Raw genomic sequence first — 230,686 nt, 5'->3', positions numbered from 1 at the left:
CCGGAAAGGCGGCCAGATCCGGTACACCGGGTGCAAAAGGGGCATTCAGATCCAGGGCCTGCGCGATGGCTGGTGGCCTGCTATCGTCCCGTGACGATTGCGTCGGCAGATAGTGATCCGGCAGGTCAACACAGATGTAAAACCCCGAGCCCAACCGGCTTTCGATATAGCCCTCCGCGACCAGTTGCTCATAAGCTGCCGTGACAGTATTACGGCTCAGGGATAACTCTTCAGCCAGTTTGCGTGTTGACGGTAATCTCCCGCCCATTGGCCACAAGTTAGCGACAATCTTGTCGCGGATCGCGTGAAAAAGCCGATCCTGGCGCGTACCTGAACTTCCTGTGATCGACAGATCACCGGTTTCTATGAGTGTTGGAGACAACAAAGCCAAGCCCGGTTCACCTCTTTAAGTCCATTCATTATCAGAGTTTACCCTCTTGGTTCCTTATTACGGCACATCAAAATACATAAATGAAGCCAACACCGATTTCCGCTTCGTAATTATTGCGGGAGATTGGGCTATCGCTCACGTCACTCCCATAGACTTCGTAAAGCGCCTCACCGAAGACCTGCCAGTTCTCGTTCAAGTAATTCCGGTAGTTCACATTAACACCCGTTGATCTGTACCCGCTATCCACATCGGTTTCCGGAAGGCCTGAATTGATGGATTGCTGTGTGTTGACACCAAAGTCCCGGTTGGCGAGCTTACCATCGTGGAAAGTGACAACAGCGCCTAATTCCCAGCCAGTACCGTTAGACTGGCAAGCCAGACAAGTACCTGCACCGAAAATCCCGAGCGTACCAATTTCTCCTGTTAATACACGACCATCTAAAAAGTAACGCCAATTCTCTGCAAGGGCATAGCGCGTTTCCAGCAGCAGTGTCGCCCCAGAACTTGATTCGCCTAACCCATCCAGCCGGCCATCTTCTGAATCCCCTTCTTCACGGCCTTCCTCATAACCTATAGAGGTTTGCACCAACCAGGCATCCTTCACCAAAGTTCGCCAGCCAATGGCCAGACTGGACCAGTAAAAAAGATGGTCGCCGGTTCGCCACTGCACCCCTCCAGCAGGCTCGACCTCAAGCTCAAACTCGTCCGAGCCCTCATAAGCCGACTCATATTCAATGCCTAGCCCCAGCCCAACCCCCCAGCCATCGCCATTTGTAAAATCGTCAAGCGAAGGAAGCGGAACGAGAGATGTCCTCGTCTCTGCCGCATTTACCGAACCATAACATGAAAGAGCGCCAATAAATGTGGCAACGAGAAGGGCTATTTTTTTCATGGTTTCTTGTCCTATAAAGCCGATGGTGTTGATACGACTTACGCTTCACTTTGTTAGGAAGATAGTCCAATTCGCTCCGTACTGCATGCCTCGTCATCGTGACTTGACCCCATTTTGTAGAGTTTCACTCATGGCTGTACTTATGCACAAAAAACTTCGCTGGGGAGTGAGCGATCCTTGGAAGGCTTTTTCTGGGTGAGAAAAGGTCAGTTTTTATCAGAAACCTTGCGATGATTTTTGGCAAAGATCATCAAACGCGGCTATTCAACAGCTCAAGCAGCCCCGGATATTCTGTTGCCAGCTCATGTCTGCGTAATTTGGCCAGCGAGCAATTACCGCGATCAACATGATCAATCAGGCCAACATCTTTCAGGATCTTGAAGTGATGAGAGCGGGTGGCTTTTGAGACGGTCAGGCCAAAGGAAGTGCAATGCCTTTCTGCATCATCGGTGTCTTGAATGAGTTCCAGAATGATGCCAAGACGAATCGGATGTGACAGCGCTTTGAGAATGTCCAGCAGTCCTTCGCGACCGGTTGTATTGCTCTGTTGTTGTGTTGGCATCTTATCTTCCTCGTTAGTTGCATATACGACTATTGACATAGTCTGAATGAAACACTAAGGTTCGAATGTTTTCGAACGTGCTTATTTTTTCGAACGTATCTATTTTGACTAACCATTTTAGTGTGAACGCAATGCAATGTCATGGAAGACGCTCTGCGAGGCACCGCATTTTCCTCGTAAGGAAGGAATCACTATGAAAGAGAATGATCCTAAGCAGAGCCGTTTGCTTTTGGCTGCGGTATTACTTGCTGTTTTTGTTGTACCCAGTTCTATTTCAGGTACGGCGATTGCTTTACCCTGGATTAGCCAGGATGTCCCAGCAGATTTGGCAAGCCTTCAGTGGGTTGTGAATGCATTTAATCTGACCTTTGCCTGTTTCACACTTGTTTGGGGAAGGCTGTCTGACGTGATAGGCCGCAAACGCGCTTTTGTGATTGGGGCAGGCCTGTATGCATTCGCTTCAGCGGGAACGGCGATGTCTTCGGACATTTTATGGCTTGACAGTTTCCGGTCGTTAGCTGGTGTTGGCGGCGCTGCCATTTTTGCCTGTGGCAGCGCATTGCTGATGAATACATTTGAAGGCCATCGCCGAACCCAGGCTTTTGCTTTGTTCGGAACGACGGCGGGGTTGGGGATCACTTTAGGCCCGACAATTTCAGGTATCTTGCTGGTGCTGTCAGGCTGGCAGGCGATCTTCATTCTGCATGCTGTGGTGCTGATTCTTGTCTTGTGTCTTACGATTAAGCTGCCCGATGACAGAGCCACAGACAGGTCTGTCAGCGAGATTGATATTATCGGGAGCGGCTTGTTTATCAGCAGCATGTTTTTGCTGATGCTGACGCTGTCAAAAGGCTATGACTGGGGCTGGCGCAGTCTCCCTAGCCTGATTTGTCTCTCTGGCTCACTGTTGCTGTTCGTTGGGTTTGTCCGGCACATCAGAAGAACGGCGAATCCAGTGCTTAGTTTATCCTTGCTCAGTAACAACCGCTTTATGGGATACATTTTGGTGCCCGTGGTCGCAAGCTTTACCTTTGTTACTTTGCTTACCTATTTCCCCACTTATCTGACGGGCACCTTGCAGATGCCGGCATCGGCGGCAGGCTTGATGATGTTATGTCTGACCCTTCCTGTGTTGTTGTTTCCTCTGATAGCGGGCCGGTTAGCGGCCAAGGGCGTCCCCCCTTCTTTTCTGATGTATTTGAGCCTTGTATGCATGCTAGCCGGTGTCGGCGGGTTACTGCTTGGTATTGAAACGATGCAATCTGTTTGGGTATCTGGTAGCTGCCTGTTTCTGGTGGGGACAGGCATGGGCTTCTCAGCAGGCCTGGTAGACGGAGAAGCGTTAAGTTGTGTCGAGCCGGACGATATTGGCATGGCGGCGGGATTACTCAATACCTTTCGCTTGGGCAGCGAAGCAATTGCCGTGGCATTGTATGGCTCTTTCGTCAGTTCTGTGCTGACGGCGCTGGTTGCTGAGCCGCTGACTGATTTTACCACCGCAGCTCAGAGCGATTGGGTAACGGCCATAGCGTCCGGCAATGCATCCACTCTGATTGCTGAGCTGACAGATGACCAGGCATCAATCCAGATGAGTCTGGTGGCTGAGATGCTTAAGCTTGCTTTTCTGACCACTAATTGCCTGTTGCTTATCATAGCCGGATGCGTGTCGGTCGTGGTGGTGCTGAAACTGCGAAAATGCCATCCAGCCAGGCCCGTACAGGCATAACTGGACCTGTCATTTGGTTAAAACTGGCCCTAAAAATCATACCGGTTTGCCGGTACATTGTCAGAATGATTTGAGACGCAATGGCATCAGGGACAGTTATGTTATCGACAAGCAAGAGAAGTGAAATTAAAAAAGGTGCCCACAAGGCGGTGTTCGAACAGGAGAAACTGTATCAGATCATTGATGAAAGCCTGGTGGCGCATGTGGCGATTCAGGAAGCGCAGGGGCCGGTGGTGATCCCTATGCTGGCGTGGCGGGTGGGTGATTTTGTCTATATTCACGGCGCCAACAACAGCCGTTTGCTGCGTAAACTCAAGCAGGAGGTGCAAACCTGCTTAACCTTTACGCTGTTCGATGGTTGGGTGCTGGCGCGGTCGGCGTTTAATCACAGCGCCCACTACCGCTCGGCTGTGGTGTTCGGCCAGTTTGAGGTCATTGAAGATAACCTTGAAAAAGACCAGCTGCTGAACCATTTTGTCGAGCAGATTGCCCCCGGAAGGACGCAGGACATCCGGCTGAGCAACCCAAAAGAGTTGGCGGCGACGACTGTGCTGCGGATGCCGCTTAACGAAGCTTCGGTCAAAATCAGCAATAAAGATGTGGGCGATGATCCGGCGGATCTGGATGTGCCGGCCTGGGCCGGTTTTATTCCGTACCGCACTGTGATCGGACCGCTCAAGGCGACGGCGGGCTTACACGAGTCGATCCCGACACCGGACTACCGTGCCGCTTACGGGGAGCGCTGGGAAAAATAAGGGAAGCCGCCCTCCCACTGAGAGGGCGGCCTTGATTACTCTTTTGCCTGTTGCTGCTCGTTGTTTTCCTCTTCTTCCATGTTCCACGGCAGGATGCCGGGTGACACGTGCAAGAAGTGCAGATAGTTTTCGAACTGGTCCAGAATGTCGGAAATGATATCCTGCTGTTCATAGCCGTAAACATCATAAGCCCGGCCGCCGCGGCGCAGGAAGACTTCCGCCCGGTAATAATGCTCAGGCTCTTCCGGGTTATGATCGGTTTCCGGAAAGGCAAAATCAGGCATAAGGTAGCCCCGCAGCCTGACTTCGTAGAGAAATTCCAGCTTACCTTCCTGATACACCTCAAACTTGGCTCTGCCTTGCTCTTCATCGTAAACCACTTCGGCCACCCAGCCTTGCTGTTCAAGCTCTTGCTCTACTTTTTCCATGCTTGGGTAGACAGTCTTTTCAATAAAACCTGAGACTTCTTCGCGTCCCGGGAAATCGACAATGTTGGCCAGGCGTTTTTTCCAGTAACCCGGGCCGGTTTTCCCGCCGCTCTGGCGCGATCGGGATTGCACGTGCTGCTCCAGGCTCTGGCTGTGGTGGGTTTCAATCACCAGCGCCCGCCACATGCCAACGGCCGCGATCAGCATGATGATCGCAAAGGGCAGGGCACTGACAATCGATGCCGTTTGCAGGGCACTGAGGCCACCAGCCAGCAGCAGTACCGCTGCGACCAGCCCTTCCATCGACGCCCAGAACACCCGTTGCCAGGCCGGTGTATGGGCGACGCCGCCAGAGGCCAGCGAGTCGATCACCAGCGAGCCGGAGTCCGACGAGGTGACAAAGAAAGTGATGATCAAAAAGACAGTAATAAAGGACACGATCGAGGTGAGCGGTAACCGCTCCAGCACTTTAAACAGCGCAATCGCCTGATCGGCCTGCACTTCATCAATTAGCTGGGTGTAGCCTTCGACCATGATCATATGAAGCGCGGTATCGCCGAATACAGAGAACCACAGGAAAGTGAAGATGGTCGGTACGACCATTACCCCGACCACGAACTGGCGTATAGTCCGGCCGCGGCTGATTTTTGCCACGAACAGCCCGACAAACGGTGCCCAGGCGATGGTCCAGCCGAAGATAAACAGCGTCCAGTTACCAATCCAGTCGCTGGCGGTATAGGCCTGCAAGTTAAAGGTCCGCTCGACAATATTGCTCAGATAGCTGCCGGTGTTTTGCATGAAAGTATTGAGAATAAAGACGGTGGGCCCGACGGCAAACACAAACAACATCAAGGATATCGCCAGCACCATGTTGAGAATCGACAGGCGTTTGACCCCTTTATCCATCCCGGCGACCACAGAAAAAATGGCCAGTGCGGTGATCACTACAATCGCAATGATTTGCACTGTGGTATTCACCGGTATTGATGGCCAGAGATAATTGAGCCCGGCATTAATCTGTGCCACGGACAAACCCAGCGTGGTCGCAATCCCGAACAGGGTGCCGAGAATGGCAAAGACATCGACAGTATGTCCGATTGGACCGTGGATTTTTTCGCCGATGAGCGGGTACAGGGTCGAGCGCATCGATAACGGCAGGCCGTGACGAAAGGCGAAATAGGCCAGTGTCAGTCCGACCAGACCATAAATTGCCCAGATGTGGAATCCCCAGTGAAAAAAGGCAATTTGCATCGCCTGCCGGGCGGCATCAACTGTCATGGCCGGGCCATCAGGCGGCGAGGCATAATGCAGCACAGGTTCGGCGACCCCGAAGAACAGCAGGGCAATCCCGTAACCGGCTGAAAACAGCATGGCAAACCAGGACGGAAAGCTGTATTCCGGCTCGGCGTGATCCGGGCCGAGCTTGATCTCTCCCCATTTGGTCAGGGCAACAGTGACAATAAAAAACAGAAAGATCGCTACCGACAGCATGTAGAACCAGCCAAAACTCTGGGTAACGTAACTGAGGGTCTCTGAGAAGACTTTTCCGGCCAGAGTCGGATTACTGATGGTGCCTATCACCATGAGTAAAATCACCGCCACGGCGGGAATAAAAACCGGTATCAGGATAGTTGAACTGCGCTGCGTTTTTTCTTCTGACGGCTTTTCTGCTGACATAGTTTCGCTCCACCATTCAAACCTTGCTCCCAAGTATGGCATACGCAACGGCATGCTTCAGAGTGAATTGTCTTTTTCATACAAGACATTACCCATAAAGTCCGAGAGTGAGACGCCGGTTGCTGATTTAATCTGAGTGGAAAACATCCGCATTATGAGGGTAGCGCCTGACATTCGGGTGACCTCAAGGTATCGGCACCTGCACGGGCGAGTTTGAGATCATCCGGGTAGGCCTTTTTAGCTTTGGATCTTGAAGAGAGTACCGGATGCAAGAAAATAATATCGCGAATAATGAATTTTTATGGTCGAAGATCAAAAGCTTACTGGGTATGACTATTGCAACTATAGGCTGCTTTTTCTTTTGCCTGCAGGCCTACCAGAACTTTTTAGCCTCTTTTGAATACACGTCAACCAGCACCAGTTATACCTATATTGCGATCTCCATTGGCTCGGGCCTGTTAGCCATTCCCTTTTTTCTGGGGGCAGTGAAATGTTTGCTGGCTTTTCTGGGTAAGCGATAATAAAGGCTTGTGAAGCGCCGCTAAACGCAAATCCCAGCCTGTTCAGATCCTGCCGGACTGGGATTTATTGCACTCTCATCAATGGACTGTCTCCAGTCTGCCACGACAGACGCTTTTTCGTCTAACCCACACATACGCAACACACTTCTCACGCGTCAAGCATAAAAATGCCAGCATGATGTGCATATCATTTGCCCGCTCTGCTGGCAGGCTTCAAGCCAGCATGGCACCGAAATCCCTCCTTTCAGCCTCTTGCTATGGCACAGGTTCAATAATGCGTTCAAAGCATACTTACAACCTATATCTGCCACGAATGGGATATAACACAAGTTTTTAACAAATTTGTTGTCGTTATTTTATGTGTTTATGTCATTCCTTAACTACGCTTTCAATGCTCGTTTCAAATGTTCACATTTTTGTCATAACGCTGAGTATCGGCGCATAAGAACACAACAAAAGATGGAAAAATGATTATGGATAAAAAGCACTTGGCAATAGCAGTGGCAGCTGCATTTTATGGATCTCAGGCAGTCGCGGTTGAGTTATTCAATGAAGGCGACACTACGCTCTCCGTCGGTGGTCATGTTTCTGTGGGTCTCGGCGGCTCTGAAGAGGGCGAAACGGAAGTAAAACAAGTGTCACCGCGTATCAATATCAATGCGACACAGGATATCGGTAACGGCTACACCGCCGATGCAAAAGGCGAGTGGGCACTGAATTATCTTGAAGGTGGCGAAGAGACCTTCACTACGCGTCTGGGCTACATTGGTGTCTCACACAATGCTTATGGCCGCGGCGTGGTGGGCACGCAATGGTCCCCTTACTATGACGGTGCAGGGATCGCCGATTTACCGATCGCGTTTGCGAACGACTTCCTGTACGACGATCAGGGCCCGCTGGGGACAGCCCGTGCCGAGCGCATGATCTCTTATCGCAACAGCCTCAACCTGAATGATGCCGGCGTGGTCTCATTCGGCCTTGGCTGGCAGGGCACGACAACCGGAGAAACCTGGAATGGTGCGGATGCTGAATACGATGATCGTGTCCAGATTGCACTGAACTATTCGATCATGGGCGTTGGTCTGAACTATGCCTATAACACAGGTGATGTTCAGGTGGGGGCCTTTGATGAAACCGCGCGCTCACACATGCTCAGTGCCAATTACGGCACCTACGGTGACGGCCTGTACGTGGCGGTTGTGTATGCGATGAACGATTACATGAACCAGGGCCTGGAAGAGTCAGTGGCGATTGAAGGCCTGCTGGCCTATGCCCTGCCAAGCAGCCTGAACCTGAGCGTGAACTACGAATCTGTCGAAGACGACAAGAACAACAACACCATCTTCAGCCAGATGGCACTGCAGGCAGAATATAACTTCACGCCTACTTTCGTTGGCTTCGGGGGTTACCAGTTTGACCTGGGCAACGATATCAATGTTGCCGAAGATGATATGTGGATTGTCGGTATGCGTTACTACCTGTAATTCATCTCGTCATACCCTCACAACAACGCTGCGGGGCAACCTGCAGCGTTTTTTTTGAATCATTATAACGCTCAGATGTCAGCTAGTCGGTTATTCACTGCGACGCCATACCAAGCCAAAATGTTCGCTGAAAGCCGTCCGGCCTTTTGTCGTCACTGCAACTTATTGGTATCCCGGTATTTTTTATCAGCGTCTACAGAGCCTCTTATGTGTCAGACTTTTCTGAACGAATGGCGTCTTGCTGAGGGGAGATATTGGCTCCTGTGTCTTCCTGCTTCTCCAATTTTATCCAAAAGACAAACAGTTCATACCAGATGGCCAGAATGACCGCACCGAGGAACAGGCCGGTCATGCCGTAATACAGCATACCGCCGATGGCACCGATCAGGATGACAGGCATAGGGACAGCCACCCCGCGGCCCATCAACATAGGTTTGAGCACATTGTCAGACAGCGAACCGATCACAACCCAGACGGTAAACAGTGTTGCGGTGGTGGCATCTTGAGTAAGGTACATATAAATGATCACGGGCAGGACGGCTATCAGAGCGGGCAACTGCGCGATACATAAAATGATCAGAAGCAAGGTCAGCAAGCCTGCCGCCGGAATGCCAAACACAAAAAAGCCGGCACCAATCAGTAGCGCCTGAATGGCCGCCACACCGACAACCCCAATCAGAACGCTTTTAATTGTTGCGGCAATCAGTGATGTCCAATGCGCGGCGTTGGTGCCTGCTGCACGCACAGCCACTGCCTTTAACGAGGCGGTAATCTTTTCTGAGTAGGTCATAAAACCGGCTGCAATCGCCAGCGATAGGATGAATATCAGCATGTCGCCCAAGGCTCCACCCAGCACACCAATGAAAGCGGACAGTGCAGACTTGATTTCCGGCAGAAAGGTTTGAATGGCTTTTTCCAGGTTAGTGGCAAACAAGCTCCACATGTCGAACAGCTTATCGCCGATAACCGGGATATCCGCAATCCTGTTGTCTGGCCCCGGAAGACTCACCTGACCTTGTTGCAGCGTCTCCAGTACCTGGATTGACGCATGGTAGACGGAAACAGAGATCATCACTAACGGCGTCACTAATAGCACAATACCCAGCAAGGCAACGGTCGTCGCCGCTAATCCCCGGCGATTGCCATACCAGCGCTGGATTTTCAACGTCAGTGGCATCAAAGCAACAGCGATAATTGCCCCCCAAATCACAGGGATAATAAATGGCTTGATGATGTCGTACGTGAACATCAGCAGTACCAGCAGCAAGCCGATACGGATCGCTGATTCCACCATATTGCTGATGAAAACTGTGTTTTGGTGCTGTTCCGGTTGTTTATCCATCTTGCTTCCTGATTTTTAGTATGAGTGCTGATAGGGCTGGATACTATGTTGCCTACAGTGGCCGTGATGTTTCATACACACGGCAGTGTCATCAGAATTCGATATCAGCACATATCACATGCAGGTTCAGGCAGATGATAAACGTCAGTACTGTAAACGGTATTAGTTCAGACTAGATCTGATACTTTAATTTGAAAAGAAGAGAGAATTTTAAAAGAAGAAAGCTGGAGACTGCGCGGCATTCTGCGTGTTTAGTTTAGAACGTTAGCCAGGCCAAAATACTCGCTGAGAGCATTCCGTCCTTTTTCTGTCACAGTGACTTCTCTGTATCCCGGTACTTTTTCAATCCAACCGCGCTGCTCAAAACACTGGAAAAGTGCCGCCCCGGCATGGCCGCCAAGGTGACATTTTCGCTCACTCCAGTCTAAACACGCACAGCACTGTTTACGTTTGGTCTTTGTATCGAGCATGACACCTAAATGGCTGAACTGCGCCTTGCCTAAGGGAGTTAACGCATTACCATCGCGGGTAATCCATGCATTTGCAAAAAGGTAATCGTAAATACCGACGGCGATTTCGCCAGCAAGATGGTCATAGCAGGTTCTTGCCCGTTGTAATTCGGCCGGCACCCGTGTTTTTGGCGACTGAACCGTGCCAAATGAAACCCCCATCATATTTTCAAGTAGTGAAGCAATACTGGCACTGTAGAGGCGAAAATAACGGTGGCGACCTTGCGATAAACAAGTGACGAGATTGGCTTTTAGCAACCGGGACAAGTGCGCGCTGGCGGTGGAAGGGGCGATATCAGAGACAGCGCTTAATTCAGTGGCCGTCCAGGCGCGCCCATCCATCAGCGCACAAAGAATTTTCATCCGTGACGCATCAGACATAGCAGCCGCAAGGGCTGCCATGGATAATTCCTGCTGAAATTCTTCGTGTTCCAGCGGTACTTGCGGGTGAGGCTTCACAATCAGGCCATCCAGTGACGGGTTACTTTTTCTGCAACCTTATAGTCATCAGTGATGAGGATCAAACGGTTTGCGTGGTCGCTGTATTGAGTGATGATGTTGATGCCGTTGTCGGCCAATACTCTGGCAATGGCACCCAGTTCTCCCGGTTGCTCTTGCTTGAGTTTTCGAATCAGCGGTTTGTAGATATTGATGACTTCAAAACCCCGTTCGGTAAGTACGGCTCTGGCTTTTTCACCATCTTCGACTAAAAAGTGGGCGTGGCATTGCTGGTTGACGGAAAAGACGCCGCCACCTTCTAAGCCAATATGATTCGCACCGAGTGTTTCGCCTAATCGCGCAAGCTCTCCCGGCAGATTGTTCAAAATGACATGAACGTCATACATAGCGATAGCTTCCTTGTTTAGCTTACTGGGATGATGAATATTCTCTGATCAGGCTGAGTACCTGAATCTGATAAAAAGAGAAAATGGACCCCTTTCCTTCCTGCTGAGCGGATCTGTGCAGCATGTTGTGCTTCCATTGCAAAATGGCCTCCTCGTTTTCCCACCATGACAGCGAGAGAAATTTCTCTGGATTGGAAATGCTTTGAAAGCGCTCCACAGAAATAAACCCTTCTGCATGGCTCAGCAGCGGCTTTAACTGTTCAGCCAGCTCGAAGTAGCGATCTTGTTTTTCAGGGACGGCTGTCGTTTCAAAAAGAACCGCGATCATTGTCTTATCCTTATGAAAGTCAGTGTGTCGGGCTCAATATAGCGAGGTGAAAAAAGGATACTTCGGTGATAGACGAAATGTGGGTTTCATAGAGAGGCGGGCTGGGGGATAGAGCAATTTCCGTAACTCTAATTATGCGTGCAAGTAATTAGAGGAGGTTTACAGTATGTAGTGTAAGCATCAATAACACGAATAATTTGATATGCGTTTAATGGATTATTGTTATGTGCTACTTTTTGATGTCATTTTTTGAGTCAGGGCGATGAGCTTATGAAGTCCGTTTTGTCTATTATTCCATTAGCACTATCAATCGTTGGTTGTAGCCCAGCACAAGAAGCAACTGAATCACAAATAAGTGAATGTAAAAATCTGATTTATAGTCATAACAGATATGAGCCTAAGCGAATGGAGTACGTCAAGATGAAGTCAGACGGTTCAATAATTATTAAATATCATAGAACAACTTCGGACGGCACTTGGACGTTGAGATGTTTAAATGGTACACCTCAAGTATGGGCTAAAGGTGCCCAGACGTGGATAGATATTTGATGTTAATGCGGGTAAAAAGCGATGAGCACCTTAGGGCTTAGGTGAACACCCAACCACAAATCCTAGATCGCTGTGTCGGTCACACCACACTGGCCCTGTAATCACCTCCCAGTCCTTACGCCGCCTGATTTCCTATATGGTTTTGTTTCCGTAACTGTCGCAGTAGTATTCCCGATGGCAGTATGAATACCTTCCCCTGATGTTACAGCTAGTTCTGACGGCTAGTGTACCTGCTGGTTCCCAGCTTATTGCTTACCTTGAGAGATAACAAGCCAATTACCATCCGGGGTAATTGATCATCATTCAACATCCATACTGTTCTGTTTTTCTGGCTGAGTCTCCTGATCTGCGTCTCAGCCCATCTCATTTAAGTGTCTAAATTATATTTATATTAATAAGTTGGACCTAAAGGAACGGATGTTGGTTATATTTTTGTTGGTTGTGGGGCGGGATTTTTTTGGATTCTGTTCTTGCGTTGGATGGTGTGTCGTGGCTTAGATGATCGACAGGCTGATTAGTATGGCTAGTGTTGGCGGATATCGGTCTGCGGTTAGAAATGGGGTTCTGTGGTGACTAGGCGAGGGATTTCGGTGCTACCAATGGACCAGAGCTAACAGGAAGTAAACGCGGAACGGATATAAACAGGCCAAAACGAAAAAAGGCTTATGGATTTCTCCATAAGCCTTCTGGAATCTGGTGGCCCCTCCCAGACTTGAACTGGGGACCAAGCGATTATGAGTCGCCTGCTCTAACCACTGAGCTAAGGGGCCAAATGTGCCACCGATTATATGGGATGGGTGGGGCATTGTCTAGTTGCTAAGGGGCTACTTTTGTTTGTTTCTTAGGCAGTTAAATGCAGGGCAAGCCCTTGAGTGGCAAGGGGTGTGAGCGGGGTCGCATGTGCTGCATGCAAAGAAAAAGCGGGCTGTTGAGCCCGCTTTGTGGTGTGGTGTTTCTGGTGAGTGGCTTACTCGTCCAGGAAGCTGCGCAGCACGTCGGAACGGCTTGGGTGGCGCAGTTTACGCAGGGCTTTGGCTTCGATCTGACGGATACGTTCACGGGTAACGTCAAACTGTTTGCCCACTTCTTCCAGTGTATGGTCCGTATTCATGTCGATACCAAAACGCATACGCAGTACTTTGGCTTCACGCGGCGTCAGGCCAGCCAGTACTTCGTTGGTGGCCGCACGCAGGTTAGTTGCCGTGGCAGAATCCATTGGCAGCTGCAGCGTGGTATCTTCAATGAAATCACCCAGATGTGAATCTTCATCATCACCGATTGGGGTTTCCATCGAGATTGGCTCTTTGGCAATCTTCAGCACTTTACGGATCTTGTCTTCCGGCATTTGCATGCGTTCAGCCAGTTCTTCCGGCAGTGGTTCACGGCCCATCTCCTGAAGCATCTGGCGAGAGATACGGTTCAGTTTGTTGATGGTTTCGATCATGTGCACAGGGATACGAATCGTACGTGCCTGGTCAGCGATTGAACGTGTGATTGCCTGACGGATCCACCAGGTGGCGTAAGTCGAGAACTTGTAACCACGACGGTATTCAAACTTATCCACGGCTTTCATCAGGCCGATGTTACCTTCCTGGATCAAATCCAGGAATTGCAGGCCACGGTTGGTGTATTTCTTGGCGATAGAAATAACCAGACGCAGGTTGGCCTCAACCATTTCTTTCTTGGCGCGGCGTGCTTTGGCTTCACCGATAGACATACGGCGGCTGATGTCTTTGATACGCTCAATCGACAGGCCGGTTTCATCTTCCAGTATGCGCAGCTTCAGCGAGGCACGGCGCAGATCTTCTTCGTAGTTCTTCAGGCGCTCGGCATACGGTTTGCCTGAGTTCAGTGCTTCATCGATCCACGCAGAAGAAGATTCATTACCGCTGAACAGCTGAACGAAGGTCTTCTTCGGCATTTTGCTGTTGTCGACACACATACGCATGATCAGGCGCTCATTGGTACGCACCTTATCCATGGAATCACGCAGTGAGCTGACCAGACGGTCAAACTGTTTCGGGATCAGACGGAACTGTTTGAAAATTTCCGACAGCTCGGCAATAGCGACTTCAGTCTGCGGGTGATGGCGGCCATTGGTTTCGATGGCTTTGGCCATATTTTCGTAAGAGACACGCAGTTCTTTGAACTTCTCGCGTGCTACTTCCGGATCAATGCTGCCGTCGTCTTCTTCGCTTTCTGAATCGTCGTCATCGTCTTCAAGATCTTTGTCTTCATCTTCAAGATCAGTTTCACTTAACTCGGAACCGATGTGCGTGGCTGTCGGAGCGGCTGTCTCTTCTTCGTTAGGATCCACGAAGCCTGAAATGATATCAGTCAGACGCAGCTCTTCTGCTTCAACCTTGTCAAACTGCTCAAGCAGATGCGAGATTGCTGACGGGTACTCAGCAACAGAACACTGAACCTGATTGATACCATCTTCGATGCGTTTAGCGATGTCGATTTCGCCTTCGCGGGTCAACAGCTCAACTGTACCCATTTCGCGCATGTACATACGAACCGGGTCAGTGGTACGGCCGATTTCGCTTTCTACGCTCGATAATGCCTGAGCCGCCGCTTCAATGGCGTCTTCATCGGCGTTATCTTCAGTCATCATGAGTTCATCGGCATCAGGGGCGGTTTCCACCACCTTAATACCCATGTCGTTGATCATCTGAATAATGTCTTCAACCTGATCAGAGTCAACAATGTCTTCTGGCAGGTGGTCATTAACTTCGGCATAGGTCAGATAACCTTGCTCTTTGCCTTTGGCAACAAGCAACTTTAGCTGTGACTGCGGATTTTGCTCCATAGACGATATCCAACTTAGGGTCTGAGTGAGAAAAAAGGATGCAGAAATGCAAACCAGTAATTATAACAAATGTCAGAATTGTTGACTACTTTTTAGACGGGGCGATTTAACAGCAATAGCTGAAGCTCCCGCTTCTCTTCGACTGATAAGCCGACGGTGTTCGATTTAGCCTGCAACTTCTCAATTTGTTGTGTGACGCATTGATCGATAACTTTATCCATCGCGTCAAAAAATACAGTGTGTAAACTGTCTTCATCGCTGCCGAGCGGTATGTCCCAGCTGGCCAGACGGGCCATCAGGGAGGCTTGCTCGGTCTCACGCCAATCTTCAAGCAACTGTCCAGTTGTGATATTGGGATGAAGTCGACATTTATCAACTATTGTCAGTAATAATTTTAAGCCAGCCAGCTCTGTGCCGGCGAAATCCTGGGTGTTTAAGCCCAGTTCATTGGCAAAGCCCGGGTTTTGCAGCAGCAGCGCAATCGCGATACGCATCGGCGTTCGTTTGATCGCGGGCTGAGCCATTCTTACCGGCTTATTGTCTCCGTGTTCGCTGATCAGCTGTTTGAGCTGTTCTTCATCAGGAAGACCGAGTTTTTGTCCTAAAACTTTCCGTAAGTATAGTCTCAGGGTGCCGCCCGGCACTTTGTCAATCAGCGGCACAGCCAGCGTACTGAGCTTGGCTTTGCCTTCCCGGCTGCTGGTATCCACCTGTTGCAGCAGGGTGGTGAACAGGAAATCGGACAGGGTCATCGCCTGAGTGATAGCCTGCTCGAACGCTTCTTTGCCATGCTGGCGCACGAAACTGTCCGGGTCTTCACCATCGGGCAGGAACATGAACTTCAGCTGGCGGCCGTCATTGAGATACGGCAGCGCTTGTTCCATCGCCCGCCAGGCCGCATCGCGACCGGCGCGGTCGCCGTCATAACAGCACACCACGGTACCGGTTTGCCGAAACAGGGTCTGAATGTGCTCCCCTGTGGTCGAGGTACCCAGCGAGGCGACGGCATAGTCGACGCCGTATTGCGCCAGGGCGACGACGTCCATATAACCTTCGACGACCAGAACACGTTCAGGTTCCCGGTAGGTTTGCATCACCTGATACAAACCGTAGAGCTCGCGCCCTTTGTGGAAAATCGGTGTTTCCGGTGAGTTGAGATACTTAGGCGTACCTTCGCCCAGTACCCGGCCACCAAACCCGATCACCCGGCCGCGACGGTCGTGGATCGGAAACATAATCCGGCCACGGAAACGGTCATAGCGGCGGCCTTGTTCGTTTTCGATCAGCATGCCGGCGCTGACTAAATCTTGCTGTGCCTGCTCGTTGCGGCCAAAACGGCTGCGTACCAGATCCCATTGGTCAGGCACATAGCCGATGCCGAACTGTTTGACTATCTCGCCAGACAGTCCGCGCCCTTTCAGGTAGTTAATGGCCACCTGCGCATCGCTCTGACGCAACAGCGACTGATAATATTGGGCGACCTGACCCATCAGGTCATAAAGGCTTTGCTTCTCTTGTCGCTTAATGCTGCTCTGGCCGCTGGTGCCTTGTTCGCGCGGAATTTCAAGCCCCAGCTGTGATGCCAGCTCTTCAACAGCATCCACAAAGTCCAGCCGGTCGAACTCCATCACAAAATCAAGCACGTTGCCTTTCGCACCGCACCCAAAGCAATAGTAGAACTGTTTGTCGGGACTGACAGAAAAAGACGGGGTTTTCTCATTGTGAAAAGGGCAGCAGGCACCGTAGTTCTTGCCTTGCTTTTTGAGTTTCACCCGCGCATCAATTACATCGACTATGTCATGCCGTGAGATGAGGTCATCGATGAATGAACGAGGGATCTTTCCTGCCATACAATGAGTGTTACCTGAAATTAACTGGGAAGAGATACAAACAAGCCGCGCATTCCCGAGAGGATAGCACGGCTTGCTGTAGAGTTGGGGCAGTTTTAGCCGAGTTTGGCTTTGACCAGTTGGCTAACTTTCCCCATATCGGCGCGGCCCTGCAGCTGTGGTTTAAGCACAGCCATCAGTTTACCCATGTCCTGCATTGAGCTGGCACCAGTGCTGGCGATTGCGTCTTCCAGCAGAGCGGCAACTTCGTCGTCGCTCAGCGGCTGAGGCATAAATTCTTCCAGTACGGCAATTTCAGCATGCTCGACATCGGCCAGATCCTGACGGCCTGCGGCTTCATACTGAGCCACAGAGTCACGACGCTGTTTTACCATTTTCGTCAGTACTGCCACGATGTCGTCGTCGGTCAGAGTGATCTTCTCGTCGACTTCACGTTGTTTGATGGCAGCAAGAACAAGACGGATAGCACCCAGGCGAGCTTTATCCTTCGCCTTCATGGCTGCTTTTTGTTCGTTCTTTATACTTTCGATCAGGGCCATTACGCTGTCCTTGTTATCTGTAAATTAGTACAGACGAACGCGACGTGCGTTTTCGCGAGCCAATTTTTTCAGGTGACGCTTAACAGCCGCTGCTTTAGCGCGCTTACGTACAGTTGTTGGCTTTTCGAAGTGCTCACGACGGCGAACTTCAGAAAGGATACCTGCTTTTTCGCAAGAGCGCTTAAAACGACGTAGAGCTACGTCGAACGGTTCGTTTTCACGTACTTTGACTACTGGCATGTAATACTCACCTCAGAGTGATTCGATTAACGCTGATGATCAAAATTATCAGCTGATTAAAAATGGTGCGAAATTCTAATCTGATCCGGGGTCATTTGTAAAGCATTCTGCAAGTCAGAACTGGTGAAATTCTGTCAACAGCGGTAACATGCCCCTCCGACGTTCCGCACCGGCTTCGGCTTTCGGTTTGTAAGTATATAAGTATAGAGGTTGATATGCGTATCCTGGGTATCGAAACGTCCTGTGATGAAACAGGCGTGGCGATTTACGATGATGAGAAAGGCCTGCTGGCTCATGAGTTGTACAGCCAAGTGAAGCTGCACGCCGATTATGGTGGCGTCGTACCTGAACTGGCCTCACGGGACCATGTCAAAAAAACCATCCCGCTGATCAAGCAGGCGCTGGCCGATGCCGGTTTAACTCCGGCTGATCTGGATGGCGTTGCTTATACCGCCGGACCGGGTCTGGTGGGTGCGCTGCTGGTAGGCGCGACCATAGGCCGCAGTCTGGCGTATGCCTGGAACCTGCCTGCGGTGGCGGTGCACCATATGGAAGGTCATCTGCTGGCACCTATGCTGGAAGACAATCCCCCTGAGTTTCCGTTTGTGGCGCTGCTGGTCTCTGGCGGTCATACCATGATGGTGGAAGTCAAAGGTATCGGCGAATACCGGATTCTGGGAGAGTCGATTGACGATGCCGCCGGTGAAGCCTTTGATAAAACAGCCAAACTGATGGGGCTGGATTATCCCGGCGGGCCGCTGTTATCAAAACTGGCCGATAAAGGCACGGCAGGGCGCTTTACCTTTCCGCGTCCGATGACTGACCGTCCGGGGATGGATTTCAGTTTTTCCGGCCTGAAAACGTTTGCCGCCAATACCATTCGTGGCAACGATGATGATGAGCAGACCCGGGCAGACATTGCTTATGCGTTTCAGGAAGCCGTGGTGGACACGCTGGCGATCAAATGCAAGCGTGCGCTGAAAGAAACCGGCTTTAAGCGCCTGGTGATTGCCGGGGGGGTGAGTGCCAACAAGCACCTGCGTGCCGAGCTGGCAGCGCTGATGGAAAAACTGGGCGGCGAAGTCTTTTATCCGCGTACTGAGTTCTGTACTGATAATGGCGCCATGATTGCCTATGCCGGCATGCAGCGCCTGAAAAATCAGGAAATTATGGATTTGAGTGTTAAAGCCCATCCACGCTGGCCGATCGATACGCTCAAGCCATTGCGCTGACCCGGTGTAAGCCAGCCAGGCAAGTAAACTTCGGAAAATACCTAACCGTCAGGGCGAATCAGGGTTTCGACTGGCGGTTAAATTTATGCCAAATCTTATATTCTTTGCCGTCGAGCAAGCGGCGGACATTCTCGTGATGCCGCAAAATGATCAGGCACGACAGCATAGCCACCGGCATGGTGTACTGAGGTTTCACCCACCAGGTAAACATGGGGGCTACCAGCGCAGTGATCATGGATGCCAGCGAAGAATAGCCACACAGCACGGCGACGACCAGCCAGCTTGCAATCAGCATCCCGCTTAAATCCCAGCCAATCGGGGCCAGTGCCCCAAGTGCCGTCGCCACGCCTTTACCGCCACGAAAATGGAAAAACAGCGGATAAATGTGTCCCAGACAGGCGGCAATCCCTATGATCCCCAGCAAAAAGGGATTAATCCCCAGAAAATAGCTGATCCAGACCGGCAGCATGCCTTTGAGGATATCGCATACCAGTACCAGTGCCGCGGCACCCCGGCCGCCGATACGCAGGACATTGGTTGCCCCTGGATTACCCGAACCGCTGTCTCTTGGATCTGGCAGGCGAAACAGACGGCAAATCAGCACTGCACTGGACACAGAGCCCAGCAGGTAAGCAGCGATAATGATCAGCAGCACCAATGGTGTCATAGCATCTCCAGTAAGCCCCTGACGTTGTTGTCATCCGGGGAGCGGGTGTTTATGAGCCTGTACGCCGTGGCCTTTCGGGTAGCCATGAAAGTAGCAAAAATGTGATTATTGAGCGCCCACGTCTGATGACATTATGCATAACAGCTGTGGTATAGTGCATCCACTTTCAGGAGGCTGGCGTGTTTGAAACGCTGGGAGCCTGTTTTCTGTCATCAATATGATGAACTCGTCCCGATAATACGCACTTTTGCTCACATTGGGTATCCGACCTCTACACAAAATTAGCGATGGAACATGGATTCAGTATTTATCGAACATCTTGACGTTATCGCCTCTATCGGGGTGTATGACTGGGAGCAGGAAATTAAGCAGAAACTCGTGCTGGACCTGGAAATGGCCCATGACAATCAGCCCGCGGCGCTGGCCGATGATGTGTCACTGGCGCTTGATTACGCAGCCGTCAGCCAGACAGTGACTGAGTTTGTGGAACAGGGCCGCTTTCTGCTGGTCGAGCGGGTGGCAGAGGAAGTTGCCAGCCTGATCATGACACGTTTCAACGTACCCTGGATCAAAGTGACAGTGACCAAGCCGGGCGCAGTGCCGAATGCGCGCGGTGTCGGTGTGGTGATTCAGCGGGGACGCCGTGACTGAGGTTTACATCAGCATCGGCAGTAATATCAACCGTGAGCACTATGTGCGTGCGGCGGTGGCTGAGCTGAAGCAGTTAGGATCCCAGTGTCGCGTTTCCCGTATTTTTGAAGCGGAACCTGTTGGTTTTGACGGTCCCGTTTTTTTCAATTGTGTGGTGGCATTAGAGACAGACTTGTCGCTGGATGCCCTGCAGCGCAGACTGAAAGCCCTGGAAGTGCAGTATGGCCGCCAGCCGGATGCCGTGAAAAACCAAAACAGGACGCTGGATCTGGATCTGTTGCTGTTTGGTGAGCTGATAAGCCCCGAAGCGCCAGTGCTGCCGCGGGCGGATATCTACAAGTTTGCTTTCGTCTTACTGCCGCTCTATGAATTGAATCCGCACTTGGTAATACCGGGAGATGGACGCACAGTGGCGGAAATCTGGCAGGCATTCGACGATCAGCAGGTTCTGACGCCAGTTGCGCTGAATGTTGACACAGTTTGACAGCAATGCACTGAACTGTCAGGGAAACCTGGGGTCAACCCTTTGGCGATACACTTTCTCGTATTATGTTTTCGAAGAGTTAAAGGTAAACAATGAGTCATTTTGAAGCGTTCATGTTGGCATTGATCCAGGGGCTGACTGAATTTTTGCCGATCTCCAGCTCGGCGCATTTGATCCTGCCGTCGCAGGTATTTGGCTGGGAAGATCAGGGCTTGGCTTTTGATGTTGCCGTGCATGTGGGTACGCTGGCAGCGGTTGTGGTGTATTTTCGCAAAGAAGTGGTGTCTTTGCTGTCGGCCTGGCTGGCGTCTATCTTCAAAGGTCACCGTTGTCGTGAAGCCAGTCTGGCCTGGATGATAGTACTGGCGACTATTCCGGCCTGTGTGTTTGGCTTCTTTATGGCCGATATTGTTGAACTGTACTTACGCTCTGCGTGGGTGATTGCGGTCACCACTATCGTGTTTGGTCTGCTGTTGTGGTGGGTGGATCGCCGTGCGAGCCAAACCCGCGATGAGTATGATGCAAACGCCAAGCGCTCACTGTTTATTGGCCTGGCGCAGGCGGCGGCCATGATTCCCGGTACATCGCGTTCAGGTGCGACGATGACAGCGGCGCTCTACCTGGGTTTTACCCGCGAAGCTGCTGCCCGTTTTTCGTTTCTGATGTCGATCCCAATTATCTTGCTGGCCGGAACGTATCTGGGCACCAAGCTGGTTGAGAGCAGTGCCCCGATTGATTTTGGCGGCTTAGGGATAGGGCTGGCGGTGTCCTTCATCAGTGCTTATGCCTGTATCCATGTGTTCCTGAAGCTGGTGACGCGCGTGGGTATGCTGCCATTTGTGATTTACCGGCTGTTGCTGGGCGTTGGCCTGATCGCGTTACTGCTAAGCCAGCAGTAATTCAGCCAGAACGCAATGAAAGGAAGCCGGATTTTGCTCCGGCTTTTTTTTGCGCTGATATTGTGGGCAGAGATCATGTGCAGGCGGCGCTATTTTTTAGCGGCACAGCACCTGCGCCGCCGCCTCAGCCCGCCGGATAGCCAGTTGTTCCTTGATGGCTGCGCCCTGATAGCCTGCCTCAATAATAGGTTTCACTTCGACGGCCTGTACGGCGGAAAAGACATCCTGAAGGATATCGGCCTGCGGATAGGGGGCGTCTTCAAATCCGGTCCGGCCGCGGATGTCAGCCCGGCAGCAAATGGCTAACTGTTCAACTCGCTCCGGCTTTCGCCAGGCGTCTATCTGATCAAAGAGTCTGATAAAGGTGGCGGGGCGCATCTCTTGTGCGCGATGTACCTTGGTGTGCTGAGCGCAGACCATCAGCGCGGTATCGCGATAATGATTCGGCACTCTCAGGCGCTGGCACAGCTGGCGGATCACATCCATCCCCAGCTGGCAGTGCAGTTTATGGCTGGGCAGCTCTGCTTTGGGCGACAGGGCTTTACCCAGATCATGCACCTGGGCACTGAAGCGGATCACAGGATCGTTACTCAGCAATGCCGCCTGATAGGACACCATCAGGGTGTGGATACCGGTATCGATTTCCGGATGCCACTTCTCGGGCTGCGGAACGCCAAACAGCGCGTCGATCTCCGGCATTACTACTCCCAGTGCGCCGCACTGACGCAGCACGGTCAGAAAGATATCCGGGCGCTCGGTATGCAGGGCGCGCTCCCATTCCTGCCATACCCGTTCGGGCGTCAGGGCTTCCAGTTCACCGTCTGCCACCATCTCCTGCATCAGCGCCAGCGTTTCAGGAGCAACGGTGAAGCCTTGCGGAGCAAAACGGGCCGCGAATCGGGCGACACGCAAGACACGCAGCGGATCTTCAACAAATGCCTGCGAGACATGGCGCAGCTGACGCTTTTCTATGTCCTGCTGGCCCTGATAAGGGTCGACCAAGGTACCGTCCTGCGCCTCGGCAATGGCGTTGATGGTCAGATCCCGCCGCATCAGGTCCTGTTCCAGCGTTACATCCGGGGCGGCATAGCATTCAAAGCCGGTATAGCCTTTGCCCGATTTTCGTTCGGTGCGGGCCAGGGCATATTCTTCTTTGGTTTTGGGGTGCAGAAAGACAGGAAAATCGCTACCTACCTGGCTGAACCCCTGGTCCAGCATGCGCTGAGGCGTGGTGCCGACGACTACCCAGTCTTTGTCTTTAACGGGCAATCCCAGCAGCCGATCCCGTACCGCGCCGCCAACCAGATAAATATCCACTTTTCTCTCCTCGTCTTTTGTCAGTCTTGCCCCCGAAGGGTATACAATCGGTGTCACGAACGCTAATGTATCTCAGTTATTTTACTTCATCCCGGACGAAGACATGTACAAGGCATTTTTTGGCCTGACCGAAGCCCCGTTTTCGATTGTGCCCAGTGCACGATTTCTTTATCTCAGCGACCGCCACCGCGAAGCGCTGAATCATATGCTGGCCGGACTGGCTGATGGTGGTGGTTTTGGCCTGCTTACCGGCGAAGTCGGTACCGGCAAAACCACAGTGCTGCGCGCCTTGTTGTCTAAACTGGGTGAGGAGACCCAAGTTGCTGTGGTACTGAACCCGGCGTTATCGGCGCATGAGTTGCTGGAAAGCATCTGTGATGAGTTAGGGCTGCCGGCGTCACCACAAGACAGTTATAAGATCTTGACTGACAGATTGTATGCCCACCTCAAAGCCAATGATCAGGCCGGGCGTCATACGCTGTTACTGGTCGACGAAGCGCAGCATCTGCTGCCGGACGTGCTCGAACAGCTACGTCTGCTGACCAACCTGGAAAATGATCAGCGCAAACTGCTGAAAGTCGTGCTGGCCGGTCAGCCCGAATTGCAGCAGTTACTGCAGCAGCCGGGCTTGCGTCAGCTGGCTCAGCGCATTACCTCACGCTATCACCTGCTGCCGTTGACTGAAGTGGAAGTGGCGGCTTACGTGCGTTTTCGTCTCGATCAGGTCGGTTGCGCTCATCAGATTTTCTCGCCCCAGGCGCTGAAGACACTGGCCCGGGTATGCGGCGGCATTCCGCGCCAGATCAACCTGGTGTGCGATAAAGCCTTGCAGCTTGCCTGCCGTGACAGCCGGTATCAGATCAACCCTGAGCACATCAAACAGGCCAGTGAGCTGGCTCTGGGATGGGCGGTCCCACAGCCGGCACAGGTCGCGGACCCATCGCGCCACCGTCTGGGCTGGGCAATTGCCGCCATTCTGGCTCCGGCGTTAATCGCGGCGGGCTACTGGGGTGGTGGCTGGGTAGCGGAAAATAAGCTGGGCGCCGTGGTGCAGGAAACGGCCGTAGTTTCTGCGCCTGCCTCGGGGCGACTACCGGAAACGGATGAAGGCCGGGCGCTGGCGGCACTGGAAGAACGCTGGCAAGCTGTGCTGGCCCTGCAGCCGACGGAAAGGCAAGCCATGCAGACCCTTTATCGACTGTGGGGCTATGAGGTGTCGCCCAGTCAGGCGAACTGCCTCAGCAGTACCCGTATCGGCCTGACCTGCCAGCAAAGCAAGGGCGATCTTGCCCAGCTCAGCCTGATCAACCGGCCTGCCATACTGACTCTGAGCCAGGATGATGGCGAGCGCTTTTATGCGGTGCTTTATGCGCTCTGGCCGGGTGAAGCCGAGCTGATGCTGGGCGGAGAGCGGCTCAGAGTGAGCCGGGAATGGTTGCAGGCGCGCTGGCAGCAGGACTATACCCTGATGTGGCGTCCGCCGATGGGGGAAAGCACCAGCATACGTTATGGTCAGCAAGGCGGCCGTGTGGCCTGGCTGGACAGACAGCTTAACCGTTTACTGGGTGAGCCGGGCATGGCCAGCAGAGACTTTGATCAAGCTGTGCTTGAGAAGCTGCGTCGTTTTCAGCAGGCTCAGGGCTTGTATGCCGACGGGATTGCCGGACCCATGACGCTGATGGTGCTGGATACCGCGTTGTCGCTGCCCGGGCCGACACTGCATCAAGAGTACCGCACCGATGGTGATGCCGTTAACGGCAGCCACCCGATGTCATTTCTGCCGTTTCCTAAGTTAACCACAGAGGCCTTGCCTGCACCGGGTTTACCCTTGTACGGCAATGCAGAGCGCAGTGCTTTTGAAGCCGGGCGGTCGCTGTATGACCCAGCTGGTGAGCAGCCCTCGGGCACAACAACCAGTGATACAGCTGCCATGGACACAGTAACAACGGATACCGCAGTCAGTGACAGCCAGATGAACTTCCTGGATTTGGATAAACTGGATTTGTCGGGCCTGTCTCCTGAGCTGGCCAATCGTCTGCATCAGGCGATTGCCGCTACTGATCAGGCCGATACACCGGCCTTGGTTGATCCCAGATCCGTCACTGCGGCCGTGGTGAAAGAAAAGCCGCACGTGGCCGAAGAGGTGATGACGGTTGCTGATCTGCCTCAGAGCGTTCAGGCGCGATTACCGGCAATCAATCTGCAGACCCATATCTACTCATCCAGTGCGAACAGTCGCTGGGTTAAGGTGAATAACCGCGAGGCTTATGAAGGCGACGAAGTTGCCCCAGGTGTGAGGCTGGAGAAGATTGAACCGCGTAAGGTCATTCTGGATTTTGAGCATATCCGCTTTGAGATGGCGGCATTGTCTCAGTGGCCGTCAGGGTAAGGCTCACAAACGACGTCAGTCAGTGGAAAGCCTGACAGACGGAAACAAAAAAGGCAGCTCAGCTGCCTTTTTTGTTTTTGAAATGGCTATTGGCGAATCAGGCCCAGCCATTATTGCGTTTTTTACGACGTGGGATCAGGTGAGGCAGTACCAGACCAAACAACAGTCCTCCACCTGCAACCATGCCGCCGTAGGTAAACCATCTCATCAGCAGATCGTCTGCCTGGGTATCCAGTTTAGCGCGCAGTTCACGGATTTCAGACTGGGACGTCGACAGCTGGTCATTCAGCTTGGTGTTTCGCTCTTCCAGATCGGTGATCTGCTCAGTACGGTTCTCCAGTGAAGACTGAAGCGTCGCATTGCGTTCATCGCTGGACTGCTTGGCGTTGGCCAGTGCTTTTTTTACTTCGGTCAGTTCTTTTTCTAATTTTGGCAGGCGTTCTTTCAGGCCAACCTGATTAGATATGAAATCACTTTTGACCCAGCCCGTGCGGCCGCGGTCGTCAACCACTTTACTGAAACCCGATTCTTTGTTGACTTCCAACAGGGTTACTTTCGTGCCAGCGTCTACGCTGCCCATAATTTTGAATTGCGTACTTGGCCCGCGATGCATGTAAGTAAACAGGTCATCGGAGATGTAACGCACCTGCTGAGCGTGTACCTGAGCTGTCATCAGAACGGTGATAGCGGCAAAAACTAAGCGGATAAGTTGCTTCACTCTGGGATCCTTGAAGGAGCTTGATTAATCGATGGAGCACAGATACTAAGAATTTTGCGGCGATGGCGCAAGAGGAGAGGGAGGCATAGCCTCCCTCTTTTGACCTTGTGCTACTTTTTTGTAAAGTTTACGGAAGACTGACAAAAATCAGCCAAAAGCCGCTTGCATTACATAGAAGAAAATGACTGCTAGCAGGGCGCCTGCTGGCAGGGTAACGATCCAAGATGCCACGATGTTACGAACAACACCCATGTTCAGGGCGGCAATACCGCGGGCAAAGCCTACACCCAGTACTGCACCTACCAGGGTTTGTGTGGTAGAGATAGGCAAACCTGTGCCCGACGCCAGTACCACGGTCGACGCGGTAGCCAGCTGTGCTGCAAAGCCGCGGCTCGGTGTCAGCTCAGTAATCCCTGTGCCCACAGTTGCCATGACTTTGTGACCCATGGTCGCCAGACCCACGACTATACCCAAACCACCCAATGGCAGAATCCACCAGGCAATGGCGGTTTTCTCGGACAGCTGGCCCATGTGCTCAACCGTTGATACCACAGCAGACAGAGGACCAATGGCGTTAGCCACATCGTTGGAGCCGTGTGCAAAGGCCATCGCACAAGCGGTAACGACCATCAGCAGGCTGAATACGCGCTCAACGCCCGCATAGCCGTTATGGCCCACAGTCTGCTCCGCATCGGCATAGTTGCGACGGATGTAGAGATAGCCGAATCCCATCACGATCAGTGACACCGCGATCGAAGCCAGCCAGGCTTCACCGGTCGACAGGTGCAGACCCACGTGTTTCAGGCCTTTTTTGATCGTGACCAGCGCGATGACCATAGTGGTAAGGAACATGTAAACAGGTACAAAACGCTTGGCGTTGATGAGCGGGGTATCGGTATCAAAGATCAGCCTTTGTGCACTGATAAAGATGACATAGGCAAAGATCCCTGAGATCAGCGGCGTGATAATCCAGCTGCCCACTATGCCCTGTACCGAGCCCCAGTCAACCGCTTCCGTACCAACAGATACACAGGCAAAACCTATGATGGCACCGATGATAGAGTGCGTAGTGGAGACCGGCCAGCCCATGTAGGACGCCAGCAATAGCCATGAACCTGCCGCCAGCAATGACGCCATCATGCCGTAAACCAGTATTTCAGGCTGATTGACGTAGTGAGAGGTGTCAATGACCCCTTTACGTATGGTATCTGTGACTTCACCGCCAGCCAGATAGGCGCCGGCAAATTCAAAGATCATGGCGATAATAATCGCCTGTTTGACTGTCAGCGCTTTGGAACCTACTGAGGTACCCATTGCGTTAGCCACATCATTGGCACCAATACCAATAGCCATTAGAAAGCCAAAGAGGGCCGCCACCACGATGATCATGGTGCCATAATTAGCCAGGATTTCCATTGTAAAACCTTGTTGTATTTACCGTGCTCGTTATGAGCGGGATAGCATGATTTCGAGTCGCGAACCGACACGCTGAGCCTGGTCGGCGATACCGCCAATCCATTCGAAGATCTTATACATAAACATCACATCGACGGGATTGAACTGGTCTTCGACCTTACGTAGTTGCTGGCGCAGAATAATCTGCATGCTGTCGGTATCATCTTCGATAACGTCAAGCTGATTGATCATTTCCGCCACCAGAGTCACTTCACGGCCTTTAAAGCCGGTCTCCAGCAGTTCATCCAGTTCATGGATGACACGGCTGGCCTGATTGGCAGCATCAAGGCAGCGTTGAACATAGGCAAGAAAGTCTGGATAAAAGTGCTCAGGAATGTCTAACTGACGTCCGTAGACACGACCTGCAATATCTTTGGCCAGATTTGCGAGTTTGTCCTGCTGAGTGAGGAGATCCAGCATGTCAGTCCGGTCGACTGGCATGAACAGACCACGAGGAAGCTTGAGACGGATTTCACGTTTGAGCACGTCCGCATCTTTTTCAAGCTGCGAAATCTGTTCACGATACTGTCCGGCTTTTTCCCAATCTTTGGCGTGACACGCCTCGAAAAACGGAACAAGCAATTCACAACATTCATTCACACGAGTGACATGGCGTTGCAATGGTTTGATTGGGGATTTAGCAAAGAGCCCCATAATTGTATTTACTGGCATAGCCGATCAACCTAAAGATACCTGTAATAAAGGCGAAATCTTGAGCGATGGATCAGAGCCTGTTGCCTTTGGAGTATCAACCCGAAAAGAGGCGGGTTCTATGCGTTAAAAAGGCAGAAATGGTATGGCGGAAGAGAGCTAGAGAAAGAGGGTAACGTCGCGAGCCAGAATTGTCCCCACAGCCCCATAAGGTTGAGGAGAACAAGCGCTTCTCTGCGTTACTCATCATTTATTTAGCGCACTAAACTCCATGATTCGTGCCTTGATTAGCGCTTTTTCAGCACTGGTTAGAGCAAATAGTCCAAAGGTCAACAGGCCCTATGGCGCGCATGTTAACGTATAACTTAGTACAGGGAAACACATTTTGTACGCCTATTTCTGGAGATTTCTTGCTTGCTACAGGCCGGATTAGCCAATATCCTTGGCTGGCTACCGTTTATAGGGACAATTATGGAAACCGAGATAGAACTGAAGTTTTTCGTCTCAGCGGATTTTTCGGGTCAGTTATTGCGGAAGATTGCTCAAGCCAAAATCTTGCAGCAAAGCAGTAAACGACTGGGTAACATTTACTTTGATACTCCTGAGCAAATTCTTCGTCAGCACGACATCGGCTTGCGGGTTCGCAGCATTGATGATGTTTATATTCAGACCCTTAAGACAGCCGGACGTGTTGTTGCAGGATTGCATCAGCGCCCCGAATACAATGCTGAACTCAACGGCCCGCAACCGGATTTAGCCTTACATCCGAGCGATGCCTGGCCTGAGCACTTTGATATTGCGGCTATTTCCAGCCAGATCTCACCTTTATTCTCTACCGACTTTGAGCGCCAGCAGTGGCTGATTGCCATGCCGGATGGCAGCCAGATCGAATTGGCCTTTGATCAGGGTGAGGTGCGTGCGAATGACTGCTGTGAGCCGATTTGTGAAGTGGAACTGGAGCTGAAATCCGGGCAGACCGAGGCCTTGTTCACCCTGGCTCGCGATCTGTGCGAAGAGGGTGGCATGCGGCTGGGGAACCTGAGCAAAGCGGCACGAGGCTATCGACTTGCTGCCGGGCATCAGGGGGATGACGTGCTGCCTCTGTCTTATGTGCCTCTTGCCGCGGATGTCTCGTCAGAAAATGCGTTAGTGATTGCCATGGAGCATGCGCTGGCGCACTGGCATTATCACGAGCAGATCTATGTTGAGCGTCAGGCATTGCCGGCACTGACAGAGATCAGCCATTCGATTTCCCTGATCCGCCAGACTCTGGTGGTGTATGGCAGCATGATACCTCGGCGGGCCAGCGCGCAGCTTCGTCAGGAACTGACCTGGCTTGAAGGTGAGCTTAACTGGCTGCAGGAAGCGGACGCGATACAACGCTGGCTGGCCGAAAAAGGCCACGCGCTGAAAAAACTCAATGCCCGCAAGTCTCTGGTCAAACAGCTGAAAGAACGTCAGGAAGAACTGCCAGAGCCGGATGACATTCTGCGTCTGCTCAAATCTGCCCGTTACTGTAATTTGCTGCTTAACCTGAGCAGCTGGCTGCTGAGCCGCGGATGGCAACCGTTCCTGGATGAAAAAGCCAGAGAGCGGCTGGCAGCATCGGCGAAGTCGTTTGCCGATTCGGCCTTGTCGAAAGCCTGGGAAGAGCTGGTAGAGGCCTTCAGTGAGAAGCGTGCGCTCAGCCGGGCAGATTATCTCGATCAGCAGGCAAGGCTGCTCCGTAATCTGATGGGAGGCCTGTGTTTTGCCTCTTTATATGAAGATGAGCGACGTGAAGTATTCCGCAGCCCGTGGCTGGATATTCTGCAGGGGATGGAAGACTTGCGCCAGCTTGAGCCGATTCGGGCCCTTCAGCCTGACTACGAAGATGAAGAAGATCGTAAGCAAATCGATAAATGGCTGCACCGTAAGGAAGATTCCCTGCTGCATGCGATGGATCAGAGCCGCCAGATAGGTCTGGCACAGCCACCTTACTGGCCATAATCTTTATCCCGTCAGCCAAAGCAGCTATGTACAGATAACGCCTTCTGATTCAGAAGGCGTTTTTTGTTGTTTCCTCTAAGCCCACCGGCTTGGATGGCGGTTGTGCTAGTTTTCTTTTCCTCTCTTGCCGTGCTGTGAGGAGTCAGCCAGGCGCTGTTCCAGATCATCAATGCGCTTAAGCAACTGCTCCTGATTATCCAGAATCTTTTCCCAGTGCATATGATCATGGTGCTGGGGGGAGGGCTTGTGCTTATTGGGATCTGAAACAAACGAGCTGATCAAACCGGCCACCATACCGAACAGACCAACGCCGCAGGTAATAATGACAGTCGCCAGTATTTTACCCAGAGTGGTCACCGGGTAGTGATCCCCGTAGCCCACGGTGGAGATAGTCACAAAGACCCACCAGATAGCATCATCGGCAGACTGAATATTGGCATTGGGATCGTGACTTTCAATGATAAGGATCAAGGAAGAGCCGACGGTAACCAGTACAGTGAGGATTAAAACAATGGTGGCGATGGTGGCTTCGCGCCGGTAATACAGAATGTGCTGCAAAAGCTGCTGTCCGGTGCGGATCAGACGTAAGACACGAAAGATCTGTACCAGACGCATAAAGCGTAACGGTTCAATAATGGGAATGCTGGCAAGGTAATCGGGCCAGTGTGTTTTAAGGAATGCTTTTTTGTTTTGGCTTCGCAGCAGATCAGCGGTGAGCTGGAGCCAGAATACCATACAGATCAGGGTATCTATGGTGATAAACAGTGAATAGACCCTGTCATCACGCGGAATAAAGAACAGGCTGGTGACCAGAGCCAGTGACACGAATGACAATACGAGTGCCACCAGGCTCATGGGATTCAGCTCATGTTTGACACCATCGATCTTTTTCATCATTCAATTTCAGATATTTAATACAGGCATATATGATACTCGATACCGCTGGCAAGTTGAATTTACTGGTGTTGTTGAGTGAATTGCAAGCCTGTTCTGAGCGCAGACGGCGTTTTTGTCGGTTTGCAGACAACTTATTCAATACTGGCTCCTTGCAGCCAGGCCGATGATTCGAAGCGTTCGAGGACTGAACCGCTTTAGGATCAACAGATCCTAGGACAAAGGAGATAATAATTATGGCTGACATGGCTTTCAAACCCTGGGAAAAAGGGCTGAGTAATATCAGGCTAGTACCCAAACTCATCGTACTCATGGTATTCAGTACCCTCTTACTGGTAGGAAAACAATTGTGGGACGCCAGTATTTTCTACCAGTCAGTCATTGATATTCAGAAAGAGCAAGTCAGAGAGCAGGCGCAAAAACAAGCGGCTATGTTCAGCAGCCTCTTGTCTCAGGGCGAGCAGGGACAAGCCATGGCCCTGTCAGCGGTACAGGCTCAGGCAAGTGCAGACGGTGCGTATTACTATCTGGTCAACACTGAGAATGGGCGGGTACTGGGTCACCCTGGCGCTGAGCAGATCAAGGCATTGAACCGCTCCACCGAAAATGGCCAGCCGCTCGGCTCTGTGCTGTCTCAGTTAAGCAGTGAGCGTGCACTTACTCTGGACGGCGCAAAACGATTTGAATATGCCGTGCCTCTGGCCGGCAGCGGTCACTGGTTAGTGATTGCTTCGCAGTCTGCCGATGATGCGGACAGTTACTACAGTGCTTATATGGTACAGATAGCCTGGCAGACGGCCTTGATGATCCTGGCTTTTATGGTATTGCTGCTAGGGGCTGCCAGCTTGATGCTGCGTCAGACCGGCTATCTGGCCGATGCCATTAAGCGTCTGGCTAACCGCGATCTTTCTCAGCCGATAGTGATGAACTGTCAGGATGAATACGGCGATTTGGCGCGCGAACTGGAACGTACCCGTATCCAGCTCAAAGAAGTCATTCAGAATCAACGCAGCGTCTCGGGTGAACTGCATGAACTGGCGGATGTGATGTCAATGAGCATGCAGGAAACCAAAGAGTCAGCGCAGGAAGAGTTTCATGAGATTGACCAGCTGGCTTCTGCCATGAGTGAAATGACCTCTACTGTGCAAACCGTGGCCGAGCATGCGCGTGAAGCCTCTGGCGCGACGGAAGGGACGGCCAGACAGGCCCACCAGGGGCAGGAATTTGTGGTGAAAACGATCGCCACCATCGATCAGCTGTCCACCGATATCCGCGCCTCCGCTGAAGCCGTGACTCAGGTCGAAAACCGGGTTGAAAAAATTGGCAGCGTGATTGTCACCATTCAGGGCATTTCCGAGCAAACTAACCTGCTGGCACTCAATGCTGCCATCGAAGCGGCGCGGGCCGGTGATGCCGGACGAGGATTTGCCGTGGTGGCCGATGAAGTGCGTAACCTGGCGCAGCGCACCCAGGTGGCCACCGTTGAAATTCAGGACATGATTGGCCAGCTGCAAGACAGTGCCAAGCAGGCTGTCGGCCTGATGGAGCAAAGTGTGGTTGAGGCGGCCGAAGGGGTGGATCTGGTGACCAGCGCAGGCGGCGAACTGGATAAGATTGTCCAGCAGGTTCAGCGCATCAATGATATGAACTTCCAGATTGCGACTGCCTCTGAACAGCAAAGCGCGGTAGCGGAAGAGATGAACCAAAACCTCAATAATGTAAGGGAGTTAGTCGAAGCTTCGGTAGTCGTCGTCACAGAGCTGACAGAAACGGCAGATACCATGAAAGGTCAGTCAGCCGATTTGGAACAGAAAATTCAGGCCTTCCGCATCTGACCGATCCCGGACTGTTCTTCGCCCCATAATTACACTCAGACGCCCACCGACAGGTGGGCGTTGTTGTCGTAATCCGTTATCTTATTGCTTATACCCGAGATATCTGATCAAGCTCGGGTAGCTGACTGCGATGCTGGGCCAACAGCCCTGACTGATTGCCAAGGAATTGATATGACACACGCACTCTTGCAACACGCTGCTGAACGGGCACTGGAAAAGCTGCAGCAGGCGCACCCTGAAACGTTGGCTCTGTGGCCATCGGATTTGAACGACGAACTGAGTGCCGTGCTCGGTCTCAGTGATTTCATACAAACCTCCCTGGTGCAGGATGGCGATTTACTGTCCTGGCTGCCCCAAAACCTGGCTGTCGGGGAGCGCGCCGAGCAATACCGTTCTGAACTCAGGGAGGCCCTGTCAGCAGTGGCCGACGAAACCGTGTTGTTAAGGGAGCTGCGCGCCTTTCGTCGCCGTGAAATGGTGTGGATCGCCTGGCGCGACTTTACCGGCCGTGCCACTCTGAGCCAAAGCCTGTCGCACCTGTCCTGCCTGGCTGAAGCGCTGATCATGGAAGCTTACAACTGGCTCTATGCGCAGTGCTGTCAAGAATACGGCACCCCCACCAATGCTGACGGAGAGCCCCAGCCTATGCTGATCCTGGGTATGGGCAAGCTGGGTGGCGGCGAGCTCAATTTCTCTTCAGATATTGATTTAATTTTCACTTACCCGGAAAACGGCGAAACCCAGGGTGGACGGCGCAGCATGGCCAACGCCCAGTTTTTCACCCGTCTGGGACAAAGACTGATCAAGGCGCTGGATCAACAGACAGTCGATGGCTTTTGCTATCGGGTCGACATGCGCCTGCGCCCGTTTGGCGACAGTGGCCCACTGGTCATGAGTTACGCTGCACTGGAAGATTACTATCAGGAGCAGGGCCGTGAATGGGAACGCTATGCCATGATCAAAGCCAAAGTCATGGGTGATGAAAGCGCCCGCCATTATCAGACTCTGCGTCAGATGCTGCGTCCTTTTGTCTTCCGCCGCTATATTGATTTCAGTGCCATACAGTCACTGCGCCGGATGAAATCCATGATCAGCTCAGAGGTTCGCCGTCGCGGTCTGAGCAACAATATCAAACTCGGCCCGGGCGGGATCCGCGAGGTTGAATTTATTGCGCAATCCTTCCAGTTAATCCGTGGCGGGCGAGAGCCCAGTCTGCGGCACCGTGGCCTGCGGGAAACGCTGGATGCCGTTAACGCCCTGGGATTATTGCCGGTCGCACAGGTGCAGCATCTGGAGCTGGGGTATGCCTTTTTGCGCCGTCTGGAAAACCTGTTACAAGCCATTAATGACAAACAGACGCAGACACTGCCGGATACCGAGCTGGACAGAATACGGCTCGCCACCGCGATGGGGTGTGCGGACTGGAACGGACTGCAGCAGCAGATTCAGCAGCACATGGCAGAAATCCATCAAGTGTTCGATGAGATTATCGGGACAGATGAGGAAGACAGTCAGGACGCCGCGGCGCAGCCTTATCATGAGATGTGGACCATGATTGAGGACGAAGAGCTGGTGACCGCCATTTTGAATGATGTTGCCGCTCCGGATGCTGCCCGCCAGGCCGAAGTGCTGAGCCATATGAAAGCAGAACTGGCCAAGCGCACTATAGGGCCGAGAGGCCGTGAAGTACTGGCCCGTCTGATGCCGGAAGTGCTGGTGCGTATTGTCACCCGCGAAGATGCACCTGTGGTACTGGATCGTGTCTCCCGCCTGGTTGTCCGCATTGCCACCCGGACTACCTATCTGGAATTGCTGAGTGAACATCCCGGCGCGCTGGATCACCTGGTCAGGCTCTGTGCAGCCAGCTCCATGGTGGCAGAGCAGCTGGCTCAGTATCCCATTTTGCTCGATGAGTTACTCGACCCTCAGCACCTTTACAATCCCGTGCCTTTGGATCAGTACCAGCCTGAGCTGCAAGAGTACCTGGCGCGAATCCCGGAAGAGGACATGGAGCAGCAGATGGAAGCCATCCGCCAGTTTAAGCAGGCGCAGTTGCTGCGTATTGCGGCGGCGGACATCGCGGATGTGCTGCCCCTGATGAAAGTCAGCGATCACCTGACGTATCTGGCAGAAGCGATTATCAGTGCCGTGGTCAAGCAGGCCTGGTTACAGATGGTGGCTAAGTACGGTGAGCCGTCACATCTGGCAGAGCGCAACAGTACCGGGTTCGGTGTGATTGGTTACGGCAAGCTGGGCGGACTGGAGCTGGGCTACGGTTCTGATCTGGATCTGGTCTTTCTGCATGACTGCCCGGCAGAAGTGTACACCAATGGCGATAAAGCCATTGATGGCCGGCAGTTCTACCTGCGGCTGACGCAGCGAATCGTCCATTTGTTTTCTACCCGTACTTCATCCGGTGTTTTGTATGAGGTTGATGTCCGCTTGCGTCCGTCCGGCGCGTCTGGGTTGCTGGTCAGCCCGCTGGATGCCTTTGCGGCCTATCAGGCACAGGAAGCCTGGACCTGGGAGCATCAGGCACTGGTGCGGGCACGTATGGTGTATGGCGATCCGGCACTCAGAGCGGGTTTTGATCAGGTTAGAGCCGACATACTGTCCCGCCCGCGTGACGCCGGTGCGCTTCGTCAGGAAGTGATGGACATGCGTGAGAAAATGCGCCAGCACCTCGGCACGAAAAAACCGGGGCAGTTTGGCCTGAAACAAGATCCCGGCGGCATTACTGACATTGAATTTATCACTCAGTATCTGGTGTTACGCCATTGCGCCGACCAGCCAGCATTAACCCGCTGGTCCGACAATATTCGTTTGTTTGAAACCATGGCAGCCAAAGGGGTGCTGGAAGAGGAGCAGGCGATGGCGCTGATTCAGGCATACTGCACGCTGCGTGATGAAATTCACCGTCTGAATTTGCTTGGCCATGATGCCTATGTTGATGACAGCCAGTTTACGGCAGAGCGACATCTGGTGATGCAACTGTGGCAAACCATTTTTCAGCCAGAACCCAACACAGCACCCGAGTGTTAACCCGATGCCAGTGACATGCCCTGTCTGTATGCAGTACAGGCTTTTATGATAATATTCCGCTGTTTTTACCGTTCCGGAGAGAAGAATGAAACTGACGCTGCCTGATTATGACCAAGCCAGTGTGCTGGTTGTGGGTGATGTAATGCTGGATCGCTACTGGACTGGCCCGACGGGACGGATTTCCCCGGAAGCACCGGTACCCGTTGTGAAAGTGGACCAGATTGAAGAGCGTCCCGGCGGTGCGGCCAACGTGGCCATGAATATTGCCGCCCTGGGCGGGCACGCCCGTCTGGTTGGTCTGACAGGCATTGATGACGCTGCACGGGCGCTCAATGAAAAGCTGGCATCGCTCAAAGTACGTTGTGATTTTGTCTCCCTGCCGGATTATCCAACCATCACTAAGCTGCGCGTGATGAGCCGCGGGCAGCAACTGATCCGTCTGGATTTTGAAGAAGGTTTCCACGATGTGGATGCCGATCTGATTCTGCCACGGCTTGAACAGGCGTTGCCGAACGTGAAGGCAATGATACTGTCTGATTATGCCAAAGGGGCGCTGGAACATGTCCGCGCGATGATCGAACTGGGACGCCGTTATGGCGTGGCCGTACTGATCGACCCGAAAGGGACAGATTTCGAGCGTTATCGCGGCGCAACTATGCTGACTCCCAACCTGACTGAATTCGAAGCAGTTGCCGGCAAAGCGAAAACCGATGAAGAGCTGGTGGAGAAAGGGCTGGCGCTGATCGAGAAGTTTGATCTGGATGCCTTGCTGGTCACGCGTAGCGAGCATGGCATGACATTGCTGCAGAAAGGGCAGGAACCACTGCACATGCCCACACAGGCCAAAGAGGTTTACGATGTCACCGGTGCCGGCGATACCGTGATCTCGGTACTGGCGGCCTCTCTGTCAGCCGGTAAATCCCTGTCTGATGCCTGCAAACTGGCTAACGCCGCTGCTGGCGTCGTGGTCGGCAAGCTGGGCACATCAACACTCTCGACGATTGAGCTGACCAATGCAGTGCATGGCAGCCAGGACAGTGGTTTTGGGGTAATGGCCGAAAGCCAGCTCAAACAAGCAGTACTGGCGGCCAAGGCCCGCGGCGAAAAAGTGGTGATGACCAATGGTTGTTTTGACATCTTGCATGCCGGGCACGTCGCTTATCTGAATGAAGCCGCCAAGCTGGGTGATCGTCTGATTGTGGCGGTGAACGCTGACAGTTCAGTACGGGCATTGAAAGGTGCCGGGCGTCCGGTGAACCCTGAGGATCGCCGTATGGCCGTACTTGCAGGACTGGCCGCGGTGGACTGGGTTGTGCCGTTCAAAGAAGATACGCCTCAGCGCCTGATCAGTGAGATCCTGCCTGATCTGCTGGTGAAAGGCGGTGATTATAAACCAGAGCAAATTGCCGGCGGTCAGGAAGTGATTGCCAACGGCGGTGAAGTACGAGTGCTGAACTTTGAAGACGGCTGTTCGACCACAGAAATTATCGAAGCGATTCGCGGCGGTAAAGGCTGACAGGCTGTTCTGCGGCCACTGCTACTGAAGCTAAAGTGACAAAGTGACAAAGTGAGCCTAACCCATAAAAAAAGCGCCTGTCGGCGCTTTTTTTATTTCAGGACATGATGGCGGTGTTATTTTTTTGCCGGAATCAGGCCTGTGTTGACATCCAGAATGTCCTGCTCACTGAGCGAGCCGACAGCCTGCTTGAGCTGCAGCTGGCTGATGATGTAATCGTAGCGGGCAGTGGCCAGCTGACGGTTGGCATCATACAAACGGCGGGTGGCGTCCAGAACGTCGACAATAGTACGGGTACCCACATCAAAGCCGGCTTCGGTGGCTTCCAGGGCTGAACGGGCTGAGATCACCGATTGCTGATAAGCCTTCAGAGCGCCGATAGATGCATTGATGTTGTTATAGAAAGCCCGCACATTCTTGACGACACCGCGGTAGGTTTCTTCCAGTGTTTCACTGGAGGAGACGTAAGCGTATTGGGCCTGTTTCACTTCAGAGGTTACCCGGCCACCCGTGTAAACCGGCAGGTTGAGGTTAATGCCTGCAGAAATGGTGCCTTCATCGCTGCTTTGGCCTTGCTGCATGTCGTTGTAGCTGTAACCGGCATCAAAGCTCAGTGTCGGCAAATGACCGGATTCAGCCAGTGCAATACGGTCGCGCGAGACGTCCTGGGCAATACGGGCACTCAGCAGTGTCAGGTTTTCGTTTTCTGCATTTTCAAGCAAAGTACGAACTGTGTTGTTCGGGCTGCTGGCAGAGAAGCGCTGGGTATCCAGGACAGAAAGGTTTTTATGTGCCTGACCTGTGATTTCACGCAGTTCTTCATAGCTGTTGGTCAGGGCGTTTTCTTTCAGGATTTCATCAGCCAGAACGCTGTCATATTGAGCCTGCGCATCGTGCACGTCAGTTATGGCGGACAGGCCGACTTCAAAACGCTGTTTGGTTTGCTCCAGCTGACGGCCAACGGCTGCTTTTTCGGCACGAACGAACTCTAAATCGTCCATCGCACGTAATACTGAGAAGTAAGCGGTGGATACACGCAAAATCAGGTTTTGCTGAGCAACGGCATAGGTGGCATCGCTTTGACGGGCTTGCTTCTCGCTGATATCAAGGTTGACCCAGCTGGCGCGATTATACAGCGACTGGCTCAGGCTCAGGCCACCGGTAAACCCTTCATCATCATAGTCCAGGCGTGAGGCCTGCAATCCGGCAGTCAGATTGATTTGAGGCAATAGTGTACTGCGGGATGAATTAATCGCTTCGAAAGCGGTATCTTTATCAGCCGCGGCCCGTAGCAGCTGAGGGTCGTTCTGTTTGGCTTGTTCATAGATATCGGCAAGATCGTCAGCCATGGCAAATGGGCTGAGGCTACCCAGTGCTAAGCCTAGATAAAGCGGAAGCAATTTTTTCATGAATGCTTTTTCCTGGTCCTGACAAAATAATGTGCAATGTTCAGTTTACCTGATGATACCTTGCTTGAAACTGATCAATTGTGATTTTTTTGTGCAAATTTAACAAAAGAACATGCTGTTTATTGAAGGAAATTGCAATCTATTTGTACAAATGTCGCAACGCTAGTGGTTGATTTCCATCAGTGAGCAGCAAAAATTCACTTGTAAGAAGTAATATTGTACCAGTTTAACATTAGTCGCCAGATCTCGGGTGTTCATTTTTGGACTGGATTAAATATTACTGCAACATTTATCAAAAAAGTTGAGTTCACCCATTGCGTCATAATAGTGATGAATGAAAAAATGCCGTTTTGGTTTACTGTGACCCCAAGTGAGCCTGAGCGATAATCGTGAAAGTCCCATGACATGGAGATGACTGATGTCTGACTTGTCCAAAAATAATCCGGGAGTGCTCGGCGCGATGGATGTCGACGTAGAGCATGAAGAAGCGCTCTATCAGGGGTTCTTCAGTCTGAAGGCATTCCGTTTCCGTCACCGCTTGTTTGCCGGCGGCTGGAGCCAGACTCTGACCCGGGAACTGCTGGACCGCGGCCATGCGGCGGCCCTGCTGCCGTACGATCCTGTGCGTGATCAGGTGGTGCTGGTGGAGCAGTTCCGCATTGGTGCCCTGGTGGGTGATTGCCAGCCCTGGCAGCTGGAAATTGTGGCTGGGATCATTGAGCCGGGCGAAAACCCGGAACAGGTGGTCAGCCGGGAAGCGGTGGAAGAAGCGGGTATCCAGGTAGATCAGCTTGTCCATATCACCCGCTATCTGTCCAGTTCAGGCGGGTGTTCGGAAACCCTGAGCGTCTATGCCGGTTGTGTCGATAGCCGCCTGGCAGCCGGTATTCACGGGCTTGACGACGAAGGTGAAGATATCAAGGTGCATGTGGTCAGCCGTGAAGAGGCGTATGATTGGGTGGTGTCTGGTAAAATAGAAAATGCGGCCAGCATCATTGCGCTACAATGGTTGCAATTACACTATCACCAACTGCAGGCCGATTGGGTTAAGGACGAGAAGTGAACAGAAGGTACACGGTCGATCTCGCGGGTATCATGCGTTTGTATGAAACCAACTATGCGAAGTTGCTTCCATTACTGCCAAAAAGTGAAGCGGTAGGGGAGGAGTGTGCCTATCAGGTCGGCGGCCATGATTATAAGCTCAGGATATTGGAATCAACCCGCTACACTACGCTGATTCAGCTGCAAATGGAAACCGATGCAGGCTTGCCTGATTATCTGGTGCCTACCTTCAAAGTGCGTCTGTATCATGACGCCAGGGTGGCAGAAGTGTGTTCTATTCAGCAGATTTCACGTTTGAAGCCAAGGTATGATTACCCCAATATGCGGATGCACCAAAAAGATGAAAAACATCAGGTTAATCGCTTTTTGGGAGATTGGCTGGCTTACTGCCTGAAGAACGGTCTCAGTAAGCAATCGGTTTATTAACGATTTCATTCAACAAGGTTTTGACGTTTTGCAGACCTATTCTCTGCCGCAGGATAATTCAGATAGTGTACTTTTGCTGCAACTGACCGACACCCATTTATTTGCGGATGACAAAGGCAGCCTGCTGGGTGTAGCAACAAAAGACAGCTTTCATGCCGTACTCGAAGAAGTGGCGGCTCAGCTACGCCCGTTTCATGCCATTATTGCAACGGGTGATATCTCGCAGGATCACACGCCGGCCTCCTATCAGCGTTTTGCCGATGGGATCGGGCGCTGGGTGCAGCCCTGCTTCTGGCTGCCCGGCAATCACGACTATCAACCCAGCATGAAAAGTGTGTTGCCTTCACCGCAAATCAAGGCCTGTGATCAGGTGCTGGCCGGTGAGCGTTGGCAGGTCATTTTGCTTGACAGTCAGGTGGTAGGCGTACCGCACGGTGAATTAAGCCGGGATCAGCTTCAGATGCTGGATCAGGCGCTGGCTGCCCATCCTGATCGCCATGCGCTGGTGCTACTGCACCATCATCCGCTGGCTGCCGGCAGCCGCTGGCTGGATCAGCATCAGCTGAAAAATCATCAGGCTTTCTGGCAGGTGGTCTCTGAGTATCCTCAGGTGAAAGCCGTATTGTGCGGTCATATTCACCAGGAGCTGGATGTGCTGCATCAGGGGGTTCGGGTGCTGGCCACGCCGTCGACCTGTATTCAGTTCAAACCTGACTCCAACGATTTTGCCCTGGATCAGTCCAATCCCGGATGGCGATGGCTGAGCCTGCAAGCGAACGGCGAGATTGAGACCAAAGTCGAGCGGGTACGCCAACGTAGCTTCACTCCTCAGTTTGACGCTGCAGGTTACTGATGAAATCTTTGCTGCTTTATCTGCACGGTTTCAACAGCTCGCCGCAATCGATGAAAGCCCGCCTCATGGCAGAATACTGCCAGGCGAACCGGCCTGATATCCGGCTTGAGATCCCACAATTACCTTCTTACCCGAGCCAGGCAGCGCAGTCTATTGATACATTAGTGACTGAGTTAAAGCCGACATATCGCATTGGCCTGGTGGGCAGCTCGCTGGGCGGCTATCTGGCTACCTGGCTGAGCCAGCGGCATCGCCTGCCTGCTGTGCTGGTCAACCCGGCGGTGAAACCTTTTGAGTTGCTGGCAGATTATCTGGGTGAGCAGGTCAATCCGTATACGCAAGAGAAGTACGCTTTGTCGCCGGTTCATATGGACGAGCTGAAAGTGCTTGAGATTCCTGAGCTGGATCAGCCGGATTTACTGTGGTTATTGCAACAGGAAGGTGATGAAGTACTGGACTACCGTCAGGCGGTGGAAAAGTATGCAGCCTGTCGTCAGACGGTAGAACCGAACGGCGATCACAGTTTTATTGGATTTAATCGTTATCCCGCCGATATTGTCCGCTTTTTAGGTTTATAACTGTTTCGCAGCCTGCTTTCGGGCACGGCATTGTTTAATGACTCGTATTAGCCTCAGCTTGACATCAAGGCTGAGGTTACTGACTATTGTGGCAACATTTTCTCGTAACTTTCCGAATCTATGACAGACCAAAGCTATAACGCTGGAGCCATTGAGGTTCTGAACGGCCTAGAGCCGGTTCGACGTCGCCCAGGCATGTATACCGACACGGCGCGGCCAAACCACCTGGGTCAGGAAGTCATCGACAACAGTGTCGATGAAGCCCTGGCTGGCCATGCCAGGAAAGTCGAAGTGATCCTGCACGAAGATCAGTCGCTTGAGGTGATTGATGACGGCCGGGGTATGCCTGTGGATATTCACCCGGAAGAAGGGGTATCCGGGGTTGAGCTGATCCTGTGTAAACTTCATGCAGGCGGCAAATTTTCTAACAAAAACTACCAGTTCTCAGGCGGCTTGCACGGGGTCGGGATCTCTGTAGTGAATGCGCTCTCTAAGCGCGTTGAAGTCACGGTCAAGCGTGACGGGCAGGTGTATCAGATTGCTTTTGAACACGGCGATAAAGTCAGTGAACTCGAAGTCATTGATACCTGCGGCCGCCGCGCCAAAGGGACGCGTGTCCATTTCTGGCCGGATGGTAAGTATTTCGACAGCCCGAAATTTTCCGTCAGCCGTCTGAAAAGCGTGCTGAAAGCCAAAGCCGTATTGTGCCCTGGCCTGGAAATTGTTTTCACCGACAAATTAGCTAACGAAACCCTGCGCTGGTGCTACGAAGATGGCCTGAAAGATTACCTGTTTGAAGGCGTCAAGGGCTATACCCTGCTGCCGGAATCCCCCTTTACCGGGGTTTTTGCCGGGCAGACCGAAGCGGCCGACTGGGCCGTGGTCTGGTTGCCGGAAGGCGGTGAATTAATCACTGAAAGCTATGTCAACCTGATCCCAACGGCACAGGGGGGTACACATGTTAATGGTCTGCGCCAGGGCTTGCTCGATGCGATGCGGGAATTCTGTGAATTCCGAAACCTGCTGCCGCGTGGCGTGAAGCTGACGGCTGACGATATCTGGGAGCGCTGTGCCTATGTGCTGTCGGTGAAAATGCAGGACCCGCAGTTTGCCGGCCAGACCAAAGAACGCTTGTCATCCCGCCAGTGCGCGGCATTTGTCTCGGGCGTGGTCAAAGATGCGTTCAGCCTGTGGCTGAATGAGCGTCCGCAAATTGCCGAACAGCTGGCGGAATTGTGCATTGCCAACGCCCATCGGCGGATGCGGGCCAGCAAGAAAGTGGTGCGTAAAAAAGTCACCAGTGGCCCGGCGCTGCCTGGCAAATTAGCCGACTGTTCGCAGCAGGATCTCAGCCGAACCGAACTGTTTCTGGTGGAAGGTGACTCAGCCGGCGGATCGGCCAAACAGGCTCGTGATCGTGTGTTTCAGGCGATCATGCCGTTGCGCGGTAAGATTCTGAACACCTGGGAAGTGTCGGCGGATCAGGTACTGGCCTCACAGGAAGTACATGATATTTCTGTGGCCCTGGGGATCGATCCGGACAGTGATGATCTGAGCGGGCTGCGCTACGGTAAGATTTGTGTGCTGGCTGATGCCGACTCGGATGGTCTGCATATCGCCACCTTGTTATGTGCGCTGTTCATGAAGCATTTTGAAGCCTTGGTACGAGCCGGCCACGTCTATATCGCCATGCCGCCTTTGTACCGGATTGATCTGGGGAAAGAAGTGTATTACGCCCTGGACGAGGCGGAAAAAGAAGGCATCCTCGATCGCCTCAGCGGTAAACGCGGCAAAGTGAATGTGCAGCGCTTTAAAGGTCTGGGTGAGATGAACCCGATGCAGCTGCGTGAAACCACTATGGATCCCAATACGCGCCGTTTGGTGCAACTGACAGTGGATGATGACGAGCAGACGCTGCAGATGATGGATATGCTGCTGGGTAAAAAGCGTGCTGAAGACCGCCGTAGCTGGCTGCAAAGCAAGGGTGATCTGGCCGACGTGGAAGTCTGAGCCACGCCAATTGATGATTTCCGCCTGCCGGTCAGACCGGCAGGTATCAGGACAACACGGATTTAGCCACCATGACTGATGTCTCAATGGAAGGTATCGAGCAGCTTCCGCTGCGCAAGTTTACTGAAGATGCCTATCTGAATTACTCCATGTACGTAATCATGGACCGGGCCCTGCCGTTTATCGGCGATGGCCTGAAACCGGTACAACGCCGGATTATTTACGCTATGTCAGAGCTGGGCCTGAGCGCCACAGCCAAATACAAAAAATCGGCCCGTACGGTCGGTGACGTACTGGGTAAGTACCATCCACACGGCGATTCGGCCTGTTATGAAGCTATGGTACTGATGGCGCAGCCTTTCTCGTACCGTTATCCGCTGGTTGACGGTCAGGGAAACTGGGGTGCCCCGGATGATCCGAAATCGTTCGCCGCGATGCGTTATACCGAATCGCGCCTGTCCCGTTTCTCTGAAATCCTGCTGAGTGAGCTGGGCCAGGGCACGGTGGAATGGGGGCTGAACTTCGACGGCACCATGAAAGAGCCGACTATGCTGCCAGCCCGGCTGCCGCATATTTTGCTCAATGGGGTAACAGGAATCGCCGTTGGTATGGCGACAGATATTCCGCCGCATAACGCCCGTGAAGTGGCCAATGCCGTGGTGCACCTGATCGAGAATCCGCAGGCGGATCTGGATGCCATGATGGAATTCGTCAAAGGCCCGGATTACCCGACGGAAGCGGAGATCACCTCTTCCAGTGAGGATCTGAAAAGAATTTACCGTACCGGTAAAGGCAGCGTGAAGATGCGTGCTGTGTGGTCGAAGGACAACGGCGAAATCATTATCACCGCATTGCCGCATCAGGTGTCCGGCTCCAAGTTGCTGGAGCAGATTGCCGGTATGATGCGCGCCAAGAAGCTGCCGCTGGTGGAAGATTTGCGTGATGAGTCGGATCATGAGAATCCGACCCGAATTGTTATCGTGCCGCGTTCCAACCGGGTCGATGCCGAGCAGTTGATGGAGCATCTCTTTGCCTCAACTGATTTAGAAAAGAGCTTCCGGGTTAACCTCAACATGCTGGGGCTGGATGGCCGTCCTCAGGTCAAAGGCCTGGTGACTATTTTGTCGGAATGGCTGGTCTACCGTCGCGAAACTGTGCGCCGCCGTTTGCAGCACCGTCTGGATAAAGTGCTGGCGCGCCTGCACATTCTTGAAGGTTTACTGGCGGCTTATCTCAATATCGACGAAGTGATTGAGATTATCCGCACGGAAGACGATCCGAAAGCCGAGCTGATCAGCCGCTTCGGGCTGAGTGCGACACAGGCCGAAGCCATTCTTGAGATCAAATTACGCCAGTTAGCCAAGCTGGAAGAGATCAAGATCCGCGGCGAGCAGGATGAGTTGAGCAAGGAGCGTGAGAAGCTGGAACAGCTGCTGGGCTCTGAGCGACGCATGAACACTTTGCTGAAGAAAGAAATTCTGGCCGATGCCGAGACATACGGTGATGAGCGCCGCTCGCCGCTGGTTGAGCGAGCAGAAGCCAAGGCGATGACTGAGCGTGATTTGCTGCCAAGCGAAGCCATTACTGTGGTGCTGTCCGATAAAGGCTGGATCCGTCACGCCAAAGGGCATGAGGTGGATCCGAGCAGCCTGAACTTTAAGTCTGGCGACAGTTACCTGAGCCATGCCCGCGGTAAGAGTAATCAGCCTGCGATCTTTATCGGCAGCGATGGCCGCAGCTATGCACTGGAATCTCATACACTGCCCTCGGCAAGGAGCCAGGGTGAACCTGTGACCGGCCGTCTCAATATCACGGCCGGCAGCAGCGTGCGTCAGGTGCTGATGTCTGAGGAGGAGCAATACTGGCTGATGGCCTCTGATGCCGGTTATGGTTTTGTCTGCAAGGCCAGCGACATGATCTCCAAGAACCGCAATGGTAAGGCCTTGCTGTCGGTACCGGCGGAATGTGAAGTGATGCCGCCTCAGCCCATCTCGGATCTGAGCAAAGATCAGGTGCTGGCGATCACCAATGAAGGCCGTATGCTGATCTTCCCGATCCAGGATCTGCCGCAACTGGGTAAAGGCAAGGGCAACAAGATTATCAACATTCCTTCAGCCAGAGCCAAAGCCAGGGAAGAGTTTTTGTCTCACTTGCTGGTCTTACCGGCAGGCAGTGAGCTTACCCTGTACGCAGGTAAGCGTAAGCTGGGCCTGAAAGTGTCGGATCTTGAGAATTTCTATGGTGAGCGTGGCAGAAGGGGCACTATGCTGCCTCGCGGTCTGCAGCGGGTCACCAGTTATGAAATTACTTATCCGGATCAGAATGAAGATAGCTGATTGCCATTCCCCGTCAGCGTATTAGACAAAATAAGCCTCGTTCAGAGGCTTATTTTATTTGCGCTATACCGAACGAAAATGGCGTCAGGATCAAACAAAAAAGCCGAGAGAAGGGTGTAATTTCCCTTTGACTGAGTATACTAGCGCACGCTTGTACGCTGAGGAGAATCTGATGATTGCTGTATTACGACTGTTGGCATTGACGCTGTTTGCCATCGTCATGTTTGTGTTTGGCTGTGGTTACTGCCTGTTAAGCCCGCGTAACCCGAAACACGTCCACACTATTGCGCTGTATTTCGCGAAAATGTCACGCATTCTGGGGATTAAACTGGAATTGCGCGTGGCAGACGCCGCGCGGGAAGTCGGCCCGAGTGTCCATATTGGTAATCATCAGAATAACTATGATCTGTTTACGATTTCAGGTGCCGTGCTGCCGCGTACTGTGACTGTCGGCAAGAAAAGCCTGCTGTGGATGCCGTTATTTGGTCAGCTATACTGGCTGACAGGTAATATTCTGATTGACCGCGCCAATCGCAGTAAAGCGATGGGCACTATCAGTCAGGTAGTAGAGAAAATCAAAGAACGTAATGTCTCGGTCTGGATGTTCCCGGAAGGGACGCGTTCTCGTGGCCGGGGCCTGTTGCCTTTTAAAACCGGTGCCTTTCATGCCGCTATCAGTGCCGGTGTGCCTGTGGTACCTATTGTGTGCAGCTCCACCGACAAGGTGAAATTTAATCGCTGGGACAACGGCGTGGTGATTGTTGAAGTGATGCCGCCTGTTTCAACAGAAGGCATGACCAAAGAGGATGTCCGCGAGTTGTCAGAACGCTGTCGCTATCTGATGGCGGCTAAGCTGGATGATCTGAACGCCGAAGCGCAGGCCCGCTCAGCAAAATAACAGTGCTGGGATTGCGTCGAATTGTCAGGAAGGCAGGCCATCAGGGCCTGTCTTTGTTTTCAGGGCGGTACGCCCTTTGCTGTCAGAGTGGTGAGTGATGAGCCGGGAATATGTGATATTAGTCAATCAGGCCGGTGAGCACCTGGGGCTGGCGGAAAAAATGCAGGCTCACCGTGACGGCAGTCTGCACCTTGCATTCTCTGTCCTGCTTTACCGCCGGACGGAATCCGGCCTTGAATTTTTACTGCAACAGCGAGCACTAACCAAGTATCACAGCGGTGGTTTATGGACCAACACCTGCTGCTCGCATCCTCGTGACGGTGAGAGTCTGCAGCAGGCTGCGATACGCCGGCTGAGCGAGGAAATGGGGATACGCGGGGTGGCGCAGTTTGAGCAGGTCGCCCGCTTTATTTACCGGGCTGAACTGGATAATGATTTGACAGAACACGAACTGGATTATGTCCTGGTGGCGGAAGCCTCAGAGCTGAACATAGTCCCGAACCCGCAAGAGGTCATGGCCTGTCGCTGGTGGCCACAAGCGGAGTTAAGCGCTTGTCTGGACAGCAATCCGGAACGGTTTACGGCCTGGTTCAGTCAGGTGTATCACAAGGTGCTGGCATCACTCAGATAACAAAAAAGACGGGATAACCCCGTCTTTTTTGTGTCGTGCATTATGCAGGGAAGCCTCAGGCTTTGCGTACCGCAATGGCTTCAATTTCGATTTTGACATCTTTTGGCAGACGAGCCACTTCCACACAAGAGCGCGCCGGGTAGGAGGCGTGGTTTTCATCAAAGAAATTGCCGTACACTTCATTGACTGTGCCAAAATCGTTCAGATCCTTCACAAACACCGTCATTTTCACGATATCCGCCACTTTCAGACCTGAAGATTCGACCACCGCTTTGACGTTCTCCAGCGACTGGCGAGCCTGAGCGGCGATATCTTCCGGCACTTCTCCCGTTACCGGGTTGACCGGGATCTGGCCCGAAGTCAGAACCATGTTACCGAGATCAACACCCTGAACGTATGGGCCGATAGCGGCAGGTGCTTTGTCTGTGTGCAGTACTTGAGTCATGTTTGATCCTTTTTGGCTTCAACAGAAATGCTTACGGCCTCTAGTGTGCAATGCCTTGACGAACAGGTCAAAAGGTTTGCTAACGGAACGTGGGATCATTGCTCAGGTTTTGGATGGCCTCGGCTGGCGAACGGCTGCTATCGGGTTTTCCTTCCTGATAGAGAGTCGTCGAACTGTGCTGCAGGGCCACGTCATTACTGTTTTCATCCGGCGGCGGGAACGACCCGGACACTGGCGTTGCATAGCTGGTGAGCGGGGCGGCAAGCGGTGTCAGGCCGTTGCCACTGTGATGCTGGTTACCGGGCAGGCCCAGCGAAGCGGGCACGTCAGTACTGCGGTTCAGGCGATTAACATAAGGCGAGACCTGGGCGCTGGCCAGCGCTGGGCTGGCGGATACAGGGCGTATACCCAGCTCCTGCAGCCAGTCAAAAATCAGTGTGGCAGGGACAAACTGGCTGTATCGCGCAGCCGGGCGCAGGTTGGCGAGATCTTCCGGGTTATCGACGATGGCCACGGTAATACCGACGATTTCACCGGCGTCATTGAACACTGGGCCGCCGCTCATGCCTGACATGACCGGCGCATCACTCAGTGAATACAGACAGTTAGTGTTGGTATCTATCACATCCTGCAGATATTTTCCTTTGCCCTCTATGCTGGTCCCGAGCAGAGAGTGGCCCTGATGGACCACGGGCTGATCCGGAAAAATTAAGCCCCAGGTAGGGATCTGAGCAGAGTCAGTACGGATCAGCGCCAGATCGCACAGCGGATGATAGATCACATCCCGGTTCCAGGAATAGCGCGCAACATGTTTGGCCGTCACCTGCAAATGCGGGGTAACAGGAACAGCCGAGCCAAATCCGCCCAGCAAAATGGGCACCCCGATAATAACTTGCTGGTTGGCCATATGTTTCGGTGCATCAAAGACGTCACCATTTGTCATCACACAGCCGGACAGGGCCAGGCCGGCCAGTATGGCAGGCCGAACGGATAACAGGGGCCAGAGATAACGATGACAAAACTGCGCACAGATACTCATGCTATGTTCTCGTTGTTGGTCACACTTTCTTTTACAGAACGGGTTGACCACCGTTCTGTACGGATTTCTCTACAGAGTGGCGTTCTGGCTGCCAAAGGGGCCAAAAGCGGCACTTTTCCTGAGTCTAGAGACGGTGTGGGCGAAAGTATGTTGTCTAACTGAGAATGGCCGGACTGAGGCAGAAAAGGGGCAAGAAACGTGAAAGCCGGCTCAGGGCTGAGTCGGCTTTCTTATTTTTGTCACAGGCGGTTTTTCGGTATGAATACCGAAATATCAGTGATAATCGGTCACTATGTCGCGCGCGAACACTTTCTCACAGTATTTGCACTTCAGGCGGACTTCATCATGTTTGGTGACTACCCTGAAACTGCTGTCGACAGGCTCGTTGTGGGTAATGCAGTTTGAATTCGGGCATTTGAAGACAGCATTAATCTGTGAAGGCAGCGACAGGGTGAGCTTTTTCACTACTTTATAATCTTCAATCTGGTTGACTGTTGCCTTGGGGGCGTAGAGCGCCAGCTGGTTAGCCAGTTCCTCATTCAGAAACACATTTTCGATTTTGATTAAATCTTTGGTTCCCTGTGCCGAGGAAGGCAGATTGAGGCCAATCGTGACTTTTTCTTCGGCCTGATGCAGTTGGAACAAGCGCAGCACCTTGATACCGACATTGGCAGGGATGTGGTCAATGACAGTACCGTTCTTAATGGCTTCGACCTGAAGTTGGGACTCTTTTGTCATGGGGAATTCTCCTGCTTAAATGTCTTGATTAAGTACCAGTGCCAGCAGCGCCTGCCGGGCATAGACGCCATTTTCCGCCTGCTGGAAATAATAAGCGTGCGGGGTTTTGTCTACATCCGTGGTGATTTCATCAACACGTGGCAGCGGGTGCAGTACTTTGAGGTTTTCACGGGCATGGGCCAGCATGTCAGCACTCAGGATATAAGCCGCTTTCATGTGCGCATACTCGGATTCGTCAAAGCGCTCTTTTTGCACCCGGGTCATATACAGCACGTCCAGCTCGGGGATCACTTCTTCCATCTGGGTGTGCAGGCTGTACTTAATACCGGCTTCATCCAGCTCCTCGCAGATGTAATCCGGCATTGCCAGTGCTTCCGGAGCGATGAAGTAAAAACGGATGTTGTTGAACTTCGACAGTGCCTGGGTCAGCGAATGCACCGTGCGGCCGTATTTCAGATCGCCGACAAAAGCGACATTGAGGTTGTCCAGGCGGCCTTGTGTTTCAGCGATACTGAACAAATCCAGCAGGGTTTGGGTTGGGTGCTGGTTGGCGCCGTCACCGGCATTAATCACTGGCACTTTGCCAGAGAATTCTGACGCCAGACGGGCGGCACCTTCTTGCGGATGGCGCATGACGAACGCATCCACGTAAGATGTGATGACCTGAACGGAGTCTATCAGGGTCTCGCCTTTTTTCGCCAGTGAGGTATTGCCACCATTATCGAAGCCAATCACGCTGCCGCCTAAACGCTGAATCGCCGTTTCAAAAGAAAGGCGGGTGCGGGTAGAAGGCTCAAAGAAACAACTGGCAATCACTTTGTGCTTGAGCAGTTCAGGATTCGGCTGTTTCTTCAGCTGGGCCGCGGTGTCAACGATCAGCTCGAGTTCGCTGCGGCTAAGCTCGGGGATAGAAATAATGTGCTTATGATATAGCGAATTCGCCATGGCGCTTTTCCCTCTTTTGGTCTGGAACAGGTAGCTTTGGGTCTGTCTTGGCTATCGTACAGGCAAAAAAAAGCCCCCTGAGATCAGGAGGCTTTCGGATGACGATCCGGAGTAACAAAAACGGCACGGCACACCGTTAATCGGCGGCGTCGCAGCACAACTGTGATCGCGGATTGGGCCATTTTTGGTACTCACTAGACAAATTGCGGAGGATTATACCGCCATTTCTCTATGGCGCAAGCGTTTGCCTGCACCTAACCTGGCCCTGATGCTGACCAATGTCAGGGTTACTGGCCTAAGGTGGCCACCATCACAGCTTTAATGGTGTGCATCCGGTTTTCGGCCTGATCGAAGACGATAGAGTGGGCAGACTCGAAGACCTCTTCGGTCACTTCCAGGCCCGATAGGCCATATTTTTCGGCTACCTCTTTACCTACAGTGGTTTCATCGTTGTGAAACGCTGGCAGGCAGTGCATGAATTTCACATTGGGATTGCCGGTTGCCTTGAGTGTCGAGGCGTTAACCTGGTACGGCAGCATGGTTTTAACCCGCTCATCCCAGGCCGACTGTGCTTCGCCCATGGACACCCAGACGTCGGTATACAGATAATCACAGCCTTGCACGCCTTCCTGCACCGACTCGGTCAGGGTAATGCGGGCACCGGTCTCACTGGCAATCTCCAGACACTGGGTGACCAGTTCCTCTTCCGGCCAGTAGTCCTTGGGCGCAACCAGCCGGATATCCATCCCCATTTTGGCCGCGCCGACCATCAGGGAATTGCCCATGTTGTTGCGGGCATCACCCAGATAGGCAAATTTAATATCTTGTAATTGCTTGCCCGGGCTGTGCTCCTGCATGGTCAGAAAATCGGCCAGGATCTGAGTAGGGTGGAACTCATCGGTCAGGCCGTTCCAGACCGGCACACCGGCATACTGGCCCAGCTCTTCAACCACAGACTGGCCATAACCCCGGTACTGGATACCGTCATACATACGGCCAAGCACGCGCGCGGTATCTTTCATGGATTCCTTGTGGCCGATCTGGCTGCCGGACGGACCTAAATAAGACACACGGGCCCCCTGATCAAAGGCCGCGACTTCAAAGGCGCATCGGGTACGGGTGGAGGACTTTTCGAAAATCAGGGCGATGTTCTTACCGCTCAGGCGCGGCTGCTCATAACCACCGTATTTGGCTTTTTTCAGTTCTGCGGAAAGCGACAACAGATGCCCGATTTCGCGTGGGGTGAAATCCAGCAGCTTGAGAAAATTCCGGTTGCGCAGATTAAATGCCATATCTCGTCCTCGTGTTCATGACTTCAGCGAACACTGATCGCTGCGTTATGTGTGAAAATGGAGTATTTATGAATAATTACCCATAAAATATGAAATTATATATACCTGTGTCAATCGCAAAACCCGAGAGAAAGGCGGGAAAAATCGTCTGCTGCATCAGAAAAGCAGCATTGTGGCTTTCACTGAACAGAATGTGGGGCGGGAAATCGCGACTGAGGATGGAAATTCGCGGGGATCCGTGCCATATTGGCGGCCAATTTCATACATACTAGTGTGGCTGGTGCCCCTATTTGGAGAGACCTTATGTCTTACGCAGAATTGATTGAAGAGCAGAAGGAAGAGACTCGCGAGATCATTGAGTCCCTGCTGGAAGATGGCAGTGATCCGGATGCGCTGTATTCGATTGAACACCATTTTTCTGCTGATTCATTTGCTCAGCTGGAAGGTGCCGCTGCTGAAGCCTTCAAGATGGGCTTTGAAGTGATGGATGCCGAAGAGCTGGAGCTGGATGAAGAAGACGGTGGCGGTACTGTCGTTTGCTTCGATGCAGTGATGGAGTCAGCCCTGGACGCAGAGCTGATCGATGAGCAGGTACTCAGGCTGGTAGAGCTGGCGCAGAAGTACAACATCGATTACGACGGCTGGGGAACTTACTTCGAGTCTGGTGAAGACGACGAAGAGTAATTCTCTTCGATGATTGTTTAGATTTCACTTCCTTCAGGGTCCAAAAAACTGACCTGAATTCAATGAATCCCCCGACTGTCGGGGGATTTTTTTATCTGTTGCTTCTGATTTACCATGCACATCAGGCATTGAAAATTGCGCTGGCTTCAGTGGTCCCGATCGACGTTTACAGGCTGAGGTTACGCTCGAAATGGACGATATCCACATCCGGCTTTAACGTATAGAGCTGCGCCAGTCGGCCACCGGATTTCACTTTTTCATCGAGAGCTTCAAACATACCGCTGGCCTCGATTCGTCTGACCAGGCTCTTACGTTGGATGGGCTTGGCAATGATCGCTTCAATGGCCGATTTGAGCTGTCCGATGGTGAACTGTTCCGGCAGGCAGTAAACTGGGATCATCGAATACAGAGCCTTGTGCTGTAGGCGCTCTTTGGCTTTTTCGATGATGTGCTTGTGATCAAATGCGACAGCGAGATCGGGCAGTTCATTGAGATCCACCCACTTGACGTCATCGACTGCATCGATTTGTGTCGCAGCGTGTTGCGGGGATATTAAGGCGTAATACACCAGCGTCACGCTGAATCCTCTCGGATCGCGGTTGATCCCTGAAAATGCCTGCAACTGCTCCAGATATTGTGGTGCTACGCTGGTTTTCTCTTTGATTTTTCTTAGCGCACTCATATCGGTATTGTCGTCTGAATCGACATCCACAAATCCGCCCGGCAATCCCCAACGCCCCTGAAAAGGGGCGTTCGCCCGCTTCACCAGCAGCACTTTCAGGCTGCCCTGCAAAATTGTAAACAGCACGCTGTCCACCGTGAACAGTGGGTTTTTGTATTGGTTTAAATCGTAATCAAGCGCCATGACAATCTTATTTTGTGTCTTTTCGACACAATAACGAAATCTTGATACTCAGGCAAATGAAGAGGATTCATACATGAGGAAAAGATTAATTGTGTCTCACGGACATAAAGTTATTGATGGGTGAGATTTGGTTTGATATCTTGTTTGTGTCTTAGAGACATTATTTGTGAGGGGATATGAAAGTCATCAGTTATGAATACGCTGGAAATACAAAAGAGTTGGCATATGAAGCCTTTACATTTTCCGGGGGAGAAGAACATATCCGTTTCAATCCATCGGATTTCGCTCAAAGCGAAAAAGTTAAGGTGATAGCCAGAGTCACGAACTCCTCACAGGTAATGCGTCTGTTGATGGCCGTTGATGCATTAAAAAGACTGTGTATGGAACGGATATCAATTGAATTGCTAATCCCGTATTTTCCGTATGCACGTCAGGACCGGGTCTGTGTCGCAGGTGAAGCGCTGGGCGCAAAAGTCATGGCCTCACTGATCAATTCGCTCAACCTGAATAAAGTCACCGTGTGGGATGCCCATAGTGAGGTGGTACCTGCTTTACTGGATCGTGTTGAAAATATTGCGCAGGTGAACCTGATTGAGCAGTTTCCCGCTTTGCGTGAGCAACTGAGCAGCGGTGCGCTGACTTTGGTGTCGCCGGATGCTGGTGCCAGCAAAAAAACAATCAAAATCGCGGAGCACTTTGGCGGAGAGCCTGAAGTGATTCAGGCGCAGAAAGTCCGAGATCTGAAAACCGGATACATCCTTCAAACCTTAGTGCTGGGTGAGGTCAGCGGAAAAGACGTGCTGATCGCCGATGATATCTGCGATGGAGGCAGAACCTTCATTGAGTTGGCGAAAGTGCTGAAAGCACAAGGGGCAAAGTCGATTGCTCTCTATGTGACCCACGGAATTTTTTCTCAGGGGCTGGCCGTTTTTGCTGGCCTGATCGACATCATTTACACCACGAATTCTTGCCGTGACAAAGCGGACTTTATCCCGCACAACGACGTGCAACTTGAAATGATTGAACTTTAAGGAGGAGTCCCCATGACCATTAACGCAGCAAGCATGCAGAAAGATGTTTATAAAGAATTTCACAGCCGTGCCTATCACCCGGATGTCACTGAAGTGTATGCGAACTATACGTCCCGCAGCGGCAAGTTAAGCAATGTAGAAAATAACGATAAAGTGGTCTTTGTCGGGCTGCAATACTTTATCAAAAGTTATTTGCAGGAAGAATGGCAGGCCTTCTTTGTGGCAGACAAAGAGAGCGCAGTAGCAAACCACAGGCGGGTGATGAGTGCCATGCTGGGCTACCCCGTGGATGTCAGCTATCTGGAAGCTTTGCACGACCTGGGCTACCTGCCGTTAAGAGTGAAAGCTTTACCGGAAGGCACCTTAGTGCCTTATCAGGTTCCGCCTATCACTATTGTGAATACCAAGCCCGGCTTTGAATGGCTTACTAATATGATTGAGACCGTTCTCAGCTGCGAAAATTGGCCGATTCAAACCAGTGCCACCACTTCTGTGGCGTACCTGAAAGTCTTCCGGGAGTTTGCGGAAAAAACCGGGTTACCAGCGGATATTGTGCCATTTCAGGGCCATGACTTTAGCTTTCGCGGCATGTTCGGGAAACACGCGGCGGCGATGAGCGGTTTTGGTCACCTGGCATCGGGTTTGGTGGGAACAGACACCATTCCGGCGGTACTCTTCGCAGAAAAATACTATGGCGCGAATGTGGACGAAGAGCTGGTGGGGTGCTCGGTCGATGCGACGGAACACTCGGTCACCTGCTCATGGATCCTCGAAGGGGAAATTGAGTTTTTCCGTTACCTGATGCGTGAGCAATCACCGACGGGAATTCTCAGCGTGGTGTCAGACACCTGGGACTTCTGGAAGCTGGTCACGGAATATCTGCCACTGCTCAAAGAAGAGATTATGGCTCGCAATGGTACGGTAGTTATTCGTCCGGACTCTGGCGATCCGGTGAAAATTCTGACCGGATATCGTTTGTCGCCTGTGTCTGAATACAGTGGACTTTTCAACTCACAACATGAAGCCGAGCAAGCGGCAGTAGGCGAAGGGTTCGAAGCCTATCGCTGGCAGGGGGAGTACTACGGGTGTGTCGAGGGCGAAACACAACGGCTTGAATTATGTGAAGTTAAGGGGTTAATTGAGTGCCTGTGGGGTACTTTTGGTGGCACATTCACCGACAAAGGCTACAAATTGCTGGATGAACATATCGGTGCCATTTATGGCGATGCGATAACGCTGACCCGGCAGCGTCAAATTCTGCAGCGACTCATGGATAAAGGGTTCGCCTCCAAAGTGGTGTTGGGGATTGGCTCATTCAGCTATCAATATGTCACGCGGGATACCCATGGCTCAGCAGTAAAAGCTACGAGTGTGGTTAAAGGCAATCAGCGGATTGCTATTTTCAAAGAGCCCAAAACCGACAGCAACAAGCGCTCGGCAAAAGGCTTACTCAAAGTGGATCGCGTCGATGGCGAACTGGTGTGCTTTGACAACGTGACCGAAGCCGAGGAGCAGCAAGGATTATTGCAGGTTGTTTTTGAAGACGGACAATTGGTGAAAGAGACGACACTTCGTGAGATCCGGGGGCTGATCAGCACGCAGATTTAAAGGACGTTTGGTTTTATCCATGATTGAAAAGCTGGCATGGCCAGCTTTTTTTAATAAAGGCACAACGTGAATCCTAGCTGATTTTTGAGCAGGGAAATGGAATCAAGGTTTGATAAAAAGAGTTAAAGTGGGTTGAAGTTAATTAAACGAGTTGCACTCAACTTTCAGAGCCGATTATCTTGTTGATTTTATTATTACAAAATAATCGATAAGGACTGTGGTTCATGAATCATAAAATAACATGTGATGTTGAGCTAAGGAAATTCCTCAGAATTTTATTAAAACACATTATTTTTATTTTTTTATCTTCCGGTGTTTACTGGATATTGGCAATGCCAAAAATAATGCAATATACCTACTCTCAAACAAAGATCGGATCATTTAAGTTTGATTATCATGTGACATCATATGATATTTTAAAATATGTTCTGTTTCTTGGGGTTGTTCTTTTTATTTGGTTTGCTATCGCTTCTCTATCGATAGCGTCCTTTTTCTATTCATCACTCGCATTGATTTTATGTATTCCGGTTTTGTATTACAAATGTATACAAATCAATGTGGCTGGTAAGAGTTTAAATTCTCAGCGTTTCAATTTCTCTGGATCTATGTTGGGTGTATACTTTCTATTTTTACATCCAAAAGTAGTTTTCTTTTTATTTTTGGGGTGTGGTTTCATATACTCGAGTTTTCAAGTTCAACAAACAAATGAAAGTCTCAGATATGGTCTATATGGCTGTGCTATCCTGTCTATGTTACTGCTGATTGTCGTTTTCGTGTTGGGAAAATCACGTTATATTATCAATCATTACGAGTACGGTAATTATTGCCTGAAAACGACAATCTCTGAAAGAGAAATTATTCAATCAATGATCAGTGCATTCGTCTCAGTGAAATATTTTTTTGTAGCGATTGCCCTGAGTGGGATAATTTATTGGATGTCTGGTGATTCTTTTTGGAAGAGCTTAGCATTAGTATTATCGTTCATTACAATGCTGTTATTTATCATTTCATATGCAGCAGAGTACCGATATCATTATTTTGATAAAATACAAGTGGAAGGGGTTGATGAATTTAAATTTGTTTCGACGGCAAGTGGATGGCATATTTTTCTTCACTGGTTCAGTTGTTTATATACTTTCATTTTTACATTAGGGCTTGCGATGCCCTGGTTGTTCGTGAGCCGACATAAGTTTTACTTTGAACACATTATGATCGTCGGAGATTTAAGGCCGATTGAAAGCGCTTGTGTATCCGCACTTCAGGTTGAAAAGGCAGGCTGAGGAAAAGAGAATCGGATGTCTGCGCAATGTCAATGCTGCCGCCTCTTGGCAGCATTGGCTGAAAGTGTGTCTCACCTGCCGTGTCAAAACCACTTCACCATCCGGATTTCACAGGCGTCGTGACCTGTGTTGCCCATAGGCTTTTGGGTATGCTGAAAACCTAACGATTCATACAGCGCGATGGCTTCGACCAGATTGGCGGTGGTTTCCAGATAGCAGGCGCGATAGCCCTGTTCTCGGGCAAATCGCAGGGCCTTGACGGCAAGCTTACGCGCCAGACCCAAGCCACGTAACTCAGGCAGGAAATACATTTTCTGCAGCTCGCAGATGTTTTCTTCACCTGCCAGCCGGGCAATACCGCCGCCGCCGAGCACCCGGTGACGATGTTCAATCACCCAGTAAGCATGTCCTTCTGGCTGATAAACCTCACTCATGCTGTCTAGGGTGGGATCGGCCACGCCATACCCTTTGTCTGCTGTCAGTCCGTATTCAGCAGAGACTTTTCGGATCACGGCCGCAATTGATGCATTGTCCAATGGCGTCAGCGGACGAATCTCATAGTTTTGCTGCCTGCCCGCCATCACCATGGCTTTGCGGTACCGTTCCAGACTCTTACCTAACTGTTCGATTTCATCCGTGTCCATTTGCGCCAGAAAACCATCAACCTGCTGATTGAGTCTCTGGTGCAGTTCAGCCAGTCTGGATTGGCCTGCTGCGGTCAGGCTGGCAATCTGGCTGCGTTTATCATCAGGGTGGGGATGGCTGATGATCAGCCCGCTGTTGCTCAGCACTGCCAGTGTGCGGCTGGCGTTGGATTTATCTACATTGAGCAAGGCAGCCATATCGTTGACCGTGCAGGGGTTCGCTTCCAGTTCAATCAGGGCATGGGCCTGAACCGGGGTGAGATCCATGTTGCCACACTGGCTGTCGAGCATGCCGAGCTGGCGCACAAGCTGACGGGATAACTGGCGGAGTGTTTGGGCATCCATGTTGCTTTATCCATATTGTTGTGGTTTGCAACTAAATGTAATTGCGAACCACAACTATGTCAACAGGAAGCAAGTTAATGGATGATCGAGTGATGCTGGCAGGATAATACAGCGGTTTTGTGCTGGCTTTGCTCCTTGCGTTGCCAGACAGTTTCATGTGCCAGATAAGCCAGCGTATTGATCGACGGTTCAATCAGTGCCATCACGCCACCTACCATCCAGCTGCCGCTCAGCAAGTACGCCACACTGAAGGCCACACTGAAGTGGATCACCGCAAAACTCACGGTTTTATTAGCAGGTTTGCCAAAGCGGGACTGTTTCAGTACCGGCCATTGCCAGGCTTTCTCATGAAAATAAAAAGCTACCGTGTTGACCATAGGCTCAATCATGGCGATCAAGCTGCCCAGGATAATATCACCCGTCAGTAAGTAGGCAATACTGAAGGCTACGGTAAAGTGAATGGCAGCAAAGCTGAGTGTCTTTTTCATGGTAAAACCCTCTGTTGATGTTCTCAGTATGGGGGTTAGCAGACAATCAGTAAAAGCGTTTGATTCTATCCAACCAATAGATAAATCCTATGGTTTGATATTAATAAACATGAATAATGACTTATCGTCGCTTTATGATTAAGAGCACTGTTACAGAACCAAACAGTGAGCAATAACTTTATGCTGTCAGTTGCATTTGGTTGGTTTATATTGAATACACACTTTTTCCAGCAATGGGGCTGGATTTCTCACATTTTTTGCGAAGACTTAGGACAAAACAATGGAAAACAAGGTTAGGTTTCACGGCCAGGGAGGCGAATTTTTCGGTATCTGGATCGTGAATATTCTGCTCTCTGTCGTCACACTTGGGATTTATTCTGCCTGGGCGAAAGTCCGCACCAAGAAATATTTTTACGGTAACACTGAGCTGGCCGGGGATCGATTTGATTATCATGCGACCCCGAAGCAGATCCTGATTGGCCGTGTCATTGCCGCTGTTTGTGTGCTGGTGTGGTTTACCGCCAGCCATTTCATGCCGCTTTTCTCCCTTGTACTGATGCTGGCTTTTTTGGGCGTGTATCCATTGCTGGCCCGCAATAATGCCCGTTTTGATGCCCGCATGAGCAGCTACCGTAATGTGCGCTTTAACTTTAACGGCTCGGTGAAAGGCGCGTATTGGGCCATGCTGGGGTGTGGTTTGGTTTCCATGATCCCGCTGGTGATCCTGTTTGTGATCACTGCGATGGTGTTTGAAAAATCGCTCGTTGCCGGCGGGCTGTTTGTGTTCCTGTCTGTTGCGGCATATCTGTATGTGTTTGCCAATATCACGGCCGCCATCACCCGCTATTTTGCCAATGGCTACCAGTATGGTGATCGTCAGTTCAGTGCCGAGATAGGCACAGGTTTTTTTGTGAAAACCACAGTGCTGGCGTCTTTGCTCGGGTTGGGGTTGTTTGTGGCGCTGATTGGCTTGTTTGTGCTGGTGGCTGGCGTGGGGGCAGTGTCATCGATTGCCAGCGGACAGCTTGATAATCTGCAAGGCGGTGCACTCTGGCCTTTCCTGGCAATATTTATCGTCTACTCAGGTATGTTGCTGGTGATGGTTGCCGTATCGGCATTTGTGAAAGCCCGCACCCGCAATTACACCTTTGCTCAGCTGAAAGCGGCCGGTGAGCCAGAGTATGGCTTTTCCTCTTCGCTGCGAACCCCTGCGTTTGTCTGGCTGATTGTGTCGAATATCCTGATGCAGCTGGTGACACTGGGGCTGGCTCGTCCCTGGGCAATGGTGCGTACCCAGCGTTACCTCGCCGATAACACGGCTGTTATCGGTGATTTGTCTCTGCTCAACGTGACGGGAGAGGCCTTCGAAGGCAGTGCGGCTATTGCTGACGAAGTGGCTCAGGCCTTTGATATCGGAGTGGGTATTGGATGATCATCAAAGGCTTCTGCCACCCGCCGCTCAGCTCTGAGCGGCGAGAAGCTGAGCTCGACTGCAGTCAGACGGGTCAGGTGACATTGCGCTGCGGCGAGCATGTCATCATAGCTTCCGTGGCCGAGCTGGAGATATCGCCGCCATTGGGCGTCTTGCCTGCCAGCATTGGTTTTGCTGATGGCTGGCAGTTTAAAGCGGTTCAGGATAATGAGCTGGCTGAGTGGGTTAGCCACAATACGCTTCAACCGCAACGCTGGGTACACCGGCTGGAGCGAAACTGGCTGGCAATCGTGGCCAGCGTGGCACTGGTTGTGGTATTGGGGCTGAGTGTTTACCGCTACGGTATTCCGGCGGCCAGTCATGCGCTCACGCGTTTGCTGCCGCAGGCCGTGCCTGTGTATTTGGGCGAGCATGTCCTGGAGACGCTGGACGAGCATATGCTGTCGCCTTCTCAGCTTGAGGCTCAGGAGCAGTGGCAGATACAGGACAGGTTTGCCTTATTGCAGGACAACCTGCCGCCGCTGCCTTTTGAGCTTAACATAGTGTTTCGCTCCTGGCCCTATGGCCCGAATGCGTTTGCCCTGAGCGATGGTACTGTAGTCGTGCTGGATTCGCTGGTGGAAATGGCTACCACATCTGCCGAACTGGACAGTATTTTGCTGCATGAAGTCGGGCATGTGTATCATCAGCATGTGATGGAGTCTGTGGTGCAATCGGCGCTGATTTCTGTGGCCACGGCACTGATTGTCGGTGACAGCTCTGGAATGGCGGATATGCTGACCAGTACTGGGGTATTCGTTGCTTCCAGCGGATATTCCCGGGATGCCGAGCGTGAAGCGGACCAGTTTGCGGCCGAGCAGATGCTGAAAAACTATGGCACCACAGAACCGATGGCCGCCATGTTTAACCGTTTTATGGAACACTATGGCGACAGCGAGTTACCCGAATGGCTGCAAAGTCACCCCGAACTGGAGCAACGGATTCAGGCCTTGAAATAGTATCCATCCGATTCAGGTCGGAGATTTGGCTTAAAATTGTGGCATAAAAAAGCGACCGGTATCGGTCGCTTTTTTTTTTGTCTGAGCAAACGGACATCGCTTACAGCGCCGCGATGGTCGCTTTCTGCTCTTCCAGTTTGATCAGGGTTTCTTTGTAACCTTCCAGCTTCTCGCGCTCTTTGGCCACGACGGCTTCCGGGGCTTTTGCCACGAAGCCTTCATTGCCCAGTTTGCCTGCGATGCGCTTGATTTCACCCTGTGTCTTGGCCATTTCTTTGTCCAGACGCGCCAGCTCGGCATCTTTGTCGATCAGGCCAGCCATCGGGATCATCAGGGTAGACTTACCAACCAGCGCGGTGGCGCAGGCTGGAGTTTCTTCACCCGCTGCCAGTACACGCAGACTGTCCAGTTTCGCCAGCGCCACCAGAACGGCCTGGTTTTGCTGCAGGCGGGCCGCCTCTTTGTCATCGGCAGCTTTGAGCATCACATCCAGGCCTTTGCTTGGTGCGATGTCGTACTCGGCACGCAGGTTACGGATGCTGGTGATGAATTGCTTCACCCACTCAATGTCAGCCAGGGCGTCCGCATTGAAGTTGGCATCATCATACTGAGGCAGTGCCTGAGTCATGATGGTGTCGCCTTCAACACCTTTCACCAGTGGTTTGACGCTCTGCCAGATGGTTTCCGTGATGTACGGGATCACAGGGTGGGCCAGACGCAGGGTCTTCTCCAGCACCGTGATCAGGGTACGACGGGTTGCACGCTGCTGCGCTTCGCTGCCTTTCCACAGCACTGGCTTGGTCAGCTCCAGATACCAGTCACAGAACTGGTTCCAGATGAACTCGTAAATCGTGTTGGCGGCCATGTCCAGACGGAAGTTGTCAATGTGGGCATTAAACTCTTTCGCGGCCAGCTCGAACTGCGACTCGATCCACTTGTCTGCCAGTGAGTATTCCAGCTCGGCGCCTTCAGCAAAACCGCAATCCTGATCTTCGGTGTTCATCAGCACGTAGCGGCTGGCGTTCCACAGTTTATTACAGAAGTTACGGTAACCTTCCAGACGTTTCATGTCCCAGTTGATGTCACGGCCGGTAGACGCCATGGCAGCCAGGGTGAAACGCAGGGCATCGGTGCCGTAAGGTTCAATGCCGTTTTCGAACGTCTTGCGGGTATTTTTTTCGATCTTCGCTGCCAGTTGCGGCTGCATCATGTTGCCGGTACGTTTCTGTACCAGAGACTCCAGATCGATACCGTCGATCATGTCGATCGGATCCAGCACGTTCCCTTTTGACTTCGACATCTTGTCGCCGTTTTCGTCGCGGATCAGGCCGGTGACATAAACGGTTTTGAACGGGACCTGTGCTTTGCCGTCTTCGTCTTTGCAGAAGTGCATGGTCATCATGATCATGCGGGCAACCCAGAAGAAGATGATGTCGAAACCTGTCACCAGTACATCTGACGGGTGGAAGACTTTCAGGTCGTCAGTCTGCTCAGGCCAGCCCTGGGTGCCAAAGGTCCACAGCGCCGAGGAGAACCAGGTGTCCAGCACGTCGTCGTCTTGTTTCAGTACCACGACAGGCGCCAGGCTGTATTTTTCACGGACTTCTTCTTCGGTGCGGCCCACATAGACTTTGCCATCGTTGTCGTACCAGGCCGGGATGCGGTGGCCCCACCACAGCTGACGGGAAATACACCAGTCCTGCACATCACGCATCCAGGAGAAGTACATGTTCTCGTACTGCTTAGGCACGAATTTGATATCGCCGTCTTCAACCGCTTTCACCGCCGGTGCAGCCAGCGGGGCGGTACGCACGTACCATTGGTCGGTCAGCATTGGCTCTATCACCACGCCGCCACGGTCGCCATAAGGGACGGTCAGGTCGTGATCTTTGATTTCATCCAGCAGACCCAGCTGATCGAATTCGGCCACGATGGCTTTACGTGCTTCGAATCGTTCCATGCCCTGGTAGGCAGCCGGAATGTCGGTGCTGTAGGCATCTGTGGGTTCACCGTTGCTGTTAAATACTTCCGCTTCGTTGCGGATGTTGGCATCGAAGGTCAGGATGTTGATCATCGGCAGGCTGTGACGTTTACCGACTTCGTAGTCGTTAAAATCGTGTGCCGGGGTGATCTTCACACAACCTGTGCCTTTTTCCATGTCAGCGTGCTCGTCACCCACGATAGGAATGCGACGATTCACGATAGGCAGCAGAATGTGTTTGCCGATCAGATCCTGGTAACGCGGGTCTTCCGGGTTCACCGCCACGCCGGTATCACCCAGCATGGTTTCAGGGCGGGTAGTGGCAACGACTATGTAGTCTTTACCGTCTGCGGTTTTGACACCGTCGGCCAGCGGGTAGCGGAAGTGCCACATGTGGCCCTTCTTGTCTTTGTTCTCAACTTCCAGATCAGAAATGGCGGTGTGCAGTTTAGGATCCCAGTTGACCAGGCGCTTGCCACGGTAGATCAGATCGTCTTCATACAGACGAACGAAGACTTCACGCACAGCGTTAGAGAGACCTTCGTCCATAGTGAAACGTTCGCGATCCCAGTCTACAGAGGCGCCCAGACGGCGCAGCTGCTTGGTGATGTTGCCGCCGGATTCGCCTTTCCATTCCCAGATCTTATCGATGAAGGCATCACGACCGTAATCGTGCTTGGTTTTGCCTTCTTCTGCGGCGATCTTACGCTCCACAACCATCTGAGTCGCGATACCCGCGTGGTCAGTACCGACCTGCCACAGGGTGTTTTTCCCTTTCATGCGCTCACAGCGGATCAGGGTATCCATGATGGAATCCTGGAATGCGTGGCCCATGTGCAGGCTGCCCGTGACGTTTGGCGGTGGGATCATGATGCTGTAAGCATCTTTCGTCGTGTCACCGTGAGGCTTGAAGTAACCTGCCTCTTCCCAGCGCTTGTACAGCGCTTGTTCAATCGATTGTGGGTTGTATGTCTTTTCCATAGCGCTCTTGATGGATCTAGGTGGAATTAGGGCGATTCAGGCGCAGGTGTGGTCTGCAATTGAATGCCTGCCAACCGGTACGCTTTATAGCGTTCGCGGGCCTGCTGCTTGAGTTTTTCATCGCAAGGCACGAAGTCTACCACTTGTGCAAAGGTCACGGCAAAATTTGGTGCATCCTGACTGAGATTGATCAGTATTGCCCGGCGACCGCTGTGTCGCAGGCCGGGCCAGCCGATTTCAACCGGAGAGCCCTGTCTGGGGCCTTCTCCAATCAGGTTGTGGGGCACGAAGTTGTCGGGATCTTGCTGCCAGAGGTATTCGTCCAGCCATTCGGCCTGCTCACGGGTTTCCGCCAGCAGAAATACAGACTGGCCTTGCTGATACCACCATGCTGCTTGCTGACCGGCCAGTTTCAGCCTCGCCTCTGGTGCGGCGTCGTCAATGATATAAAAGGTAGCATGGCTCATAATGCTTTATCCGAAAAAAGGGGCCGGCTGGCCCCTCTGTCGATGATGGTTAATCGAGGTTTTCCAGCCCGGCCCGGTTGAGCAGGAACTGGACCAGCAAAGGTACCGGACGTCCGGTGGCGCCTTTGTTTTTGCCGCCTGTCCAGGCCGTCCCGGCGATGTCGAGGTGCGCCCAGTTATACTTCTTGGTGAAGCGCGACAGGAAGCAACCTGCGGTAATGGTACCCGCGCCCGGTGTGCCTATGTTGGCCAGATCTGCAAACGGACTCGCCAGCTGTTCCTGGTATTCATCGTTCATTGGCAGACGCCATGCACGGTCACCAGCCTGCTCAGAGGCGTTGACCAGCTCATGCGCCAGCGGGTTATGGTTAGCCATCAGGCCACTGATGTGATTGCCCAAAGCCACCACACAGGCACCGGTCAGGGTGGCGACGTCAATCACGCACTCAGGCTCAAAGCGCTCAACGTAAGTCAGCGCGTCACACAATACCAGGCGACCTTCGGCGTCGGTGTTGAGCACTTCCACGGTTTGCCCTGACATAGTGGTCAGAATGTCACCCGGACGGTACGCATTACCACCCGGCATGTTTTCACAGCCTGCCAGCACGCCGATCACATTGATGGGCAGATTCAGTTTCGCCAGTGAGCGCATTGCACCGAATACGGTAGCCGCGCCGCACATGTCGTATTTCATTTCGTCCATATTGGCTGACGGCTTGATGGAAATACCGCCTGAGTCAAACGTCAACCCTTTACCGACCAGCACCAACGGCTTGGCATTCGGATCCGGGTGACCTTTGTACTCAATGATCGACATCATGGCTTCATTTTTAGAGCCCTGGCCCACGGCCAGATACGAGGTCATGCCCAGCTCTTTCATTTCCTGCTCGCCAATGATCTTGGTGCTGACGGTGTCGAAGTCATCAGCCAGTCGGCGGGCCTGAGAGGCCAGGTAGGCTGGGTTAGCCACGTTGGGCGGCATATTACCCAAATCTTTCGCCGCGCGGACACCGGAGGCGATGGCCAGACCATGGCTGATCGCGCGCTCACCCAGTGACAGCTCGCGGCGTGTCGGTACATTGAACACCAGCTTGCGCAGCGGGCGGCGGGTTTCCGGCTTGGTGCTCTTGAACTGGTTAAAGGTGTATAGACTGTCTTTGGTGGTCTCAACGGCCTGACGGACTTTCCAGTAAGTATCACGGCCTTTAACGTGCAGTTCAGTCAGGAAGCAGACGGCTTCCATTGACCCGGTTTCATTCAGCGTGCTAATAGTTTGCTTAATAATTTGTTTGTACTGGCGTTCATCCAGCTCACGCTCTTTACCACAGCCAACGAGCAGAACACGCTCGGAAAGAACGTTCGGGACATGGTGAAGCAACAGCATCTGGCCAGGTTTTCCTTCCAGATCACCACGACGCAGCAGGGAACTTATGTAACCCTCGCTGATCTTATCCAGTTGTTCAGCAATTGGAGAGAGGCGGCGTGGTTCAAAGACGCCAACGACGATACAGGCACTGCGCTGTTTCTCGGGGCTACCACTTTTTACACTGAACTCCATGCGTACTCCTACATCCTATAAAGACAATTAGGGCTAAATGTTAGATAATGCCGCACTTACTTGTTGGTTCTTGAATTCAGGTTAAGATCAAAGTGCAGGCTGACAGTTAGCCGAAAGATAAAAAAATAACTGATTTACCGGAAAATTATAGTGATTCCAGCAAAAAAACAAGTTTTCTATGGGTATATAACGCGTGATTATTGTTCGTTATTTGACACGTGAGACAATCAAGAGCCAGGTCGCGGTCCTTTTTGTATTGTTTCTTATCTTTATCAGTCAGAAGTTTATCCGCATTCTGGCTGATGCGACAGACGGATCCATTCCTGGTGATCTGGTCCTGACCCTGATGGGGCTTTATATGCCCTCGATGGCGATGCTGATGCTGCCGCTGAGTTTATATATTGGGATCCTGCTCACTTTTGGACGATTATATGCCGAAAGTGAAATCACGGTAATGAATGCAACCGGTATCGGGAATACTTTCCTGATCCGGGCAGCATTGTGGCTGGCGATTATCACAGGGGCAATTGCGGCATTCAATGCGCTGTGGCTGGCTCCCTGGAGTGCCGAAAAAGAAACCCAGGTCATGGAAAAGGTGGAAGCCGATTCTGGGCTGGATCTGCTGGTGAAAGGCCAGTTTCAGGGCGCGCCGGATGGCCGAGGCGTGGTCTTTGTTGATGACATTACCGACAAGGGCGGCAAACTGCATCGCGTCTTTGTGGCGCAACCAACCGCCAGTGACACATTGCGTCCCAGTGTAATGTTTGCCAACAGCGGCACTGTGGATGTGCTCAAAGATGGCCGGCAAGTTCTCGATCTGCAGGACGGCGTCCGTTATGAGGGGCTGCCAACCCGTCTGGACTATTCCATTACGGATTTTGATAATTATCAGGCAGTGATCGGCCAGCGCGCGATCAAAGAAAAAGACCGTGACTGGGATGCGCTGCCTACCCTGGCTCTGATGCAGCGGCCAGAGCTGGCTGCGCAGGCCGAGTTTCAGTGGCGGATGTCCCTGGTGCTCTGTATTCCGTTACTGACTATGGTGGTGGTGCCATTGTCGGCGGTGAATCCGCGTCAGGGGCGCTTTGCCAAACTGGTGCCTGCAGTGCTTATCTATCTTTGTTATTTTCTGGCTATCAGCGCGGCGAAATCTGCGGTGGAAGATGGCGGACTGCCTGTCGGTGTTGGCTTGTGGAGTATTAATATTCTCATGCTGTTAGTGGCGATTGGGCTCAATAGCTGGGATTCGCTGCCAATGCGACAATTCAGAGACAAATTCCGGAGACGCGGCTGATGTTTAAAATTCTCGATTGGTACATTGGCCGTACCATTATTGCCACTTCTGCCCTGACACTGTCGACCCTGGTGGGCCTGTCAGCCATCATCAAATACGTGGAACAGCTGCGTAAAGTGGGTGACGGGACGTACGATCTCTGGAAAGCATTGCTCTTTGTGCTGCTCAGCGCGCCACGTGATATTGAAATGTTCTTCCCGATGGCGGTGTTGTTGGGAGCGCTGATCGGTCTGGGGACACTGGCATCCAGCTCAGAGCTGGTGGTTATGCAGGCTGCAGGCTTTTCCAAGCTGGACATTGGCCTGTCGGTACTGAAAACCGCGGTGCCACTGATGCTGCTGGTGATGGTGCTGGGGCAGTGGGGAGCGCCGGAGGCGCAGAAAGCGGCGCGGGAATTACGGGCGATCTGGACCTCTGGCGGTAATGTGTTTTCGGTACAGCGCGGGGTTTGGGCCAAAGATGATAACGACTTTATTTACATTGGCAGGATTCATGAGCAAACCAACCTCAACGCGATAAACATCTGGGAATTTGATGAAAAAGACGTGTTGAAAGACAGTTTGTTCGCCCGCTCTGCGACTTTTCTCGACGGAAAAGGCTGGGAGCTGAAAGATGTCACTGTGACTCACATTGGCGAAGAAAAGCAGGAAAATACCCATTTCGATACCAAAATCTGGCAGACCAGTCTGACCCCGGATAAATTGGCCGTGGTCACAGTCAAACCGGAAGAACTGGCACTCTCTGGCGTATACGATTATGTGCAGTATTTAAAAGAGACCAAGCAGGATGCATCCCGCTACGAGCTGGCTTTCTGGCGTAAAGCCCTGCAGCCGTTCTCAATCGCCGTGATGATGCTGCTGGCGCTGTCTTTTGTTTTCGGTCCGTTGCGCTCTGTGACTATGGGCGCGCGGGTACTATCCGGTGTGATCTTCGGGTTTGCGTTTTACATTTCTAATGAAGTGTTTGGCCCGCTGAGTATGGTGTACCGTTTACACCCTGTTATTGGCGCGTTGGGGCCAAGTTTAGTGTTCCTGTTTATTACCCTCTACCTGCTTCGGCGCAAGCTCTGAGTCCGGTGACAGGCTCAGATGACAGACAGACAAAAGGCGCCATTCAGGCGCCTTTTTTGTGTGCTTGATCTGTCAATCAGTTGGGTTTTGGCAGCAGTACCATTTCACACTCTGCCATCAAATCCTGCAGTGATTGTTTAGTGTGGCTGAAAGGCACCAGCAAATTGCCCAGCCCAAAGGCCGATGTCGCCATGCGGATGAGGGCTTGAGTAAAACGGATATTTGAACCATCGGTATTCTGAATGCGCAGCTTCCAGGCGCGCATACCCAGCGTCTGGCCCGCTTTACACCAGAAATAACCAAAGAAAGCGACGATGCTCCCGCCCAGATACACAGAGTATATCGGTGCAGCCACCGGGTGTCGGGTGAGGTATTCACTGGCATCGGCATAGTTGCCCAGGTTCAGCAAGCCAGTGCTGAGTAGTAAAGCGATCACGGCCATGGCCAGACCGCCAGCCAGCATTAATACTGCAGCCACCACCAGAGCGTCGTAAATCCAGGCCCCGATCCGGCGAAACAGCCCCGGGTATTGTTTGGTTTGCGTCATGTCCTTTTTCACTGTTGTTGTCATGGTTCCACCAGAAAGAGTAAAGAGGGCAGGTGCACCTGCCCCAAAAAACTGCGGCACAGTGTAGCAATAGTTCCTGGTTCAGGGTACTCAACTCGCCAGTTACCTTGTACTTGCAAGGCATAGTGTCGACTGGATTGGCAACACTATGCATGGGAAAAAGCCGGAGCGATGAAAAAAGCAGCAAACAGTGTGTCACTCTTCATAAAGTCGCTTGCACATCAACACCGTATACGTATAATGACCGCCATTGCCCGGGTGGCGAAATTGGTAGACGCAGCGGATTCAAAATCCGCCGGTGGTAACACTGTGCCGGTTCAAGTCCGGCCCCGGGCACCAACTTCAACGACAAAGCCTCGACGAAAGTCGGGGCTTTGTCGTTTCTGCCGCTCAAAAACTTACGCTCGCTTTTTTCTTGTCATCAACCTGCGAGAAGCGAGCTTAAGCCTTTTTCTCCTCAAACGTTCCGGCACATGCCAGCAAGCGTTGTAAGTCGCGTTTTCACTGTATTCCTGACCAAGATCATGGACGTGATGAGGAAGAATAATGCTAAGAATGTCGGGCCGTTATCTGGTGCTTTATGCGTGTTTGGTCGCTGTTCCGGGTGACTTTGCTTATCAGATCTATGCCAAGCAACAGGCCCTCACCCAGAATAAGGCTCCGAAACGTTTTATCGTGAACCGGTATCGCTGGGCTTAACGTCGCGATACTGAACAAACCCCAGAGTCAGAGCGGTGAGATTGTTCACTGTTTAAATCAATATATTTGTCCTGGTTTAGTATGAAACTAGTCTTTTATGTGTGGTTTAACAGGGAGCAATTAGATGAAAGGTTTCGGGCTGGGGTTTATCTTACTTTTGCCAGGCATAGCCCTGGCGGCGCCGCATCATCATACTGTCAAGATGACCTATGTCGGTGGCGCGTATGGCGAGACAACATTAGATGTTTCCTCCGCTGATCGTGCGGAATATGAAGATGCGGGCTTTTCCATTGATGACACAGACAAAGGCTACAAATTTTTCCTGGGTCACAGGATCAATCGTTACGCGGCTGTGGAAGGATTTTTGGCCGATCTGGGGGAAGCCACACTGAGTCATCAGGATTTGGCGATATCTGCTTCTATAGAAATGGATACCTGGGGCGGGGCGGTACTGGGGATAGTGCCTTTACATCCTCAACTTGAAGCGTTTGCAAAGCTTGGGCTGCATGCTTGGGATATGAGCGCAAAAATGCAGGGTCAGACGCTGTTAGAAGATGATGGCACAGATATGCTGTATGGGATTGGTGCCAGCTATATTTACTACCCGGCCTATTCGGATGATGCCGTTTCTGTCCGTATCGAATATGAGCGCTTCGAGATGGACAAGGAGAGTGTGGATTTGTTCTCAGCGGGAATCAGCTATCATTTTTAACCTGATGTACGTTTTCTGAACCCAGGCTTGTCTGGGTTTTTTGTTTTTAAAAGTCATATCTTATTCGCTGCTTGTCAAAATAAATCATAAATTTCAATGTCTTGGTCTTTTTTCTTGTTGCTTGGTTTCAGCCAAAGATGTTTTCTCACCTTACTTTGATTTACATCAAGTAAGATGCCTCACTCCTTTTATTCCCATCACTATACTTATACCGAATCAAACCGTCGGGTGTGAATCTTCTGTGTGGAAGGAGGTGGAAAATGCGTACTGACGTTAAAAAAAGTGGTTTTCCTTCACTGCTGGATAATGATTTTGACAACTTGTTTCAGGGTTTCTTCCGGCCGGTGTTAGGCGGTGATTTTTTGAAGCAAGCCAGTCAATTGCCTGCTGTGGATATTCATGAAACTAAAGACAGTTATGTACTGACTGCCGAGTTGCCCGGATTCAGCAAAGAGGATATCCAGGTATCGTTCCACAACGGTAAATTAACTATTGCTGCTGAACATAAAGAAGAAAGCGAGAAGAAACAGGAAGGACAAGCTGTTTTGACAGAACGACGCTACGACAGCTATTCGCGCACTTTCCAGTTTGGCCAGAACATTGCCGAACACGACATTGAAGCGGCCTATCAGGATGGTGTTTTGCGTCTGGTCATGCCGAAAACGGCCACCAGTGAGCCTGAAGTACGGAAAATTGAAGTCCGTTAAGCGTGAAGGCACATTCAAACAAGAAGGTGCGGGCAGCGATGCCGGCACCTGCTTTCAGTCAGACAGGGTATATGCCCTGATATCGGAGGTCTGGACAATGAAATCTTTTGTTCTCACCGCAGTATTTGCTGCGATTGCAGGGCTGTCGGGATGTGACAGATCCAGCCAGAGTTTTAGTTTACCCCAGGGCAATGTTGATCAGGGTGAACAGGTTTTTGTGAAGTACCAATGCCTGCGTTGTCATACTATGGCCGGTTATGAAGCAGAGGCGGAGAAGCTGTCCGGTGTGATGGAAACGCCAGTAGTGCTTGGCGGACAGGTGAGCCGTATACGGACTTATCCTGAGCTGGTGACGTCTGTGATTAACCCCTCGCACAGACTCGCTGAAGGCTATGATGGGGCAGATTTTCAGGTTGATGGCCAGTCTGTGATGCCGAACTTCAATGATGTGATGACGGTGACTGAGCTGGTGAATCTGGTGTACTTTCTGGAAGAGCATTATGAGATAGAGCCGTATCCGCGCACTGAGTATGTTAGCCCCCGGTAAGGATCTGCGAACGGAATTTGCTTTACAACCTGACTGACTATAGGCGAGACTTCTCCCTGTAAATTTTATGGTCAATGTTTTGTGCTGTTTGCTGCTGAGCAGGGCGCGATAATCTGCTAACAGGTTGAAAGTAAATGATGTGGGATTCCTTTTTGGAAAAAATTGAGCTGGTTATAATGTACTTTTTGACCCACAAACTCTTGCTAAGTTTGTGTGTCATACTGCTGGTGATAGTCATTCGCCGTGTCACGATTACCCGGATTCGCGGCGAGGCTAATTTTCTCAGCGAAGATCAGCGCAAATGGATCTCGCGCACCAAAAATGGGGCTTTTACTCTATTGTTGCTGACGCTTTTCTTGCTGTGGGAGTCTGAAATCAGCAAGTTTGCGCTGTCACTGACCGCCATAGCGGTGGCCCTGGTTGTGGCATCAAAAGAAATCATTCTGTGTATTACCGGCTCCCTGCAGCGTGCCAGTTCCCGTTCGTTCCGGATTGGCGACTGGATTGAAGTGGGACCAGTCTGCGGCGAGGTTATCGAGCATAATCTGATGGCCACTGTGATTCAGGAAATTGCTCTGCAGCAAGGCCAGTACCATTACACGGGCAAGACCATCACCTTGCCGAACAGTATGTTTTTTACTGTGGCGGTAAAAAACCTGAATTTCATGAAACGCTATGTTTATCATGGTTTTACTGTGACGGTGAAAGAAACGGTGAACCTTTATCCTATGGTGCCTGTTCTGCTGGACAAGATAGACGAGCATATCGCCGATTTTATCGATATCGCCAGACGCTATAACCATATGATTGAACGCCATGCCGGTGTCGACTTACCGGGATCAGATCCGCATATTTATATCACCACGACGGCCACAGGCGAGCAGCAGGTGCACTTTAAGCTGTTTTGCCCGACGGTACAGGCGGCTGAACTGGAGGCGAAAATCCGGGAAGATTTTATGACCCTGTACTGTGAACAATATTTGCCTGTTGCCGCTAAAACCGCTGAGCTGGTATATCAATCGGCCTGACAGGTGTCGGACAAATCACAACATCATCACATATAAAAGCAGCGCCTCAAGGCGCTGCTTTGTTTTTACACGAACTTATTTTTCTTGAACACAACACAGTTCGGGTGGTGAATAATCACCATGATGTAATTAGCAAGTTGCAGGCCAGAATGTGTTCTTTCAAGTCATTGAAAGCCAGAGCAAGACAATGGCTCTGCTGTGGGTGTTGGTTTGGAAATTGCATTTTGCAGTTGCGTATTGCAACCCCACTCAGGATTTGCAATTTGAAAAGGCACAAGGCATTGTGCTACCTGATGTATAAGTATGTAAGGATGACACTTATGTTCAGTCAGGCCGTTGATCAGGATATTGAACTGGTTCTGGTACAGCCTTCTTTTGCGGCCCGTTATGTCGAGCTGGTGAATGCGCATTATGATTACTTGTCTCAGTGGCTGGCCTGGCCGCCTCACTGTAATACCGAGGCGGATTTCACCGATTTTATCCGTCGCTCCCTGCATGATTACGCCGAGGGGAAATCCATGGTGTGCAGTATTTTTTTTCAGGGACAACTGGTCGGCAATTGCAGCTTTAATACTTTAGATAACAGCCTGAAAACGGCAGATATCGGTTACTGGCTGGCGGCCGATTTTCAGGGACAGGGTATTATTACCCGGGTATGCCGCCATCTTTGCCGCCTGGCGTTTGACCACTTTGCTATGGAAAAAGTGGTGATTTCAGCCGCGGTTGACAATACGGCGAGCAGAGCAGTAGCAGAACGTCTGGGCATGAAGCTGGAAGGGGTGATCACCCGCAGTGAAAACCTCAACGGCCGCATTCTTGACCATGCTATTTATGCCCTCCATCGTGATTCAGCCCATTAATGTTTGTAAGGAGAGATGATGAGTGAAGTGACTTACCCTATTCACGGAGCTTGCCAGTGTGGCGGCGTGACCTATACATTGCTCGCACCACCGGCAATGGTCGTGGCCTGCCACTGCAAAGCGTGCCAAAAGCTCTCGACCAGTGCGTTCAGTATTACCGCTATGGTAAACGCTAAAGATGTGGTGTTTGAGGGAGTGATGGCTGACTGGTCTCGGCCTGCTGACAGCGGTAATATCAGCGCCGCGAAATTTTGCCCGACCTGCGGCAACCGCATCTACCATTTTAATCCTGCACAACCCGATGCCATCAAACTCAAACCCAGTAATCTGAGCGACACCCGCATTATTCAGCCGACCGCCCATGTGTGGGTCAGCGAAAAGCAGGACTGGTTCTCCATTCCGGATGGCGTAAAGCAATTTGATCAGCAGCCGTAAACCCGGATAGCGCAGATGTCCAAACCGAAGACGTATTTCGACGGAGTGGTTAGCCGTGAGTGCGTTTTATCCTGCTTTGATCTGAAAGTCCGGCGCGCCCTGTGCGGTTTTCAGTAAGGTTTTGGCAATGTCGGCAAGGGCTCTGGATTGCTCTGATCCGGCATCCACCCGGTTTTTGGTTTTTTGAGCGGCAGTACTGATATCACTGGCATGCTGGCGAATGGACTGAATGACGACATTTTGTTCCTCGCCAGACGCCGCAATCTGAGTGTTTTGCTGCTCCAGGTTGTTGATAGCGTCCAGAATGTGTTTCAGGGCGAGATCGACCTGCTGGAAATGTTCAGTGACTTCTGTCGCTTCGTGTTCGCTTTGATTCATCAGCTCGACGGATTGCTTCGATTCCCGATGCAGTTGTTCAATCATGGCTTTAATTTCTCCGGCGCTTTGCTGGGTGCGGCTGGCTAAGGTGCGCACTTCATCGGCGACAACGGCAAAACCTCGCCCTTGCTCTCCTGCACGGGCCGATTCAATCGCGGCATTCAGCGCCAGCAGGTTGGTTTGCCCGGCAATGTTTTCAATGGCATTCATGATGCTGTCGATATTTTCTATCGTCGAGTCGAGACGGCGGATAATCGCGCTGACATTATGTGTATCCTCGACCAGAGACTGAATACTGGCATGGGTTTCACTGACAATCTGCATGCCCTGACTGGCAAATTCTTTGGCGGTACTGGCTGCTTCCGACGCGATGTGGGCATTGTCACTGCTTTGCAGCACTTGTTTTTCCATTGCGATGATCGCACTGGTGAGCTGATTGATTTGATGGCTTTGCGTCTCAGCCTGATCGGTTATTTCTGATAATGTCTGGGTGTTACTGACGGCGACATCATTTAACCTGTGTGACGTTGCACTCACAGCGTCTATGACATATTCATTTTGTTGTTTCTGCTGCTCGGTACGCTTTGCGTATTGCGTAATAGCTTGTTCTTTTTCCTGCTCGGTTTTACAAAAATAGATCAGCGCGAATGTTTGTACTGAGGCATAAAAACAATGATGTATGACCATACTGATCATCAGCTCACCCTTGGGTAGTACGTATATTGGGTATCCGGATTTCTGCAGATAAAAGAATAGGAAGTGGTGAATGGCGGCCGCAACTAATACATTTACCAGAACCAGCTTTTTCTTAAATAATAAACAGAATGAAATAAGAATGAACACCTCAAAGTGAGTCATGACCATTCCGTTGTCCTGATGAATATTGAGAGCGACAAAGCCATAAAGCATATAGGCTTGAAGGTTATCCAGTTTTAATATCAGGCAGGTAATGCTGGCTGTAATTAACCCCAGCATAATGAGTAATGCAGTGATATCTATATTAGCGAACTGCAGTTTGCTGATCGTCATGATTGAAAAAAAGCCGATCACAAAAAGCAGTTGCCTGTTTTTAACATTGAAATGCAAACTGCCCATGTTTGTTGCTTTATGGGTATCAGATTTAATCATCATATAGATAACTATATTAATAAATTGGCTTGTGAATTATTGATAGCACAGAAATGACGTATAAAAAGGCAGTGTGGATTAAATGTGATCATATTCCCAAATGTCCGCTTAAAGAAATAATAACCAAGACAGCAACGTATCCGTCAATAGAGGCTTTTTGTTCTGCATTCTAAATGGCAATGTCCCGATACCACACAATAAACGCAGTGAGCGGAGCCGGATGTCCTGCCTACCGTTCCAGAAATGACTGGGGGAACATTTTGAGGACAGGCTGCATGCAGGGCTGCTTTCGCTAGTCAATGAACGCGGGTATTTCAGTGCAGACAAACCTGCGCAGGCTCCTGATGTGGCAAGTGGTAAAGCGGTTTATCAGCAAAAATGCGCCTTTGTCATACGCAGAACGGTGAGGGGCGCAAAGCGGGATGTGAAAAGGGGCTGAGAAAGCCCCTTTGAATATCTGTATTTGTGACATTATTGGGGGGTAATTGACGTCATTACAGACTGGTATGAGGCTTTGCCATTATAAACAGCCCCCACCGTATTACTGCTCCGTTCGAAATCCAGAATAAATTCAGGGTTATATTCATAGCTGTAACCCACAGCAGATTTCACCTGAGTCTGAATCATATCATCCAGTAAAGCGCGGTAATGATCCTGATAGAGTATGTCGTAATCTGTGATTGTCCGGTTCTTTTTGTAACCGGTATAAAGGGCGGCATCCGGATTAAAACGGATAGTGTAAGTTTCAGTGGCCGGATACCAGATGAACTCGTCACCGGCATTGAGATAATGTGTGGTGATATCGCTCACCCAGAAGGGGGCTTCCTGTACCAGGCTGGCGGTTGCGTTGTCAGCAATATAAACCCCGTTCTGGCCAACGACAGACATGGACACCGGCGCATCTGGCGTCAACGGCTGGCTGACAACGAGCGCGGTGGTTTCATCCACCCCAAAGCCAAAACGTACGTCCTGCTGATGGGCCAGTTTAATCAGCCGGGTCTGACGTGCGCGCTCTGAGAAGTGGGTATCTGTCACGCCCCAGTTGAATACCCCCAGGCCGCCTCCGGCATTCATCAGATGGGCCGGGTAGCCGGAAGTCAGTACATCATAAGCCGTACCACCATCAATCATAGGGTTGATGGCATCATTCGGCGTCAGCCTGCCGCCTCCCTGAACTGCCGCGCCGGCACTGGTGCCGCCAATCACCAGCGCTCCCTGCTCGAACCGGCTTCGGATGGCAGCCATTTCCGGGCTGTCTGCTCCGTTACTGATCAGACTTTCCAGAGTGCGTAGCTGACTGCCTCCATTGATAAACAAACCATCAGCAGACTGGATCATCGACAAGACGGTTTCCGGATTGTCACAGGCGCTCTGAGCCTGGCTGGCATAGTCTGCAAAATAGATATCCTGATGGGGTTTTCCGGCCAGCACATCGTGCTGCAACTGCAGATCATTACACTGGTTTTGATCGACACTCTGGCGGTAGGCCCGATCAACCGGGAACCAGGAGACGGTTGCCCCTGCCTGTTCAAATAACTGAACATAATAGTCCGCAACGTCATAGTGGTTATTGGAAGAGGAAGTCATCACCAGTATGTGGGGCTGGCCATTTTCACCAGAAGCTGCTTTTGCCATCTCGACAAATTTGTTGTAGGCCGTGACAGAGTCACTGCTCAGGGAATCATTCAGGGCAACATATTCCACCGGACGGGTGTATTGAGGCACATTACGATACAGGCGCAGCACCCTGAACTGGTCTTCAATGCTCAGATCGTTGTAGGCGCTGCCAATGGCGGTAATAAAATCGATATAAGTAAAGCTGGTATGTTCGGGCAAGGTAGCAAGCGCATCGAGCAGTCCGGTCTTTCCGGCAAAGGCTTCTGTTGCCGCGTTATCACGGCTGGCCGTACGGGTATAAGTGATGAGCCCATCATCCTTTTTGAGGTAGGCCAGAGTATCCCATTGATCTGAACTGGCATCGTACCACAGATAGTCACCGTCTATCGGCGTGCCATTGAGGGTAACATTGATGTCAGAGGCTGTGAGTGCCAGCATGGCTGTTTTAAAGTCATCCCAGGACGGAATGGGCTGGCTGTTGTACTGCTGCTGAAGTGCATACAGGGCGTTCGAAATGGCTTGCTGCATTTGAGGTTCGGCGGCCCAGGGAGCGGCATTGATCACGCGTTGAATATAGGCGTCGGATGTGGCGACCGGCTCTTCTGTGGGGGTGCGGATATCTGCATCGGTCAGGCTGGCCAGTGCAGATTGCCGGTAGCTGTTCCAGTCAGCACATTCTGCCTGCGTCATTGACGAGCAGACAACTAAATGTCCGCCGCCCAGAAAGAGCTGTTTTGCCGGCGCCGATTCAGCCTGACAGCCGAGGGAAAGGGTCAGCGCAATGCCGGCAGTCAGTGTCGATATATTGAAAACCTTTTTCATTGTGTTGCCTCCATTGAGACCTCTCCGGTGATACCGGAGGACAACGTCCGTATTGATTGAGTGTTGTAAGCACAAGCTGCCAGCCCCTGTTTTGCCGTGAGGGGCAGGCAGCCTGCAGGGTTAAGCGGCGAAGTACAGCATGACGCACGAACTGAGCAGGACTGCCCCGATATAAGGCATGACCCATTTCAGGAAGCGGCCATAGGGAATGTTGGCCATAGCCAGTCCGGCCACCACAGTGGCTGCTGTTGGTGCGAACAGGTTGATCCAGCCGGAGCCGAGCTGATAAGCGGTGACCACAATGTCCCGGCTGACACCGGCGAAGTCACTCATGGGGCCCATCAGAGGCATAGAAACGGTCGCCAGACCTGAGCTGGACGGGATGAAAAAGGCCAGAATAATGTGTGCCAGATAACTCACCACGGCAAATATGCCACTGTCCAAACCGACGACCAGGTGTTCAGCCCAGCTCAGAATAGTGTCAGTGATGTTGGCGCTGTTCATGATGACATTGATGCCCTTGGCCACCGCAATCACCAGGGCAACACCTATCATGTCGCGGCAGCCTGCAATGAATGCACTCACGAATTTCGCTTCCGGCATGCGGTTGATCAGGCCAATGAGAATGGCGGCAGTCAGGTAGATGACAGAGATTTCTTTCAGCCACCAGTTCAGCGCCGGCACAAAAGTGACGCCGATATCTTCCCAGGGAATCACGCTGTAGATCATCAGTGCAAAGGCGCCGAAAAAGACGGTCATGGTCAGCTTGTGGCGCGTGGTAAATGCCAGGCTGGCTGGCGCCTGAGAAAATTGATCATCAAAGTCGATATCGTGCAGCAGCGAAGCCTTGGGATCGGCTTTGACTTTCGCGGCATAGCGCATAATGAAAGCACAGGTGATCACATAGAGCACCACAAAGGTCAGCAGCCGGAACAGTATGCCTTCGCCCAGTTGAATGTCAGCAAAGCGAGAGGCGACACCGGTCGCAAACGGGTTGACCGTGCTGGTTGCAACACCTATCCCGCTGCCGAGCAGAATGATGCCTGCGACGACCATGCGGTCGTAACCGGCAGCAATAAAAAAAGGCAGCAGGATGACCCACAAACTCACGGTTTCTTCGCTCATCCCATAAGTACTGCCGCCCACCGCGAGAATGAAAATAAGTAAAGGGATCAGCCAGTGTTCTTTGCCTGCAAAGCGCTTGGACAAAGAAGCAATACTGGCATCCATCGCCCCGGTTATGATAGTGACATTCAAAAAGCCACCAATCATAAGGACAAACAGGATAATTGAACTGGCCTCGGCAAAACCGGCCAGCGGTGCCGCCAGAATATCTGACAGCCCCTGCGGATTACTGTCAAGTTCGGTAAAGGAGCCGGGCACAGGCAGTAAACGTTCCCCGCCGCTGTAATCAGCCACATCTGCCGCTTTCACCAGTGTGTTGGAATCACTGGTGAGATAGTCATATTTTCCTGCCGGCAGCAGCCAGGTCAGCAGTGCGACGGCTATCGTGATAAAGAAGAGGAGCGTATAGACAGTCGGCATTTTCCATTTGCGCTTGCCAGCTCCGGTTGTTGATTGCATTTCCATATCCATAGTGATTTCCCTCATTTTGATTGGACATGACGATTAAATTCTTGGAACACCCTGGCTCCAGACTTGTTTGATTTGCATGTTGTCAGGTTGGATCAGCACCAGATCGGCATCCAAGCCCGGCCTGATGTATCCCTTACGGGAAAATCCGAGTGCATTGGCCGGGGTGGAGGTAATGCATTGAATGGCAAGTTCAAACGGCACACCGTACCGGGTGACGGCTAATTGAACAGCCTCATAAAGTGATGCGATCCGACCGGTGTCCACGCCAATGGTGTTGCCCTCTGCATCGAATCTCGGCAGGCTGGCGTTGGCATCTGAGCTGAAACTTATCCGTTCAACCGGCACGCCAGCCTGTAACGCCTTGGCCAGTGCTTCGGAACAGAAAATTTCGCCGTCATCCAGCAGGCCCTGATTGGTACTGGTGGTAATGTCGATATAGCCGCCAGCTCTGGCATACCGGATGCCGGCAGTAAACAGATCCGGATTGCGGTTGATATGGGTGGGGACAAACAGGGAGTAAGGCAGTTCAGTTTTCTCAATGAGATCGTCAAGCAGGGTTAACTGATCGGGGTGATCGCCGATGTGGCAGAACACCACGCCTTTTTTACCGGCGAGGTTGGCACTGGTCCGCACCCGGCGGGCAATGGCATAAAGATCGTCAAACCGGATCACTGAGCCACGCAGATCAGACAGTGCCAGCTCTCCGATGCCGATAATCTCCGGGATGTACAGCAGATCGGTTTCAAGGCTGCCGGTGAGTGTGGTTGGTGGCAGGTGGTAAGAGCCGGTATAGAAGTAACTGTCTATGCCTTTTGCTGACAGTTCACGACATTTACCCAGTAAATTAGGTAAATTTCGCGTTATTGCATCTGTCCCCAGCGCTGAAACGGCTGTGGTGACCCCCCCTTTGAGCATTTCTTCGGCATGAATTTCTGGCGTGCGGTTGATAAAACCGCCTTCGCCGCCACCGCCCACTGAATGCACGAGCCCGTCGATGAACCCAGGGGCAAGCCACATGCCCTGGCCGTCAATGACTTCAGCCATGTCGCTGGGAATGGCGGGTAAAGTACCGGAAACCGAATGGATACGGTTGCCACAGATCACTAGGTGACAAATACCCTGATCTTCAGGCGCAAAAAGCCTGACGTTTTGAATAATACGTAACATAAACACCACGAACTGAATGGATTAAGTTCAGGTTCAGGCGTGCGGAAGCACATCGAAAATCCGATGAAATCAGATCACATTGCTGTGCCTTAAGCAGGCCGGAAACTGAATGGAAAAATTCAGAAGCGTGGGAGTTTTATTCGTTACACCATTCACTCAGCGCAGTACGGCTGAGTTTGTAGTAGCTGAACAGTAAGGTGGGGGCATGTGCAGAAGCCGTGTTCAGAACACAAGGGGCAGCGTCGAATTGTTGATCTATTTGCCAGGCCATTTGCTGTCTCTGAAGGATACACGGTTGAATTTATCCTAATCCGGTATTGGGATTGTGCAAGCAAAAAGTTGATTGAGCTTGAGTCGTCCTTGTTATTTAAATTCCATAAAAATGATTTAATATGCGTCCTTGGTCGCTTTTTTGTCGTCTTTCCGGTTTATTATGCAAAATGACGAATGTGATAGTTTTGTTAATTAATTTGAGTGCTCTCACACTTGGTAGGGTGTGAGAGCGACGATTGGGGTACGGCAGAGCTGGCAGCGCTTACATCTTGAAGTGACCGGCCATTCTTTCCAGTTGGGCTGAGAGCGTGGATAACTCTTCGCTGCTGGCAGATATCTGCTCAACCGCGCTGCTGGTGTCGCGCGACATCATATGAATGTTATTAATATTATTGCTGATTTCTGCTGACACAGCGGATTGTTGCTCAGACGCTGCTGCTATCTGCGAGGTCATGTCTGCAATATGTTCCACCGATTGCACCACTTGCTGAAGGCGCTGAGTGGTATTGACGGCCTGCTCTGTGACGCTGTAGGTGTGATCGATGCTTCTGGTCATCACATCGCTGACCTCCCGGCCGTGGTTGAGCAGGGTTGCCAGCATGGTGGCGGTGTCGCTGGTGGCATCCTGAGTGTGTTGCGCCAGATGCCGCACTTCTTCTGCGACTACGGCAAAACCGCGCCCGTGCTCGCCTGCCCGGGCGGCTTCTATCGCGGCATTGAGAGCAAGCAGGTTAGTCTGTTCAGCAATGTTGCGTATGGTGTCCAGTACCTTGGTGATCTCGTCAGAGCTTTGGCGAAGCAGCCCCAGTTTTTCGTTGGCTTCACGCATGTCGTTTGACATGTCATTCAGCCTTTCCGTACTTTGCATAAGCAAGGCAGCACAGTCCGTCACCTGGGTGTTGGTATCGTTACTGACAGTGGCGACTGTCGCGATATTGCCTGAGATGTCTTTGGCTGTGGCACTCATTTGATCTATGGCCACCGTCAGTTGGGTGGTCTCCTGTTCCTGCCGTGAGACGGTCTCAGCCGTCTGAACGGCACTGGCCGCCAGGGCCTCGGCTTCACTGCGCTGCTGCCCGGCGGCCACTTTCAGTTGATGGATGATTTCACTCAGTTTGCCGGACATGGTTTTCATCGAGGCATACACACCGGTGGCCGGTTTGTCGTCATTCATCTCCAGGCGCAGATTGCCGTCGGCAATGGCACGGGCAATTTGCTCCATGTGCTCAGGCTCTCCGCCTATTGGTCTGGTAATGCTGCGGCTGATCAGGATGGCGGCAGGAATGATCAGTGCCAGCATAGCCAGGATGACGAAAAAACCGCTGATGTTCAGTTGGCTAATGGCGGCCAGTGCTTCGGCCTGATCGATCTCTGCAACGATCACCCAGCGAGTGGCTCCGAGCTGAACCGGTGCAAACGCAGATAGCACGGCGTTACCTTTATAGTCGCTGATAGCATCAATATTGGTTTCACCAGCCAGTGCGCGGCGCACCGCTTCAGTATCAACACTGCCTTTGTCAGGATGCAGGAAAGAAGCATGTACTGAATGGTTAATGGGATCGATATACGAGTTGGAACGCATCAGCTTGTCCGGCCCGACAAGGTAAGTTTCTCCGCTGTCACCCAGTCCGGCCCGGACGCCCATGATGGCCGTCAGGCGATCGATCGGAAACTGAATCACCAGCACGCCGGTCAGACTTGCTCCCTGATAAACAGGGGCTGCCACAAAACCGGCCGGAGACTGATAAGAGGGCAGGTACAAATTGAAATCAATCAGTGCGGTCTGGCCTTTCTCCAGTGCCATCCCGGCCTGAAAAGCGTGACTGAGTAAGCTGGCACTGAAAGGACCGTTAGCCAGCGAGGTCGCAAAATCCACTTCCTTGTAGACGCTGTATACCACCTGTGAGGTTTGCGCATCGATCAGAAAGAGATCGTAATAGCCTGATTGTTCTATGAGTTCCCGAAAAAAGGGGTGATAGGTAACATGAGCGTTATCGTAGGCGGAATCACCGCTTTTATCGAGCCGTTGCTTCTCACCCAAAGGATAAGGACTGTTAGCCAGATAGCTGGCTTGCAGTGAGACAGCTTCAGGGGAAAGCTGATTAAATAGTGAGTCAGCCGATACCTGTAGGTTGGGGGCATTAGTTCTCAGCTTGGGGATGAAATGCTCGGTGTAAAACTGTTTGACCTGATTTCGCGCAGCTTCATCGACCGGCGGCAGCTCAGCCATTCCCCGGCGCAACGCGTCCAGCGCCTGCGCGGTGAACGGGTTGTTGGCTTCAAGTGTAATTTGCCGGTTCAGTGAGGCAAAGTATCGCTCTATCGCATCTTGCTTGACTTCGCGTAATGATTCCAGCTGGTTATAGGCTTGCCGTTTTAGTGAGTCTCCGGCCTGGTAGGTGGCAATGATCATCATTGCCAGTGCCGGCACCAGCCCTGACAGGAGCAAAGCGGTAAGTATTTTTTGCTGCAGTTTCATGGTTTGCCTCATTGAAACGACGCTGCTGTAATTCGAAATTAGCTCACGTTTTGTGCAAGGACGTCAGTTAAAGGCGGGCAAGAGTGCATTTTGTGATGTGAATCAAGTGTAATAATGTGAGTGTTGAATAAGCGCATCCAGGGCAGGGTTGCGGATGAGTAATTAGGATAACCGTCCCAAAAATAAATGAATCTGCAGCCAGTCGCGGTGGTGAGCAGTCGACTCTTTTTCTGATCGATAAGATTCAGTCGCCCTAACTAGCAGTAATAAACCTAGTCAGGAGACTGTTTTGATGGCAAAAGTGACAACGCTGAGTGCAGAAGAGAAACAAAATCTGGTTAATGAACTAAAACAGCTTATTGCCCTGCGCATGGGAAAATCGGTCAGTGTGACGCATCAGTACAATGATGAACAGGGCTTGGTCGTAGCCTTTGCTGTCGAAGGACAACGCTGTATGGAAGTGGCGTTTTAGCCGCCAGTTGCCCGCGCTGTTGCAGCGACGGGCCGCTGACAGATTACACAGGATCAAAAGTGGCCAGCGCCAGAATCTGCTCGATAGTCCGGGGAAAGTCGAGACCAATTTCGCGGCTGGCCATCGGAAAAACGCTGCGCTGGGTCATACCCGGTGAGGTATTCATTTCTATGGGGTAGAGCTTACCGTCGTCGCCGAGAATCACATCCAGTCTGCCCCAGCCGCGGCACCCTAATGCCTGAAAAGCTGACAGTGAAAGTTGCTGAATAGCCCGTTCTGTGTCGGTGTCAAGATCGCTGGGGCAATGGTAGGTCGCAGTCTGGGCGCCGAACTTGGCTGTCCAGTCAAAGAAAGTATCAGAGCGGATCTGCACCACGGGCAGTGCGGTGTCACCCAGGATACCGCAGGTATATTCCCGGCCGGAGATGAAAGCCTCAAGCAGGATATCATGGTCGTATTCCAAGGCCTGCATCACCGCGGCCTCCAGCTCGTCACTGGATTCCACTTTCGACACCCCTATGCTGCAACCCTGAGAGCTGGGTTTCACCACTAAGGGATAGCCTATGGTATCGGCTGCCGACTGAATCTCTTGCAGCGACTGCTGACGATCAACAGCGACCCAATTGGCATAGTGAAAACCGTGCTGGGCCAATATCTGGCGTGTACGCCGTTTATTGAGACACAGCGCCGATGTGGCCAGGCCGCTGCCGGTATAAGGAATTTTCAGCCAGTCCAGCAACCCCTGAATATGGCCGCTTTCTCCCAGGCTGCCATGCAGGGCAATAAAGACTTTATCGACTGACTGCAATGCCTCCAGAGTGCTGTGCAGACCGGAGGGATCAATGGCAATGACTTCATAGCCTAATTCATCAATGGCTTCACAAACGGCCTGACCAGAACGCAGTGATACATTCCGCTCACTGGACTCTCCGCCCATTAATACACCTACACGCATAATCAATCCCTTCCATAAGTCCTTAAGCTCATATAGTAACGAATAAGGCCAGTGATACAAAGCTATTGATTTACAAAACAATAATGAAATATGACCTTGGTCCGGGAAATGATAGTTCAATCATTTACTTACTTAAGATAAAAAATCGTACCGGCGACGCAATGAAATCAGATCGCATGAGGTGGCATTGTTGTGATGATCTTCAAAGACAGCCCTTCTTTTTCTCTGTTAGCATTTGTTATCGAAGTTACCGGTAACATAACAATTAACAGCCGGTCTTTAATGACAACGACGTGACCAATAACAATAGGACTGTACCTGATGAAAAAGCTCACCTGCACTCTGCTCGCTGCCACACTGGCCGGAACTTTTACGGCTTCTGCACTGGCGGCTGATTACACCTTCAAATTCCAGTCGTCTGACCCGGCTGGGGACAAAAACTTTCAGGTTCAGCAAGCCTGGGCGGAGCGCGTTGAAAAAATGTCTGGCGGCCGTGTCGACATTGACTTACTGCCTGTGGGCAGTGTGGTTAAACATACCGAAACCCTGAACGCGATTAAGCTGGGGATCCTGGACGGTCACATCACAGCAACCAGCTATTTTTCCGGTAAAGATCCTGCGTTCGGTCTGATCGGTAACACTGTCGGTGCATGGTCTGATACTACCCAACTGCTGCAGTACGTTAATTACGGTGGCGGTTATCAGCTGATGACTGAACTGTATGCCCCTTACGGAGTGAAATTTATCGGTGGCTCAACCACTGGGGTGGAGTCTTTTGTGTCTAAAGTGCCGGTCAATGGTGTGGAGGATCTGAAAGGCCTGAAACTACGCGCCCCGGAAGGTCTGGTTCAGCAGGTATTTGCGGCGGCGGGTGCCTCACCGGTTAACTTACCGGGTTCAGAAGTGTTCACCGGCCTGAGCAAAGGTGTGATTGACGCCGCCGATTACACTGTCTTCTCCACCAACCAGAAAGCCGGTATGAATGATGTGGCCACACATCCGGTTCAGCCAGGTTTCCACTCTCTGCCGCTGATCGACATTTCGATGAGCCAGAAAAAGTGGGACAAGCTGCCAGCGGATCTGCAGGAGATCCTGACCACTTCCGTGCGTGACTTTGCCTATGACATGACCACTCAGCTTAAGATCGCCGATCAGCAGGCGGTGAAAGAAGCTCAGGCGAATCCGGACATTACCATTCACAACTGGTCGGACGAAGAGCGCAAGAAGTTCCGTGAAATCGCGCGTGAACAATGGAAAGTGTTCGCTCAAAAGTCACCAAATGCAGAGAAAGTCTACCAATCTGTGACTAAGTTCCTGGAAGACAACGCACTGTTGTAATCCTCAGAACAGCTTGTCTGACACGCACCACTAATCCCCCTGTGAGAGGGCTGCAATCAGCCCTCTGTATCTGATGTAGCAAGAGTTGTGAACTGTCATGAATACCAATCCAACCCCCGCAGAACATGATGAGGACAAGCCGAAAAATGGCTTGGATGCGGCCATCGTCAAAATAGGCAATGCGCTGAGTCTGCTGTTTATCTTTACGGTGATCATTTCATTTTATGAAGTGCTGATGCGCTATGTGTTTGATTCACCGACTATCTGGGTGCATGAAACCGCGTCGTTTCTTGGCGGTTCACTCTTTATTGTTGGTGGTTTGTATGCCATGGCGACCAACAAGCACGTGCGCGTGGTGCTGCTGTACGACATGGTGTCACCACGCACGCGCCAGTACCTCAATGTGTTTCATCATGTGATGGGACTGCTGTTTTCTGTGCTGATGGCATGGGCCTCGTACACCATGGCCCGCGAAGCCTGGCTTACCCCTTGGGGCGAAATGCGTCTGGAAACCTCAGGTTCTGCCTGGAATCCTCCTTTTCCCGCTTTGCTCAAAGGGATCATTTTTATCTGCCTGTGTGTATTGTCTGTGCAGTTTCTGTTGCACCTGATCGCTGAAATCCGTGGACTGAGGAAGAAAGATGTTTGAGTTATCGTCAATGGGTATCGGCTACGGCAGCCTGCTGATGCTGGGGCTGATGATTGCTTTGTTGCTGACCGGGATGCAGCTGGCCTTTGTCACCGGCCTGGTGGCACTGATCTTTACCCTGGGCTGGTTTGGTCCGGATGCTTTGCCGCTGGTCACCAGCCGGATGTATTCGTTTGTCGACGGGTATATTTTCCTGGCTGTTCCTATGTTTGTGCTGATGGCGGCGCTGCTTGATCGTTCCGGCATCGCCCGCGATCTTTTTGATGCCATGAAATCCGTCGGCCGCCGCGTCCGTGGCGGTGTCGCTGTGCAGACCTTGCTGGTGGCTGTGGTACTGGCGTCCATGTCGGGCGTGATTGGTGGCGAAACTGTGCTGCTGGGGATCCTGGCATTGCCGCAAATGCTGCGACTGGGGTATGACCGCAAGCTGGCTATCGGCACCACCTGCGCCGGCGGTGCGCTGGGCACTATGCTGCCGCCAAGTATCGTGCTGATCATCTATGGTCTGACGGCCAGCGTGTCGATTGGCGATCTGTTTAAAGCCGCTTTTCTGCCCGCCTTGCTGCTGGCACTGATGTATATCGGCTATGTGCTGATCCGCTGTAAACTCAATCCGGCGCTGGCTCCTTTGCCAACTGAAGCTGAGCTGGCTGAAGATGCGGCCAGAGATATCAGTTATTTCAAAGCCTTATTCTTTCCTCTGCTGTCGGTCGGTGTCGTGCTCGGCAGTATTTACACCGGTGTGGCTTCGGTCACGGAAGCTTCTGCGCTGGGTGTGGTCGGCATTATGATCAGCGCTGTGATCCGCCGCGAAATGAGCTGGAGCATGCTCAGAGACAGTGCCATTGCCACCATGCGTACCTGCGGCATGATCATGTGGATCGGCATCGGTGCCAGTGCGCTGGTGGGTGTGTATAACCTGATGGGCGGTATTGATTTCGTTGAAGAAACCATCCTTGCCTTCAGTGGCGGCAGTCCGACCATGACACTGCTGATTATGATGGTGATCCTGCTGGTGCTGGGCATGTTCCTGGACTGGGTGGGGGTTGCCCTGCTGACCATGCCTATCTTTGTCCCCATTATTACCGGGCTGGGCATGGACCCGATCTGGTTCGGCGTGGTGTTCTGCCTCAACATGCAGGTCTCTTTCCTGTCTCCGCCTTTTGGCCCGGCGGCTTTCTATCTGAAATCGGTGGCGCCAAAAGACATCAGTTTAGGTGAAATCTTCAGCTCTCTGCTGCCTTTTATCGGTCTTCAACTGATAGCACTGACGCTGGTGATCGTCTTCCCGCAGCTTGCGCTGTGGTGGCGTTAAGAAAATAACAATAACAATAAGGAATGGCCCTGCGGTGCGAGCAGGGCAGGATAATGGCTATGAAACCAAAAAAGATAATTGTAATGGGCGTATCAGGGTGCGGTAAGAGCCTGATCGGCAGCACGCTGGCAACGGCATTGGGACTGAGCTTTTTTGATGGTGATGATTTTCACTCGCCGGACAATGTCCGCAAGATGAGTGAAGGCGTGCCGCTCAATGATGAAGACAGGGCGGAATGGCTGGCGCGGCTCAATCAGTTGTTACGGGATGCCCCCGATGCGGTATTGGCCTGCTCTGCGCTGAAACCTGAATACCGCCGCCAATTGCGTGCCGGGATCGACGGGCTGGAAATTGTCTACCTTCAGGGGGATTTTGACACTATCTGGAGCCGTCATCAGCAGCGAGCGGATCATTATTTTAACGGCCGCGCCATGCTCGAAAGCCAGTTTGCAACTCTGGTTGAGCCGGAGCCGGATGAAGCCCTGTTTATTGATATCCGCCAGTCTCAGCATGAGGTATTGCAGGATATTCTCGCGCAACTGTCACCAGCCTGAAAAGGCGGTGAATGTTGAGCTACAGATTGCAGTAAAGGAAAAACGAATGACATCAACCCAGTGCAATATTGCCATGATTGGTTTAGGCGTGATGGGGCGAAACCTGGCGCTGAATCTGCTGGAACACGGTTTTGCTGTGGCAGGTTTTGATTTGCAGGCGTCTCTGGTGCAGCAAACTAAGCAGCAGGCTGAAAAGCTGGCAAAAGCGCCGTTTACGGCCTGTGAATCCCTGCATCAGGTATTGGCGACCTTACCGTCGCCGCGGGTGATTGCCTTGTCGGTTCCGGCAGGAAAACCGGTCGATGCCGTGATCTCAGCGTTACTGGAAGCCGGACTGGAACCACAAGATACCGTGATTGATACCGGCAACAGCCTGTGGACGGATACGCTGGCCCGCGATAAGCAGTTTAAGGGGCAGTTTCAGTTTTTCAGCACAGCCGTCTCTGGCGGTGAAGAAGGTGCCCGCCATGGCCCGGCTCTGATGGCCAGCGGCAGTGCCGCGGCCTGGCGTCAGGTTGGCCCGATGTGGACAGCTATCGCGGCGCAGGTCGACAGTGCCGGTAAGCCGTTGCCGCCTTTGCGTCAGGGCGAAGCCTGTGCGGCTTATCTGGGACCTGACGGGGCCGGCCATTACGTGAAAATGGTGCATAACGGCATTGAATACGCTGATATGCAGTTGATCTGCGAGGCGTATCAGTTTCTCAGTCAGCAGCTCAGCCTGCCTGCCGCCGAGATAGGCGAGATCTTTGCCGAGTGGAACCAAGGGGTACTGAACAGTTATCTGATGGAAATCAGTGCCGATATTTTGCAGCAGCAGGATCCTGACTCCGGCCGTCCGCTGGTGGAAATGATCCTGGATAAAGCCGGCCAGAAAGGCACCGGTTTGTGGACAGCCGTCAACAGCCTGGAGGTGGCCAGTCCGGCTCCGACGATTGCCCAGGCCGTGTTTGCCCGCGCGATGAGCGGGATGAAATCCCTGCGGGTGCAGGCGGCCAAATCACTGACACTGGTCGCGGATGAGGCTCAGGCTCTGGATAAAGCCGAGCTGATCGCACAGATGCATGATGCACTTTACTGTGCCAAGTTGTGTACCTATGCACAGGGATTTGCGCTGATGAAAACCACCGCCGCCGAGCAGGGATGGCCGCTGGATTACGCTGTTATCGCCAGAATCTGGCGTGCCGGCTGTATTATCCGCGCTATTTTCCTGCAGGACATCAGTCGTGCATTCGAGCAGCAGCCGGATCTGGACAACCTGCTGCTCGCCGAGCACTTCCGCATCCAGCTCACCGAGCGTCAGCTGAACTGGCGTAAAGCGGTTGCAGGGGCGAGCCTGGCCGGCGTTGCCATGCCGGGGATCAGCTCAGCGCTGCACTATTTCGATACGCTGCGCAGCGAGATTCTGCCGGCCAATTTGTTACAGGCTCAGCGCGATTACTTTGGCGCTCACACTTATTCCCGTATTGACCAGCCAGAGGCTGACGCCTTTCATCTGAGCTGGAGCCAGTCACCGCGCGTGCAAAACAAAGTGTCATAAAAACAGGCCTGAGGGCCTGTTTCTTTTTGCGCCAGATTACAAACCGCAAGAAAGGCTTGTGGTAATCTTGGGGGCAGTTTAGCCCAATCCGATACATGAAAAATACCATGACAACCAAAAACAAACGCCCGACATTGCAGGATGTTGCGAACCTGGTCGGAGTGACTAAGATGACGGTCAGTCGTTACCTGCGCGATCCCAGCCAGGTTTCAGCGGCGTTGCAGAGCAAAATTGCCGCCGCTGTGGACGAGCTGGGATACATTCCCAATCGCGCTCCCGATATTTTGTCCAATGCCAAAAGTTATGCCATTGGTGTGTTGGTGCCCTCACTGACCAACCAGGTGTTTGCGGAAGTGATCCGGGGCATTGAGAAGGTCACCGGTCCTGCCGGTTATCAGACCATGCTGGCACACTATGGTTACAGCGCTGAGACAGAAGAAAAGAATATCGCGTCTCTGCTTTCTTACAATGTGGATGCCATTATTCTGTCGGAAAGCGTGCATACCGAACGGGCGCGAAAAATGCTCGATACCGCCGGGGTGCCTGTGGTGGAAATCATGGATTCGGTTTCGCCGGCCATCGCTCAGGCGGTGGGGTTTGATAATCAGGCTGCCGCTGAGGCGATGACAGAGCAGATGATCGCCCGCGGTCGCCGCCACATTGTTTACTTTGCTGCCCGTATGGATGCCCGGACCCACTTGCGGTTTACCGGTTATCAGCAGGTGATGAAGAAACACGGTCTGGAGCCGCGCAGTATTCAGACGGAAGAAGCCTCCTCGTTCAGCTTAGGGGCTGGTTTACTGCGGCAGTCACTGACACAATATCCGGATGCCGACGGAATTTTCTGTACCAATGATGACCTGGCGATCGGGGCAATTTATGAATGTCAGCGGTTAGGGATCCAGGTGCCGGAGCAAATGGCGGTGGCTGGTTTTCACGGCCATGACATCAGTCAGGTGATGGTGCCGCGTCTGGCGACTGTGATCACACCGCGAGAGCGAATTGGCTATGTGGCCGCCGAGCAGATCCTGCAGCGGCTGCGTGGTGAACCTGCGACAGAAAAGGTGATTACCCTGGATGTGAAAATCGAACTGGGCGAGAGTATTTAGCGTTTTTGCGCGGGGAATTTTCCGCACACTGAGCGCTTTCTCAAGTCGGTTGCAGACAAAAAAAAGGGGACCAGAGGTCCCCGAACTTATTGCCAACACAACCATATAGGATGCAAAAGACACTTCACGACACACGACAGAACCCGCCCGCAGCTCACCACGGCAACCGGGCTCTGGACATGTTTGGTTACCCCTGGCGGTAGTTCAGCCCCACCCGGTCTAAATAGGACAGCTGGCCATGCAAACGGGCTTTGAAATCATCCCAGTCACGCTGCTCCGGTGGACACCAGCAGACTTCGCTGACCGCCAGCAGGCGTGGATAGAGCAGGTATTCAAACCTCGCCTGGCTGTAGACATGCTCACACCATAGCGCGCACTGAATCCCCATGATCTGCTTCAGCTTGGGATCGCTGGGTTCCAGCTCTGCCAGCGGGCGATAGCTGTACACAGTTTCCAGCGGTAAGAACCCGGCCCAGTTGGCACCGGCTTCCTCGGCGGCGTGGCCCTGAGCCAGATCCAGGTAGGTGTACTGCGCAGGCTGCATGATCACCTGATAGCCTTTATCCGCACAGTCCAGTCCGGCCTGCTCATTCATCCATGGCATGACGATGGTGTTTTGACTGACCTTGTCACCTTTCACCACTTCCTGCCAGCCGAGCATCCGCTTGCCTTTTCCGGCCAGGTAGTTTTCAACAAAGCGTAAAATATGACCTTGCAGCTCAAACGGGTCCTCATAGCCTTCCTGGGCCATCAGTTCGCGGCATGCCGGGCTGTCGGTCCAGACACCGTTGGGTACTTCATCCGCCCCCACATGCAGGAAGGGCGCCGGGAACAATTCACAGACCTCATCCAGCACTGTGGTCAGGAAGGTGTAAGTGCCAGGCAGAGCCGGTGACAGAATGTTGTCCGAATAATTCTGGATGCTGCGGTATTGCGAGCGATCTGCTTCATCAACCAGCAGCTCAGGCAGCGATTTGATGGCAGCCCGGCAATGGCCGGGAATGTCGATTTCCGGAATCACCTGAATGCCCCGATCGGCGGCATAGGCCACGATATCCCGGATCTGCTGCTTGGTATAAAAGCCGCCGTACCGACGATCAACGGTCGAAAACTGCGGGAGCAGGGGTTCTTGCGGCCCGCGCCATGCGCCAATCTCAGTCAGGGCAGGGTAGGCGTCAATCTCAATCCGCCAGCCTTCATCATCGGTCAGGTGCCAGTGGAAGGTGTTAAATTTATAACGGGCAAGCTGATCGAGCAGCTTTTTGATCCGGGTAACGGAATGAAAATGGCGTGCGCAATCGAGCATCATGCCGCGATGGCCATATTGCGGCTCATCGTTAATTTCTACCATAGGCACGCTGAGCGCGTGCTCAATCTGATGGGTTGGCTGAGCTGGCAGCAACTGCAGCAGACTGGCTGTCGCATGGCTGAATCCGGCACCGGAGCTGGCTTCCAGCCAGATGTGATCATGCTCGACCAGCATATGATAGGCACCGTCGGCCAGATCGGCGCGCGTCTGATAATGGATATTGCCGCTGGGGGCGATCGCCAGTGGGCTGTCCAGCCAATGGGCCAACTCCTGCTGCAGCCAGTTCACGCTGCCCTGCGCCGCTTCAGGAAATTCAGCCAGTGCGGTATGACGGGTAAACCGAAACTCGCCTGCTAAGGTTTTCAGACTGGCGGGAGCGGGGATCAGGTTAATCGTCTTGGGTGCTGGTAACTCAAGCGTCAGTCGGTCCTGTACCGGGTTTTTCAGGTTCACCGGGGTCACAGTCACCGGCAGTGCCTCGCCTTGCTGATTGGCATACAGGCAGGCATCGATCACGCCGTCACCATGCAGGGTGAGGGGCGGGGTCTTGATGGAAAATTCGGTATAGAAATGGCTGTTGGGCACCAGAGCGGCATCGTCTGAGGCTGACAGGGTACAGTAGCTGCCAATCTGCTGCAGTACGCCGCGAGAGACGGAAGTCGGTTCAATCCAGCGGCTGAGAATAAAAGCCAGGGACCAGGCTTCCAGCGCCTGTTCACCCAGGTTGTGTAAGGTCAGCGCGAAGCGGGATTCCGTATCGGTTTGATTGATAACTGTTAAATCAAGGCGATAGCTCATGATAGCCCCTTATAATGGATACAGGTTATGATCGCCTTGGGCGATCAGTATTGCGCCATCCATGGCATCTCCCTGCGGAGCAGCCAGTCGGCATTGAATAGCGGGTGTCAGCCAGGGGGCGATGCGCTCGCCGATACCGCCCATCAGACACACCTGGTCTGCACCGCGTGCCAGCAGGGCGTTCAGCCACATCTCTATATCTGAGGCCGTCTGCTGAAGCAGTGCCACTGCCAGGCTGTCGTTGTGTGCTGACAGCCGGAAAATATCGGGTGAGAACTGGCCGTAGTCACAAGGACGGGCAGTTTTTGACCATTCGACGATGGCATCAATATCGTGATCGAAGTGCGCCAGCACATGGCGGATCAGTTCGGTCTGAGGCACGATGCCGTCAACGCTCAGCAATACCTGCTGAATGAGCCGCAGGCCCATGATGGCACCGCTGCCCTGATCGGAAATCGGAAATTCGCGGCCACCCAGCACGGTGATCTCCCTGCCGCGGCGGAGAATGCCGACAGAGCCGGTACCGGCGATGAAGATGGCGCCGTCCTGTCCGTTCCAGGCTCCCAGACAGGCGCCGTAGCCGTCGGTATTGAGTACCATCCGGCCAAAAGGGTGAGGCTGGGCCATGAAGTCGTACCAGGCTTTGCGATGTTCGGCGCCGGCCAGTGCCAGACCGACAGCCATGCGAGAAAAGTCGGCATCAGTCAGGCCGGCGTGTGCCGCGGCGGTTGCAATCGCATCTTGGATCGATGCCATGGCAACTTCCGCGCCGAGCAGAATATTGGCACTGCCGGTTTTGGCTTCAGCCAGTATCTGGCCGTTCAGATCGCAAAGGCGTGCCCGGCAAGAGGTGCCGCCGCCGTCAATGCCGACCAGAAAACGCAAATCATCAGCCATAGTGGCGCTCCTTACATTGCATTACGATCGCTAGCAGATACCAGGCCGCATGCGGGATCCATTGCTCCCCCCAGCGCCAGTTCTGCAGCATGTCACCGGCCTGGGCAGGCGGCGCAAAGGCAATATCCGATTCATTGTCAAATCCCGAGGTAATGCCATTGCAGATGCCGCCTTTGGCGTTGAAAAAACCTAATTCAGGCAGATAGTCGGGATTATTGCGCCCGTGGCCGTCCAGCATGCTCATATCAAAAGGATTCAGGCCCAGCAACCAGTTCAGGAGCTGAGTGCCGTAATCTTTCAGCTGTTGGCTCAGTTGACTGCTGTGCACAACCGGGGCGGCCATGAAAGCCATGGCGGCGAGAGAGCCCAGTCTGGCATTTTCCCCCTGCCACCAATATCCGCTTTCGTTATTGTGCGGAATAAAGAAGGCACTGTGCTTGTCACCATCTACCGCTTTGACATACTGGCGCGGATAGCCAAAAGGATTCGCGGCCGATTGCGTGATGTTCAGTTCAAAGTGCAGTGCATTGTCCAGCACAGTTTCGATCGTGTTCAGGCGGTGCCTGTCAGATTCAATCTGTAAATACTGCAGCAAACTGATGACCGGCAGACCCGCTTCGGCGGCATGAAAATATGGCCGGCTGCCATCGGAGTTTGCACTCCAGTAATGTTGCTGCTGGTTATCAGACTGCTGACGGGCAGCCAGTCGATCGGCCCAGTAACGGGCTTCGCTGAGATAACGGGTTTGCTCGGTCGCTTTGCTCAGCTCGACCGCCGCCAGCAGCGCGCAATATTCGTCAATGATGTTTTCTTCACCATCATCCAGATACTGGCTGTTGTGGGTTTTAAGGTGCCAGTAGGCCGTCTGGGCAGATTCCAGATAAGCGTCGGTATTGTTTACCTCGCCCAGATCCAGTTTTATCACCGCAGCACTGCGTACCAGCCTGGCCGCCGCGGCCAGGGCGGCAATCGCAATGCCGCCGCCCTGACGAAAAGCGGCCTGATAGCTGTCAGCTTTGATGCCCTCCTGAGTTGAATAGCTACAAATCTCCCGTTGCCCGGTGGACTTACTCCACTTATCGAACACTGTCATATAAAAATAACCCTGCGGTGCATGCATCCGCAGTAAAAAATCCGCGCCAAAAAGTGCCTCTTCAATCAGGCGGACGCGGGAAAAATCCGCAAATGCGGGGACACCCTGCAGCGACTCAAAGGCGGTGAGCATATTCCACACCACCATAGGCGTCTGCTGCGGATTGAGGTAATTGGCATAGGACAGGTGACTCAGGTATTTACTGACATCGCCCGAGGCGTCGTACCAGCCACCATGGGCGTCAACGACTGTGTCCTGATTGCCAAACAGCGGGACGGCATGATCATACTGATCGAATTTTCCGCCGCAGCGCTGGGATTTGAAATAGTGCAGCACATCACTGAAGGTGCGCTGCATCAGTAAGCCGTCAGCGATGTCAAAATCAGAAGATTCAAGTTCACCAAAGCAAATTCGGTAGCGGCCGGCTTCTTGCCAGGCGCTGAAATCGATTTGTGTCGCCGCACCTGTATGCCACTGATCTGTGTGCTGACTTTGAGAGAGCGGCAGTTGCATCACAGTTTGTCGGTCTTCACTGCGGACCAGGGTCGCCTGCATCAGGGATAAAGGGGCCTGATGCTGAACAATGGCAACCTTGTTACCTGTACGTTCATAACCGAGATGGTTGATTAACAACTGCATAGCTTTCCTTCGTTTCTGTGAGTAATTGTCGGTTGTTCAGCGATGTTCGCTGCAGTAAGTTCTCGACGTTGCAATCAGCTATCGAACAAATAGCAGCGGACAAAATGGTTTTCCGCCAGCTGCGTGACTTCCGGCAGGCGTTGACGGCACTGCTCGGTCGCGTGAACGCAACGCCCTGCAAACGGACAACCGACACTGTCTGGTGTCCACAGCGGAATATCCCCTTTGTTGCCTGCTAACGGCTCATGGATCGACTTGCTGGGGTCCGGCACGGCTGACACCAGCAACTGGGTGTAAGGGTGCTGCGGGCGATGGATGATCTCTTCGGTATCTCCCCATTCGACCATGTGACCGACGTACATCACGGCCAGATCTTCAGCGATATAGCGTGCGGTGGCGATATCGTGGGTGATATAAAGCAGCGCCATCTCGCGCTCGAACTTCATTTCTTCCATCAGATTAAGCACACCGGCACGGATAGACACATCCAGCATGGAGGTCGGCTCATCGGCCAGCACCACTTCGGCCCCAACCGCGATATTGCGGGCCAGGTTGACGCGCTGACGCTGACCGCCGGATAACTGGTGCGGGTACTTTTCGGCGGTGGCTTTGGGCGGGATCAATCCCACCTGCTCCAGCAGATCGTAAACCCGTTCTTCCAGCTCTTTTTTATTGCCCCGGCTGACCTTGTTGTGGATCAGTAAAGGGCGAGCCAGGTGGTGAAAGATGGTATGGGTCGGGTTGAGCGATCCGAACGGATCCTGCCAGACCATTTGCACCCCCTGACGGTACTGCATCAGCTCGCTTTTCTTGGTGATGTCCTGAATATCACGGCCAAAATATTCGATAGCCCCGGAAGTGGGCTCGTACATTTTGGCGATCATTTTTGCTGTTGTGGATTTACCGGAACCGGATTCTCCCACCACCGCCAGGCCGCGGCTTTTGTACATTTTGAATGACACCTGATTCAGTGCCCGCATCTTGGATTTTTTCAGCGAGTTACTGTTGACCGAAAAGTCTTTGACCAGGTTCTTCCCTTCGATAATGGGTGTTCCGACTGGATTGCTCATTTTGCCTCCGATCCTTCTTGTTATAACTTGTTGTACAGGTGGCAGTTGCTAAAACGGCCGGGTTCCAGTTGGCGAAGCTGTGTGCTTTGCGAGAAGCAGGCGTCGTGCGCTTTGCTGCAGCGCGCCTGAAATCGGCAGCCCTGAGGCACTTCCAGCAGGTTGAGCGGGTTGCCCGGAATGCCGGTCAGACGGGTCTTGGGCCCGGTCAGTGGTGGAAACGAGCTGCCCAGACCCTGGGTGTAAGGGTGGTACGGGGTTTCCAGAATCTGCTTTGACGGCGCGACTTCGACCAGTTCACCGGAATACATGATGCCGATGCGATCGGAGAACTCGACCATCAGAGACAGATCATGGGTGATGAACAAAATGGCGAAACCGAATTCTTCTTTCAGGGCATAGATCTTCTGCAGGATCTCGCGCTGGACTACCACATCCAAGGCTGTCGTCGGTTCGTCCATGATGATCAGCTTGGGGTTGAGTGCCAGCGCAATGGCGATCACCAGGCGCTGGCGCATACCGCCAGAGAACTGATGCGGGTAGTCACTCAGTCGATCCGGGTGGATATCAACGATTTCCAGCAATCCCTGAGCGCGGCGTACGGCCTGCTCCCGGGTCATGTTGGTGTGGCGCATGATCACATCACAGAACTGCTCTTCCATGGTCAGTACCGGGTTGAGGGCGTTCATCGCACTCTGGAAGACCATAGACACCTCACTCCAGCGAAAGCTGTTGAGCTTCTGGTCGCTGAATTTCAGGATGTCACCGTGGCCGTCGAACAGCACTTCACCACCGGTAATAAACGCAGGCGGCTTGTGCAGACGCATCAGGGAAAAGGCAACGGTGGATTTACCACAGCCAGACTCACCTGCCAGCCCGAACACTTCACCTTTACCAATGTCAAAGCTGACATCGTTGACGGCGCGGACATCACCGGCGTCGGTAATATAGTCGACGCACAGGTTGCGAATTGAAATTTGTGGAGTCGTCATTACTTCTCTCCTCCTTGCAGTGCAGGCTTAACGGTCGTCGCGGTGGCAGGCTGTGCCTGTTGGTTTTTCTTGGCCATGTTCTGCCAGCGGCGCAGGCCTTTGTGCGAACGCAGCTGCGGGTTGGCAATTTCATCCACGGCGAAGTTCAGCATCGCCAGTCCGATGGCAATCAGCGTCAGGGCCACACATGGCGCCAGCAGTTCCCACCAGGCACCAACCAGCATGGAAGAAGAAGTCTGTACGTTGTACAGCATCAAGCCCCAGCTGATAGAGTTCGGATCGCCCAGGCCGAGGAATGACAGGGTGGCTTCTGTCATGATGGCGAGCATTACAGAGCCGATGAAGCTGGCGCCGATAATCGAAATCAGGTTAGGCAGAATTTCGACAAAGATGATGCGCCAGGAAGATTCCCCAAGAACTTCAGCGGCTTTGACAAATTCTTTTTCGCGCAGCGACAGGGTTTGCGCCCGGACCACACGTGCGCCCCATGCCCAGGAGGTCAGGGCGATGACCACAGCAATCGTCAGCGGTCCGGCCTGGCCGATAAAGGCGGCGATAACGAACAGAATGGGCAGCTGGGGCATCACCAGCATGATATTCATCGCGGCGGTCAGTGTGTCGTCAATCCGGCCGCCAAAGTAACCGGCAGACACACCGATCACTGTTGCCAGGAAGCAGACCATCAGGCCGGCACCGAAACCGACGGCCAGAGAAGTACGGGCGCCATACACCAGTTGGGACCAGATATCACGACCCATGCGTGAGGTGCCCAGTACATGATCGGCTTTTTTCGATAACCGCAGGGTACGACTGTTATCGGCCAGATTCTGTGCCACCCAGCTGTCGGGATCGTTTTGAGCGGCTTTCACGATAAAGGCCGGGTACTCGTGCGGATTACCGGTACGGCGGTCAGGCTCATGTTTAGTGATCAAAGGGGCAAACACAGCGGCCAGGATAAAGACACTGATAATGATTAAGCCGGCCAGTGCTTTATTGTTGTTTGAGAGTAGTTTGATTAAACCTTTCATGATTATTTGCCTCCCTTACGCAGGCGAGGATCCAGTGCCACGATCAGCAGATCGGCCAGGAAGTTAAAGAACAGCATAAAGAGCGTCATGATCAACAGCTGACCTTGCAGTACCTGATAGTCGCGGGCGTGAATGGCATTGAGCATCACTGTGCCCAGGCCCGGATAGTTAAAGATGATCTCGACAATCAGCTGACCGCCAATCGCCATGCCCAGCGCCATGGACAGTGCTGTCACGCTTGGCAGCATGGCGTTACGGGCGGCATAGTTGAAGACCACACGGTTTTCATTCAGTCCCTTGCCTTTGGCCATGGTGATATAGTCTTCGTTGAGCAGGTTGATCATGTTATTACGCATGCTGATCAGGAAGCCGCCGATCTGAATGGCTGTGGCACACAACAGCGGCAGAACCGCGTGATAGAGAACGTCTTTATAGAAGGCCCAGCTGGTCCAGTCAGGCAAGGTGCCAGGCGTGTAGGCGTAGCTGGTCGGGAACCACTTCAGACCAAGACCGAAAGTGAACAGCACCAGCATAGCGATAACCACAGGCGGAACCGCCTGGATAACCAGCATACCGGGAGACACAAAGGCGTCATATTTACTGCCGCGTTTCCAGGCGGCGAAAATACCCAGCACAGAGCCAATGCAGAAGGCCATGATGACAGCGGAACCGGCCAGGAACATTGACCAGCCGACTGCCCCGCCCAATATTTCAGTCACGGTCTGCGGATAAAATTTGATTGAAATACCCAGATCCCAGTTGAGGATACTTTCGATATAGGTGAAATATTGTTGGTACCAGGCCTGGGCTTCATCAAAACCAAGCAGTTTTTTCATTGCTTCGATACGCTCGGCAGTCACCTGAACGGAAGCATTGGCAAACATCATAGTCACCGGATCGCCGGGCATTGCCCGGGGAATTGCGAAGTTCAACGTGGCTGCAAACAGCAAGGCAACCAGGTAGAACGATAAACGACGTAGAAAAAATCCCATAACTCACACCTTTCCCAACCAGTGACTTACGACTCTGGGCTGAACTCTGGACGAAAAACCCCCTGACGCCAGGCGCCATACTTTACATAGTGCGGGGGAAGAGGCGGTGCGCAGAACACGCACCGCAAATTAAGCAATAATTATGATTTTGGTTTCAGGTCAATCACTTGAAGCAAGCGCTCTGGAACACCAGCCCAAACCATTGGACGGCCGTTCGGATGCTTCTCGTTCCACCAACCCGTGAAGCGGGTGGTGTTGTACTGGAACATATCAGCACTGGACATCACAGGAATGGTGATCTGATTTTCAGCAATGATTGCCTGAATCTGATGTGCCATTTTCTTCTGCTCGTCTTTGTTTGCCGTTTTGTAGAAACCATCCAGCAGTTTGTCTAGCTCGGCATTCTTAAAGAAGTGCATGGCAAAACGTGGGTTTCCTTCGCCCTGCAGGCGGGAGTTGTAACCACTGTTCCAGTACAGATGCGGATCCGCACCGTGGAAGTAGTTGGTGTACGCCACATCATACGTCCCTTTGATCATGCCTTCGTTGTATACAGCGAAGTCAGGGGTACGTGCGTTAGCCTTGATGCCGGCTTCCTGCAGTTGCTCAACCGCCAGTTGTACTGTGTTGTTGAAGTCGGTCCAACCGTTCGGAGACTGGACATCCAGTTCAATTTTCTTACCGCTTGGTGTTTCAACGAAACCGTCACCATCGATGTCTTTAAAGCCGGCTTTTTTCAGCAGTGCTTTGGAGTTCTCAAGGTTGTAGGTGTTGAAATCTTTGTACTTGTTGTAAACCGCAGAGTCAGACCAGGCTTTGAAACCTTCACCCAGACCAGACGCAAAGTGGTTTGGTGTACCGCTGCCATAGAAGGCAATGTCGATAATGGTTTGACGGTCAATCGCCATAGAGAAAGCACGACGGAAGTCTACGTTGTTGATGGCTTCGTTGTTACCTTCTTTTGGTGACTTGAAGTTCAGCATGAAGGCCTGGGTACCAGACGCCGGATACCAGTATTTGTGGTTCGGGTTAGAGGCCGCGTAAGTGCTGTCGATGTCCGGAATGAACGAGGAAGTCCAGTCCAGCTCAGAGGCAATGACTTTGCTCAGCAACTGGTCATTATTGGCAATCTGAGGCATACGAAGACAGTCAACATCCAGGTTATCGTTGTCCCAGTAGTGCGGGTTACGGCACTGGATGTACAGCTGAGGTGTGAAAGTGTCGACTTCAGTAAACGGACCTGTACCAACCGGGTTTTCGTTGGCAAACGTTTCAGGCTCTTTCACTTTGCTCCAGATGTGCTCAGGTACGATAGAAACGAAAGACATTTCATAAGGTACGTTGGAGTTGGCTTCAGTCAGATCGAAAGTGATTTTATTGCCGTCAACTTTTACATCTTTCACCCACTTGATGATACCGCGCTGGTCAAGTGCCGGGTGGTTCTTCAGCAGCTCATAGGTGAAGGCCACGTCTTTGGCTGTAAAGGGTTTACCGTCTGACCATTTCACGCCGTCACGAATCACAAAAGTGACTTGCAGCAGGTCGTCAGACATATAGAAGTCTTTCGCCAGACGCATTACAGGCTCGTTGCCATGCATCTGATTGAAAATGACCAGTTGCTCATAAACGAAGTCTGTAGTGGTACGCAGATTGGTTTGCAGATATGGGTTGAAGTTACGCACCAGAGTCGGATAAAAATCGGGCACGATTGTCAGCTCACTGCGCTCAGCACTCATCGCAGGAGAAGTCATGGCAGCGGCAGCCGCGGCCAGGATGGCAAGTGTTACCTTTGTTTTCTTTATGTTGGCAAGCATAGCTGTTCCTTACTCTTTGCTTTGTAGGGTTTACATTTCACTTAGGTTCCCCTCCATCTATGGTGGGGCTGGTAATCCACTCTGGACCGGTTGAGTAAAGCGACCTGATTCAGATGGCCTGTGGACACTCAGTGCCCTAAGGAAACGACTTCAGGCGTGAATCGTCAATTGCATTGCACGTTAAAAACGTCAAAAACGCTGCGCTTACTGTCAAAAACGTAAAAATCGCCCGCCATTCTACGCTAAAACACCAGCGTTCCTACCCTTTAAACGAATTGATAACTATCCTCATGTGAGTGCTTGCTATTGAAATATTTCATTATTATTAATGGCTTGGGTTTTATTTTCAGAAAAGGGATCACTGAATTGGAACCTAAAAGCCCTTATTTTCAAACGGAAATTTTTTGTGAAGATTTTGTTGTGATTGGCGTCTCATATCATGAAATTTATCATTAGCTGCCCCTGATTTGTTGCGGTTCAGGCGATTTTTTCATCATCACCTGGTGGCAGTTTGTACTTTATGCTGGATGAAAAGTAAGCTTATTTTTCGTCACGAGAATTAACTGACGGACGGCTTTGTGGGCGAGAAGTCCGCATGGTGCAGTGCACAGAAGCGAGCGGGTGAATGGCTGCTGATGCAGAGGCTGAGGGCGACGGAACATACATTGTGCCTTTTGTGTCTGACCGCTCAGCGACAGCACTTGGTCTGGCTTCGGGCACAGTGAGGGGGCACCCGGTTGCCGGGATTCCCGCTGCTGCGGGAATCTGCATGCTTGATAAATGCGTCTTGCGGGAGGTGTGTCTTACTCTGGTGGCGGAGGTTAACTCACTGGCTGATCATGCGCTGCAGCCGGTTGCGCTGCGCTGTGAGGGCCTCTTTTTCCTGGCTCGCTTTGGTACAGCGTTCCAGAACAAAATCCAGCGTGTTGAGAACAGTGCGCCAGCGCGGTGTTTTCGGCAGGGTTTCCAGCTGTAAATATTTGTCCAGGGTGCGTGTTTGCAGCGTGCTCCTGTCCAGGTACACGCGCCACAAGCCGCTTTCTTCTGCCAGATCAAATTTGGTTTTTCCGGTGGATGTTTCCCAGAACTGCAGGCAGTCTTTCATCACATCCACCAGCATTTGTCTCAGCTGATCAGCTTTATCCGGCTGAGCGTGATCCAGCCTGTCTGCCAGCTGACTGAACTCGCCCCCCATATCGCGTAAACGCTGCAGGCTGTGCTTGTCGCCATCTGTGGCGAAGCCCGAGAGCACATCAACGGCATTTTCCAGTAACGCAATGCGTTGTACTGAGCTGGGCCCCTGACTGTCAAAGATAAACATTTGGCTGAGCCCGGACTCGGCAGGTAGCTGGATCAGATCGGTCGTCAGCGTCTGCTTGCCATCTTGAATCCGATAGGTCAGTTCGCCGCTGTAATGGCGGTTCTGTTCGATATCCTCCGGCAGCTGGGTCAGCAGCAGATCCTGAACCGACAGGCGTTCCAGCTGTTCCGGTGCGCGCTGAAAGAGCTGGCCGGCAGCATTATTGGCATAACGGATACGGCCATCTTCGCGGGTACACAGGATGGCCTCGCTGGTGGATTCGAGCAGACCCAGCAGGCGAGTCTGGGTATCAAGCAGGGCCTGCTGTACTTGTTCACGGTGGCGGATTTCCTGCTGAAGCCATTGATTTTCAGTGCGCTGTCTTTCTGTCTGGGCGGCTTGCAGGTGGGCCCGGATCCGGGCGGTCAGCTCGTCTTTATTAAAGGGTTTGGTCAGGTAGTCGTTGGCACCGAATTCAAAGCCTTTTACCCTGTCCCGTACTTGGCCTAATGCCGACAGCATGATGACCGGCAGTTCAGTCAGACTGTAACGGGTACGCAATTGCTGACACACCTCATAACCGCTCATACCCGGCATCATCACATCAAGCAGCACCAGTGACGGTTGATGCTCTTCCATCAGGCTGAGGGCTTGCTGACCGTTTTCCGCTGTGATCACACGATAGCCGGCAATGCGTAAAAAACTGGTGACGACCTGTAAGTTAACCGGTTCATCGTCGACGACCAGTAAGAGTTCGCCATCAGGGTTATCGGGCAAGTCATCAATATTGACCGTATTGGCATCCTGGCGCGGCGCCTGGAAATGGCCATGTTGCGGCGCGCTGAGCTGGCTGCGGGCAATGTCCTCTTTGGTGGCCAGTGGCAGGGTGAAGCTGAAGGTCGTCCCTATCATAGGCTGGCTGCTGACATACAGGCTGCCGCCCATCAGTTCGATCAGCTGACGGCTGATGGACAGTCCCAGTCCGGCTCCCTGGTGATAATTGGCCGAGCCAGTGTTGGCCTGCACCAGGGGTTCAAAAATGTGCTCCAGTTGCTCTGCAGGTATGCCCTGACCGGTATCGACGACCTGAATGCGGACCTGACTTTCCAACACAGTGGCGGAAAGGATAATTTTGCCTTCTGAGGTGTACTTAATGGCGTTGCCCACCAGGTTGTACAAAATCTGTTCCAGGCGTTGTTCGTCAGCAATGACCAGAGGCAGATCCGGCGGGATCTGATTGATGATACGCACCGGCTTGCCATCGAGCAGGTGTGCCGACAGTTCAAGCACTAAACGGTTGGCCGCGGCAAGATCGACCGCGTGGGGCTGGATATCAAGATCGCCATACCGCATTTTGTGATAGTCGAGCAAATCATCGACCAGCTTGGTCAGGCGCTGACCACTGCTGATGATCATATCCAGCTGACGTTGCTGATCCGGCTGGATTGGCCCATTGGCACCGGCCAGCATGGCTTCGGCGATGCCGACCATGCCATGCAGCGGGGTGCGCAGTTCATGGGAGGTGGTGGCAAGAAATTCGTCTTTGAGCTTGTCTGTGGCCTGCAGCTCTTCGTTCTGCTGCTGGATGACAGCCAGATTGTGTTCCAGTTCGGTATTTTGCTCGCGGATCAGGGTGATTTTTTCGCGAATCGAGCGTTGCATTCTGGCAAAGCTGATCGCCAGACGGCCAATTTCATCACGGCGATCGGTTGAGGTGATCTTTTGATCCAGATCGCCGGCTGAGACTTGCTCGGCGGCCCAGGTTAAACGCAGCAGCGGGGCAGTAATGTAATTAGACAGCCAATGCGCCGTGATGGTCACCAGTATGACGGCCCCCAAAATGGCAAGGAGAAAAAATTCCTCCAGCTGATGAATGCGGGAGAAAGCTTCCTGCTCAGGCAGCTCAACCACCAGGGCCCATTTGTTGCCGAGCACGTCAATGGGCGCATACGCGCTCAGTACAGGAATATTGTTGTAGTTCAGTAAGCTGCCAACACCAGCCTGGCCTGCCAGCGCATGATCAATACCGGCACTGGCCAACTCTGCCGGTAAATCACCGTCGTTGGGCAGGCGCAGATTATGATCCTGTCCGATAAGCAGCGTCTGGACGTACTGATTGGCCTCACTGCTGCTGGACATGACGTCGGCAATGGTGCGGTTGCTGAGTTTAAAGAAAGCGTAACTGTGCAGGTAACCATGCTGAATAATAGGGGCAGCGAACCAGGCCGTTGCTTCCCGGTTATCGCCATCGGCGGCAAAATCGGTAAAGGCGATAGGCATTTTTTCCGGTTCGCGCTCACCGGTTTCCCTGTGACTATCACGAGATTGCTGATCTCTGAACTGAGCGGTCAGGTTTTTTATGGTGTCATAGGTCTGGCTGAGCGCTGGGTATTGCGAGCTGTCGGTACGTAAACTGGCCGCAAACAAATCCGGGCTGCGGGAGGTATAAACCACATTACCATCAAGATCCACCAGCATCAGGTCACTGAAATCAGAGCGTTTGAGATATTCCTCATAGGCCCAGTGGTAACGTTTGTAGATCAGGCGATATCTTTCCTGAACGATAAAATCAGGGGAGGTGTTATCGACCTCGCTGGACGGTGGCCGCGAGATCAGGGTACGGCTGAAGTATTCGCCGTTGGTGGCGCCTTTGCTGAGCCGGTTGATGTCCCCCAACTGGCGGAAGGCACCGACTATGCCATAAAAGCGCCCACCACTGGCATTGGCCAGTTCAGAGCGAACAAAACTTTGTATTTCAGATTCTTTGGCGGTAAAAAAGGCACTGAGCTGCTGGCGTTTGTTATCGCGCAATGAAGCCAGGTGGCTGGTACTTTGTTCAGCCAGATCCCGGGTGTGTGAATGCAGGAAAAACAAAGAAGACAGGGTGAGCGGGATCAGGCTCAGCAAAAGGAAAGCTAGCATCAGAGTATGCTGGAGACGTTTAAAACGGGTGGTATTTTGCATGTCCGGCTGACCTTTGATCTGCTGATACAAATCTGTCTGTGATGCTATCAAAAGCGCTCACTGGCATTTTTGCCAAAACGCAGCCAGCCGTTTTGACGGCGAACAGGCAGTTTACGCGGGGCTTTTGCAGCTGAGTTACCGTTTATACTGAGTTTTTTTTTACAATCAAGGAAGTCATGGATGAAGCGTGTGCTATGACACAATTTTGACGGATTTGACGGAGTTTGCTGCTATAGAGCGGAGATTTCAGTGCCTGCCATCCTAAAAGACGGCAGGCAAACTGACTTATTTTTTTGCGTGATAAATTGAGAACTTATTGTTTCTGGCGCGAATATCATAGCTTCCCAGACAACGTTCCAGCAGCGGGGGATATTGCAGAAAGTTATTGGCAACTATGATCAGCTCCCCGTCAGCGGCCAGATGGGCCGGAGACTGTTCGATAAACTGCTCTGTGGCAGCGTAAAAGGTCTTCAAACCGGCGTGGAAGGGCGGATTGCTGATGAGAAAGTTGTATTGTTCCGGCAGCGAATGGTAGACATCGGTGGCAATAAAACTGCCTTCAAGGTGATTAACACGGAAAGTCTCTCTGGCAGAAGCAATCGCCAGGGCACTGATATCGGCCAGATCCAGCGTGATATCCGGATAACGGGTTTTCATCACCGCGCCTATAACGCCAGCGCCGCAGCCAAAATCCAGTACACGTCCGGACAGATCCGGCAGGTTGTCGACCAGAAGGCGGGATCCCTGATCAAATTCACCCAGGCTGAACACTCCCGGCAGAGAGCGAATAGTGAGTGTGTGCTCACCGATAGTCAGGGTGTAACTGCGGAACCAGTCCTCAAGCTTGAATGCCGGCACCTGATCCTGACAGCGCCCCCAGTAGAAACTGCACCGGCGTGCCGTGTCGTATTTGTTGAGCGGGCCGTAGGAGGCAAACATTTTTTCGGCACTGCGAACACCACTTCGGTTCTCGCCCACAATGCAGATTTCGGTTTCCGGGCCACAGTGCGCCAGCAGCATCGCCAGCAGATACTCGGCTTCGGCTTTGGCTTTCGGCCAGTAGAGCAGGATCATGTCGACACCCCGCGCATCGTCGGCGGACAGCTCCGCGCCGAAATGGCTGGTGATCTTACTGGAACGGCTCAGGCTGAGGTGCTGGCCATAGTGGGTGGTGAAGACTCGGACGCTACTGGCCACGGCCGCCAGCTCTATCGGGTAGAGATCGTCCAGTTCTCCGGCTACCAGCACATGGCGATCGGTAAAAAAGTCGATTTGACGGGCAACTACCTGGCTGGCAGCACTATAGGTCGACGCATTGGAAGACATGAGAGCCTCTGTGGTGATTCGGATTCCGGGCGCGAATTGTTCCACAATTCCAGCCATATGGAAAGGCAGCCGTGAATTCGGCTGCCAGTGAATGACTAGCTGTGATCCTGTTGGTCGAGAAAGTCTTTAAACTCGGTTTCATAGAGTTTAAACAAGACTAGAGTAACCGCGAAAATGATAGGGCCGTAAATCAGGCCAATCAGACCAAACAGATGCAGGCCGCCCAGAATAGAGAAGAAGATCAGCAAGGTATTCATGCCCGAGTTGCCCTGCATCAGCAGCGGACGAACGAAGTTGTCGATAGAACCAACCACAATAATACCCCAGGCGATCAGAAATACCGCCCATTCCCATTGGTCGATCAGCAAGAGATACAACGAAGCAGGTAACCAGATCAGTGCCGTACCGAACACGGGAATGAAGGAGGCAAAGGCCATCATGGAGCCCCAGAAAAGCCCGGGGAAACCGGCCAACCACATCGCAAAGCCCCCGGCGACACCCTGTGCCAGCGCTGTCAGAAACGATCCCATGACCGCGGATTTCGCCACCTGTTCGACTTCTGTCAGCAGGGCATCTTCCTGGCTGCGCGATAAAGGCAATACATGACGCAGGGTGGCCACGATTTTGTCGTGATCACGCAACAGAAAAAAGAGCACAAATAACATCAGCAGGAAGCTGAGCACGAAGTTAGTCGCATCACCCAGCAATTTGGCACTGATATTCAATAACTGCGTTCCCAGCTTGGAGGCCGCCGAGGCCAGCTTTTGTACGATAGATTGCACATCCAGACTTTCAAACGGTGACCATTTATTGATGGTATGCAGCACGGTTTGTGCATAAGGATGTGACAGCACTTCTTTCGGACCGCCTGTTGTCAGCCAGGCGTAGCTGTCTTTGGAAAAGGCGGAGCCTTGCTGAACAATGGAGGCAAAGACAATCAGCACCGGAATGACAATGATAAAAGTCAGTATGGTGCAGGATAAAATGGCAGAGCGGTTTGGCTTGCCTAAGCGGTTTTCGATTCTGGCATGCAGCGGATAGAACAGCAGAGAAATGATAAAGGCCATCACGATTGGGCCGAGGTATGGCTCAATCAACCGGTAACTGGCATAGGTGGCCACTGCCAGCGCAGCCATGAGCATCCAGTGTCTTGACTGGACTTGAAAAGGTTTTGGCACGGGATTGTCCTTCAGCAGATTTGCAATCTGTTTATCATTGCATCAGGTTGAGGTGCTGGCAATGCTCTCTGCGAGTGTTTCTTTGATATTTCAGTGACATCTGTTCTGAACACACCGATGTTTAAGTCAGAAAAAGAGGCAGACAGCTGAAAGTGTAAAGGGCAGGCAAAGAAAAGGGCAGGATTTTTCCTGCCCTTGCTGAATCAGAATAAGCTGAGCGTTATTGTGCTTCTTGCGCCAGGGTGGCAAACGCGTATTCTGCCGCTTCCAGCGTAGCGTTGATTTCTTTCTCGCCGTGCGCCAGAGACGTAAAGCAGGCTTCGAATGCCGAAGGCGCCAGATATACGCCTTTTTGCAGCATCAGATTGAAGAAACGTTTGAATCGTTCCACATCACAGCGAGCAACATCCTGGTAGCTGTGCACGTTTTCCTGATCGGTAAAGAAGAAACCGAACATAGCACCGACCTGGTTAGTGACCAGCGGGATACCGTATTTGTCAGCCAGCGCCTGAAAGCCTTCTGCCAGACGCTGCGTGGTTTGCGCCAGACGTCTTTCATTGCCTTCCTGAGTCAGGATTGTCAGGCAAGCATAACCGGCAGCCATGGCAACCGGGTTACCCGACAGCGTACCGGCCTGATACACAGGGCCGGTTGGCGCAATATACTGCATGACCTCACGGCGGCCGCCGAACGCGCCGACAGGCATACCGCCGCCTAGGATTTTACCCAGAGTCGTCAGATCCGGTTTGACGTCGTAGTAAGCCTGAGCGCCGCCGTGGGCGACACGGAAACCTGTCATCACTTCATCCAGAATCAGCAGGGCACCAAACTCGTCGCAGATCTCACGCAGCCCCTGCAGGAAACCCGGTACAGGTGGAATGCAGTTCATGTTGCCAGCCACAGGTTCCACTATAATGCAGGCAATTTGCTCTGGGTGTTCAGCAAAGGCTTCACGCACGGATTCCAGGCTGTTGAAGGTGCAAGTGAGCGTGTGCTTGGCAAAATCGGCCGGAACACCCGGCGAGCTTGGCTGGCCTAAGGTCAGAGCGCCGGAACCGGCTTTTACCAGCAGGCAGTCAGCATGGCCGTGGTAGCAGCCTTCGAATTTGATGATTTTGTCGCGGCCGGTGAAACCACGGGCCAGACGAATGGCGCTCATGGTGGCTTCTGTGCCAGAGCTGACCATGCGCACCATTTCCATGGATGGCACCAGCTTGGAGACCAGTTCCGCCATGGTGATTTCCATCTCGGTAGGTGCACCGAAGCTCAGACCCTGACGGGCGGCATCGATCACCGCGTCGCGGATGGCGACATGGTTGTGGCCAAGGATCATAGGTCCCCAGGAGCCGACATAGTCGATGTAAGCTCTGCCATCGGCATCAAAAATATAGGCACCGTCGGCACGCTCAATAAACAGCGGATCGCCGCCCACGCCAGCAAATGCGCGGACCGGAGAGTTGACCCCGCCAGGAATGGTGTGTTGTGCTTTGGCAAATAATTCAGCCGATTTGCTCATGGTTCTTTCCTGTAATCCTTGGTGATAAGGGCGCTATTGTACGTAAATGCGAATTCAATGGCGAGAGGGCATTTTTATTGATCTGCACACTTATACGAAGCGTTTGTGGTCAATACTTGAACGCAGCAGTCAGGTATTAGATAATCGTTTCAAAGGTCAGTTGACCAACATGAAGATGAATTGAGAGGTTGCTAATGAGCGATGCCAGTTTCCCGCTGAACTTTTCGGATGTTGCAGCGAATAAGGTGAAAGCGCTGATAGCGGAAGAGGAAAACCCTGAGCTGAAATTGCGTGTGTATATCACAGGTGGTGGCTGCAGTGGCTTCCAGTATGGTTTTACCTTTGACGAGAAAGTCAACGAAGGTGATATGACGATTGAGAACAGCGGCGTGACCCTGGTGGTTGACCCTATGAGTCTGCAGTATCTCATTGGCGGCACAGTGGATTATACCGAAGGGCTGGAAGGCTCCCGTTTCTTTGTCAATAACCCGAATGCCACCACCACTTGTGGCTGCGGTGCATCCTTTAGCGTGTAAAGAGCCGTTACACCTGATGCAAAAAAAGCCGTCACTTTAGGTGACGGCTTTTTTGTTTGCTCTTTTTTATCTGAAAATCAGCTTCTTGACGGTATTAAACTGGCATTGTTATTGGTGGCCAGTAATTGTCGCAGTTGAGTTAGCTGAGCCAAACGCTCGCTGGCCTGCTGCTTGAAGGCAGCTTTGTCTTTACCTTTGAGCGAATCAGACTGAGGCAGAGAAACAGTTCTGGGGTTCTTATGTACCCCGTTAACCAGAAACTCATAATGCAGATGAGCCCCGGTTACCCGGCCACTGCTGCCCAGTTTACCGATTGTCTGCCCCTGTTTAACTCGCTGGCCGGTTTTGACCAGGCGCTTGCTCAGGTGCAGATACTTGGTGACATAGGTAGAGCTGTGGCGGATAAAGACGTAATTACCGTTAAACTGATTGTAGCCGGATTTCATCACCACACCGTCACCGGCCGACCAGATAGGCGTTCCTACCGGGGCGACATAATCGGTGCCGCGGTGTGCTTTGACCTGACCGGTCACCGGGTGCAGACGGCGCGGGTTGAAGTTGGAGCTGACATAACGGAAGTTCACCGGTGAGCGCAGGAAGGCTTTTTGCATCGCCCGGCCATCCGGATCGTAATACTTACCATCAATACTGTTTCTGACGGCAGTGAAGGTCTGGCCCAGGTTGGAGAAGGTGGCGGCCAGAATGTTACCGCGACCAATCGGCTCGCCTTCGACATAGCGTTCTTCAAACAAGACAGAAAAGGTATCGCCTTCACGGATATCCAGGGCAAAGTCGATATCCCAGCCAAAAATACCGGCGATCTCCATGATTTGGTTCGGCGTCAGACCGGCATCCGCGGCGGCGTTCCAGAAGCTGGAGGTGATCACCGCCTGGGCAAAATTGAGCTGGGTATCGACCTTTTTGATTTCAGTTCTGGAATGGAAGGTATCACCCTTGCGTGTGATGTAGAGGGTCTCTGTGGCATTGATTGGCTGAATTAACTGAATCAGATCTTTTTTGTCGTCCAGTCCGAACCGCAGTTTGTCGCCTGGGCGTAATGTGATCAGAGATTTGGTGCCTTCATCCGCATTGATCAGGCGGTACAGTGTGGCCGGGCTGAGGCCGACCTTATCAAATACCAGCGCCAGACTTTCACCTGGCTTGATCACATGCTCCGTCCAGGTCAGCGGGGGCGGTAATAAAGGGGGAGTGATGCCGGCTGCCTGCAGCTGAGGCCCGTCAACCTTGATGTCGAGCGGATAGAGTTTGCCGATTTCAAACTTTTGCTCAGGCTTCTCCATCTCTTCTGCGCCCGGCAGCAGGATCAGCAGTACAGTCACCGCACTGATAATGGTGATGAGAATCTGATGTATCCTTGGCAAACGAGAAAATTTTGATATTAGCATTTGATAATTATTTTGATGATTTTTGCGCATAAGAGAAAAATAAGACAAGGCTAAGTCTAACTGGTTTCAAAAAACATCGCTATTCAAGTAATATTGCCCTTTATCATATTTATGCCAATTTTGTGGGAGTGAACAGGAATGGCCAGCATTGAGCATGCGTTAGCGGAAATTAAGCGCGGGGTCGACGAACTGATCCCGGAAGAAGAGTTGATTGCCAAACTGAAGGAAAATCGTCCTCTGCGAATCAAACTGGGGGCGGATCCGACAGCGCCGGACATTCATCTGGGCCACACTGTCATCCTTAATAAGCTGCGTACCTTCCAGGAACTGGGCCACGAAGTCACTTTCCTGATTGGTGATTTCACCGGTATGGTGGGTGATCCTACCGGTAAGAACACCACACGTCCTCCCCTGACCCGTGAAGATGTACTGCGCAATGCCGAAACCTATAAAGAGCAGGTTTTCAAGATTCTCGACCCGGCCAAAACCAAAATTGAATTCAATTCTACCTGGTTGTCTGAGTTGGGCGCCGAAGGCATGATCCGCCTGGCTGCCAGTCAGACGGTTGCTCGCATGCTGGAGCGTGATGACTTCAAAAAGCGTTACAACGAAGGTCGTCCAATTGCTATTCATGAATTCATGTATCCGTTGCTGCAAGGCTATGACTCGGTGGCAATGAACACTGATGTAGAGCTGGGCGGAACGGATCAGAAGTTTAACCTGCTGATGGGCCGTGAGTTGCAGAAGGCGGAAGGCCAGAAACCTCAGGTAGTGCTGACCATGCCGCTGTTGGTGGGGCTGGACGGCGTGAAGAAGATGTCCAAATCTGCCCATAACTACATTGGTGTGGCTGAAGCGCCGACTGAGATGTTCGGCAAAATTATGTCGATTTCTGATGAGCTGATGTGGAATTACTATGAACTGTTGTCCTTCCGTCCGCTGGAAGAGATTGAGCAGCTCAAGCAGGAAATGGCGAATGGCCGTAACCCGCGCGATGTGAAAATTCTGCTGGCGAAGGAAATCATTGCCCGCTTCCACTCTGAAGCGGATGCTGATGCGGCAGAGCAGGATTTCATCAACCGTTTCCAGAAAGGGGCGATGCCGGATGAAATGCCTGAGTTTGAATTTGCAGCCGGGGTGGCGATCGCTAACCTGCTCAAAGATGCCGAGCTGGTCAATTCGACCTCTGACGCATTGCGGATGATCCGCCAGGGCGCGGTAAAAATTGACGGCGATAAAGTGGACGATACCAAGCTCGAGCTGTCCGCAGGCACTGCGGTATATCAGGTCGGTAAGCGCAAGTTTGCCCGTATTACCCTGAAATAACCCTTTGCCATCCCTGAGAGAAGGCGCCATTACGGCGCCTTTTTTGTGCCTGTCAGGCCAGAGACGGCACAGGCGCGCTGATGATTGCCGACTGGGTTTGCAGAAGTGCCGCCACCCGCTGGCCGAGATGGTCTGCGGTTTTCAGGTCGGCGTGACTGAGTTGTCCGGTCGGGGTGTGACCACTGGCGCCCAACTGGCGGCCCATCGGATTGATGCTTTTGTCGTCATAGCCGTTGGGCATATCCATCCCGACCCACAACATGCCATGCTGCATGGCCAGCACGAACAGATAATTCAGGGTGCTGTCCTGCTCGCCACCCAGACTGCCGCCGACGGTAAATCCGGCGGCCAGCTTGTTACGCCAGCCTTGTCCGCTCCAGCTGTCGCTGCTGGCATCGGCAAACGCCTTGAACTGGGCGGCCGGGCCACCCATATAGGTCGGACTGCCAAAGACAATGGCATCGGCCTGTTGCAGGCTGGTAAAAAGATCCGGGTCGCTGAAACGGCCGTGCTCAATATCTTCACCGGTAATGCGGTAGCGTATCACCTGAATACCGGGCTGTGTTTTGGCACCCTGTGCGATCGCCTCGGCCATCTGGTGGGTTGCGCCTGAGCCGGAATAGTAAACCAGAGCAATTGTTTTCATCGATTGTTCCTTCATTATTCTTCGTGGGTGGCCAAGCGCATTTGAATGGCCGACAGATAGTCGTTGAACTGAAACGTCTGATACAGGCGGCTGCAGCTGTAAGTCAGCTTGATACTGTGATCGTCCGACAAGGTGGCAACTTTGCTAAACCAGCCTACCCAGTCCGGCTCAATGTCGTTTGGCTGCGATTGGTTCGGGAACGGACGATTCTGCGTGGAGCAGAAAGCTGCAACATACGCCTGCCAGTAGTAGGCCAGTGCCAGCCGACGATCCGGCAGGAAAGGCATGAGTTGCAGTAAGGCATCAAAGCCGGTGACCCCGTGCAGCAGGGTAAAGTCGTTACTTGCCAGATAAGCGCCAATGGTGAGGCGGGCAATATCCGCTTCTGTGAGATCGTCAGGCACAGCGGCGATGGACCGATAAGCAGATTGATGAACCACTTCATTAACGCGATCAACTATGATGCCAGGCTGAAACGCATAATCTCTGAAAGCCTCGTACGCTTGTTCGAGCTGAGTTTCAGCCTGATACTGATCGGTGAAATGCAGTTCACCTAAGGCCTGATACTCACTGGCCCAGTAGGCAAGTGAAACGGCAATTTCATTGGGTTCGCCCGTTTCTACGGCATAGCTCAGGCGGATCAACCCGTGAAACGCGCTGCTGGCAAGGCCAGGCAGCAGCACAGGAAGCCATTGCTGTAGCACAGAGACGACACCCTGTGCCGCGATTTGCTGGCGAAATTGCGGGTAAAATACCGTGAAACTGTCGCGCATGCCCAGTTCAGGCACTGTTTCCTGCATTGGGTTTTCCCGACGGATTGGCTGCAGTTGCGCTGTGTATGTCTGATAAAAATGCTGCAGTTGTAATGGACTGGCCCCGCAACGCGCCAGAGCGACCAGTGCCATGGGCAAATGATTCGACAACTCAGGCCCGTAGATGGGGTCAAATTGCAATCCCTTGTCAATCAAAGCCAGACATTCGGAGGGGATGGGCGCATACATTTTATGATCTCCTGTCCTGAGGGTTAAAGGGCGTAATCATTGCGCTGCAACGGGTCGTTACTCAGATACTGGGTGAACTCCCATTCAATACCGTCCCTGTCATAAAAGTAGATCCGCTGGCGCCAGGGGTGACTGGTTTCCAGCTCATTTTCCCGGTAACCGGCACTGAGCAGCCGCTCACGTACCTGCATTACGTCGTCAACCACCAGACCGATATGGTTGATCCCCAGATCCCGGTAAGGCGTGCGATCGATCTGATCGCGAGCAACCACTTCCTGCAGCGCCAGATAAGTGTCTTCTGTACCGATATGACACCAGCGGTGTGTGGGTTGCTGCCCCTGATGGCGAACTGAGAAGTCCGGAATAGCGGTTTGCAGAAATGCTATGGTGCTTTCCAACTGGCGGACGGTGAGGTTGGCATGTTCAACGTAGGGTTTCATGGTGCCTCCTGGCTTTAGCGGTGTTCTTATTAGTAAATCATTTTGTTTACATATTAGTATGAAATCTAGTTAAGTAAAGTTTTTTGTTTATTTATGTGTGGGAGAAACTTTCTTACAACTGTGTTTGGGTATAGCATCAAAGTAATCCCACCGAGGAGAAGTTCATGCAGGAACTGGTGCAGGAATTATCACCACTGATCGAGCAATACGGTTACTTAGTGCTGGCACTGGCGGTTGCCATTGAAGGACTCGGGGTACCGGCTCCCGGCCAGTCTCTGCTGATCGTGGCCAGTTATCTTGCAGCGAGCGGTGCGCTGTCTTTGCCGTCTGTATTGCTGGTGGCGGGAACGGCCAGCTGGTTAGGAAATACAGCAGGCTATGTGCTGGGATCTATGCTGGCCCGGTTTGTTGAGCGGCGAGGATGGACTAAGCCTGCCTCCTTAATCAAAGTGCATGCTTTTATTGATAAATATGGTGTGATTGGTTTGATCCTGAGCCGTTTTCTGGAAGGGATGAAACAAGTCATCTGCTTAGGCTGTGGCCTCGCTCAGATGCCCTGGCCCCTTTTTCTGACAGGCAACACCCTGGCGGTGGGGATCTGGTTGCTGGTCTTCGGCTATGGGCCGGCTTATTTTTATGAAGAAATCGGACAGGCGGGCCTGTTTTTCCAGCGTCATCAGTATGCTTTATGGATCTTAGCTGTGATTGTAGGGCTGGCGTTGCTGCTGAAATTGATCCGCAAGCGCCGCCCTACCAGTTAAGTCCGCTAACTGTTTCTCAGTGAGAAAGTCGGCAGTGACAGGTGCCAGCGGATGGCCGCCAGCCGAATTGACAGGGTCGTTGCAATACCGCACAGACTGGCGGCCGCGGTTTCCAGTCCAAAATGCAGTCCCACTGTGTGGACAATACCGCCCAGAATACAGGCAGTGGCATACACTTCGGTTCTTAAGACCATAGGGACTTCACGGGCCAGTACGTCACGGATCACTCCGCCGCCGCAACCTGTGATCACACCCATAATCACGGCCACCATAGGTGAAGCACCAAAACGCAGGGCTTTTTCCACCCCAATGGCGACGAAAACGGCCAGACCAATGGCATCGGCAACCGGCAGGAAATACCAGGGCATTTTACGGGGGTTCTGGATCGCCAGCATAGCCAGCAGACAGGTTGCAAAAATCACCCACAGGTAATTGGTGTCTGTGATCCAGAATACCGGCGTTGCACCCAGCGCCATATCGCGGATAGTTCCACCACCGATGGCAGTGACACAGGCCAGCACCACGACCCCAAACGGGTCCATCCTTAACCGGCCCGCCAGTAAAATGCCGGAAATGGCAAATACAGCGGTGCCAAACATATCAAGCGTGTAAATCAGCATAGTGTCCCTGCACACAACCAGTGATTAAAAACCGCGCCACCCTGACTGAAGGGGCCGAGCTAAAAAGCGCTGAGATTGTACGGTGAAATGTAACGCACACAACCGATAACTTTGTCTTTGTGAGCTTATTCACATCCTATCGTTGGTGATTTTTGCGCACTTCATCCAGTTGCTTACAAATTTCTTGAGCGGCCAGCAAGGCTCTGGGGGTGGGCCGGTTCAGCCAATCGGCCTGAGTCTGATAGAGATGCTGATCCCGGACGGCGGGCAATTGTTCGCGCCAGGGCAACCAGAGACTGAAGGCGTTGGCATCCGGGCCCGCACTGCCATGGGGGGTGAATATCGCCTCGGGGCGGCGGACTATCACTTGCTCTTTCGACACCTGCGGGTATGCCACTGGACTGTCGGCAAAAATATTTTCGCCGCCGCAGAGTGCGAAAATCTGGCTGGGCCAGTTATCGCCGGACATGCTCATGAGCGGCGAGATGCCCAGCTGGTAAAAGTAGCGTACCGGTTTTTTATGCCCGTATTGCTGATTCAGCTTCGTCATGGTCTGACGGAAATCCGAAGCGGCCTGAATGGCTATGCTCGGATCGTCGGCAAAAGTGCCGAGCGTTTCCAGGCTGTCCGCAATGGCATTGAGCGTGGTGGGATGAGAATAAAAGATCCGGATGCCCAACTGTTCCAGTTTTGCCATTTCTCTGGGTGGGTTGCCGCCTTGCCAGGCCAGCACGAGATCAGGCTTCAGGGCCAGGATGCGTTCCAGCTTGATGCCCCGGTAATTCGCGACCCGCTCCAGTGCCAGGGCTGGCGGCGGGTAGTCGCTGTAATCGCTGGCAGCGATAAGTTTGCTGCCCAGTCCGGCGGCATAGGCCAGCTCAGTGGTGTGCGGCGCAAGACTGATAATACGCTGAGGCTTGCTGTCAGTGGCCTGTGCTTCTTGGGCGTATACTCGAGTGACGATGAATGTCAAAGGGAGCAGCAAGGCAAAAACGAACGGTCGGCACAGATTCACAATAGGCTTCCCATCAGAAACATGAACACACTTTGCAGTGCCACCCAGATCCATAACCGCTGTTGCAGCAAACGATCTATTTGCGATAAATGCAGGGCCGCAGGTGCAATGCGCCCACCGAGCCGCGGACGTTCCAGCTTGCTGGCATCATAGATAGCCGGACCACCTAAGGCCAGCTGCAGCTTATGGCCGGTGGCGGTGAGCAGCCAGCCCGGGCCGGGTAATTGCCAGTTTTCACCTTGCTCACGCAAGCCGCGAAAAGCGTCACGGCTGTTCTTGCCCACACTGATAGCCACGGCCAGCAGACGCAGTGGGACAATATCCAGTGAGGCCAGAATACGTACCGCAGGCAGTCCAAAGTACTGATATTGCTTGCGACTGGGAGACCAGCAACGCGCCAGGCTGACAGCCAGGCGGTAGAGGATGGCGCCAAAGCCGCCTGCCACCGCGTACCAGAACAGAACGGCAGCCACCTGGCGGCCATAACTCAGCAACTGGGTTTCGGCACAGGCTTTACCCAGGCCAAGCAGTGACAGCGTGTCAGTGTTTCGGTTAAGCGCGACAGAGAGCTGTGCTTTGCAACTGGCCTTATCTTCCCGGCTGTAGGCTTGAATAAAATGCTGGCTGAAGCGACGGCTGTCACGCCAGCCCAGTGCTATCCACAGCAACACCAGATGAAACAGACTGTCTATCCAGACCAGCTGATAGAAGGCAATTAACAGGATCAGAATTGTCATCCACATCAGTGACCAGGCCAGCGCACCGGATAATATCCGCTGGCGCGGTGTATCTGTGGCTTTGTTCACTCTGGCCGCCAGCTGAATGGCAATCTGTTGCCAGCTCAGCAAAGGATGGATGCTGGCTGGAATGGGCAGCAGCCAGTGTAATGCCAGCGCTCCCCACATCGCCAGCAGGGTTGGATGTTGACTGAGGAGCACAAGCAAATCGTTCATTAGCGGTTAAGCAGCTCCGCCATTTTAACCACCATGGCGGAAGAACTTTTTGCCGCCAGCGGCAGAAATTCTTCGAAACTCATCGGCGATTCTTTATCTGCCACGTCTGAGATAGCCCGCACGACGACAAAAGGTACCTTGAACTGATGGCAGGCCTGCGCGATGGCTGCGGCTTCCATTTCAACTGCGATTACCTGTGGGAAGTGAGTCCGTATGCGTTGCTGCTGTTCTGCGCTGCACACGAATGCATCGCCAGTGCAAATCAAGCCGCGCACTGCGTGGGTGGTTTCATCCAGCTGAGCCAAAGCTTGCTCTGCAACCTGCATCAGTTTTTCGTCAGACTGGAAAGCGGCAGGTTGCTGCGCCATCTGGCCTATCTCATAACCAAAGGCGGTGACATCGGCATCGTGGTAACGCACTTCGGTAGAGATAACCACATCACCGACATTCAGGCTGCTGTCAAAGCCACCGGCTGAACCTGTATTGACGACCAGATCCGGCTCGAAAATTTCCAGCAAAATGGCAGTACCCACGGCGGCCGCGACTTTACCGATACCGGACTGAAGCAAGACAACTTCCGCCCCATTGAGGGTGCCGGTATAAAAGGTGCAGCCACCTTTTTGCAAAGCAGTACAGTTGTCGAGCTGGTTTTTCAGGATCACGACTTCCTGTTCCATTGCACCAATAATGCCGATTTTCATTTATGTTATCTCTTTCTTAAAGTGAACCTTACGGTGATTGGATGCGATTGTAACAATGCCAGACAGTGTGGGAAAGCCTAAAGAAAAGGCGGCAGAACGCCAGGGAAACTGAAAGAAAAAAGCGAGCGGGGGAGAGCCGCTCGCTTGACCAGGCCTGCTGAATAGATTCATCCACAGACCGTATTGGTATAACAGACCTGACTGGCTGGGATTACAAACCCAGGTAGCCCAGAATACCATCGGCGGCGCGACGGCCTTCATCGATGGCGGTGACCACCAGATCCGAGCCGCGTACCGCGTCACCACCGGCAAAGATTTTGCTGTTGGTGGTCTGGAAGGCATGCTCGCCGCTGGTTTGAATGCGGCCCCACTGATCCAGTGCCACATCAAAAGTGTCCAGCCAGGGCATGGCATGGGGCTGGAAACCAAAGGCCATGATCACTGCATCGGCCTCCAGCACATGCTCGCTGCCAGCAACTGGCTCAGGGCGGCGACGACCGGCTTCATCGGGCTCGCCCAGCGCGGTTTGCACCACTTTTACCCCTGTAACCTGACCGTTACCGTTAACGACCACACCCAAAGGCTGAAGGTTGAACATGAAGTTCACCCCTTCCTCGCGGGCATTTTTTACTTCACGGCGCGAACCCGGCATGTTGGCTTCATCGCGGCGGTAGGCGCAGACAACATCACTGGCACCCTGACGTATGGAGGTTCGTACGCAGTCCATCGCGGTGTCACCACCACCTAAGACCACCACGCGTTTACCTGCCATGTCGATATACTCAGGGGCATTGTCTTCCAGATTCATTACCTTATAAGTGTTGGAAATCAGGAAAGGCAGGGCATCGTAAACGCCGGTTGCGTTTTCATTTTCCAGCCCGGCACGCATGTACTTATAAGTACCGACTCCCAGGAAAACCGCATCATATTCGTTGATCAGATCCTGAAGCTGCACATCGGTGCCGACTTCTGTATTGAGGCGGAACTCCACACCCATCTCGGTAAAGATCCGGCGACGGTTGATCATCACCTCTTTTTCCAGCTTGAACGACGGGATCCCGAAGGTCAGCAGACCGCCAATTTCCGGGTAACGGTCAAACACCACAGGTTTCACCCCGTTACGGACCAGAATGTCGGCGCAGGACAGGCCGGCAGGACCGGCACCGATAATGGCGACTTTCTTGTCTGTCCATTCAACGCCGGACATGTCCGGTTTCCAGCCCATTTCGAATGCTTTGTCGGTAATGTATTTTTCGACGTTACCGATAGTCACAGCCCCGAAATCATCATTGAGCGTACAGGCACCTTCACACAGACGATCCTGAGGGCATACCCGGCCACAGACTTCCGGCAGGGTGTTGGTCTGGTGAGACAGTTCAACGGCTTCCAGAATCCGCCCTTCATTGGCCAGACTCAGCCACTGCGGGATATAGTTGTGTACCGGACACTTCCACTCACAGTAGGGGTTGCCACAGTCAAGGCAGCGATCAGACTGAGCGCTGGCTTGCTGCTGAGTAAAAGGTTCGTAGATTTCGACGAACTCAATCTTCCGGACTTCAATCGGCTTCTTCGGCGGATCGACACGTTCAACATCGATAAATTGGTAAATGTTCTGGCTCATTGGATTCCCTCCCTTATTGTGCCTGAACGCGGAGTTCAGCGGCTGAGCGGCTTTGGTGACCCAGCAGCGTGTTCACGTCTGCCGACTTCGGTTTAGCCAGGAAGAATTTCGGGATCCACTGATCAAAGTTGGCCAGAATTTCCTGTGCACGGCTTGAGCCGGTTTCTTCCAGGTGGCGGTCGATAAGACCACGCAGGTGTTCCTGATGAATCGTGAGCTCCTGCAGTGGCAGGGCCTCGATCAGTTCAGGGTTGACCCGGCCGGCGAAATCGCCGACTTCATCCAGAATATAGGCAAAGCCGCCTGTCATACCTGCGCCAAAGTTGACGCCTGTGTGGCCAAGAATCGCCACAATACCGCCTGTCATGTATTCACAGGCGTTGTCGCCAGCGCCTTCGACAACGGCAATAGTGCCTGAGTTACGTACCGCAAAGCGCTCACCGGCGCAACCGGCGGCAAACAGCTTACCGCCGGTTGCGCCGTACAGGCAGGTGTTGCCTATGATGGTGGATTCATGCGATTTGAACGCCGATCCGACAGGTGGCCGGATAGTAATCACACCACCTGTCATGCCTTTACCGACATAGTCGTTGGCATCACCGGTCAGATACAGGTTCAGGCCACCGGCATTCCATACGCCGAATGACTGACCTGCGGTACCAGACAGGTGCACATTGATAGGATTGGCTGCCATGCCCTGATTGCCGTAGCGCTGCGCGATCTCACCGGACAAGCGGGCACCGAATGAACGGTCTGTGTTGCGGATATCCAGATAGATATCGGCGCCACTCTGTGCCTCTACCGCAGGCAGGGCTTGGTCGACCAGTTTCTGGTTCAGCACACCGGTATCAAACGGTGTGTTCGGCTCGCTGCAGTACAGTGTTTTGCCTTCAACCGGCGTTGGCGCATGCAACAGCCCGCTCAGATCCAGCTTGCTCTGCTTGGCGGTAAAGCCATCGACCATTTCCAGCAGATCGGTGCGTCCGATCAGGTCGGTCAGCTTTTCAACACCCAGTTTCGCCAGCAAGGTACGTACTTCTTCACCCAGGCCAACAAAGTAGTTCATGACCTGTTCTGGCAAGCCTTTGAAGAAATCGCGGCGCAGGGTGTCGTCCTGTGTCGCGACACCGGTTGCACAGTTATTGAGATGGCAGATACGCAGGTATTTACAACCCAGTGCCACCATAGGCGCGGTACCGAAACCGAAGCTTTCCGCACCCAGAATGGCCGCTTTCACTACGTCCAGTCCGGTTTTCAGGCCGCCATCCACCTGCAGGCGGATTTTATGACGCAAGCCATTGGCCACCAGTGCCTGCTGCGTTTCCGCCAGACCCAGCTCCCACGGGCTACCGGCGTATTTCACCGACGTCAGCGGGCTGGCGCCTGTACCGCCGTCATAGCCTGAAATAGTGATCAAATCGGCATAGGCCTTAGCGACACCGGTCGCGATTGTGCCGACGCCGGGTTCAGACACCAGTTTGACCGATACCAGGGCTTTCGGGTTGACTTGTTTGAGATCGAAAATCAGCTGCGCCAAGTCCTCAATCGAGTAAATGTCATGGTGCGGCGGCGGTGAAATCAGGGTGACGCCCGGCACGGCATAACGCAGTTTGGCGATTTCAGTGGTGACTTTATGGCCGGGCAACTGGCCGCCTTCACCGGGTTTCGCCCCTTGTGCCACTTTGATTTGCAGTACATCGGCATTGACCAGATAGTGAGGGGTAACACCGAAGCGGCCGGAAGCGACTTGTTTGATCCGAGAGTTACGTTCGTTGCCGAAGCGACGTGGATCCTCGCCCCCTTCCCCTGAGTTGGAGAAACCACCGAGACGGTTCATGGCAATGGCCAGAGCTTCATGGGCCTCCGGACTCAGAGCGCCGATAGACATGGCCGCTGAGTCGAAGCGTTTGTACAGTTCGGTAGCGGCTTCTACGTTGGCCATGTCAATCGGGTTGGTTGATTCTTTCAGCTTCAGTAAGTCACGCAGCGTCGCCGCCGGACGTTCGTTCACCACTTTAGCAAAGGCGAGATAATCTTCGTACTCGCCGGATTTAACGGCTTTTTGCAGTGTGGTGACGACATCCGGGTTGTAAGCGTGGAATTCGCCGCCGTGGACAAATTTCAGCAAACCACCGTGATCAATCTGCTTACGCTTCACAAAAGCTTTACGTGACAGGTTGAACAAGTCTTGCTGGAAGTCATCAAAGTTAGCGCCTTCAATACGGCTCGACACGCCCTTAAAGCACAATTCCACCACATCAGAATGCAGACCAACGGCTTCAAACAGCTGCGAACAACGGTAAGAGGCGACTGTGGAAATCCCCATTTTCGACATGATCTTATACAGACCTTTGTCGATACCGTTACGGAAGTTCAGCATGACCTCGCGGTAGGGCTTGTTGATAGCACCGCTGTCAATCTGCTGTGCCAGTGACTCGTAAGCCAGATACGGATAAACCGCTGTGGCCCCAAAGCCCAGCAACACTGCAAACTGGTGGGGGTCACGGGCAGTGGCGGTTTCCACTATGATGTTGGCATCACAACGCAGGTTGGCGGTCACCAGACGTGCCTGCACGGCACCCACGGCCATCGCAGCCGGGATCGGCAGCTTATCGGCACTGATACCCCGGTCAGACAGCACAACCAGCACGGTTCCACCGCGCACCAGGCGTTCGACCTGATCACAAAGATCGACAAGGGCCTGCTTGAGATCTTTCTCGTTCGGATCGAAGTTAATGTCGATAATGCTGTTACGGTAGTGCTGGTTGTCCAGCCCCAACAACTGCACCATATCTGAGTACAGCAGGATAGGTGACTTGAACGCCACACGGTGAGCATGGCCGTCAGTTTCGTTAAACACGTTCATTTCACGGCCGATACAGGTTGCCAGTGACATCACGTGTTTTTCACGCAACGGATCGATAGGCGGGTTCGTGACCTGTGCGAACATCTGACGGAAATAGTCAGACACCAGACGCTCTTTGGAAGACAGCACGGCCATAGGGGCATCATCACCCATAGAGCCAGTGGCTTCCTGACCGTTTTCACCGATCACGCGCATGACCTGATCCAGCTCTTCACGGTTAACCGCAAAGAGTTTCTGGTAAGTATTGAGCTCTTCCGGCGACATTTCCCGGCTGCCGACCTGATCATCACCCATTTCTTCAAACGGTACCAGGCGGCGAACATGGGTATCGAGCCACTCTTTATAAGGGTGGCGCCCCATCAGGTCGTTATCAATGTCGGCGGAATGCCAGATTTTGCCAAGTTTGGTATCGATGACCAGCAGTTCACCAGGGCCGACCCGGCCTTTTTGCGCCACTTCATCCGGCGCGTAATCCCAGATACCCACTTCGGATGCCAGGGTGATCAGTTTATCTTTAGTAATGACAAAACGCGCAGGGCGCAGACCGTTACGGTCGAGGTTACAGGCGGCATAGCGGCCGTCTGACATTACGATACCGGCCGGGCCGTCCCACGGCTCCATGTGCATGGAGTTAAAGTCGTAGAATGCACGCAGTTTCGGATCCATGTCCGGGTGGTTTTGCCATGCCGGCGGCACCAGCATGCGCATGGCACGGAACAAGTCCATGCCACCCGCCAGGAACAGTTCCAGCATGTTATCCAGGCTGGAGGAGTCAGAACCGGTTTCGTTAACAAAGGGCGCGGCGGTTGCCAGATCAGGCAGCAGCGGGGAGGCGAACTTATACGCCCGTGCACGTGCCCACTGGCGGTTACCGGCTATGGTGTTGATTTCACCATTGTGCGCCAGATAACGGAACGGCTGAGCCAGTGGCCAGCGAGGTTGTGTATTGGTTGAAAAACGCTGGTGGAACAGACAGATAGAGGATTCCAGACGCAAGTCACCTAAGTCTTTATAAAACTTAGGCAGATCGGCTGGCATACACAGGCCTTTGTAGACGATGACCTGGGTAGACAAGCTACAGATATAGAAATCAGGATCGTCTTGGATGCGTTGCTCAATACGGCGACGGGCAATATAAAGGCGACGATCGACATCCCTTGGTTTCCAGCCAGCAGGGGCATTAATAAATACCTGAGCGATAGCCGGCAGGGAATCTTTTGCTATTGGGCCAAGGACTTGCGGATTGACCGGCACATCTCGCCAGCCAGCAATAGACAGTGTCTCTTTGCTTAATTCTTCCTGGATGATCGTGCGGGCTTTTTCAGCCAGAACAGGATCCTGGCTCAGAAACAGCATACCAACGGCGTATTCGCGGGCCAGTGCCCAGCCCAGCTCTTTGGCAACCAGCTGGTAAAAGCTGTCCGGCTTTTTCATTAACAGGCCGCAGCCATCACCGGTCTTGCCATCAGCAGCGATGCCGCCTCGGTGTGTCATACGATCCAAGGCCGATATTGCGGTACGGACCAACTTGTGGCTGGCTTCGCCTTCTGTATGGGCGATAAGACCGAAACCACAGTTATCTTTTTCCAGCTTTGGGTCATACAGTGTCATTGCAACTCTCCCTTGCGCCTGCTCCACTGAGCAGGGTTACTGCATAATTATGACAATCTCCCTGATTGTCACTCTCGCGTCCAGCGGACTTTCAAACTAACGGCAAATTACAAAAAGGTCAAATTTTCTTTAATTCTGGTCATAAATTCTGGATTATTCAAAGTCAACTATTTATCTGTATGATTTATAGTGATTTATTATTTTTTTGAAATATTTTGTTTACAATTGAAAGTGTCGGAAATGAGACTTTTTTACGCTAAAACGAACTGATTGTTATTTGAAGGCAAAGTCAGTGTTAAAAAGGATAAAACACTGATTAATTTTAAATAAAAAAGCCAGCTCCTGGGGGCTGGCTTTAAAATTTAGTATAAAATCCAGGTTGATCAGGATTCTGATAGCATAAGTGAATGGTCTTTCGCTTCTAACTTAGAATCACCCATCAGGTAAGCATCAATTTCACGGGCACATTCACGGCCTTCGTTGATGCATCGCACGACAAGTGACTGCCCGGTTCGCATATCACCCGCAGCAAATACGCCTGGCTGGTTGGTGGCAAATCCCTGAGTAGCGACATTACCGCGATCATCCAGACCGATATTGAGCTGAGCCAGCACACCCTGCGGTTCCGGATGGAGAAAACCCATTGCCAAAAAGGCCAGGTCACACGGGATGATGCGCTCAGATCCCGGAACTTCTTCGAAACCAGGGCGCTCGCCGGGTTTGGCTTCATTCCAGCGGATATCCGCAATACGCAGTGCCGTTACCTGACCGTCTTCATTGCCGATGAATTCTTTGGTCAGGATATTCCAGTGACGCTCACAACCTTCTTCATGGGAAGTAGAGGTACGCATGATCATTGGATAGGCCGGCCAAGGCTGGTTAGCCGGACGCTTCTCAGGCGGCATCGGCATGATTTCGACCTGAGTAATGCTGGCCGCACCGTGCCGGTTAGAGGTGCCCACACAGTCAGAGCCGGTATCACCGCCGCCAATCACCACAACATGTTTACCTGCAGCATGGATTTCTGCTGTTTTCAGGTCCATGTTGTTGGCGCGGCGGTTATTCTGGCTCAGAAACTCCATTGCAAAATGGACGCCTTTCAGATCACGCCCAGTAATTGGCAGGTTACGAGGCACAGTGGAACCGCCGGTCAGCAGGACCACATCGTGCTGCTTGCGCAATTCGCGGGCATCGATATCCACACCAATATGGGCATTGACGACAAATTTGATCCCCGCCTGTTCCATCATATCCAGTTTACGGTCAATCACACTCATGCTGAGTTTGAAATCCGGAATACCAAAGCGCAGCAGACCGCCTATTTTCTCGTCGCGCTCGTACACTGTGACTGTATGGCCGGCGCTGTTAAGCTGCTCTGCGGCTGCCAGGCCTGACGGACCGGAGCCGATAATCGCCACGCTTTTGCCTGTGCGGCTGCGCGGGGTCTTCGGCTTTGCGTAGCCTTCACGGTATGCTGTTTCAACAATTGTCTTCTCTATGTTGCAGATGGTGATGGGATCTTGGTTGATCCCCAGTACACATGAGCTCTCACACGGAGCAGGGCACACGCGCCCTGTGAATTCCGGGAAATTATTGGTCGAGCTCAGGATATGCCAGGCTTCTTCCCAGCTATCGCGGTACACGGCATCGTTAAACTCAGGGATGATATTGCCGATTGGGCAGCCGTTGTGACAGAAAGGCACGCCACAATCCATGCAACGTGAAGCCTGTGTGCCAATTTTGCTGCCGAACTCGTCATTCAGAACGAACTCTTTGTTGTCCTGAATACGTACTTCAGGGGCAATTTTTGACGGCAGCTCACGGCCGTGCTCGAGAAATCCGGTTGCCTTACCCATGGCTCACCTCCAATGCTTCCTTGTCCTGTGCTTCTGCCGCTGCTTTGCGTTTTTGCAGCACGGCTTTGTAGTCGCGTGGCATCACTTTGACGATGTGCTTGAGGTTTTCCTCAATGTTGCTGAGGAAGGTTTCAGCCACCGTACTGCCGGTCAGTTGCTGATGTCGGGTCAGCATGTCTTTGAGCAGCGCGACGTCTTCGCTGTCCAGCGGATCCAGATCCACCAGCTCAGGGTTGAGTTTGCTTTCAAAGTCGTTGAACTGATCCCAGACATACGCCACACCGCCGCTCATACCTGCTGCGAAGTTGCGACCTGTCTGACCGAGAATAATCGCTACGCCGCCTGTCATGTATTCGCAGCCGTGATCACCCACACCTTCAACCACCACGCGGGCACCTGAGTTACGGACACAGAAACGTTCACCGGCTTTACCACGGATGAAAGATTCACCCGATGTGGCACCGTAGAAGCAGACGTTACCGACAATAATATTATCTTCGGCAATCAAGTCAGACTTGGCATCCGGATAGAGTACCAACTGACCACCGGACAGGCCTTTGCCCCAGTAGTCATTGGCATCGCCTTCCACTTCAAAGCGCACGCCTTTTGCCAGGAAAGCCCCCAGACTCTGGCCGGCAGAGCCTTTGAACTTAACCTGCATAGGTTGCGGCAGGCCCTGATCTTTGTAGACTTTGGAGATCTCGTTCGACAGCATAGTGCCGACGCTGCGATCTATGTTGGTGATCGGGAACTCAGCATTGACCGCTTCACCGCGCTCCAGTGCAGGCTGAGCCGCAGCAATCAGCTGACGGTCAAGCACGGCATCCAGATGGTGGTTCTGGCTGCACTGGTTGTAGACACCGTCGGCCTCACGGGCCGGCTCAATGTGCAGCACTGGGCTGAGATCCAGATTTTTGTATTTCCAATGACCTATGTTGTCGCGGATTTTCAGGTGCTGCGACTGACCGACCATCTCATCGATGGTACGGAAGCCCAGCTCTGCCATGATTTCGCGCAGGCCTTCGGCCATGTACTGGAAGAAGGTCACCACGTCTTCGACACGGCCGTCGAAACGTTCACGCAAGGTCTTGTTTTGTGTGGCGATGCCAACAGGGCAGGTGTTTTTATGACACTTACGCATCATGATACAACCTTCCACCACCAGAGCCGCGGTGGCGACGCCCCATTCTTCCGCACCCAGCAGGGTGGCCACAGCCAGGTCACGCGGGGTTTTCATCTGGCCGTCACTTTGTACCACGATACGGTTGCGCAGGCCGTTTTTCAGCAGTGTCTGGTGTGTTTCTGCCAGACCCAGCTCCCACGGCAGGCCCGTATGACGAATAGAAGAAATCGGAGACGCACCGGTACCGCCGTCGAAACCGGCGATCAAAACAACGTCAGCTTTGGCTTTGGCGACACCCGAAGCTATGGTGCCGACACCGGCTTCAGACACCAGTTTGACGTTGACCCGGCTTTTACGGTTGGCGTTTTTCAGGTCATAAATCAGCTGCGCCAGATCCTCGATAGAGTAAATATCGTGGTGTGGCGGTGGCGAAATCAGGCCAACCCCTGGGGTGGAGTGTCGTGTCGCACCGATCCAGTCGTCTACTTTGTCACCCGGTAGCTGACCTCCTTCACCTGGCTTGGCACCCTGTGCCATCTTAATTTGCAGCTCATCAGCGTTGGTCAGGTAATAGGACGTCACCCCAAAGCGGCCAGACGCGACCTGCTTGATGGCAGAGCGTTCCCAGTCGCCGTTTTCTTTCTTCTCAAAACGGGCCGGGTCTTCACCACCTTCGCCTGAGTTAGACTTGGCGCCGATACGGTTCATCGCCACCGCCAGGGTAGAGTGCGCTTCATGGGAGATAGAGCCGAAGCTCATCGCACCTGTGGCAAAACGTTTGAGAATGTTTTCGGCCGGTTCGACTTGATCCAGCGGGATGCTGCGGCTGGTATCAACAGCAAACTGAAGCTGACTGCGCAGAGTGGCGGCGTGGTCACCCTGGCTGTCGACGGCGTGACAGTATTGCTTGAACTGATTGTAGTCTTTGCCACGGGTGGATTGCTGTAGCAGAGAAATCGTGGTCGGATTAAACAGGTGTTTTTCGCCACGCTGTTTCCACTGATAAACACCACCGACATCCAGCATTTGCAATGGGATATCACGCAGCGGGTAACCGATGCGGTGACGGATCAACACTTCTTTGGCAATGTCATCCAGGGTCAGACCCTGAATCCGTGACACAGTACCGGTGAAATATTTGTCGACCACAGCTTTACTGATCCCCAGTGCTTCGAAGATTTGGGCACCGTGGTAGGACTGCAGGGTCGAGATGCCCATTTTGGAGAAGATCTTCAACAGGCCGCCGTTAACGGCTTTGCGGAAATTGCTGAAGTACTTGTCAGCGCTGACGTCTTTGTCCAGCTTGTTACGTTGCTGCAGCGATACAATGGTTTCTGTCACTATGTACGGGTTGATCGCGTTGGCACCGTAGCCGATCAGGGTGGCGAAATGGTGGGTTTCGCGGGCATCGGCCGTTTCAACCACCAGATCGCACTTGGCACGCAGCCCTTTGCGGATCAAATGATGGTGTACCGCCCCGACCGCCAGCATGGCCGGAATATGGGCATGCTGCGAGTTTACTGCGCGGTCGCTGAGGATCAGGATAGAGTAGCTGTCATTGACCGCATCTTCAGCGTGCTGGCACAGATGAATCAGGGCCTGCTCCAGCTTGCCTGCTTCGTCGCTGGCCTTAAATACGATATCCAGGGTTTTGGCCTGCAGGTGGGGCTTGTCGATAGCCCGCAGTTTTTCCAGCTCGGCATCGCTCAGTACCGGCGAGTTCAGCTCCAGTTTCTGGCAGTGCGACGGGCCTTCACTCAGCAGGTTCTGATCTTCACCCAGATAGGTATTCAGTGACATCACCATACGTTCGCGGATCGGGTCGATCGGCGGGTTGGTCACCTGAGCAAACAGCTGCTTGAAGTAATGGGACAGATGCTGCGACTGATGCGACAGAATAGCCAGCGGCCAGTCCGCCCCCATCGATCCCAGTGGCTCTTTGCCGTCGCCCGCCATTGGCAGAATGATTTCGTTGACTTCTTCATTGCTGATGCCAAAAGCCTGCTGTTGATGCAGCAATTTTTCGGCGTCAGGCTGGCTGTGGCTGTAATCGGCGTCAGGCAGATCGCTAAGGTGAAGCAGGTTGTTTTTCACCCAGTCTTCATAAGGTTTGGCTGAGGCAATGCTGTCTTTGACTTCGTCGTCAGAGACGATGCGGCCTTGCTCCAGGTCTGCAACAAAAATGCGTCCGGGCTGCAAACGACCACGGAAATGGACATTCTCAGGGGCGATATTGACTACACCGGATTCTGAGGCCATGACCAGGAAATCGTCTTTGGTCACTGTGTAGCGAGACGGGCGTAGGCCATTACGGTCCAGAGTCGCACCCACTTGCACGCCGTCAGTGAAACAGACAGATGCCGGGCCATCCCAGGGCTCCATCAGGTTGGCGTGATACTGGTAGAACGCACGGCGTTTGGGATCCATGGCCGGATTTTCCTGCCAGGCTTCCGGGATCAGCATCATCAGCGCATGTGGCAGGCTACGGCCGGACAGCACCAGCAACTCCAGAGCCATATCAAAATTGGCTGAGTCCGATGCACCTTCCTGGCAGATAGGCAGCAGCATGTTCAGCTCTTCCTGGCTGAACAGATCTGACTGCAACAGCGCCTCGCGGGCTTTCATCCAGTTCAGGTTGCCGCGCACTGTGTTGATTTCACCGTTATGGGCAATGTAACGGAAAGGCTGAGCCAGACGCCATCTTGGGAAGGTGTTGGTGGAAAAACGCGAGTGAACCAGTGCCAGAGCACTGACCATGGCCGGGTTTTGCAGATCCAGGAAATATTGAGGAACCTGCTCTGTTGTGAGCTGGCCTTTGTACACCAGGGTTTTGCTGGAGAAGGCGTTAATGTAGAAATCGTCACCTATGTTGGTCACGCTTTCCAGACAGACACGAACCGTGTAGTTACGCAGGACATACAGCTTGCGCTCCAGTTCTTCCTGCGGCATATCGCTGCCGCCGGTGACGAAGGCGTGTTCAAATTGCGGCTCAGTGCTGAGCGGATCGGCACCTATCATGCTGTTATCTGTGGGCAGTACACGGTAGCCAAGCACGCTCAGGCCCAGACGCTGGGCGTTGCGGGCCAGAATGTCGCGGCACTGCTCACGTTTGTCTTCGTCTTTCGGAAACAGGATGACCCCGACGCCATACTGCTCAAAGGCTGGCAGAGTTAGGCCAATTCTCTGGCATTCCTGCAACAGGAATTCATGGGGTTTTTGCAGCAGGATACCGGCACCGTCACCACTGCAAGGGTCGCAACCCTGACCGCCCCTGTGCTCCATTCGAGCCAGCATGTCCAGTGCCTGAGTGATGACCTGGTGGGACTTACGGTTCTTGAGATGGGCAACAAAGCCGATACCACAGGCATCGTGCTCCATTTCAGGGACATAAAGCCCCTGACCATTCAACACTTGATCTGTCATAACTACATCCTTCCAGTGTAGAGCAGACGGTTCCTCCGTCTGCGGTTCCCTATTTATTTTTATATATACCTGCATGTCTTGGTCAGGCGGGCATCTTGCCCGTTACTGGCCGCAGGAGGGCTGCCTTATCTGAAGGGAGGCAGCCGGTCTCAGTCGTACGGGCTAAGCCAACACGCTAAAGACATGAAAGCCATCCTAACGGATGGCAATCTGGTTATATAATGCACACAATGAAAATATATTACAGATCTGTTGGGTGAATTACTATCACTAAATCCGACTTTAGTTGTAGTTCAGGCTAAAACTCAGGCCTGCCTAGTTAAAGTTTTGACTAAAAATTCACGATTGGCTGATGTTAGTGAATTGTTACTCATTGCTATGAGCGGAGGAGATTTTTTGATGGAATATATTCAGTTGTATTTGTGGTTATTTTATTTCAGATTGTGATTTTGGCATGATGGAATGTGATTTGGATTCCGTGCTAGCAGATTGCTCTGTCCTGATGAATGTAATCAGTGTCGAATCCTTGACGCTCAGGAGTGTCAAACATCACTTTTTGGCATATTAAAAATTCGCGACATGCAGCAGCTTCTTGCAACTGTGTTAAATTGGCGGCTGAGTATTGCAGAGCCGAGATGGCCTACACGGAACCGCCAGGGAAGACTGCGGGGAGAAGAAACAGCATGCAGAAAGTGAACATGATGGCGTTGGCTATCGTTTCCTGTACCGCTTTGCCGGTATGGGGGGTAGCTGAAGAAGGGCTGAATATGTCAGTCATTGGGATGACATTTCTGTTGGTGGTTGTTTTAACTTCACTGGCGGCCTGGTTGGTGCATCACTTGGGCAGTCTGGCCTTTCGCCGTCTCCATGCCACCATTTCCCGGCTACCCATTGCGGCGGCCATAGTTCGCAGCAAAGACGGTGAACTGTTTTATGCCAATGCCAGTTGCCGTGAACTGCTGGGGGTCAGTAAAGTGGAGAACCGCTTTTACTATCCTGAAGGTATTGGCGCGCGGATGATGGCGGATGTCCTGCGTCCCTTACAGCCGGGTACGGGGTTTGAAAACGTAGAGGAAACACTGCAACTTGGCAATTCGACCATCAGGGTGCTGATTTCCGGACAGTTGCTCAGTTATCGCTGGCAATCAGCCTGGTTATTGTTTTTTGTCGTACCAACCAGTCAGGCTAATCCTTATGTTCAGATCGAACAGCGAGTTTTCCAGCGCGTTCTGAACTCACTGTCAGAGCTGGTGTATTTTCAGGATAAGGCCGGCAATATCATTGGCACCAATACCGCCTTTGATCGTTTCTGGCGCGGTCGCCGGGAAGAAGGACTGATACAGGGCGATCCGACCGGCATCGGCGAAACGCCGGTGATCCATACCTGGACCACGGCGCCGGATGGCGCCAGCCGTTTACTGGAAACCAACAAAACCGTGATGACAGACGAAGACGGCCTGGTTATCGGTACGCTGAGTATCAGTCATGACGTTACCGACTGGCATGAGATGCAAGAAAGCCTCAAGCAGGAAATAGAGAAGCGGGAAGTCACAGAGCAGATCCTGGCTCAGCGTAACACCCTGCTCAACTCTATCCTCAATGCCAGTCAGGATCCTATCGGTCTGTATAATGAGCACGGCGTCTATGTCGGCTGTAATGAACCCTTTGCCAAAGTGCTGGGGTTCAGTGCCAAAGAGTTGATCGGCAAGACAGCCCGCAATGTGATTGACCCTGAGATGCTGCAGGAATTTTATCAGACTGACATCAAAGTGCTGAGAGACGGCCTGACCGTGAAGACGGATGCTTATGTCATTCTCGAAACCGGTGAGCCGGTCTGGTATGAAATTGTAAAATCCCCGTATCGTGATCCGACCGACGGCTCAGCCGGCGTCCTTCTGATAGCGCGGGATGTGACAGAGCGTAAACAGGCTGAGCAGCAACTGGCCGATGCCATTATGGAATTGCAGGAACTCAGCTTTGTCGACAGCCTGACAAAAGTGGCCAATCGCCGCAGTTTTGATGAACAACTGCGCAAGCTCTGGCACAGCCACATGCGTGAGCAACAGCCTCTGACATTAATTCTTTGTGATATCGACAGTTTTAAAGCTTACAACGATAATTACGGTCACCAGCAAGGGGACAATGCCTTGCAGGAAGTGGCCCAGGTGTTCGATAGCGTGATCCGCCGGGAAACAGATGAAGTCGCCCGTTATGGCGGCGAGGAATTTGCTTTTCTGTTGCCCAATACGCCCTTGGCTGGAGGGCAAACCGTGGCAGGCAAAATCCACAATAAACTGGCTGAAAAAGCCATTCCTCATGGCTTTTCAGACATCAGCGACATGCTGACAGTCAGCCTGGGTGTGGCGACCATGACACCTATGCCGAATCAGGATTATGGCGAGTTGATTGCAATGGCAGACAAAGCGCTTTACAAAGCAAAAGCAGACGGGCGGAATACGACCCGCCTGATGGCCGAATCAGATGAGTTTTAATGCTGCCTGAGGGCAGCATTTTGTTGTAGCGGGAATAACAATGAAACAAATAAAAATGTTGGCGCAGTTCTATGTCGACCTGTTGGTGAAGCTTGGCATAGTGCGCTTCAGCCTGCTGTTGGCATTAGCTCTGGTGGCATTGGCTGTAGTGGTACAGGTCGGGGTCACACTGGCTCTGCAGGGTGAAGTACTGGACATAGATATCGTCCGCTCTGTTTTTTTTGGTCTGTTGATCACCCCCTGGGCGGTTTATTTTCTGTCTGTGGTGGTGGATCAGCTTGAAGACTCACGTCAGCGGCTGTCCAAACTGGTGACCAAGCTGGAAGAAATGCGCTCACGGGATCTGACTCTGAATAAGCAGTTGAAAGATAACATTACTGAGCTGAACCAGCAGATAGAAGTCCGGATCAAGGCAGAAGAAGAGCGCCGGATTGCGATGCAGGATTTAGAGAATGAGGTGGCACAGCGGGAGAGCGCTCAGCTTGAATTGGCTGAGCAAAGTGCTTTGTTGAAGTCCTTTCTGGATGCGTCGCCGGATCTGATTTATTACCGTAACGAAAAGAACGAATTTTCTGGCTGTAACCGGGCGATGGCTGAATTAACCGGCAGAACAGAACAAGAGCTGGTCGGGCTGACTCCCTGGGATGTGTACAGTGAAGAAGTGGCGGTCAAGATAGTGGAAACCGATCAACAGGTTTTCACGCAAAATATCTCGCTGACCTATGAGCAGTGGCTGGAATACCCTGACGGCCGCAAAGCTATTTTTGAATTGCGTAAAGTGCCTTTTTACAGCCGTGATGGCCGCCGGCTTGGTCTGATGGGGTTTGGTCGCGACATTACCGAGCGCAAGCAATATCAGGAGGCCCAGGAGAAAGCCAGCCGGGATAAAACCGCGTTTATCTCTACCATCAGCCATGAATTACGGACACCGCTGAACGGGATTGTAGGACTGAGCCGGATGCTGCTGGAAGGTCCGCTTAATGAGCAGCAGCGCGGCTACATGCGTACTATCTATGTCAGCGCCATTACCCTGGGCAATATCTTCAATGACATCATCGACATGGATAAGTCGGATCGCCGTCGTCTGGAGTTGTTGCCAGCGCCGCTGGATTTTGATGCCTTTATTGAAGAGATGGGCAATATTTCCGGTCTGATGGCCGAGCAGAAGGGCCTTCGCTTCGATCTGGAACAACTGACTGATTTACCGTCCTATATTCAGGTAGACGGGACGCGGCTGCGTCAGGTGCTGTGGAACCTGATGAGTAACGCGACCAAGTTCACCAAAGAAGGCGGGGTCATTCTGTCAGTGAGCAGTGAACTGCTGGACAATCAGCAGGCGGAAATCACCTTTGAGATTGAAGATAGCGGAATAGGCATTCCTGAGTCTGAACTGGATAAAGTGTTTGCCATGTATTATCAGGTCAAACAGGGGCAGGACAATTTGCATGCCGTCGGTACCGGGATTGGTCTGGCAGTATCGCGCCAGCTGGTGAATATGATGGGCGGGGACATTGAGGTCAGCTCCGAGGTCGGCGAAGGCAGTACGTTCACTGTGACAATCTGTGTTCCTGTGCTTGAGCAGATTGTTGAAGATGAAGAACTACCGGTACCAGCCCAGCGCTCATTGCGCATTTTCATGGTGGAAGATATCGAGTTGAATATCACGGTCGCTAAGGCATTGCTGGAAGGGCTGGGACATCAGGTGACGGTGGCGATGCGTGGTGATGAAGCACTGGAAATGTTTACACCGGGTCAGTACGACTTGGTGCTGCTGGATATCCAGTTACCGGATATGACAGGTTTTGAAATTGCCAAAGTGCTGCGGGCACGCTATCGCCAACTGCCGCCACTGGTGGCGCTGACGGCCAATGTCATTAAAGACAAGCACGAATATCTCGAACAGGGCATGGATGATGCCATCAGCAAGCCGCTCAGCGTCAAGGCGATTAATACTGTGATTCAGGCCTTGATACACCAGGGTGCCGGCCAGACAGAGGATCAGGAGGCTGTGTTACCTGACGAAAACAGTCTGAGTGAGGATACGCTGAGTAAACTGCTGGATTTGGAGATGCTGGATTCTTATGTCGATATTGTCGGTGCTCAACCTGTGTATGATTCTCTGGCTATGTTCGAAAAAATGATGCCTGAGTATCTGGCGATTCTTGATTCGAATATGACGGCGAAAGACAAGGAAGGTATTAAATTTGAAGCGCACAAGATCAAGGGAGCCGCGGGTTCTATCGGCCTGAAGCGTATTCAGCAGGTGGCTCAGAAAGCACAGTCGCCGGAATTGCCGGCCTGGTGGGAAAATATCGAAGACTGGGTCGATGAAATAAAAACGAGTTATCAGGCCGATCTGCAGGTGCTGAAAACCTGGCTGGCCAGTAAAGAGAGCTGAACAGGCTGATAGTAAACCATTAAAAAAGCGTCGCAGTGGCGACGCTTTTATTCGTTCCGGACACGCTAGTGCCAGGTCTTAGCTTTCTTCGATATCACCGCAGAAACGATACCCTTCGCCATGGATAGTGGCGATGATCTCAGGAGTATCAGACACAGATTCAAAATGCTTACGAATACGACGGATAGTAACGTCAACTGTGCGGTCATGTGGCTTCAGATCTCGGCCAGTCATTTTTTTCAGCAGTTCAGCACGGGTCTGGATTTTGCCTGGGTTTTCGCAGAAATGCAGCAGGGCACGGAATTCAGAGCGTGGCAGCTTGAACTGATCACCGTCGGGGCTCACCAGAGAACGGCTGTTAAGCTCTAAAGACCAGCCATTGAATTCATAGCGCTCAACCAGGCGGCGATCCTCAGAGGCCAGGCCCTGACTCATGGCGCGAGTTAACAGGTTGCGGGCACGAATGGTCAGCTCTCTCGGATTGAAAGGTTTAGTGATGTAATCATCAGCACCAATTTCCAGACCAAGGATCTTATCCACTTCGTTGTCACGTCCTGTCAGGAACATCAGCGCCATATCGCCTTGCTCACGCAGTTCACGGGCCAGCAGCAGACCGTTTTTACCTGGCAGGTTGATATCCATGATCACAAGGTGAACATGATGTTCCGACAGCATCTTGTGCATTTCTGCACCGTCGCTGGCTTCTAGAACCGTATACCCTTCCGCTTCAAAGATGCTTTTCAGGGTGTTACGGGTTACGTGCTCGTCTTCTACAATTAGAATGTGAGGGGTTTGCATTGGCAGTACCTAATTACTCAAAACGGAATCTGGTCTAACAGAGAATATTTCAATTCTATAAAAATAATTCGCTTACAGGCAAAGTAACAGAACAGTTGCAGCTTGCATCTGTCTTTTCAACTACCTGCTGGTACGCCATCCTCATTTTTCAGCGGCCCAACGGACAAACTTGCTGAAAAACCCGAACTTACGGGACTGGCTACAATTTCCCTTGGATACAGACGATTGTATGCATTTAACAGCGTACTAACAATATGATTTTATTGTATTGCGCTCAGTTTTTTCGATTTTACCGTGCCATACTAGCGTATTGGAAACACTATCTTATTGTTATAGCTCAAACAATTTGTTGTTTCATCAATGAAATAAGGCTGTTAAAGATAACAGTCTTATCGGCTAATCAGGCAGAGGGATCAGACACATGTCGCAAGATGACCGTCACACTGATGATGCGCAGTTGCAGGTCGCCTATGCAGAATGGCGTAACCAGCAAGCAACATGGCTAAGCTATCAGCAGATCATTTTTCGTGCGTCTGAAACACCCGATTACTCAAACTTCGCTATTTTAACCGCTTTTAATCCAGAAAGTATTGTGCTCAGTTGTAAGGAAAATCGTCAGCGGCAGCTGTGCCTGGAAGCTGAACTGTCCGCTTTGGGATATGCTTACCTGAAGCTTGATTGCAGTGCGCCTGACGGGCGCTGGCATGAGCCGAGTCTGGCGGTGCGTACCGGGTTGACTGAAGCTTGTGAGCTGGCGGCGAAGTGGCGGCAAAATGCCATTTACTGGGTATCACAGCAGCAGCTGTATCTGGTGCCTGTTATGTTAAAAAATCAGGGTTTTTCTCAGACCGTGCTCGGGAAATGGCCTGCTTATCTTCATATTCAAGGATTAGAGTAAGGAGTTCTACGATGAAAGATCTACTGCCGGATTTGTGTGATCACTACGAGGATGAAGTACGTTGGTTACCGCTGGTTCATCGCGACTTTGGTGGGAAATCTGTGTTTTATGGCGAAGTGGTGACACTGCGCTGCTTTGAAGATAACAGCCTGGTGAGGGACATTCTTAGCGAAGACGGAACCGGCAAAGTGCTGGTGATCGATGGCCATGGGTCGTTAAACAAAGCCTTGTTGGGTGATCAGCTGGCTCTGCTGGCCATTAAGAATAATTGGGAAGGCATAGTGGTTAACGGCGCGGTACGTGATGTCGTCGCGCTGAGCGAGATGGCGCTGGGGGTGAAAGCCATTGCTATCTGTCCGTTTAAAACGGAGAAACGCCAGACAGGAGACAGGAATGTCACCCTGACCGTCGCCCATACGCTGGTTTATCCCGGGGATATACTGTACGCAGATCCCAATGGTATCTTGCTGAGTAAAGAGCCGCTGGATTTGTCCGTGCTCTGAGCCTGTGCTTTGTTGCCCTAAAACCGAAAGCCAATACCGAGCTGATATACCTGCTCTAACGCTTCATAATCCATGGTGGCATGCAGGTTTACTTTCTCATTCAGCTCGTATTGACTGCTAAATTCGACACCCAGCCGGGTGTTTTCTTCCACCCGCTCAGAGGTCACCGCACTGCGCAGGCTGATTTTGGGGCTGAAGTTGTACTTTACGCCCGATAATAAGCCGCGTGTTGCTGCCTGCTGCTGGTTGCCGCTTTTAAGGCGGGTACTGACATACACTTGGGTCGACTGGGTCAGGGCATAGGCATAACCGCTGTCTATCTGCCAGAGATCGAATTGCTCGGCACTGCGGGACTGAGAATTAAGAAACCATCCTGCCATCGCTGACGCAGGCTCTGTTGCCGGCTCGGTGGCCAGCGTTGGCCAAGCCAGACAGATTAAGAGCAATAAGCAGCAGTGTTTCATCCTCAGTCATCCCTGTGAGTGTCGTTTCCTTTTGTACGCCAATTAATCCTAGGCCAGAAATATTTCACAACGTGCGTATTTCGTCGCACCTCACTGATTTACATCTCAGAATGCGGCAAAGATCAACTTACGAGTGATTTTGTGCTCTTACCAACCGGTGTTTTTCCTTGTACGGAAAGACGTCTTCAAACCGCCCTTGCTCAATGTTTGACTGTAAGTGCTGCCAGTAGCCGGGATCAAACAAATCGCTGTGCAGCTCATCGAACAGTTTTCGCACTTTGGGATTGATCAGCAGGAAAGTACGAAATTCTTCAGGGAACACATCATTGGTGCCCACGCTGTACCAGGGTTCGGCTGACAGTTCATCTTCCGGGAACCGGGGCGGCGGAATACGGCGGAAGTTAATTTCGGTCATGTAGCTGATTTCATCATAATCATAGAAGACCACACGTTTGTGGCGTGTCACCCCGAAGTTTTTGAACAGCATGTCACCCGGGAAGATGTTGGCGGCTGCCAGCTGTTTGATGGCTTTGCCGTATTCATCCACGGCATGGCGCAGATCGTCATCGTTGGCTTGTTCAATGTACAGGTTGAAAGGGATCATCCGACGTTCAATATAGAGGTGCTTTATGATGATTTCCTTGTCAGTCACGATCAGGCTCGACGGCGCTTCACGCTGTAATTCTTCCAGTAACTCGGTACTGAATCGGCTGCGGTCAAAACTGAAATTGCGGTATTCCTGGGTATCGGCCATCCGTCCGACCCTGTCATGTTCTTTAACCAGCTGATATTTCTCTTTGACCGTGGCCCGGCTCATCTCTTTCTGAGGGGCGAACTTGTCTTTTATCACTTTAAAAACAAAGCCATAGGATGGCAGAGTAAAGACACACATCACCATGCCTTTGATACCCGGCGCCAGGTCGAACTTGTCGTCGGAATGTTCGAGGTGATGGAGAAACTCCCGGTAAAGCTCTGTTTTGCCGTGCTTCTGACAACCGATAGCGGTGTAAAGTTCGGCATGGGTTTTGTTCGGTAACAGCTCGCTGAGGAAACGGACCAGTGCGGCAGGAGCGGGGGCGTACACCATGAAATAGGAACGCGCAAAGCCAAAGACGATACTGACATCATCGACATGACACAGGCAGGCATCCACGTACAGCTGGCGGTTATCTGTGGTCAGCACAGGTAGCACCAGGGGGATCTGGGTATTGTCTTCCAGCAACAGCCGGCCAATCAGATAAGCGGCTTTATTGCGGTAAAACGGTTCTTTGATCAGTTCAAGCCGCGCCTTTTGCATCGCTGCGGTGCCAAACTCACTGTTGAGCCTGGCCACTATCAGGGCAATATCCCGGTTTTTATCTTCCCAGCTCAGCGTGAAGGGGGTCTCATCCATCATGCGCTCAAACAGATAGTGCGGCCCGTTCTCAGACTGGTACAAACGGGTTAGCGCTGTTGGATAAGGCGCAATGCGCCCGGCCTGAGAGCTGTGAACAAACAGTTTGTCGCGGTTGATATCGCGGTGCTCGAAAATTCGGCAATAGACGGAATTGAAGAAGCTTTCTGCAATGTCATAGCGAGGGTAATCCAGCAGCAGATCTTCATAGGAGGATTTGACGGCGGTCAGGAATTCACGGTTCGCATATTGCCTGCCGAGCATGATCTGGATCTGGCGGCTGACCAGTTCCACATGATGATCGTAAAAGCTGATCCTCTGTTTCAGGGCCTGATGAACTGACATCCAGTCCTGATTTTCAAATCTGTCCTGCGCACCGGCTGTGACATCCAGAAACCGGCCGTACATGGCATCAAAGCCTTGGAGTATGGTATGTGCAACAAGCTGTTCCATCGCTGCTGTCATGCCGGATCCCTCCGAAATATTATTGTAATCATTGTTATCCTCCAGGCTGTCATCCTGCATGGCCTGTGAGTGATCTCTCTGGTTCTGAGGTTGCGTCGACTAGCTTGAACCAGAACATTGTTGGGCTTTAACGGATTAGTTGCTTCAGGGCTCGCTTGAGAAGGCAAATAATCCTTACGAGTTACTATGCTATGTCAATGAGTTAACTGCAATTGCAGAAATGCGATTTCCTCTAATTTTATGCGACTAATCTATTCTTGGCGGGAAAAATGAAATAGCAGAGACAAAAACTGTATTCTGGGAAAGTAAGAAATAAATCACTAGTCAGTGTTGACTCATACCTGGGGATCAGGTAAACGTAAACAACACGCACACAACATTAGCAATAATATAAAAACATGGCACTTAACCTTATCGGCACCACCACCATTATTATTACCGGCACAAACAGTGTTGGGGCGGGCTGATACGCGCAAGATTTCAAAAAAAAGCCCGCACCTCACAGTGCGGGCTTTTTTTTCACCATGATTTTTCAGATTCAATGGCAAGATTCACTGGCCACAAACAATAACTGCCAGGAAGTAGTTGCCGACAAGTCAAAATTAACGGAAGTGGAGTAGGGAATGCGAGTGCTTAAGTTTGGCGGTTCATCTTTAGCGGATGCCGACCGGTTTCTCAGGGCGGCGGATATCATCGCCAGTAATGCCCATCAGGGTGAAGTCTCAGTGGTGCTGTCAGCACCGGGCAAAGTGACCAACAAACTGGTATCAGTGATTGATACCACAGTCGCGACGGGCGATGCGGAACTGCAGCTCACTGATCTGGAAAACACCTTTAACAGCCTGTTTGATGGCATTGAGCAGCATTTACCCGCGTTTGATCGTTCAGCCGTGGATGCCAAGCTCGCCAGCTCGCTTGGACAACTGAAGCAACTGGTACACGGGATGAAGTTGCTGGGACAGTGCCCGGACAATGTCTACGCCCGTGTCATCAGTAAAGGTGAGCGCCTTTCTATTGTGGCGATGAAAGCGGTGCTGGAAGCCAAAGGACACAAAGCGGATTTGATTGATCCTGTTGCTTCTTTAGTGGCGCATGGCGATTATCTGGAAGGGCATGTTGATATTGAGATTTCAACCGACAACTTCCGCCGCCATCCGCTGGCCGAGGGCCACATCCATATCATGCCGGGTTTTACGGCCGGTAATGAGAAAGGTGAGCTGGTTATTCTGGGTCGTAACGGCTCGGATTACTCAGCCGCCGTGCTGGCAGCGTGTCTGCGAGCCGAGTGCTGTGAAATCTGGACCGATGTCGATGGCGTGTATAACTGCGATCCGCGTCTGGTGCCTGATGCCCGCTTGCTGAAATCGCTCAGCTACCAGGAAGCGATGGAGCTGTCCTACTTCGGTGCTTCGGTGCTGCATCCCAAAACGATTGCCCCGATTGCGCAATTTCACATTCCCTGCCTGATCAAAAACAGTTTTAACCCGCAAGGTGCCGGAACACTGATCGGCCAGGATACGGGTGAAGACAAGCTGGCAATCAAAGGTATTACCACGCTCAAAAACCTGACCATGGTGAATGTGTCCGGTCCTGGTATGAAAGGCATGGTCGGCATGGCGGCCCGGGTTTTCGGGGCGATGTCGGCGTCAGGCGTCTCTATTGTTCTGATCACTCAGTCGTCATCTGAATACAGCATCAGTTTTTGTATCGAAAGCGAGGATAAGCAGGCGGCAGAGCAGGCACTGCGCAATAATTTTGAACTTGAGCTGAAAGAAGGGCTGTTAGAGCCGGTAGAGTTTATCGATGACTCGGCCATCGTGACGCTGGTCGGTGACGGCATGCGCACCTCCCGTGGTGTGGCATCCCAGTTTTTTACCTCGCTGGCTGAAGTGAACGTCAATATTATCGCGATTGCGCAGGGCTCATCTGAAAGGGCGATTTCTGCTGTGATCCCGGCAAATAAAGTTTCGGAAGCGGTGAAAGCCTGTCATGAGAACCTGTTCAACAGTAAACACTTTCTGGATGTGTTTGTGGTCGGTGTCGGTGGTGTCGGTGGCGAGCTGGTGGATCAGATCCAGCGCCAGCAAGAGAAACTGGCGGAAAAAGGGATTGTGATCCGTGTTTGCGGTTTGTCGAACAGTAAAGGCATGCTGTTAAACAATAATGGCCTGGCGCTGGAGAACTGGCGCGATGCAATGGGTCAGGCGGCAGAGAGCTTTAATCTGGCAAGTCTGATTCAGCTGGTGCAGCGTCATCACATTATCAACCCTGTGATTATTGACTGTACATCTGATGAAGGCATTGCCGAGCAGTACGTCGACTTCCTGGCCGCCGGTTTCCATGTTATCACCCCGAACAAGAAAGCCAATACCGCCAGCATGGCGTATTATCACCAGCTGCGTCAGGCTGCGCGCGTGACCCGTCGCCGCTTCATGTATGACACCACAGTCGGTGCCGGTCTGCCTGTGATTGAAAACCTGCAGAACCTGATGGCTGCCGGTGATGAGCTGGAGCGTTTTGCCGGTATTTTGTCTGGCTCGCTGTCTTTCATCTTCGGTAAGCTGGACGAAGGCATGAGCCTGAGTGAAGCAACGACTGTGGCCCGCAATAACGGTTTCACAGAACCGGATCCCCGTGATGATCTGTCCGGCATGGATGTGGCGCGTAAACTCTTGATTCTGGCCCGTGAAGCCGGGTATGCCCTGGAGCTGAGCGATGTGGTGGTCGAGCCGGCATTGCCGCCGGGCTTTGATCAAAGTGGCGATGTCGAGGCCTTCATGCAGCGCTTGCCTCAGGCTGATGCTTACTTCAGTGAATGGTCAGCCAAAGCAGCCGCAGAAGGTAAAGTCCTGCGCTACATCGGGGAAATCGACCAGGGTCAGTGCAGCGTAAAAGTGGCGGCCGTTGATCAGGATGACCCTATGTTTAAAATCAAGGACGGTGAGAATGCCCTGGCCTTCTACAGCCGTTACTATCAACCCATTCCTCTGGTCCTGCGCGGATATGGCGCCGGTACAGAGGTCACAGCTGCCGGGGTCTTCGCTGATCTGATGCGTACCGTGGGCTGGAAACTGGGAGTCTAATAATGAGTGTGACTGTTTACGCACCGGCATCCATTGGTAATGTCAGTGTCGGTTTTGATGTTCTCGGGGCGGCAGTGTCGCCCGTTGATGGCACCCTGTTGGGGGATAAAGTGACAGTGGCCGCTGGCACAGAGCCTTTTTCGCTGCGATGCGAAGGTGACTTTGTCGCTAAGCTGCCGGCTGAGCCGCAAGAGAACATCGTTTATCACTGCTGGCAGGTGTTTGCCCGTGAACTGGATAAAAAAGGCGTCAGTCTGAAACCTGTGTCGATGACACTGGCGAAGAATATGCCAATTGGCTCTGGCCTGGGTTCCAGCGCCTGCTCAATTGTGGCCGCTCTGGATGCCCTGAACCGTTTTCATGATAACCCGCTGACCGAGACAGAACTGCTGGCGCTGATGGGAGAAATGGAAGGTCAGATTTCAGGCAGTGTGCATTACGATAACGTGGCGCCCTGCTATCTGGGCGGATTGCAATTCATGGTGGAAGAGCTGGGGATCATCAGCCAGTCAGTGCCGAGCTTCGATAATTGGTTCTGGGTCATGGCATATCCGGGCATCAAGGTCTCGACCGCTGAGGCCCGGGCTATTTTGCCGGCTCAGTACCGCCGGCAGGATATGATTGCCCATGGTCGTTACCTGGGAGGCTTTATCCATGCCTGCCACAGTCAGCAGCCTCAGCTGGCCGCTAAAATGATTAAAGACGTGGTGGCAGAACCCTACCGAGAAGGATTGCTGCCGGGCTTTAAGGAAGCGCGCCAGTACGCCTTGGAAGCCGGCGCGTTAGCCAGTGGTATTTCAGGTTCAGGCCCGACCATGTTCAGTATCTGTGATGATCTGGAGGTCGCAGAGCGCATTGCCCGCTGGCTGCAGCAGCATTATGTCCAAAATGATGAAGGATTCGTCCATGTCTGTCGTCTCGACAGCCAGGGTTCAACAGAAATAGGAAGTGAGTATTAACCATGAAGCTGTATAACTTGAAAGATCATCAGGAAGAAGTGTCTTTTGCTCAGGCTGTCCGCCAGGGGTTGGGCCGTAATCAGGGCCTGTTTTTTCCTGACCGCTTGCCGGATTTAGGCGACATCGATGCTTTGCTTGAGCAGGATTTTGTTACCCGCAGCAGCCGTATTCTGTCGGCTTTTATCGGCGATGAACTGGGCGCGGAAACCGTTCAGCAAATGGTGAGTAATGCCTTCCAGTTCCCGGCCCCGGTTGCTCAGGTGAAAGATGGCGTGTATGCGCTGGAGCTGTTTCATGGCCCGACGCTGGCATTTAAAGACTTCGGAGGCCGCTTTATGGCGCAGTCGCTGGCGGCTGTGTCGGATGCCAATGGCAATATCACCATTCTTACTGCGACCTCAGGGGATACCGGTGCGGCTGTGGCACACGCCTTCTACGGTATGGACAACATTAAAGTCGTAATCCTGTATCCGAAGGGCAAGATCAGCCCGCTGCAGGAAAAGCTGTTCTGTACCCTGGGCGGCAATATCCACACTGTGGCCGTGAACGGCACCTTTGATGATTGCCAGTCGCTGGTTAAGCAGGCGTTTGATGATGCAGAGCTGCGCCAGGAAGTGGGTTTGAACTCAGCCAACTCCATCAACATCAGCCGCCTGATGGCGCAGATCTGCTACTACTTTGAAGCGGTGGCGCAACTGCCGAAAGCCGCTCGCGGCAATCTGGTGGTGTCTGTCCCCAGCGGCAACTTCGGCAACCTAACCGCCGGTCTGCTGGCCAAAGCGCTGGGCTTGCCGGTGAAGCGTTTCATCGCCGCCACCAATGTGAATGATACCGTGCCCCGCTATCTGCAGGACGGCAAATGGGATCCGAAAGCAACAGTGCCAACCATTTCCAATGCCATGGATGTCAGTCAGCCAAACAACTGGCCACGCATTGAAGAGTTGTGCCAGAAGCAAGGCTGGGGTCTGAACGAGCTGGGTTACGGCGCGGTCACCGACGAGCAGACAGCGGAGACATTGCGTCAGATGGATGCCGACGGCTACCTGTGTGAGCCACACGGTGCCATTGCCTACCGTATACTCAATGAGCAGCTGCAAGCTGGCGAAACAGGCTTGTTCCTGTGTACGGCGCACCCTGCCAAGTTCAAGGAAGTGGTGGAAGATATCCTGCAAAAAGAGATAGATCTGCCTGCACCGCTTGCCAAACATGGCGCGATGGAGTTGCTGTCGGTTGAGCGTGACAATGATTTTGCTCAGTTAAAAGCTGTGCTGCAAGCCGTTCAGGACTGACGTGCGTTAGCAAGCAAAGACCGGATTGAGCCACCTTTGGGGTGGCTCTTTTTGTCTGGGCCGTTTATTCATGCACCGGATAAGATTATAATTTGATTATCATGTCTGACCAAGAGTAGCTGAGTGTGGAAAGCAAGACTGCCCGTTTTACTGTATTGATGGATCCCCGTAAAAAACAGGCCTTTGAAAAGCTGTGCGCTTCCCAGGATCTGACACCGTCTCAGGTGGTCCGTCAGTTGATTCGTGAATATCTGGAAAAGCATGATGTTCGCTATCTCGATGAGCCGACGTCTGAATAGTGCTACAGGCTTTGCCGTGTTATCTGAACCCCTTTCCCTGTGAAAGGGGTTCTTGCTTTTGAGCGACTGAAATCGCTCACAATAGTTGTGATAATTTGATTGTAATTACATTATAATGTTTGGGTTTGATTTTCACCTGGCAAGTCAGCGCTGGGCGAATATCTTTAAGTAACGACTTTTTAATGAGAGATAGCAGCGTATGAGCGATACCTTACCTCCTTGCCCGGAATGCAATTCGTCTTATGTCTATGAAGACAGCAACCTGTTGATCTGCCCTGAGTGCGGTCATGAGTGGATACCGGGTGAAGTGACAGAAGATGCGGATGCACTGGTTGTGAAAGACGCGAATGGCACTGTGTTGCAGGAAGGCGATTTCGTTACCCTGATTAAAGATCTCAAGGTCAAAGGATCGTCGTCTGTCGCCAAAGTGGGGACGAAAGTGAAAATCAATCGTCTGGTAGATGGCGACCATAATATCGACTGTAAGATTGAGGGCATCGGTGCCATGATGCTGAAATCTGAATTTGTGAAAAAAGCCTGATTTCAGTGACAATCAGACAGAAAAACGCCGCAGCCCAATAGGTTGCGGCGTTTTTGTCTGGCAAACCCTTACAGCGTGTCGGTGAAGGTCCGGGCAATCACATCACGCTGCTGCTCTGGCGTCAGCGAGTTAAAACGTACCGCGTAGCCAGACACACGAATGGTCAGCTGAGGGTATTTTTCCGGGTGAGCCACAGCGTCTTCCAGAGTTTCACGTCTGAGCACATTTACGTTGAGGTGCTGGCCGCCTTCAATACGTGGCGCCTGTTCAACAGGCAGCTCGCGGTATTCCAACGGGCCCAGTTCCGACAGGGCGATGTCCTGATCTTGCGCAAAGCCTTCAATGGTGCACAGGCAACGTGCAGTGTCATTGGCAGCATCCAGCAGCCAGATTGAATTGAGCAGTTGAGGATTGGCCGCTTGGGTAATTTGAATGCCGGTGATCATGGCAGCTCCTTGGTTGTGTTCAGAATGGCGAGCCTGACAAGGTGGCCAGGCGTTGTTACTGCTTCCGCATCCTACCGTGTTGGCCATCCGGCCTCTTGATCTGCATCAAGTAAGTTTCCTTACTATTTCATAGCGTGACGCTGCACAAATTGTGCGCAAAAATGCTCTCAGTTGGCGCATTAGCCATAAAGCAGATTGATGCTTTGGTCGCCTGAGGACTACAGATGCCGCTAAATCACTGTGAGAAAAGAGCAGTGAACAAACAGACAAAGTTGGCATTGATCTTTCATTGAATAGACTGACCCTTCGATTATGAGGAAATACCCTATGAAAGCGAGTGCGATGCCAGCCACCAGAATGAGTTCAGTAAGCGGCTCACGTCTTCCTCAGGCCAATCGTCCTATCCAGGGACGCGGTCACTGGCGTACCCCTGTTGGTCCAATGTCCCGACCCAAGTGATACCTGTTATCGTTGCGATGACGTGATCAGACAGGCAGAATGTCGGCTTACCTTCATTTTCACCAGCAGGAGCCGACATGTCTGTTTCAGATTCCCCATCTTCAACGCTTTTTGACTGGAAACAGTTACTGAAACAGGAGCGACAACAGGATTATTTTCAGCAGGTTGAGGCGAAGGTTGCCGCAGAAAGGCAGGCTGGCAAAGTGATCTTTCCTGCTCAAGCCGATGTATTTCGTGCTTTTGATGTCACACCTTTTGATCAGGTCAAGGTCGTTATCCTGGGCCAGGATCCTTATCACGGCCCTGATCAGGCCCACGGGCTCAGCTTCTCGGTGCAACCCGGAGTCAAAGTTCCCCCGTCTCTCGCCAATATGTATAAAGAGCTGGCCACTGATATCGACGGATTTCGTATTCCCGCTCATGGCTGCTTACAACCCTGGGCTGAGCAGGGCGTACTGCTGCTCAATACTGTACTGACGGTTGAGCAGGGCAAGGCGCACTCGCACAGTAAATATGGCTGGGAAAAGTTTACCGACAGGGCCATTGCCAGTCTGAATCAGCACAGAGATGGCCTGGTGTTCCTGCTGTGGGGAGCGCACGCTCAGAAAAAAGGCGTACATATCGACAGGGAGAAACACTGCGTGCTGGAAGCGGCGCATCCGTCACCACTGTCTGCTTATCGCGGCTTTTTTGGCTGCCGCCATTTTTCTCAGGCAAACAAGTGGTTGCGACAAAGCCGTAAAAGTGAGATTGACTGGCAACTTCCCGAACAAATGTAAGGTAACTTAACCTGGATCAAACAGAATTCGCTATCGCGGTTTACACTTATAGCTGGGATGTTAATGTCCGGGAGGTCGAAATGCTATTGGACAGTATTCACACCGAACATGGTTATATCAACCGGTTGCTTAAGTTATTAGGTACAAAATTAAAAGCGATCAGAGAGGGGCATGAAGTCAACTACCAGTTGATTCGCGACATAGTGACCTATCTGCAGAATCAGGCCGAGCACTGCCACCACCCTAAAGAAGATGTCATATACCATTACTACCTCAGACACTATGGTGAGGAGCAGGACATTTTGGATCTGGAGGCGGAACACATAGAACTGGCCAAGCTGACCGCAGAGTTTGCTGAAACCGTTGATATGATTCTGATGGATGCCGTGATTCCGCTGGATGTCTTTGCGGAAAAACTGAATGCCTTTGTGGAGCGCCAGCGCCAGCATCTGGAAACCGAAGAGAAGAAGGTGTTCCCCGTGATCCGCCGGCATTTTACCGACCAGGACTGGGCCGCGGTTGAAGACGAATACCAGGATTGCCTGTGTGATCCTTTGTTTGGCAAAGAGGTTTCAGCTCAGTATCGGGAGTTGGCAAACCGGCTTGAGCCCGAGCATTAACATCTGCCGGGCCACAAAAAACAGCACCGGCTTCAGCGCCGGTGTTGGTCGTTTGATACTAGCCTTAACCTAGTAATGGTAGTGCAAAACCCAGATTACAAATCTACCTCATCGGTAAACTCATGTAAGATATCAATGTCCTGAAGTTCCTTTTTCAGTTTTTGCTTATCTTTGAGTGCTTCAATTTCCCGCCACTTGCGCTTAACAGGTTTACTGCGTGCATTGCGACGAGGAAAATCGCTTTCAAGCATGTTGTCAAATCCAAAGCTATCCATATTGCACCTCTCTACCATCCTGAGTATTGCTCAGAGCAGGGGCATCTTGCCCCTTCGATCTTCAGTTAAATATCACAATACGACATAGAATAAAATTGAACTATTTCGCATTTGTTATTTATTTGTGAAATCAGTTCAAACTGAATCATTGAATTCAATGGTTTGTCCAGTGGGTTAGAAAGTAATGCAGTGCTCAATTCTGCTCAGTGTGCGTTGATTTTTTACAACTAACTCCGCATCATCGCTCAGGTTTTCGGCAGCAGGGAACATAACGGGGTGCGATCAGCAAATCGGTTTGTATCCGGCAATGTAAATGTTTTCCCGGTGTTATCTCAGCCTGTGCTGACAGATGGATTACAGTTGAATGAAGCGGCACAGCTAAGGCGTGCCGGGCAAAGATACCTTTGAGCAAGCTAAGGGGTTGGTGTGACAAGTCAGATAAATTTCCTCAATGATCTGCTGTGGGGATCTGTATTGATTTACCTGCTGGTCGGGGTAGGGATCTATTTTACCTACTTGCTGGGTTTTATTCAGTTCCGGCATTTTGGTCATATGTTTAAAGTGATGAAAAACAGCCGCAAGTCAGATGCTGCCGGTATATCTTCTTTTCAGGCATTGTGCACCAGTCTGGCTGCCCGGGTAGGGACCGGCAATATGGCCGGAGTCGCCGTGGCGCTGACCTTAGGCGGGCCGGGCGCGATTTTCTGGATGTGGCTGATTGCCATGTTAGGGATGGCGACGGCATTTGCAGAAAGTGCGCTGGCCCAGTTGTACAAGACCCGGGATGACGACGGTAACTACCGCGGCGGCCCGGCGTACTACATGGAAAAAGGGTTAGGCATGCGCTGGATGGGGGTGGTGTTCTCCATCTTTCTGATCATTGCCTTCGGGCTGGTATTCAATGCAGTTCAGGCCAACTCCATTGCCAAAGCCATGAATGTGGCCTTTGGCTGGCAACCTGTGGTGGTGGGCATGGTGCTGGTGGCGCTGACCGGCTTTATCATCTTCGGTGGTATGCGAACCATTGCCCGCACTGCTGAAATTCTGGTGCCTGTGATGGCGATATGCTATCTGCTGCTGGCGCTGGTGGTGGTGGCGATGAATATCGAACAGGTTCCTTCGGTGGTCGCCCTGATTTTCCGCAGCGCCTTTGGCCTGGAAGAGGCAGCCTCTGGCGCCCTGGGCTATACCATCGCCCAGGGCATGATCAATGGCCTCAAGCGCGGGCTGTTTTCTAACGAAGCGGGCATGGGATCGGCGCCGAATGCTGCCGCATCAGCCACGCCTTACCCGCCACACCCTGCATCACAGGGCTATGTACAGATGCTGGGGGTCTTTACCGATACTATCGTTATCTGCTCGGCCACAGTGGCCATCATTCTGGTCTCTGGCGAGTATGTACCGCATGGTGAAGTCACCGGTATAGAGCTGACGCAGCGGGCGCTGGCTTCCCAGGTAGGGGACTGGGGAGGGATCTTCATTGCCATCGCAATCTTTCTGTTTGCCTTTACCTCGCTGGTGGCCAATTACTCGTATGCGGAAACCAACCTGATTTTTCTGGAGCATAACCACAAAGCCGGGTTGCTGATTTTTCGCGCCGTCGTTCTGGGCATGGTGATGTTCGGCGCTCTGGCCGAATTACCGACGGTATGGGCGATGGCGGATGTCTCGATGGGGATGATGGCCATTATCAACCTGATCGCCATTTTGCTGTTGTCGGGCACAGTGGTGAAACTGGCGAAAGACTATAACGCGCAATTAGCGCAGGGTAAGGTGCCGACATTTGACAGCGCCCAGTACCCGGAATTACATGCTCAGCTGGACGAAGATATCTGGACCAGCCGTTCAGATCGATAGGTTGTCCCTATAGCAAAGAAAGTAATAACCACGTGCGTTGTGCGTGGTTTTTTGATGCCGAAATGGTAATCTTGCCGACAGACACGCTTACAGGACATCAAAACATGCTGATAGTGGTTTCCCCTGCTAAAACTCTGGATTATGAATCTCCTCTGGCCACAAAGACTTATACTTTGCCTGAGCTGACAGATCACTCAATGGAGCTGATTGAGGTTTGTCGTCAGCTGACGCCTATGGACATTGCAAGCCTGATGAAGGTCAGCGATAAAATCGCCGGACTCAATGCGGCCCGCTTTGCGGACTGGCAGCCGGACTTTACCCCGGAAAACGCCCGTCAGGCGATTCTGGCCTTCAAAGGGGATGTGTACACCGGCCTGGAAGCTGACAGCCTGAGTGAGGATGATTTCGCTTTTGCCCAGCAGCACCTGCGAATGTTGTCCGGTTTGTATGGTTTGTTGCGGCCGCTGGATCTGATGCAGCCCTACCGTCTGGAAATGGGCACTAAGCTGGCTAACGGACGTGGCACCAACCTGTATCAGTTCTGGGGCAGTATCATCACCGACAAACTCAATGACGCGCTTGCCGGGCAGGGAGATGACATCCTGATTAACCTGGCCTCGAATGAATATTTTAAAGCGGTTAAGCCGAAGTCGCTGAAAGGCAAAGTCATCACCCCTGTGTTTAAAGATTGCAAAAATGGTCAGTACAAGGTGATCAGTTTCTACGCCAAGAAAGCCCGTGGCATGATGGCGCGTTACATCATTGATAACCGTCTGACGTCAGTGGAGCAGCTGAAGCAATTTGACGTGGCTGGGTATTACTTCGCACCTGAAGAATCGACGGCCGCCGAGCTGGTATTCAAACGCGAAGAGCAGTAAAGACTGAACGTTTTCCGCTGACTGAAACAGAAAAAGGGCCGGATACTGTATCCGGCCCTTTGCTTTGGGAATCAGAGGCCGCTGCAAAGATTACTTGGTCGCGGCCTTTTTCTTGACGGTTTTTTTCTTCTTCGTGTCTTTCTTCTTGCCGTCTTTGACTTTTTTCTTTTTCTTCACTGTGACCGGCTTTTTATGTTTAGGGCGCAGGCCCTCGATAAAGCGCTCCGGGATTTCTTCTTTCATATACCGGCTGACACGCTCTATCATGCCCTGATCATGAGCTTCCACCAGCGAGATGGCGGTGCCTTTTTTACCGGCACGGGCTGTACGGCCAATACGGTGCAGGTAAACATCAGCCGTGCGCGGCATGTCAAAGTTGATGACGTGGCTGACATCCGGCAGGTCAATACCCCGTGCTGCCACATCGGTGGCGATCAGTATGTTGGTTTCACCTTCGCGAAAGCTGCGAATGGCATTGTTGCGGGTGGCTTGCGCCATTTCACCCTGAATCCACACGCAAGGGATTTTCAGCGATGCCAGCTGATCCCGCAGTTCGGCCAGCCGCTCGCGGGTTTTGACAAAAATGATACTGCGCTCGGCCTGATCGCTGAGGATATTCTGCAGCAACGCCATTTTGTGTGCCATATCGTCACAGCGGTGGTAGACCTGATGGATCTTTTTGCGCTCACGGCGCGGCGGCTCAGCATTGACTTCGACCGGTTCATTTAAGATCGTCTGGGAGAACTCACGCACCCTTTTGCCTTCTAGAGTGGCAGAGAACAGCAAGCTCTGACGGCGCCAGCGGCACTCTTCATGCAGGCGTTTAACCACCGCTCCGAAACCCATGTCGAGCATGCGGTCTGCTTCGTCCAGGATCAGGCATTCGATGGCACGGCAGTCGAATTTCTCGCCTTCAATGTATTCCATCAGACGGCCCGGTGTTGCGACCACTATGTCCTGGGTTTTGCCCAGGTACTCAGCGTGCTCGTCGTAAGAGATACCGCCTGTGATGGTGAAGATTTTCAGGTCAGTATGGGCAGCCAGGGCTTTGGCCTGATCCGCGACCTGAATCGCCAGTTCACGGGTCGGTGTCAGAATCAGCACGCGTGCCGGGCCCGGTTTACGGCGCGGAAAATCAAGCAGATGCTGAATCATGGGCAATACAAACGCGGCTGTTTTTCCGGTACCCGTTGGTGCGGAAGCCAGTACGTCACGGCCATCCAGGGCATGAGGGATAGCCTCAGACTGCACAACGGTTGGACGGGAATATCCCATATCTTCAATCGCTTGTAGCAGTGCGCCATCTAACTCTAATTCGGAAAAATCTCTCACCAGTCTTACTCCTAAGTAGCGGGCTGCCCCTGAAGGTCGCGTGTCGATGGGCAGTTTGCTGCTGTGATTCAGTTAAGGGGCGGCATTATAGTGTGATTTGATGCAAGTATCACCGATTAAAGCACAAAAACTTGGATTATCCGTGCTGGTTGCTGACAGGATCAGAGCTTAAGGTAAAAGTCTTGTGTCAGGGCAATAAACTCAGCCGAGTACCGGCCTTGCTGATGGATGGTCAGCTGTGCTTCGTCACACTCACCGGCCTGAGGGGATAGCGCAATCAGGAGGCGGTGAAACGGTTTGCTGGCGGTGCTTTTCACCCGGCACAACCGGCGGCAATGCAAATCATAGTCATCCAGCATCGTCAGTAGTGCTTCACCCTCATAGAGCGGCAGAATCAGGCTGGCCTGTCCGACCGGCGCCAATAGATATTGCAGGCAGCTGAGAAGCTCTCTGTGGGGCAGGCTGTCTGTGTGACGAGCGGTGGCCCGGCGCGGGCAGTTTGCCTGTTCGCCAGAATTGAAGTAGGGCGGATTGCATAAAATGGTCTGAAAGCGGCCTTTGGGCTGAGAGCTGGCCCATTTACGGATATCCTGGCGCTCGGCCTGCAGTTGCGCGGACCAGGGCGAGGCCGAGAAATTTTTGCCGGCCGCCGCCACGGCAGCCGGGTCAATATCCAGCGCCAGAATATCCGCTGTGCCGGATTGCGTCCGCTGCGCGGCCATTAAGGACAGCAAACCGCTTCCGCAGCCAATGTCGAGTATGGTCTGGCAACTATTGCCAGTCTGACTGTCACGGCAGCTTGACACTCTGGCCCATGCTCCTAATAACACACCATCCGTACTGACGGGCATGCCACATCCGTGGTCGTCGACATGAAACTGTTTAAACGTAAAACCTTTATTCATCTAATGAATGTCCGAAAAGACAGCCTGGTAAAATCAGTCCGCCATTATAGCGGTTATTCTTATCAATGGTTGAATTGCGGCCAAACACTGTAAAGTTTGGCAAGCTGATGGTTTAATGTTCTGTGTTGGATGTTTTGTGAGCAATGTTTGTTTTAGTGTATGGTTCTTTTAATTATCTACTAATTGGGTGTTTATTTTGCTTTTTCGGCTATAGATCCGAAGAAAGTGGTGTTTTTGGCTGCAAGGTTGTCACTGACATTCTTTTGCTTCATTATGCTGCCTCTTTTACTGGATGTAGTGATATATCTCAGTAATGAGTCATTAATGCTAACACAACATAACAATAGACGAGTGGGAAGGTGCAGTTTGAATAACACACTCAAGGTTTCAGATATTTTTGCGATAGGTTTTATGACCTTTGCGTTCTTCCTGGGGGCCGGAAATATTATTTTCCCGCCACAGGCCGGTTTAAGTGCAGGTGATAACCTGCTGCCAGCGATGTTTGGTTTCCTGTCGACGGCAGTCGGCTTGCCGCTGATCGGCATCATAGCCGTGGCTGTTGCCGGCGGCGGCTGGAAAGGGCTGACCCGAGATCTGCCGCCTCAGCTGGCAACGCTGATGGCCGTTCTTATCTTTATCATCATCGGTCCTGCTTTTGCGGCGCCTCGTACGGGTCTTGTGGCCTACGAAATGGCGGTCAAACCTTTTATTGCCGATGGTGGACAAACCAGCCTGACCATTTTCTCTGTTGCCTTCTTTGGGCTGGCACTGTTCTTTGCATGGTCTCGCGGCAGGTTGATCGATTCCATCGGTAAGCTGCTTACCCCGGCGCTCTTTGCCGTGCTGGCTATTCTGGCTGTGGCCGTATTCCTGAACCCGCAAAGCGAGATTCAGGCCGCACAGGGTGATTATGTCAATATGGCGTTTACCAAAGGATTCCTTGAAGGCTATAACACCATGGATACCTTTGCCGCACTGATGTTCGGCATGCTGATTGTTGATGTGATCCGTAACAAAGGTATCACGGATGAAAAAGCAACCTGCAAGTATCTGATGATGGCCGGTGTAATTGCGGCAGCGGGCCTGGCGTTTGTGTACATCTCCCTGTTCTATCTGGGGGCCACCAGTGCGGCTGTCGCTGATGGCGCGGCTAATGGTGGCGCAATTCTGGCGGGTTATGTACTGGCGCTGTTTGGTCCTGTCGGACAGTATATTCTGTCGGCGATTGTGATGCTGGCCTGTCTGACCACGGCGATTGGCCTGATCAGTGCCTGTTCGGATTACTTCAGTTCGCTGACCCGTCTGTCTTATGAAACCTGGGCCGTGATCCTGTCTGTGACTTGTGGTGTGGTGGCCAATGTCGGCCTGAACCAGCTGATCAGCCTGTCGGTGCCTGTGCTGTTTGCGCTGTACCCTGTGGCTGTGGCACTGGTTATCCTGACCTTTGTCCGCCGCTGGTTGCCAAACCCGCGTCTGGCCTACCGTGTGGTAATGCTGGTTTCGTTGATCTTCAGCCTGATTGATGCGGGCAAAGTGATCGGTCTGGATATGTCATTCCTGAGCTTCCTGCCGATGTTTGACTATGGCATGGCCTGGACAACGCCGACCTTGCTGGCACTGGTGGTCACCCGCTTCTTCCGGGCAGACATCTGTGAGGCTAAAGCACAGACGGCTTAAACAGTCTGCTGCAGCTTGTTTTCTCTGAACGCCCCGGTGCAAACCGGGGCGTTTTTGTTGGCAGGGAACTTAACGCATCAGGATCATGGCTTACAGCGAGTCGCCGTACTCGGTCAGTACCTGCTCGCACCATTGCTGGATGCGCTCATCACTGAGTTCGTACTGGCTGTCCTCATCGAGCGCCAGTCCGACAAAAAAGCTTTTGTCTTCGGTCAGGGCTTTTGACGCTTCAAAGTTGTAGCCCTGATTGGGCCAGTAGCCGACAAACTGGGCGCCGGTCGGCAGTAGTTGGTCATGTAGCATGCCCATGGCATCCAGGTACCATTCTGTGTAGCCTTCCTGATCGCCTAAACCGAACAGAGCGACGGTTTTTCCGGTCAGTGTCAGGCCATCGAGTTGATTCCAGACCGCTTCCCAGTCTTCCTGCAGTTCACCAAAGTCCCAGGTCGAGATGCCCAGGATCAGCAGATCATACTGGTTCATCTCGCTGAGCGCCGCTTCTTTGATGTTGTGCAGCTCAACCAGCTCGCCGCCGATGCAATCGCGGATTTTCTCCGCGGCCATTTCGGTATAGCAGGTGGTCGAGCCGTAAAACAGGCCGATTTTCATACTGATATTTCCTGGGGTGGCAACTAATTTAGGCTGATTTTACCCTGTCAGGCGCCCGGGTGCATCCTTCAAGCGAGCGCACCTAGTTACATTGCAGCAGAAATTCAGTACTATGCTGCAATATACTGTGTTTATATCCAGATGTTTTGGGAGAGGCGCGACGTGGAAACCAATAATGATATCGCCCTGATCGAGCGCTTTTTAGATGCGATGTGGATGGAGCGTGGGCTGTCTGCCAACACCCTGTCTTCGTACCGTAATGATTTAATGAAGCTGCAGCAGTGGCTGGATTCACGCAGCCAGTCGCTGTTGTCCTTAGATTCCGGCGATCTGCAGGATTACCAGCAGTGGCTGTTTGAGCAAGACTTCAAGCAGAGTTCCCGGGCCAGAATGACATCGGCGCTGCGGCGGTTGTTTCAGTATTTTCACAGGGAAAAGCTCAGGGAAGATGATCCCAGTGCCATACTGCACAGTCCCAGATTGCCGCAGCGACTGCCAAAGGACATTACCGAAGAGCAGGTCAGTGCCCTGCTGGGTGCGCCGGATGTCAATGATCCGCTTGAGCTGCGCGATAAAGCCATGCTGGAGCTGCTGTATGCAACGGGTCTGCGGGTCACTGAACTGGTGAGCCTGCGGATGGACAACGTCAGTCTGCGCCAGGGCGTGGTTCGGGTCACAGGTAAAGGGGACAAAGAACGCCTGGTGCCTATGGGTGAAGAGGCCATGGAATGGATTGAAACCTTTCTGGTACAGGGACGGCCTTACTTGTTGGGCGAAGTCAGCTCCGATGTCCTGTTTCCGAGCAAGCGTGCCCGCCAGATGACGCGTCAGACCTTCTGGCATCGCATTAAGCATTATGCGGTTCTGGCCGGGATTGATGCCGATACTTTGTCGCCGCATGTCATGCGTCATGCGTTTGCCACCCATTTGCTCAACTACGGCGCGGACCTCAGGGTCGTGCAAATGCTGTTAGGCCACAGTGATTTATCTACCACACAGATCTATACTCATGTGGCAACCGAACGTCTGAAGCAGTTGCATCAGGAACACCATCCGCGAGCCTGAAAGCGGCCGTGCTCTTTTGTTACACTTCGGCCTGAGCTTATTGGGGCAGAGATCCCAATCATAACCCTGCAGAGTCACCGGATTATGAAATCACTTGCCTTTTGAGATTGAACTTTGAAAGATGGCCATACTCAAAGGGTCTGTATAGTATTCACAGGGACTACCCCTGAATTGCCAACGATTTGTTAAGGATGTTTTCATGCCATTTTCCCGCCGTCCCCTGCTTGTTGCACTGGCTGCGCTCACGGCTTTTTCTGCCAGTGCAGAGCCGGATGTCCGTGCCATTGAAGCCACGTTGAATCCGCTGGGCCTGACTGCAGCATCAGTGACGCCATCACCGCTCAAGGGAATGAACGAGGTAGTGACCGAGCGCGGTATTATTTATATGTCCGATGACGGTCAGTATTTTGTTGCCGGTCATCTGTATCAGTCGGTGGACGGTGAGCCTGTCAATCTGACCGAGCAGAAAATGGCCTCAATCAACAAAGACAAACTCAAAGGCATGGAAGGCGAAATGATCGTCTACCCGGCCAAAGAGGAGAAATACGTGGTGACGGTTTTCACTGATACCAGTTGTGGTTACTGCCGCAAACTGCACAGTGAAATGCAGGCGTATAACGATGCCGGTATCACGATCCGTTATCTGGCTTTCCCGCGCGGTGGCGAACGCTCACAGAATTTCGGTGAAATGAGTGCTATCTGGGCATCGAAAGACCGTGCACAGGCCATGGATGACGCCAAAAAGGGCAAATTGAATATTGAGCAAAGCCCGCATAATGACTCGCTGGTGATGAAGCATTACCAGCTGGGTGTGGCGATGGGCGTGACAGGTACGCCTGCGCTGGTGCTGGAAGACGGGACTATGCTGCCAGGCTATCAACCGGCCAGCCGACTGCTGCAATTTCTGAACAGCCGCAGTTAAGTATTGCCTCTGCTGACAAACAGCCCGCCATGCTTGCGGGCTGTTGTGTTTTTAGCATCCGGATGAGCCTTTTCAGTGCCTTGACTTGTGAGACCGGTGCTGGATAGGCCCGCACGGGTACCCGCCAGCAGGGTTTTTTGATATAACACCCTCTCATTTTTACCCATCTGCCAATCGCCATTAAGTTGTCTAATGAAAATCGAAATCAAGCGTCGCCCTGAAGCGGATACCTCAGGCTTTTCCTCTGAAATCCCCCCTTTGCTGAAACGTATTTATGCCAGCCGTGGGCTCCGTACCGACACAGATCTGGAACGAGGCGCCAAGGGGCTGCACAGTTATGACAAATTGAATGGTATTGATACGGCCGTCACTCTGCTGATTGATGCACTGCGTGAACACAAGCGTATTATTGTGGTGGGCGATTTCGATGCCGATGGTGCCACCAGCTCAGCACTTTCCGTCCTGGCGCTGCGGCAGTTAGGTTGCCGCAATGTCGATTATCTGGTGCCGAACCGGTTTGATGATGGCTATGGTCTGAGCCCGGATGTGGCTGAGCAGGCCGCTGCCCGTGGCGCGGAAATCATTATGACGGTGGATAACGGTGTGTCGTCAGTGGCCGGGGTTGCCGCTGCAAAAGAGAAAGGTATCCGGGTGCTGGTGACCGATCACCATTTGCCGGGAGATGTCCTGCCTGCCGCCGATGCTATCGTCAATCCGAATCTGCACAGCTGTGATTTTCCCTCCAAAGCGCTGTGCGGGGTTGGGGTGGCCTTCTATCTGATGCTGGCATTGCGGGCGGCGCTGCGCCAGCAAAACTGGTTTGTTGAGCAGGGGATCCCTGAACCCAACTTGGCCGGCTTACTTGATTTGGTGGCTCTGGGCACAGTGGCTGACGTGGTCGCGCTGGATGGCAATAACCGGATTCTGGTGCATCAGGGTCTGCAGCGCATTCGCGCCGGACAGTGCCGGCCGGGCATTCAGGCGCTGATTGAGGTGGCAAATCGCGATCCGTCCCGGCTGGTAGCCAGCGATCTGGGTTTCGCGCTGGGCCCGCGTATCAATGCAGCGGGCCGTCTTGATGATATGTCTTTTGGGGTTGAGCTGCTGTTGTGCGAGGACATTCAGTCGGCACGGCGCATGGCGGTAGAGTTAGACGGCCTTAACCAGACGCGAAAAGAAATCGAACAGGGCATGAAAGAAGAGGCGCTGGCGATTTGCGAGCGTTTGAAATTCAGCAAAAAAGACATGCCCTACGGACTGGCGCTGTATCAGGCCGACTGGCATCAGGGGGTTATCGGCATTCTTGCATCGCGGATCAAAGAGCTGTATCACCGCCCTGTGATTGCTTTTGCGGCGGCGGGCGAGGGAGAAATCAAAGGATCCTGTCGCTCCATTCCCGGTCTGCACATGCGTGATGTGCTGGATCTGATCGATACCCGCAACCCGGGCATGATCCTTAAATTTGGCGGACACGCCATGGCTGCCGGGCTGACGCTCGCCGCCGATCAGTTTGAGGCATTCAGCAAAGCTTTCGATCAGGCTGTGCGGGATGAGCTGGATGAGTCTGCCCTGCGCGGTATCTTGCTGACCGACGGTGAGCTTGCGGCGCAGGAGATGACGATGGAGACGGCTGAGCTGATACGCGGTGGCGGTCCCTGGGGACAGCAGTTCCCGGAACCGAGCTTTGACGGCCGTTTCCGTTTGCTGCAGCAGCGTCTGGTCGGTAGCAAGCACCTGAAAATGATGCTGGAGCCGATCGATGGCGGCAGCATGATAGATGCCATTGCGTTTAATATTGATGTCCGGCGCTGGCCGGATGCCTCAGTACAACAGGTAAACCTGGTTTATCGTCTGGATATCAATGAGTTTCGAGGCAATCGTAGCGTTCAGCTGATGGTTGAGTACCTCGAAGCGGTATAATCTGTTTATCGGTGACGCCGCCGGCTTCACCGTTTTTCCTTTATCCAAAAATTCTGACTGTCAATATCACAGCCTAAATGTTGGATAAGTTTTGTGATCCTCTGTTTATTCCTGCCGCAATTCGCTAGAATCCTCCGGTTATGTCCGTTTCGGCGAAAAGGCTAAGAAGAGTGGCAATGTTCGAAGTTAATCCTATTAAAAACCGTCTTGAGGATGTGTCTGCACGGACCGACATCCTTAGGGGGTACCTTTGACTACGATGCTAAAAAAGAGCGTCTTGAAGAAGTCAACGCAGAATTAGAGCAACCTGATGTCTGGAATGAGCCAGAGCGTGCTCAGGCATTAGGCAAAGAGCGTGCAGCGCTGGAAGCTGTAGTGGAAACCATCGACCAGCTTGACCAGGGCGTCGAAGACGTCGAAGGTCTGCTTGAACTGGCGATCGAGGAAAACGATCAGGAAACCTTTGACGAGATTGGTCCTGAACTGGACGAGCTGGTTAACAAGCTGGAACAGCTTGAATTCCGTCGTATGTTTGCCGGTGATCACGATAGTGCCGATTGCTATGTCGATCTGCAGGCCGGTTCTGGTGGTACAGAAGCCCAGGACTGGACATCTATGATGCTGCGTATGTACCTGCGCTGGGCAGAGGCCAAGGGCTTCAAAACAGAAGTGATAGAAGTCTCTGAAGGTGATGTGGCCGGGCTGAAATCTGCCACGGTAAAAATCAGCGGTGAATACGCTTATGGCTGGCTGCGCACTGAAACCGGCGTTCACCGTCTGGTGCGTAAATCGCCATTCGATTCAGGCGGCCGTCGTCATACGTCTTTTGCTTCGGCTTTCGTGTATCCGGAAGTGGATGACAATATTGCGATCGATATTAATCCGTCAGATTTGCGGATTGATGTTTACCGTGCCTCGGGCGCGGGTGGTCAGCACGTCAACACCACCGAATCGGCGGTACGTATTACCCACGTACCGACCAACACTGTGGTGCAGTGTCAGAATGACCGCTCTCAGCACAAGAACAAAGATCAGGCAATGAAACAGCTGAAAGCTAAGCTGTTTGAACTGGAAATGCAAAAGCAGAACGCCGAGAAACAGGCGAATGAAGATGCGAAGTCTGATATTGGCTGGGGCAGTCAAATCCGCTCTTATGTGCTGGATGATTCCCGAATCAAAGATCTGCGTACCGGTGTCGAGAACCGCAATACCCAGGCGGTGCTGGACGGAGACCTGGACCGCTTCATTGAAGCTAGTCTGAAATCCGGTCTTTAATACCGGCCCGAACTGTAGTTAAGGTTAACCATGACTGAACAAGTACAAGACGAAAACAAACTGATTGCAGAGCGCCGCGCGAAACTGGAACACATTCGTCAGGATTGCAAAGCAAACGGTCACCCGAACGATTTCCGCCGCGATAGCCTGGCGGCTGATCTGCAGGCCAGCTTTGGTGATAAAACCAAAGAAGAGCTGGAAGAAGCCAACAACATTGTGGCGATTGCCGGCCGTATTATGGCCAAACGCGGTCCATTCCTGGCAATCCAGGATGTTTCCGGCCGTATTCAGGCTTATGCGTCCAAAGAGGTGCAGAAAGAGCTGAAAGAAAAATATTCAGGTCTGGACATCGGCGACATCATTGGTGTGAAAGGGGCGTTGCATAAGTCCGGCAAGGGTGATCTGTATGTAAACTTTGACGAGTACCAGTTGCTGACCAAAGCGTTGCGTCCGTTGCCTGAAAAATTCCATGGTCTGACTGACCAGGAACAGCGTTACCGCCAGCGTTATGTGGATCTGATCGTGAACGAAGATTCACGCAATACTATGCTGATGCGTTCCAAAGTGGTGAATGCGATTCGCCAGTTCATGACGACCAAAGGTTTCATGGAAGTGGAAACGCCTATGATGCATGTGATTCCTGGCGGCGCGACGGCGCGTCCGTTTATCACGCATCACAACGCGCTCGACATTGATATGTACCTGCGTGTTGCTCCTGAGCTGTATCTCAAGCGTCTGGTGGTTGGTGGCTTTGAGCGTGTATTTGAAATCAACCGTAACTTCCGTAACGAAGGTCTGTCGCCGCGCCACAACCCAGAATTCACTATGATGGAATTCTATATGGCGTATGCGGATTACCGTGATCTGATGGACCTGACCGAAGACATGCTGAGCTCTATTGCACAGGATCTGTGTGGGACCACCGGTCTGCCTTATGGCGATGAAGTGATTGAATTTAAAGGTCCTTATCCGCGTCTGAGCATGCTGGAAGCGATTAAGCAATACAACCCGGATCATGACACTATTCAGACCCTGACGTACGAGCAAGTACAGGATCGTGATCTGATGGTAGGTATCGCGAAATCGCTGCACATCCAGGTTGAACCTTTCTGGACCTGCGGTCAGTTGCTGGAAGAAATCTTTGGTGAAACGGCCGAGCCTAAACTGCTGCAGCCAACCTTCATCACCGAATACCCGGCTGACATTTCACCGCTGGCGCGTCGTAATGATGACAATCCGTTCATCACCGACCGTTTTGAGTTCTTCATCGGTGGTCGTGAAGTGGCCAACGGCTTCTCAGAGCTGAACGATGCAGAAGATCAGGACCAGCGTTTCAAAGCCCAGGTGGATGCCAAAGATGCCGGTGATGACGAAGCCATGTTCTATGACGCAGACTACATTACCGCGCTGGAACACGGTCTGCCACCAACCGCGGGCCAGGGTATTGGTATCGATCGTCTGGTGATGCTGTTTACCAACAGTCATACCATTCGTGACGTTATTCTGTTCCCGGCAATGCGTCCGCAGAACTAATACGCTGAGACGATGAATCTCTTTAAGCCACTTCAGTCGAAGTGGCTTTTTTATGCCCTCCGGGCCAAAAGACATCGCCAATGTGCCGAGCGTGCTGAAAGGTAAAATGTATTTCAGCGATGTTTAACATTTTTTGTTATCCGGTATAGATGAGTTTATGAGTAAAGTGTCATAATTCAGGCTTTGTGGTGATGTGAACAACGTTAGGCTGATAAATGAAAAAAACGATCTTTCTTGCTTTTAGCGCTTTGGTGCTCAGTGGTTGTGCAGCTATGGCACTGACTCAGCCACCGACCGACTTTGTCGGTTCGTTGCCTGAAGAGTGGAAACAAGAATTCACTAAGTTTAATGATTTACCGCCGGAAGGCGATCGCGGCGAAGTGCGTCAGTTCCATTTTGACAGTGAGCGCTCGCTGTTAACGATTATTCGTCAGTTACGCAGTACACGGTGGAACTGGCAGTTGGATGCGTCAAAAGTGAAGCCTGCCCTGGTGGAGGTCGCCTGTGAGAATTTTGGTGATGCTATCGCCATGGGACTGGGTGTGCGCTTCTGGTACACAGGCGCCGGCGGCTTTGTCAGTGAACCTGTGACGAACGAAGCCTGTATGGAAAAAAAATCCTAATCTCCATTTTTTAAACCTTATCCTCTTGATGCACTTCTGGAAATATCACCTGTTTTAGTTATTACAGGTGATATTTTTGTTATCTGGCGATCCTGTCTCTTATACTTGTTGAATACTGTTTTGCATTTTTATGATCAGAACCACTGTAGCAGTCTGGCTCTGAATGGTGCTGCTATCGGTGAAATGGGTGAGCGAATGGGAATGGATGCGCGCAAGGACATCTGGCACGGTGAACTGGTGTTGCTTGGGGGACACACTATCCCCTGGCTGGCTGCGTTGAAGCAGGCCGGATGGATTTGTCATCATTGTCACGATCTGCGGGCAGCAGAAACCTTATTACTTGAAACCGGCCCTTGCCTGGGGGTGGTTGATCTGAGCCATGATGACTTTAGTCTTCAGGCCATTGCCAGTCTGGTAAACCGGCACAAGCAGGTGCGATGGCTGGCACTGGTCAGAGACGAACAGCTCGGCATTGAATCTGTCTGCCAGTTTATCGTCAGTTTCTGTATCGATTATTTCACCTCGCCGATCCCTGAGTCTCAGTTGCTGAAAACCTTAGGCCACCAGCGCGGCATGCTGACACTGGAACGAAAAGTCTGGCCAAAGCTCGGTCACTTCGGCCAGCAGGGACTCCAGGGCAATACACCGGTAATGAAAAAGCTGCTGCAGCATGTGAAACGTCTGGCGGCGGCGGATATGCCGGTTTTGATTCAGGGGGAGATAGGTACAGGCAAGGAAATGGTCGCGGAAGCCATTTTTCAGGCATCAACCCGCGCGAAAGGGCGTTTTGTTGTCGTGAATTGTTCAAGTATCGGCCGGAGCTGGGCGGTGAAAGGGAGCGAGTCTGAGTGCTGTTTTGAGGCGGCCAGAGACGGTGTGCTGTTTCTCAATGAAGTGACCTCCTTACCTCAGGATCGCCAGCAAGAACTGGTCCATTGGCTGCAGGACGGGCGCTTTACCAAGGAAAATGGTTCTGAGGTCAGTGCTGAACCCCGGCTAATCGCAGCGACACATTATCCGCTCGATACTCTGGTCAGTGAAGGGCGGCTGAGCAAAGCGCTTTACTACCGGTTGAATGTCCTTAGTCTGACGGTCCCGCCACTGCGCGAGCGTGGAGATGACTTACTGATGCTGGCCGATGCATTGTTACTCAAGTATGCCCGCCAGTATAACTGCGGAGTGAAAGCATTTTCTGATAATGCCAGACAGGCCATAGCCACCTATAACTGGCCAGGCAATGTACAGGAATTGGTCGGGCGAATAAAACGGGCAGTGCTGCTGACAGAGCAGAAGAATATTGAGGCTGATCATCTTGAGCTGCCAAGGCAGGCCGATGACAAGCAGAGCCTGAAAAAAATCCGGGAAGAGTCAGAACGCAGCGCCTTGTTAAGTGTGCTGGAGAATAACCGGGGACAAATTTCAGCAGCAGCACGCGAGCTTGGTGTATCCCGCGCCACTATGTACCGGCTGCTCAATAAACATGACCTGATCCCGCCGCCGCGGGATCTGGGTCAGAACACTTAGCTGTAGCACTTAAGCGTGCGTTGTTTCAGGTAAGGGAAACACTTTGTCGTACGCCAAGTTATAGGCATAGGCATAGACCAGATAAAACACGACCAGACCCAAGTCCATGATCAGGGCTTGCCAGAGACCAATGCCCATCCACCACGCTAGCATCGGCAGGGTGATCATCAGCAGACTTAGCTCGAAGCCCAGAGCATGGATGATCCGGTGACGGGCCTGCTTATGCAGATGACCGCTATATTTCAGCATGGCGTGATCAAACAGCAGGTTATAGGCGTAGTTCCAAAATGTCGCAATGACAGAAAAAATAACGCCCAAAACACCAATTTTTGCCATATCAAATCCAAACAGCTGGCTCAGCACCAGGGTGATCAGAATCAGCGCAATGGCTTCAAAACCAATGGCATGACGAATTCTGTCTCTTTGTGTACGCATTTTACTAACCTCTGAATAATGAATCGGTCTGAGGGCTATCCTAATGCTATTATCGATAGATAAAAGTTAGTTGTTATCTGTTTTATAGATAGGTCTTGGGTATGCAGTTTTCACTGGAGCAACTTAGAGCGTTTGTGTGCGCTGCAGAAACCGGTTCGTTTTCTTCAGCAGCGCGCAAGCTGGGAAAGGCGCAGTCTGTTGTCAGTACCGCGGTTGCAAATCTGGAACTGGACTTTAATCTGATCTTGTTTGACCGCAGCGGTAAAAAGCCGCGGCTGACACCAGCGGGCGAAGCCTTGCTGCTAAAAGCGCGCAGGGTATTGGCACAGTGCGGAGAACTGCAAGTGGCTGCGGACAGCTTTCAGCAGGGGATCGAACCTAAACTCACTCTGGTTGTTGAATCGATGGCGATGCTGCCGGCCCTGTCCGATGTGCTCGAGCCATTTGAAGTCCGGTTTCCGTTGGTCGAAGTTGAGATTCTTACCGTCGGTACCGGTGATGTCCTGAAGTTGCTAAAAGAAGGCCGTGCTCAGCTTGCTCTCATGGTACAGCTGTCTTTTCTGCATCCGGATATCATTGTGCATGGATTAGGTCAGGTTGATCTCTGGTGCGTGGCCGCCAGCAAGCATCCGCTGGCGGCTCAGCGTTCAGTGAACTGGAACGATCTTCGGGAGCATCGCCAGATCCTACTGACAGGCCGCTATGGCCAGGATAGTGAAGAATGGCGGGTGTCTGATGCTATCTGGCGAACTGAGCATATTCTGTCAGCATTGGAACTGGTTCAGCGGGGTATCGGCTGGACAGTCTTGCCGGCTGAAATGGTCAGGGAAAAAGTGCAGGCCGGGCATGTCGTCAAGCTGGAGCCGGCATTTGAGGCACAGGCATGGAAACAGCCGATAGATCTGGCATGGAGCAGTCAGCATGCCTTGGGCCCGGCGGGCAGAGCGCTGCTGGCTATGATGAAAACCATGAAACTGTCCTGACGGAAACAGGGCGACTGAATGGCATCTGTACTGTGAAAGAGGAATACGCTGGTATTTTAAGCTAAATAACGAAATCTATCTGGCTTGGCCTGTTGTCTTGTCTGTTCGGTGGAGTATTTCCCTTTTTATCGTGTAAGGCAAAATAACTTCTTGTTTTTGATGCACTATCAGGCAAAAATAACACTCATATCACATCTTTCTATCTTATAACCAGGAGGAACACACAATGAGCACATTCAATACTAAATGTCTGCGTCCTGCTGGTGTTAATGATCACACTTCCCATCAGCACTAAGGTCATCGACCTTAGATACTTTTTACAGTAATACACTCTGTAAATGGGCCGCGGATACGTCTGTCGCGGCTAGTATGTTGTCAGCCTGAAAACGGTCGTATTTGCGTCCCTCCATTTTATTAACCTGGAGAGCACAATCATGCGCCAATCAGTCTATTTACGTTTTGCTGTTTTACTTATTCGTCTTGATTTACATCGTGAAGAAGAAGCATGGCGTCGCGAACACCGACGTATGCAGGTTCATCTGCCACATTTATCGCCACATATTCTAAAAGATATGGGCATCGAGAAAGACTTGCGTGTGGATTCCGCTTTGGTCGGTCTGCGAGCCAGCCGTAAAACACGTCATCTGAGGCGAGCGTTGAGGTGGCGAAGTCTGACGTAACCTCTGGCCTTACTCTGCGGGGTAAGGCCAGAAAAATACTGACAGCCCCCACTCAGGTGGGGGCTTTTTCATTTTGGCTACATAATTTAAGGGCAAGGATTAGAGTAGGTAATACCGACTTGTTCTAAGTCTGCCAGGACTTCTGCACTGAGTTCCAGCGACAGGCTGTCGATGTTGGCCTCGAGCTGGGACAGGCTGGTGGCACCAATCAGGGTTGAGGCATTAAACGGCTGCTGATTAACAAAGGCCAGGGCCATCTGCGCCGGATCCAGACCGTGTTTTCTTGCTACTTTGACATAGGCTTCCGTGGCAGCCACACCTTGCGGCGTGAAATAACGGACAAAGCGCTCAAACAGCGAGCAGCGGGCACCATCGGGTTTTTTGCCATTGAGGTATTTGCCGCTCAGGGTGCCGAAGGCCATCGGGGAGTAGGCCAGTAATTTGACCCCTTCATAATGGCTGATTTCAGCCAGACCGACTTCAAAGCTGCGGTTAAGCAGGTTATAGGGGTTCTGAATGGTCACCACCCGCGGCAGGTCATGTTTCTCTGCCAGGCGCAGGAAAGACATCACACCCCATGGGGTCTCGTTAGACAAGCCGATGTAGCGGATTTTGCCGGCCCGCACCAGTTCGGCCAGTGCCTCAAGCGAATCAGTCAGAGTGACACCTGTGTTGGTATCGGGATAAGGGTAGTTCAGCTTGCCAAAGCAATTGGTTTCTCGCTGCGGCCAGTGCAGCTGATACAGATCGATATAGTCTGTTTGCAATCTTTCCAGGCTGTTTTCAACGGCTTCGTGAATATTTCGCCAGTCGAGTGCCATGTTGTCACGGATGTGGGGGACATTACGGGGACCGGCGACTTTGGTTGCCAGAATCACTTGGTCACGTTTGCCTGATTTCTTCAGCCAGCTGCCGATATAGGCTTCGGTCAGCCCCTGAGTGTCAGCTTTCGGCGGTACAGGATACATTTCAGCGGTATCAATCAGGTTGATACCGCGCTCCAGAGCAAAATCGAGTTGGCTGTGTGCCTCGGCTTCAGTATTTTGCTCACCAAAGGTCATGGTGCCCAGGCCAATCTGGCTCACTTCAAGGTTTGAATGGGGGATCTTATGGTATTTCATTTGCCCTCCTTGGACCGCAAATTCTCCCTGACTATAACCTAGGAATGGGTCGCTGAGAAGCCGCAGTAAAATGAAGCAGTTATCTCATAGGCTGAACAGTAAAACCTTGCTGATAAGCGAATGTTCGCACATAGTTAACACAGTTCCCTTGAAAAGGTGTGATTATGAAACTGTCCCAATTCAAGCACTGGGTAAAGTCACCCGGAGAAGAGGTACCTAAGTGCGTACTGACCAGTTATGCGGGTCGTGCAGATTATCTTATGGAAGTTGAATATAAACATCATCTTGAGCCACTCAAGGATGACGAAGACAATATGCTGCATTTTCAGACCATGGAGCAGGTGAGGGATTTTCTGCGACCACTTGGGATCAAGTCGATCACGCTAAGGACAATTGATCCTCATGATGAATTCTCACTGGATGGTAAACCTGAGTGTTGCCAGGGTGACATGACGATTAATGTGTAGCCCGCTCTGTTATCAGAGCATAAAGTGGCGTTTGAGTAGTTCGGCGGTGAACTGGGTCTTGAGATAAAAGCCCCGTGGCAAGGTTTTTATCGGGCGACCGTCTGCGCCGTAAGCATCGGTCTGCGCTTTGCTGTTGGCTGCTTTGGGCCTGAGTTGCAGGACTTCGCCGTGGCGTGCGGTGATCTGCTCCACTTTGCCCAGCACTATCAGTTCCATCAGCTCTTCCCAGTCCTGGCGTAACCGTGCTTCTTCCTCGGCAGATGGACTCCACAGTAGAGGAGAGCCGACATGACGTTCAGAAAGCGGGATTTCACGCTCACCTTCAACGGGTATCCACAGGACCCGGGCGAGTTTGTGCCGGATATGGCTGTTTTCCCAGTTCACACCCTGTAAGCCAATCAGGGGGGCAACACAGACAAAGGTGGTTTCCAGCGGTTTGCCCAGATGGCTGATGGGGATAGTTTTGAGTTCAATACCCAAATTGGCGAAATCAGGGACGGGCTGGCTGCCAGCTGTTGCCCCCAGATGCCATTCCAGCAACTGGCCCACCCAGCCTTTATCCCGGCGTAAATCCGGAGGTGCGATTTGTCCTGCCTGCTCGGCCAGCTCGCCCAGGGTAAAGCCGGCCAGCGCACTTGCCCGGCTGAGCAGTTCTGATTCTGAGGTAGGAGCGGGTCGTCTGGAGATCGTCATTAGGATGAGTCACTTTTCAAAAAAACGTGGCCATGCATTTTAACACAGTCGGGACGTTGTGCGGATCTATGACTACCTGCTCGATCAGACTGTTTGGGTTGGATCCTGGGAGCAAGATATCCACAGGTACTTTTTTGAACAATGTGAATACTGTGTGAGCTGGACGTATCAACAGGGTTTTGTGCAGTATTTAAACGCTATTACGGTGATTATTTAACCGTTAATGTTCGAGGGGTGTGGATAAAGCCAAGGGTGGTTGATCTTTAACCAGTCGCATTGATCCTCTGGGAAGTCATTTGGCTTTTAGTGGTATTTCAAACTGAATTTAAACTTAAACATTTGAGTTTAATCGATATTTTATTTTTGTTATACGCGGGTGGCGATTGTTTGGAGCCTGCTTTATTGTTGATTAAATGGACAATAGAAGAGCTTCTACACACAACTATCCACAGAAAGCGTGAATAAATGTGGGAGAGGTCTCATTTCTTTGTTTATAACCTCTGAATTCCTCTTAAGTTATCCATAAAGTGAGTGCTAGGTAGGAAAAAACAGTGATTGATGACAATGAATGTTTACCCTGAGGCTAATTCTGTGAAAAAATCACTGTTAATTGATATTTTTACTTGAGGTCGTCCAGTGATTGATGGCGATGGATATCGCCCTAATGTGGGGATAGTTATCTGTAACAGCCATGGCCAGGTATTTTGGGCTCGACGATATGGACAACACTCTTGGCAGTTTCCACAAGGCGGTATTGATGAAGGGGAAACCCCGGAACAGGCTATGTACCGTGAACTGTATGAGGAAGTGGGTCTCACCAGAAAAGACGTCAGGATTCTGGCATCCAGCCGCCATTGGCTGCGATACAAATTGCCTAAACGTCTGGTAAGGTGGGATTCCAAACCAGTTTGTATCGGACAAAAGCAAAAGTGGTTTTTGCTGAGTCTGGAATGCGATGAGTCTAAGGTGAACATGCAGCGTGGCAGTACACCGGAGTTTGATGGCTGGCGTTGGGTCAGCTACTGGTATCCGGTTCGTCAGGTTGTGTCCTTTAAACGGGATGTTTATCGCCGGGCGCTGAAAGAGTTCGCGGCGATGGCGATGCCTTTCAAGGAGCGCAAGGAACGCAAGTTAAAACGTAAACACAAACGGAGTTAACCTAGGGAAAGTAACGCTTATGCTGACCCAGCTGAGAGAAATTGTAGAGAAAGTGGCCAGTGCTCCGACATTACTCGAGGCACTGGATCTGCTGGTCGTCAGTATTTGCCAGGCAATGAAGACTGAGTGTTGCTCAGTCTACATTGTTCATGAACACCGCAAGCAATATATGCTCATGGCTACCCAGGGGCTGACCAAACCTTCTTATCAGGTCGGGCTTGGGTTTGATGAAGGTCTGGTTGGTCTGGTGGGCCGTCAGGCTGAGCCTGTCAATGTGGCCGATGCCCGCCAGCACCCGAACTTCAAACATATCCCAGGAACCAACGAAGAAACCTTCCGCTCCTTTTTCGGCACCCCCATTATCCATCAGCGCAAAGTCCTCGGCGTATTGGTCATTCAGCAACGTGATATGCGTGAATTCACTGAAAGTGAAGAATCGTTCATGGTGACACTGGCCGCACAGCTGGCGGTAATTCTGGCACATGCCAAAGCGCAGGGGATGTGGCCAGGCCAGCGTGACGGCCTGCATCTGACAGGTTCCGCCGCATCGACAGGGGTTGCCATTGCTAAAGCCTGGTGGGATGACAACCAGCCCCGGCTGGAAGCGGTGTCACCGGCCTCCTGTCTGGACCGAGAGTCCGAGCAGGAACGTCTGAGCATTGCCATTGAGATGGCGAGTAATGAGTTTCGCCGGCTGCGTAAACGCTTTGACAGCGAGCTGCACAAAGACACCCTGGCGATTTTTGATCTTTTCAGTCATCTGCTCAATGATCCCATGCTGCGTAAGGATCTGTTTGCCAAAGTGGCTGGTGGCGATCAGGCCGAATGGGCCGTCAGGCAGACGGTAGAGGCCTATTCTGTCCGCTTTGCCAATATGAAGGACGATTATCTGCGCGAACGGTCGCACGATATTCGCGAACTTGGCCAGCGCCTGCTGTTTTTCCTCCATAACGAAGAAGGTGTCGAGCACCAGTGGGATGCCCCGATTGTACTGTTAACCCGGGAGCTGACCGCGGCCATGCTGGCCAGTATTCCGCGTGATAAACTGGCTGCTGTGGTGGCTCAGGAAGGCGCCGCCAACTCTCATGCCGCGATCCTTTCCCGGGCTCTGGGCATTCCTGCCATCATGGGCGTTGATTTTATACCGGAAAAAGTTCACAACGCCCTGGTGGTGGTGGACGGCTATCGCGGCGATCTGCTTATTGAACCCAACCGGCAGATTCTGGCCGAGTACAAGCGCTTACTGAGAGAAGAAAATGAGCTGACGGCTCTGGTCGAACAGGATCTGGATAAAGCGGCGGAAACCGAAGATCAGGAAAGGATTTATCTGTATCTGAATGCCGGATTAAGTGCTGACACCAATATCGCAGTGAATAAAGGGGTTGATGGTGTTGGTCTGTACCGAACCGAAGTACCGTTTTTACTGCAGCGCAGCTTTCCGTCTGAAGAGGAGCAGGCGGCTCAGTACCGCTCGATACTGGCCTCTTACCCGGGTAAATCTGTGGTGATGCGGACGTTGGATATCGGCGGTGATAAACCGTTGCCTTACCTCACTATTGAAGAAGATAATCCGTTTCTTGGCTGGCGGGGTATCCGTTTTACCCTGGATCATCCTGAAATTTTCCTTATTCAGGTCAGGGCCATGCTAAAGGCCAGTATTGGTCTTGATAACATGGATATACTTTTGCCCATGATTTCCGGCATTCCTGAGCTGGATGAATCTAAGGCATTGATTGATCGTGCTTTCAACGAAGTGTCTGTGTACGCCGCCAGCAAGGGACAAGTGCTCAAGCGGCCAAGACTGGGCATCATGATCGAAGTCCCGTCGATTTTATATCAGTTGCCGGCTCTGAAAGGGCGGGTCGACTTTATTTCAGTAGGCAGCAACGACTTAACGCAATATTTATTGGCAGTCGACAGGAACAATTCTCGTGTGGCCAGTGTCTATGATACGTTCCATCCGGCAGTCATTCAGGCACTTAAGCACATTCAGGATACCAGCCATGCGTTATCCATACCGGTGAGCGTGTGCGGTGAACTGGCGGGCGATCCTCTCGGTGCCTTACTCTTGGTTGGAATGGGATACCGCTCTTTAAGTATGAATACCCGCAACGTTGCCAAAATTAAATATGTCCTTCGTCATGCCAGTCTGGCCGACATGACGCAACTCGCTGATAAGGCATTACAGGCGACTTTCGGCCATGATGTCAGGCAAATGGCAACAGAGTTTGTTGAACAACGCGGCATGGGTGGCTTCATCCGGGCAGGTAAGTGATGCCGGATATGGTATGGCTGCTCCTGATGTGCCTGGGGCTGGGGGCTGTGGTCGGTCTGATGGCTGGTTTGCTGGGTATTGGCGGGGGATTATTAATTGTCCCTGCTTTAGTCTGGATGTTACCCCAAACCGGTATCGAGCCGGGACTTGTTATGCACATTGCACTGGCGACCTCGCTCGCCTGTATTGTGCTGACGTCCGGCTCTTCGGCACGCAGCCATTTGCGGCTGGGCAATGTTGATGTTTCCCTGGTCCGGTTACTGGCACCGGGTATGGTATTGGGGGGCATTGCCGGGAGTGCGGTGGCCGAGTGGGTGCCTGCGGATTGGCTGCCCAGGATATTTGCTGGTATTGTGCTTTTACTGGCGCTGCAAATGCTGCTCTCATTGAAAGTCACAGGGCGTCATCCTATGCCGGGCCGGGTGGCCGTTGCAGGCAGTGGCACTGTGATAGGACTGGTGGCCAGTTTGGCGGGGATAGGTGGCGGCTCGCTGATCGTACCTTACCTGAGCTGGTATGGCGTAGAAATGCGCCGATCTATCGGGACTGCTGCTTTCTGCGGGTCCATTATTGCGATAGCCGGCATGGCCGGATTTATTGTCGCGGGCAGTGGTGATGACAGCCTGCCGCCATACAGCTTGGGATATGTGTATCTGCCGGCACTGATAGGTGTAGTTTGCACTTCTGTCCTGACCACTCGATACGGTGCGCTTATGGTCAGCCATCTGCCGACTCAGACACTGAAAAAGATCTTTGCCATCTTTTTGTTATTTGTGGGTGGCAAAATGTTGTTTTAACTCGGGTCAGTCACGGGGACTGACATGAGACTTTTCATTGTGGGCACATGCTGTACCGCCGTGAACTTCTTTATTGATTAACCACGAGTATGTTGAATGAGCCAAGGTTATCTGACTTTTCCAAACTTTGACCCAATCCTGTTTCAAATTGGCCCGCTGGCGATCCGCTGGTATGGATTGATGTACCTGCTGGGCTTCGTATTTGCGCTCTGGCTGGCAAATCGTCGTGCAGACAAGCCGGGCAGTGGCTGGACGCGAGATCAAGTCAGCGACCTGCTGTTTGTGGGCTTTCTCGGGGTCGTTATCGGCGGCCGTGTAGGCTATGTCCTGTTTTACAACTTCGAGGTGTTCCTGGCTGATCCGCTTTATTTGTTTAAAGTCTGGACCGGCGGTATGTCATTCCATGGTGGTTTATTAGGCGTCATGACAGCCATGATCTGGTATGCCCATCGCAATAATCGGCGTTTCTTCGACGTGGCGGATTTTGTGGCGCCGTTAGTGCCGTTTGGTCTCGGTGCCGGCCGGCTTGGAAATTTCATCAATGGTGAGCTGTGGGGACGGGTCACAGATGTACCCTGGGGCATGGTTTTCCCGACCGGGGGGCCGCTGCCTCGTCACCCTTCTCAGTTGTATGAATTTTTCCTGGAAGGCCTGGTATTGCTGATCATCCTCAATCTCTTTATCCGTAAACCTCGTCCGGCGGGTGCCGTATCCGGATTATTCCTGCTGGGTTACGGTTCGTTCAGGTTCCTGGTTGAATACTGCCGTGAACCTGATGCGCAGCTTGGCCTGTTCGCGGGCTGGATCAGCATGGGGCAGATCCTGTCTCTGCCTATGGTGATTGGCGGGGCACTGCTGATGCTCTGGGCTTACAAGCGTTCGGACGCACACCGCACCGCTTAATGTGACAACGACAGGCAGCCATATGGCTGCCTGTTTTGTGTTATTCTTGCGGGCAGATTTTTTCTGCTACATTCCGGTCAAGAGAGACAATGAAACAGTATTTAGATTTATGCCAGCGGATTATTGATGAAGGTGAATGGGTTGAAAACGAGCGGACAGGCAAGCGTTGCCTGACGCTGATCAATGCTGACCTGACTTATGATGTGGCCAACAATCAGTTTCCGCTGATCACCACGCGTAAAAGTTACTGGAAAGCCGCGATTGCAGAGCTGCTTGGCTATCTGCGTGGCTACGACAGTGCAGCACAGTTTCGTGCGATCGGTTGTAACACATGGAATGCCAACGCCAATGACAATCAGGCATGGCTGAGTAATCCTCACCGTAAAGGTACTGACGACATGGGACGCGTGTATGGCGTGCAGGGCAGAAGCTGGCGTAAGCCTGATGGTAGCACCCTGGATCAGCTGCGAAAGATTGTCGATGATCTGAGCCGGGGCCTGGACGATCGCGGTGAGATACTGACGTTTTATAATCCGGGTGAATTTGACATGGGCTGCCTGCGGCCGTGTATGCACACGCATACGTTTTCGCTGTTGGGTGACCGTCTGTATCTGACCAGCTATCAGCGTTCATGTGATGTGCCGCTCGGGCTCAATTTTAATCAGATTCAGGTCTTCACCTTACTGGCTCTGATGGCGCAAATCACGGGACATAAAGCCGGCAAGGCCTATCACAAGATTGTTAATGCACATATCTATGAGGATCAGCTGGCACTGATGCGCGATGTTCAGCTCAAGCGTGAGCCGTATCCATCGCCTCGGCTGGTGATTAATCCAGAGATTAAATCACTGGACGATCTGGAAACCTGGGTCACTATGGATGATTTTAAAGTCGAAGATTATCAGCACCATGAGCCGATACAGTATCCGTTTTCCGTCTGATAATAACTAAAAAAACAGAGCCTCACGAATGTGGGGCTTTTTTGTGCCTGAATGATCGGACGCCAAAGCTGCTGACGCCGGCCTGAGCATCCTCAGGTATTGCTGGTACGGCAGAATAACCGGTTATCATCGAATGAAAAAAATCCCTGCTCACTGTGAGCAGGGATTTTTTAGTATTCACAAGGGTTGCTTATGCAGTGAAGGCCAGAATGCTGCCCGGGATAATGATAAACACCAGTCCCAGATAGGCAGCTACCGTAGACTTACTTTTTACTGCCAGTTCGCCCAGATAGATAGCGCCTTTCAGCGGCAGTTCGCGCAGGAACGGCAAGCCAAAGATCAGCAGGGTTGCCAGCACATTAAAGCACAGGTGCACCAGCGCAATTTGCAGGGCAAACACGGCATGGTCGCCGGAAATAGCGGTTGCAGCCAGCAGTGCAGTAATGCAGGTGCCTATGTTGGCGCCCAGCGTAAACGGATACACGTCACGTACTTTCAGTACTCCGGTACCAACCAGAGGCACCATCAAACTGGTTGTCGTTGAGGACGACTGCACGAGTACAGTTACAATGGAACCTGACACGATCCCGTGTATTGGGCCACGGCCGATCGCACTTTTCAGAATTTCACGGGCACGGCCAACCATCAGGCTGCGCATCAGCTTACCCATGACAGTAATCGCCAGGAAGATGAGCGCGATACCCAGTGCAATCATAATCACACCGCCCATGGTGCCCATGGACTCCAGCGGCGCTTTGACTGCGTTAACTGCCGGTTTAGTCAAAGGCTTAATGAAATCAAGCCCCTTCATGCTCATGTCACCGGTCGACATCAGTGGTGAAACCAGCCAGGCGGAAATTTTTTGCAGCAGACCGAACATCATTTCCAGCGGCAGGAAGATAAAGACAGCCAGCAGGTTAAAGAAATCATGAACCGTAGCGGCAGAAAATGCGCGGCGGAATTCTTCTTTACAACGGGCATGCCCCAGGCTGACCAGTGTATTGGTCATCGTCGTACCAATATTGGCACCCATCACCATAGGGATCGCGGTTTCAACAGGCAGACCACCAGCAACAAGACCCACTATGATAGAGGTAACCGTACTGGAAGATTGGATGAGAGAGGTGGCTACCAGACCGATCATCAGGCCTGCAATAGGGTGTGAGGCAAACTCAAACAGGGTTTTGGCCTGCTCACCAACCGACAACTTAAAGCCGCCACTCACGAGTGAGACCGCGACCAGCAGCAGATAAAGCATGAAAACCAGGTTTGCCCAACGAACCCATCGCATGGAGCTTTGCATTGGCTCAGCTGTGGTGGCTTGGGTAGTCATATTCTGTTCTCCGTGACATTGTGATGTCATTTTGGTGTCAGTATTTTGAATGTTGCCGCGATAGTAGAGAACGAATATTTCAGAAATATGACACAGCGAATCCTTTCTGTCATACCAGAGGATTTTATGGGTGCGAGCAAAGAATGGGATCAGGATCTATCTTTTTATCTATTAGCTTAAGAGTGTGATTTTTTTAATAAAACATTTATTAGTATTGAAGAGAAGGATGTCGAAAAAAAACAGATAAAAAATTTGCCGGATGGGTTTCCAGTGTCATAGTGTTGGTGGCTTACTCTGGAAAGTGTGCTGTCACTGCCCTGGGATGATAACTAGATACTGCGGGTATTACGGTGTATTGCTGCTCATGGTTCGGTTTTTCCGAGTTATTGGCTCTAAACAAACGATTTCCCAGAGATGTCTGTAGGCGTCTACACTGTTTCAACCGCACATCAATTAAAAAAGTGTGATTTTACAATGAGTAGTAAGGAGCTGCGGTCAATGACCGATGTAATTCTGAAATTCTTTAAATTAGAGTCTGCCGGCGGCATCTTGCTGATCGTCGCGGCGGCCCTGGCCATGATCATTGCCAACTCGCCTTTGCAGTCAGTGTATGAGGGCGCATTACATACTTATATCGCTGGCCTGTCGGTAGAGCATTGGATTAACGACGGTTTGATGGCGATTTTCTTTCTGGTGATTGGCCTGGAAGTGAAGCGTGAACTGATCGAAGGTGCACTGAATACTAAAGAGAAAGCGATTTTCCCTGCTATCGCCGCATTGGGTGGTATGGTCGCGCCGGCTTTAGTGTATGTGCTTTTTAACTATGACGACCCAGTGGCAATTGGTGGCTGGGCAATTCCAGCGGCGACAGATATCGCATTTGCGTTGGGGATCATGGCGCTCTTGGGTAACCGGGTGCCGGTTAGCCTGAAAGTCTTTTTGCTGGCATTAGCCATTATTGATGACCTGGGTGTTATTGTCATCATAGCCTTGTTCTACAGCAGTGATTTGTCTGCCATTGCGCTGGCCGTGGCATTCGCCGCGACTGCCATACTCTTTATTATGCACGCACGCAATGTCACAAACCTGGTCTGGTATACCCTGGTCGGGCTGGTGCTCTGGTTCAGCGTACTTCAGTCAGGCGTGCATGCCACGCTGGCGGGTGTCGTACTGGGCTTTGCCATCCCGCTTCAGGGGCAGAATAAGCAGGGCAAAGAGATCTCGCCGCTCAAGACTCTGGAGCATGGATTACATCCGTATGTCGCGTATCTGATATTGCCGCTTTTCGCCTTTGCGAATGCGGGAATTTCGCTGGCAGGTGTATCGGCAGAAGGGCTGACCGCTATGCTGCCACTGGGGATTGCGCTGGGCCTGGTTGTGGGTAAACCACTGGGCATTTTTACCGCGAGTTATCTGGCAGTGAAAATGGGGATAGCGCGTTTACCTGAAGGTACAGGCTTTGGTCAGATATTTGCGGTGTCTGTGCTGTGCGGTATCGGCTTTACTATGTCGATATTTATTTCGATGCTGGCATTCAGCGGTGCTGATGTCGAGCTGATGACTTATTCCAAGCTGGGTATTTTGATAGGTTCGACCACCGCAGCTGTTGTCGGCTATATATTGCTGCACCGTTCACTGCCGGCTACCAAGGCCGTTAAGGACAGTCAGACATCATCGTAATCCGGGACAGGGAGGTGTTTATGAAAGCATTAATTGTACTGGTATTGGGCCTGAGTTCGGCTGGTGCCTCAGCCGCGGCGGCTGACTACAGTCACTGCCAGCAGCAGCTTGATAATGAGCTGTGCAAAGCCTATCTTACCGGCTTTGAGCAGGGGGTGAATCAGAGCCAGGAACGGCAGGACAGTGCTCCTACCGGTTTTCTGGCCCGGGCACTGGAGCAACGTGCGGGTGAGCGCTCCCGCCATGTAGTCTCAGCGGAAGCAGTAACAGAGATACAGGCGCAATAATCCATTCCCGTCCCCGGTGTCTTTTCGGATGAAAAACACATAGGATAACCCCAGGCTGACAAGGCCTGGGGTTTTTTATTTGTTGAGTATCGAGGCCTACGACAGTGTCGCACCTGAATTACAATCACCTGTATTATTTCTGGATGGTCTGCAAGCAAGGGTCAGTGACCAAAGCGGCCGATGCATTATTTCTGGCCCCACAGACAGTGACGGGCCAGATAAGAGCACTTGAGGAAAGGCTGAACGGAAAGCTGACAAAAAGGGTTGGCCGCAACATTGAGCCCACAGAGCTGGGACAGCTGGTCTTTAAGTACGCCGACAAGATGTTTGATCTCAGTTATGAATTACTGGATATCGTCAATTATACCCAGCGCGAAAATCAGTTGCTGGAAGTCGGGGTCGCGGATGCGCTGTCAAAACGTCTGGTCAGTAAGATTTTGATGGCAGGTATCCCTGAAGATGAGCGCATTCATTTACGCTGCTACGAGTCGACGCATGAAATGCTGCTGGAGCAATTGTCTCAGCATAAGCTGGATATGATTTTGTCTGATTGCCCGGTGGACTCCACACAGAGCCCCGGGTTGTTCAGTAAAAAACTGGGCGAGTCAGGCATGAGCTTTTTCTGTTCGGATGCAGAAAAGTCCCTCAGTTTTCCAGCTTGTCTTGAAGAATATAAGCTCTTGGTACCGGGACGCCGCACGGCTATGGGACGTAAACTGCACCATTGGTTTGATCAGCAGGGGATCACGCCCAATATACTGGGTGAGTTTGATGATGCGGCCCTGATGAAAGCGTTCGGCGCGTTTCGAAAATCTATGTTTGTGGCGCCTTCAATTTATGCTGAAGAGATTGAACAGTTGCATACCGTACGCGAAGTGAAGCGAGTAAGAGCAATTCGGGAGGAATATTACGTTATTTTTGCAGAACGTATGATCATGCACCCTGCGGTGAAGAAAATTTGCGAAGCCGACTTCAGAAAATTGTTCAAATGACCGCCTTTTTCAGTGATAGAAGTCAATAGATAAATCACTGAAGTTCAAGCGGTGGAAAGATGGAAACCATAACGTTACATCACAGTGCTCCTCAGGCAGTATCTTTGCTTAAGGCTATGGCTAATGAGCGGCGACTGCTGATTTTATGCTACTTGCTGGAAGGAGAGTTGTCGGTTGGAACGATGAGTGACCGTCTGGAATTAAGCCAGTCGGCCTTGTCACAGCATCTTGCCTGGCTAAGGCGTGATGGCCTGGTGGCGACACGTAAAGAGTCGCAGACTGTGTTCTACAGACTAAGAAGCCAGGAAGTGAAGTCGATGATTCAGTTGTTACAGCAAATGTACTGCTAAGCGCTTTTAGTCAGTCTGGGACGAGACGCTAAAGTAACTAGCGGATATAAAAAAACCGGCCATAGCCGGTTTTTTTATTGCTGTAGCATCAATGCACTGAAATTACAGAGCGTTGATTTTTGCAGACAGGCGCGCTTTATGACGGGCAGCCTTGTTTTTATGAACCAGGCCTTTAGTAGCCATACGGTCCATAACAGGTTGCATGTCAGCGAAGGCCTTAACGGCGGCTTCTTTATCGCCTGCTTCAATAGCAGCAACAACTTTTTTGAAGAAAGTGCGCATCATAGAACGACGGCTAGCGTTGTGCTGACGACGTTTTTCAGAAGTGATTGCACGTTTCTTAGCAGATTTGATATTTGCCAAGGGTGTAACTCCCAAATTCTTGGTATGGTGACAATTTAAGGCCGAGGAATATGCCTCTAAAACCGAACAATGTCAAATGATTTGTGCAAATAACAGCCGCGCCATTGAAATTGGCACTTGTGCATTAACACGGTTAATATGGCGGCAGATTCTACCAGCATTTGGCTCTGCAAGTCACCTTTCTGGGCCATCTTTTATGAGGTTTTTTTGTGAGTAAGCGTCTTTTGCGCTCCGGGCTGATCGTCAGCAGTATGACTTTAGTATCTCGCGTCATGGGTTTAGTGCGGGATGTAGTGGTAGCAAACCTGATGGGAGCCGGTGCGGCTGCCGATGTTTTTTTCTTCGCAAATAAAATTCCCAACTTCCTTCGCCGTCTGTTTGCCGAAGGGGCTTTCTCTCAAGCCTTTGTGCCCGTGCTGACAGAAACCCATGCGGCGGGTGACAAAGACAAGACCCGCGAGCTGATCGCCCGGGTGTCCGGTACACTCGGGGGGATAGTGACCCTGGTTACCCTGTTGGGCGTTTTAGGCTCCGGGGCGATTACTGCCCTGTTTGGTGCCGGTTGGTTTCTAGACTGGCTCAATGACGGGCCGGCAGCGCCAAAGTTTGAACTGGCCAGCCTGTTGCTGAAAATCACTTTTCCTTACCTGTGGTTTATCACTCTGGTTGCTTTGTCAGGAGCTGTGCTCAATACCCTGGGGAAATTTGCCGTTTCTTCGTTTACCCCGGTATTTCTCAATATCTCCATTATTTTGTGTGCCTGGTGGGTATCGCCGAATCTGGAACAGCCAGAAATTGGCCTGGCGCTGGGGGTTTTTCTGGGGGGCTTAGTACAGTTTCTGTTTCAGTTGCCCTTTCTTTACCGTGAAGGGGTGCTGGTACGTCCGCGCTGGGGATGGCGCGATCCCGGCGTGGTGAAAATCCGCACTTTGATGATACCGGCCTTGTTCGGTGTCTCAGTGAGCCAGATTAACCTGCTGTTTGATACCTTCATCGCCAGCTTTTTGATGACGGGCTCCATCAGCTGGCTGTATTACTCAGACCGGCTGCTTGAATTTCCTTTAGGTCTGTTTGGGATTGCCATTGCGACCGTTATCCTGCCGGCCTTGTCGCGTAAGCATGTTGATCAGAACCGGGAGCATTTTGCCCACACCATGGATTGGGGAGTCAGAATGGTACTTCTGCTCGGTTTGCCTGCTATGCTGGGGCTAATGGTGCTGGCGAAGCCTATGCTGATGGTGCTTTTCATGCGGGGGGAATTTACGCCCAATGATGTCGAGCAGGCGGGCATGTCACTGCTGGCTTACGCGTCTGGCCTGCTGAACTTTATGTTAATCAAGGTGCTGGCGCCTGGTTATTATGCAAGACAAGACACCCGAACGCCGGTGCGCTATGGCGTTATTGCTATGGTCACCAATATGGTATTCAATGCCATTTTTGCTTATTTCTTAGGCTATGTTGGTCTGGCGCTGGCAACGGCCTTGTCAGCACTGGTCAACGCCGCACTCTTGTACCGCGGCCTGCACCGTGCCGGGGTGTACCGTATTTCACGTACTACGTTTGGATTCGTCATCCGTTTGGTTATTGCCGGCGTGGCTATGGTGGGTGTGCTGTTATGGCTGTCGCCGGATATGGCACACTGGCTGTCATTGAGCCTGATGCAGCGTGTGTACTGGCTGACTGGCCTGATAGGTCTTGGGGCCGTGACTTACCTGTTATCCCTGATGGTGACAGGTGTCCGTTTACACCACCTGCGTAGCGAAGGCTAAGGTGCACGATACGGATTATGACCAGCAGAGAATTGAGGCAAAAAAGTACATCTTACGGCGCGCATGGTTTTAACCCTGTTGCGCTCTGGTATATAATCCGTCAGTTTTTGACTTTGGTAATGATTAGCTGCAGATGGAATTGATCCGAGGAATTCATAATATCCGGCCCGGTCACCACGGCTGTGTTCTGACAATTGGCAACTTTGACGGGGTCCATCAGGGGCACCTGGCCGTGCTGCGTCAGGTACTGGAGCAAGCCCGGCGATTAGGGGTTCCTTCGACTGTGATGAGTTTTGAGCCTCAGCCCATGGAGCTTTTTGCCAAAGACAAGGCGCCGGCAAGACTGACCCGCTTTCGCGACAAGTATCAGCAGCTCAGCCATGCAGGCATTGATCGCCTGTTATGTGTTAATTTCAATGCCCGCTTTGCCGCTATGGCACCGGAAGATTTCGTCCGTCGCTTGTTGGTGGAACAATTGGGTGTTAAGTTTCTGGTTGTTGGAGACGACTTTCGCTTCGGCAAAGGCCGCAGCGGTGATTTTGCCATGCTGGAAGCCGCCGGACGTGAATTCGGCTTTGAGGTTGTCAGTACCCAGAGTTACTGTGTAGATACTCAGCGAGTGAGCAGTACGGCAATCCGCGAAGCACTGGCCAGTGATGATCTGGCCTCAGCGGAAGCTATGCTGGGTCGCCCTTACAGTATTACCGGCCGGGTATCACATGGCCAGAAGCTGGGCCGGACCATAGGTTTCCCAACGGCCAACGTGCCGCTGAAGCGCCGGGTTTCACCGGTCTCCGGTGTGTATGCCGTTGAAGTTCTTGGGGTGGCACAACAGCCATTGCCCGGGGTGGCGAATATCGGCCGCCGACCGACAGTGAATGGCGAACGCCAGCAACTGGAAGTCCATTTATTTGATTATCAGTCTGATATTTATGGTTGTCAGATTGAAGTGGTACTACATCACAAACTACGAGATGAAATTAAATTCGCCTCCTTTGATGCGCTGAAAGCGCAAATCGAGCGTGATGCCCAGACTGCGCGGGTGTGGCTGTCTGAGCATCGTCAACATGTCCAACTTCGCCCAAGTAACGGAATTGAGAATCAATGAGCGACTATAAAGATACCCTGAACCTGCCTGAAACAGGGTTTCCGATGCGAGGCAACCTGGCGCAACGCGAGCCTGCAATGCTTAAGCGTTGGTATGACGAGGATCTTTACGGTGAAATCCGTAAAGCCAAGAAAGGTAAAAAATCTTTCGTACTGCATGACGGCCCTCCATATGCCAATGGTGATATTCATATTGGTCACGCACTGAACAAGATTCTCAAAGACATTATTATCAAGTCGAAGTCGATGTCCGGCTTTGACGCGCCTTACGTACCGGGCTGGGATTGTCACGGTCTGCCGATCGAGCTGATGGTAGAGAAAAAAGTCGGTAAACCCGGCCATAAAGTTTCTGCCGCCGAGTTCCGCGAAAAATGCCGTGCTTATGCAGCAGGTCAGGTTGAAGGCCAGAAAGAAAGTTTTATTCGCCTCGGGGTGCTGGGTGAGTGGGACAAGCCTTACCGCACTATGGATTTCGCTACCGAAGCCAATATCATTCGTGCTTTGGGCAAAATTGCCGATAACGGCCACCTGCTGAAAGGTTTCAAACCTGTTCACTGGTGTACCGACTGCGGTTCAGCGCTGGCTGAAGCCGAAGTGGAATACAAAAACAAGGTCTCGCCATCCATCGACGTGAAATTCAAAGCCGTTGATGAAGCAGACGTTTTAAGCAAGTTTGATCTGGCCAGTGGTCATCAGGGACAGGGCGATGTGTCCATTGTGATCTGGACCACGACGCCTTGGACACTACCGGCCAACCGTGCGGTAGCCGTCCGTGATGATCTGGAATATGTGCTGATTCAGGTGGAAGGCGAGCAGCCTCAACGTCTGATTGTGGCCGCTGAGCTGGCAAAAGATGTGATGGATCGTGCCGGTATCGAGCATTTCCACAATCTGGGCTTCTGTAAAGGCGCTGACCTCGATCTGCTGCGCTTTAATCACCCGTTCTACAACTTTGACGTGCCTGTGATTCTGGGTGATCACGTGACCACCGAATCCGGTACGGGCTGTGTCCACACGGCACCAGGCCACGGTCAGGAAGACTTTGTTGTCGGTCAGAAATACGGTCTTGAAGTGGCGAACCCGGTCGGCAGTAACGGCGTATACCTGCCAGATACCGAGTTGTTTGCCGGTCAGCATGTGTTCAAGGCCAACGACGCTGTTGTTGAAACGCTGAAAGAACACGGTGCCTTATTGCACCATCATTCTTATGAGCACAGCTATCCGCATTGCTGGCGTCACAAGACTCCAATTATCTTCCGGGCCACTCCGCAGTGGTTTATTTCTATGGATCAGAACGGTCTGCGTGCAAAAGCGCTGGAAGAAATCAAAGGCGTTCAGTGGATGCCTGAGTGGGGCCAGAGCCGTATTGAGAGCATGGTGGAAGGTCGCCCTGAGTGGTGTATCTCACGCCAGCGTACCTGGGGCGTGCCGATTGCACTTTTCGTCCATAAAGAAACGCAGGAACTGCATCCGGACAGCCTGGCGCTGATTGAAAAAGTGGCTCAGTTGGTGGAAGAGAAAGGCATCCAGGCATGGTGGGATCTCAATCCTGCTGAGATCATGAGTGAAGCCGATGCTGAGCAATACGAGAAAGTGCTGGACACTCTGGATGTCTGGTTCGACTCCGGTGTCACCCACTATGCCGTGGTTGATAACCGCGAAGAGTTCAATGGCAATGCGGCCGATCTTTATCTGGAAGGCTCTGACCAGCATCGTGGCTGGTTCCAGTCTTCTCTGATTTCATCGGTGGCGATGAAAAACAAGGCCCCTTACCGCCAGGTGCTGACCCACGGTTTCGTGGTGGATGGCCAGGGCCGTAAGATGTCCAAATCAATCGGTAACGTGGTGGCGCCAAAAGATGTCACCAATAAGCTGGGCGCCGATATCCTGCGTCTGTGGGTAGCGTCGACTGATTATACCGGCGAAGTGGCGGTGTCAGATGAAATCCTCAAGCGTAGTGCTGATGCTTACCGTCGTATCCGTAATACGGCGCGTTTCCTGCTGGCCAACCTGAGCGGCTTCAATCCGGCCACCGACTGCGTGCCGGCTGAAGAGATGGTCGCGCTGGATCGCTGGGCGGTAGCGCAAGCTAAAGCGGCACAGGATGAAATCATCAAAGCTTACGATGAATACAACCTGCACACAGTGACCCAACGACTGATGCACTTCTGTTCTATCGAAATGGGCTCTTTCTATCTCGATGTGATCAAAGATCGTCAGTATACGGCCAAACGCGGTGGCCATGCCCAGCGCAGCTGCCAGACTGCTTTGTACTATATCGTTGAAGCTCTGGTTCGCTGGATGGCGCCAATCATGTCATTCACCGCCGATGAAATCTGGAATGAGATGCCGGGCGAGCGTGACACCTTTGTTTTCACCGGCGAGTGGTTTGAAGGCCTGTTTGAACTGTCTGAAAATGACGCTTTCAGCAACGAATTCTGGACTGAGATCCAGGCAGTTCGTGGTGCTGTGAACAAACTGCTGGAAGATGCGCGTAACGAAAAACGTATCGGTGGCGCGCTGCAGGCAGAGGTGACGCTGTTTGCGGAGCCTGAGCTGGCAGCCAAGCTCAACAGCCTGGAAGATGAACTGCGCTTTGTGCTGCTGACCTCTAAAGCCCAGGTGGCTTTGGCTGATGCAAAACCTGCAGAGGCTAAAACGACCGATGTTGCCGGTTTGTCTGTGCTGGTAACGGCATCAGAAGCGGCTAAGTGTGACCGCTGCTGGCACCATGTGGCCGATGTTGGCACCATTGCCGGCCATGAAGAAATTTGTGGCCGTTGTGTGACCAACATTGATGGTCAGGGTGAAGAGCGCAAGTTTGCCTGATGAGTAATTTACCTGCTTTGAAGCAATCCGGAATCCGCTGGCTGTGGCTGGCGGTTCTGGTCTTTGCCATCGATATTGGCACTAAGCTGCTGGTGATGGACACCATGGGATACGGCTGGCCTAATCGCATTGAAGTCTTGCCTTTCTTTAATCTGCTGTATGTGCATAACTACGGCGCAGCCTTCAGTTTTCTGAGTGATGCCAGTGGCTGGCAGCGATGGCTCTTTACCGCTATTGCCTTAGGGGTGACAGTGCTGCTCATGGTCTGGATGCGCCGCACTCCAGCCAGCCACACTATGGTCAATTCTGCCTATGCGCTGATCATAGGGGGCGCCTTGGGCAACCTGTTTGATCGTCTGTACCATGGCTTCGTGGTGGATTTTCTCGATTTTTATATCGGGCAGCACCACTGGCCGGCGTTTAATATTGCTGACTCGGCAATCTGCGTTGGCGCAGGTCTTATCATTCTGGAAGGCGTATTAGCCGGAAAGACAAAGACCAAAGCTAACCAGTAAGGCGTTCAGGCTCACGAACCAAGCGCTGCTCGTTGCGATGGGCGGCGCTTTATTGTAAAAAGCGGTGGATTTATCCGGTAAGCTTGATAATGAAGGCCTGCCGTTCCAGTTAGTAATTCGTATTCAGGATGTATGTATGTCGGTCATCACGCACAACAGTGAAGTTTTAATGCACTTTTCCATCAAGCTGGAAGACGGCTCTGTCGCTGAGTCTACTCAGTCTATGGGGAAACCGGCTAAGTTTCGTATGGGCGATGGCAGCCTGACTGACAACTTTGAACATTGCCTGCTTGGCCTGACACAGGGCGAAAAAAAACAGTTTGTGCTTGAGCCGGAAGATGCGTTCGGTATGCCGAACCCTGATAATATCCATCATGTTGATTTAACCCGCTTTAACTCGGATGCTCCGGCAGAAGTCGGCGCTATCATTGCATTCAGCGGCCCGGACGGGCAGGATATCCCTGGTGTGATTACCGCTGTGGTCGGTGATTCTGTCACTGTTGATTTCAATCATCCGCTGGCCGGCCAGCGGGTGACCTTTGATGTTGAAGTAGTCAGCATCGAAGGGTAAACCCATATCCGCTCCCGGCCATCATGAAGAAAGGAGTGGAAGGATGAAGGTAAAGAGTCCTCAGATATGAAAATCTTACTTGCTAACCCTCGTGGTTTCTGTGCCGGTGTTGATCGGGCAATCAGTATCGTTGAGCGTGCGCTGGAGCTGTATCAGCCGCCTATTTACGTGCGCCATGAGGTGGTTCACAACCGGTTTGTGGTTGAAGGACTGAAACAGCGTGGGGCTGTCTTCGTGGAAGAGCTGAGCGAAGTGCCGGATGATAATATTGTTATTTTCTCCGCTCACGGGGTCTCTCAGGCTGTCCGCAATGAAGCGAAAGCGCGCAAGTTAACCGTGTTTGATGCGACATGTCCTCTGGTCACCAAAGTCCACATGGAAGTTGCCCGCGCCAGCCGTCGTGATATGGAAGTGGTGCTGATCGGCCATGCCGGTCACCCTGAAGTCGAAGGGACTATGGGGCAGTACGCCAGTGATACGGGGGGTATGTATCTGGTGGAAACCCCGGCTGACGTCGATAAGCTGAAAGATATCGTAAAAGATCCAACTAACCTGCACTATGTCAGCCAGACAACGTTGTCGGTGGACGAAACGGCAGAGGTCATAGATCGTTTGCGACAAGTCTTTCCGGATATTCAGGGACCGCGCAAAGATGATATCTGTTACGCAACCCAGAATCGCCAGGATGCCGTGCGGGAAATGGCCGCCGGTGTCGATGTGATGATAGTGGTAGGGTCAAAAAATTCCTCCAACTCTAATCGCCTGCGTGAATTAGCAGAAAAGCTGGGGACCCCAAGCTACCTGACTGACTGTGCCGAAGATGTCGATGCCAACTGGCTGACTGGCAAAACGAGTGTGGGAGTCACGGCGGGAGCCTCTGCGCCGGAAGCTCTGGTTAACCAGATTATCGCACGCATTCAGGCGCTGGCCGGTGGCGAAGTGGAAGAGCTGAGCGGTCGTGAAGAAAATATGTTCTTTGAAGTGCCGCGGGAATTGCAGGTCAAAAATGTAGGCTAAGCAGCCCGTCGCAGGATTATTTATGGAACCCCGGTCAGACCGGGGTTTTTTTTCACCGTTATACAGGCTAGATTAATGGGCTGTTTATCTTTCATGGTCTTGGTGTGTTGGCCGGTTAATCTGGCCCTGAAAGATAAACAGACCTTCATCTGCTGAATGTTTTAAGGAGAAACAGCTATGGTCAGAATCGCGATTGCCGGTGCGGCAGGGCGAATGGGACGCCAGTTACTGAAAGCGACGGCACAATCTGAACAGGCACAGGTGGGTGCGGCGACTGAGCGTCCTCAGAGCAGCCTGATCGGCGTTGATGCCGGTGAACTGGCGGGGATTGGCAAGCTGGAAGTGGCTGTGGTCGATGATATTGAAAAAGCGATCAATGATTTTGATGTGCTGATTGATTTCACAGCACCAGTCGCAACACTGGCGAATCTGGCGCTGTGCCAGCGTCATAATAAGAAAATTGTCATCGGAACAACCGGTTTTAGCGAAGAAGAAAAAGCCCGGATCGATGCAGCTGCAAGCCAGATAGCGGTTGTCATGGCCCCCAATTACAGTGTAGGCGTCAACCTGACGTTTAAACTGCTGGAAAAAGCGGCCAAGATCATGGGGGATTACTGTGATATCGAAATCATAGAAGCCCACCACAGACATAAAGTGGACGCGCCTTCCGGCACGGCGCTGGGTATGGGCGAGGCGATTGCCGGCGCAATGGGGAAAAAACTGAGCGATGTTGCCGTTTATGCCCGTGAAGGGATTACCGGTGAGCGCAGCCGCGATGAAATCGGATTCGCAACGATTCGTGCCGGTGACATTATCGGTGAGCATACGGCTATGTTTGCTGATATCGGCGAGCGGGTCGAAATCACTCACAAAGCAACAGACCGTATGACATTTGCCAACGGAGCGGTACGCGCGGCGGCCTGGTTGGATAAACAACCTGCGGGTTTTTATACCATGCAGGATGTGCTTGGCCTGAACGATCTGTAAATATCATCTCTGTCACACTGCAGTCGGTGCCGGCTGCAGTGTTCTGCTCAGCCCTCTGTTTTACCCTCCTCCGGTTTGCATAAATCATCAGATTGAACGAGAAAGCATTCTTGTTGCACTCTTCGGTGTGAATCCAATGGTTTGCTTGCTATTTTGTGCGCTTGCTGCGCCGAGTTGCTTTCTGTGCGGCAAAAGATGGTGTTATGTGGCCTGTTTTTTGCGTTTTTCGTACGGATAATTTGTGGTGAGTGTTTGGCTGGCTTAGCAAACGGTTGCCTGAACATGCAGCCGGTATGGCCGATGGAAAAAGGCAGGAAAAGATATGCTTTCTCTGGTTTGGAGGCTAAAGCGGTCGGAGTGGTCGATATTTAAAATTTAATTTCCCCCTGTTGTTGACAGTTTGGGCATGGATCACTAGAATGCGCGCAATTTGTCAAAATTCGGCTTGACTGGGGTTTTGACTTTCTATGGAATGGGTAAATGCAATTTTATCTGTTTTATTTGCGTTTTTATGAAGATTGGAGGTTGTCTTGAACAAATCGGCGCTGTTAGTCCTTGAAGACGGGACTGTGTTCCACGGCGTATCCATCGGTGCAGATGGTTCGGCCGTTGGTGAAGTTGTTTTCAATACCTCGATGACGGGGTACCAGGAAATTCTCACTGACCCCTCTTATTCTCAACAGATTGTCACTCTTACTTATCCCCACATTGGCAATACCGGAACCAATTCCGAAGACGAAGAATCTACTGCAATCCACGCGCAAGGCCTGGTAATTCGCGACCTCCCTCTTATTGCTTCAAACTTCCGCTCCCAGCAGACACTGTCTGATTATCTGAAATCTCAAAATGTTGTTGGTATCGCTGACATTGACACCCGTAAGCTGACCCGTCTGCTGCGCGAGAAAGGCGCACAGAATGGTTGCATCATGGCTGGTGACAATCTTGATGCGGCGCTGGCACTGGAAAAAGCCAAAGCATTTCCTGGCCTGAAAGGGATGGATTTGGCGAAAGTCGTCTCGACCAAAGAAAGCTACAGCTGGACACAGGGATCCTGGACGCTGGAAGGCGGGCTGCCGGAAGCTAAAGAAACAGGCGAGTTACCTTACCATGTGGTGGCGTATGACTTCGGTGCCAAGCGTAATATCCTGCGCATGCTGGTTGACCGTGGCTGCCGCCTGACTGTTGTTCCGGCAGAAACCTCAGCAGAAGAAGTGCTGGCGATGAATCCGGATGGCGTTTTCCTGTCAAATGGTCCGGGTGACCCGGAGCCTTGTACTTACGCGATTGAAGCGACGAAAACCTTTCTGGACAAAGGCCTGCCTGTGTTTGGCATCTGCCTGGGACACCAGATCCTGGCTCTGGCAAGCGGCGCCGAGACAGTAAAAATGAAATTTGGTCACCATGGTGCTAACCATCCGGTAAAAGATCTGGACCGCAATGTTGTGATGATCACCAGCCAGAACCACGGTTTTGCTGCTGATGAAGACACACTGCCAGATAACCTGCGTGCCACCCACAAGTCGTTGTTCGATGGTTCTCTGCAGGGTATCCACCGTACCGACAAACCGGCTTTCAGCTTCCAGGGTCACCCTGAAGCCAGCCCGGGTCCGCACGATGCGGCACCACTTTTTGACCACTTTATCGACCTGATTAAACAGCACAGCGCCTAAAGCCGGAGTAGTAAACGATGCCAAAACGTACTGACATACAAAGTGTTCTGATCCTGGGTGCCGGTCCTATCGTGATTGGCCAGGCGTGTGAGTTCGACTATTCGGGTGCTCAAGCGTGTAAAGCGCTGCGTGAGGAAGGTTACCGCGTTATCCTGGTGAACTCGAACCCGGCCACTATCATGACCGATCCGGAAATGGCGGATGCGACATATATTGAGCCTATCCACTGGGAAGTGGTTCGCAAGATCATTGAAAAAGAGCGTCCTGATGCAGTCCTGCCGACAATGGGCGGCCAGACTGCACTTAACTGTGCGCTGGATCTGGAGCGTCACGGCGTACTGGCCGAGTTCGGCGTAGAAATGATTGGTGCAACGGCTGATGCGATTGACAAAGCCGAAGACCGCTCGCGCTTTGATAAAGCCATGAAGTCGATTGGTTTGGAGTGTCCGCGCGCCGATACCGCGAAAAGCATGGAAGAAGCCTACAAAGTCCTCGATATGGTCGGCTTCCCTTGTATCATCCGTCCGTCATTCACTATGGGTGGCACAGGCGGGGGTATCGCCTATAACAAAGAAGAATTTGAAGAAATCTGTCGCCGTGGTCTGGACTTATCACCGACCAACGAACTGCTGATTGACGAGTCACTGATTGGCTGGAAAGAGTACGAGATGGAAGTGGTTCGTGATAAGAACGACAACTGCATCATCGTCTGTGCCATTGAAAACTTCGACCCTATGGGTATCCACACCGGTGACTCCATCACAGTCGCACCAGCCCAGACGCTGACGGACAAAGAATACCAGTTGATGCGTAACGCTTCGCTGGCCGTACTGCGCGAAATCGGTGTGGAGACCGGTGGGTCAAATGTCCAGTTCGGTATTAACCCGAAAGATGGCCGCATGGTTATCATTGAGATGAACCCGCGTGTTTCACGCTCTTCTGCCCTGGCATCGAAAGCGACCGGCTTCCCGATTGCCAAAGTGGCTGCCAAGCTGGCGATAGGTTTCACTCTGGATGAGCTGATGAACGACATCACTGGTGGCGCGACACCGGCTTCGTTCGAGCCAACCATTGATTATGTCGTAACTAAGATCCCACGCTTCAACTTTGAAAAGTTCGCGGGTGCGAACGACCGTCTGACCACTCAGATGAAGTCTGTAGGTGAAGTGATGGCCATCGGCCGTAACCAACAGGAGTCACTGCAAAAAGCACTGCGTGGCCTGGAAGTGGGTGCCAACGGCTTTGATGAAATGGTGGATCTGGACGATCCTGAAGCGCTGACTAAGATTCGTCACGAGCTCAAAGAAGCCGGTGCTGAGCGTATCTGGTACATCGCCGATGCCTTCCGTGCCGGACTGTCTGTGGATGGCGTCTTTAACCTGACGAATGTTGACCGCTGGTTCCTGGTACAGATTGAAGAGATCGTACAAATGGAAGCCAAGGTCAAAGAAGACGGTTTTGCGGGGCTGACCGGTGATTTCCTGCGTAAGCTGAAGCGCAAAGGCTTCTCGGATGCCCGACTGGCTAAACTGCTGGGTGTTGCTGAGCTGGAAATTCGCAAAGAACGTGACCGTCACGATATCCACCCGGTTTACAAGCGTGTTGATACCTGTGCGGCAGAGTTCTCTTCAGACACGGCTTACATGTACTCATCTTATGACGAAGAGTGTGAAGCCAACCCGACAGATCGCGACAAGATCATGGTACTGGGTGGCGGCCCGAACCGTATCGGGCAGGGTATCGAATTCGATTACTGCTGTGTACATGCTTCTCTGGCGCTGCGCGAAGACGGTTACGAAACCATTATGGTGAACTGTAACCCTGAGACAGTCTCTACAGACTATGACACCTCGGATCGTCTGTATTTCGAACCGGTTACACTGGAAGACGTGCTGGCCATTGTGCGCGTCGAGAAGCCTAAAGGCGTTATCGTTCAGTACGGTGGTCAGACGCCGCTTAAACTGGCTCGTGCACTGGAAGCGGCAGGTGTGCCGATTATCGGTACCAGCCCTGATGCAATTGACCGCGCCGAAGACCGTGAACGTTTCCAGGCTGCTGTTGAGCGTTTGGGCCTGAAGCAGCCGGAAAATGCGACAGTTACAGCGATGGAGCAGGCTGTTGAGAAATCGAAAGAAATCGGTTTCCCTCTGGTGGTACGTCCTTCGTATGTACTGGGCGGTCGTGCGATGGAAATCGTGTACGATGAAAATGACCTGCGCCGTTATTTCAACGAAGCGGTCAGCGTATCGAACGAATCGCCTGTGCTGCTGGATCGCTTCCTGGACGATGCCACGGAAGTGGATGTGGATGCCATCTGTGACGGCGAGCGTGTGGTGATCGGCGGTATCATGGAGCATATCGAGCAAGCGGGTGTTCACTCAGGTGACTCAGCCTGTTCGCTGCCTGCGTATACCCTGAGCCAGGAAATTCAGGATGAAATGCGTCGTCAGGTTGAGAAGCTGGCGTTTGAGCTGGGTGTTCGCGGCCTGATGAATACCCAGTTTGCAGTGAAAGACAACGAAGTGTACCTGATTGAGGTTAACCCTCGTGCTGCGCGGACTGTACCTTTTGTCTCTAAAGCAACGGGGGCTCCACTGGCGAAAATCGCCGCGCGCGTGATGGCCGGCCAGACACTGGAACAGCAGGGTTTCACCAAGGAAATCATTCCGCCTTACTACTCAGTGAAAGAAGTAGTGCTGCCTTTCAACAAGTTCCCGGGTGTAGACCCGCTGCTTGGCCCGGAAATGCGCTCAACCGGTGAAGTGATGGGTGTCGGTGATACTTTCGCTGAAGCGTTTGCTAAAGCTGAACTGGGCTGCGGTAAAGAGCACAGCCGTGAAAATGCAGGCCGCGCACTCTTGTCTGTCCGTAATAACGACAAACGTCGTGTGGTCGACCTGGCTGCCAAGCTGGTGAAGCTGGGTTATGAGCTGGATGCGACTCACGGCACTGCGGTGATTCTGGGCGAAGCGGGTATTAACCCACGTCTGGTGAACAAGGTGCATGAAGGCCGTCCTCATATTCTTGACCGTATCAAGAACAACGAGTACAGCTATATCATCAACACAGCAGAAGGCCGTCAGGCGATTGAAGATTCTAAAGTGCTGCGCCGCGGTGCGTTGCTGGAGAAGGTGAATTACACCACTACTCTGAACGCTGCGTTTGCAACCTGTATGGCACTGACTGCGGATGACCGTAATAAGGTGACGTCAGTACAAGAGCTTCATGCAAGACTGAACGAGGCATAACAGCCCGCTGGCAAAGCCATAACAAGCCCGTCGTTGCGAAACGACGGGCTTTTTTTGTGCCGTCTGTAACGGCAGTTCGCGGTTCAGACCCGAACCTGGTTAAAACGACTCATACAGATCTGTATATAACTGACGTTCGAACCTGAAAATCTCCGGTGTCACCGCCGGGGCATCTTCTGCTTTGTCAGGTGGCAGATAGTTAGTGACAAACTGAACAAATAATAATGGTTTGCCGGACTTGGCAGTCATCACGCCGGCTAAATTAAAAGTGCCGTAGAGAGAGCCTGACTTCGCCGCCAGCCGAGTTTTCAGCGGCTCATGCCGGATACTCTGGCGGTAACGCAGGGTGCCTGTTTCGCCAGAAATAGGTAAGTCAGCAAGCAGGTTCAGGCTGTCATTATGCTGATAGATGTAAGCCATTACTTTCATCATATCGCTGGCCATGATGCGGTTGTCCCGGGATAGGCCAGAACCGTCGGCCAGTACCGCCCGGCTCAGATCGATACCGGTATGCTCAGCTATGATTTGTTTTATTGCTTCGGTGCCATTGTGAAAACTGCCCGGTTGATCGTAGAAGCGCTGCCCCAGGGTTTTGGCAAGGTTGTCGGCAATCAGGTTGTCAGAATCTTCCAGCATGACTTTGAGCAATACCGGTAAAGGGGCTGAACTGTGGCTGGTGATCACCTTGCCTGCCTGAGTATCATCGCGCAGAATTTGCCCCTCAAAAGCTATGCCTTTTCTGTCGAGCTCTTGCAGCAGCACATCGCGGACATAGGCCTCGGTATCCACGACCGCGAAATTCAGCGGTAAGGGCTTGTCCCGCTGGGGCAGACACCCGTTGAGCTGGTAATGGTTGCCGGGCTGGGTTTGCAGCTCCAAAGAGCAGAAGGTGGATTTTTGCTGCGCTTTGCTGACGACTTTGGCAAGGCTGGTGGCACTGACGGGCTGATGGGCAGGGATATGAAGCCGGGTCAGTTGGCCCAGTGGCCGGTCACTGTATAAGGCGCCCTGAACGCAGTTGTGTTCCAGGGTGATACTGCTGGACGGGGCACTGTAACAGACGCCAAGGCTATCCCAGGGCCAGCCGGATGCCTGCTCGTAGCCGGTAAACTGGCTGCCGTTGAGGTAGATATTCCCTTTGATGCGATGCACGCCTTTTTGTTTCAGAGTGTGCAACATAGCAGCAAGATCTCCACGCGATAGCGTTGGATCGCCACTGAAGCGGATAATATAGTTCGCTTTGTTCTGCTCGAGCCGAGTGGTAAAGCGAAAATTCTGCTCCAGATACAGCCTGGCTGCTAATGCCGTCAGCAGCTTCTGAGTGCTGGCGGGAGCCTGCAATTGTTCAGCCCGCTGACTGAAAATGGTGTTGCCTGTTGCTGGGTCAGTGATAATGAGAGCCAGATCATGCCCTGAGGGAAGTGATGTCATCGCCGCATCAGGAGAAAACTCGGCAAATGCCGAATGGGATAACACGAGTGCAGCGAAAAATAAGCCAACTTTCTTTTTCATAATGGTGACGAGCCGTTGTAAACCTAACTGGGAATCATAGGGGGTAAGAGAGCGGGGTGGCAATGAAAGTTCGTTATTATCCTGTAAGATATATTTTCATACCCCGCATACTGTACGTATGTGCATCAGGATATACGGTAAAGGCGGCTTTTGGCGGCCGTATTACCGGGCAGAAAACGACGAAATGTCACGGATAGACAGCGACTAAACAGCAAGCTGTAGACAGAGGTTGCATCCTAGGCCTTGTATTAGGTATCTTGTTAGCCAGAAAAGCCGTTTCTTCTATTCATGCGTTAGCCCAGACTTGTGCTGGGCTGGCTTTTTTTTTGTCCGAAAAGCAATCCTGCTTTTCTGGCGTTTCGAGGTAGATTACTTTATGGAAAAGATCCCAATGACAGTCCGCGGCGAAAAGCAGCTGCGTCAAGAGCTGGACGCCTTGATGAAACGTCGTCCACAGATTACAGAGGCCATTGCTGAAGCTCGTGAGCTGGGTGACCTGAAAGAAAATGCGGAGTATCACGCAGCCCGAGAGGAGCAAGGGATCTGTGAAGCACAGATTCGCGATATTGAGTATAAGTTGTCGGTTGCTCAGGTTATTGATGTCACCAAGATGACGAACCATGGAAAAGTGATTTTTGGCTCAACAGTGACTTTGCTGGATGTGAATACTGACGGTGAAGTGACCTACTGCATCGTAGGGGATGACGAGGCTGACATTAAGAAAGGACTGATTTCGGTTAATTCGCCAATTGCACGTGGTTTGATTGGCAAACAGGAAGGTGATGAAGTCAGTATTGCCACACCTGGCGGCCGAAAAGAGTTTGAGATCGAAAAGGTCGAGTACGTTTAATGGTCAGGGCCTGGTGCTTTATTGTTAATAAATGTAACAGCAACCGGGCCTTGAAAAATAAAAAAGGCCGCGTTGGCGGCCTTTTTTATTTGCGTGGTAGTTCGATTTTCCTGTCTTCCGACTGACGGTACAGCACCAGGATATTACCGATAACCTGTACCTTTTCTGCCTGAGTTTCACGAACGATGGCATCCACAATCAACAGCTTGGTTTCGCGCTCTTCAGCGGCAACCTTCACCTTGATCAGTTCATGGTGGTTCAGGGCCAGTTCGATTTCTGACAGCACGGCTTCAGTCAGGCCGTTGGCGCCCATCAGGACGACAGGCTTGAGGCTGTGAGCAAGGCCTTTCAGGTATTGCTTCTGTTTGGTGCTTAGATTCATGGTGACTCAATATCTATAACAAGGGTTGAAAACAGGGTATTCTAACGCCATCTAGTCAATATGACTAACGTTGTTTCGTTACGCTGGTGTTCCTGCCAACTCTGGGCCACAGTAAAAGTAGTACTGCTGAACCAGAACGGGAACCATCGGCTGTTGGGTTGATTCGCATTGGGTAATGCATGAGTAAAAAGAAACATTCTGCCAGTTCTGGACGCTGGCTGAAGGAACATTTTGATGATAAGTATGTCATGGAAGCCCAGAAAAAGGGTTACCGTTCCCGAGCCATTTTCAAACTGGAGGAAATCCAGAGTAAAGATAAGTTGTTAAAACCAGGGATGACAGTTGTCGATCTGGGTGCTGCACCCGGGGGCTGGTCTCAGTATGCGGCCAGTGTTGTTGGTGATTCAGGGCAAGTGATTGCCTGTGATATTCTGCCGATGGACTCCCTGCCTGGTGTGAGCTTTTTACAGGGCGACTTCCGTGAAGAAGCTGTGCTGGATGCATTACTTGAGCGAATTCAGCCTGATATGGTTGATGTTGTTTTGTCTGACATGGCGCCGAACATGAGCGGTAATTTGGCGTCAGATCAGCCTAGAGCAATGTATCTTGTTGAACTAGCATTAGATATGTGCAGGCAGGTGCTTGCGCCCAATGGAAGTTTTGCGGTAAAAGTTTTCCAGGGCGAAGGCTTCGATCAGTATCTGGCCGAGGTGCGCAGCATGTTCAAGGCAGTTAAAATCCGTAAACCAGACTCATCCAGGGATCGCTCCCGTGAAGTCTATATTGTGGCTACAGGTTATAAACTGTAGTACCCTACATTCATCTTTAAAGTTATCGCGAGGTTAACACCTTGAGTGACATGGCAAAAAACTTGATTTTGTGGTTAGTCATCGCCGTGGTGCTGATGTCTGTTTTTCAGAGCTTCGGTCCGGGAGATAGTGCTGGCCGTCAAGTCGACTATACGACTTTTGTCCGGGAAATCGGTCAGGATCAGATTAGGGAAGTACGGTTCAGTGATCGTGAAATTACGGTATTTAAGCGTGATAACACCCGTTATGTGACTTACTTGCCTGTCCTGAATGATCAGAAACTGCTGGACGATCTGATTAATGCCAATGTAAAAGTGGTTGGGACACCACCCGAAGAGCCGAGCTTACTGGCTTCAATCTTCATATCCTGGTTCCCAATGCTGTTACTGATCGGGGTCTGGATTTTCTTTATGCGCCAGATGCAGGGCGGAGGTGGCAAAGGTGCCATGTCGTTCGGCAAGTCTAAAGCGCGCATGATGAGTGAAGACCAGATTAAAACAACTTTCAACGACGTTGCTGGCTGCGATGAAGCCAAAGAAGACGTGAAAGAGCTGGTGGATTACCTGCGTGATCCTAGCCGCTTCCAGAAACTGGGTGGTAAAATTCCAACCGGTGTGCTGATGGTAGGTCCTCCTGGTACGGGTAAAACCTTACTGGCCAAAGCCATTGCCGGTGAAGCAAAAGTCCCATTCTTTACTATCTCTGGTTCTGATTTCGTCGAAATGTTTGTCGGTGTGGGTGCATCCCGTGTCCGTGACATGTTTGAACAAGCGAAGAAAGCGGCACCTTGTATTATTTTCATCGATGAAATTGATGCAGTAGGTCGTCAGCGTGGTGCGGGCGTTGGTGGTGGTCACGATGAACGTGAGCAGACACTTAACCAGATGCTGGTGGAAATGGATGGTTTCGAAGGTCACGAAGGTATTATCGTGATTGCAGCTACCAACCGACCAGATGTTCTGGACCCGGCTCTGTTGCGTCCTGGTCGTTTTGACCGTCAGGTTGTTGTTGGTCTGCCTGATGTGCGTGGCCGTGAACAAATCCTGAAAGTGCATATGCGCAAGGTACCGCTTGATGGTGATGTTGAACCATCACTGATTGCCCGTGGTACACCAGGCTTCTCTGGTGCTGACCTGGCCAACCTGGTTAATGAAGCGGCGCTGTTTGCTGCCCGTGGCAACAAACGTACTGTGTCTATGGTGGAATTCGAGCTGGCGAAAGACAAGATCATGATGGGCGCTGAGCGTAAATCTATGGTGATGTCTGAAGAGCAGAAAGAATCGACCGCTTATCACGAAGCGGGCCATGCCATTATCGGCCGATTGGTACCGGATCATGACCCGGTTTATAAAGTGTCCATTATCCCTCGGGGTCGTGCACTGGGTGTGACCATGTACTTGCCGGAGCAGGATCGCGTCAGCCACTCTAAAGAGTATCTGGAGTCGATGATTTCCAGCTTGTACGGTGGCCGGCTGGCAGAAGAGTTAATCTACGGTGTAGAAAAAGTCTCTACCGGGGCATCAAACGATATTGAGCGTGCGACTGAGATTGCCCGTAAAATGGTCACTCAGTGGGGCTTCTCGGATAAACTGGGTCCTTTGTTGTACGCCGAAGATGAAGGCGAAGTATTCCTGGGACGTTCTGTGACGAAGACAAAACACATGTCTGATGACACTGCACGTACCATTGATACTGAAGTTCGTGCCATTATCGACCGTAACTATGAGCGTGCTCGTGAAATTCTGACAGGCAATATGGATATTCTTCATTCAATGAAAGATGCGTTGATGAAGTATGAAACCATAGATGCTGGTCAGCTTGACGACCTGATGGAGCGTAAACCTGAAATTCGCGCCCCTAAAGGCTGGGGTGACAAAGACGACACCCTGAAAGCGGAAGCTCCTGAGTCACAAGACACAGCCGGTGATGCGGCCAGTAACAAGCCGGCTGAAAAGCCTGAGCAGGTTCAGCCACACCACAGCGAAGAAAACGATAAACCGCAGGCCTGATGCCTGGCGGTGAATATAAAACCCCGGGGCGACTCGGGGTTTTTTGTTTCTGCTGTATCAGATATTCTCAGTTGTTAAGAAACAAGCGAGCCTCGGTAAAGTATGAGCGCTCCCCCAGTCAGGAGTAATGGGCCTTGTTACTGAAAAGCAAAGATAAAACGTTAGACCTTTCTTTCCCCCATGCCATGGGAATCCTTAATTTCACTCCGGATTCATTTTCTGATGGCGGTAAATTCAATCAGTTGGACGATGCCTTAAGGCATGTTGAAGCCATGCTGGCTGTCGGGACCAGTATCATTGATGTTGGTGGTGAATCGACACGACCCGGTGCGGCTGATGTGTCAGTCGCGGAAGAGCTCGACCGTGTTGTGCCAATCGTGGAAGCGATTGCCCAACGATTTGATTGCTGGATATCTGTTGATACCAGCAAAGCGCAAGTGATGACAGAAACCGTCAACGCCGGGGCCGATTTGATCAATGACATCCGCGCACTGCTTGAGCCGGGCGCGATGGAAGCCGCTGCAGCTGCCGGCGTCCCTATTTGTTTAATGCATATGCAGGGGCAACCGCGTACAATGCAGCATCAGCCGCATTATGATGACCTGCTGTCAGATGTGAATGCGTTTCTTGCGGAGCGCATTCAAGCCTGTGAAAAAGCCGGTATTCGTCGTGATCAACTGTTGCTGGATCCTGGGTACGGTTTTGGTAAAACCCTGGAGCACAATTATCAGTTGCTGGCACATTTGGACCAGTTCCATCAGTTTGGCTTACCATTGCTGGTAGGAATGTCCAGAAAATCCATGATATGTAAATTACTGAATAAAACACCTGCGGAAGCACTGGCAGGGAGCCTGGCCTGCGCTGCAATTGCAGCCATGAAGGGCGCCCAGATTATCCGTGTTCATGATACCCGTGAAACACAGGATGTACTGGCTGTCTGCCGTATGACGCTTGAACAGGAAAATAAAGCGCTAGGAGCGAATATTAATGGCTGAACGTAAATATTTCGGCACCGATGGTGTCCGTGGCCGTGTTGGCCAGTCACCCATCACCCCTGAATTTGTATTGAAGCTGGGCTGGGCGGCGGGCCGCGTGTTGTCACAGCAGGGCACCAAAAAAGTCATTATTGGCAAAGACACCCGTATTTCCGGTTATATGCTGGAATCTGCTCTGGAAGCCGGATTGGCCGCCGCAGGTTTGCAAGCCGCCTTTACCGGGCCAATGCCGACACCTGCCGTGGCCTATCTGACGCGGACATTTCGTGCCGAAGCAGGCATCGTGATTTCGGCCTCTCATAACCCTTATTATGACAACGGTATCAAGTTCTTCTCGTCTGAGGGAACCAAGCTGCCTGACGCTGTAGAAGCTGCTATCGAAGCCGAAATGGATAAAGAACTGGTCTGTGTTGAATCGGCCAGTCTTGGTAAAGCCTATCGGATTAATGATGCGGCCGGCCGTTATATCGAATTTTGTAAGGGAACTTTTCCTTCTCATTTGAGCCTGGAAGGCTATAAGGTTGTTGTCGACTGCGCCCACGGCGCCACTTATCACATTGCGCCGAACGTGTTCCGCGAGCTGGGTGCGGAAGTTATCACCCTGGGCTGTGAGCCAAATGGTATCAATATCAACGCCGAGGTCGGGGCGACGGATGTCCGCGCCTTGCAGGCTAAAGTCCTGCAGGAAAAAGCGGATTTCGGAATTGCACTGGATGGTGATGGTGACCGGGTGATCATGGTCGATGAAGACGGTAATAAAGTCGACGGTGACCAGATTGCCTATATCATTGCTCGTGATGCGTTACGTCGTGGTGAACTGAAAGGGGGCGTCGTAGGTACATTAATGACAAACCTGGGGATGGAGCTGGCGTTGAAAAACCTGGGTATCCCGTTTGTTCGCGCTCAGGTCGGCGATCGCTATGTGATGGAAGAGCTGGTCAAAAACCAGTGGACCATAGGCGCGGAAAACTCTGGCCATGTCATAGTGCTGGACAAAGTGACGACAGGTGACGGCATAGTGGCTGGTCTGCAGGTTATGGCCTCTATTGTCAGCAGTAAACTGTCACTCAAAGCTTTGTGTGAGGGGCTGACAATGTTCCCGCAAGTGCTGGAAAATGTACGCTTTTCTGGCGATTCCAACCCATTGGAATCTGAGGCGGTACTGGCTGCCAAAGCCGCCGCTGAAGCTAAACTCGGTGAGCGTGGCCGTGTATTATTACGAAAATCTGGTACTGAGCCCCTCATTCGTGTCATGGTGGAAGGGGAAGATGGTGCACTGGTGAGTGATTCGGCTTTGTCGATCGCTGCTGCTGTGAAAGAGTGCTGTTAACCGTTTGCCTTGAAAGGGATTCCGGTTTGTCAGTGTGTAACCGGAATCCTACTCTGTAAACTGTTTATTTATTACACAAGCGATTCATCAATCACTACAATCTGAGAAAAATCGCTTGTCACTCCTGTCGGCATTCGCTAGTATTCCCTCGCTCCTGACAAAGGGGTGCGCTGGCACTGCTGTTGCAAAGCCGGCACAACACTATGGAACATAGGTGGAACCCATGTACGAAATTCTACTTGTGATTTATCTGTTGGCTGCGCTTGGTGTAATTGGCCTGGTTCTGGTTCAACAGGGTAAAGGCGCAGATATGGGAGCCTCATTCGGGGCTGGTGCATCAGGAACGTTGTTCGGTGCCAGCGGCTCAGGTAATTTTTTGACCCGAATGACTGCAATTTTTGCAACTGTATTTTTTGTGATCAGCTTGGTTCTGGGCAATTTAAGCGCAAAACAAGCGGATTCAACAAGTGGCTGGGAAAACTTAAGTGCCCCAGCACAGCAAGAACAACCTGTTGATACAACTGAGCAAGCGCCTGTAAATAGCGATATTCCTCAGTAATTAACAGATTTGCCGAGATGGTGAAATTGGTAGACACGCTAGCATGAGGTGCTAGTGCCGTAAGGTGTAGGGGTTCAAGTCCCCTTCTCGGCACCATTGTTTCCGTTACTTGAAAGAGTAACCACTGAGGGATATAATCGCTCTCAGAATTACGGACGCGGGGTGGAGCAGCTTGGTAGCTCGTCGGGCTCATAACCCGAAGGTCGTCGGTTCAAATCCGGCCCCCGCAACCAACTTGGACGAAGGTTTGAGTTATTTTCTCAGGCCATCGATGGATTGCCGCCCAGATTAAACCGGCTCCATAACCGAGTTTTGAAAGACGACGATTCCCGGAACAGAATCGATTTCGTTTTTCTGCTATAACCTTAAAGAGGTTTTAGCTATCAGGGTCCAGAGATAATAAACCCCGTAATTCGGGGTTTTTTATTATCTGAAACATGACCATTCAGGTATCTACTGGGCTTTAATGCCCTTTTTTTGTTTCCAGGGGGTTGTCTTGACCGCTTTAGAGATGCAACTAACTGAACTACTGGAAGCGCCAGTTACTGCCTTGGGCTATGAACTGGTGGGTCTGGAGTTTATTCGTGCGGGTGAACATTCCACATTGCGTGTGTTCATTGACCACGAAAACGGTATCACAGTCGATGATTGTGCCGACGTGAGCCGTCAGATCAGTGCAGTGATGGATGTCGAAGATCCTATTACTGTTGCTTATAACCTGGAGGTTTCTTCCCCGGGTCTGGATCGTCCGCTGTTCAGAGCGGCACATTATGAGCAGTTTATTGGCCACGAGGTCAGCCTGGTCCTGAAAATGGCGATGAACAATCGCCGTAAGTGGAAAGGTGACATTGTTGCCGTTGACGGCGAGCTGGTCACGTTGAACGTGAAAGGCGATGAAGAAACCTTTGCGCTTAGCAATATTGCCAAAGCCAACCTGGTTCCAAAATTCTAACCGCTAAATTGGGGCATTAGAAATGAACAAAGAAATCTTGGCTGTCGTTGAAGCGGTATCCAACGAAAAAGCTGTTCCGCGTGAGCGTATCTTTGAAGCATTGGAGATCGCACTGGCAACAGCAACAAAGAAAAAGTACGAAGCAGAAATTGACGTCCGTGTAGCGATTGACCGTAAAACGGGCGACTTCGATACTTACCGTCGCTGGAAAGCCGTGGATGAAGTAACGGCGCCAACTCTGGAAATTACTCTGGAAGCCGCGCAGTATGACGATGAAACTGTAGAGCTGGGTGATTATGTTGAAGAGCAGATCGATTCTGTGACCTTTGACCGCATCACCACGCAAACAGCAAAGCAGGTTATCGTACAGAAAGTGCGTGAAGCTGAGCGTGCACAGATCGTTGAACAGTTTATCGATAATGAAGGTGAGCTGATCACTGGCGTGGTTAAGAAAGTTAACCGTGATGCCATCATTGTTGATTTGGGTAATAACGCTGAAGCTGTGATTCTGCGTGAAGACCAGCTGCCACGTGAAAACTTCCGTCCAGGTGACCGCGTACGTGGTCTGCTGTATGCTGTGCGCCCGGAAGCGCGTGGTTTCCAGTTGTTCATGACTCGTTCCAAGCCTGAAATGCTGTCTGAATTGTTCCGCATCGAAGTACCGGAAATCGGTGAAGAGATGATTGAACTGATGGGCGCAGCCCGTGATCCTGGCTCTCGTGCCAAGATTGCAGTGAAAACCAATGACAAACGTATCGACCCTGTCGGCGCCTGTGTTGGTATGCGTGGTGCGCGTGTTCAGGCGGTATCCGGTGAACTGGGTGGTGAGCGTATTGATATCGTACTGTGGGACGAAAACGCCGCTCAGTACGTTATCAATGCAATGGCACCTGCTGAGGTGAGTTCTATCATCGTTGATGAAGACAACCACACCATGGATATCGCGGTTGAGAAAGACAATCTGGCCCAGGCCATTGGCCGTAGCGGTCAAAACGTTCGACTGGCATCTGTCCTGACTGGCTGGGAACTGAATGTGATGACTGTGGAAGATCTGCAGAAAAAGCACCAGGCCGAAGCGCAGGCGTCGATTGATCTGTTTGTTAAATACCTGGAAATCGATGAAGAATTCTCGATTGTTCTGGTTGAAGAAGGCTTTACCAGCCTGGAAGAAGTAGCCTATGTACCTGTTCAGGAATTAATGTCAATTGACGGCCTGGACGAAGATACGGTTAACGAATTGCGTAACCGTGCGAAAGAAGCACTAACCACTATTGCCCTTGCGCAGGAAGAGTCTTTGGATGGGGTTGAGCCTGCCGAAGACCTGCTGAGCCTGGATGGTATGGAACGCGAACTGGCGTTCAAACTGGCCGCTAAAGGTATCTGTACGCTGGAAGATCTGGCTGACCAAGGTACTGATGACCTACTGGACATCGAAGGCCTGAATGAAACCAGCGCGGGTGAATTGATCATGGCTGCCCGTAATATCTGCTGGTTCAGCGACGAAGCATAATTAATTAGCAAGGGAGGAGCAGCATGTCAGAGGTTTCAATTAAGGCACTTGCCGAAGAAATCGGTACCCCGATTGATCGTTTGCTTCAACAGTTTGCCGATGCTGGTATCAGCAAAAAAGCTGAAGACAGTGTCAACCAACAGGAAAAAGAGTCTCTGTTGAGCCACCTGAAGAAAGAGCACGGTGGCAACACTGACGAGGCACCGACCCGCCTGACTCTGCAACGCAAGACCCGTAGTACGCTGAGCGTCTCGGGTACAGGCGGAAAGAGTAAAAACATTCAAGTAGAGGTGCGTAAAAAGCGCACCTATGTCAAGCGTTCAGCCCTTGAAGAAGAGCAGCGTGCTGAAGAAGCGCGCAAGGCTGAAGAGGAAGCCAAGCGTGCTGCAGAAGAAGCAGCGAAACGCGAAGCTGAAGAGCGGGCTAAGCGTGAAGCCGAAGAAAAAGCCAAGCGTGAAGCGGAAGCAAAACGCCTAGCAGAAGAAAAAGCCCAGCAGTCAGAAAAGCAAGCTAATCGTGATGCTGTGGAGGACAATCCACGCCAGGCAGAAGAGAAAGCGAAGCGTGCTGCTGAGCAACAAGCTAAAAAAGAAGCTGAAGAACTGCAACGCCGCCGGGAAGAGGAAGCCAAGCGTAAAGCCGAGGAAGAAAGTCAGCGTCAGCTAGAAGAGGCACGCAAAATGGCAGAAATCAATGAAAAGAACTGGTCGAAAAAGGACCAGGAAACAGGTGCTATGGAACAATCAGACTACCACACGACTACCTCTACCTATGCCCGTGCGGCGGAAGATGAACAAGACCGCCGCGAGGAAGAATCCCGCCGCCGTGCTAAGAAGAAAAAAGCCGCTAGCGGTCCTAAGGGTGATGAACCGCGTGAGCGTGCGATGCCTCAACGTGGCGGCCGCAATCAACGTGGTCGTGGCAAGCAGCAGATGAGCAAGCCTACGTCAATGCGCCATGGCTTCGATAAAACAGCCACTGTTGCTAAAGCTGATGTTGTGATCGGTGAAACCATCGTTGTTGCAGAGCTGGCGAACAAGATGGCGGTGAAAGCAGCTGAAGTCATTAAAGTGATGATGAAGCTTGGCGCGATGGCCACTATCAACCAGGTTATCGATCAGGAAACTGCTCAGCTGGTTGCTGAAGAAATGGGTCACAAGGTTATCCTGCGTAAAGAGAACGAGCTGGAAGAAGCTGTACTCTCTGACCGTGACGAGAATCTGGCTGTTGTTCCACGTGCTCCGGTTGTGACTATCATGGGTCACGTTGACCACGGTAAGACATCCACTCTGGATTACATCCGTAAAGCGCACGTTGCGGCAGGCGAAGCCGGTGGTATTACCCAGCATATTGGTGCATACCACGTTGAAACCGATAACGGTATGATCACCTTCCTGGATACGCCTGGACACGCCGCGTTTACCGCCATGCGTGCCCGTGGTGCGCAGGCAACGGATATCGTTGTTCTGGTGGTTGCTGCAGACGATGGCGTCATGCCACAGACAATCGAAGCGATCCAGCATGCCAAAGCGGCAGGCGTACCGCTGATCGTTGCTGTGAACAAGATCGATAAAGAAGATGCTAACCCAGACAACGTGAAGAACGAGCTGGCCCAGTACGACGTTATGCCGGAAGAATGGGGCGGCGAGAACATGTTTGTTCACATCTCTGCCAAGCAGGGTACGAACATCGATGGTCTGCTGGAAGCTATTCTGCTGCAAGCGGAAGTGCTGGAACTGAAAGCCGTTTCTGAAGGCATGGCGAAAGGTGTGGTGGTTGAATCCCGCCTGGATAAAGGCCGTGGTCCGGTTGCGACTGTGCTGGTTCAGGAAGGTACGCTGCGCAAAGGCGACATCGTACTGTGTGGCCTGGAATATGGTCGCGTACGTGCTATGCGTGATGAGCTGGGTCGTGAAATTGAAGAAGCGGGTCCGTCTATCCCGGTTGAGATACTGGGTCTGTCCGGTGTACCGTCTTCGGGTGACGAAGCGACTGTTGTACGTGATGAACGTAAAGCGCGCGAAGTGGCACTATACCGTCAAGGTAAATTCCGCGATGTGAAACTGGCCCGCCAGCAGAAAGCCAAGCTGGAGAACATGTTCTCCAACATGACTGCAGGTGAAGTTGCTGAGCTGAATGTTGTACTGAAAGCTGATGTACAGGGTTCTGTGGAAGCGATTGCCGATTCACTGCGTAAGCTGTCGACAGAAGAAGTGAAAGTGAACATCGTCGGTTCTGGCGTAGGTGGTATCACTGAAACTGACGCTGTACTGGCTGCCGCGTCTAACGCTATTCTGCTGGGCTTCAACGTCCGTGCTGATGCGTCTGCCCGTAAGACGATCGAAGCTGAGAACCTGGATCTGCGCTACTATTCCATCATCTATCAGCTGATTGATGAAGTGAAAGCAGCAATGGGCGGTATGCTGTCGCCTGAGTTCAAGCAGGAAATCATCGGTCTGGCTGAAGTACGTGATGTGTTCAAATCACCGAAACTGGGTGCGATTGCCGGTTGTATGGTTACCGAAGGTACCATCAAGCGCAACAACCCAATTCGTGTACTGCGTGATAACATTGTTATTTACGAAGGTGAACTGGAATCACTGCGTCGCTTTAAAGATGACGTACAAGAAGTGAAGAACGGTTACGAGTGTGGTATCGGCGTGAAGAACTACAATGATGTTCGCGTTGGTGACCAGATTGAAGTTTACGAAATCGTTGAAATTCAGCGTACGCTGGATTAATCAGGTTGCTCGCTGACCTGGAATGAACACTGGGGAGCTTCGGCTCCCCTTTGTGTCGAGGTAGGCGGCCGACTTTTAGAGAGAGAATCAAATGGCTAAAGAATTCAGCCGTACACAACGTGTTGCTCAGCAGCTGCAAAAAGAGCTGGCAGTGATTCTGCAACGCGAAATTAAAGATCCCCGTATTGGCATGGCGACAATTTCCAGCGTGGAAGTCTCCCGCGATATGGGTTACGCCAAAGTGTATGTCACCTTCCTGACTATCGGTGAACAAACACCGGAAGACAGCCTGGAAGCGTTGCGCGAAATGGCGCCTTACATTCGTTCACTGCTGGGTAAGCAAATCCGTCTGCGAGTGACACCTGAGTTAAACTTTATTTTTGACCAGTCACTGACCGAAGGCATGCGCATCTCCAACCTGGTAAGCAAGGTTGTTCGTGATGACGAAGCACGCCGCGTTGACGAACCTAAGGATGAAGGTGAGGATAACTGATGGCGCGTCGTCGTAAAGGGCGTCCGGTAGACGGTGTTCTTCTGCTGGATAAGCCGGGCGGCATCACATCCAATGATGCCCTGCAAAAAGTAAAACGTATCTTTTTTGCGGAAAAAGCAGGCCACACCGGTGCTTTGGATCCGCTTGCGACGGGTATGCTGCCAATCTGCCTGGGAGAAGCGACCAAGTTTTCCCAGTTCCTGTTGGATTCAGATAAACGTTATCGGGTCATTGCCAAGCTGGGCGAGCGAACTAATACCTCGGACTCGGATGGCGAAGTGGTCGAAACGCGTGAAGTGAAGGTAGATCGTGGTTTGCTGGAACGTTGTATCGCTAAATTTCGTGGTACAACTAAGCAAATTCCATCTATGTTCTCGGCGCTGAAATATCAGGGACGTCCGTTGTACGAATATGCCCGTGAAGGCAAAGAAGTCCCCCGTGAAGCCCGCGATATTACAGTGTATGAAATCTCACTGCTGCGCTTTAGCGACAACGAAGTTGAGATGGAAGTCCATTGCTCGAAAGGTACTTATATCCGCACTATCGTTGATGATCTGGGCGAGATGCTGGGCTGCGGCGCACATGTGACTTATCTGCGCCGTATCGGTGTGTCTAAGTACCCGTTAGACAAAATGGTCACGCTGGAACAGCTCGAAGCGCTGCTGGAGCAGGCCAGAGAGCAGGATATTCAGCCCAAAGAGCTGCTGGATCCGCTGCTGTTGCCAACAGACTCCGCGGTACAGGATTTGCCGGAAGTGAATTTATTGCCGGGTGTCGCCAGTTATGTGCTCAATGGCCAGCCAGTTCAGGCCGGCCGTGTGCCTGATGCCGGTACATTGGTTCGGCTGACGGCCGGTGAGCAACGTGATTTCATCGGTGTGGGTGAAATCAATGCCGAAAACATGGTGGCGCCTAAGCGGGTGCTGGCCAATCGGGACCAGGCTGAGCAAGAGAAATAAGCCGCTCAGCGGCCTGTCCGGTGAATCATATTCCGCTTGCGGCCTTCCGGACAGGTGCGTATAATTCGCGGCTCGGGTGTCGGCTGAATCAGAGATTGGCTGGCACAAATTTTACTATTTTGTATTAGGAATGAGTTATGTCTCTGAATGCAGAAACTAAAGCAACTATCGTTGCTGAATACGCGCAAGGCGCAAACGACACGGGTTCACCTGAAGTTCAGGTTGCACTGCTGACTGCACAGATCAACCACCTGCAAGGTCACTTTGCCGAGCACAAAGGCGATCACCACAGCCGTCGTGGTCTGCTGCGCATGGTTTCTCGCCGTCGTAAGCTGCTGGACTACCTGAAAGGCAAAGATCTGGGTCGTTACCAGTCTCTGATCGAGCGTCTGGGTCTGCGTCGCTAAGATTGCTGGAAGAAAGGAGCCGATTGGCTCCTTTCTTTTTTGCATCTGCCGGTCGGAGATGCCAATCTCTGACGGGAAAGTTGTTTTAAAACGGTACTGAATAGCGTTCACGAGTCGTTTTCGTCGACCTAGAGGTCGCGGCTATTGACAGAGGCTGCCCAAATCGGCTTTTGCCATTAGTCGCGATGCGTGAAATGTGCTTTAAAGTACCCCACTTCACATGACGCTTTTTGCTGTGTCGGATATACTTACAGACGCAAATAGAAAAGCAGATCAATATTTTAAGGAAATTCACGTGAATCCTATCGTTAAAACCTTCCAGTACGGCAACCATACCGTAACACTGGAAACCGGTGTGATGGCGCGTCAGGCTACTGCTGCTGTTATGGCAAGCATGGATGACACTTCCGTCTTCGTTTCTGTTGTGGGCAAAAAAGAAGCGGTAGAAGGCCAGGACTTTTTCCCTCTGACTGTTAACTACCAGGAGCGTACCTACGCTGCCGGTAAAATTCCGGGTGGTTTCTTCAAACGTGAAGGCCGTCCTTCTGAAAATGAAACCCTGACGGCCCGTCTGGTTGACCGCCCAATTCGTCCGTTGTTCCCTGATGCATTCAAAAACGAAGTACAGGTAATTGCGACTGTGGTTTCTGTTAACCCAGACGTGAATCCAGACATTGTGACCATGATCGGTACCTCGGCAGCTCTGGCTATCTCAGGTATTCCTTTCAACGGCCCAATCGGTGCGGCCCGTGTGGGTTACATCAATGACCAGCTTGTGCTGAACCCAAGCAACAAAGAACTGGCTGAGAGCCGTTTGGATCTGGTTGTTGCCGGTACAGATAACGCCGTTCTGATGGTTGAATCAGAAGCGGACCGCCTGACTGAAGAGCAAATGCTGCAAGCGGTTGTTTTTGGTCATGATCAGCAACAAACTGTTATTAATGCTATTAAAGAATTCGCCGCTGAAGTAGCGACACCTGCGTGGGATTGGGTGGCTCCGGCCGTGAACACCGAACTGAAAGCCCGCGTAGCTGAAAAAGCGGAAGGTCGCCTGACTGATGCTTACCAAATCACTGAGAAGATGGCACGTTACGAGAAAGTCGGCGCCATCAAAGCTGACGTAGTAGCTGAGCTGCTGGCTGAAGATGCCGCACTGGATGAGCGCGAAATCCGCGACATGCTGGGCTCTCTGGAGAAGAACGTGGTTCGCAGCCGCATCATTGCCGGTAACCCGCGTATTGATGGCCGTGAAAAAGACATGGTTCGTGCTCTGGACGTTCGTACTGGTGTACTGCCACGTACTCACGGTTCATCACTGTTTACCCGTGGTGAAACTCAGGCACTGGTTTCTGCCACTCTGGGTACCCAGCGTGATGCACAGATCCTGGATGAGCTGACCGGTGAGCGTAAAGAACACTTCCTGCTGCACTACAACTTCCCTCCATACTGTGTAGGTGAAACTGGCTTTGTGGGTTCTCCTAAGCGTCGTGAAATCGGCCACGGTAAACTGGCTAAGCGTGGTATCAAGGCGGTAATGCCATCAGTTGACGAGTTCCCGTACACTGTACGTGTGGTATCTGAGATCACTGAATCAAACGGTTCGTCTTCTATGGCGTCTGTCTGTGGTACGTCACTGGCTCTGATGGACGCGGGTGTGCCAATCAAAGCATCTGTAGCGGGTATCGCTATGGGTCTGGTGAAAGAAGGCGACGATTTCGTGGTTCTGTCTGACATTCTGGGCGATGAAGATCACCTGGGTGACATGGACTTTAAAGTGGCCGGTACTAACGACGGTATTACTGCACTGCAGATGGATATCAAGATCGAAGGTATTACCAAAGAGATCATGCAGATTGCTCTTAACCAGGCTAAAGGCGCCCGTATTCACATCCTGGGTGTGATGGATCAGGCAATCAGCACTGCTCGCGATGACATTTCTCAGTTTGCTCCTCGTATCCACACAATGAAGATCAATCCAGAGAAGATCAAAGATGTGATCGGTAAAGGCGGTGCTGTGATTCGTCAACTGACCGAAGAAACCGGTACAACGATTGAGATCGAAGACGACGGTACAGTGAAAATTGCAGCAACCGAAGGGACTGCTGCGAAAGAAGCGATTCGCCGTATCGAAGAAATCACCGCAGACGTTGAAGTTGGCCGCATCTATACTGGTAAAGTAGTGCGAATTGTTGATTTTGGTGCTTTTGTTTCTGTTATCGGTACAAAAGAAGGTCTGGTACATATTTCTCAAATCGCTCAGGAGCGTGTTGAGAAGGTTTCTGATTACCTGCAAATGGGTCAGGAAGTACAGGTCAAAGTACTGGAAATCGACCGTCAGGGCCGCATCCGTCTGAGCATGAAGGAAGCACAACCTGAGCAGGCACCAGCCGCTGGTGAAGATGCTTAATCCATCTGGATAAGCCTATCTTCATGAAGTAATAAAAGTGGGGCTGTGATGGCCCCTTTTTTATACCAATGAACTATCAAAACCGAATCGCTACCTTTGGCTCATCAAGTGTTGATGAGCAGCAACTGGTTCACACGGGCAGGGGAGAATGGCATTGTTTGCAAAGAGGTGTAAGTACGTAGCCATTGCGATGGCCGTTATGTTGGCAGGGTGTTCGACAAGTACCTATTCCAGCTGGGAGCAGCCGTTGGTTGCGGTCCCGCTGCAGCCAACCATACAGCAACAAATCCAGTTAGCACGTATTGATCAGCTGTTGGGACGCAGTGATCTGAACGATGAAACCCGTTCGCAGATCTATTATGAGCGCGGGCTGCTTCATGATGGTATTGGCTTGCGTGATCTGGCCCGACTGGACTTTAACCAGTCGCTGTCTCTGTATCCCGCGCAGCCTGATATTTTTAATATTCTTGGGGTGTATTTTACTCAGAGTGCGCATTTTGATGCGGCCTACGAGGCGTTTGACTCTGCGCTGGAACTGGATATCAGCCATCCGTTTGCACAACGAAACCGCGGTATCGCGCTGTATTATGGCGGTCGGTTTGACTTAGCCAAACAAGATCTACTGGCACATTATCAGCAGGATCCTAATGATCCATACCGTGCTATCTGGCTGTATATGGTCGAACTGGAATCAGAGCCAGACAAAGCCAAACAAAATCTTCAGAATCGATTTGACCGGGCAGAACGCGAAGACTGGGGCTGGAACATTGCCGGTATGCTGCTTGGCGGCGAAACGGAACAACAGCTTCTTGATGGCATAGTGAAAGACAGTGAAACCAATGAGCAGATGGCGGAGCGTTTGACCGAGAGCTATTTCTATATGGCCAAGCGTTATCAGCATAACAACCAGTATGCGGAAGCGGTTCAGCTGTATAAACTGGCTTTAGCCGGCAATGTCTACGAGTTTGTTGAGCACAGGTTTGCGACTCTGGAGCTGAATCGTTTACTGGCGAGTTTGCAGGGTGAAGCGGATACCAGCGGCGACCTGGGTGATGAACTTTAAGCCGCTCTGTCGCTGAGTTAAGAAAATACTGACCAGCTGTAATCACTATAGTGTTAGAAAGAGTGCTTGCAGGTGGCGGTTATGTTCAGGTTTTATGTCGCTTTCACGTTAATGACAATGGTGACGGTCAGCGTAGCCAAAGCACAACAACTGGACTATGTCTATTCGGTATCTACGCCGGGCGAAGGCCGCCTGGTGACCATCGATAGCTACTGGTTGCTGGCATTCAGCCATACCTACGATATTCGCTTGCCTGAGCACGTCAGCCAGGGAGACAATGTGATGATTGAGGTTAAGCAGGATGATAGCTGGCAGGCAGAACCTTTTACAGTCACAGCGATCAGTATTTTTCAGGACTTGTGCCGGTTACACCGCCAGCATCCCAGTCAGGATGGCCGTTTTCCGTCAGATGCCATCTATATTCAGCCTTGTCACAGCGAATAGCAGCGTCAAATATTGCCGAAAACCAACGAATAACAACGCCCCGCATTATTCGGGGCGTTGTTGATCTGGGACTGTCAGACCAGGCCGGTACTGAGATGGACCACTATCACAGTAAAGGCTGCCATCAGCGGAATCGCCATAGTCACCACGGCAATATCACCATAGCTCTGTCTGTGCGTCAGGCGGCAAACCGCCAGTAAAGTAATGACAGCGCCACAGTGCGGCAGTGTATCCAGCCCGCCTGCGGCCAGCAGGACCACGCGGTGCAGTACTTCAGGGTTAATTCCGGTATTGAGAAAATCATTGCCCAGCAAAGCCAGCACCATACCTGTTCCGCCTGATGACGAACCAATAATACCGGCAAGACTGGTTGAGGTGAGTGCCACTTTGAAGAGATCAGGAATATCAATGGCGGCAATACCGGCTTTGATAATTACAAAGGCTGACAGGGCCGTAATCACAGCGCCATAGCCTACCTCAGAAGCTGTATTGAAAATGGGCAGCAAAGAGCCCACTGAACCGTCAAAGACGTGCTTGTTAGTATCAAACAGATAGCGGCGATAGCTCACCAGCATGAAGATAATGGCGACAGCCAGGGCGATAATCACAGGCCAGGTGCCATTGATCCGTGTATCCAGTGTTTCATATTCGGCAATCACAGCCGGTGATTTGAAGTAAAAATTGGTCAGCACAAAATTGATGACAAATACCATCAGAATCGGGACCAGTGCCATCAATACGCTCGGTGTTGCTGCGTTGTCATCCAGATCTTTATCACTTTCCTCATGGTCACCATAATTTTCACCAGCAGCAATGGCTTTGCCGGCCCGGTATTTGATCCACAAGATGCCCAGCACAAGCATCATAGTACCGGCCAGTAAGCCCAACGCCGGGGCCGCATAAATAGTGGTGCCAAATGGTATGGTTGGCATGGTGTTCAGGTACTGTGGTGTGCCCGGCAACGCCGTCATGGTAAAGGTGAAAGCACCCAGAGTGATCGCCGCTGGCAGCAGGCGTTTAGGAATGCCGGCAGCACGGAAAGTGGCAGCCCCAATCGGGTACATGGCAAAGACCACTACAAAGAGTGACACACCGCCGTACGTCAGCAAAGCGGTGGCCAGTACGACGGACAATATCGCGTGTTTGGTACCCAGGTGCTGAATGATAAAACGTGATAAAGCACGGGCAGCACCCGATGCGCCCATCAGTTTGCCAAAGATCGCCCCGGCAATGAAAATGGGGAAGTACAGTTTGATGTAATTGGCTGCGGCAGGCATGAAGACATTCGACAGCGCATATAAGAATGGAAAATCGCTGGTAAGCAGTGCCGCCGCCATGGCTAAAATGGGGGCCAGGATCAGAACTGAAACGCCTCGGTAAGCAAAGTACATCAAACCCACAAGCGTGAGCAATATCACGGCAACATCCATATTCTCTCTCCGTTTCATGGTTATAGTTGTAACAGGTCGTTAACATCCTAGACCTCTCTGTCGTGATTGAAAACATCACTGGTCGGTCCAATTTTTGTATTCACCTGTAAAGTGCGAGCGGCATCATGCAATACCAGGTGTAAATCACAGCCCCTGAGTTAATTGATAATGGTATTTTTTATTTATTTCAATATGTTAACACGTGCTCGTGCTTGTTTGTGGTTAGTTTCGAAAAACACAATTTCATTCGTAGCTATTAAAGCAAGGGGAAGGGATTCATACACTTCAGGCAATTGCACGGTAAAGGAAGTTACGTATGGCAGTTACCCAACTTACAGCTGAAGCAGCCGCGGCATGGATCACCGACGGGCAGTCCGTCATGCTGGGGGGATTTATCGGTTCCGTGGTACCCGAGTCGATCATCAGGGCGTTGGGTGAACGCTACGACAGTGAAATCTCTCCCCGTGACCTGACATTGATCTTTGCGGCCGGCCAGGGAGACGGACAAGGGCGGGCGGCGAATCATCTGGCCAGACCGGGTATGGTTAAGCGGGTGATTGGCGGCCACTGGGGCTTGGTACCCGACCTGCAAAAGCTGGCCTTGAGCAATGAGATTGAGGCGTACAATCTGCCCCAGGGGGTGATTTCACACCTCCTGCGTGATACGGCAGCAGGTAAACCCGGGACACTGACAACAACCGGGCTGGGGACATTTGTCGATCCCCGGCTTGAAGGCGGCAAAATTAATGCGATAACCCGCGAAGATCTGGTGTCTGTGCTGGAGCTCAATGGCGAAGAATATCTGTTCTACCAGCGCCTGCCAGTGGATATGGCTATTTTGCGCGGTACAACGGCAGATGAAAACGGCAATATCACGATGGAAGATGAGTGTTTGGTTGTGGAAAACCTGGCTGCCGCACAGGCTGCCCGCAATCAGGGGGGCAAAGTGGTCGTGCAGGTCAAACGGGTGGTGCCGGCCGGTACACTCGATCCCCACAGCATCAAAATTCCGGGTATTTTTGTTGACGCTATTGTGCTTTGCAACGATGAAGCAGAACACATGCAGACTTTTGCCACCCGTTTCAATCCTGATTTTGTCGGGCGGGCCAGTTCAGGTGAGCCGCAATCAAGCTGGACGGACGGCGAGAGCGGGACAGATACATTGGATGCCAAAACCCTTATTGCCCGCCGCGCGGTGCAGGAGCTGACGCCTGGCGCTGTGCTGAATCTGGGAATTGGCGTACCGGAATACATTGCCATTGTTGCCGGCAAGCTGGGCATTCTTGATACCATGACCCTCACGGTCGAGCCCGGTGCTATCGGCGGCCTGCCGGCCAGCGGGCTGGATTTTGGAGCCAGCCGACATCCTCAGGCTATTATTACTCAGGATCAGATGTTCGATTTTTATGATGGCGGCGGGATCGATCAGGCCTTTCTCGGTCTGGCACAATGCTCTGCCCGCGGGGATATCAATGTGTCCCGCTTTGGCGATAAACTGCCGGGCTGCGGGGGGTTTATCAACATCAGCCAGCATGCAAAGTCTCTGTTCTTCTGTGGTACTTTTACAGCCGCTGGGTTAGAGATCGCCGTCAGGGACGGCGAGTTGCATATTCTGCAGGAAGGCCGCCAGAGTAAGTTTGTGGAGACAGCGGAACAAATTACGTTTTCCGCGACACGGGCCATCCAGACCGGACAACCGGTGCGCTATATTACTGAACGTGCTGTGTTCCGGCTTGAGCCGCAAGGTCTGGTACTGGAAGAAATTGCACCAGGCGTGGATCTTGAGCGTGATATTCTGGCGCATATGTCATTCTCTCCGGTGATTGATCCCGGCCTGAGGTTGATGTCAGCAGAGATATTCTCTCCTCAGTTTGGGCAGAAAACCGTGTGAATCGACGGCTGTGAATTTTAAGACTGTGAAGCGAGCTGTAAGACGAGATGCCAGTATTAGTGCAGCCGGGATTGCGCAGGCATTATTGAAGCTCACTCCCCTGGCCCTTGCCTGAAATGCGGGCCGGGAGGGCGTTCAAACCATAAGGAATGTGCTATGACTCAGTCACTGGTCGGGATTAATCCTCGCCAGCAACAATTAGATAAAATCGTGTTTTTTTGTTCCGTTATTCAGCATGGCTCGTTTCGCGAGGCCGCGGAAGTGTGGGGGATCTCAGCGGCGGCGGCAAGCCGGTGGGTAAAGGAGCTGGAAGGGCTGATGGCCGTCGAGCTGATCAAGCGCAGTACCCGCCAACTCGTACCCACGGATGCCGGAGAAATGCTCTATCGCCGTTTTTCTTCTCTGTTGCCGGAAATTGATACCATCTGCGCAGAAGTGGGCAGCATGGCTGATGAACAGCGGGGAATTATCAGTATCTCATCGACACCGCTGTACGCGAGCTATTATCTGCGTGAAATCATTGCGGAATACATGGAAATGCATCCCCAGGTGAACTTTCGGTTGTTTATTGAAGCAGGGGAAACAGATCCGTTACATGTGGATTTTATTATCCGGGCCAAAGCGACCAACCGGGAAACGGAAGAGAAAGACTCTTTGCTGATCCGCCGGTTGTTGCTCAGTGAGCCGTTATACGCCTGCGCGTCGCCAGGCTATCTGGCAAGGTGCGGCAGACCAATGGAACCGGAAGATTTAAGAGATCACCGCTGCCTGTATGCCAGTTCACTGGTTGGAGGCAATCGCTGGTATTTCCGTTTAAATGGTATTAACCGCGCTGTGGCTATCAGCGATGCGCTGGAATGTGATAACAGTGAGATACTGCGCGATATGGCAATCAGGGGGGCTGGTGTTGCCTATCTGCCGCATTCTGTGATTAAGAATGCTCTGGCATCAGGCGCATTAACTGTACTGCTGACTGATTATGTTGCCAGCCAGTTTGATATCAATCTGTATTTTCGCCCCAGGCATCCAATGCCTGCTCGCTGTCAGGCGTTTAAGGATTATCTGCTGCGCAGGACAGAAGAGATTGTTGCTCAGCAGGGGTGATGACTGTGTATCAGATCTAAAATCTGCCGCGGAAGTTTTTCAGCAGTATGGTTTCCAGATCATTCTTCGGCAGCGGGCGGAAAAAGTGAAAACCCTGAATGTAATCGCAGTTGAGATTAGACAGCAGGGCGGCCTGCTGGCGCGTTTCCACACCTTCAGCAACAACACTCATGTTCAGCGATTTACCCAGATTGATTATGTTTTCGATCAGGGTCAGTTGCTTGGGCACAGTTTCCAGATCTTTGATAAATGCCCGGTCGATTTTAAGCTCGTCCAGCGGGAATCGGGCCAGGTAAGACAAAGAGGAGTAACCGGTACCAAAATCGTCAATCGATAAGGCAAATCCCAGTTTCTTAATGGCGTTCAGCATTTGAATGGTGTGTTCGTTTTCACCCAGCATGGCACTTTCAGTCAGTTCAAAAGTGATATCATCCGGGTTGACACCGGTGGCTCGCTGCAAGTCTGAGACATACTGAATCAGGTTGGGATTGCCAAATTGCTGTGGGGACAGGTTGATTGCCACTCGGCCCTGAAGGATCCCCTGTCTTTTCCAGTATTTAACTGTGGTGAAGACCTCTCTCATCACAACCTGGCCAAGCTGTTCGATCAGGCCTGAGCGTTCAGCAACCGGAATAAACTGGGCCGGACTGATGTAACCCTCGATAGGGTGTTTCCAGCGAACCAGGGCTTCAGCGCCGTAAATGGAAAAATCCCTCGCACTGACTTTGGGCTGATACCAGACTTCCAGTCCTTTGTTCTGTAAGGCTTTCTGCAGTTCAATTTCCAGCCATAACCGCATCCTTGCTTCTTTGTTCATGGTCTCGTCGAAGGTGACCAGACGGTTACGCCCGCGATTCTTGGCTTCATACATAGCGGTATCGGCATGCTGCAGTAACAAGCGTGCATCATTGCCATTGCCAGGGTAGTTTACCATCCCAATGGAGCAGGCCAGATGCTTGCTGAAGTGCATCAGATCGAAAGGTTGGTTCACCAGGGCAATAATCTTTTTCGAGACTTGTTCGCCAATTTCAGCATGGATGGGATCGGGCAGCAGAATGCCGAATTCATCCCCTCCCAGATGGCCTATCACAGCGTTCTCAGGCAGCAGCTGACGCAGACGCTGGGAAATTTCCTGCAGTACCCGGTCGCCAATATGATGCCCCAGAGAATCGTTGATGTTTTTGAAATTATCTATGTCCAGATACAGCATGACTAACGGGGTCTGCCGGGTGATCATCTGTTCCAGACGACGGCTGAAGCCATGGCGGTTATACAAACCTGTCAGCGGGTCGGTATGGATCAGTTGTTCCACTTGTTCGGGCTGGACTTGTTGTGTCTGTGGCAGCCTCAGAACAACCAGGCTGGCGGGTGAGCCAACTACCAAGGTGTCTTTCAGGGTCAGCGTCAGGGCATTTTCAACCTGACACCGTTGACTGGTCAGGCAATGGTAGGCTTTACCGTTGCTCAGCCCGGCCAGTTGTTCCCCAAAAGGACGGTTGTTTCTGCTGTCTATTAATAGTTGCCCTAAATCTTCGCCTGTCATGTCATCTGGTGATGCAAACCCCAGCAGCTGAGCTGCCATCGGATTGGCGGACAGCACATGATTTCTTTCGATCAGCAGGCAGCCATCAGACATCAGCTGAGTGAGTTGGTTAAAGTGGTCTTCATGTTCAGCCACGGCATTGGCCAGGTGTAAGCGTTCAGAGGTATCAATCGCGTGCAGAGCCAGGCCGGTCACTTCACCGCTCTCATCGCGCAGGGGCGACACACTGAAATACAGGCTGGTATGATGCCTGTGTTCATCAAGAATCACGTCACCTTCCACGTATTCGCCGTTCAGGGCGCGTTCGTAGTATGGCTGCAGGGTACGGTAAAAGGTCTCACCGAGTATTTCGCTATCACGGCGTCCCACCAGTTCATCCCGGCTGAGGCCGCTGAGCTGGCAGTAGTGTTGATTGACCGCGACATAGTGGTGTTGCTTGTCCAGAATGGCGAACAGGAATGGGCTATTGCCTGTCAGTTGAAAAAACCAATTGTTGATGAATTCAGTCGGCATGGCGAAATTGTCTGTTACTGCTGACATCGCTCGGATGTCCCTTTCTGGGTAAGTCGTACCCGTAATATAACGTCAGAAAATGTCTGATTGTCAAAAATTCCTATTTTCATGAGAAAATTTTGATTTGAAATGTAAAAAAATGGATTTATTGACACCGGTTACAAAAAACTGGCCGGGTTAAACGGGGGGATACGTATCTAAAATAATGTTTTAAAAGCAGATTATTTCAGCGGTTAATGTTTGTAATTGTCTTGGTGAGAAGAAGAAAGCCCGGTGATTTTGTATGGCATTGCTTATTTATCTGCATGTCAGTGACAAAAAGGTGAATCCGCAAATTAGGGACTGGTGTGATTCCTGGCAGACGGGGGTGGGAACATCGGGGAAGCGATCATTGCTATGAATCTGCGCTTATATCCTTTTTCTGTCTCTGAGTTGTGTCTGGCGAGAAAGAGGTTGTTATCAGGCTAGCCTGGCCGCAAAATAGGGCCGGATAAATGTGGCAGATACCCGCTACATCCAATGACAGTCTGACGATTGTCTCTTCGAGGATAACTATGCTGATTCGAACTGAAGTGCCGGCGGACATTCTGACTATTGATGCCTTGCTGCGGCACACATTTGATACTGAAGCGGAAGCGGATTTGGTCATGACCCTGCGTGAAAATGGCCATATGACGTTATCGCTGGTGGCATGCAATGATGAAGGTGAAGTGGTTGGCCATATCTTTTTCAGTCCGGTGACTGTCAGCGGGCAGGACTTAGGCTGGCAAGGGCTGGCACCCTTGGTGGTCAAAACCGACTACCGCGGGCAGGGGATCGGCCAGACGCTGATGCGTGAAGGTGCAGAAATACTGGCAGAGCTGGGTTACCCTGTAGTGGTGGTGCTGGGGGATCACAGCTATTACCGTAAAGCCGGTTATGTGACGGCGGCGGAGCATGGCTTGCGCTGCACCTGGCCTGTGCCGGAAGAGGCTTTCATGGTTCAGGAACTGCTGCCATCCACCCTGAGTGGTCATCATGGTCTGGTTGAATACAGCGCCCCGTTTTCCGCGCTCCCGGCCTGACAGAACATCAAAAGTGGTAAACACATCATGCAACAAAGAGACATGCAGTTATTGCAGGAAATGGGACTGACCAACTGGCAAATCAGAAAACCTGAGTGTTTTCCTGAGTGGGCTCAGTCTGTGATAGATTTACCCGAAACCTGCCAATTGCTGTTTGTGACTGCAGATGAGATGGATGAACACGATGCCTGGTTGTTCGGCAACATTCTGCGCAGCATGAAGCTGACACCGGAGCAGGCATTAGCTCTGCCGCCCCACGCCTTGTCTGAGCTGGGTGAGCATCATCTGACCTGGTGCTGGTTTGCCGGTTGTCAGGGCGTTGAGCCATCCGATTGCCAGATTCTGCACTCGGCATCACTGCGGCAGATGCATGAAAATCCCGCCAGTAAGAAAGCATTGTGGCAGCAGATCTGTGCCTTCAATGATTGAATTCCTGCCGATGACAGAAGCGCAGCTTGATGAGGTGTGGGCTATTGAGCAACGTGCGCACCCGTTTCCCTGGACAGAAAGCCAGATCAGGGAAACGCCGTCCCGTATCGCCCTAAACCTGGTGATGCGGGTTGACGGTAAGGTTGCGGGTTACTGTTTTGGCCAGTCCGTGGCCGGTGAAGTAAGTCTGTTTAATATTGCTGTTGATCCTGTGTGGCAGGGACAGGGACTGGGGCGTCAGTTACTGGCGGCGTTTGTCGCTGCCGCCCGAGCGGAAGGCGGGCAGGAGATCTGGCTCGAAGTGCGGGCCAGTAACACAAAGGCCAGTCAATTGTATCTGGCCAATGGTTTCGAGCTGGTCAGTCGCCGGCCAGACTATTATCGGGCCGACAGCAGTGTCAGTGCTAACGGCCGAGAAGACGCGCTGATCATGAAGGCCAGGCTCTGACCTTACCGGGCCGCCGGCTCTTTGTGTTCAGACAGGGAGTCTGCCAGGTTGATAAACGCACTCAGATAATCGATGTCTAAATCCGTTTCCCTGACTCCCAGATGAATGTGCTTGTGAATACCCGTTTCGCCCAGACGAACAGCCACGACAGGCATTTTCTCTTCATACTCTTTGGCCAGCCATTTAGGTAGCGCCGCCACTCCGCGTCCGGCCGCCACCATCTGCAACATAATATCCGTCGTTTCAATCAGCTTATGTTTGCGGGGGCTGCATTTGGCCGGTGTTAAAAACTGGCTGTACACATCCAGCCGGCTTTGCTCTACCGGATAGGTAATCAGGGTTTTATCCAGCAGCATATCCGGCGCTATGTATTCCTCGGCAGCCAGCGGACTCTGCGCGCTGACCACCAGCACCTGCTCATAGTCAAACACAGGAATGTAACGGATACCGGGCCGGAGCAGGGGATCGGGCGTAACCAATACATCGATTTCATACCCGAACAGGGCGCCTAACCCGCCGAACTGGAACTTCTGTTTCACGTCAACATCCACATCTGGCCAGCCTTGCAGGTAGGGATGGACCACTTTGAGCAGCCACTGATAACAGGGATGGCATTCCATGCCAATCCGCAGCGTGCCCCGCTGGCCGGACGCGAATTGCTGCATCTGCACTTCAGCGTGTTCAAATTGCGGTAACACCCGTTCCGCCAGTCGCAGCAGATAAAAGCCCGCCTGGGTAAAGTGCAGGCTTCGGCCGGATTTGCTCCAGACTGGCGTACCAATCTGCTGCTCCAGTTTTTTCATGCTGTGGCTCAGCGCCGACTGGCTTAAATACAATGCCTCAGCGGCGGCTGTCAGCGAACCGAGCCGGTGTACCTCGCGCAATATCGCCAGATGGCTCCTTTCTATCATGGTAATCCCTGACTTATGATTAGAATTCATTGGTTGATGAAATAATGCCATTTTTATTCATCACAAGATAGCCATAAGATGTCTTCAATAACTTTGGAGGACGTATAGATGGCTAAAACACATAACTTAGGTTTTCCGCGCATCGGCGCTAACCGTGAACTGAAATTCGCACTGGAAAAGTACTGGAAAGGCGAAAGCAGCCAAAGCGAGCTGACAGAGCTGGCTGCGGGTTTGCGCCAGAAACACTGGCAGCAGCAGTCGGGTCTTGATCTGACCCCGATTGGCGACTTCTCTTTTTACGATCAGGTACTGGATACCAGCTTCACGCTCGGCCATATCCCGGCCCGTGTCGAAGGCCTGGCTGGTGACGAGTTGGACAACTACTTCCGTGTAGCCCGTGGCCGTTCGGCCAATGACAGCGGTTGTCAGTGTGTGCATGCCGGCGAGATGACCAAATGGTTTGATACCAACTACCACTATATCGTGCCAGAATTTACCGCCGATACCCGTTTTGAGCTCAACCCTGAGCGTCTGCTGGCGCAACTGACGGAAGCCAAAACACAGGGCGTCGCCGCGAAACCTGTGCTGATCGGCCCTGTGACCTACCTGTGGCTCGGTAAGGAAAAAGACAATTCGAACAAGCTGGATTTACTTGACCAGTTGCTGCCAGTGTACGAGCAGCTGCTGACGCTGCTGGCCGACAAGGGGGTCGAGTGGGTACAAATTGATGAGCCTATCCTGGTCACTGAACTCTCCGCTGAATGGCAGCAGGCACTGAGCAAAGCGTACCAGAGTTTAAACAAAGGGCTGGTGAAGCTTTTACTGGCAACGTACTTTGGTGAATTGAAAGAGAATCTGTCGCTGGCGGTGAATCTGCAGGTTCAGGGCCTACACCTTGATGCGGTGAGAGGCCGTAATGAAGTAGATACCGTTATTGCCGCTCTGCCGGCAGACAAAGTGCTGTCTCTGGGGGTCATTAACGGCCGTAATATCTGGAAGACAGATCTTAATGCCGTGCTGGACTGGCTGGAGCCTATTGCCCGCGATTTCGGTGAGCGTCTGTGGGTGGCACCTTCGTGTTCACTGTTACACGTGCCGGTTGATCTGAACAGCGAACAGAAACTCGATACCGAAATTCTGTCATGGCTGGCATTTGCCCTGCAGAAACTGGACGAGCTGGCCGTGCTGTCCCGTGCACTCAATGATGGCCGCGATTCTGTTTCTGCCGAGCTGGCAGCCAATCAGGCCGCTATCGACAGCCGCCGTCAGTCCAGCCGGGTGCATAATCCTGACGTGCAGGCCGCTGTTGCGGCGATTACCCCGCAGCTGGGACAGCGTCAGAGCCCGTATGCTGATCGTATCGCGAAGCAAACGGCGCACCTGAACCTGCCGGCGTTTCCGACTACCACTATAGGTTCGTTTCCTCAGACCGCTGACATCCGTCAGGCTCGCCTGAAATTCAAGAAAGGTGACCTTGATCAGGCAACCTATGTCAGCCAGATGAAGGAAGAGATTGCCCGCGCTGTGCGTGAGCAGGAAGCATTGGATCTGGATGTGCTGGTTCATGGCGAAGCGGAACGCAACGACATGGTGGAATATTTCGGTGAACAGCTGGACGGCTATGCCTTCAGCCAGTTCGGCTGGGTACAGTCTTACGGTTCGCGTTGTGTCAAGCCGCCCATCCTGTTTGGTGATATCAGCCGACCGGCAGCCATGACAGTGGCCTGGACCCAGTACGCACAATCACTGACCGAAAAGCCCATGAAAGGCATGCTGACCGGCCCTGTGACCATACTGAACTGGTCTTTTGTGCGCGATGATCAGCCTCGCTCTGTCTCTTGCTATCAGCTGGCACTGGCCATTCGTGCTGAAGTGCTAGATCTGGAACAAGCCGGGGTGAAAGTGATTCAGATTGATGAAGCGGCACTGCGTGAAGGTTTACCATTGCGTCGGTCTGAGTGGCAGGACTACCTGAACTGGGCCGTGGAATCCTTCCGTATCACGGCAAATGGGGTGGCCGATGAGACACAGATCCATACCCATATGTGTTATTCCGAATTTAACGACATTATTGCCTCAATTGCCGACATGGATGCCGACGTGATCACCATAGAAACCTCGCGCTCTGATATGGAGTTGCTGGATGCCTTTGATAACTTCAAATATCCGAACGAAATTGGCCCGGGTGTTTATGATATTCACTCGCCGAATATTCCGACTGAAGCACAAATGGTGAAGCTGATGCAGCAAGCCGCAAAGCGTATCCCGGCCGAACGCCTGTGGGTAAACCCGGACTGTGGCCTGAAAACCCGCCAGTGGGCAGAAGTGGTGCCAGCACTGCAAAACATGGTGGCGGCAGCGAAACGTTTGCGGGCTAATTAACCGTTAGATATACATACTGTTTAAAAGCAGTCTTGTCATGACAAGACTGCTTTTTTTTGTCATGAATTATCACCATCAAAGGCGGTGGTAACACTATTGCGGTGAAGATTGTTTTTCTAAGAGCTAATTATTGAGTTAATTGTAATTATCTGAGTGTCTTTCAGATGTAAAAATGAAAATCTCAAGATACAGGGTGGCATTCTTCCATTGATAGTCAGGCTGAATTCATCAAGTGACAGTGCCTGGAAACAAAGTGAAACATAATAAAAAAATATCTATTTGATAATCGTATTACTCTGTTGTAGAAGTTTGTGCTTTATATAACTTGTTTGGAAAGGGAAATGGATAAAAATACAGGATTCATCAACTGGTGGTTATCTGTAAACGCTGCATTTTCGTCTTGTACTACTAACAATGAAGTTATTAAAAAAGTCTCACTTGAAGTCAATAAACTTGGCTTTGATAACTTTGCATACGGTAAAAAACAAGCTGTGCCTTTTTCACGCTCAAAAGTGTGTATATATGGCACATACCCAGAGGCGTGGTTGAAGCGATATCAGGATAAACACTATTGTCAGCAAGATCCCTCGATTGCAAGCAGAGCCAGTGATCAGCAGTTTGTCATCTGGCAGGATGACCACAATATTAAGACACATTTTATCTTCAAAGAAGCCAGTGAATGGGGGATCAATATTGGTGCGACATTGACATTGCGTAGTATGGATCACTCGCTGTGTATGCTGGGGGTTTCAAGAAGTGATGTGCTTATCAACAGTGATGACAAACTGATGTTAAAGCTCAAAATGCGCTGTCTTATTGAGTTGATTGAAGAGAACAGTGTAGAAGAAAAATCTGATTCCTTATGTCAAAATGAAATTAACCTAAACAATCGTGAAGAAGAAATTTTGCGCTGGATTGCTGATGGAAAATGCTCAAGTGCGATCTCTGATATTTTGGGTATTTCAGAAAATACAGTCAATTACCATATAAAAAACATCCAGAAAAAATTTGGCTCGACCAATCGTACATTGGCAGCTGCTTACTCCGCGGCGTTAGGTATTATTTAACCTGTTATCACCATTTTTGGTAGTTGCTTGTTGATTTGAGGGCTCTATAGTATGGATGAATAGCTTAAAGAGATTGGCTTTTGATAGGGGCGGTCAAAGCATGTATCGGTTGGTATGTACACAATTTTTGAATTTCGATAAAAATGAATTAGATGATCTAGGGCGTTTTCGACATGATGTTTTTATTAAGCAACTCAAGTGGGACCTTAATCTTACCTCTTTAGAAGAGGGTATTGAAGCTGATGAATTTGACACAGAGTCTGCACGCTATGTCATTGCTTATAATGAAAACGATAAAATTGTAGGGTGTGCCAGGCTTATTCCTACTTATTCTCCTTATTTACTCTCAGATGTATTTCCTTATTTATGTGAAAATGAACTCCCAAGAGATATAGCTACTTGGGAGATATCACGCTATGCGGCATATGGGCATGAACTGGAATCCCTTCCTTTTGATATTTTTAAATTTTCGATGCAACTTGCAGGAATGCATGGTGTTAAGCAATTGGTCGCGGTGACGACAGTCGCGATAGAACGCTATTTTTTGAGAAGAGGGGTAACACTTAGCCGAATGGGTAAGGTGAATAAAAAAGGAAAAGACAAACTTATTGCCTTATCTTTTCCAGTCGAACAATTTGATGATGATAAACTTTTAAATATTATTAAAACTGAGGGCAGTTTGTTTTTCTATCGCTCGCTACCTGAATCAGAACATTTTCTCCTTTCATAATTATTAGCGACTGACTGAATATAAGATTCAGAAGAATAATTACATACGTTCTATTAAATAGACTTTATATTAATAAGGTAATAAATGATGAATTATGATGCCATTGTTGTTGGCGCTGGTGCTATTGGTGGTTCCATCGCATTTGAATTAGCTTCTCGCGGTTTAAAAGTTGTCAGGGTCGGTGAAACAAAACGTGCCAATGCAGCATCTAAGGCTGCGGGCGCCATGAACGGTTGTTTTGGTGAAATTACGAGTGGGTTAATCAATAGTGATTATGGCCGACTCAAAGTCGATATGGATATTAAGGCAAAAAATGAATGGGAAAACTGGTCTGCAAGATTATCAGAGGCGTCTGGAATTCATGATGATCTGCTAATAGCGAAAGGCACACATGTTATTTTAAACTCAGCCGGTATGGCTGAGGTGGATACAGTTAATTATGACACCATTGAAGCAACGCTACAGCATTACAACGAACCTTATGAGACAGTTTCGGCCTCTAACCTACCCTGGATTAAAGCCAATGACTTAGTTCGTCCGATGCAAGCGTTATATATTCCTGAAGAAAATGCCGTGAATTCACATCTTCTGCTGGAAAAACTGGATGCTGCCTTTCTGGGAAAAGGCGGAGAAATTATCAATGACAATGCAGTCGAAATATTAACGGAAGCAGATGTAGCAACTGGCGTTAAATTAACGGATGGTACTTTGATTTCGGCAGACAATGTTGTGATTGCTGCCGGCGTACATTCGCTGGATTTGCTTGATACTTATCCGGAAGTCAAAAAACGTATCCCTCCTATGTTTGCTGGATACGGTGTTTCTATTTTGGCGAGGTTAAAACCCGGGCACCAAGTACCTGACAGTGTAATCAGAACGCCAAACCGAGCCTTTGCCTGTGGCTTGCATTGTGTCCCCAGAGAGAAAGATCTGCTTTATATCGGGGCGACAAATATTTTGGCAGAGTCACCAAGAAAAAACGCATTAATATCCGATGTACAGTTTTTGCTGGGCTGTGCTTTGGACCAGTTGCATCTAGATCTGAATGACGCTGAAGTAGAAGCTATCCAAGTCGGGAACCGACCTATTCCTGCCGACGGCTATCCGTTAATTGGGCAATGTCATTTCAAAGGATTGTGGTTAGCGACAGGAACCTACCGAGACGGGTTGCACCAGTCGCCATTATTGGCTGCATATATGGCGGATAAAATTCAGGGCCTCAGCCCAGAAATTAATCTGGACGTATTCTCGCCCATTCGCAAGCCATTGCCTGGGTTATCTCGTGAAGAAACCGTGAAAGAAACGGTAAAACAGATGTTTGCCACCGGTTATGAATTCCGCTGGGACATTAAACCCTACTGGTTACCGTTACTCGACAAAGGTATGACGGGTTTTTACGCTGATCTTATTGAAAGCCTTCACCCAAGCTATACACCCCCACCAGAGCTGGTTGCTTTCTCCTATCTTTATCGGTCTATGTATGATCGTCTGGCTGAGTATTATGAGGCTTGGTCATGAAGCTGGCGCACCTTGAACAGGCATTTCAGCTTGAGCTCCAGAGCCTGATAGCATCGGGCGTCTGGGATCCCTATGGGGATTTTCAAGCGATAGCACAGAAATATATCTCAGCTGATGAGGTGCTGTCTGAATCTGATGCCGTTGGCTTTCGCGCCGACCTGAAGGAAAGAGCCAATCGCATCCCGTTGGGTCATATCCTTGGATATAGTGACTTTATTGACAGCCGATTTGTTGTTGGAACCGGGGTCTTTGTGCCGCGTCAGCAGAGCGCGATGCTGCTTGAATGGTTAAAAACACGACTTCCTATTGAGTCTGAGGCGGTTATTTACGACTTGTGTTCGGGGACGGGGGCTATCGGTATATCAGCTTGGCGGCAATACCGGAGATCTACGATTTATTGTTTGGAAAATGATGAAACCGCGTATCAGTATCTGTGCCGTAA

Annotated in this window: 193 protein-coding genes, 4 tRNA genes and 1 other annotated feature (2 of these 198 cut by a window edge); of the genes, 116 read left to right on the top strand and 81 right to left on the bottom strand. The window is 51.9% G+C overall.

What is annotated here, in order from left to right; genetic code table 11:
* The 3 genes from pdxR to D6M16_RS10690 form a co-directional block, all read right to left on the bottom strand.
* On the bottom strand, positions 1-391 hold the 5' portion of the coding sequence (gene pdxR, locus D6M16_RS10700) for a MocR-like pyridoxine biosynthesis transcription factor PdxR (RefSeq protein ID WP_120511768.1). 1,085 nt of this gene lie to the left of the window's left edge; the window shows 391 of its 1,476 coding nt (coding positions 1-391); it begins with the start codon at positions 389-391; the stop codon falls past the left edge of the window.
* 67 nt (positions 392-458) lie between these two features.
* Entirely contained in the window at positions 459-1,283 is an 825-nt protein-coding gene (locus D6M16_RS10695; RefSeq protein ID WP_120511767.1) for a MipA/OmpV family protein, read from the bottom strand.
* A gap of 250 nt (positions 1,284-1,533) precedes the next feature.
* On the bottom strand, positions 1,534-1,845 hold the full coding sequence (locus D6M16_RS10690) for an ArsR/SmtB family transcription factor (RefSeq protein ID WP_120511766.1): 312 nt from the start codon (positions 1,843-1,845) through the stop codon (positions 1,534-1,536).
* 193 nt (positions 1,846-2,038) lie between these two features.
* Here D6M16_RS10690 and D6M16_RS10685 point away from each other — a divergent pair, with 193 nt between their 5' ends.
* Both D6M16_RS10685 and D6M16_RS10680 read left to right on the top strand, forming a co-directional pair.
* On the top strand, positions 2,039-3,571 hold the full coding sequence (locus D6M16_RS10685; protein ID WP_162940972.1) for an MFS transporter: 1,533 nt from the start codon (positions 2,039-2,041) through the stop codon (positions 3,569-3,571).
* A gap of 98 nt (positions 3,572-3,669) precedes the next feature.
* On the top strand, positions 3,670-4,326 hold the full coding sequence (locus D6M16_RS10680; protein ID WP_120511962.1) for a pyridoxamine 5'-phosphate oxidase family protein: 657 nt from the start codon (positions 3,670-3,672) through the stop codon (positions 4,324-4,326).
* 35 nt (positions 4,327-4,361) lie between these two features.
* Here D6M16_RS10680 and D6M16_RS10675 read toward each other — a convergent pair whose 3' ends face one another.
* Positions 4,362-6,431 (bottom strand): BCCT family transporter, encoded by a 2,070-nt coding sequence (locus tag D6M16_RS10675; protein WP_120511764.1) that lies wholly within the window; start codon positions 6,429-6,431, stop codon positions 4,362-4,364.
* A gap of 266 nt (positions 6,432-6,697) precedes the next feature.
* Here D6M16_RS10675 and D6M16_RS10670 point away from each other — a divergent pair, with 266 nt between their 5' ends.
* Together D6M16_RS10670 and D6M16_RS10665 are read left to right on the top strand one after the other, a co-directional pair.
* Positions 6,698-6,952: a hypothetical protein gene (locus D6M16_RS10670; RefSeq protein ID WP_120511763.1), complete on the top strand. Its 255-nt coding sequence runs from the start codon at positions 6,698-6,700 to the stop codon at positions 6,950-6,952.
* Positions 6,953-7,425: 473 nt separating this feature from the next.
* Positions 7,426-8,436 (top strand): porin, encoded by a 1,011-nt coding sequence (locus D6M16_RS10665; RefSeq protein WP_120511762.1) that lies wholly within the window; start codon positions 7,426-7,428, stop codon positions 8,434-8,436.
* 205 nt (positions 8,437-8,641) lie between these two features.
* Here D6M16_RS10665 and D6M16_RS10660 read toward each other — a convergent pair whose 3' ends face one another.
* The 9 genes from D6M16_RS10660 to rpsU all read right to left on the bottom strand — a co-directional run bounded on the left by D6M16_RS10660 (position 8,642) and on the right by rpsU (position 17,450).
* On the bottom strand, positions 8,642-9,778 hold the full coding sequence (locus tag D6M16_RS10660; RefSeq protein WP_120511761.1) for an AI-2E family transporter: 1,137 nt from the start codon (positions 9,776-9,778) through the stop codon (positions 8,642-8,644).
* Between the two features lie 251 nt (positions 9,779-10,029).
* Complete coding sequence (locus D6M16_RS10655) at positions 10,030-10,689, bottom strand: ArsR/SmtB family transcription factor (RefSeq protein ID WP_120511961.1); 660 nt, start codon at positions 10,687-10,689, stop codon at positions 10,030-10,032.
* A gap of 59 nt (positions 10,690-10,748) precedes the next feature.
* Positions 10,749-11,132 (bottom strand): amino acid-binding protein, encoded by a 384-nt coding sequence (locus D6M16_RS10650; RefSeq protein WP_120511760.1) that lies wholly within the window; start codon positions 11,130-11,132, stop codon positions 10,749-10,751.
* 22 nt (positions 11,133-11,154) lie between these two features.
* Entirely contained in the window at positions 11,155-11,460 is a 306-nt protein-coding gene (locus D6M16_RS10645; protein WP_120511759.1) for an antibiotic biosynthesis monooxygenase family protein, read from the bottom strand.
* Positions 11,461-12,703: 1,243 nt separating this feature from the next.
* A tRNA-Ile gene (locus D6M16_RS10640) sits at positions 12,704-12,779 on the bottom strand.
* 197 nt (positions 12,780-12,976) lie between these two features.
* Positions 12,977-14,821, bottom strand: a complete 1,845-nt coding sequence (gene rpoD / locus D6M16_RS10635) for an RNA polymerase sigma factor RpoD (RefSeq protein ID WP_120511758.1) — start codon at positions 14,819-14,821, stop codon at positions 12,977-12,979.
* A gap of 92 nt (positions 14,822-14,913) precedes the next feature.
* Positions 14,914-16,671: a DNA primase gene (gene dnaG / locus D6M16_RS10630; protein ID WP_120511757.1), complete on the bottom strand. Its 1,758-nt coding sequence runs from the start codon at positions 16,669-16,671 to the stop codon at positions 14,914-14,916.
* 95 nt (positions 16,672-16,766) lie between these two features.
* On the bottom strand, positions 16,767-17,210 hold the full coding sequence (locus tag D6M16_RS10625; protein WP_120511756.1) for a GatB/YqeY domain-containing protein: 444 nt from the start codon (positions 17,208-17,210) through the stop codon (positions 16,767-16,769).
* A 24-nt stretch (positions 17,211-17,234) separates the two neighbouring features.
* Positions 17,235-17,450 (bottom strand): 30S ribosomal protein S21, encoded by a 216-nt coding sequence (rpsU, locus tag D6M16_RS10620; RefSeq protein WP_002537656.1) that lies wholly within the window; start codon positions 17,448-17,450, stop codon positions 17,235-17,237.
* Between the two features lie 215 nt (positions 17,451-17,665).
* Here rpsU and tsaD point away from each other — a divergent pair, with 215 nt between their 5' ends.
* Positions 17,666-18,682: a tRNA (adenosine(37)-N6)-threonylcarbamoyltransferase complex transferase subunit TsaD gene (gene tsaD / locus D6M16_RS10615; protein WP_027251932.1), complete on the top strand. Its 1,017-nt coding sequence runs from the start codon at positions 17,666-17,668 to the stop codon at positions 18,680-18,682.
* A gap of 58 nt (positions 18,683-18,740) precedes the next feature.
* Here the strand turns inward: tsaD and plsY are convergent, their stop codons facing one another.
* On the bottom strand, positions 18,741-19,349 hold the full coding sequence (gene plsY, locus D6M16_RS10610) for a glycerol-3-phosphate 1-O-acyltransferase PlsY (protein WP_120511755.1): 609 nt from the start codon (positions 19,347-19,349) through the stop codon (positions 18,741-18,743).
* Positions 19,350-19,643: 294 nt separating this feature from the next.
* On the opposite strand from plsY, the gene folB reads away from it, so the two are divergent.
* The 3 genes from folB to D6M16_RS10595 all read left to right on the top strand — a co-directional run bounded on the left by folB (position 19,644) and on the right by D6M16_RS10595 (position 21,383).
* The gene (gene folB / locus D6M16_RS10605) at positions 19,644-20,000 is read left to right on the top strand and encodes a dihydroneopterin aldolase (RefSeq protein WP_046222375.1); all 357 of its coding nucleotides are present in this window, start codon (positions 19,644-19,646) and stop codon (positions 19,998-20,000) included.
* Positions 19,993-20,484 carry a 2-amino-4-hydroxy-6-hydroxymethyldihydropteridine diphosphokinase gene (folK, locus tag D6M16_RS10600; protein ID WP_120511754.1) on the top strand — a complete coding sequence of 164 codons (492 nt, stop codon included), beginning with the start codon at positions 19,993-19,995 and terminating at the stop codon, positions 20,482-20,484. Before folB ends, folK begins: the two co-directional genes overlap by 8 nt.
* Before the next feature lie 92 nt (positions 20,485-20,576).
* Positions 20,577-21,383 carry an undecaprenyl-diphosphate phosphatase gene (locus tag D6M16_RS10595; protein ID WP_120511753.1) on the top strand — a complete coding sequence of 269 codons (807 nt, stop codon included), beginning with the start codon at positions 20,577-20,579 and terminating at the stop codon, positions 21,381-21,383.
* 96 nt (positions 21,384-21,479) lie between these two features.
* Here the strand turns inward: D6M16_RS10595 and D6M16_RS10590 are convergent, their stop codons facing one another.
* Entirely contained in the window at positions 21,480-22,700 is a 1,221-nt protein-coding gene (locus D6M16_RS10590) for a multifunctional CCA addition/repair protein (protein WP_120511752.1), read from the bottom strand.
* A gap of 103 nt (positions 22,701-22,803) precedes the next feature.
* Here D6M16_RS10590 and D6M16_RS10585 point away from each other — a divergent pair, with 103 nt between their 5' ends.
* Complete coding sequence (locus tag D6M16_RS10585; protein ID WP_120511751.1) at positions 22,804-25,089, top strand: AAA family ATPase; 2,286 nt, start codon at positions 22,804-22,806, stop codon at positions 25,087-25,089.
* Positions 25,090-25,186: 97 nt separating this feature from the next.
* Here the strand turns inward: D6M16_RS10585 and D6M16_RS10580 are convergent, their stop codons facing one another.
* The 3 genes from D6M16_RS10580 to D6M16_RS10570 form a co-directional block, all read right to left on the bottom strand.
* Positions 25,187-25,762: a TIGR04211 family SH3 domain-containing protein gene (locus D6M16_RS10580; protein WP_420812231.1), complete on the bottom strand. Its 576-nt coding sequence runs from the start codon at positions 25,760-25,762 to the stop codon at positions 25,187-25,189.
* Between the two features lie 192 nt (positions 25,763-25,954).
* Positions 25,955-27,223, bottom strand: coding sequence for an inorganic phosphate transporter (locus D6M16_RS10575; protein WP_120511749.1), 1,269 nt, complete (start codon positions 27,221-27,223; stop codon positions 25,955-25,957).
* Between the two features lie 30 nt (positions 27,224-27,253).
* A complete protein-coding gene (locus D6M16_RS10570) occupies positions 27,254-27,934 on the bottom strand; it encodes a TIGR00153 family protein (RefSeq protein WP_120511748.1) in 681 nt (226 codons plus the stop codon).
* A gap of 450 nt (positions 27,935-28,384) precedes the next feature.
* Here D6M16_RS10570 and D6M16_RS10565 point away from each other — a divergent pair, with 450 nt between their 5' ends.
* On the top strand, positions 28,385-29,902 hold the full coding sequence (locus tag D6M16_RS10565; RefSeq protein WP_120511747.1) for a CYTH and CHAD domain-containing protein: 1,518 nt from the start codon (positions 28,385-28,387) through the stop codon (positions 29,900-29,902).
* Between the two features lie 105 nt (positions 29,903-30,007).
* Here the strand turns inward: D6M16_RS10565 and D6M16_RS10560 are convergent, their stop codons facing one another.
* The gene (locus tag D6M16_RS10560) at positions 30,008-30,799 is read right to left on the bottom strand and encodes a potassium channel family protein (RefSeq protein WP_338048215.1); all 792 of its coding nucleotides are present in this window, start codon (positions 30,797-30,799) and stop codon (positions 30,008-30,010) included.
* 233 nt (positions 30,800-31,032) lie between these two features.
* Between D6M16_RS10560 and D6M16_RS10555 the strand changes: the two genes are divergently transcribed.
* From D6M16_RS10555 to hldE, 3 genes are all read left to right on the top strand, one after another.
* The gene (locus D6M16_RS10555) at positions 31,033-32,631 is read left to right on the top strand and encodes a methyl-accepting chemotaxis protein (protein ID WP_120511746.1); all 1,599 of its coding nucleotides are present in this window, start codon (positions 31,033-31,035) and stop codon (positions 32,629-32,631) included.
* 171 nt (positions 32,632-32,802) lie between these two features.
* A complete protein-coding gene (gene glnE / locus D6M16_RS10550; RefSeq protein ID WP_120511745.1) occupies positions 32,803-35,673 on the top strand; it encodes a bifunctional [glutamate--ammonia ligase]-adenylyl-L-tyrosine phosphorylase/[glutamate--ammonia-ligase] adenylyltransferase in 2,871 nt (956 codons plus the stop codon).
* 85 nt (positions 35,674-35,758) lie between these two features.
* Positions 35,759-37,189 carry a bifunctional D-glycero-beta-D-manno-heptose-7-phosphate kinase/D-glycero-beta-D-manno-heptose 1-phosphate adenylyltransferase HldE gene (gene hldE / locus D6M16_RS10545; protein ID WP_120511744.1) on the top strand — a complete coding sequence of 477 codons (1,431 nt, stop codon included), beginning with the start codon at positions 35,759-35,761 and terminating at the stop codon, positions 37,187-37,189.
* 116 nt (positions 37,190-37,305) lie between these two features.
* Here hldE and tolC read toward each other — a convergent pair whose 3' ends face one another.
* A complete protein-coding gene (tolC, locus tag D6M16_RS10540; protein WP_120511743.1) occupies positions 37,306-38,598 on the bottom strand; it encodes an outer membrane channel protein TolC in 1,293 nt (430 codons plus the stop codon).
* Positions 38,599-39,016: 418 nt separating this feature from the next.
* Here tolC and nudF point away from each other — a divergent pair, with 418 nt between their 5' ends.
* From nudF to idi, 8 genes are all read left to right on the top strand, one after another.
* Positions 39,017-39,661 carry an ADP-ribose diphosphatase gene (gene nudF, locus D6M16_RS10535; RefSeq protein ID WP_120511742.1) on the top strand — a complete coding sequence of 215 codons (645 nt, stop codon included), beginning with the start codon at positions 39,017-39,019 and terminating at the stop codon, positions 39,659-39,661.
* Positions 39,658-40,086, top strand: a complete 429-nt coding sequence (locus D6M16_RS10530) for a DUF1249 family protein (protein ID WP_082095874.1) — start codon at positions 39,658-39,660, stop codon at positions 40,084-40,086. Before nudF ends, D6M16_RS10530 begins: the two co-directional genes overlap by 4 nt.
* Before the next feature lie 28 nt (positions 40,087-40,114).
* Positions 40,115-40,939 carry a 3',5'-cyclic-AMP phosphodiesterase gene (gene cpdA, locus D6M16_RS10525; protein WP_120511741.1) on the top strand — a complete coding sequence of 275 codons (825 nt, stop codon included), beginning with the start codon at positions 40,115-40,117 and terminating at the stop codon, positions 40,937-40,939.
* Positions 40,939-41,517 carry an esterase YqiA gene (gene yqiA / locus D6M16_RS10520; RefSeq protein ID WP_120511740.1) on the top strand — a complete coding sequence of 193 codons (579 nt, stop codon included), beginning with the start codon at positions 40,939-40,941 and terminating at the stop codon, positions 41,515-41,517. The genes cpdA and yqiA overlap by 1 nt, the downstream gene beginning before the upstream one ends.
* Before the next feature lie 120 nt (positions 41,518-41,637).
* On the top strand, positions 41,638-43,527 hold the full coding sequence (gene parE / locus D6M16_RS10515; RefSeq protein WP_120511739.1) for a DNA topoisomerase IV subunit B: 1,890 nt from the start codon (positions 41,638-41,640) through the stop codon (positions 43,525-43,527).
* A gap of 71 nt (positions 43,528-43,598) precedes the next feature.
* Entirely contained in the window at positions 43,599-45,863 is a 2,265-nt protein-coding gene (gene parC / locus D6M16_RS10510) for a DNA topoisomerase IV subunit A (protein ID WP_120511738.1), read from the top strand.
* Positions 45,864-46,035: 172 nt separating this feature from the next.
* A complete protein-coding gene (locus D6M16_RS10505; protein WP_120511737.1) occupies positions 46,036-46,761 on the top strand; it encodes a 1-acylglycerol-3-phosphate O-acyltransferase in 726 nt (241 codons plus the stop codon).
* Between the two features lie 97 nt (positions 46,762-46,858).
* A complete protein-coding gene (idi, locus tag D6M16_RS10500; protein ID WP_120511736.1) occupies positions 46,859-47,392 on the top strand; it encodes an isopentenyl-diphosphate Delta-isomerase in 534 nt (177 codons plus the stop codon).
* 55 nt (positions 47,393-47,447) lie between these two features.
* Here the strand turns inward: idi and D6M16_RS10495 are convergent, their stop codons facing one another.
* The 5 genes from D6M16_RS10495 to argF form a co-directional block, all read right to left on the bottom strand.
* On the bottom strand, positions 47,448-47,837 hold the full coding sequence (locus D6M16_RS10495; protein WP_027251909.1) for a Rid family detoxifying hydrolase: 390 nt from the start codon (positions 47,835-47,837) through the stop codon (positions 47,448-47,450).
* Positions 47,838-47,916: 79 nt separating this feature from the next.
* Complete coding sequence (locus D6M16_RS10490; protein ID WP_120511735.1) at positions 47,917-48,876, bottom strand: trypsin-like peptidase domain-containing protein; 960 nt, start codon at positions 48,874-48,876, stop codon at positions 47,917-47,919.
* 273 nt (positions 48,877-49,149) lie between these two features.
* A complete protein-coding gene (gene pyrI, locus D6M16_RS10485) occupies positions 49,150-49,614 on the bottom strand; it encodes an aspartate carbamoyltransferase regulatory subunit (protein WP_120511734.1) in 465 nt (154 codons plus the stop codon).
* 15 nt (positions 49,615-49,629) lie between these two features.
* Positions 49,630-50,559: an aspartate carbamoyltransferase gene (gene pyrB / locus D6M16_RS10480; protein ID WP_120511733.1), complete on the bottom strand. Its 930-nt coding sequence runs from the start codon at positions 50,557-50,559 to the stop codon at positions 49,630-49,632.
* A 287-nt stretch (positions 50,560-50,846) separates the two neighbouring features.
* Positions 50,847-51,851: an ornithine carbamoyltransferase gene (argF, locus tag D6M16_RS10475; protein WP_120511732.1), complete on the bottom strand. Its 1,005-nt coding sequence runs from the start codon at positions 51,849-51,851 to the stop codon at positions 50,847-50,849.
* A gap of 303 nt (positions 51,852-52,154) precedes the next feature.
* Between argF and rraB the strand changes: the two genes are divergently transcribed.
* Positions 52,155-52,535, top strand: coding sequence for a ribonuclease E inhibitor RraB (rraB, locus tag D6M16_RS10470; protein WP_120511731.1), 381 nt, complete (start codon positions 52,155-52,157; stop codon positions 52,533-52,535).
* A 166-nt stretch (positions 52,536-52,701) separates the two neighbouring features.
* On the opposite strand, the gene D6M16_RS10465 is transcribed toward rraB, so the two are convergent.
* Positions 52,702-53,343, bottom strand: coding sequence for an NUDIX hydrolase (locus D6M16_RS10465; RefSeq protein ID WP_240435560.1), 642 nt, complete (start codon positions 53,341-53,343; stop codon positions 52,702-52,704).
* A gap of 233 nt (positions 53,344-53,576) precedes the next feature.
* Here D6M16_RS10465 and prs point away from each other — a divergent pair, with 233 nt between their 5' ends.
* The 3 genes from prs (at position 53,577) to D6M16_RS10450 (ending at position 57,319) form a co-directional block, all read left to right on the top strand.
* Positions 53,577-54,431 (top strand): ribose-phosphate diphosphokinase, encoded by an 855-nt coding sequence (prs, locus tag D6M16_RS10460; protein WP_120511729.1) that lies wholly within the window; start codon positions 53,577-53,579, stop codon positions 54,429-54,431.
* A gap of 12 nt (positions 54,432-54,443) precedes the next feature.
* The gene (locus D6M16_RS10455) at positions 54,444-56,039 is read left to right on the top strand and encodes a nicotinate phosphoribosyltransferase (protein ID WP_120511728.1); all 1,596 of its coding nucleotides are present in this window, start codon (positions 54,444-54,446) and stop codon (positions 56,037-56,039) included.
* A gap of 224 nt (positions 56,040-56,263) precedes the next feature.
* Complete coding sequence (locus D6M16_RS10450) at positions 56,264-57,319, top strand: DUF898 family protein (RefSeq protein WP_120511727.1); 1,056 nt, start codon at positions 56,264-56,266, stop codon at positions 57,317-57,319.
* Between the two features lie 83 nt (positions 57,320-57,402).
* Here the strand turns inward: D6M16_RS10450 and D6M16_RS10445 are convergent, their stop codons facing one another.
* Together D6M16_RS10445 and D6M16_RS10440 are read right to left on the bottom strand one after the other, a co-directional pair.
* Positions 57,403-58,308 (bottom strand): bifunctional helix-turn-helix transcriptional regulator/GNAT family N-acetyltransferase, encoded by a 906-nt coding sequence (locus D6M16_RS10445; protein WP_120511726.1) that lies wholly within the window; start codon positions 58,306-58,308, stop codon positions 57,403-57,405.
* A gap of 74 nt (positions 58,309-58,382) precedes the next feature.
* Positions 58,383-58,796, bottom strand: a complete 414-nt coding sequence (locus tag D6M16_RS10440; protein WP_120511725.1) for a DUF2061 domain-containing protein — start codon at positions 58,794-58,796, stop codon at positions 58,383-58,385.
* A gap of 280 nt (positions 58,797-59,076) precedes the next feature.
* Here D6M16_RS10440 and D6M16_RS10435 point away from each other — a divergent pair, with 280 nt between their 5' ends.
* Both D6M16_RS10435 and D6M16_RS10430 read left to right on the top strand, forming a co-directional pair.
* Positions 59,077-60,228: a YjgN family protein gene (locus tag D6M16_RS10435; RefSeq protein WP_120511724.1), complete on the top strand. Its 1,152-nt coding sequence runs from the start codon at positions 59,077-59,079 to the stop codon at positions 60,226-60,228.
* A complete protein-coding gene (locus D6M16_RS10430) occupies positions 60,225-61,226 on the top strand; it encodes a M48 family metallopeptidase (RefSeq protein ID WP_120511723.1) in 1,002 nt (333 codons plus the stop codon). Before D6M16_RS10435 ends, D6M16_RS10430 begins: the two co-directional genes overlap by 4 nt.
* A 100-nt stretch (positions 61,227-61,326) precedes the next feature.
* Here D6M16_RS10430 and D6M16_RS10425 read toward each other — a convergent pair whose 3' ends face one another.
* From D6M16_RS10425 to pepA, 3 genes are read right to left on the bottom strand one after another with little or no spacing between them, the layout of a single operon-like run.
* On the bottom strand, positions 61,327-64,188 hold the full coding sequence (locus tag D6M16_RS10425) for a valine--tRNA ligase (protein WP_120511722.1): 2,862 nt from the start codon (positions 64,186-64,188) through the stop codon (positions 61,327-61,329).
* Positions 64,189-64,214: 26 nt separating this feature from the next.
* Positions 64,215-64,655 (bottom strand): DNA polymerase III subunit chi, encoded by a 441-nt coding sequence (locus D6M16_RS10420; RefSeq protein WP_120511721.1) that lies wholly within the window; start codon positions 64,653-64,655, stop codon positions 64,215-64,217.
* A gap of 49 nt (positions 64,656-64,704) precedes the next feature.
* Positions 64,705-66,213: a leucyl aminopeptidase gene (gene pepA / locus D6M16_RS10415; RefSeq protein WP_120511720.1), complete on the bottom strand. Its 1,509-nt coding sequence runs from the start codon at positions 66,211-66,213 to the stop codon at positions 64,705-64,707.
* A gap of 193 nt (positions 66,214-66,406) precedes the next feature.
* On the opposite strand from pepA, the gene lptF reads away from it, so the two are divergent.
* Positions 66,407-67,507 carry an LPS export ABC transporter permease LptF gene (gene lptF / locus D6M16_RS10410; RefSeq protein WP_120511719.1) on the top strand — a complete coding sequence of 367 codons (1,101 nt, stop codon included), beginning with the start codon at positions 66,407-66,409 and terminating at the stop codon, positions 67,505-67,507.
* On the top strand, positions 67,507-68,577 hold the full coding sequence (gene lptG / locus D6M16_RS10405; protein WP_120511718.1) for an LPS export ABC transporter permease LptG: 1,071 nt from the start codon (positions 67,507-67,509) through the stop codon (positions 68,575-68,577). Before lptF ends, lptG begins: the two co-directional genes overlap by 1 nt.
* Positions 68,578-68,653: 76 nt before the next feature.
* Here the strand turns inward: lptG and D6M16_RS10400 are convergent, their stop codons facing one another.
* Positions 68,654-69,148 carry an RDD family protein gene (locus D6M16_RS10400; protein ID WP_120511959.1) on the bottom strand — a complete coding sequence of 165 codons (495 nt, stop codon included), beginning with the start codon at positions 69,146-69,148 and terminating at the stop codon, positions 68,654-68,656.
* 249 nt (positions 69,149-69,397) lie between these two features.
* On the opposite strand from D6M16_RS10400, the gene D6M16_RS10395 reads away from it, so the two are divergent.
* The 8 genes from D6M16_RS10395 to D6M16_RS10365 all read left to right on the top strand — a co-directional run bounded on the left by D6M16_RS10395 (position 69,398) and on the right by D6M16_RS10365 (position 74,133).
* Positions 69,398-69,484: transfer RNA gene (locus tag D6M16_RS10395), tRNA-Leu, on the top strand.
* Between the two features lie 207 nt (positions 69,485-69,691).
* Positions 69,692-69,844, top strand: coding sequence for a hypothetical protein (locus D6M16_RS22200; protein WP_162940971.1), 153 nt, complete (start codon positions 69,692-69,694; stop codon positions 69,842-69,844).
* A 124-nt stretch (positions 69,845-69,968) separates the two neighbouring features.
* Positions 69,969-70,556: an outer membrane beta-barrel protein gene (locus tag D6M16_RS10390; protein WP_120511717.1), complete on the top strand. Its 588-nt coding sequence runs from the start codon at positions 69,969-69,971 to the stop codon at positions 70,554-70,556.
* 260 nt (positions 70,557-70,816) lie between these two features.
* A complete protein-coding gene (locus tag D6M16_RS10385) occupies positions 70,817-71,263 on the top strand; it encodes an Hsp20/alpha crystallin family protein (protein ID WP_120511716.1) in 447 nt (148 codons plus the stop codon).
* 97 nt (positions 71,264-71,360) lie between these two features.
* Positions 71,361-71,810, top strand: a complete 450-nt coding sequence (locus D6M16_RS10380) for a cytochrome C (RefSeq protein WP_120511958.1) — start codon at positions 71,361-71,363, stop codon at positions 71,808-71,810.
* 152 nt (positions 71,811-71,962) lie between these two features.
* On the top strand, positions 71,963-72,838 hold the full coding sequence (locus D6M16_RS10375; RefSeq protein ID WP_120511957.1) for a mechanosensitive ion channel family protein: 876 nt from the start codon (positions 71,963-71,965) through the stop codon (positions 72,836-72,838).
* 320 nt (positions 72,839-73,158) lie between these two features.
* Positions 73,159-73,698 carry a GNAT family N-acetyltransferase gene (locus D6M16_RS10370; protein WP_120511715.1) on the top strand — a complete coding sequence of 180 codons (540 nt, stop codon included), beginning with the start codon at positions 73,159-73,161 and terminating at the stop codon, positions 73,696-73,698.
* A gap of 27 nt (positions 73,699-73,725) precedes the next feature.
* Positions 73,726-74,133 (top strand): GFA family protein, encoded by a 408-nt coding sequence (locus D6M16_RS10365; RefSeq protein WP_205576874.1) that lies wholly within the window; start codon positions 73,726-73,728, stop codon positions 74,131-74,133.
* A 66-nt stretch (positions 74,134-74,199) separates the two neighbouring features.
* On the opposite strand, the gene D6M16_RS10360 is transcribed toward D6M16_RS10365, so the two are convergent.
* The 6 genes from D6M16_RS10360 to D6M16_RS10340 all read right to left on the bottom strand — a co-directional run bounded on the left by D6M16_RS10360 (position 74,200) and on the right by D6M16_RS10340 (position 83,593).
* Positions 74,200-75,642 carry a methyl-accepting chemotaxis protein gene (locus D6M16_RS10360; RefSeq protein WP_120511713.1) on the bottom strand — a complete coding sequence of 481 codons (1,443 nt, stop codon included), beginning with the start codon at positions 75,640-75,642 and terminating at the stop codon, positions 74,200-74,202.
* A 468-nt stretch (positions 75,643-76,110) separates the two neighbouring features.
* Complete coding sequence (locus D6M16_RS10355) at positions 76,111-78,078, bottom strand: cyanophycinase (protein WP_120511712.1); 1,968 nt, start codon at positions 78,076-78,078, stop codon at positions 76,111-76,113.
* A gap of 120 nt (positions 78,079-78,198) precedes the next feature.
* Entirely contained in the window at positions 78,199-79,674 is a 1,476-nt protein-coding gene (locus D6M16_RS10350; protein ID WP_240435559.1) for a YfcC family protein, read from the bottom strand.
* A 33-nt stretch (positions 79,675-79,707) separates the two neighbouring features.
* Positions 79,708-80,841 carry a beta-aspartyl-peptidase gene (gene iadA, locus D6M16_RS10345; RefSeq protein WP_120511711.1) on the bottom strand — a complete coding sequence of 378 codons (1,134 nt, stop codon included), beginning with the start codon at positions 80,839-80,841 and terminating at the stop codon, positions 79,708-79,710.
* A gap of 136 nt (positions 80,842-80,977) precedes the next feature.
* A complete protein-coding gene (locus D6M16_RS22590) occupies positions 80,978-81,112 on the bottom strand; it encodes a hypothetical protein (RefSeq protein WP_276131394.1) in 135 nt (44 codons plus the stop codon).
* A gap of 264 nt (positions 81,113-81,376) precedes the next feature.
* Positions 81,377-83,593, bottom strand: a complete 2,217-nt coding sequence (locus tag D6M16_RS10340) for a methyl-accepting chemotaxis protein (protein ID WP_162940970.1) — start codon at positions 83,591-83,593, stop codon at positions 81,377-81,379.
* Positions 83,594-83,885: 292 nt separating this feature from the next.
* Here D6M16_RS10340 and D6M16_RS10335 point away from each other — a divergent pair, with 292 nt between their 5' ends.
* On the top strand, positions 83,886-84,065 hold the full coding sequence (locus tag D6M16_RS10335) for a hypothetical protein (RefSeq protein ID WP_027253170.1): 180 nt from the start codon (positions 83,886-83,888) through the stop codon (positions 84,063-84,065).
* 43 nt (positions 84,066-84,108) lie between these two features.
* Here the strand turns inward: D6M16_RS10335 and D6M16_RS10330 are convergent, their stop codons facing one another.
* The gene (locus tag D6M16_RS10330) at positions 84,109-85,020 is read right to left on the bottom strand and encodes a D-alanine--D-alanine ligase (RefSeq protein WP_120511709.1); all 912 of its coding nucleotides are present in this window, start codon (positions 85,018-85,020) and stop codon (positions 84,109-84,111) included.
* Between the two features lie 321 nt (positions 85,021-85,341).
* Between D6M16_RS10330 and D6M16_RS10325 the strand changes: the two genes are divergently transcribed.
* The 6 genes from D6M16_RS10325 to gntR all read left to right on the top strand — a co-directional run bounded on the left by D6M16_RS10325 (position 85,342) and on the right by gntR (position 91,522).
* Positions 85,342-86,358, top strand: coding sequence for a TRAP transporter substrate-binding protein (locus tag D6M16_RS10325; protein ID WP_120511708.1), 1,017 nt, complete (start codon positions 85,342-85,344; stop codon positions 86,356-86,358).
* A gap of 97 nt (positions 86,359-86,455) precedes the next feature.
* Complete coding sequence (locus tag D6M16_RS10320; RefSeq protein ID WP_120511707.1) at positions 86,456-87,007, top strand: TRAP transporter small permease subunit; 552 nt, start codon at positions 86,456-86,458, stop codon at positions 87,005-87,007.
* Positions 87,000-88,322, top strand: a complete 1,323-nt coding sequence (locus D6M16_RS10315; protein ID WP_120511706.1) for a TRAP transporter large permease — start codon at positions 87,000-87,002, stop codon at positions 88,320-88,322. Before D6M16_RS10320 ends, D6M16_RS10315 begins: the two co-directional genes overlap by 8 nt.
* Before the next feature lie 59 nt (positions 88,323-88,381).
* Positions 88,382-88,876, top strand: coding sequence for a gluconokinase (locus D6M16_RS10310; protein WP_120511705.1), 495 nt, complete (start codon positions 88,382-88,384; stop codon positions 88,874-88,876).
* Between the two features lie 46 nt (positions 88,877-88,922).
* A complete protein-coding gene (gndA, locus tag D6M16_RS10305) occupies positions 88,923-90,413 on the top strand; it encodes an NADP-dependent phosphogluconate dehydrogenase (RefSeq protein ID WP_120511704.1) in 1,491 nt (496 codons plus the stop codon).
* Positions 90,414-90,520: 107 nt separating this feature from the next.
* The gene (gene gntR, locus D6M16_RS10300; RefSeq protein WP_120511703.1) at positions 90,521-91,522 is read left to right on the top strand and encodes a gluconate operon transcriptional repressor GntR; all 1,002 of its coding nucleotides are present in this window, start codon (positions 90,521-90,523) and stop codon (positions 91,520-91,522) included.
* Positions 91,523-91,709: 187 nt separating this feature from the next.
* On the opposite strand, the gene D6M16_RS10295 is transcribed toward gntR, so the two are convergent.
* The 12 genes from D6M16_RS10295 to hemL form a co-directional block, all read right to left on the bottom strand.
* On the bottom strand, positions 91,710-93,629 hold the full coding sequence (locus D6M16_RS10295; RefSeq protein ID WP_120511702.1) for a beta-N-acetylhexosaminidase: 1,920 nt from the start codon (positions 93,627-93,629) through the stop codon (positions 91,710-91,712).
* A 9-nt stretch (positions 93,630-93,638) separates the two neighbouring features.
* Positions 93,639-94,526 (bottom strand): glucosamine kinase nucleotide-binding domain-containing protein, encoded by an 888-nt coding sequence (locus D6M16_RS10290; RefSeq protein ID WP_120511701.1) that lies wholly within the window; start codon positions 94,524-94,526, stop codon positions 93,639-93,641.
* Entirely contained in the window at positions 94,519-96,258 is a 1,740-nt protein-coding gene (locus D6M16_RS10285) for a glycoside hydrolase family 9 protein (RefSeq protein ID WP_120511700.1), read from the bottom strand. Before D6M16_RS10285 ends, D6M16_RS10290 begins: the two co-directional genes overlap by 8 nt.
* Before the next feature lie 74 nt (positions 96,259-96,332).
* Positions 96,333-97,328 carry an ABC transporter ATP-binding protein gene (locus tag D6M16_RS10280; RefSeq protein ID WP_120511699.1) on the bottom strand — a complete coding sequence of 332 codons (996 nt, stop codon included), beginning with the start codon at positions 97,326-97,328 and terminating at the stop codon, positions 96,333-96,335.
* Positions 97,329-97,348: 20 nt separating this feature from the next.
* Positions 97,349-98,317: an ABC transporter ATP-binding protein gene (locus tag D6M16_RS10275; protein WP_120511698.1), complete on the bottom strand. Its 969-nt coding sequence runs from the start codon at positions 98,315-98,317 to the stop codon at positions 97,349-97,351.
* The gene (locus D6M16_RS10270; protein ID WP_120511697.1) at positions 98,317-99,345 is read right to left on the bottom strand and encodes an ABC transporter permease; all 1,029 of its coding nucleotides are present in this window, start codon (positions 99,343-99,345) and stop codon (positions 98,317-98,319) included. Before D6M16_RS10270 ends, D6M16_RS10275 begins: the two co-directional genes overlap by 1 nt.
* A 2-nt stretch (positions 99,346-99,347) precedes the next feature.
* The gene (locus D6M16_RS10265) at positions 99,348-100,337 is read right to left on the bottom strand and encodes an ABC transporter permease (RefSeq protein ID WP_120511696.1); all 990 of its coding nucleotides are present in this window, start codon (positions 100,335-100,337) and stop codon (positions 99,348-99,350) included.
* A gap of 140 nt (positions 100,338-100,477) precedes the next feature.
* Positions 100,478-102,151: an ABC transporter substrate-binding protein gene (locus tag D6M16_RS10260; protein ID WP_120511695.1), complete on the bottom strand. Its 1,674-nt coding sequence runs from the start codon at positions 102,149-102,151 to the stop codon at positions 100,478-100,480.
* An 826-nt stretch (positions 102,152-102,977) separates the two neighbouring features.
* Positions 102,978-106,415 (bottom strand): hybrid sensor histidine kinase/response regulator, encoded by a 3,438-nt coding sequence (locus tag D6M16_RS10255; RefSeq protein WP_205576847.1) that lies wholly within the window; start codon positions 106,413-106,415, stop codon positions 102,978-102,980.
* 285 nt (positions 106,416-106,700) lie between these two features.
* A complete protein-coding gene (gene rsmC / locus D6M16_RS10250) occupies positions 106,701-107,741 on the bottom strand; it encodes a 16S rRNA (guanine(1207)-N(2))-methyltransferase RsmC (protein ID WP_120511694.1) in 1,041 nt (346 codons plus the stop codon).
* A gap of 95 nt (positions 107,742-107,836) precedes the next feature.
* Entirely contained in the window at positions 107,837-108,919 is a 1,083-nt protein-coding gene (locus D6M16_RS10245; protein WP_120511693.1) for an AI-2E family transporter, read from the bottom strand.
* A 220-nt stretch (positions 108,920-109,139) separates the two neighbouring features.
* Positions 109,140-110,435 (bottom strand): glutamate-1-semialdehyde 2,1-aminomutase, encoded by a 1,296-nt coding sequence (hemL, locus tag D6M16_RS10240; RefSeq protein ID WP_120511692.1) that lies wholly within the window; start codon positions 110,433-110,435, stop codon positions 109,140-109,142.
* 194 nt (positions 110,436-110,629) lie between these two features.
* Here hemL and erpA point away from each other — a divergent pair, with 194 nt between their 5' ends.
* Positions 110,630-110,971, top strand: coding sequence for an iron-sulfur cluster insertion protein ErpA (erpA, locus tag D6M16_RS10235; protein ID WP_120511691.1), 342 nt, complete (start codon positions 110,630-110,632; stop codon positions 110,969-110,971).
* A gap of 77 nt (positions 110,972-111,048) precedes the next feature.
* Here erpA and D6M16_RS10230 read toward each other — a convergent pair whose 3' ends face one another.
* On the bottom strand, positions 111,049-112,377 hold the full coding sequence (locus D6M16_RS10230; RefSeq protein ID WP_120511690.1) for a peptidoglycan DD-metalloendopeptidase family protein: 1,329 nt from the start codon (positions 112,375-112,377) through the stop codon (positions 111,049-111,051).
* A 138-nt stretch (positions 112,378-112,515) separates the two neighbouring features.
* Between D6M16_RS10230 and tyrS the strand changes: the two genes are divergently transcribed.
* Positions 112,516-113,703, top strand: coding sequence for a tyrosine--tRNA ligase (gene tyrS, locus D6M16_RS10225; RefSeq protein WP_120511689.1), 1,188 nt, complete (start codon positions 112,516-112,518; stop codon positions 113,701-113,703).
* A gap of 52 nt (positions 113,704-113,755) precedes the next feature.
* Here tyrS and D6M16_RS10220 read toward each other — a convergent pair whose 3' ends face one another.
* Genes D6M16_RS10220 through D6M16_RS10210 form a run of 3 tightly spaced genes read right to left on the bottom strand, consistent with a single transcriptional unit; the run spans position 113,756 to position 115,790 of the window.
* Entirely contained in the window at positions 113,756-114,349 is a 594-nt protein-coding gene (locus D6M16_RS10220; RefSeq protein ID WP_120511688.1) for a flavodoxin family protein, read from the bottom strand.
* 14 nt (positions 114,350-114,363) lie between these two features.
* Positions 114,364-115,350 (bottom strand): questin oxidase family protein, encoded by a 987-nt coding sequence (locus D6M16_RS10215; protein ID WP_120511687.1) that lies wholly within the window; start codon positions 115,348-115,350, stop codon positions 114,364-114,366.
* A gap of 23 nt (positions 115,351-115,373) precedes the next feature.
* Complete coding sequence (locus D6M16_RS10210) at positions 115,374-115,790, bottom strand: VOC family protein (RefSeq protein ID WP_120511686.1); 417 nt, start codon at positions 115,788-115,790, stop codon at positions 115,374-115,376.
* 164 nt (positions 115,791-115,954) lie between these two features.
* On the opposite strand from D6M16_RS10210, the gene D6M16_RS10205 reads away from it, so the two are divergent.
* Positions 115,955-116,551, top strand: a complete 597-nt coding sequence (locus D6M16_RS10205) for a DedA family protein (RefSeq protein WP_120511685.1) — start codon at positions 115,955-115,957, stop codon at positions 116,549-116,551.
* A gap of 5 nt (positions 116,552-116,556) precedes the next feature.
* On the opposite strand, the gene D6M16_RS10200 is transcribed toward D6M16_RS10205, so the two are convergent.
* The 8 genes from D6M16_RS10200 to gltB (D6M16_RS10165) form a co-directional block, all read right to left on the bottom strand.
* A complete protein-coding gene (locus tag D6M16_RS10200) occupies positions 116,557-117,171 on the bottom strand; it encodes a TRIC cation channel family protein (protein WP_046219046.1) in 615 nt (204 codons plus the stop codon).
* A 136-nt stretch (positions 117,172-117,307) separates the two neighbouring features.
* Positions 117,308-118,186, bottom strand: coding sequence for a vitamin B12 ABC transporter substrate-binding protein BtuF (gene btuF, locus D6M16_RS10195; RefSeq protein ID WP_420812218.1), 879 nt, complete (start codon positions 118,184-118,186; stop codon positions 117,308-117,310).
* Positions 118,183-119,139 (bottom strand): cobalamin biosynthesis family protein, encoded by a 957-nt coding sequence (locus D6M16_RS10190; protein WP_120511683.1) that lies wholly within the window; start codon positions 119,137-119,139, stop codon positions 118,183-118,185. The genes btuF and D6M16_RS10190 overlap by 4 nt, the downstream gene beginning before the upstream one ends.
* A complete protein-coding gene (gene mtnN, locus D6M16_RS10185; protein ID WP_120511682.1) occupies positions 119,139-119,840 on the bottom strand; it encodes a 5'-methylthioadenosine/S-adenosylhomocysteine nucleosidase in 702 nt (233 codons plus the stop codon). Before mtnN ends, D6M16_RS10190 begins: the two co-directional genes overlap by 1 nt.
* A 211-nt stretch (positions 119,841-120,051) precedes the next feature.
* Positions 120,052-121,461, bottom strand: coding sequence for an FAD-dependent oxidoreductase (locus tag D6M16_RS10180; protein ID WP_120511681.1), 1,410 nt, complete (start codon positions 121,459-121,461; stop codon positions 120,052-120,054).
* Positions 121,462-121,474: 13 nt separating this feature from the next.
* The gene (gltB, locus tag D6M16_RS10175; RefSeq protein WP_120511680.1) at positions 121,475-125,938 is read right to left on the bottom strand and encodes a glutamate synthase large subunit; all 4,464 of its coding nucleotides are present in this window, start codon (positions 125,936-125,938) and stop codon (positions 121,475-121,477) included.
* A 383-nt stretch (positions 125,939-126,321) separates the two neighbouring features.
* Positions 126,322-127,794 (bottom strand): glutamate synthase subunit beta, encoded by a 1,473-nt coding sequence (locus D6M16_RS10170; protein WP_120511679.1) that lies wholly within the window; start codon positions 127,792-127,794, stop codon positions 126,322-126,324.
* Complete coding sequence (gene gltB, locus D6M16_RS10165; protein ID WP_162940969.1) at positions 127,787-132,340, bottom strand: glutamate synthase large subunit; 4,554 nt, start codon at positions 132,338-132,340, stop codon at positions 127,787-127,789. Before gltB (D6M16_RS10165) ends, D6M16_RS10170 begins: the two co-directional genes overlap by 8 nt.
* Positions 132,341-133,023: 683 nt before the next feature.
* Between gltB (D6M16_RS10165) and D6M16_RS10160 the strand changes: the two genes are divergently transcribed.
* Together D6M16_RS10160 and arcB are read left to right on the top strand one after the other, a co-directional pair.
* The gene (locus D6M16_RS10160; RefSeq protein WP_120511677.1) at positions 133,024-134,832 is read left to right on the top strand and encodes a GGDEF domain-containing protein; all 1,809 of its coding nucleotides are present in this window, start codon (positions 133,024-133,026) and stop codon (positions 134,830-134,832) included.
* 40 nt (positions 134,833-134,872) lie between these two features.
* Positions 134,873-137,230, top strand: a complete 2,358-nt coding sequence (arcB, locus tag D6M16_RS10155) for an aerobic respiration two-component sensor histidine kinase ArcB (protein ID WP_120511676.1) — start codon at positions 134,873-134,875, stop codon at positions 137,228-137,230.
* A 78-nt stretch (positions 137,231-137,308) separates the two neighbouring features.
* Here the strand turns inward: arcB and arcA are convergent, their stop codons facing one another.
* Positions 137,309-138,028: a two-component system response regulator ArcA gene (arcA, locus tag D6M16_RS10150; RefSeq protein ID WP_120511675.1), complete on the bottom strand. Its 720-nt coding sequence runs from the start codon at positions 138,026-138,028 to the stop codon at positions 137,309-137,311.
* Between the two features lie 421 nt (positions 138,029-138,449).
* Between arcA and D6M16_RS10145 the strand changes: the two genes are divergently transcribed.
* Together D6M16_RS10145 and D6M16_RS10140 are read left to right on the top strand one after the other, a co-directional pair.
* Positions 138,450-138,926 carry a DUF3293 domain-containing protein gene (locus tag D6M16_RS10145; RefSeq protein ID WP_120511674.1) on the top strand — a complete coding sequence of 159 codons (477 nt, stop codon included), beginning with the start codon at positions 138,450-138,452 and terminating at the stop codon, positions 138,924-138,926.
* An 11-nt stretch (positions 138,927-138,937) separates the two neighbouring features.
* Positions 138,938-139,429 carry a putative 4-hydroxy-4-methyl-2-oxoglutarate aldolase gene (locus tag D6M16_RS10140; RefSeq protein ID WP_120511673.1) on the top strand — a complete coding sequence of 164 codons (492 nt, stop codon included), beginning with the start codon at positions 138,938-138,940 and terminating at the stop codon, positions 139,427-139,429.
* Positions 139,430-139,446: 17 nt separating this feature from the next.
* Here D6M16_RS10140 and D6M16_RS10135 read toward each other — a convergent pair whose 3' ends face one another.
* The gene (locus D6M16_RS10135; RefSeq protein WP_120511672.1) at positions 139,447-139,893 is read right to left on the bottom strand and encodes a hypothetical protein; all 447 of its coding nucleotides are present in this window, start codon (positions 139,891-139,893) and stop codon (positions 139,447-139,449) included.
* Positions 139,894-140,020: 127 nt separating this feature from the next.
* Positions 140,021-141,751, bottom strand: a complete 1,731-nt coding sequence (gene aceK, locus D6M16_RS10130; RefSeq protein WP_120511954.1) for a bifunctional isocitrate dehydrogenase kinase/phosphatase — start codon at positions 141,749-141,751, stop codon at positions 140,021-140,023.
* A gap of 405 nt (positions 141,752-142,156) precedes the next feature.
* Positions 142,157-142,272 (top strand) — a sequence feature (Thr leader region).
* A gap of 102 nt (positions 142,273-142,374) precedes the next feature.
* Here aceK and thrA point away from each other — a divergent pair.
* The 5 genes from thrA to D6M16_RS10105 all read left to right on the top strand — a co-directional run bounded on the left by thrA (position 142,375) and on the right by D6M16_RS10105 (position 147,922).
* On the top strand, positions 142,375-144,834 hold the full coding sequence (gene thrA, locus D6M16_RS10125; RefSeq protein WP_120511671.1) for a bifunctional aspartate kinase/homoserine dehydrogenase I: 2,460 nt from the start codon (positions 142,375-142,377) through the stop codon (positions 144,832-144,834).
* A 2-nt stretch (positions 144,835-144,836) separates the two neighbouring features.
* Positions 144,837-145,793 (top strand): homoserine kinase, encoded by a 957-nt coding sequence (gene thrB, locus D6M16_RS10120; protein ID WP_120511670.1) that lies wholly within the window; start codon positions 144,837-144,839, stop codon positions 145,791-145,793.
* 2 nt (positions 145,794-145,795) lie between these two features.
* Entirely contained in the window at positions 145,796-147,082 is a 1,287-nt protein-coding gene (gene thrC, locus D6M16_RS10115) for a threonine synthase (RefSeq protein ID WP_120511669.1), read from the top strand.
* Positions 147,083-147,207: 125 nt separating this feature from the next.
* Positions 147,208-147,381, top strand: coding sequence for a CopG family transcriptional regulator (locus tag D6M16_RS10110; protein ID WP_120511668.1), 174 nt, complete (start codon positions 147,208-147,210; stop codon positions 147,379-147,381).
* 199 nt (positions 147,382-147,580) lie between these two features.
* The gene (locus D6M16_RS10105) at positions 147,581-147,922 is read left to right on the top strand and encodes a zinc ribbon domain-containing protein YjdM (RefSeq protein WP_120511667.1); all 342 of its coding nucleotides are present in this window, start codon (positions 147,581-147,583) and stop codon (positions 147,920-147,922) included.
* A gap of 68 nt (positions 147,923-147,990) precedes the next feature.
* Here D6M16_RS10105 and grcA read toward each other — a convergent pair whose 3' ends face one another.
* On the bottom strand, positions 147,991-148,368 hold the full coding sequence (grcA, locus tag D6M16_RS10100) for an autonomous glycyl radical cofactor GrcA (protein WP_120511666.1): 378 nt from the start codon (positions 148,366-148,368) through the stop codon (positions 147,991-147,993).
* A gap of 536 nt (positions 148,369-148,904) precedes the next feature.
* Between grcA and ung the strand changes: the two genes are divergently transcribed.
* On the top strand, positions 148,905-149,606 hold the full coding sequence (gene ung / locus D6M16_RS10095) for a uracil-DNA glycosylase (protein WP_120511665.1): 702 nt from the start codon (positions 148,905-148,907) through the stop codon (positions 149,604-149,606).
* A gap of 80 nt (positions 149,607-149,686) precedes the next feature.
* Entirely contained in the window at positions 149,687-150,226 is a 540-nt protein-coding gene (locus D6M16_RS10090; protein WP_120511664.1) for a hemerythrin domain-containing protein, read from the top strand.
* 95 nt (positions 150,227-150,321) lie between these two features.
* On the opposite strand, the gene D6M16_RS10085 is transcribed toward D6M16_RS10090, so the two are convergent.
* Entirely contained in the window at positions 150,322-150,501 is a 180-nt protein-coding gene (locus D6M16_RS10085) for a DUF3545 family protein (protein WP_027253123.1), read from the bottom strand.
* A gap of 426 nt (positions 150,502-150,927) precedes the next feature.
* Between D6M16_RS10085 and D6M16_RS10080 the strand changes: the two genes are divergently transcribed.
* Both D6M16_RS10080 and yaaA read left to right on the top strand, forming a co-directional pair.
* The gene (locus tag D6M16_RS10080) at positions 150,928-152,358 is read left to right on the top strand and encodes an alanine/glycine:cation symporter family protein (RefSeq protein WP_120511663.1); all 1,431 of its coding nucleotides are present in this window, start codon (positions 150,928-150,930) and stop codon (positions 152,356-152,358) included.
* A gap of 104 nt (positions 152,359-152,462) precedes the next feature.
* A complete protein-coding gene (yaaA, locus tag D6M16_RS10075) occupies positions 152,463-153,236 on the top strand; it encodes a peroxide stress protein YaaA (RefSeq protein WP_120511662.1) in 774 nt (257 codons plus the stop codon).
* A gap of 90 nt (positions 153,237-153,326) precedes the next feature.
* Here the strand turns inward: yaaA and srmB are convergent, their stop codons facing one another.
* Entirely contained in the window at positions 153,327-154,568 is a 1,242-nt protein-coding gene (gene srmB / locus D6M16_RS10070) for an ATP-dependent RNA helicase SrmB (protein ID WP_120511661.1), read from the bottom strand.
* Between the two features lie 161 nt (positions 154,569-154,729).
* Positions 154,730-155,473 carry a tRNA1(Val) (adenine(37)-N6)-methyltransferase gene (locus tag D6M16_RS10065; protein WP_120511660.1) on the bottom strand — a complete coding sequence of 248 codons (744 nt, stop codon included), beginning with the start codon at positions 155,471-155,473 and terminating at the stop codon, positions 154,730-154,732.
* Between the two features lie 366 nt (positions 155,474-155,839).
* Between D6M16_RS10065 and brnQ the strand changes: the two genes are divergently transcribed.
* Positions 155,840-157,150, top strand: coding sequence for a branched-chain amino acid transport system II carrier protein (brnQ, locus tag D6M16_RS10060; RefSeq protein ID WP_120511659.1), 1,311 nt, complete (start codon positions 155,840-155,842; stop codon positions 157,148-157,150).
* A 90-nt stretch (positions 157,151-157,240) separates the two neighbouring features.
* Here the strand turns inward: brnQ and fldB are convergent, their stop codons facing one another.
* Positions 157,241-157,759 (bottom strand): flavodoxin FldB, encoded by a 519-nt coding sequence (fldB, locus tag D6M16_RS10055; protein WP_120511658.1) that lies wholly within the window; start codon positions 157,757-157,759, stop codon positions 157,241-157,243.
* 210 nt (positions 157,760-157,969) lie between these two features.
* Between fldB and xerD the strand changes: the two genes are divergently transcribed.
* The 7 genes from xerD (at position 157,970) to D6M16_RS10020 (ending at position 166,621) form a co-directional block, all read left to right on the top strand.
* Positions 157,970-158,824 carry a site-specific tyrosine recombinase XerD gene (gene xerD / locus D6M16_RS10050; RefSeq protein WP_240435590.1) on the top strand — a complete coding sequence of 285 codons (855 nt, stop codon included), beginning with the start codon at positions 157,970-157,972 and terminating at the stop codon, positions 158,822-158,824.
* A 199-nt stretch (positions 158,825-159,023) separates the two neighbouring features.
* Positions 159,024-159,746 (top strand): bifunctional protein-disulfide isomerase/oxidoreductase DsbC, encoded by a 723-nt coding sequence (dsbC, locus tag D6M16_RS10045; protein WP_120511656.1) that lies wholly within the window; start codon positions 159,024-159,026, stop codon positions 159,744-159,746.
* A gap of 192 nt (positions 159,747-159,938) precedes the next feature.
* On the top strand, positions 159,939-161,666 hold the full coding sequence (gene recJ, locus D6M16_RS10040) for a single-stranded-DNA-specific exonuclease RecJ (RefSeq protein ID WP_120511655.1): 1,728 nt from the start codon (positions 159,939-159,941) through the stop codon (positions 161,664-161,666).
* A 176-nt stretch (positions 161,667-161,842) separates the two neighbouring features.
* Positions 161,843-162,941 (top strand): peptide chain release factor 2 gene (gene prfB / locus D6M16_RS10035; RefSeq protein ID WP_120511654.1). Its coding sequence is split into 2 segments (ribosomal slippage): positions 161,843-161,917 and positions 161,919-162,941, totalling 1,098 coding nucleotides; the frame shifts between segments, so codons are not numbered across the junction.
* A gap of 30 nt (positions 162,942-162,971) precedes the next feature.
* A complete protein-coding gene (gene lysS / locus D6M16_RS10030) occupies positions 162,972-164,474 on the top strand; it encodes a lysine--tRNA ligase (RefSeq protein ID WP_120511653.1) in 1,503 nt (500 codons plus the stop codon).
* Between the two features lie 215 nt (positions 164,475-164,689).
* Positions 164,690-165,097 (top strand): membrane lipoprotein lipid attachment site-containing protein, encoded by a 408-nt coding sequence (locus D6M16_RS10025; protein WP_120511652.1) that lies wholly within the window; start codon positions 164,690-164,692, stop codon positions 165,095-165,097.
* A gap of 195 nt (positions 165,098-165,292) precedes the next feature.
* On the top strand, positions 165,293-166,621 hold the full coding sequence (locus D6M16_RS10020) for a sigma-54-dependent transcriptional regulator (protein WP_162940987.1): 1,329 nt from the start codon (positions 165,293-165,295) through the stop codon (positions 166,619-166,621).
* Between the two features lie 9 nt (positions 166,622-166,630).
* On the opposite strand, the gene D6M16_RS10015 is transcribed toward D6M16_RS10020, so the two are convergent.
* A complete protein-coding gene (locus D6M16_RS10015) occupies positions 166,631-167,056 on the bottom strand; it encodes a PACE efflux transporter (RefSeq protein ID WP_120511651.1) in 426 nt (141 codons plus the stop codon).
* A 101-nt stretch (positions 167,057-167,157) separates the two neighbouring features.
* Here D6M16_RS10015 and D6M16_RS10010 point away from each other — a divergent pair, with 101 nt between their 5' ends.
* Positions 167,158-168,039 (top strand): LysR family transcriptional regulator, encoded by an 882-nt coding sequence (locus tag D6M16_RS10010; protein ID WP_120511650.1) that lies wholly within the window; start codon positions 167,158-167,160, stop codon positions 168,037-168,039.
* Positions 168,040-168,473: 434 nt separating this feature from the next.
* Positions 168,474-168,719, top strand: a complete 246-nt coding sequence (locus tag D6M16_RS10005) for a hypothetical protein (protein WP_120511649.1) — start codon at positions 168,474-168,476, stop codon at positions 168,717-168,719.
* Positions 168,720-168,805: 86 nt separating this feature from the next.
* Here D6M16_RS10005 and D6M16_RS10000 read toward each other — a convergent pair whose 3' ends face one another.
* The gene (locus D6M16_RS10000; protein WP_120511648.1) at positions 168,806-169,840 is read right to left on the bottom strand and encodes an NADP(H)-dependent aldo-keto reductase; all 1,035 of its coding nucleotides are present in this window, start codon (positions 169,838-169,840) and stop codon (positions 168,806-168,808) included.
* Positions 169,841-170,004: 164 nt separating this feature from the next.
* Here D6M16_RS10000 and D6M16_RS09995 point away from each other — a divergent pair, with 164 nt between their 5' ends.
* Positions 170,005-170,307, top strand: a complete 303-nt coding sequence (locus tag D6M16_RS09995) for a DUF6482 family protein (protein ID WP_120511647.1) — start codon at positions 170,005-170,007, stop codon at positions 170,305-170,307.
* Positions 170,308-170,319: 12 nt separating this feature from the next.
* Here the strand turns inward: D6M16_RS09995 and mutH are convergent, their stop codons facing one another.
* Complete coding sequence (mutH, locus tag D6M16_RS09990) at positions 170,320-171,000, bottom strand: DNA mismatch repair endonuclease MutH (RefSeq protein WP_120511646.1); 681 nt, start codon at positions 170,998-171,000, stop codon at positions 170,320-170,322.
* 636 nt (positions 171,001-171,636) lie between these two features.
* On the opposite strand from mutH, the gene rppH reads away from it, so the two are divergent.
* The 5 genes from rppH (at position 171,637) to D6M16_RS09965 (ending at position 177,074) form a co-directional block, all read left to right on the top strand.
* Positions 171,637-172,158: an RNA pyrophosphohydrolase gene (rppH, locus tag D6M16_RS09985; protein ID WP_027253098.1), complete on the top strand. Its 522-nt coding sequence runs from the start codon at positions 171,637-171,639 to the stop codon at positions 172,156-172,158.
* Between the two features lie 19 nt (positions 172,159-172,177).
* The gene (gene ptsP / locus D6M16_RS09980; RefSeq protein WP_120511645.1) at positions 172,178-174,433 is read left to right on the top strand and encodes a phosphoenolpyruvate--protein phosphotransferase; all 2,256 of its coding nucleotides are present in this window, start codon (positions 172,178-172,180) and stop codon (positions 174,431-174,433) included.
* Entirely contained in the window at positions 174,430-175,230 is an 801-nt protein-coding gene (locus tag D6M16_RS09975) for a sulfite exporter TauE/SafE family protein (protein WP_420812216.1), read from the top strand. The genes ptsP and D6M16_RS09975 overlap by 4 nt, the downstream gene beginning before the upstream one ends.
* Positions 175,231-175,326: 96 nt before the next feature.
* Positions 175,327-176,133, top strand: coding sequence for a prolipoprotein diacylglyceryl transferase (lgt, locus tag D6M16_RS09970; protein WP_120511643.1), 807 nt, complete (start codon positions 175,327-175,329; stop codon positions 176,131-176,133).
* A gap of 89 nt (positions 176,134-176,222) precedes the next feature.
* Positions 176,223-177,074 (top strand): thymidylate synthase, encoded by an 852-nt coding sequence (locus D6M16_RS09965; protein ID WP_120511642.1) that lies wholly within the window; start codon positions 176,223-176,225, stop codon positions 177,072-177,074.
* Between the two features lie 190 nt (positions 177,075-177,264).
* Here D6M16_RS09965 and D6M16_RS09960 read toward each other — a convergent pair whose 3' ends face one another.
* On the bottom strand, positions 177,265-178,407 hold the full coding sequence (locus D6M16_RS09960) for a Na/Pi symporter (protein WP_120511641.1): 1,143 nt from the start codon (positions 178,405-178,407) through the stop codon (positions 177,265-177,267).
* A gap of 498 nt (positions 178,408-178,905) precedes the next feature.
* Here D6M16_RS09960 and nhaA point away from each other — a divergent pair, with 498 nt between their 5' ends.
* The 4 genes from nhaA (at position 178,906) to D6M16_RS09940 (ending at position 181,716) form a co-directional block, all read left to right on the top strand.
* Positions 178,906-180,087: a Na+/H+ antiporter NhaA gene (gene nhaA / locus D6M16_RS09955; RefSeq protein WP_120511640.1), complete on the top strand. Its 1,182-nt coding sequence runs from the start codon at positions 178,906-178,908 to the stop codon at positions 180,085-180,087.
* Between the two features lie 20 nt (positions 180,088-180,107).
* Positions 180,108-180,374 carry a hypothetical protein gene (locus D6M16_RS09950; protein WP_120511639.1) on the top strand — a complete coding sequence of 89 codons (267 nt, stop codon included), beginning with the start codon at positions 180,108-180,110 and terminating at the stop codon, positions 180,372-180,374.
* A gap of 104 nt (positions 180,375-180,478) precedes the next feature.
* On the top strand, positions 180,479-181,366 hold the full coding sequence (gene nhaR / locus D6M16_RS09945; RefSeq protein WP_120511638.1) for a transcriptional activator NhaR: 888 nt from the start codon (positions 180,479-180,481) through the stop codon (positions 181,364-181,366).
* A gap of 59 nt (positions 181,367-181,425) precedes the next feature.
* Positions 181,426-181,716 (top strand): ArsR/SmtB family transcription factor, encoded by a 291-nt coding sequence (locus D6M16_RS09940; protein WP_027253089.1) that lies wholly within the window; start codon positions 181,426-181,428, stop codon positions 181,714-181,716.
* 102 nt (positions 181,717-181,818) lie between these two features.
* Here the strand turns inward: D6M16_RS09940 and rpsT are convergent, their stop codons facing one another.
* A complete protein-coding gene (gene rpsT / locus D6M16_RS09935) occupies positions 181,819-182,079 on the bottom strand; it encodes a 30S ribosomal protein S20 (RefSeq protein ID WP_027253088.1) in 261 nt (86 codons plus the stop codon).
* Between the two features lie 209 nt (positions 182,080-182,288).
* On the opposite strand from rpsT, the gene murJ reads away from it, so the two are divergent.
* The 9 genes from murJ (at position 182,289) to carB (ending at position 195,792) form a co-directional block, all read left to right on the top strand.
* Entirely contained in the window at positions 182,289-183,848 is a 1,560-nt protein-coding gene (murJ, locus tag D6M16_RS09930; RefSeq protein WP_120511637.1) for a murein biosynthesis integral membrane protein MurJ, read from the top strand.
* 133 nt (positions 183,849-183,981) lie between these two features.
* On the top strand, positions 183,982-184,956 hold the full coding sequence (gene ribF, locus D6M16_RS09925) for a bifunctional riboflavin kinase/FAD synthetase (protein ID WP_120511636.1): 975 nt from the start codon (positions 183,982-183,984) through the stop codon (positions 184,954-184,956).
* The gene (gene ileS / locus D6M16_RS09920; protein ID WP_120511635.1) at positions 184,953-187,784 is read left to right on the top strand and encodes an isoleucine--tRNA ligase; all 2,832 of its coding nucleotides are present in this window, start codon (positions 184,953-184,955) and stop codon (positions 187,782-187,784) included. Before ribF ends, ileS begins: the two co-directional genes overlap by 4 nt.
* The gene (lspA, locus tag D6M16_RS09915; protein WP_120511634.1) at positions 187,784-188,299 is read left to right on the top strand and encodes a signal peptidase II; all 516 of its coding nucleotides are present in this window, start codon (positions 187,784-187,786) and stop codon (positions 188,297-188,299) included. Before ileS ends, lspA begins: the two co-directional genes overlap by 1 nt.
* Positions 188,300-188,435: 136 nt before the next feature.
* On the top strand, positions 188,436-188,870 hold the full coding sequence (gene fkpB, locus D6M16_RS09910; protein WP_120511633.1) for an FKBP-type peptidyl-prolyl cis-trans isomerase: 435 nt from the start codon (positions 188,436-188,438) through the stop codon (positions 188,868-188,870).
* 66 nt (positions 188,871-188,936) lie between these two features.
* Positions 188,937-189,887, top strand: a complete 951-nt coding sequence (gene ispH / locus D6M16_RS09905; protein WP_120511632.1) for a 4-hydroxy-3-methylbut-2-enyl diphosphate reductase — start codon at positions 188,937-188,939, stop codon at positions 189,885-189,887.
* Between the two features lie 177 nt (positions 189,888-190,064).
* On the top strand, positions 190,065-190,874 hold the full coding sequence (gene dapB, locus D6M16_RS09900; RefSeq protein WP_046218990.1) for a 4-hydroxy-tetrahydrodipicolinate reductase: 810 nt from the start codon (positions 190,065-190,067) through the stop codon (positions 190,872-190,874).
* 530 nt (positions 190,875-191,404) lie between these two features.
* A complete protein-coding gene (carA, locus tag D6M16_RS09895; protein WP_120511631.1) occupies positions 191,405-192,544 on the top strand; it encodes a glutamine-hydrolyzing carbamoyl-phosphate synthase small subunit in 1,140 nt (379 codons plus the stop codon).
* A gap of 17 nt (positions 192,545-192,561) precedes the next feature.
* Positions 192,562-195,792 (top strand): carbamoyl-phosphate synthase large subunit, encoded by a 3,231-nt coding sequence (gene carB, locus D6M16_RS09890; protein ID WP_120511630.1) that lies wholly within the window; start codon positions 192,562-192,564, stop codon positions 195,790-195,792.
* 99 nt (positions 195,793-195,891) lie between these two features.
* Here carB and dacB read toward each other — a convergent pair whose 3' ends face one another.
* Positions 195,892-197,304, bottom strand: coding sequence for a serine-type D-Ala-D-Ala carboxypeptidase (dacB, locus tag D6M16_RS09885; protein WP_120511629.1), 1,413 nt, complete (start codon positions 197,302-197,304; stop codon positions 195,892-195,894).
* Between the two features lie 376 nt (positions 197,305-197,680).
* On the opposite strand from dacB, the gene greA reads away from it, so the two are divergent.
* Positions 197,681-198,154, top strand: coding sequence for a transcription elongation factor GreA (greA, locus tag D6M16_RS09880; RefSeq protein WP_027253077.1), 474 nt, complete (start codon positions 197,681-197,683; stop codon positions 198,152-198,154).
* Positions 198,155-198,239: 85 nt separating this feature from the next.
* On the opposite strand, the gene yhbY is transcribed toward greA, so the two are convergent.
* Positions 198,240-198,536, bottom strand: coding sequence for a ribosome assembly RNA-binding protein YhbY (gene yhbY, locus D6M16_RS09875; protein ID WP_027253076.1), 297 nt, complete (start codon positions 198,534-198,536; stop codon positions 198,240-198,242).
* A gap of 179 nt (positions 198,537-198,715) precedes the next feature.
* On the opposite strand from yhbY, the gene rlmE reads away from it, so the two are divergent.
* The 16 genes from rlmE to D6M16_RS09790 all read left to right on the top strand — a co-directional run bounded on the left by rlmE (position 198,716) and on the right by D6M16_RS09790 (position 215,214).
* Positions 198,716-199,345, top strand: coding sequence for a 23S rRNA (uridine(2552)-2'-O)-methyltransferase RlmE (gene rlmE, locus D6M16_RS09870; RefSeq protein ID WP_027253075.1), 630 nt, complete (start codon positions 198,716-198,718; stop codon positions 199,343-199,345).
* Between the two features lie 50 nt (positions 199,346-199,395).
* Positions 199,396-201,354, top strand: coding sequence for an ATP-dependent zinc metalloprotease FtsH (ftsH, locus tag D6M16_RS09865; RefSeq protein ID WP_162940967.1), 1,959 nt, complete (start codon positions 199,396-199,398; stop codon positions 201,352-201,354).
* A gap of 134 nt (positions 201,355-201,488) precedes the next feature.
* Positions 201,489-202,349 (top strand): dihydropteroate synthase, encoded by an 861-nt coding sequence (folP, locus tag D6M16_RS09860; protein ID WP_120511627.1) that lies wholly within the window; start codon positions 201,489-201,491, stop codon positions 202,347-202,349.
* Positions 202,342-203,679 (top strand): phosphoglucosamine mutase, encoded by a 1,338-nt coding sequence (glmM, locus tag D6M16_RS09855; RefSeq protein ID WP_120511626.1) that lies wholly within the window; start codon positions 202,342-202,344, stop codon positions 203,677-203,679. The genes folP and glmM overlap by 8 nt, the downstream gene beginning before the upstream one ends.
* 223 nt (positions 203,680-203,902) lie before the next feature.
* Positions 203,903-204,238, top strand: a complete 336-nt coding sequence (gene secG / locus D6M16_RS09845) for a preprotein translocase subunit SecG (RefSeq protein WP_120511625.1) — start codon at positions 203,903-203,905, stop codon at positions 204,236-204,238.
* Between the two features lie 11 nt (positions 204,239-204,249).
* Positions 204,250-204,334, top strand: a tRNA-Leu gene (locus D6M16_RS09840).
* A 60-nt stretch (positions 204,335-204,394) separates the two neighbouring features.
* Positions 204,395-204,471 (top strand) — tRNA-Met (locus D6M16_RS09835).
* 263 nt (positions 204,472-204,734) lie between these two features.
* Positions 204,735-205,190, top strand: a complete 456-nt coding sequence (rimP, locus tag D6M16_RS09830) for a ribosome maturation factor RimP (protein WP_027253070.1) — start codon at positions 204,735-204,737, stop codon at positions 205,188-205,190.
* Positions 205,191-205,212: 22 nt separating this feature from the next.
* Entirely contained in the window at positions 205,213-206,700 is a 1,488-nt protein-coding gene (nusA, locus tag D6M16_RS09825) for a transcription termination factor NusA (RefSeq protein WP_027253069.1), read from the top strand.
* Positions 206,701-206,723: 23 nt separating this feature from the next.
* Positions 206,724-209,441: a translation initiation factor IF-2 gene (gene infB / locus D6M16_RS09820; RefSeq protein WP_120511624.1), complete on the top strand. Its 2,718-nt coding sequence runs from the start codon at positions 206,724-206,726 to the stop codon at positions 209,439-209,441.
* 91 nt (positions 209,442-209,532) lie between these two features.
* A complete protein-coding gene (gene rbfA / locus D6M16_RS09815) occupies positions 209,533-209,934 on the top strand; it encodes a 30S ribosome-binding factor RbfA (RefSeq protein WP_027253067.1) in 402 nt (133 codons plus the stop codon).
* Positions 209,934-210,893 (top strand): tRNA pseudouridine(55) synthase TruB, encoded by a 960-nt coding sequence (gene truB / locus D6M16_RS09810; protein WP_120511623.1) that lies wholly within the window; start codon positions 209,934-209,936, stop codon positions 210,891-210,893. Before rbfA ends, truB begins: the two co-directional genes overlap by 1 nt.
* 137 nt (positions 210,894-211,030) lie before the next feature.
* Positions 211,031-211,300: a 30S ribosomal protein S15 gene (rpsO, locus tag D6M16_RS09805; RefSeq protein WP_027253065.1), complete on the top strand. Its 270-nt coding sequence runs from the start codon at positions 211,031-211,033 to the stop codon at positions 211,298-211,300.
* 295 nt (positions 211,301-211,595) lie between these two features.
* A complete protein-coding gene (gene pnp / locus D6M16_RS09800) occupies positions 211,596-213,707 on the top strand; it encodes a polyribonucleotide nucleotidyltransferase (protein WP_027253064.1) in 2,112 nt (703 codons plus the stop codon).
* Positions 213,708-213,855: 148 nt separating this feature from the next.
* Complete coding sequence (nlpI, locus tag D6M16_RS09795) at positions 213,856-214,770, top strand: lipoprotein NlpI (RefSeq protein WP_120511622.1); 915 nt, start codon at positions 213,856-213,858, stop codon at positions 214,768-214,770.
* A gap of 81 nt (positions 214,771-214,851) precedes the next feature.
* Positions 214,852-215,214 carry a hypothetical protein gene (locus tag D6M16_RS09790; protein ID WP_120511621.1) on the top strand — a complete coding sequence of 121 codons (363 nt, stop codon included), beginning with the start codon at positions 214,852-214,854 and terminating at the stop codon, positions 215,212-215,214.
* A 74-nt stretch (positions 215,215-215,288) separates the two neighbouring features.
* On the opposite strand, the gene D6M16_RS09785 is transcribed toward D6M16_RS09790, so the two are convergent.
* A complete protein-coding gene (locus D6M16_RS09785; RefSeq protein ID WP_120511620.1) occupies positions 215,289-216,644 on the bottom strand; it encodes a GntP family permease in 1,356 nt (451 codons plus the stop codon).
* Between the two features lie 316 nt (positions 216,645-216,960).
* Between D6M16_RS09785 and D6M16_RS09780 the strand changes: the two genes are divergently transcribed.
* A complete protein-coding gene (locus tag D6M16_RS09780; RefSeq protein WP_120511619.1) occupies positions 216,961-218,535 on the top strand; it encodes an acyl CoA:acetate/3-ketoacid CoA transferase in 1,575 nt (524 codons plus the stop codon).
* Between the two features lie 156 nt (positions 218,536-218,691).
* A complete protein-coding gene (locus tag D6M16_RS09775; protein ID WP_120511618.1) occupies positions 218,692-219,639 on the top strand; it encodes a LysR family transcriptional regulator in 948 nt (315 codons plus the stop codon).
* Positions 219,640-219,655: 16 nt separating this feature from the next.
* Here D6M16_RS09775 and D6M16_RS09770 read toward each other — a convergent pair whose 3' ends face one another.
* Positions 219,656-221,695 carry a putative bifunctional diguanylate cyclase/phosphodiesterase gene (locus D6M16_RS09770; protein ID WP_120511951.1) on the bottom strand — a complete coding sequence of 680 codons (2,040 nt, stop codon included), beginning with the start codon at positions 221,693-221,695 and terminating at the stop codon, positions 219,656-219,658.
* Positions 221,696-222,249: 554 nt separating this feature from the next.
* On the opposite strand from D6M16_RS09770, the gene D6M16_RS09765 reads away from it, so the two are divergent.
* The 3 genes from D6M16_RS09765 to rimI are packed head-to-tail and all read left to right on the top strand — an operon-like array spanning position 222,250 to position 223,636.
* Positions 222,250-222,759 (top strand): GNAT family N-acetyltransferase, encoded by a 510-nt coding sequence (locus D6M16_RS09765; RefSeq protein ID WP_120511617.1) that lies wholly within the window; start codon positions 222,250-222,252, stop codon positions 222,757-222,759.
* Positions 222,760-222,786: 27 nt separating this feature from the next.
* Positions 222,787-223,188 carry a DNA polymerase III subunit psi gene (locus D6M16_RS09760; RefSeq protein WP_120511616.1) on the top strand — a complete coding sequence of 134 codons (402 nt, stop codon included), beginning with the start codon at positions 222,787-222,789 and terminating at the stop codon, positions 223,186-223,188.
* Positions 223,181-223,636: a ribosomal protein S18-alanine N-acetyltransferase gene (gene rimI / locus D6M16_RS09755; RefSeq protein WP_120511615.1), complete on the top strand. Its 456-nt coding sequence runs from the start codon at positions 223,181-223,183 to the stop codon at positions 223,634-223,636. The genes D6M16_RS09760 and rimI overlap by 8 nt, the downstream gene beginning before the upstream one ends.
* Positions 223,637-223,638: 2 nt before the next feature.
* On the opposite strand, the gene D6M16_RS09750 is transcribed toward rimI, so the two are convergent.
* Positions 223,639-224,547 (bottom strand): LysR family transcriptional regulator, encoded by a 909-nt coding sequence (locus D6M16_RS09750; protein ID WP_120511614.1) that lies wholly within the window; start codon positions 224,545-224,547, stop codon positions 223,639-223,641.
* 108 nt (positions 224,548-224,655) lie between these two features.
* Between D6M16_RS09750 and metE the strand changes: the two genes are divergently transcribed.
* The 5 genes from metE to D6M16_RS09725 form a co-directional block, all read left to right on the top strand.
* Positions 224,656-226,929 carry a 5-methyltetrahydropteroyltriglutamate--homocysteine S-methyltransferase gene (gene metE, locus D6M16_RS09745; protein WP_120511613.1) on the top strand — a complete coding sequence of 758 codons (2,274 nt, stop codon included), beginning with the start codon at positions 224,656-224,658 and terminating at the stop codon, positions 226,927-226,929.
* A 341-nt stretch (positions 226,930-227,270) separates the two neighbouring features.
* Complete coding sequence (locus D6M16_RS22195) at positions 227,271-227,996, top strand: autoinducer binding domain-containing protein (protein ID WP_162940966.1); 726 nt, start codon at positions 227,271-227,273, stop codon at positions 227,994-227,996.
* 55 nt (positions 227,997-228,051) lie between these two features.
* Positions 228,052-228,726 (top strand): acyl-homoserine-lactone synthase, encoded by a 675-nt coding sequence (locus tag D6M16_RS09735; protein WP_120511612.1) that lies wholly within the window; start codon positions 228,052-228,054, stop codon positions 228,724-228,726.
* Positions 228,727-228,810: 84 nt separating this feature from the next.
* A complete protein-coding gene (locus tag D6M16_RS09730; RefSeq protein WP_205576846.1) occupies positions 228,811-230,244 on the top strand; it encodes an NAD(P)/FAD-dependent oxidoreductase in 1,434 nt (477 codons plus the stop codon).
* Positions 230,241-230,686: the 5' portion of a N5-glutamine methyltransferase family protein gene (locus tag D6M16_RS09725; RefSeq protein WP_120511610.1), read on the top strand. It continues 403 nt past the right edge of the window; 446 of the gene's 849 nt are visible here — the first part of the coding sequence; its start codon is at positions 230,241-230,243; its stop codon lies beyond the right edge, outside the window. The genes D6M16_RS09730 and D6M16_RS09725 overlap by 4 nt, the downstream gene beginning before the upstream one ends.

Origin of the sequence: Photobacterium salinisoli, from assembly GCF_003614885.1 — a bacterium.
GTDB lineage: Bacteria > Pseudomonadota > Gammaproteobacteria > Enterobacterales > Vibrionaceae > Photobacterium > Photobacterium salinisoli.
This window is presented reverse-complemented; position numbering and strand designations above follow the sequence as displayed.

Excerpts from the sequence above, each read along its gene's own strand:
- truB (WP_120511623.1), top strand. The coding sequence starts at position 209,934 with ATGGCGCGTCGTCGTAAAGGGCGTCCGGTAGACGGTGTTCTTCTGCTG.
- D6M16_RS09995 (WP_120511647.1), top strand. The coding sequence starts at position 170,005 with ATGAAACTGTCCCAATTCAAGCACTGGGTAAAGTCACCCGGAGAAGAG.
- iadA (WP_120511711.1), bottom strand. The coding sequence starts at position 80,841 with ATGTTACGTATTATTCAAAACGTCAGGCTTTTTGCGCCTGAAGATCAG.
- D6M16_RS10270 (WP_120511697.1), bottom strand. The coding sequence starts at position 99,345 with ATGAAAGGTTTAATCAAACTACTCTCAAACAACAATAAAGCACTGGCC.
- D6M16_RS10335 (WP_027253170.1), top strand. The coding sequence starts at position 83,886 with ATGGCAAAAGTGACAACGCTGAGTGCAGAAGAGAAACAAAATCTGGTT.
- D6M16_RS10595 (WP_120511753.1), top strand. The coding sequence starts at position 20,577 with ATGAGTCATTTTGAAGCGTTCATGTTGGCATTGATCCAGGGGCTGACT.
- D6M16_RS10430 (WP_120511723.1), top strand. The coding sequence starts at position 60,225 with ATGATCATCAAAGGCTTCTGCCACCCGCCGCTCAGCTCTGAGCGGCGA.
- grcA (WP_120511666.1), bottom strand. The coding sequence starts at position 148,368 with ATGATCACCGGCATTCAAATTACCCAAGCGGCCAATCCTCAACTGCTC.
- pyrI (WP_120511734.1), bottom strand. The coding sequence starts at position 49,614 with ATGACAAAAGAGTCCCAACTTCAGGTCGAAGCCATTAAGAACGGTACT.
- D6M16_RS10655 (WP_120511961.1), bottom strand. The coding sequence starts at position 10,689 with ATGGCAGCCCTTGCGGCTGCTATGTCTGATGCGTCACGGATGAAAATT.
- fkpB (WP_120511633.1), top strand. The coding sequence starts at position 188,436 with ATGTCGGTCATCACGCACAACAGTGAAGTTTTAATGCACTTTTCCATC.
- D6M16_RS10455 (WP_120511728.1), top strand. The coding sequence starts at position 54,444 with ATGACCATTAACGCAGCAAGCATGCAGAAAGATGTTTATAAAGAATTT.
- mtnN (WP_120511682.1), bottom strand. The coding sequence starts at position 119,840 with ATGAAAATCGGCATTATTGGTGCAATGGAACAGGAAGTCGTGATCCTG.
- D6M16_RS09785 (WP_120511620.1), bottom strand. The coding sequence starts at position 216,644 with ATGGATGTTGCCGTGATATTGCTCACGCTTGTGGGTTTGATGTACTTT.
- pepA (WP_120511720.1), bottom strand. The coding sequence starts at position 66,213 with ATGGAGTTCAGTGTAAAAAGTGGTAGCCCCGAGAAACAGCGCAGTGCC.
- D6M16_RS10645 (WP_120511759.1), bottom strand. The coding sequence starts at position 11,460 with ATGATCGCGGTTCTTTTTGAAACGACAGCCGTCCCTGAAAAACAAGAT.
- gltB (WP_162940969.1), bottom strand. The coding sequence starts at position 132,340 with ATGACAGATCAAGTGTTGAATGGTCAGGGGCTTTATGTCCCTGAAATG.
- D6M16_RS22195 (WP_162940966.1), top strand. The coding sequence starts at position 227,271 with ATGGATAAAAATACAGGATTCATCAACTGGTGGTTATCTGTAAACGCT.
- D6M16_RS09775 (WP_120511618.1), top strand. The coding sequence starts at position 218,692 with ATGACTCAGTCACTGGTCGGGATTAATCCTCGCCAGCAACAATTAGAT.
- D6M16_RS10090 (WP_120511664.1), top strand. The coding sequence starts at position 149,687 with ATGCTATTGGACAGTATTCACACCGAACATGGTTATATCAACCGGTTG.
- greA (WP_027253077.1), top strand. The coding sequence starts at position 197,681 with ATGGAAAAGATCCCAATGACAGTCCGCGGCGAAAAGCAGCTGCGTCAA.
- plsY (WP_120511755.1), bottom strand. The coding sequence starts at position 19,349 with ATGACACCATTGGTGCTGCTGATCATTATCGCTGCTTACCTGCTGGGC.
- dnaG (WP_120511757.1), bottom strand. The coding sequence starts at position 16,671 with ATGGCAGGAAAGATCCCTCGTTCATTCATCGATGACCTCATCTCACGG.
- thrA (WP_120511671.1), top strand. The coding sequence starts at position 142,375 with ATGCGAGTGCTTAAGTTTGGCGGTTCATCTTTAGCGGATGCCGACCGG.
- D6M16_RS10340 (WP_162940970.1), bottom strand. The coding sequence starts at position 83,593 with ATGAAACTGCAGCAAAAAATACTTACCGCTTTGCTCCTGTCAGGGCTG.
- D6M16_RS10010 (WP_120511650.1), top strand. The coding sequence starts at position 167,158 with ATGCAGTTTTCACTGGAGCAACTTAGAGCGTTTGTGTGCGCTGCAGAA.
- D6M16_RS10085 (WP_027253123.1), bottom strand. The coding sequence starts at position 150,501 with ATGGATAGCTTTGGATTTGACAACATGCTTGAAAGCGATTTTCCTCGT.
- thrC (WP_120511669.1), top strand. The coding sequence starts at position 145,796 with ATGAAGCTGTATAACTTGAAAGATCATCAGGAAGAAGTGTCTTTTGCT.
- idi (WP_120511736.1), top strand. The coding sequence starts at position 46,859 with ATGAGCCGGGAATATGTGATATTAGTCAATCAGGCCGGTGAGCACCTG.
- D6M16_RS10275 (WP_120511698.1), bottom strand. The coding sequence starts at position 98,317 with ATGACGACTCCACAAATTTCAATTCGCAACCTGTGCGTCGACTATATT.
- D6M16_RS09765 (WP_120511617.1), top strand. The coding sequence starts at position 222,250 with ATGCTGATTCGAACTGAAGTGCCGGCGGACATTCTGACTATTGATGCC.
- thrB (WP_120511670.1), top strand. The coding sequence starts at position 144,837 with ATGAGTGTGACTGTTTACGCACCGGCATCCATTGGTAATGTCAGTGTC.
- D6M16_RS22590 (WP_276131394.1), bottom strand. The coding sequence starts at position 81,112 with ATGGCCTGGCAAATAGATCAACAATTCGACGCTGCCCCTTGTGTTCTG.
- D6M16_RS22200 (WP_162940971.1), top strand. The coding sequence starts at position 69,692 with ATGCTAAGAATGTCGGGCCGTTATCTGGTGCTTTATGCGTGTTTGGTC.
- recJ (WP_120511655.1), top strand. The coding sequence starts at position 159,939 with ATGAAAATCGAAATCAAGCGTCGCCCTGAAGCGGATACCTCAGGCTTT.
- D6M16_RS10440 (WP_120511725.1), bottom strand. The coding sequence starts at position 58,796 with ATGAAAAAGACACTCAGCTTTGCTGCCATTCACTTTACCGTAGCCTTC.
- D6M16_RS09735 (WP_120511612.1), top strand. The coding sequence starts at position 228,052 with ATGAATAGCTTAAAGAGATTGGCTTTTGATAGGGGCGGTCAAAGCATG.
- rpsU (WP_002537656.1), bottom strand. The coding sequence starts at position 17,450 with ATGCCAGTAGTCAAAGTACGTGAAAACGAACCGTTCGACGTAGCTCTA.
- rlmE (WP_027253075.1), top strand. The coding sequence starts at position 198,716 with ATGAGTAAAAAGAAACATTCTGCCAGTTCTGGACGCTGGCTGAAGGAA.
- D6M16_RS10435 (WP_120511724.1), top strand. The coding sequence starts at position 59,077 with ATGGAAAACAAGGTTAGGTTTCACGGCCAGGGAGGCGAATTTTTCGGT.
- D6M16_RS10670 (WP_120511763.1), top strand. The coding sequence starts at position 6,698 with ATGCAAGAAAATAATATCGCGAATAATGAATTTTTATGGTCGAAGATC.
- parC (WP_120511738.1), top strand. The coding sequence starts at position 43,599 with ATGACTGATGTCTCAATGGAAGGTATCGAGCAGCTTCCGCTGCGCAAG.
- D6M16_RS10220 (WP_120511688.1), bottom strand. The coding sequence starts at position 114,349 with ATGAAAACAATTGCTCTGGTTTACTATTCCGGCTCAGGCGCAACCCAC.
- tyrS (WP_120511689.1), top strand. The coding sequence starts at position 112,516 with ATGGCCAGCATTGAGCATGCGTTAGCGGAAATTAAGCGCGGGGTCGAC.
- D6M16_RS10170 (WP_120511679.1), bottom strand. The coding sequence starts at position 127,794 with ATGGGTAAGGCAACCGGATTTCTCGAGCACGGCCGTGAGCTGCCGTCA.
- D6M16_RS10565 (WP_120511747.1), top strand. The coding sequence starts at position 28,385 with ATGGAAACCGAGATAGAACTGAAGTTTTTCGTCTCAGCGGATTTTTCG.
- yhbY (WP_027253076.1), bottom strand. The coding sequence starts at position 198,536 with ATGAATCTAAGCACCAAACAGAAGCAATACCTGAAAGGCCTTGCTCAC.
- xerD (WP_240435590.1), top strand. The coding sequence starts at position 157,970 with ATGTGGATGGAGCGTGGGCTGTCTGCCAACACCCTGTCTTCGTACCGT.
- D6M16_RS10450 (WP_120511727.1), top strand. The coding sequence starts at position 56,264 with ATGAATCATAAAATAACATGTGATGTTGAGCTAAGGAAATTCCTCAGA.
- D6M16_RS09770 (WP_120511951.1), bottom strand. The coding sequence starts at position 221,695 with ATGCCGACTGAATTCATCAACAATTGGTTTTTTCAACTGACAGGCAAT.
- D6M16_RS10355 (WP_120511712.1), bottom strand. The coding sequence starts at position 78,078 with ATGAAAAAGGTTTTCAATATATCGACACTGACTGCCGGCATTGCGCTG.
- D6M16_RS10350 (WP_240435559.1), bottom strand. The coding sequence starts at position 79,674 with ATGGATATGGAAATGCAATCAACAACCGGAGCTGGCAAGCGCAAATGG.
- D6M16_RS10660 (WP_120511761.1), bottom strand. The coding sequence starts at position 9,778 with ATGGATAAACAACCGGAACAGCACCAAAACACAGTTTTCATCAGCAAT.
- lgt (WP_120511643.1), top strand. The coding sequence starts at position 175,327 with ATGAGCCAAGGTTATCTGACTTTTCCAAACTTTGACCCAATCCTGTTT.
- ribF (WP_120511636.1), top strand. The coding sequence starts at position 183,982 with ATGGAATTGATCCGAGGAATTCATAATATCCGGCCCGGTCACCACGGC.
- D6M16_RS10065 (WP_120511660.1), bottom strand. The coding sequence starts at position 155,473 with ATGAATAAAGGTTTTACGTTTAAACAGTTTCATGTCGACGACCACGGA.
- D6M16_RS10210 (WP_120511686.1), bottom strand. The coding sequence starts at position 115,790 with ATGAAACCCTACGTTGAACATGCCAACCTCACCGTCCGCCAGTTGGAA.
- nhaA (WP_120511640.1), top strand. The coding sequence starts at position 178,906 with ATGACCGATGTAATTCTGAAATTCTTTAAATTAGAGTCTGCCGGCGGC.
- D6M16_RS10310 (WP_120511705.1), top strand. The coding sequence starts at position 88,382 with ATGAAACCAAAAAAGATAATTGTAATGGGCGTATCAGGGTGCGGTAAG.
- parE (WP_120511739.1), top strand. The coding sequence starts at position 41,638 with ATGACAGACCAAAGCTATAACGCTGGAGCCATTGAGGTTCTGAACGGC.
- D6M16_RS10360 (WP_120511713.1), bottom strand. The coding sequence starts at position 75,642 with ATGATGATTAAATCTGATACCCATAAAGCAACAAACATGGGCAGTTTG.
- D6M16_RS10325 (WP_120511708.1), top strand. The coding sequence starts at position 85,342 with ATGAAAAAGCTCACCTGCACTCTGCTCGCTGCCACACTGGCCGGAACT.
- glnE (WP_120511745.1), top strand. The coding sequence starts at position 32,803 with ATGACACACGCACTCTTGCAACACGCTGCTGAACGGGCACTGGAAAAG.
- mutH (WP_120511646.1), bottom strand. The coding sequence starts at position 171,000 with ATGACGATCTCCAGACGACCCGCTCCTACCTCAGAATCAGAACTGCTC.
- D6M16_RS10190 (WP_120511683.1), bottom strand. The coding sequence starts at position 119,139 with ATGAACGATTTGCTTGTGCTCCTCAGTCAACATCCAACCCTGCTGGCG.
- D6M16_RS10160 (WP_120511677.1), top strand. The coding sequence starts at position 133,024 with ATGCAGAAAGTGAACATGATGGCGTTGGCTATCGTTTCCTGTACCGCT.
- D6M16_RS10560 (WP_338048215.1), bottom strand. The coding sequence starts at position 30,799 with ATGATGAAAAAGATCGATGGTGTCAAACATGAGCTGAATCCCATGAGC.
- D6M16_RS10180 (WP_120511681.1), bottom strand. The coding sequence starts at position 121,461 with ATGAGCCAGAACATTTACCAATTTATCGATGTTGAACGTGTCGATCCG.
- D6M16_RS10205 (WP_120511685.1), top strand. The coding sequence starts at position 115,955 with ATGCAGGAACTGGTGCAGGAATTATCACCACTGATCGAGCAATACGGT.
- dapB (WP_046218990.1), top strand. The coding sequence starts at position 190,065 with ATGGTCAGAATCGCGATTGCCGGTGCGGCAGGGCGAATGGGACGCCAG.
- ung (WP_120511665.1), top strand. The coding sequence starts at position 148,905 with ATGTCTGTTTCAGATTCCCCATCTTCAACGCTTTTTGACTGGAAACAG.
- D6M16_RS10385 (WP_120511716.1), top strand. The coding sequence starts at position 70,817 with ATGCGTACTGACGTTAAAAAAAGTGGTTTTCCTTCACTGCTGGATAAT.
- D6M16_RS10695 (WP_120511767.1), bottom strand. The coding sequence starts at position 1,283 with ATGAAAAAAATAGCCCTTCTCGTTGCCACATTTATTGGCGCTCTTTCA.
- glmM (WP_120511626.1), top strand. The coding sequence starts at position 202,342 with ATGGCTGAACGTAAATATTTCGGCACCGATGGTGTCCGTGGCCGTGTT.
- D6M16_RS10200 (WP_046219046.1), bottom strand. The coding sequence starts at position 117,171 with ATGCTGATTTACACGCTTGATATGTTTGGCACCGCTGTATTTGCCATT.
- D6M16_RS09790 (WP_120511621.1), top strand. The coding sequence starts at position 214,852 with ATGTTCAGGTTTTATGTCGCTTTCACGTTAATGACAATGGTGACGGTC.
- pyrB (WP_120511733.1), bottom strand. The coding sequence starts at position 50,559 with ATGGCGAATTCGCTATATCATAAGCACATTATTTCTATCCCCGAGCTT.
- arcA (WP_120511675.1), bottom strand. The coding sequence starts at position 138,028 with ATGCAAACCCCTCACATTCTAATTGTAGAAGACGAGCACGTAACCCGT.
- rimI (WP_120511615.1), top strand. The coding sequence starts at position 223,181 with ATGATTGAATTCCTGCCGATGACAGAAGCGCAGCTTGATGAGGTGTGG.
- D6M16_RS10315 (WP_120511706.1), top strand. The coding sequence starts at position 87,000 with ATGTTTGAGTTATCGTCAATGGGTATCGGCTACGGCAGCCTGCTGATG.
- yaaA (WP_120511662.1), top strand. The coding sequence starts at position 152,463 with ATGCTGATAGTGGTTTCCCCTGCTAAAACTCTGGATTATGAATCTCCT.
- rpoD (WP_120511758.1), bottom strand. The coding sequence starts at position 14,821 with ATGGAGCAAAATCCGCAGTCACAGCTAAAGTTGCTTGTTGCCAAAGGC.
- D6M16_RS10675 (WP_120511764.1), bottom strand. The coding sequence starts at position 6,431 with ATGTCAGCAGAAAAGCCGTCAGAAGAAAAAACGCAGCGCAGTTCAACT.
- metE (WP_120511613.1), top strand. The coding sequence starts at position 224,656 with ATGGCTAAAACACATAACTTAGGTTTTCCGCGCATCGGCGCTAACCGT.
- D6M16_RS10625 (WP_120511756.1), bottom strand. The coding sequence starts at position 17,210 with ATGGCCCTGATCGAAAGTATAAAGAACGAACAAAAAGCAGCCATGAAG.
- erpA (WP_120511691.1), top strand. The coding sequence starts at position 110,630 with ATGAGCGATGCCAGTTTCCCGCTGAACTTTTCGGATGTTGCAGCGAAT.
- D6M16_RS10255 (WP_205576847.1), bottom strand. The coding sequence starts at position 106,415 with ATGCAAAATACCACCCGTTTTAAACGTCTCCAGCATACTCTGATGCTA.
- ileS (WP_120511635.1), top strand. The coding sequence starts at position 184,953 with ATGAGCGACTATAAAGATACCCTGAACCTGCCTGAAACAGGGTTTCCG.
- D6M16_RS10425 (WP_120511722.1), bottom strand. The coding sequence starts at position 64,188 with ATGGAAAAGACATACAACCCACAATCGATTGAACAAGCGCTGTACAAG.
- tolC (WP_120511743.1), bottom strand. The coding sequence starts at position 38,598 with ATGAAAAAATTGCTTCCGCTTTATCTAGGCTTAGCACTGGGTAGCCTC.
- secG (WP_120511625.1), top strand. The coding sequence starts at position 203,903 with ATGTACGAAATTCTACTTGTGATTTATCTGTTGGCTGCGCTTGGTGTA.
- D6M16_RS10015 (WP_120511651.1), bottom strand. The coding sequence starts at position 167,056 with ATGCGTACACAAAGAGACAGAATTCGTCATGCCATTGGTTTTGAAGCC.
- D6M16_RS10650 (WP_120511760.1), bottom strand. The coding sequence starts at position 11,132 with ATGTATGACGTTCATGTCATTTTGAACAATCTGCCGGGAGAGCTTGCG.
- D6M16_RS10105 (WP_120511667.1), top strand. The coding sequence starts at position 147,581 with ATGAGCGATACCTTACCTCCTTGCCCGGAATGCAATTCGTCTTATGTC.
- D6M16_RS10005 (WP_120511649.1), top strand. The coding sequence starts at position 168,474 with ATGCGCCAATCAGTCTATTTACGTTTTGCTGTTTTACTTATTCGTCTT.
- D6M16_RS10390 (WP_120511717.1), top strand. The coding sequence starts at position 69,969 with ATGAAAGGTTTCGGGCTGGGGTTTATCTTACTTTTGCCAGGCATAGCC.
- tsaD (WP_027251932.1), top strand. The coding sequence starts at position 17,666 with ATGCGTATCCTGGGTATCGAAACGTCCTGTGATGAAACAGGCGTGGCG.
- D6M16_RS10445 (WP_120511726.1), bottom strand. The coding sequence starts at position 58,308 with ATGGATGCCCAAACACTCCGCCAGTTATCCCGTCAGCTTGTGCGCCAG.
- ftsH (WP_162940967.1), top strand. The coding sequence starts at position 199,396 with ATGGCAAAAAACTTGATTTTGTGGTTAGTCATCGCCGTGGTGCTGATG.
- D6M16_RS09730 (WP_205576846.1), top strand. The coding sequence starts at position 228,811 with ATGATGAATTATGATGCCATTGTTGTTGGCGCTGGTGCTATTGGTGGT.
- argF (WP_120511732.1), bottom strand. The coding sequence starts at position 51,851 with ATGGCATTTAATCTGCGCAACCGGAATTTTCTCAAGCTGCTGGATTTC.
- D6M16_RS10020 (WP_162940987.1), top strand. The coding sequence starts at position 165,293 with ATGGGAATGGATGCGCGCAAGGACATCTGGCACGGTGAACTGGTGTTG.
- D6M16_RS10380 (WP_120511958.1), top strand. The coding sequence starts at position 71,361 with ATGAAATCTTTTGTTCTCACCGCAGTATTTGCTGCGATTGCAGGGCTG.
- D6M16_RS10285 (WP_120511700.1), bottom strand. The coding sequence starts at position 96,258 with ATGCAGTTGTTAATCAACCATCTCGGTTATGAACGTACAGGTAACAAG.
- D6M16_RS09750 (WP_120511614.1), bottom strand. The coding sequence starts at position 224,547 with ATGATAGAAAGGAGCCATCTGGCGATATTGCGCGAGGTACACCGGCTC.
- yqiA (WP_120511740.1), top strand. The coding sequence starts at position 40,939 with ATGAAATCTTTGCTGCTTTATCTGCACGGTTTCAACAGCTCGCCGCAA.
- infB (WP_120511624.1), top strand. The coding sequence starts at position 206,724 with ATGTCAGAGGTTTCAATTAAGGCACTTGCCGAAGAAATCGGTACCCCG.
- ptsP (WP_120511645.1), top strand. The coding sequence starts at position 172,178 with ATGCTGACCCAGCTGAGAGAAATTGTAGAGAAAGTGGCCAGTGCTCCG.
- D6M16_RS10290 (WP_120511701.1), bottom strand. The coding sequence starts at position 94,526 with ATGGCTGATGATTTGCGTTTTCTGGTCGGCATTGACGGCGGCGGCACC.
- D6M16_RS10000 (WP_120511648.1), bottom strand. The coding sequence starts at position 169,840 with ATGAAATACCATAAGATCCCCCATTCAAACCTTGAAGTGAGCCAGATT.
- rpsO (WP_027253065.1), top strand. The coding sequence starts at position 211,031 with ATGTCTCTGAATGCAGAAACTAAAGCAACTATCGTTGCTGAATACGCG.
- D6M16_RS10265 (WP_120511696.1), bottom strand. The coding sequence starts at position 100,337 with ATGGGATTTTTTCTACGTCGTTTATCGTTCTACCTGGTTGCCTTGCTG.
- hemL (WP_120511692.1), bottom strand. The coding sequence starts at position 110,435 with ATGAGCAAATCGGCTGAATTATTTGCCAAAGCACAACACACCATTCCT.
- ispH (WP_120511632.1), top strand. The coding sequence starts at position 188,937 with ATGAAAATCTTACTTGCTAACCCTCGTGGTTTCTGTGCCGGTGTTGAT.
- D6M16_RS10400 (WP_120511959.1), bottom strand. The coding sequence starts at position 69,148 with ATGACAACAACAGTGAAAAAGGACATGACGCAAACCAAACAATACCCG.
- D6M16_RS10685 (WP_162940972.1), top strand. The coding sequence starts at position 2,039 with ATGAAAGAGAATGATCCTAAGCAGAGCCGTTTGCTTTTGGCTGCGGTA.
- D6M16_RS10680 (WP_120511962.1), top strand. The coding sequence starts at position 3,670 with ATGTTATCGACAAGCAAGAGAAGTGAAATTAAAAAAGGTGCCCACAAG.
- dsbC (WP_120511656.1), top strand. The coding sequence starts at position 159,024 with ATGCCATTTTCCCGCCGTCCCCTGCTTGTTGCACTGGCTGCGCTCACG.
- gltB (WP_120511680.1), bottom strand. The coding sequence starts at position 125,938 with ATGACACTGTATGACCCAAAGCTGGAAAAAGATAACTGTGGTTTCGGT.
- D6M16_RS10555 (WP_120511746.1), top strand. The coding sequence starts at position 31,033 with ATGGCTGACATGGCTTTCAAACCCTGGGAAAAAGGGCTGAGTAATATC.
- arcB (WP_120511676.1), top strand. The coding sequence starts at position 134,873 with ATGAAACAAATAAAAATGTTGGCGCAGTTCTATGTCGACCTGTTGGTG.
- D6M16_RS10495 (WP_027251909.1), bottom strand. The coding sequence starts at position 47,837 with ATGACTCAAGTACTGCACACAGACAAAGCACCTGCCGCTATCGGCCCA.
- D6M16_RS10330 (WP_120511709.1), bottom strand. The coding sequence starts at position 85,020 with ATGCGTGTAGGTGTATTAATGGGCGGAGAGTCCAGTGAGCGGAATGTA.
- nudF (WP_120511742.1), top strand. The coding sequence starts at position 39,017 with ATGTCTGACTTGTCCAAAAATAATCCGGGAGTGCTCGGCGCGATGGAT.
- lspA (WP_120511634.1), top strand. The coding sequence starts at position 187,784 with ATGAGTAATTTACCTGCTTTGAAGCAATCCGGAATCCGCTGGCTGTGG.
- carB (WP_120511630.1), top strand. The coding sequence starts at position 192,562 with ATGCCAAAACGTACTGACATACAAAGTGTTCTGATCCTGGGTGCCGGT.
- lysS (WP_120511653.1), top strand. The coding sequence starts at position 162,972 with ATGACTGAACAAGTACAAGACGAAAACAAACTGATTGCAGAGCGCCGC.
- D6M16_RS10230 (WP_120511690.1), bottom strand. The coding sequence starts at position 112,377 with ATGCTAATATCAAAATTTTCTCGTTTGCCAAGGATACATCAGATTCTC.
- gndA (WP_120511704.1), top strand. The coding sequence starts at position 88,923 with ATGACATCAACCCAGTGCAATATTGCCATGATTGGTTTAGGCGTGATG.
- D6M16_RS10135 (WP_120511672.1), bottom strand. The coding sequence starts at position 139,893 with ATGAAACACTGCTGCTTATTGCTCTTAATCTGTCTGGCTTGGCCAACG.
- fldB (WP_120511658.1), bottom strand. The coding sequence starts at position 157,759 with ATGAAAATCGGCCTGTTTTACGGCTCGACCACCTGCTATACCGAAATG.
- D6M16_RS10320 (WP_120511707.1), top strand. The coding sequence starts at position 86,456 with ATGAATACCAATCCAACCCCCGCAGAACATGATGAGGACAAGCCGAAA.
- D6M16_RS10570 (WP_120511748.1), bottom strand. The coding sequence starts at position 27,934 with ATGCCAGTAAATACAATTATGGGGCTCTTTGCTAAATCCCCAATCAAA.
- D6M16_RS10145 (WP_120511674.1), top strand. The coding sequence starts at position 138,450 with ATGTCGCAAGATGACCGTCACACTGATGATGCGCAGTTGCAGGTCGCC.
- D6M16_RS10505 (WP_120511737.1), top strand. The coding sequence starts at position 46,036 with ATGATTGCTGTATTACGACTGTTGGCATTGACGCTGTTTGCCATCGTC.
- rbfA (WP_027253067.1), top strand. The coding sequence starts at position 209,533 with ATGGCTAAAGAATTCAGCCGTACACAACGTGTTGCTCAGCAGCTGCAA.
- prs (WP_120511729.1), top strand. The coding sequence starts at position 53,577 with ATGAAAGTCATCAGTTATGAATACGCTGGAAATACAAAAGAGTTGGCA.
- D6M16_RS09960 (WP_120511641.1), bottom strand. The coding sequence starts at position 178,407 with ATGACTACCCAAGCCACCACAGCTGAGCCAATGCAAAGCTCCATGCGA.
- D6M16_RS09780 (WP_120511619.1), top strand. The coding sequence starts at position 216,961 with ATGGCAGTTACCCAACTTACAGCTGAAGCAGCCGCGGCATGGATCACC.
- D6M16_RS10370 (WP_120511715.1), top strand. The coding sequence starts at position 73,159 with ATGTTCAGTCAGGCCGTTGATCAGGATATTGAACTGGTTCTGGTACAG.
- D6M16_RS10295 (WP_120511702.1), bottom strand. The coding sequence starts at position 93,629 with ATGAGCTATCGCCTTGATTTAACAGTTATCAATCAAACCGATACGGAA.
- nusA (WP_027253069.1), top strand. The coding sequence starts at position 205,213 with ATGAACAAAGAAATCTTGGCTGTCGTTGAAGCGGTATCCAACGAAAAA.
- aceK (WP_120511954.1), bottom strand. The coding sequence starts at position 141,751 with ATGACAGCAGCGATGGAACAGCTTGTTGCACATACCATACTCCAAGGC.
- dacB (WP_120511629.1), bottom strand. The coding sequence starts at position 197,304 with ATGAAAAAGAAAGTTGGCTTATTTTTCGCTGCACTCGTGTTATCCCAT.
- lptG (WP_120511718.1), top strand. The coding sequence starts at position 67,507 with ATGTTTAAAATTCTCGATTGGTACATTGGCCGTACCATTATTGCCACT.
- D6M16_RS10580 (WP_420812231.1), bottom strand. The coding sequence starts at position 25,762 with ATGACAGCTCAGGTACACGCTCAGCAGGTGCGTTACATCTCCGATGAC.
- D6M16_RS10260 (WP_120511695.1), bottom strand. The coding sequence starts at position 102,151 with ATGCTTGCCAACATAAAGAAAACAAAGGTAACACTTGCCATCCTGGCC.
- D6M16_RS10575 (WP_120511749.1), bottom strand. The coding sequence starts at position 27,223 with ATGGAAATCCTGGCTAATTATGGCACCATGATCATCGTGGTGGCGGCC.
- D6M16_RS10280 (WP_120511699.1), bottom strand. The coding sequence starts at position 97,328 with ATGAGCAATCCAGTCGGAACACCCATTATCGAAGGGAAGAACCTGGTC.
- D6M16_RS10025 (WP_120511652.1), top strand. The coding sequence starts at position 164,690 with ATGAAAAAAACGATCTTTCTTGCTTTTAGCGCTTTGGTGCTCAGTGGT.
- D6M16_RS09950 (WP_120511639.1), top strand. The coding sequence starts at position 180,108 with ATGAAAGCATTAATTGTACTGGTATTGGGCCTGAGTTCGGCTGGTGCC.
- D6M16_RS09760 (WP_120511616.1), top strand. The coding sequence starts at position 222,787 with ATGCAACAAAGAGACATGCAGTTATTGCAGGAAATGGGACTGACCAAC.
- gntR (WP_120511703.1), top strand. The coding sequence starts at position 90,521 with ATGACAACCAAAAACAAACGCCCGACATTGCAGGATGTTGCGAACCTG.
- D6M16_RS10690 (WP_120511766.1), bottom strand. The coding sequence starts at position 1,845 with ATGCCAACACAACAACAGAGCAATACAACCGGTCGCGAAGGACTGCTG.
- D6M16_RS10585 (WP_120511751.1), top strand. The coding sequence starts at position 22,804 with ATGTACAAGGCATTTTTTGGCCTGACCGAAGCCCCGTTTTCGATTGTG.
- rraB (WP_120511731.1), top strand. The coding sequence starts at position 52,155 with ATGTCTTACGCAGAATTGATTGAAGAGCAGAAGGAAGAGACTCGCGAG.
- folB (WP_046222375.1), top strand. The coding sequence starts at position 19,644 with ATGGATTCAGTATTTATCGAACATCTTGACGTTATCGCCTCTATCGGG.
- hldE (WP_120511744.1), top strand. The coding sequence starts at position 35,759 with ATGAAACTGACGCTGCCTGATTATGACCAAGCCAGTGTGCTGGTTGTG.
- D6M16_RS10420 (WP_120511721.1), bottom strand. The coding sequence starts at position 64,655 with ATGAGCCATGCTACCTTTTATATCATTGACGACGCCGCACCAGAGGCG.
- nlpI (WP_120511622.1), top strand. The coding sequence starts at position 213,856 with ATGGCATTGTTTGCAAAGAGGTGTAAGTACGTAGCCATTGCGATGGCC.
- D6M16_RS10140 (WP_120511673.1), top strand. The coding sequence starts at position 138,938 with ATGAAAGATCTACTGCCGGATTTGTGTGATCACTACGAGGATGAAGTA.
- rsmC (WP_120511694.1), bottom strand. The coding sequence starts at position 107,741 with ATGTCTTCCAATGCGTCGACCTATAGTGCTGCCAGCCAGGTAGTTGCC.
- D6M16_RS09940 (WP_027253089.1), top strand. The coding sequence starts at position 181,426 with ATGGAAACCATAACGTTACATCACAGTGCTCCTCAGGCAGTATCTTTG.
- D6M16_RS10490 (WP_120511735.1), bottom strand. The coding sequence starts at position 48,876 with ATGAGTATCTGTGCGCAGTTTTGTCATCGTTATCTCTGGCCCCTGTTA.
- D6M16_RS10215 (WP_120511687.1), bottom strand. The coding sequence starts at position 115,350 with ATGTATGCGCCCATCCCCTCCGAATGTCTGGCTTTGATTGACAAGGGA.
- D6M16_RS10665 (WP_120511762.1), top strand. The coding sequence starts at position 7,426 with ATGGATAAAAAGCACTTGGCAATAGCAGTGGCAGCTGCATTTTATGGA.
- D6M16_RS09965 (WP_120511642.1), top strand. The coding sequence starts at position 176,223 with ATGAAACAGTATTTAGATTTATGCCAGCGGATTATTGATGAAGGTGAA.